Annotated in this window: 194 protein-coding genes, 6 tRNA genes, 1 other RNA gene and 1 pseudogene (2 of these 202 running past the window's edge); 124 read left to right on the top strand and 78 right to left on the bottom strand. The window is 55.1% G+C overall.

The annotated features are described in order from the left end of the window. Together JOE09_RS16100 and JOE09_RS16095 are read left to right on the top strand one after the other, a co-directional pair. Positions 1-56 carry the 3' portion of an ATP-dependent nuclease gene (locus JOE09_RS16100; RefSeq protein WP_205066471.1) on the top strand. The gene continues 2,017 nt to the left of window position 1, outside the view, so the window shows 56 of its 2,073 coding nt (coding positions 2,018-2,073); its start codon lies beyond the left edge, outside the window; it ends in the stop codon at positions 54-56. Next, positions 46-1,806 carry a UvrD-helicase domain-containing protein gene (locus tag JOE09_RS16095; protein ID WP_205066470.1) on the top strand — a complete coding sequence of 587 codons (1,761 nt, stop codon included), beginning with the start codon at positions 46-48 and terminating at the stop codon, positions 1,804-1,806. Before JOE09_RS16100 ends, JOE09_RS16095 begins: the two co-directional genes overlap by 11 nt. 173 nt (positions 1,807-1,979) lie before the next feature. On the opposite strand, the pseudogene JOE09_RS16090 reads toward JOE09_RS16095, so the two are convergent. From JOE09_RS16090 to smpB, 3 genes and pseudogenes are all read right to left on the bottom strand, one after another. Next, positions 1,980-2,669: pseudogene (locus JOE09_RS16090) on the bottom strand (integrase domain-containing protein); the annotation flags it as partial. Positions 2,670-2,871: 202 nt separating this feature from the next. Then, positions 2,872-3,236, bottom strand: a transfer-messenger RNA (tmRNA) gene (gene ssrA, locus JOE09_RS16085). Positions 3,237-3,283: 47 nt separating this feature from the next. Next, positions 3,284-3,766, bottom strand: coding sequence for an SsrA-binding protein SmpB (smpB, locus tag JOE09_RS16080; protein WP_105593172.1), 483 nt, complete (start codon positions 3,764-3,766; stop codon positions 3,284-3,286). A gap of 160 nt (positions 3,767-3,926) precedes the next feature. Here smpB and JOE09_RS16075 point away from each other — a divergent pair, with 160 nt between their 5' ends. Together JOE09_RS16075 and JOE09_RS16070 are read left to right on the top strand one after the other, a co-directional pair. Then, the gene (locus JOE09_RS16075; RefSeq protein ID WP_205066469.1) at positions 3,927-4,361 is read left to right on the top strand and encodes a type II toxin-antitoxin system RatA family toxin; all 435 of its coding nucleotides are present in this window, start codon (positions 3,927-3,929) and stop codon (positions 4,359-4,361) included. Beyond that, positions 4,354-4,641 (top strand): RnfH family protein, encoded by a 288-nt coding sequence (locus JOE09_RS16070; protein ID WP_205066468.1) that lies wholly within the window; start codon positions 4,354-4,356, stop codon positions 4,639-4,641. The genes JOE09_RS16075 and JOE09_RS16070 overlap by 8 nt, the downstream gene beginning before the upstream one ends. A 54-nt stretch (positions 4,642-4,695) precedes the next feature. Here the strand turns inward: JOE09_RS16070 and bamE are convergent, their stop codons facing one another. The 3 genes from bamE to nadK all read right to left on the bottom strand — a co-directional run bounded on the left by bamE (position 4,696) and on the right by nadK (position 7,856). After that, complete coding sequence (gene bamE / locus JOE09_RS16065; RefSeq protein ID WP_105593175.1) at positions 4,696-5,043, bottom strand: outer membrane protein assembly factor BamE; 348 nt, start codon at positions 5,041-5,043, stop codon at positions 4,696-4,698. A 186-nt stretch (positions 5,044-5,229) separates the two neighbouring features. Next, positions 5,230-6,891, bottom strand: a complete 1,662-nt coding sequence (gene recN, locus JOE09_RS16060; protein WP_205066467.1) for a DNA repair protein RecN — start codon at positions 6,889-6,891, stop codon at positions 5,230-5,232. Between the two features lie 86 nt (positions 6,892-6,977). Then, a complete protein-coding gene (gene nadK, locus JOE09_RS16055) occupies positions 6,978-7,856 on the bottom strand; it encodes an NAD(+) kinase (RefSeq protein ID WP_105593177.1) in 879 nt (292 codons plus the stop codon). Between the two features lie 122 nt (positions 7,857-7,978). On the opposite strand from nadK, the gene grpE reads away from it, so the two are divergent. Beyond that, on the top strand, positions 7,979-8,560 hold the full coding sequence (gene grpE / locus JOE09_RS16050; protein ID WP_200545632.1) for a nucleotide exchange factor GrpE: 582 nt from the start codon (positions 7,979-7,981) through the stop codon (positions 8,558-8,560). A 47-nt stretch (positions 8,561-8,607) separates the two neighbouring features. On the opposite strand, the gene ung is transcribed toward grpE, so the two are convergent. Beyond that, complete coding sequence (gene ung / locus JOE09_RS16045) at positions 8,608-9,288, bottom strand: uracil-DNA glycosylase (RefSeq protein ID WP_205066466.1); 681 nt, start codon at positions 9,286-9,288, stop codon at positions 8,608-8,610. Between the two features lie 276 nt (positions 9,289-9,564). Here ung and grcA point away from each other — a divergent pair, with 276 nt between their 5' ends. Then, positions 9,565-9,948 carry an autonomous glycyl radical cofactor GrcA gene (gene grcA / locus JOE09_RS16040; RefSeq protein WP_205066465.1) on the top strand — a complete coding sequence of 128 codons (384 nt, stop codon included), beginning with the start codon at positions 9,565-9,567 and terminating at the stop codon, positions 9,946-9,948. 228 nt (positions 9,949-10,176) lie between these two features. Here the strand turns inward: grcA and srmB are convergent, their stop codons facing one another. After that, entirely contained in the window at positions 10,177-11,505 is a 1,329-nt protein-coding gene (srmB, locus tag JOE09_RS16035) for an ATP-dependent RNA helicase SrmB (protein ID WP_200545629.1), read from the bottom strand. Positions 11,506-11,637: 132 nt separating this feature from the next. Between srmB and trmN the strand changes: the two genes are divergently transcribed. Then, positions 11,638-12,375 (top strand): tRNA(1)(Val) (adenine(37)-N(6))-methyltransferase TrmN, encoded by a 738-nt coding sequence (gene trmN / locus JOE09_RS16030; RefSeq protein WP_205066464.1) that lies wholly within the window; start codon positions 11,638-11,640, stop codon positions 12,373-12,375. On the opposite strand, the gene nadB is transcribed toward trmN, so the two are convergent. Continuing rightward, positions 12,364-13,977: an L-aspartate oxidase gene (gene nadB / locus JOE09_RS16025; protein ID WP_205066463.1), complete on the bottom strand. Its 1,614-nt coding sequence runs from the start codon at positions 13,975-13,977 to the stop codon at positions 12,364-12,366. The two genes, trmN and nadB, sit on opposite strands and share 12 nt — an antisense overlap. 473 nt (positions 13,978-14,450) lie before the next feature. Between nadB and rpoE the strand changes: the two genes are divergently transcribed. The 11 genes from rpoE to acpS all read left to right on the top strand — a co-directional run bounded on the left by rpoE (position 14,451) and on the right by acpS (position 23,793). Then, complete coding sequence (gene rpoE, locus JOE09_RS16020) at positions 14,451-15,026, top strand: RNA polymerase sigma factor RpoE (protein ID WP_105593184.1); 576 nt, start codon at positions 14,451-14,453, stop codon at positions 15,024-15,026. Between the two features lie 30 nt (positions 15,027-15,056). Beyond that, positions 15,057-15,707 (top strand): anti-sigma-E factor RseA, encoded by a 651-nt coding sequence (rseA, locus tag JOE09_RS16015; RefSeq protein ID WP_205066462.1) that lies wholly within the window; start codon positions 15,057-15,059, stop codon positions 15,705-15,707. Further along, positions 15,707-16,660, top strand: coding sequence for a sigma-E factor regulatory protein RseB (gene rseB / locus JOE09_RS16010; protein WP_200545625.1), 954 nt, complete (start codon positions 15,707-15,709; stop codon positions 16,658-16,660). Before rseA ends, rseB begins: the two co-directional genes overlap by 1 nt. After that, positions 16,657-17,121, top strand: a complete 465-nt coding sequence (gene rseC, locus JOE09_RS16005; protein ID WP_205066461.1) for a SoxR-reducing system protein RseC — start codon at positions 16,657-16,659, stop codon at positions 17,119-17,121. The genes rseB and rseC overlap by 4 nt, the downstream gene beginning before the upstream one ends. Before the next feature lie 238 nt (positions 17,122-17,359). Then, entirely contained in the window at positions 17,360-19,159 is a 1,800-nt protein-coding gene (gene lepA, locus JOE09_RS16000; RefSeq protein WP_205066460.1) for a translation elongation factor 4, read from the top strand. Positions 19,160-19,189: 30 nt separating this feature from the next. Next, on the top strand, positions 19,190-20,143 hold the full coding sequence (lepB, locus tag JOE09_RS15995; RefSeq protein ID WP_205066459.1) for a signal peptidase I: 954 nt from the start codon (positions 19,190-19,192) through the stop codon (positions 20,141-20,143). A 140-nt stretch (positions 20,144-20,283) separates the two neighbouring features. Beyond that, complete coding sequence (gene rnc, locus JOE09_RS15990; RefSeq protein WP_105593190.1) at positions 20,284-20,964, top strand: ribonuclease III; 681 nt, start codon at positions 20,284-20,286, stop codon at positions 20,962-20,964. Beyond that, positions 20,961-21,866, top strand: coding sequence for a GTPase Era (gene era, locus JOE09_RS15985; RefSeq protein WP_123336862.1), 906 nt, complete (start codon positions 20,961-20,963; stop codon positions 21,864-21,866). Before rnc ends, era begins: the two co-directional genes overlap by 4 nt. A 5-nt stretch (positions 21,867-21,871) precedes the next feature. Then, the gene (gene recO / locus JOE09_RS15980) at positions 21,872-22,609 is read left to right on the top strand and encodes a DNA repair protein RecO (RefSeq protein ID WP_105593192.1); all 738 of its coding nucleotides are present in this window, start codon (positions 21,872-21,874) and stop codon (positions 22,607-22,609) included. 72 nt (positions 22,610-22,681) lie between these two features. Beyond that, the gene (pdxJ, locus tag JOE09_RS15975) at positions 22,682-23,413 is read left to right on the top strand and encodes a pyridoxine 5'-phosphate synthase (RefSeq protein ID WP_205066458.1); all 732 of its coding nucleotides are present in this window, start codon (positions 22,682-22,684) and stop codon (positions 23,411-23,413) included. After that, complete coding sequence (gene acpS, locus JOE09_RS15970; RefSeq protein WP_105593194.1) at positions 23,413-23,793, top strand: holo-ACP synthase; 381 nt, start codon at positions 23,413-23,415, stop codon at positions 23,791-23,793. The genes pdxJ and acpS overlap by 1 nt, the downstream gene beginning before the upstream one ends. On the opposite strand, the gene JOE09_RS15965 is transcribed toward acpS, so the two are convergent. Further along, complete coding sequence (locus JOE09_RS15965) at positions 23,790-24,044, bottom strand: YfhL family 4Fe-4S dicluster ferredoxin (RefSeq protein ID WP_105593195.1); 255 nt, start codon at positions 24,042-24,044, stop codon at positions 23,790-23,792. The genes acpS and JOE09_RS15965 overlap by 4 nt on opposite strands. 187 nt (positions 24,045-24,231) lie before the next feature. After that, positions 24,232-25,071 (bottom strand): MurR/RpiR family transcriptional regulator, encoded by an 840-nt coding sequence (locus JOE09_RS15960; protein ID WP_105593196.1) that lies wholly within the window; start codon positions 25,069-25,071, stop codon positions 24,232-24,234. A gap of 276 nt (positions 25,072-25,347) precedes the next feature. On the opposite strand from JOE09_RS15960, the gene murQ reads away from it, so the two are divergent. The 3 genes from murQ (at position 25,348) to tadA (ending at position 27,622) form a co-directional block, all read left to right on the top strand. After that, entirely contained in the window at positions 25,348-26,244 is an 897-nt protein-coding gene (gene murQ / locus JOE09_RS15955) for an N-acetylmuramic acid 6-phosphate etherase (RefSeq protein WP_205066457.1), read from the top strand. A 183-nt stretch (positions 26,245-26,427) separates the two neighbouring features. Beyond that, entirely contained in the window at positions 26,428-27,066 is a 639-nt protein-coding gene (gene yfhb / locus JOE09_RS15950) for a phosphatidylglycerophosphatase C (RefSeq protein WP_205066456.1), read from the top strand. A gap of 61 nt (positions 27,067-27,127) precedes the next feature. Further along, positions 27,128-27,622: a tRNA adenosine(34) deaminase TadA gene (gene tadA / locus JOE09_RS15945; protein WP_200561591.1), complete on the top strand. Its 495-nt coding sequence runs from the start codon at positions 27,128-27,130 to the stop codon at positions 27,620-27,622. A 2-nt stretch (positions 27,623-27,624) separates the two neighbouring features. Here the strand turns inward: tadA and mltF are convergent, their stop codons facing one another. Continuing rightward, the gene (gene mltF / locus JOE09_RS15940; RefSeq protein ID WP_105593200.1) at positions 27,625-29,082 is read right to left on the bottom strand and encodes a membrane-bound lytic murein transglycosylase MltF; all 1,458 of its coding nucleotides are present in this window, start codon (positions 29,080-29,082) and stop codon (positions 27,625-27,627) included. Positions 29,083-29,351: 269 nt separating this feature from the next. Between mltF and purL the strand changes: the two genes are divergently transcribed. The 5 genes from purL to glnB all read left to right on the top strand — a co-directional run bounded on the left by purL (position 29,352) and on the right by glnB (position 37,913). Next, positions 29,352-33,236, top strand: coding sequence for a phosphoribosylformylglycinamidine synthase (gene purL / locus JOE09_RS15935; RefSeq protein ID WP_205066455.1), 3,885 nt, complete (start codon positions 29,352-29,354; stop codon positions 33,234-33,236). 699 nt (positions 33,237-33,935) lie between these two features. Then, entirely contained in the window at positions 33,936-35,363 is a 1,428-nt protein-coding gene (locus JOE09_RS15930; RefSeq protein ID WP_205066454.1) for an ATP-binding protein, read from the top strand. 2 nt (positions 35,364-35,365) lie between these two features. Further along, positions 35,366-36,106, top strand: coding sequence for a two-component system QseEF-associated lipoprotein QseG (qseG, locus tag JOE09_RS15925; protein ID WP_205066453.1), 741 nt, complete (start codon positions 35,366-35,368; stop codon positions 36,104-36,106). Beyond that, entirely contained in the window at positions 36,103-37,437 is a 1,335-nt protein-coding gene (glrR, locus tag JOE09_RS15920) for a two-component system response regulator GlrR (protein ID WP_205066452.1), read from the top strand. The genes qseG and glrR overlap by 4 nt, the downstream gene beginning before the upstream one ends. A 137-nt stretch (positions 37,438-37,574) precedes the next feature. Beyond that, positions 37,575-37,913 (top strand): nitrogen regulatory protein P-II, encoded by a 339-nt coding sequence (gene glnB, locus JOE09_RS15915; protein WP_056238873.1) that lies wholly within the window; start codon positions 37,575-37,577, stop codon positions 37,911-37,913. An 81-nt stretch (positions 37,914-37,994) separates the two neighbouring features. Here the strand turns inward: glnB and hmpA are convergent, their stop codons facing one another. Next, entirely contained in the window at positions 37,995-39,176 is a 1,182-nt protein-coding gene (gene hmpA / locus JOE09_RS15910) for an NO-inducible flavohemoprotein (RefSeq protein WP_205066451.1), read from the bottom strand. A 319-nt stretch (positions 39,177-39,495) separates the two neighbouring features. Between hmpA and glyA the strand changes: the two genes are divergently transcribed. Both glyA and JOE09_RS15900 read left to right on the top strand, forming a co-directional pair. Continuing rightward, on the top strand, positions 39,496-40,749 hold the full coding sequence (glyA, locus tag JOE09_RS15905) for a serine hydroxymethyltransferase (protein ID WP_105593206.1): 1,254 nt from the start codon (positions 39,496-39,498) through the stop codon (positions 40,747-40,749). A 122-nt stretch (positions 40,750-40,871) separates the two neighbouring features. Beyond that, positions 40,872-42,008, top strand: coding sequence for a 3-phenylpropionate MFS transporter (locus tag JOE09_RS15900; RefSeq protein WP_205066450.1), 1,137 nt, complete (start codon positions 40,872-40,874; stop codon positions 42,006-42,008). On the opposite strand, the gene csiE is transcribed toward JOE09_RS15900, so the two are convergent. Continuing rightward, positions 42,009-43,280 carry a stationary phase inducible protein CsiE gene (csiE, locus tag JOE09_RS15895; protein ID WP_205066449.1) on the bottom strand — a complete coding sequence of 424 codons (1,272 nt, stop codon included), beginning with the start codon at positions 43,278-43,280 and terminating at the stop codon, positions 42,009-42,011. 169 nt (positions 43,281-43,449) lie between these two features. On the opposite strand from csiE, the gene JOE09_RS15890 reads away from it, so the two are divergent. Together JOE09_RS15890 and JOE09_RS15885 are read left to right on the top strand one after the other, a co-directional pair. Next, positions 43,450-44,058 carry a DUF1007 family protein gene (locus JOE09_RS15890; RefSeq protein WP_239553137.1) on the top strand — a complete coding sequence of 203 codons (609 nt, stop codon included), beginning with the start codon at positions 43,450-43,452 and terminating at the stop codon, positions 44,056-44,058. Next, positions 44,049-45,059, top strand: a complete 1,011-nt coding sequence (locus tag JOE09_RS15885) for a nickel/cobalt transporter (protein ID WP_205066447.1) — start codon at positions 44,049-44,051, stop codon at positions 45,057-45,059. Before JOE09_RS15890 ends, JOE09_RS15885 begins: the two co-directional genes overlap by 10 nt. A 55-nt stretch (positions 45,060-45,114) precedes the next feature. On the opposite strand, the gene suhB is transcribed toward JOE09_RS15885, so the two are convergent. Then, positions 45,115-45,918: an inositol-1-monophosphatase gene (suhB, locus tag JOE09_RS15880; RefSeq protein WP_105593211.1), complete on the bottom strand. Its 804-nt coding sequence runs from the start codon at positions 45,916-45,918 to the stop codon at positions 45,115-45,117. Positions 45,919-46,093: 175 nt separating this feature from the next. On the opposite strand from suhB, the gene trmJ reads away from it, so the two are divergent. The 5 genes from trmJ to sseB all read left to right on the top strand — a co-directional run bounded on the left by trmJ (position 46,094) and on the right by sseB (position 51,162). Continuing rightward, positions 46,094-46,819 (top strand): tRNA (cytosine(32)/uridine(32)-2'-O)-methyltransferase TrmJ, encoded by a 726-nt coding sequence (trmJ, locus tag JOE09_RS15875; RefSeq protein WP_105593212.1) that lies wholly within the window; start codon positions 46,094-46,096, stop codon positions 46,817-46,819. Positions 46,820-46,983: 164 nt separating this feature from the next. Beyond that, positions 46,984-47,481 carry a Fe-S cluster assembly transcriptional regulator IscR gene (gene iscR, locus JOE09_RS15870; protein ID WP_205066446.1) on the top strand — a complete coding sequence of 166 codons (498 nt, stop codon included), beginning with the start codon at positions 46,984-46,986 and terminating at the stop codon, positions 47,479-47,481. Between the two features lie 118 nt (positions 47,482-47,599). Further along, on the top strand, positions 47,600-48,799 hold the full coding sequence (locus JOE09_RS15865; protein ID WP_205066445.1) for an IscS subfamily cysteine desulfurase: 1,200 nt from the start codon (positions 47,600-47,602) through the stop codon (positions 48,797-48,799). A gap of 223 nt (positions 48,800-49,022) precedes the next feature. Beyond that, positions 49,023-50,315, top strand: coding sequence for an aminopeptidase PepB (gene pepB / locus JOE09_RS15860; protein WP_205066444.1), 1,293 nt, complete (start codon positions 49,023-49,025; stop codon positions 50,313-50,315). Positions 50,316-50,385: 70 nt separating this feature from the next. Next, positions 50,386-51,162, top strand: coding sequence for an enhanced serine sensitivity protein SseB (gene sseB / locus JOE09_RS15855; protein ID WP_205066443.1), 777 nt, complete (start codon positions 50,386-50,388; stop codon positions 51,160-51,162). 59 nt (positions 51,163-51,221) lie between these two features. Here sseB and sseA read toward each other — a convergent pair whose 3' ends face one another. Then, positions 51,222-52,079 (bottom strand): 3-mercaptopyruvate sulfurtransferase, encoded by an 858-nt coding sequence (gene sseA, locus JOE09_RS15850; protein ID WP_205066442.1) that lies wholly within the window; start codon positions 52,077-52,079, stop codon positions 51,222-51,224. A 240-nt stretch (positions 52,080-52,319) separates the two neighbouring features. Here sseA and JOE09_RS15845 point away from each other — a divergent pair, with 240 nt between their 5' ends. From JOE09_RS15845 to JOE09_RS15790, 12 genes are all read left to right on the top strand, one after another. After that, the gene (locus JOE09_RS15845; protein ID WP_205066441.1) at positions 52,320-58,289 is read left to right on the top strand and encodes an alpha-2-macroglobulin family protein; all 5,970 of its coding nucleotides are present in this window, start codon (positions 52,320-52,322) and stop codon (positions 58,287-58,289) included. 8 nt (positions 58,290-58,297) lie between these two features. After that, positions 58,298-60,637: a penicillin-binding protein 1C gene (gene pbpC / locus JOE09_RS15840; protein ID WP_205066440.1), complete on the top strand. Its 2,340-nt coding sequence runs from the start codon at positions 58,298-58,300 to the stop codon at positions 60,635-60,637. A 216-nt stretch (positions 60,638-60,853) separates the two neighbouring features. Beyond that, a complete protein-coding gene (gene ndk / locus JOE09_RS15835) occupies positions 60,854-61,285 on the top strand; it encodes a nucleoside-diphosphate kinase (protein WP_062744669.1) in 432 nt (143 codons plus the stop codon). Positions 61,286-61,488: 203 nt separating this feature from the next. Further along, on the top strand, positions 61,489-62,658 hold the full coding sequence (gene rlmN, locus JOE09_RS15830; protein ID WP_105593219.1) for a dual-specificity RNA methyltransferase RlmN: 1,170 nt from the start codon (positions 61,489-61,491) through the stop codon (positions 62,656-62,658). Between the two features lie 110 nt (positions 62,659-62,768). Continuing rightward, positions 62,769-63,485 (top strand): type IV pilus biogenesis/stability protein PilW, encoded by a 717-nt coding sequence (pilW, locus tag JOE09_RS15825; protein ID WP_420830658.1) that lies wholly within the window; start codon positions 62,769-62,771, stop codon positions 63,483-63,485. Next, positions 63,475-64,476, top strand: coding sequence for a cytoskeleton protein RodZ (gene rodZ / locus JOE09_RS15820; RefSeq protein ID WP_205066438.1), 1,002 nt, complete (start codon positions 63,475-63,477; stop codon positions 64,474-64,476). Before pilW ends, rodZ begins: the two co-directional genes overlap by 11 nt. Before the next feature lie 39 nt (positions 64,477-64,515). Continuing rightward, a complete protein-coding gene (gene ispG, locus JOE09_RS15815) occupies positions 64,516-65,637 on the top strand; it encodes a flavodoxin-dependent (E)-4-hydroxy-3-methylbut-2-enyl-diphosphate synthase (protein ID WP_200561627.1) in 1,122 nt (373 codons plus the stop codon). Positions 65,638-65,719: 82 nt separating this feature from the next. Then, the gene (hisS, locus tag JOE09_RS15810; protein ID WP_205066437.1) at positions 65,720-66,997 is read left to right on the top strand and encodes a histidine--tRNA ligase; all 1,278 of its coding nucleotides are present in this window, start codon (positions 65,720-65,722) and stop codon (positions 66,995-66,997) included. Between the two features lie 36 nt (positions 66,998-67,033). After that, entirely contained in the window at positions 67,034-67,654 is a 621-nt protein-coding gene (locus JOE09_RS15805; RefSeq protein ID WP_205066436.1) for a tetratricopeptide repeat protein, read from the top strand. A 104-nt stretch (positions 67,655-67,758) separates the two neighbouring features. Beyond that, complete coding sequence (gene bamB, locus JOE09_RS15800) at positions 67,759-68,940, top strand: outer membrane protein assembly factor BamB (protein ID WP_123336797.1); 1,182 nt, start codon at positions 67,759-67,761, stop codon at positions 68,938-68,940. 172 nt (positions 68,941-69,112) lie between these two features. Beyond that, a complete protein-coding gene (der, locus tag JOE09_RS15795; protein ID WP_205066435.1) occupies positions 69,113-70,618 on the top strand; it encodes a ribosome biogenesis GTPase Der in 1,506 nt (501 codons plus the stop codon). 345 nt (positions 70,619-70,963) lie between these two features. After that, positions 70,964-73,396 carry a glucose/quinate/shikimate family membrane-bound PQQ-dependent dehydrogenase gene (locus JOE09_RS15790; protein WP_205066434.1) on the top strand — a complete coding sequence of 811 codons (2,433 nt, stop codon included), beginning with the start codon at positions 70,964-70,966 and terminating at the stop codon, positions 73,394-73,396. A gap of 881 nt (positions 73,397-74,277) precedes the next feature. Here the strand turns inward: JOE09_RS15790 and xseA are convergent. Further along, entirely contained in the window at positions 74,278-75,660 is a 1,383-nt protein-coding gene (xseA, locus tag JOE09_RS15785; protein ID WP_205066433.1) for an exodeoxyribonuclease VII large subunit, read from the bottom strand. A 170-nt stretch (positions 75,661-75,830) separates the two neighbouring features. On the opposite strand from xseA, the gene guaB reads away from it, so the two are divergent. After that, positions 75,831-77,297 (top strand): IMP dehydrogenase, encoded by a 1,467-nt coding sequence (gene guaB, locus JOE09_RS15780; protein ID WP_200563097.1) that lies wholly within the window; start codon positions 75,831-75,833, stop codon positions 77,295-77,297. An 80-nt stretch (positions 77,298-77,377) separates the two neighbouring features. Continuing rightward, on the top strand, positions 77,378-78,958 hold the full coding sequence (guaA, locus tag JOE09_RS15775) for a glutamine-hydrolyzing GMP synthase (protein WP_205066432.1): 1,581 nt from the start codon (positions 77,378-77,380) through the stop codon (positions 78,956-78,958). Between the two features lie 76 nt (positions 78,959-79,034). On the opposite strand, the gene JOE09_RS15770 is transcribed toward guaA, so the two are convergent. The 3 genes from JOE09_RS15770 to murP form a co-directional block, all read right to left on the bottom strand. Beyond that, entirely contained in the window at positions 79,035-79,391 is a 357-nt protein-coding gene (locus JOE09_RS15770) for a helix-turn-helix domain-containing transcriptional regulator (protein WP_205066512.1), read from the bottom strand. Continuing rightward, positions 79,375-79,719: a type II toxin-antitoxin system RelE/ParE family toxin gene (locus JOE09_RS15765; RefSeq protein WP_105593235.1), complete on the bottom strand. Its 345-nt coding sequence runs from the start codon at positions 79,717-79,719 to the stop codon at positions 79,375-79,377. The genes JOE09_RS15770 and JOE09_RS15765 overlap by 17 nt, the downstream gene beginning before the upstream one ends. A 191-nt stretch (positions 79,720-79,910) precedes the next feature. Continuing rightward, positions 79,911-81,353 carry a PTS N-acetylmuramic acid transporter subunit IIBC gene (murP, locus tag JOE09_RS15760; protein WP_205066431.1) on the bottom strand — a complete coding sequence of 481 codons (1,443 nt, stop codon included), beginning with the start codon at positions 81,351-81,353 and terminating at the stop codon, positions 79,911-79,913. Positions 81,354-82,684: 1,331 nt separating this feature from the next. Here murP and JOE09_RS15755 point away from each other — a divergent pair. Then, a complete protein-coding gene (locus JOE09_RS15755) occupies positions 82,685-84,100 on the top strand; it encodes an NAD(P)/FAD-dependent oxidoreductase (protein WP_205066430.1) in 1,416 nt (471 codons plus the stop codon). 197 nt (positions 84,101-84,297) lie between these two features. Here JOE09_RS15755 and JOE09_RS15750 read toward each other — a convergent pair whose 3' ends face one another. Further along, positions 84,298-84,705: a DUF2000 domain-containing protein gene (locus JOE09_RS15750; RefSeq protein ID WP_205066429.1), complete on the bottom strand. Its 408-nt coding sequence runs from the start codon at positions 84,703-84,705 to the stop codon at positions 84,298-84,300. 39 nt (positions 84,706-84,744) lie between these two features. Continuing rightward, positions 84,745-85,617, bottom strand: coding sequence for an AraC family transcriptional regulator (locus JOE09_RS15745; RefSeq protein WP_239553108.1), 873 nt, complete (start codon positions 85,615-85,617; stop codon positions 84,745-84,747). A gap of 332 nt (positions 85,618-85,949) precedes the next feature. Here JOE09_RS15745 and JOE09_RS15740 point away from each other — a divergent pair, with 332 nt between their 5' ends. Then, on the top strand, positions 85,950-86,726 hold the full coding sequence (locus JOE09_RS15740) for a DUF3750 domain-containing protein (RefSeq protein ID WP_205066428.1): 777 nt from the start codon (positions 85,950-85,952) through the stop codon (positions 86,724-86,726). A gap of 501 nt (positions 86,727-87,227) precedes the next feature. Further along, positions 87,228-87,722: a helix-turn-helix transcriptional regulator gene (locus tag JOE09_RS15735; RefSeq protein ID WP_205066427.1), complete on the top strand. Its 495-nt coding sequence runs from the start codon at positions 87,228-87,230 to the stop codon at positions 87,720-87,722. Between the two features lie 35 nt (positions 87,723-87,757). Here the strand turns inward: JOE09_RS15735 and denD are convergent, their stop codons facing one another. From denD to mgtE, 3 genes are all read right to left on the bottom strand, one after another. Next, positions 87,758-88,735: a D-erythronate dehydrogenase gene (gene denD, locus JOE09_RS15730; RefSeq protein WP_205066426.1), complete on the bottom strand. Its 978-nt coding sequence runs from the start codon at positions 88,733-88,735 to the stop codon at positions 87,758-87,760. 17 nt (positions 88,736-88,752) lie between these two features. Next, the gene (locus JOE09_RS15725; protein WP_200545586.1) at positions 88,753-90,072 is read right to left on the bottom strand and encodes an MFS transporter; all 1,320 of its coding nucleotides are present in this window, start codon (positions 90,070-90,072) and stop codon (positions 88,753-88,755) included. A gap of 259 nt (positions 90,073-90,331) precedes the next feature. Beyond that, on the bottom strand, positions 90,332-91,765 hold the full coding sequence (gene mgtE, locus JOE09_RS15720; protein ID WP_205066425.1) for a magnesium transporter: 1,434 nt from the start codon (positions 91,763-91,765) through the stop codon (positions 90,332-90,334). Positions 91,766-92,368: 603 nt separating this feature from the next. On the opposite strand from mgtE, the gene JOE09_RS15715 reads away from it, so the two are divergent. Beyond that, positions 92,369-94,600 (top strand): EAL domain-containing protein, encoded by a 2,232-nt coding sequence (locus JOE09_RS15715; RefSeq protein ID WP_205066424.1) that lies wholly within the window; start codon positions 92,369-92,371, stop codon positions 94,598-94,600. Here JOE09_RS15715 and tehB read toward each other — a convergent pair whose 3' ends face one another. The 3 genes from tehB to ppk1 form a co-directional block, all read right to left on the bottom strand. Then, positions 94,601-95,203, bottom strand: a complete 603-nt coding sequence (gene tehB, locus JOE09_RS15710) for a tellurite resistance methyltransferase TehB (RefSeq protein WP_205066423.1) — start codon at positions 95,201-95,203, stop codon at positions 94,601-94,603. A 72-nt stretch (positions 95,204-95,275) separates the two neighbouring features. Next, positions 95,276-96,802, bottom strand: coding sequence for an exopolyphosphatase (gene ppx / locus JOE09_RS15705; RefSeq protein ID WP_105593246.1), 1,527 nt, complete (start codon positions 96,800-96,802; stop codon positions 95,276-95,278). Positions 96,803-96,811: 9 nt separating this feature from the next. Continuing rightward, the gene (gene ppk1, locus JOE09_RS15700; protein ID WP_205066422.1) at positions 96,812-98,872 is read right to left on the bottom strand and encodes a polyphosphate kinase 1; all 2,061 of its coding nucleotides are present in this window, start codon (positions 98,870-98,872) and stop codon (positions 96,812-96,814) included. Positions 98,873-99,084: 212 nt separating this feature from the next. Here ppk1 and JOE09_RS15695 point away from each other — a divergent pair, with 212 nt between their 5' ends. The 3 genes from JOE09_RS15695 to pstB are packed head-to-tail and all read left to right on the top strand — an operon-like array spanning position 99,085 to position 103,736. Next, complete coding sequence (locus tag JOE09_RS15695; RefSeq protein ID WP_420830655.1) at positions 99,085-101,301, top strand: ABC transporter permease subunit; 2,217 nt, start codon at positions 99,085-99,087, stop codon at positions 101,299-101,301. Continuing rightward, positions 101,301-102,947 (top strand): phosphate ABC transporter permease PstA, encoded by a 1,647-nt coding sequence (gene pstA, locus JOE09_RS15690; protein WP_420830657.1) that lies wholly within the window; start codon positions 101,301-101,303, stop codon positions 102,945-102,947. Before JOE09_RS15695 ends, pstA begins: the two co-directional genes overlap by 1 nt. 12 nt (positions 102,948-102,959) lie before the next feature. Then, positions 102,960-103,736, top strand: a complete 777-nt coding sequence (pstB, locus tag JOE09_RS15685) for a phosphate ABC transporter ATP-binding protein PstB (RefSeq protein ID WP_205066419.1) — start codon at positions 102,960-102,962, stop codon at positions 103,734-103,736. Positions 103,737-103,770: 34 nt separating this feature from the next. Here the strand turns inward: pstB and purN are convergent, their stop codons facing one another. Together purN and purM are read right to left on the bottom strand one after the other, a co-directional pair. Continuing rightward, a complete protein-coding gene (gene purN / locus JOE09_RS15680; RefSeq protein WP_205066418.1) occupies positions 103,771-104,409 on the bottom strand; it encodes a phosphoribosylglycinamide formyltransferase in 639 nt (212 codons plus the stop codon). After that, on the bottom strand, positions 104,406-105,446 hold the full coding sequence (gene purM, locus JOE09_RS15675; protein ID WP_205066417.1) for a phosphoribosylformylglycinamidine cyclo-ligase: 1,041 nt from the start codon (positions 105,444-105,446) through the stop codon (positions 104,406-104,408). The genes purN and purM overlap by 4 nt, the downstream gene beginning before the upstream one ends. A 248-nt stretch (positions 105,447-105,694) precedes the next feature. Between purM and upp the strand changes: the two genes are divergently transcribed. From upp to hda, 3 genes are all read left to right on the top strand, one after another. Beyond that, positions 105,695-106,321 (top strand): uracil phosphoribosyltransferase, encoded by a 627-nt coding sequence (gene upp / locus JOE09_RS15670; protein WP_205066416.1) that lies wholly within the window; start codon positions 105,695-105,697, stop codon positions 106,319-106,321. A gap of 238 nt (positions 106,322-106,559) precedes the next feature. Then, positions 106,560-107,849 (top strand): uracil permease, encoded by a 1,290-nt coding sequence (gene uraA, locus JOE09_RS15665; RefSeq protein WP_205066415.1) that lies wholly within the window; start codon positions 106,560-106,562, stop codon positions 107,847-107,849. A gap of 296 nt (positions 107,850-108,145) precedes the next feature. Continuing rightward, positions 108,146-108,853 carry a DnaA inactivator Hda gene (gene hda, locus JOE09_RS15660; protein ID WP_123335939.1) on the top strand — a complete coding sequence of 236 codons (708 nt, stop codon included), beginning with the start codon at positions 108,146-108,148 and terminating at the stop codon, positions 108,851-108,853. Positions 108,854-108,956: 103 nt separating this feature from the next. Here hda and arsC read toward each other — a convergent pair whose 3' ends face one another. Together arsC and bepA are read right to left on the bottom strand one after the other, a co-directional pair. After that, positions 108,957-109,310 carry an arsenate reductase (glutaredoxin) gene (gene arsC, locus JOE09_RS15655; protein ID WP_200545577.1) on the bottom strand — a complete coding sequence of 118 codons (354 nt, stop codon included), beginning with the start codon at positions 109,308-109,310 and terminating at the stop codon, positions 108,957-108,959. A 38-nt stretch (positions 109,311-109,348) separates the two neighbouring features. After that, complete coding sequence (gene bepA, locus JOE09_RS15650; RefSeq protein ID WP_200563124.1) at positions 109,349-110,812, bottom strand: beta-barrel assembly-enhancing protease; 1,464 nt, start codon at positions 110,810-110,812, stop codon at positions 109,349-109,351. A 344-nt stretch (positions 110,813-111,156) separates the two neighbouring features. On the opposite strand from bepA, the gene JOE09_RS15645 reads away from it, so the two are divergent. Both JOE09_RS15645 and JOE09_RS15640 read left to right on the top strand, forming a co-directional pair. After that, complete coding sequence (locus JOE09_RS15645; protein ID WP_205066414.1) at positions 111,157-112,764, top strand: sensor domain-containing diguanylate cyclase; 1,608 nt, start codon at positions 111,157-111,159, stop codon at positions 112,762-112,764. Between the two features lie 82 nt (positions 112,765-112,846). Beyond that, the gene (locus JOE09_RS15640) at positions 112,847-113,905 is read left to right on the top strand and encodes an AI-2E family transporter (RefSeq protein WP_105593257.1); all 1,059 of its coding nucleotides are present in this window, start codon (positions 112,847-112,849) and stop codon (positions 113,903-113,905) included. A gap of 63 nt (positions 113,906-113,968) precedes the next feature. On the opposite strand, the gene bcp is transcribed toward JOE09_RS15640, so the two are convergent. Then, entirely contained in the window at positions 113,969-114,436 is a 468-nt protein-coding gene (gene bcp, locus JOE09_RS15635) for a thioredoxin-dependent thiol peroxidase (protein ID WP_105593258.1), read from the bottom strand. 76 nt (positions 114,437-114,512) lie between these two features. After that, entirely contained in the window at positions 114,513-115,070 is a 558-nt protein-coding gene (locus JOE09_RS15630; protein WP_370569431.1) for a glycine cleavage system transcriptional repressor, read from the bottom strand. A gap of 137 nt (positions 115,071-115,207) precedes the next feature. Between JOE09_RS15630 and dapA the strand changes: the two genes are divergently transcribed. The 6 genes from dapA (at position 115,208) to ypfH (ending at position 121,813) form a co-directional block, all read left to right on the top strand. Beyond that, a complete protein-coding gene (gene dapA / locus JOE09_RS15625) occupies positions 115,208-116,086 on the top strand; it encodes a 4-hydroxy-tetrahydrodipicolinate synthase (RefSeq protein WP_205066413.1) in 879 nt (292 codons plus the stop codon). 15 nt (positions 116,087-116,101) lie between these two features. Continuing rightward, a complete protein-coding gene (bamC, locus tag JOE09_RS15620; protein ID WP_205066412.1) occupies positions 116,102-117,130 on the top strand; it encodes an outer membrane protein assembly factor BamC in 1,029 nt (342 codons plus the stop codon). 189 nt (positions 117,131-117,319) lie between these two features. Next, on the top strand, positions 117,320-118,033 hold the full coding sequence (gene purC / locus JOE09_RS15615; RefSeq protein ID WP_105593261.1) for a phosphoribosylaminoimidazolesuccinocarboxamide synthase: 714 nt from the start codon (positions 117,320-117,322) through the stop codon (positions 118,031-118,033). A gap of 171 nt (positions 118,034-118,204) precedes the next feature. Then, positions 118,205-119,062 carry a KPN_02809 family neutral zinc metallopeptidase gene (gene ypfJ, locus JOE09_RS15610; RefSeq protein WP_105593262.1) on the top strand — a complete coding sequence of 286 codons (858 nt, stop codon included), beginning with the start codon at positions 118,205-118,207 and terminating at the stop codon, positions 119,060-119,062. A gap of 6 nt (positions 119,063-119,068) precedes the next feature. Then, positions 119,069-121,060: a tRNA(Met) cytidine acetyltransferase TmcA domain-containing protein gene (locus JOE09_RS15605; protein ID WP_205066411.1), complete on the top strand. Its 1,992-nt coding sequence runs from the start codon at positions 119,069-119,071 to the stop codon at positions 121,058-121,060. A gap of 81 nt (positions 121,061-121,141) precedes the next feature. Further along, entirely contained in the window at positions 121,142-121,813 is a 672-nt protein-coding gene (gene ypfH, locus JOE09_RS15600; RefSeq protein WP_205066410.1) for an esterase, read from the top strand. A 105-nt stretch (positions 121,814-121,918) separates the two neighbouring features. On the opposite strand, the gene JOE09_RS15595 is transcribed toward ypfH, so the two are convergent. The 5 genes from JOE09_RS15595 to JOE09_RS26310 all read right to left on the bottom strand — a co-directional run bounded on the left by JOE09_RS15595 (position 121,919) and on the right by JOE09_RS26310 (position 124,119). Next, entirely contained in the window at positions 121,919-122,107 is a 189-nt protein-coding gene (locus tag JOE09_RS15595; protein WP_105593265.1) for a YpfN family protein, read from the bottom strand. 18 nt (positions 122,108-122,125) lie between these two features. Continuing rightward, on the bottom strand, positions 122,126-123,253 hold the full coding sequence (gene dapE, locus JOE09_RS15590; RefSeq protein ID WP_205066409.1) for a succinyl-diaminopimelate desuccinylase: 1,128 nt from the start codon (positions 123,251-123,253) through the stop codon (positions 122,126-122,128). A gap of 2 nt (positions 123,254-123,255) precedes the next feature. Beyond that, complete coding sequence (locus JOE09_RS15585) at positions 123,256-123,630, bottom strand: ArsC family reductase (protein ID WP_205066408.1); 375 nt, start codon at positions 123,628-123,630, stop codon at positions 123,256-123,258. Positions 123,631-123,763: 133 nt separating this feature from the next. Next, the gene (locus JOE09_RS15580; protein WP_205066407.1) at positions 123,764-124,000 is read right to left on the bottom strand and encodes an AEC family transporter; all 237 of its coding nucleotides are present in this window, start codon (positions 123,998-124,000) and stop codon (positions 123,764-123,766) included. Further along, on the bottom strand, positions 123,997-124,119 hold the full coding sequence (locus JOE09_RS26310) for a hypothetical protein (RefSeq protein ID WP_275584429.1): 123 nt from the start codon (positions 124,117-124,119) through the stop codon (positions 123,997-123,999). Before JOE09_RS26310 ends, JOE09_RS15580 begins: the two co-directional genes overlap by 4 nt. Before the next feature lie 511 nt (positions 124,120-124,630). Between JOE09_RS26310 and JOE09_RS15575 the strand changes: the two genes are divergently transcribed. Both JOE09_RS15575 and ypfM read left to right on the top strand, forming a co-directional pair. Then, complete coding sequence (locus tag JOE09_RS15575; RefSeq protein WP_105593268.1) at positions 124,631-124,825, top strand: hypothetical protein; 195 nt, start codon at positions 124,631-124,633, stop codon at positions 124,823-124,825. Positions 124,826-125,002: 177 nt separating this feature from the next. Next, a complete protein-coding gene (ypfM, locus tag JOE09_RS15570; protein WP_101505280.1) occupies positions 125,003-125,062 on the top strand; it encodes a protein YpfM in 60 nt (19 codons plus the stop codon). A 93-nt stretch (positions 125,063-125,155) separates the two neighbouring features. Here the strand turns inward: ypfM and acrD are convergent, their stop codons facing one another. From acrD to narQ, 3 genes are all read right to left on the bottom strand, one after another. Next, positions 125,156-128,269, bottom strand: a complete 3,114-nt coding sequence (gene acrD, locus JOE09_RS15565; protein WP_205066406.1) for a multidrug efflux RND transporter permease AcrD — start codon at positions 128,267-128,269, stop codon at positions 125,156-125,158. 232 nt (positions 128,270-128,501) lie between these two features. Then, positions 128,502-129,131, bottom strand: coding sequence for a response regulator (locus JOE09_RS15560; protein ID WP_105593270.1), 630 nt, complete (start codon positions 129,129-129,131; stop codon positions 128,502-128,504). Further along, positions 129,128-130,879: a nitrate/nitrite two-component system sensor histidine kinase NarQ gene (narQ, locus tag JOE09_RS15555; protein WP_205066405.1), complete on the bottom strand. Its 1,752-nt coding sequence runs from the start codon at positions 130,877-130,879 to the stop codon at positions 129,128-129,130. Before narQ ends, JOE09_RS15560 begins: the two co-directional genes overlap by 4 nt. A gap of 248 nt (positions 130,880-131,127) precedes the next feature. On the opposite strand from narQ, the gene JOE09_RS15550 reads away from it, so the two are divergent. The 3 genes from JOE09_RS15550 (at position 131,128) to nudK (ending at position 133,905) form a co-directional block, all read left to right on the top strand. Continuing rightward, on the top strand, positions 131,128-131,403 hold the full coding sequence (locus tag JOE09_RS15550; protein WP_105593272.1) for a YdgH/BhsA/McbA family protein: 276 nt from the start codon (positions 131,128-131,130) through the stop codon (positions 131,401-131,403). A gap of 346 nt (positions 131,404-131,749) precedes the next feature. After that, positions 131,750-133,216, top strand: coding sequence for an L-asparagine permease (ansP, locus tag JOE09_RS15545; RefSeq protein WP_205066404.1), 1,467 nt, complete (start codon positions 131,750-131,752; stop codon positions 133,214-133,216). 110 nt (positions 133,217-133,326) lie between these two features. Then, positions 133,327-133,905, top strand: a complete 579-nt coding sequence (nudK, locus tag JOE09_RS15540; protein WP_205066403.1) for a GDP-mannose pyrophosphatase NudK — start codon at positions 133,327-133,329, stop codon at positions 133,903-133,905. 58 nt (positions 133,906-133,963) lie between these two features. Here nudK and JOE09_RS15535 read toward each other — a convergent pair whose 3' ends face one another. The 6 genes from JOE09_RS15535 to JOE09_RS15510 are packed head-to-tail and all read right to left on the bottom strand — an operon-like array spanning position 133,964 to position 139,749. After that, positions 133,964-134,914 carry a Csu type fimbrial protein gene (locus JOE09_RS15535; protein WP_239553106.1) on the bottom strand — a complete coding sequence of 317 codons (951 nt, stop codon included), beginning with the start codon at positions 134,912-134,914 and terminating at the stop codon, positions 133,964-133,966. Beyond that, the gene (locus tag JOE09_RS15530; protein WP_205066402.1) at positions 134,911-137,295 is read right to left on the bottom strand and encodes a fimbria/pilus outer membrane usher protein; all 2,385 of its coding nucleotides are present in this window, start codon (positions 137,293-137,295) and stop codon (positions 134,911-134,913) included. The genes JOE09_RS15535 and JOE09_RS15530 overlap by 4 nt, the downstream gene beginning before the upstream one ends. A gap of 2 nt (positions 137,296-137,297) precedes the next feature. After that, positions 137,298-138,083 carry a fimbrial biogenesis chaperone gene (locus JOE09_RS15525; RefSeq protein ID WP_205066401.1) on the bottom strand — a complete coding sequence of 262 codons (786 nt, stop codon included), beginning with the start codon at positions 138,081-138,083 and terminating at the stop codon, positions 137,298-137,300. 6 nt (positions 138,084-138,089) lie between these two features. Next, positions 138,090-138,605 carry a Csu type fimbrial protein gene (locus JOE09_RS15520; protein ID WP_425320523.1) on the bottom strand — a complete coding sequence of 172 codons (516 nt, stop codon included), beginning with the start codon at positions 138,603-138,605 and terminating at the stop codon, positions 138,090-138,092. Beyond that, positions 138,605-139,162 (bottom strand): Csu type fimbrial protein, encoded by a 558-nt coding sequence (locus JOE09_RS15515; protein WP_234480063.1) that lies wholly within the window; start codon positions 139,160-139,162, stop codon positions 138,605-138,607. Before JOE09_RS15515 ends, JOE09_RS15520 begins: the two co-directional genes overlap by 1 nt. Positions 139,163-139,212: 50 nt before the next feature. After that, positions 139,213-139,749, bottom strand: coding sequence for a LuxR C-terminal-related transcriptional regulator (locus JOE09_RS15510; RefSeq protein WP_205066400.1), 537 nt, complete (start codon positions 139,747-139,749; stop codon positions 139,213-139,215). 929 nt (positions 139,750-140,678) lie between these two features. Here JOE09_RS15510 and JOE09_RS15505 point away from each other — a divergent pair. Then, positions 140,679-141,767, top strand: a complete 1,089-nt coding sequence (locus JOE09_RS15505; protein WP_205066399.1) for a DUF1176 domain-containing protein — start codon at positions 140,679-140,681, stop codon at positions 141,765-141,767. 724 nt (positions 141,768-142,491) lie between these two features. Here the strand turns inward: JOE09_RS15505 and tkt are convergent. From tkt to rpiB, 3 genes are all read right to left on the bottom strand, one after another. Next, positions 142,492-144,492 carry a transketolase gene (gene tkt, locus JOE09_RS15500; protein WP_205066398.1) on the bottom strand — a complete coding sequence of 667 codons (2,001 nt, stop codon included), beginning with the start codon at positions 144,490-144,492 and terminating at the stop codon, positions 142,492-142,494. 68 nt (positions 144,493-144,560) lie between these two features. After that, positions 144,561-145,511, bottom strand: coding sequence for a transaldolase (tal, locus tag JOE09_RS15495; RefSeq protein WP_105593282.1), 951 nt, complete (start codon positions 145,509-145,511; stop codon positions 144,561-144,563). A 231-nt stretch (positions 145,512-145,742) separates the two neighbouring features. Beyond that, positions 145,743-146,201: a ribose 5-phosphate isomerase B gene (gene rpiB / locus JOE09_RS15490; protein WP_200545551.1), complete on the bottom strand. Its 459-nt coding sequence runs from the start codon at positions 146,199-146,201 to the stop codon at positions 145,743-145,745. Between the two features lie 314 nt (positions 146,202-146,515). Here rpiB and JOE09_RS15485 point away from each other — a divergent pair, with 314 nt between their 5' ends. From JOE09_RS15485 to maeB, 7 genes are all read left to right on the top strand, one after another. Next, on the top strand, positions 146,516-147,628 hold the full coding sequence (locus JOE09_RS15485) for an MDR/zinc-dependent alcohol dehydrogenase-like family protein (RefSeq protein ID WP_205066397.1): 1,113 nt from the start codon (positions 146,516-146,518) through the stop codon (positions 147,626-147,628). Between the two features lie 73 nt (positions 147,629-147,701). Continuing rightward, a complete protein-coding gene (locus JOE09_RS15480; RefSeq protein ID WP_205066396.1) occupies positions 147,702-148,973 on the top strand; it encodes an MFS transporter in 1,272 nt (423 codons plus the stop codon). Next, positions 148,973-149,716 carry an SDR family oxidoreductase gene (locus JOE09_RS15475; RefSeq protein WP_205066395.1) on the top strand — a complete coding sequence of 248 codons (744 nt, stop codon included), beginning with the start codon at positions 148,973-148,975 and terminating at the stop codon, positions 149,714-149,716. Before JOE09_RS15480 ends, JOE09_RS15475 begins: the two co-directional genes overlap by 1 nt. A 29-nt stretch (positions 149,717-149,745) precedes the next feature. Then, the gene (locus JOE09_RS15470) at positions 149,746-150,747 is read left to right on the top strand and encodes a dihydroxyacetone kinase subunit DhaK (protein WP_205066394.1); all 1,002 of its coding nucleotides are present in this window, start codon (positions 149,746-149,748) and stop codon (positions 150,745-150,747) included. Position 150,748: 1 nt separating this feature from the next. Further along, positions 150,749-151,396 (top strand): dihydroxyacetone kinase subunit DhaL, encoded by a 648-nt coding sequence (gene dhaL / locus JOE09_RS15465; RefSeq protein ID WP_205066393.1) that lies wholly within the window; start codon positions 150,749-150,751, stop codon positions 151,394-151,396. 174 nt (positions 151,397-151,570) lie between these two features. Beyond that, entirely contained in the window at positions 151,571-152,533 is a 963-nt protein-coding gene (locus JOE09_RS15460) for a sugar-binding transcriptional regulator (protein WP_105593289.1), read from the top strand. A gap of 174 nt (positions 152,534-152,707) precedes the next feature. Beyond that, on the top strand, positions 152,708-154,987 hold the full coding sequence (gene maeB, locus JOE09_RS15455; RefSeq protein ID WP_105593290.1) for an NADP-dependent oxaloacetate-decarboxylating malate dehydrogenase: 2,280 nt from the start codon (positions 152,708-152,710) through the stop codon (positions 154,985-154,987). A 112-nt stretch (positions 154,988-155,099) separates the two neighbouring features. Here maeB and JOE09_RS15450 read toward each other — a convergent pair whose 3' ends face one another. From JOE09_RS15450 to amiA, 4 genes are all read right to left on the bottom strand, one after another. Next, entirely contained in the window at positions 155,100-156,215 is a 1,116-nt protein-coding gene (locus tag JOE09_RS15450) for a DmpA family aminopeptidase (RefSeq protein ID WP_205066392.1), read from the bottom strand. A 2-nt stretch (positions 156,216-156,217) separates the two neighbouring features. Continuing rightward, the gene (locus tag JOE09_RS15445; protein ID WP_205066391.1) at positions 156,218-157,576 is read right to left on the bottom strand and encodes an APC family permease; all 1,359 of its coding nucleotides are present in this window, start codon (positions 157,574-157,576) and stop codon (positions 156,218-156,220) included. 237 nt (positions 157,577-157,813) lie between these two features. After that, positions 157,814-158,722, bottom strand: coding sequence for an oxygen-dependent coproporphyrinogen oxidase (gene hemF / locus JOE09_RS15440; RefSeq protein ID WP_205066390.1), 909 nt, complete (start codon positions 158,720-158,722; stop codon positions 157,814-157,816). A gap of 39 nt (positions 158,723-158,761) precedes the next feature. Further along, positions 158,762-159,643, bottom strand: a complete 882-nt coding sequence (gene amiA / locus JOE09_RS15435; protein ID WP_205066389.1) for an N-acetylmuramoyl-L-alanine amidase AmiA — start codon at positions 159,641-159,643, stop codon at positions 158,762-158,764. Positions 159,644-159,850: 207 nt separating this feature from the next. Here amiA and JOE09_RS15430 point away from each other — a divergent pair, with 207 nt between their 5' ends. The 12 genes from JOE09_RS15430 to JOE09_RS15375 all read left to right on the top strand — a co-directional run bounded on the left by JOE09_RS15430 (position 159,851) and on the right by JOE09_RS15375 (position 170,589). Then, positions 159,851-160,276, top strand: a complete 426-nt coding sequence (locus JOE09_RS15430; RefSeq protein WP_105593360.1) for a GNAT family acetyltransferase — start codon at positions 159,851-159,853, stop codon at positions 160,274-160,276. An 87-nt stretch (positions 160,277-160,363) separates the two neighbouring features. After that, the gene (locus JOE09_RS15425; protein ID WP_105593295.1) at positions 160,364-160,813 is read left to right on the top strand and encodes a DUF2919 domain-containing protein; all 450 of its coding nucleotides are present in this window, start codon (positions 160,364-160,366) and stop codon (positions 160,811-160,813) included. A gap of 85 nt (positions 160,814-160,898) precedes the next feature. Next, complete coding sequence (locus tag JOE09_RS15420) at positions 160,899-161,531, top strand: RpoE-regulated lipoprotein (RefSeq protein ID WP_205066388.1); 633 nt, start codon at positions 160,899-160,901, stop codon at positions 161,529-161,531. 104 nt (positions 161,532-161,635) lie between these two features. Then, positions 161,636-162,532 carry a Dyp-type peroxidase gene (locus tag JOE09_RS15415; RefSeq protein WP_205066387.1) on the top strand — a complete coding sequence of 299 codons (897 nt, stop codon included), beginning with the start codon at positions 161,636-161,638 and terminating at the stop codon, positions 162,530-162,532. A 348-nt stretch (positions 162,533-162,880) separates the two neighbouring features. Beyond that, positions 162,881-163,894: a sulfate ABC transporter substrate-binding protein gene (locus JOE09_RS15410; RefSeq protein ID WP_205066386.1), complete on the top strand. Its 1,014-nt coding sequence runs from the start codon at positions 162,881-162,883 to the stop codon at positions 163,892-163,894. Positions 163,895-163,898: 4 nt separating this feature from the next. Continuing rightward, positions 163,899-164,729, top strand: a complete 831-nt coding sequence (gene cysT, locus JOE09_RS15405) for a sulfate/thiosulfate ABC transporter permease CysT (RefSeq protein WP_205066385.1) — start codon at positions 163,899-163,901, stop codon at positions 164,727-164,729. Beyond that, positions 164,729-165,604, top strand: a complete 876-nt coding sequence (cysW, locus tag JOE09_RS15400; protein WP_105593300.1) for a sulfate/thiosulfate ABC transporter permease CysW — start codon at positions 164,729-164,731, stop codon at positions 165,602-165,604. The genes cysT and cysW overlap by 1 nt, the downstream gene beginning before the upstream one ends. After that, the gene (cysA, locus tag JOE09_RS15395; protein ID WP_123337669.1) at positions 165,594-166,682 is read left to right on the top strand and encodes a sulfate/thiosulfate ABC transporter ATP-binding protein CysA; all 1,089 of its coding nucleotides are present in this window, start codon (positions 165,594-165,596) and stop codon (positions 166,680-166,682) included. Before cysW ends, cysA begins: the two co-directional genes overlap by 11 nt. 79 nt (positions 166,683-166,761) lie before the next feature. After that, positions 166,762-167,640 (top strand): cysteine synthase CysM, encoded by an 879-nt coding sequence (gene cysM / locus JOE09_RS15390; protein WP_205066384.1) that lies wholly within the window; start codon positions 166,762-166,764, stop codon positions 167,638-167,640. A gap of 167 nt (positions 167,641-167,807) precedes the next feature. After that, on the top strand, positions 167,808-168,488 hold the full coding sequence (locus JOE09_RS15385; RefSeq protein ID WP_205066383.1) for a response regulator transcription factor: 681 nt from the start codon (positions 167,808-167,810) through the stop codon (positions 168,486-168,488). Further along, positions 168,485-169,834 carry an ATP-binding protein gene (locus tag JOE09_RS15380; RefSeq protein ID WP_205066382.1) on the top strand — a complete coding sequence of 450 codons (1,350 nt, stop codon included), beginning with the start codon at positions 168,485-168,487 and terminating at the stop codon, positions 169,832-169,834. The genes JOE09_RS15385 and JOE09_RS15380 overlap by 4 nt, the downstream gene beginning before the upstream one ends. Before the next feature lie 56 nt (positions 169,835-169,890). After that, positions 169,891-170,589, top strand: a complete 699-nt coding sequence (locus tag JOE09_RS15375; RefSeq protein WP_205066381.1) for a GntR family transcriptional regulator — start codon at positions 169,891-169,893, stop codon at positions 170,587-170,589. A gap of 45 nt (positions 170,590-170,634) precedes the next feature. On the opposite strand, the gene crr is transcribed toward JOE09_RS15375, so the two are convergent. From crr to cysZ, 5 genes are all read right to left on the bottom strand, one after another. Beyond that, complete coding sequence (gene crr / locus JOE09_RS15370; protein WP_105593306.1) at positions 170,635-171,138, bottom strand: PTS glucose transporter subunit IIA; 504 nt, start codon at positions 171,136-171,138, stop codon at positions 170,635-170,637. 44 nt (positions 171,139-171,182) lie between these two features. Then, entirely contained in the window at positions 171,183-172,910 is a 1,728-nt protein-coding gene (ptsI, locus tag JOE09_RS15365) for a phosphoenolpyruvate-protein phosphotransferase PtsI (protein WP_105593307.1), read from the bottom strand. A gap of 269 nt (positions 172,911-173,179) precedes the next feature. Further along, positions 173,180-173,437, bottom strand: coding sequence for a phosphocarrier protein Hpr (gene ptsH / locus JOE09_RS15360; RefSeq protein ID WP_048915267.1), 258 nt, complete (start codon positions 173,435-173,437; stop codon positions 173,180-173,182). Positions 173,438-173,830: 393 nt separating this feature from the next. After that, positions 173,831-174,802 (bottom strand): cysteine synthase A, encoded by a 972-nt coding sequence (cysK, locus tag JOE09_RS15355; protein ID WP_105593309.1) that lies wholly within the window; start codon positions 174,800-174,802, stop codon positions 173,831-173,833. A gap of 194 nt (positions 174,803-174,996) precedes the next feature. Next, positions 174,997-175,758 (bottom strand): sulfate transporter CysZ, encoded by a 762-nt coding sequence (gene cysZ, locus JOE09_RS15350; RefSeq protein ID WP_205066380.1) that lies wholly within the window; start codon positions 175,756-175,758, stop codon positions 174,997-174,999. Between the two features lie 221 nt (positions 175,759-175,979). On the opposite strand from cysZ, the gene zipA reads away from it, so the two are divergent. The 3 genes from zipA (at position 175,980) to JOE09_RS15335 (ending at position 179,248) form a co-directional block, all read left to right on the top strand. Further along, on the top strand, positions 175,980-176,951 hold the full coding sequence (gene zipA, locus JOE09_RS15345) for a cell division protein ZipA (RefSeq protein WP_205066379.1): 972 nt from the start codon (positions 175,980-175,982) through the stop codon (positions 176,949-176,951). 67 nt (positions 176,952-177,018) lie between these two features. Then, positions 177,019-179,031 (top strand): NAD-dependent DNA ligase LigA, encoded by a 2,013-nt coding sequence (gene ligA / locus JOE09_RS15340; protein WP_205066378.1) that lies wholly within the window; start codon positions 177,019-177,021, stop codon positions 179,029-179,031. A gap of 1 nt (position 179,032) precedes the next feature. After that, entirely contained in the window at positions 179,033-179,248 is a 216-nt protein-coding gene (locus JOE09_RS15335; RefSeq protein WP_105593313.1) for a DUF3820 family protein, read from the top strand. 165 nt (positions 179,249-179,413) lie between these two features. Here the strand turns inward: JOE09_RS15335 and JOE09_RS15330 are convergent, their stop codons facing one another. Then, positions 179,414-180,430, bottom strand: a complete 1,017-nt coding sequence (locus JOE09_RS15330; RefSeq protein WP_200548114.1) for a bile acid:sodium symporter family protein — start codon at positions 180,428-180,430, stop codon at positions 179,414-179,416. Between the two features lie 94 nt (positions 180,431-180,524). Between JOE09_RS15330 and JOE09_RS15325 the strand changes: the two genes are divergently transcribed. Further along, entirely contained in the window at positions 180,525-181,445 is a 921-nt protein-coding gene (locus tag JOE09_RS15325) for a LysR family transcriptional regulator (RefSeq protein ID WP_205066377.1), read from the top strand. Between the two features lie 190 nt (positions 181,446-181,635). Beyond that, positions 181,636-182,484 (top strand): EamA family transporter, encoded by an 849-nt coding sequence (locus JOE09_RS15320; RefSeq protein ID WP_105593316.1) that lies wholly within the window; start codon positions 181,636-181,638, stop codon positions 182,482-182,484. Between the two features lie 3 nt (positions 182,485-182,487). On the opposite strand, the gene JOE09_RS15315 is transcribed toward JOE09_RS15320, so the two are convergent. From JOE09_RS15315 to JOE09_RS15295, 5 genes are all read right to left on the bottom strand, one after another. After that, entirely contained in the window at positions 182,488-182,988 is a 501-nt protein-coding gene (locus tag JOE09_RS15315) for an Lrp/AsnC family transcriptional regulator (RefSeq protein WP_205066376.1), read from the bottom strand. A gap of 205 nt (positions 182,989-183,193) precedes the next feature. Further along, positions 183,194-183,269, bottom strand: a tRNA-Lys gene (locus tag JOE09_RS15310). 4 nt (positions 183,270-183,273) lie between these two features. Further along, positions 183,274-183,349, bottom strand: a tRNA-Val gene (locus tag JOE09_RS15305). Between the two features lie 29 nt (positions 183,350-183,378). Continuing rightward, positions 183,379-183,454: transfer RNA gene (locus JOE09_RS15300), tRNA-Val, on the bottom strand. Between the two features lie 41 nt (positions 183,455-183,495). Then, a tRNA-Val gene (locus JOE09_RS15295) sits at positions 183,496-183,571 on the bottom strand. Between the two features lie 271 nt (positions 183,572-183,842). On the opposite strand from JOE09_RS15295, the gene gltX reads away from it, so the two are divergent. Next, the gene (gene gltX, locus JOE09_RS15290) at positions 183,843-185,252 is read left to right on the top strand and encodes a glutamate--tRNA ligase (protein WP_205066375.1); all 1,410 of its coding nucleotides are present in this window, start codon (positions 183,843-183,845) and stop codon (positions 185,250-185,252) included. A gap of 391 nt (positions 185,253-185,643) precedes the next feature. Here gltX and JOE09_RS15285 read toward each other — a convergent pair whose 3' ends face one another. Together JOE09_RS15285 and JOE09_RS15280 are read right to left on the bottom strand one after the other, a co-directional pair. Beyond that, positions 185,644-185,997, bottom strand: a complete 354-nt coding sequence (locus JOE09_RS15285; RefSeq protein WP_105593320.1) for a YfeC-like transcriptional regulator — start codon at positions 185,995-185,997, stop codon at positions 185,644-185,646. Positions 185,998-186,154: 157 nt separating this feature from the next. Next, complete coding sequence (locus JOE09_RS15280) at positions 186,155-186,943, bottom strand: formate/nitrite transporter family protein (RefSeq protein WP_205066374.1); 789 nt, start codon at positions 186,941-186,943, stop codon at positions 186,155-186,157. Positions 186,944-187,352: 409 nt separating this feature from the next. On the opposite strand from JOE09_RS15280, the gene JOE09_RS15275 reads away from it, so the two are divergent. Together JOE09_RS15275 and JOE09_RS15270 are read left to right on the top strand one after the other, a co-directional pair. Further along, positions 187,353-187,428: transfer RNA gene (locus JOE09_RS15275), tRNA-Ala, on the top strand. 48 nt (positions 187,429-187,476) lie between these two features. After that, positions 187,477-187,552 (top strand) — tRNA-Ala (locus tag JOE09_RS15270). A gap of 251 nt (positions 187,553-187,803) precedes the next feature. Here JOE09_RS15270 and JOE09_RS15265 read toward each other — a convergent pair. Together JOE09_RS15265 and JOE09_RS15260 are read right to left on the bottom strand one after the other, a co-directional pair. Next, positions 187,804-189,399, bottom strand: coding sequence for a rhodanese-like domain-containing protein (locus JOE09_RS15265; RefSeq protein WP_205066373.1), 1,596 nt, complete (start codon positions 189,397-189,399; stop codon positions 187,804-187,806). A gap of 410 nt (positions 189,400-189,809) precedes the next feature. After that, the gene (locus JOE09_RS15260; RefSeq protein ID WP_205066372.1) at positions 189,810-190,994 is read right to left on the bottom strand and encodes a NupC/NupG family nucleoside CNT transporter; all 1,185 of its coding nucleotides are present in this window, start codon (positions 190,992-190,994) and stop codon (positions 189,810-189,812) included. A gap of 439 nt (positions 190,995-191,433) precedes the next feature. Between JOE09_RS15260 and JOE09_RS15255 the strand changes: the two genes are divergently transcribed. Further along, on the top strand, positions 191,434-192,672 hold the full coding sequence (locus JOE09_RS15255; RefSeq protein WP_205066371.1) for an Nramp family divalent metal transporter: 1,239 nt from the start codon (positions 191,434-191,436) through the stop codon (positions 192,670-192,672). Positions 192,673-192,740: 68 nt separating this feature from the next. On the opposite strand, the gene JOE09_RS15250 is transcribed toward JOE09_RS15255, so the two are convergent. After that, complete coding sequence (locus JOE09_RS15250; RefSeq protein ID WP_200563489.1) at positions 192,741-193,088, bottom strand: DUF2502 domain-containing protein; 348 nt, start codon at positions 193,086-193,088, stop codon at positions 192,741-192,743. A gap of 382 nt (positions 193,089-193,470) precedes the next feature. Beyond that, on the bottom strand, positions 193,471-194,460 hold the full coding sequence (mgrA, locus tag JOE09_RS15245; RefSeq protein ID WP_205066370.1) for an L-glyceraldehyde 3-phosphate reductase: 990 nt from the start codon (positions 194,458-194,460) through the stop codon (positions 193,471-193,473). A 205-nt stretch (positions 194,461-194,665) separates the two neighbouring features. Between mgrA and JOE09_RS15240 the strand changes: the two genes are divergently transcribed. Then, positions 194,666-196,318, top strand: coding sequence for an alpha-keto acid decarboxylase family protein (locus tag JOE09_RS15240; RefSeq protein ID WP_205066369.1), 1,653 nt, complete (start codon positions 194,666-194,668; stop codon positions 196,316-196,318). Between the two features lie 158 nt (positions 196,319-196,476). Then, entirely contained in the window at positions 196,477-197,442 is a 966-nt protein-coding gene (gene glk, locus JOE09_RS15235; RefSeq protein ID WP_205066368.1) for a glucokinase, read from the top strand. Between the two features lie 30 nt (positions 197,443-197,472). Here glk and JOE09_RS15230 read toward each other — a convergent pair whose 3' ends face one another. Both JOE09_RS15230 and JOE09_RS15225 read right to left on the bottom strand, forming a co-directional pair. Continuing rightward, the gene (locus JOE09_RS15230; RefSeq protein ID WP_105593329.1) at positions 197,473-198,201 is read right to left on the bottom strand and encodes a LytR/AlgR family response regulator transcription factor; all 729 of its coding nucleotides are present in this window, start codon (positions 198,199-198,201) and stop codon (positions 197,473-197,475) included. A gap of 23 nt (positions 198,202-198,224) precedes the next feature. Continuing rightward, entirely contained in the window at positions 198,225-199,910 is a 1,686-nt protein-coding gene (locus tag JOE09_RS15225) for a sensor histidine kinase (protein ID WP_105593362.1), read from the bottom strand. A gap of 570 nt (positions 199,911-200,480) precedes the next feature. Here JOE09_RS15225 and JOE09_RS15220 point away from each other — a divergent pair. After that, positions 200,481-201,008 carry a GNAT family N-acetyltransferase gene (locus JOE09_RS15220; RefSeq protein ID WP_205066367.1) on the top strand — a complete coding sequence of 176 codons (528 nt, stop codon included), beginning with the start codon at positions 200,481-200,483 and terminating at the stop codon, positions 201,006-201,008. Between the two features lie 120 nt (positions 201,009-201,128). Continuing rightward, positions 201,129-202,364, top strand: coding sequence for an alanine transaminase (gene alaC / locus JOE09_RS15215; protein ID WP_105593331.1), 1,236 nt, complete (start codon positions 201,129-201,131; stop codon positions 202,362-202,364). A gap of 54 nt (positions 202,365-202,418) precedes the next feature. Here the strand turns inward: alaC and ypdK are convergent, their stop codons facing one another. The 3 genes from ypdK to JOE09_RS15200 form a co-directional block, all read right to left on the bottom strand. Beyond that, entirely contained in the window at positions 202,419-202,490 is a 72-nt protein-coding gene (ypdK, locus tag JOE09_RS26440) for a membrane protein YpdK (protein WP_105593363.1), read from the bottom strand. A gap of 197 nt (positions 202,491-202,687) precedes the next feature. After that, the gene (locus JOE09_RS15205) at positions 202,688-203,716 is read right to left on the bottom strand and encodes an HlyD family secretion protein (protein WP_205066366.1); all 1,029 of its coding nucleotides are present in this window, start codon (positions 203,714-203,716) and stop codon (positions 202,688-202,690) included. Continuing rightward, the gene (locus JOE09_RS15200) at positions 203,713-205,323 is read right to left on the bottom strand and encodes an MFS transporter (protein ID WP_205066365.1); all 1,611 of its coding nucleotides are present in this window, start codon (positions 205,321-205,323) and stop codon (positions 203,713-203,715) included. Before JOE09_RS15200 ends, JOE09_RS15205 begins: the two co-directional genes overlap by 4 nt. 164 nt (positions 205,324-205,487) lie before the next feature. Between JOE09_RS15200 and JOE09_RS15195 the strand changes: the two genes are divergently transcribed. The 5 genes from JOE09_RS15195 (at position 205,488) to JOE09_RS15175 (ending at position 209,626) form a co-directional block, all read left to right on the top strand. Beyond that, positions 205,488-206,270, top strand: coding sequence for an IclR family transcriptional regulator (locus JOE09_RS15195; RefSeq protein WP_205066364.1), 783 nt, complete (start codon positions 205,488-205,490; stop codon positions 206,268-206,270). 12 nt (positions 206,271-206,282) lie between these two features. Then, the gene (locus JOE09_RS15190) at positions 206,283-206,732 is read left to right on the top strand and encodes a universal stress protein (RefSeq protein ID WP_105593335.1); all 450 of its coding nucleotides are present in this window, start codon (positions 206,283-206,285) and stop codon (positions 206,730-206,732) included. Between the two features lie 54 nt (positions 206,733-206,786). Then, the gene (locus tag JOE09_RS15185; protein ID WP_239553104.1) at positions 206,787-207,596 is read left to right on the top strand and encodes a hypothetical protein; all 810 of its coding nucleotides are present in this window, start codon (positions 206,787-206,789) and stop codon (positions 207,594-207,596) included. 298 nt (positions 207,597-207,894) lie between these two features. Beyond that, entirely contained in the window at positions 207,895-208,176 is a 282-nt protein-coding gene (locus JOE09_RS15180; protein ID WP_105593365.1) for a hypothetical protein, read from the top strand. Positions 208,177-208,744: 568 nt separating this feature from the next. Further along, a complete protein-coding gene (locus tag JOE09_RS15175; protein WP_205066363.1) occupies positions 208,745-209,626 on the top strand; it encodes an SMP-30/gluconolactonase/LRE family protein in 882 nt (293 codons plus the stop codon). 51 nt (positions 209,627-209,677) lie between these two features. Here JOE09_RS15175 and JOE09_RS15170 read toward each other — a convergent pair whose 3' ends face one another. Then, positions 209,678-210,907, bottom strand: a complete 1,230-nt coding sequence (locus JOE09_RS15170; RefSeq protein ID WP_205066362.1) for an L-lactate MFS transporter — start codon at positions 210,905-210,907, stop codon at positions 209,678-209,680. Positions 210,908-211,744: 837 nt separating this feature from the next. Between JOE09_RS15170 and tssB the strand changes: the two genes are divergently transcribed. The 14 genes from tssB to JOE09_RS15100 all read left to right on the top strand — a co-directional run. Further along, entirely contained in the window at positions 211,745-212,242 is a 498-nt protein-coding gene (gene tssB, locus JOE09_RS15165; RefSeq protein ID WP_105593338.1) for a type VI secretion system contractile sheath small subunit, read from the top strand. Between the two features lie 34 nt (positions 212,243-212,276). After that, positions 212,277-213,824 carry a type VI secretion system contractile sheath large subunit gene (tssC, locus tag JOE09_RS15160; protein WP_205066361.1) on the top strand — a complete coding sequence of 516 codons (1,548 nt, stop codon included), beginning with the start codon at positions 212,277-212,279 and terminating at the stop codon, positions 213,822-213,824. 9 nt (positions 213,825-213,833) lie between these two features. Beyond that, entirely contained in the window at positions 213,834-215,174 is a 1,341-nt protein-coding gene (tssK, locus tag JOE09_RS15155) for a type VI secretion system baseplate subunit TssK (RefSeq protein ID WP_205066360.1), read from the top strand. Next, entirely contained in the window at positions 215,171-215,857 is a 687-nt protein-coding gene (gene tssL, locus JOE09_RS15150) for a type VI secretion system protein TssL, short form (protein ID WP_205066359.1), read from the top strand. The genes tssK and tssL overlap by 4 nt, the downstream gene beginning before the upstream one ends. Further along, positions 215,854-217,578 (top strand): OmpA family protein, encoded by a 1,725-nt coding sequence (locus JOE09_RS15145; RefSeq protein ID WP_205066358.1) that lies wholly within the window; start codon positions 215,854-215,856, stop codon positions 217,576-217,578. Before tssL ends, JOE09_RS15145 begins: the two co-directional genes overlap by 4 nt. Positions 217,579-217,582: 4 nt before the next feature. Continuing rightward, positions 217,583-218,074: a type VI secretion system effector Hcp gene (hcp, locus tag JOE09_RS15140; protein ID WP_105593343.1), complete on the top strand. Its 492-nt coding sequence runs from the start codon at positions 217,583-217,585 to the stop codon at positions 218,072-218,074. Between the two features lie 178 nt (positions 218,075-218,252). Next, entirely contained in the window at positions 218,253-220,916 is a 2,664-nt protein-coding gene (tssH, locus tag JOE09_RS15135) for a type VI secretion system ATPase TssH (RefSeq protein WP_205066357.1), read from the top strand. After that, a complete protein-coding gene (locus JOE09_RS15130) occupies positions 220,913-223,267 on the top strand; it encodes a type VI secretion system Vgr family protein (RefSeq protein ID WP_205066356.1) in 2,355 nt (784 codons plus the stop codon). The genes tssH and JOE09_RS15130 overlap by 4 nt, the downstream gene beginning before the upstream one ends. 14 nt (positions 223,268-223,281) lie before the next feature. Next, a complete protein-coding gene (locus JOE09_RS15125) occupies positions 223,282-225,447 on the top strand; it encodes a hypothetical protein (RefSeq protein ID WP_205066355.1) in 2,166 nt (721 codons plus the stop codon). A 4-nt stretch (positions 225,448-225,451) separates the two neighbouring features. Continuing rightward, complete coding sequence (locus JOE09_RS15120) at positions 225,452-225,925, top strand: hypothetical protein (protein ID WP_205066354.1); 474 nt, start codon at positions 225,452-225,454, stop codon at positions 225,923-225,925. 331 nt (positions 225,926-226,256) lie between these two features. Next, complete coding sequence (locus JOE09_RS15115) at positions 226,257-226,724, top strand: hypothetical protein (RefSeq protein ID WP_205066353.1); 468 nt, start codon at positions 226,257-226,259, stop codon at positions 226,722-226,724. Positions 226,725-226,929: 205 nt separating this feature from the next. Beyond that, positions 226,930-227,250 carry a hypothetical protein gene (locus JOE09_RS15110; RefSeq protein WP_205066352.1) on the top strand — a complete coding sequence of 107 codons (321 nt, stop codon included), beginning with the start codon at positions 226,930-226,932 and terminating at the stop codon, positions 227,248-227,250. A 940-nt stretch (positions 227,251-228,190) separates the two neighbouring features. After that, entirely contained in the window at positions 228,191-228,931 is a 741-nt protein-coding gene (locus JOE09_RS15105) for a peptidoglycan recognition protein family protein (RefSeq protein WP_205066351.1), read from the top strand. Between the two features lie 343 nt (positions 228,932-229,274). Continuing rightward, positions 229,275-230,686: the 5' portion of a type VI secretion system Vgr family protein gene (locus tag JOE09_RS15100; protein ID WP_205066350.1), read on the top strand. It continues 1,318 nt past the right edge of the window; the window shows 1,412 of its 2,730 coding nt (coding positions 1-1,412); it begins with the start codon at positions 229,275-229,277; its stop codon lies off the right edge, out of view.

Raw genomic sequence — 230,686 nt, 5'->3', positions numbered from 1 at the left:
TTGCCGCTGCTGCAGCTGGGATTGAAATAAGTGGGGAGGGGCTCAATGACTACTGAAATTCATGAAAGCCCGGCAGATACTGCGGGACGGTTGGCATTAGAACGCATGTTTGATTGCCTTGAACAAGAGCGAAGTTTTCGTCTTGAGGCTGGTGCAGGTGCAGGCAAGACATTCTCTTTGGATAAAGCCCTCCGTTGGCTAATCGATAAACGCGGTAGCGAATTGATTCGTAAACGTCAACAAGTTGGTTGCATTACCTACACTAATGTTGCTAAAGACGAAATTATCTCGCGAATTAAATCGCATCCAGCAGTAAGCCCTGAGACCGTACATGGATTTTGCTGGTCAATCTTGAAAGATTTTCAGGCAATGTTGCGTGAGTTTGTTCCTCTTCTCCCTGGCTGGGCTGAGCGCCTTGAGCAAGTAAATGGCATCGGTGTTCGGCGAGTTCATTATGAATTGGGATATCCGAGTGTTGCTGACCATCAAGTCTCGATCCGCCATGAAGATGTGTTGGCTTTGATGATTAAAGCAATGGATTTACCAAAATTCCGTACTGTTCTTTGCGCTCGTTATCCAATTTTATTGATCGATGAATACCAAGATACTGATGCTGCGTTTATTACTGCGTTGAAAGATTGGTTTCTGGATCGCCGAGAAGGGCCTGTCATTGGTCTTTTTGGTGATCATTGGCAAAAAATCTATGGAGAAGGTTGTGGTTTAGTCGAACACGCTTCTCTTGTAATCATTGATAAAAATGCCAATTTTCGTTCGGTTGATCCCATTGTGCGTGTGCTGAATCGGATGCGTCCGGCTTTACCTCAGATGGTTAGCGATCCATATGCGCCTGGCGAGGCCCGTGTATTCCATACTAACCGGTGGGTAGGCCAGCGGCGTACTGGGAGAGGAGGTGGTCACTGGACAGGCGATACGACGCCTGAAGCAGCCAAAGCGTACTTTAACTACCTTAAATCTCATCTCATTTCTAATGGTTGGGACTTTTCGAACGACAATACTAAAATTCTCATGCTTAGCCACAGTGTGCTAGCCCGCGAACAAGGTTATGCCTCCATTCCAACTATTTACGGTCAATACAACGATCCATGGCTCAAGAAGGAAGATCCGCATATTAAGTTTTTGACCGATCAGCTCGAGCCTGCATGCTCGGCTTTTATTGAACGCCGCTATAGTGACATGTTTGAGTCTTTCGGGACCAGCATGCCTCATATTCGCAGGCATCAAGACAAGATTGCTTGGACTGAATCTATGAATTCTTTAATTGAGCTCAGGTTAAGAGGATCAATTGGTGAGGTTGTGGATTTTATCGGCGTACAGCCACACATGCGGCTACCTCGAGCAGTTGAGGAACGTGAGCTTAAGCTGGAGGAGATCGGTGCCGTACCGGTAGATGAAGAACCTCGCCGCGTAACGCAATTGCGCAAATTGCGGAATGTTCCCTATACCGAAATTATTGCGCTGGACTGCTTTATTGATGGCAACACACCATTCGCAACTAAGCATGGTGTTAAGGGCGCTGAGTTTGAAAATGTGCTCGTCATTGTTGGGCGTGGCTGGAATAAATACAATTTTGTACAAATGTTAGAATGGATTGATGCAGGGCCACCGGCGGATAAGACCGAGTTTTTTGAAAACAACCGTAATCTTTTTTATGTTGCTTGCTCGCGCCCTAAAAGACGTCTTGCGGTTCTGTTCACCCAAGAGTTAAGTGCCAACGCTACGGCTAAGCTGACAGAATGGTTTGGTAGAGAAAACATTGTGGAACTTCCTGCTAATCCAGAGTTGTAAGAGTTGCATTAGCTAGCCTTCTTTATGAGAGGACAATTATCGGCAACCCTGAGATGTTTTTTCATCACGATTTTTTTCGTGAAAGGTACGCACTGTGTTGGCTTATGGATTAAAACCTAGTTTTAAGTCATGATTTGAAACATCTTTGTAAGTTAAACTCAGGGGTAAATCGTGTTGGCCGTTCGCATCTTCTGCATTAACTCTAGCAGTTGACAGGGACGAATACTGGGCATGTTCTTTTTCTGAGGCTTCTCGAAGGCTTTACCGATATTAACGCTGGGAACAGCATCAATCAGCCCTGTGTTTTGGGCATAGATCATGACCTCATTAATGCGCTGGCACAGGCGACGAACAGTTTCCAGTGCTCCTCTGGCCTAGACTGGTTGCACGGCCTGAACCAGGTTATGAGCTTTAATATCTGTTACGCTGACGTCACCAATTGCAGGAAAGACATCTCTCTCAAGAGATCGCCAGATATCCTCTGCGTAGTCCTCGGTCACACTGGCTTTCTTCACATTCCACCAACGTTCAGCTACGAGCTGGAAAGTATTGATTTTAGCTTCAAGCGAACTACGAAGTTGTTCTTGCTGATGTTCCTGAGGGTCGATTTGTTTCGCCAGAAGAGAACGAGATTCTGCGCGATAGTTTCTGGCATCGGCAAGCGTAACTGACGGGTAGGGGCCTATGCTCTTCTTCGCACGTTTCTTGGTGACAGGGCGAATGTAGCGAAACTGCCAGATTTTACTCCCGCTGGATTTGATGAGTAGTTCAAGGCCATCGCCATCATAGAGAACGTAGTCCGCTTCCTTGGGTTTAGCAGATTCGATTTCTTTAACGGATAGAGGTTTGGTTTGTCTTGCCATTGCCGGGTTTCCATAGTTTTAGGCACCTCAAAAACAATAAAGCTTTATGAGGTGCCTAACAAGGTGCCTAAAAGGTTCGGATTTAATTAGTTGGCATCAGACTTCGCGGGACAAATTGCAGACACAAAAAAGCCCGCAAAGCTTTCACCTTGCGGGCTTTCAGGACTTCAGCGGACAATTCTGGTATCGCAGCTAAAGAATTTGGTGGAGCTGGCGGGAGTTGAACCCGCGTCCGAAATTACTACACCGTCGGCACTACATGCTTAGTCCAGTCTTTACATTCGCCGGTTAGCTGCGAACGGACACGCTACTAACAAACTAGCCTGATTAGTTTTAACGCTTCAACCCCAGGCAGGGCTTCCACGCGATCTCTTTTGGGTTTGACCTCTCTTTGATCCCCGTCTTAAGAGCGGAAGCTAGGGAGAGAGGGCTCTTAGCAGGTTATTAAGCTGCTAAAGCGTAGTTTTCGTCGTTTGCGACTATTTTTTTGCGGCTTTTTACGAGGCAAACCGCCCCTCGGCATGCTCCTAGGGCTTCGCAAATCCCGTCGAATCCAGAATCAGCCCCAAGTAGAAAAACAGTATAACAGAAAAACCTGTCGCTATGCCAGTGGCTTAGCGGTTCGCGTGCTTCATAATACGCGCTTTGTCTAATTTCCATTCGCGATCTTTGATGTCATCGCGCTTGTCGTGCTCTTTCTTACCTTTTGCCACGCCGATCTTCAGCTTGGCCCAGGCGTTTTTCCAGTACATCGACAGCGCTACGATGGTGTATCCGTCGCGGTTGGCTTTGCCAAAGATGGTGTCGAGTTCGCGCTGCTTCAGCAGCAGCTTGCGGCTGCGGGTTGGATCGCAAACCACGTGCGAAGAGGCGACGCTCAACGGCTGGAATGTTGAACCGAACAGAAAAGCTTCACCGTCGCGCAGCAGAATGTAGCTGTCGCTGATATTGGCCTTTCCGGCACGGAGAGATTTAACTTCCCATCCCTGTAGCGAAAGCCCAGCTTCGAACTCTTCTTCAATGAAGTATTCGTGGCGGGCACGCTTGTTCATGGCAATGGTAGCGGAACCGGGTTTATGTGCTTTTTTCTTTGTCATAGTGCCACTTAGTGTACATGAAGCCGTGATTTTTGGCATCCCCTGTAACGTGACCGAAAGGGGAAAGGGCTATTCTAGCAGATGCCAGCCAGGAGAGAATTTTTGTTTGAATCCCGGCAATGGTATTATTTAAAAGTTCTAAGATTAGACAGGAATTGTTATGTCCCAGATTAGTCGTTCGGCGCTGGTGCCGTACAGTGCTGAGCAAATGTACCGGTTAGTTAATGACGTCAACAGCTATCCGGAATTTCTGCCGGGTTGTACCGGCAGCCGTGTACTTGATGCCAGCAACGATCAGATGACCGCATCCGTAGATGTTTCAAAGGCGGGCATCAGTAAAACCTTTGTTACCCGCAATACCCTGACGGATAACCAGAGCATCCATATGCAGCTGGTTGATGGTCCGTTCCGCAAACTGAGCGGCGGCTGGCGGTTTACTCCGCTGAGCGAGGAAGCCTGCAAAGTTGAGCTGAACCTGGATTTCGAGTTCACCAATATGCTGGTAGAACTGGCATTTGGCCGCGTCTTTAAAGAGCTGGCCAGCAGCATGGTTCAGGCTTTCACCCAGCGTGCGAAAGAGGTTTACAGTGCCTGATATCGCGGTTGAAGTTGTCTATGCACTTCCGGAAAAACAATATCTTTACAGCGTCAAGGTTCCGGAAGGCAGTACGGTTGAAGATGCGATAAAGGCATCCGGCGTGCTCGACCTGCGAAGCGATATCGATCTGCAGGAAAACAAGGTCGGCATCTACAGCCGCCCGGTTAAGCTGCATGATGAAGTGCAGTGCGGCGATCGTATTGAAATCTACCGTCCGTTGATTGCCGACCCGAAAGAACTGCGCCGACAGCGCGCCGAGCGCGCGGCAAAAAAATAAGGCGCCGTTGCGCCTTATTTTATTTCCGTTCTACGCCGGTTACGGCGAAGCGGATTAACCCTCAGATTTTGTCAGAGCCGGTTTATTATCAATGTTGGTCAGCGTGCCGTTGCTGTCGAAGGTCAGCGTCAGGGTCTGCTGCTTGATCGGCTCATGGCCAGGCTGCTGGCGGAATACGTAGTACCAGACGTTGTTGCCGAACGGATCGTGCATCATCGGCGTACCCAGAGTGTAAGCAACCTGCTGTTGCGTCATACCGGTGTGGATCTTGGCAACATCGTTGGCAACCAGGTAGTTACCCTGGTTGATATCAGGCCGGTAAACCACTCGCTCCAGAGTGGAACATCCAGCGGTCATCATCAGAAGAACCACCGCAGCAGCAGTCAGCGTTTTACAGCGCATAAGTATGTTTATTCCTTTGTGGCTATTTATATCCCCACCCACCTGAAGCAGCCGCCCCGGCAATCTGGGTCTATCAGTGTACAACTACGATACCAGCGTAAGTTGCCGATGATAATAAACCTTTACGCAGTTTAAAACCTCTGCGAAGCAAGGATATGACCACAAACCGGAAAAAAAGTGCAATGCTCAGGCGGCTAAAAGTTCTTTTGCGTTCGCCAGCGTGTTGCGAGTGACCTCACTTCCGCCCAGTAAACGTGCCAGTTCCTGCAGGCGTGAGCGTTTGTCCAGGCACTGCATATGGGTTTCAGTCATTTCGCCATCGGTTTCTTTGCTGACGAAGAAGTGCTGATGGCCACAGCCTGCAACCTGCGGCAGGTGGGTTACGCACATCACCTGAGTTGATTCGCCCAGCTGGCGCAGCATCTTACCGACCACGGCTGCGGTTGGTCCGCTGATACCCACATCGACCTCATCGAAGATCAGGGCCGGTGTATCCATCTTACGGGCGGTAATCACCTGAATAGCCAGCGCGATGCGCGACAGCTCACCACCAGAGGCGACTTTCGCCAGCGGCTGTAGCGGCTGACCGGGGTTGGTACTGACGCGGAAATCAATGCGATCGCCGCCTTCCGCCGTCAGGTGCTCAGGGTTGAACTGTAGATCGATAGTGAAGCGGCCGTGCGGCATTGACAGCGCGTGCATACTTTCGGTGATTAAGCGCCCCAGCTCTTCGGCAAAGTGCGCGCGGCGTTCATGCAGCTGTTCAGCGCAGTGCAATGCGGCTGCGTGGTGTTCGGCTACCGCCTGCGCCAGTTCATCCTGATCGCTTTCCTGCTGGTCCAGCAGTTGCTGTTCTGCCAGCAGCTGCTGATGGAAAGAGGCCAGCTCCTCCGGCGCGATATGATGCTTGCGGGCAAGACTGATCTGCCGCGACAGGCGCTGTTCCAGCTCCTGAAGGCGATTAGGGTCCAGATCCAGCCGATCGCAGTAGTGGCGCAGCTCGTCGCTGGCTTCGCTAATCTGGATCGCGGCCTCTTCCAGCATGCCAAACACGCCGCTGAGTTTGTCATCCATCTCGGTAAGCTCGCCCATCAGTTGACGAACGGTATACAGCTGGCTTTGCAGATTATGATCTTCGCCATCCGCCAGCATCAGCAGCGCCTGCTGGCTGACGGAGAGCAGATGGCCGCTGTTGGCCTGGCGCTTATACTCTTCATCGATCTGCTCGTACTCGCCCTGTACCGGGGCGAATTCATTCAGCTCTTTCAACTGGTACTGCAGCAGTTCGCGGCGTGCTTCCCGCTCCTGTGCCTGCTGCTGATGGTGTGCGAGGTTGCGGCAGCTCTGGTGCCACTGGCGATAGCGCTGCGCCATGTTTTGCAGCAGCAGCGTTTCGCCCGCGTAGGCATCCAGCAGGGTTTTCTGATGTTCGGGTTTGAGCAGCAGCTGATGCGCGTGCTGGCCGTGGATCTGAATCAGTGCCTGGCCCAGTTCACGCAGCTGGGAGAGTGGCACCGAAGTGCCATTGATGAATCCGCGTGAACGGCCATCGCTGCTGATAACGCGGCGCAGCAGGCACTCGTTGCCGTCATCCAGCTGGTTATCACTCAGCCAGCGCTGGGCTGAAGGCGTATCCTTCAACGAGAAGCGGGCGCAGATATCCGCACGGGATGCGCCCTGGCGAACCATATCCGCTTCGGCACGACCACCCAGACAAAGCCCCAGCGCGTCAATAGCGATGGACTTACCCGCACCGGTTTCGCCGGTGATTGCCGTCATCCCGCGCTGAAAGTCGATTTCCAGTTCACGAACGATAGCAAAGTTACTGATGGTCAGTTGTGCCAGCATAGTTGCCTTCCTGTATGAAAACACATATATGGTTTTTCATACAGTATATACTGGTTTTATGACCAGTAAAGTAGCCAGGCACAGATTTAGAACAATTTTTTTGACCAGCCAAGTTTTGAACTTAGCGTATTGAAATAATTATAATTTTTAGGGTGAATAAGATTGAGGTGGTAATCACTACGGCGGATCAGCACATCTTCCCCTTCCTGGATCGGCAGGGCGATCTGGCTGTCGCAGCTGATTTCCAGATCGCTGCGCAGGGAGGAAAAGCGCAGGCGGATCGTGCTGCTGCTGTTAATCACCAGCGGCCGTGCTGACAGGGTGTGCGGGAACATTGGCACTATCGCAATCGCGTCCAGCGATGGAGTTAAGATCGGGCCACCCGCTGAGAGAGAATAGGCGGTGGAGCCCGTCGGCGTGGAGATGATCAGGCCATCGGAACGCTGCGAAAAGGCAAAACTCTCATCGATATAAACTTCAAACTCAATCATATGGGCGACTTTGCCCGGGTGCAGGACCACTTCATTGATGGCGGTGCCGATGCGCGGCGCGCCGGACTGGCGGCATACCTGTGCCTCCAGCAGAAAACGGCTTTCAACAAAGTATTCGCCTTCCAGCACGTCCGCCAGCTGCTGCTGGGCGTTGTCCGGGTCGAGATCGGTCAAAAATCCGAGATTACCGCGGTTGATGCCGATAACCTTAATATCATAACGCGCCAGCACGCGTGCGGCACCGAGCATATTGCCGTCACCGCCGACCACCACCGCAAGGTCCGCTTTCTGACCAATTTCGGCCAGCGTGCCGGTTTCCACCCCTTCCAGTTTCAACTCGCGGGCAATCTGGCGCTCAATAATCACCTGATAGCCGCGCGCAGTGAGCCAGCGGTACAGCATTTCATGGGTGGTGAGCGCGGTAGGATGCCGGGGATGACCGACGATCCCGATGCAGTTGAAGTGGCTGTTCATGATTCTGGCATTCCTTACGAGGTAAACTCCCCCGACAATGTGACTGGTTCCCTTGAAACCGCGATTCTGATCCCCATAATAAGCGAACCAGCGATGGAATATGCACAAACGCGGAGAAATTCATGAGTAGTAAAGAACAGAACACACCAAACGAGCAAGTCTCAGACGAAATTGAGATCGAGCAGGCGAAAAACCAGGCTACAGACGCAGCAGATGGGGTGGACCCGCGCGATGAACGTATTGCGCAGCTTGAAGCCCAGCTGGCTGAATCACTGGGCGGCGTGCGCGATGCGCAGCTGCGCGCTCAGGCCGAGATTGAAAATATTCGCCGTCGTGCGGAAATGGACGTTGAGAAGGCGCACAAGTTTGCGCTGGAAAAATTCGCCAACGAGCTGCTGCCGGTAATCGACAGCCTTGAGCGTGCACTGGAAGTGGCTGATAAGACCAACCCGGAACTGGCTTCGATGATCGAAGGTATCGATCTGACGATGAAATCGTTGTTGAACGCGGTGGGTAAATTCGGTGTAGAAGTGGTGGGCGATACCAACGTGCCATTCAACCCGGATGTGCATCAGGCAATGTCGATGATGGAATCCGAAGACGTTGCGCCAAACCACGTAATGATGGTGATGCAGCGTGGCTACACCCTGAACGGTCGCCTGTTACGCCCGGCGATGGTTGCAGTGGCGAAAGCGAAAGCCTGATAGTTAAATCATAAAAAAAGCACCGTCAGGTGCTTTTTTTATCGCTGTTATTCAGGAAGATGCGGCGTCCAGTCTATCGGCGCTTCATTCCGTTCACTCAGCCACTGATTGGTTTTAGAAAAATGCGCGGAACCGAAGAAACCACGATGGGCCGACAGCGGGGAAGGGTGCGGCGCCTGTAAAACGTGGTGGCGCTTTCGGTCGATAATGCTGCCTTTCTTCTGCGCATGGGAACCCCACAGCAGAAAAACCACGCCTTCGCGATGCTGATTGATCGCGGCAATCACGTTATCGGTAAAGGTTTCCCAGCCAAATTTAGCATGCGAATGCGCCTTGCCACCTTCAACGGTCAGAACGGAGTTGAGCAGCATCACCCCCTGATTCGCCCAGCTTTCCAGAAAGCCGTGATTAGGCCGCTGAAACCCGGGAATATCCGTCACCAGCTCTTTGTACATATTCACCAGCGAAGGCGGTACTGCCACGCCCGGCAGGACGGAAAAGGCCAGACCGTGTGCCTGATTCGGCCCGTGATAAGGGTCCTGGCCCAGAATGACCACTTTTACCTGCCCCAGCTCCGTCAGGCGAAAAGCGTTAAACACGTCTTTTTGTGGCGGATAAACCGTTTTGCCGGCCGCACGCTCAGCCGCAACGGCAGCCAGCGTTTCCCTGAAGTACGGTTTTTCTTTTTCCTCAGCCAGCACATCGTGCCAGGTCATGGTATTGACCATCGCCAACTCCTTTAAGTCTGTAGAGCGTGTAGCTTAGCGTGGTTTAGTAAGGGGTTAAACTTAAAAAATAATTGAATATTTACAAAAATATTAGAAATAAAAAACCGGTGAAAATTGATATAAAACAGAATGTTACTTTATTAACCGTTATTGGCGGTTTTCATCAATTGATTTGGGTCAAAGAGGAGAGCATTTCGGGCTGATATACAGAAGACTGGTTTATCCATTCATCCGTGCGCAGTTTCAATCTGCGCCCACTGCCTGGGAGGCAACATCATGATTACCGGAATCCAAATTACTCAAGCAAAAAATAGCGCACTGCTGAATTCATTCTGGCTGCTGGACAGCGAGAAAGCGGAAGCTCGCTGCGTGTGTGCGAAATCTGGTTACAGCGAAGATCAGGTTGTGCCGGTCAGCGATCTGGGGCAAATCGAATATCGCGAAATTCCGCTGGAAATGAAACCTGAGGTGCGCGTAGAAGGCGGTCAGCATCTGAATGTGAATGTATTGAGCCGAGAAACGCTGGAAGAAGCGGTTAAGCATCCGGAAAAATATCCGCAGCTGACTATTCGTGTATCGGGCTATGCCGTGCGTTTTAATTCTCTGACGCCGGAACAGCAGCGTGATGTGATTACCCGTACATTTACTGAGAGTTTGTAAGCGATAATCACCGTATTTTATTGGTGAGCTGTTGATAAACGCACCACGCCAGCATTCGGTTTAATTTACTGATTGCTGGCGTTTTTTTTCATTTTCAGCAAGAGCAAAGGTTAGTTGGAAAACGAACATTTGGAACAGAGATTAACTTTCGCACCAAAGGCCTGTTTTCATCGATTACCAACATTAAAAAACCGCCCCTCAGAGGCGGTTTTTTACCATGCAGTGCGATTATTCAGCACCGTCGGTTTTAGCAGCGCTTGGCTTGCGGCGTTTACCGACATTTTTGGCGTCGCGGTGGCGGACTTTAGCGCGCGGCTTCTCGTCTTCTTTCGCCTTATCTTTCTTCTCTTTGCGCTTCGCCAGCACCTTTTTCGATGGTTTGCCTTTCAGCTTCTCATTTGGTGGACGGGTAGTCGGGCGCAGTTCTTCGATGATGCGCGACTTCAGCGGTTCCTGGATATAGCGGCTGATTTTGCCCAGCAGCAGATGGTCGTGCGCTTCAACCAGAGAGATAGCGATGCCTTTCTTACCGGCACGGCCTGTACGGCCAATGCGGTGCAGGTAGGTATCCGCCGTCACCGGCATATCAAAGTTGAATACGTGGCTGACATCATCGATATCAATACCGCGCGCGGCGATATCAGTAGCGACCAGCACGTTAACGCGGCCTTCAACAACGCGTTTGATGGCCTCGTTACGCTTGGCCTGCACCAGTTCCCCTTCGAGGTAGCTGGTATTGATCCCGGCTTCACGCAGCCACGCGCAGACTTCATGAACGCGCTCACGCTTACGCACGAAGATCACTGCACGGGTCACTTCCGGCTGTTTAAGCAGGTGAATAAGCAGGGCGGTTTTATGCTGCGTATCATCCGCACGGTAATACCACTGCTGGATTTTTTTACGCTCGCGGCGTGCCGGATCGGCTTCAACTTCGACCGGCTCGTTCAGAATACGCTCGGCGAAGTCCTTAATGGCTTCCCCTTCCAGCGTGGCGGAGAACAGCAGCGTCTGCTTACGCCAGCGCGTTTCGGCGCTGATAGTCTCAATATCCTGCGCAAAGCCCATGTCCAGCATGCGGTCGGCTTCATCAAGGATCAGGGTTTCAACCGCACGGCAGTCAAAGTTCTCTTCTTTAATGTACTGCAGCAGACGGCCGGTGGTGGCTACCACCAGATCCTGGTTTTCGCTGAAGACTTCCGCGTGGTTCATAAATGCCACGCCGCCGGTAATGGTCGCGATGTCCAGGTGAGTATGTTTAGCCAGTTCGCGCGCCTGCTCGGCAACCTGCATGGCCAGTTCGCGCGTTGGCGTCAAAATCAGAACGCGCGGAGGGCCGGACTTCTTACGTGGGAAGTCGAGCAGATGCTGCAGGACGGGCAGCAGGTAGGCCGCAGTTTTGCCTGTACCGGTTGGTGCCGAACCCAGAACGTCGCGACCCTCCAGTGCTGGCGGGATCGCCGCGGCCTGAATGGCAGTGGGGCGCGTGAAGCCTTTTTCCTGCAGAGCTTCCAGCAGGCTTTCGTCTAGTTCGAGTTCGGAAAAAGTGGTTACAGTCATGGTCTACCTCAGTTTGGGGCGCTGATTATAGACAGATTGAACGCGATCTTCATCTGTTTGTATCGGGTTAATGACTTTTCCTTCGTCATGGTTTGCCCTATGCTAGCGCCGTTTCTCTTTCAGGTCAGTCAAATGTCGCAACAGAAAGCCATTCTCCGTGCCAACGGGTTTACCTTTAAACAATTTTTCGTCGCGCACGATCGCTGTGCCATGAAGGTGGGTACCGACGGCGTACTGCTTGGGGCCTGGGCTCCGGTTGCTAACGTCCGCCGCGTGCTGGATATCGGTACGGGCAGCGGTCTGATTGCACTGATGCTGGCCCAGCGTACCTCGGAATCCGTACAGGTCGACGCCGTCGAGCTTGATGCGGCGGCGGCAGAGCAGGCGCAGGAAAACGTTGCCGCGTCGCCGTGGCCGGACCGAATTCGGGTTCATCAGGCCGATATTCTTGAATGGACGACGGGTTGTGAACAGCGTTATTCGCTGATTGTCAGCAATCCGCCCTATTTTGCACCGGGTTCGGACTGTGCGACCCCGGAGCGCGCTTCCGCCCGTTATACCGGCGCGCTCACGCATGAAGCACTGCTGGGCTGCGCCGAGCAGCTCATCACGGAAGACGGATTTTTCTGCGTGATCCTGCCGGAATCTGCCGGGAGTGCGCTGGTTGAGATTGCCCTACAGCGCGGCTGGCATCTGCGGTTCCGCACCGATGTAGCAGATAACGATACCCGGCCACCGAACCGCGTCATGCTGGCGCTATCGCCACAGGCGGGTGAGCAGATGCTGGATCGTATGACGATTCGCGGGCCGGATCAGCACTACTCTGAGGCGCACTGTAGTCTGACCCGCGACTTCTATTTATTCCGCTAATCGGGGAGCCAGCACCGTCGGTCTGGCTTCGCCCAGCGCTTCAGGATAGTCGAGCGTATAGTGCAGGCCGCGGCTTTCTTTGCGGTCGAGGGCGCATCGCACCATCAGTTCGGCAACCTGTACCAGATTGCGCAGTTCCAGCAGGTTGTTAGAAATGCGGAAATTGGCGTAGTACTCGTCAATTTCCTGCTGCAGGGTGTTAATGCGCCGCAGCGCGCGTTCGAGGCGTTTAGTCGTGCGAACAATCCCCACGTAGTCCCACATAAATAGCCGCAGTTCATGCCAGTTATGCTGGATCACCACGCGCTCATCGGAATCGTCCACGCGGCTTTCATCCCATACCGGAAGCGCCGCCACTATTTCAACGTCAGCCAGGCGGCGATCGATATCTTCCGCCGCTGACCAGCCGTAAACAAGGCACTCAAGCAGAGAGTTTGAAGCCAGGCGATTTGCGCCGTGCAAGCCGGTATAGCTAACCTCGCCAATGGCGTACAGCCCGCTGAGATCGGTTTGTCCCTGCTGGTTCACCATCACGCCACCGCAGGTATAGTGCGCTGCCGGAACGATAGGGATCGGCTGGCTGGTGAGATCGAAACCCAGCGTCAGCAGCTTTTCGTAAATGGTAGGGAAATGCGCGCGGATAAAGTCCGGCGGCTGATGGCTGATGTCCAGATACATGCAGTCGGCGCCCAGTCGCTTCATTTCATGGTCAATTGCCCGGGCGACGATATCGCGCGGCGCCAGTTCGCCACGTGGATCGAAGTCCGGCATAAAACGAGAGCCATCAGGGCGCTTAAGCAGTGCGCCTTCACCACGCAGGGCTTCGGTCAGCAGGAAGTTGCGGGCATCGGGGTGAAACAGGCAGGTAGGGTGAAACTGGTTAAACTCAAGATTGGCCACCCGACAGCCGGCACGCCATGCCATTGCGATGCCATCACCGGAAGCGACATCCGGATTGGTGGTGTATTGATACACTTTCGCTGCACCGCCGGTTGCCAGCACCACCGCACGCGCGCGGCAGGATTCGACCTTTTCACGTTTGCGGTTCCAGATATAGGCTCCGACTACCCGGCGTTCACCCGGCAGTCCGACCTTGTCAGAGACGATCAGGTCTACGGCGTTGCTGCGTTCAATCAACGTAATGTTGGGGTGGCTAAGCGCCTGGCTCACCAGGGTCGTTTCAACGGCTTTGCCGGTGGCGTCGGCGCTGTGCAGGATGCGGCGGTGGCTATGGCCGCCTTCGCGAGTTAAGTGATAAGGCTGCTCGCTGTTTCCTGGGGTTTCTTTATCGAAAAGCACGCCGTTATCAATCAGCCACTGAACGCAATGGCGTGCGTTACTGGCGATAAACGAAACGGCATCACGCTCGCACAGGCCGCTGCCGGCGATGAGTGTATCCTCAATATGGGACTCAATGCTGTCAGTTTCATCAAACACCGCCGCGATGCCGCCCTGAGCATAAAAAGTAGAACCTTCGCTGACCGGGCCCTTGCTGAGCACGGTAACACGGTGTTTTGCCGCAAGGCGCAGCGCCAGAGAAAGGCCGGCTGCGCCGCTGCCAATAATCAAGACATCACAGCTGTAATCGGAAGAATGCGTCATGGTGTTTAATTTACTAAACAGGTTGTTTGCTGAGCATAGCATTCAAATTAATCAGGCAAAAAGGCTTTTTATCGACCAGTATGCAAAGTGTGAGCCTGAGAGAGAGATGTGGAAATTTGCCGCGCACAGTGGGCTTAACACGCAATCCAGGGTTATTAATAGTGTGAGCCGAAGCTTTTTGAAGCGATTAGAGGGTGAAAAACCTGGCCCCATGCGTTACTCTGCGGGCGTTATCAGGGTGATGAACCATGAGTTCAGGTTCCAAAGAAAGGCAGTGGCCCACAAATCGGCAAGAATGCATAAAAAAGCGAACTGATTTGTAAATATGTCCTGATGACCTCACAAAAATAATGGCGTAATGGAACTTCTCCAATGAAAACCACTCAAATCGCGTGCTTGCTCGAAAACAATATTGGGTTATCACTGGGAGTTTGGTTACGCGTGGAAACAGATTTGGGGAGATTTTACCTCGGATGAGCGAGCAGTTAACGGATCAGATTCTCGTTGAGCGCGTGCAGAAGGGCGATCAGAAGTCATTCAATTTACTGGTAGTGCGCTACCAGCATAAAGTGGCGAGTCTGGTTTCCCGCTATGTACCATCAGGAGATGTTCCTGACGTAGTGCAGGAATCATTTATTAAGGCCTATCGTGCGCTGGAATCGTTCCGGGGGGATAGTGCTTTCTATACCTGGCTCTACCGAATTGCCGTCAATACGGCTAAAAATTATCTGGTGGCTCAGGGGCGTCGTCCGCCGTCCAGCGATGTGGACGCTATCGACGCAGAAAACTTTGAAAGTGCGGGAGCGCTGAAAGAAATTTCGAACCCTGAGAACTTAATGTTGTCAGAAGAACTGAAACAGATAGTTTTTCGTACTATCGAAACGTTACCCGAAGACCTGCGCATGGCGATTACGCTGCGCGAGCTTGATGGCCTGAGCTATGAAGAGATAGCGGTTATCATGGATTGTCCGGTGGGTACGGTTCGGTCACGAATTTTTCGTGCACGAGAAGCTATTGATAATAAAATTCAACCGCTTATCCAACGTTAGCAATAGCGTACACAGGAAGGGTATTGAGGCATGCAGAAAGAACAACTTTCCGCTTTAATGGATGGTGAAGCACTGGATACCGAGCTGATGTCGGCTCTCAATTCCGATGCAGCACTACAGAAAAACTGGGAAAGCTATCATCTGATCCGCGATACGCTGCGTGGCGATGTCCCACAGCTGCTGGATTTTGATATCGCTGCCCGCGTGGCCGCGGCTATCGAAGATGAGCCAGCGAAAACTGTCACTCGATTGATCCCGGAAGCTCAGCCGAAACCCGAAGACGCTGAGAAAATGCCGTTCTGGGGCAAAGTGCGTCCCTGGGCTGCTCAGATTACTCAGGTTGGCCTGGCCGCCTGCGTTTCACTGGCGGTCATCGTCGGCGTTCAGCAGTACAACAAGCCCGTTGTAGGCCAGTCCTCCGATTCTCCGGCGTTTAATACGCTGCCGATGATGGGGCAGGCTTCGCAGGTTAGCCTTGGCGTGCCGTCTGAAAACGCGACCAACACCAGCAAAGTCAATCAGCAGGTGCAGGATCAGCGTCGTCGCGTGAATGCACTGCTGCAGGACTATGAGCTTCAGCGTCGTCTGCACGCGGAACAGCTGCAGTTCGATCAAAATCCTGACCAGCAGGCTGCTGCTCAGGTTCCCGGTAATCAGTCCTTAGGAATGCAACAGCAGTAATGAAGCAGCTTTGGTGTGCCGTCAGCCTTCTGGCTGGCAGCCTGATGTACTCCTCTGTCGCCCCGGCACAATCTCCGTCCGGGGCGCTGTTACAACAGATGGAGCAGGCAAGCCAGTCTCTCAGTTATGAACTCGCCTATATCAATGTCTCCAGACTGGGGATCGAATCCCTTCGCTATCGTCATGCGGTCATTGACAACAAAACTTACGCTCAGCTGCTGCAAATGGATGGGCCTCGTCGAGAGATCATTCAGCGTGGCAGTGAAATCAGCTATTTCGAACCGGGGCTTGAGCCTTTTACCATGGCTGGCGATCATATCGTTGATTCGTTGCCTGCGCTGGTTTATGCCGATTTTCAGCATCTTGCCAGCAACTATGACTTTGTACCCGTTGGCCGCACGCGTATTGCCGATCAGCTTTGTGAAGTGATTCGCATCGTCTCACGCGATGGTACCCGTTATGGCTACGTTGTCTGGCTGGACAGTGAAACTAAACTGCCGCTGCGTGTTGATTTGCTCGATCGCGATGGTGAGACGCTGGAGCAGTATCGCGTGATCAGCTTTGCTGTTGATCAGGGCGTCAGTAAGCTGATGCAGGGGCTGGAAACTGCGAACTTGCCGCCTTCGCTGTCGGTGCCTGCGGGTAACAAGGTGGCATTCAACTGGAAAGCTGGATGGCTACCGGCGGGAATGAAGGAAGTGGCGCAGAGCCGCCGTCAGATCCCATCGCTGAACCGCCCGGTTGAGTCGCGACTTTACTCTGATGGGCTGTTCAGCTTCTCGGTAAATATTACCCTCGCCGATAAAAACAGCACCTCTCAGCAATTGCGCACTGGGCGTCGTACGGTGCAAACTGAAGTACGTAATAATGCGGAAATTACCGTAGTGGGTGAATTGCCACCTGCTACTGCCAAACGCATTGCTGACAGCATTACTTTAGGTACGACACCATGATGAGAGAATGGGCTACGGTTGTCTCGTGGCAAAACGGCGTGGCTACGCTGCATTCGGAAATTAAAACCTCCTGCAGCAGCTGTTCCGCGCGTAAAGGCTGCGGCAGCCATATGCTGAACAAGCTTGGGCCAAAAAATGCCCATGTGATGAAAATTGCCAGCGCCGAGCCGTTGATTCCAGGCCAGCGTATTGAGTTGGGTATTGCTGAATCCAGCCTGCTGAGTTCGGCGCTGCTGGTTTATATGTCGCCGCTGGTCGGATTGTTTATTCTTGCCGGGCTGTTCCAGATGCTGTTCCACAGCGATTTGGCCGCTGCCTGCGGTGCGCTGCTGGGCGGTATTGGCGGCTTTATCATCGCCCGCGGTATTTCCAGCGTGCTGGGCCGTTCCGCATCGTACCAGCCGGTAATTCTCAGCGTGGCACTGCCGCCGGATGCACTGCACGTCACCACCGATGCCTGATCCTTATCGCTTCTGCCCCCGTCAGTACCTGGCGGGCAGAGTGATACCTCGCCTAATATTTGCGCAATTCTTTGTTTCCACGCCGTTGCTGGTACTATTGGCACCCCGCGATGATTCCACCCCTTTGATATGTAGTGTAGAATGCAGCCTTTCGGGCCTCTGTTCGCCTGTGATATCACGCTCTCCTGATTTTATATCGCGAGAGTTCCAGAATTTGTAAGGCAGAAAAACCTCAATAATGAAGCACATAAGAAACTTTTCGATCATCGCCCACATTGACCACGGCAAATCGACGCTCTCTGACCGTCTGATTCAGATTTGCGGTGGCCTGACCGAACGTGAAATGGCTGCACAGGTTCTGGATTCCATGGATTTAGAACGTGAGCGCGGCATTACCATTAAAGCGCAGAGCGTTACCCTCGATTATCATGCTCCTGATGGACAGACCTACCAGCTGAACTTCATCGATACCCCGGGACACGTTGACTTCTCTTACGAAGTTTCCCGTTCTCTGGCGGCGTGTGAAGGCGCACTGCTGGTGGTCGATGCCGGTCAGGGTGTTGAAGCCCAGACGCTGGCAAACTGCTATACCGCGATGGAAATGGATCTGGAAGTCGTGCCGGTTCTTAATAAGATCGACCTGCCTGCGGCCGATCCTGAGCGCGTTGCTCAGGAGATTGAAGATATCGTTGGCATCGACGCTACCGACGCTGTGCGCTGCTCGGCGAAAACTGGCGTTGGTGTGCCGGACGTACTGGAACGTCTGGTACGTGATATTCCACCGCCGGAAGGCGATCCGGAAGGCCCGCTGCAGGCGCTGATTATCGACTCCTGGTTTGATAACTATCTGGGCGTTGTGTCGCTGGTGCGTATCAAGAACGGCACCATGCGCAAGGGCGACAAGATCAAGGTAATGAGCACCGGCCAGGTTTACAACGCTGACCGTTTAGGGATTTTTACGCCAAAACGTGAAGATACCGATGTGCTGAACTGTGGCGAAGTAGGCTGGCTGGTCTGTGCGATCAAAGACATTCTCGGTGCGCCGGTGGGTGATACCCTGACGCTGGCACGCAACCCGGCGGATAAAGCGCTGCCTGGCTTCAAAAAAGTGAAGCCGCAGGTTTACGCCGGTCTGTTCCCGATCAGCTCCGACGACTATGAAGCCTTCCGCGACGCGCTGGGCAAGCTGAGCCTCAATGACGCTTCTCTGTTCTACGAACCGGAAAGCTCGACGGCACTGGGCTTTGGTTTCCGCTGCGGCTTCCTTGGCCTGCTGCACATGGAAATTATCCAGGAGCGCCTGGAGCGTGAATACGATCTCGAACTGATTACCACGGCACCGACCGTAGTGTATGAAGTGCAAACCACGGACAATGAGATCGTCTACGTTGACAGCCCGGGCAAACTGCCGCCGCTGAATAACATTGAAGAGCTGCGCGAGCCGATCGCGGAATGTCACATGCTGCTGCCGCAGGAGTATCTCGGAAACGTGATTACGCTGTGTATTGAAAAACGCGGCGTGCAGACCAACATGGTTTACCACGGTAACCAGGTTGCGCTGACCTATGAAATTCCGATGGCGGAAGTGGTGCTTGATTTCTTCGACCGCCTGAAGTCGACTTCACGTGGCTATGCGTCACTGGATTACAACTTCAAGCGTTTCCAGACTTCTGACATGGTACGCGTGGACGTGCTGATCAACGGCGAGCGTGTTGATGCGCTGGCGCTGATCACCCACCGTGATAACTCGCAGTATCGTGGCCGCGATCTGGTTGAGAAGATGAAAGATCTGATCCCTCGTCAGCAGTTTGACATTGCGATTCAGGCGGCGATTGGTACCCATATTATCGCCCGCTCAACCGTAAAACAGCTGCGTAAAAACGTTCTCGCCAAGTGTTATGGCGGCGACGTCAGCCGTAAGAAAAAGCTGCTGCAGAAACAGAAAGACGGTAAGAAGCGCATGAAGCAGGTGGGTAACGTTGAGCTGCCGCAGGAAGCGTTCCTTGCCATTCTCCACGTAGGTAAAGACAGTAAATAAGGCCCGGCTTCGGGCTTTGAGGGAACTGGAATGGCTAATATGTTCGCCCTGATTCTGGCGATAGCAACGCTGGTCACCGGGATTATCTGGTGTATCGACAAGTATAAATGGGCACCGGCCCGCCGGGCGAAGCGCGCAGCGGCAAAAGCCGAAGGTACGCCAGAAACCAAAGCGGATAAACAGCCGGGCTGGGTGGAAACTACAGCATCGGTGTTCCCGGTATTGTTGGTGGTTTTCGTGGTCCGTTCATTTATTTTTGAGCCGTTCCAGATCCCATCAGGATCGATGATGCCGACGCTGCTGATCGGGGATTTTATCCTCGTGGAAAAATATGCTTATGGCATCAAAGACCCGATCACCCAGACTACGCTGATCCCAACCGGGCATCCTAAGCGTGGTGACGTGGTGGTATTTAAATACCCGAAAGATCCAAGTCTGGACTATATTAAGCGTGCCATTGGCGTTCCCGGCGATCGGGTTACCTACGATCCGCTGAGTAAAACGGTATCAGTCACGCCTGGCTGCGGTGGTGGTCAGTGTGAAACCGCGCTACCGGTGACTTACTCCGACGTAGAGCCAAGCGACTTTATCCAGACCTTCAGCGGTTTTAACGGCAATGAAGCCGGCAATGGATTCTTCCAGGTGCCGCAGGGTGAATCCATGCCTGGTGGTCTGCGCCTGGCAACGCGTAATGAAACACTTGGCGACGTGACTCACCGGATTCTGCTGGTGACTCAGATGCCAAGCCAGGCTGCTTCTTACTATCAGCAGCCAGGACAGGAGCAGTCCACGTGGGTCGTGCCGCAGGGCATGTACTTTATGATGGGCGACAACCGAGATAACAGCGCCGACAGCCGCTACTGGGGCTTTGTCCCGGAACGCAATCTGGTGGGTAAAGCGACGGCTATCTGGATGAGCTTCGAAAAACAGGAAGGCGAATGGCCGACCGGCGTACGTCTGAGCCGGATTGGTGGCATTCACTAATACTCATCGTAGGATGAGTATATTTAACGGTTGGCTTCCCGCTTTGGGGAGCCACTGCACACGAAACAGATCGTGTTGGTGTTCAGGCTCAGCCCTGTTCCGTGTGCAGCATAATTGACGCATTCAGAAATTGGTAACGCATGAACCCCATCGTAATTAACAAGCTTCAACGCAAGTTGGGCTACACTTTTACTCATCAGGAATTGTTACAGCAGGCACTGACTCACCGTAGCGCCAGCAGCAAACATAACGAGCGACTGGAATTTCTGGGCGACTCTATTCTGAGCTATGTCATCGCCAATGCCCTTTATCATCGCTTCCCGCGCGTGGATGAAGGCGATATGAGCCGTATGCGAGCCACGCTGGTTCGCGGTAATACGCTGGCGGAAATGGCACGAGAGTTTGACCTCGGTGAATGCCTGCGCCTTGGGCCGGGCGAGCTGAAAAGCGGCGGGTACCGTCGTGAATCGATTCTGGCTGATACAGTCGAAGCGCTGATCGGAGGGGTATTCCTCGACAGCGATATCAGAACGGTTGAGCAGCTGATCCTCAGCTGGTACGCCAGCCGTCTTGAGCAGATCAGCCCGGGCGATAAACAAAAAGATCCGAAAACGCGCCTGCAGGAGTTTCTGCAGGGCCGCCATCTGCCGCTGCCATCCTATCTGGTGGTGCAGGTTCGTGGCGAAGCGCACGATCAGGAATTTACTATCCACTGCCAGGTGAGCGGCATGGCAGATCCGGTTGTGGGAACCGGTTCAAGCCGTCGCAAAGCTGAGCAGGCAGCGGCCGAACAGGCGCTGATTAAGCTGGGAATTGAATGAGCGAACAAACCACCCATTGCGGCTTTATTGCTATTGTAGGCCGTCCAAACGTCGGTAAATCGACCTTGCTGAACCAGCTCCTGGGGCAGAAGGTTTCCATTACCTCGCGTAAACCGCAAACCACCCGTCACCGTATTATGGGCATCCACACCGAAGGTGCCTATCAGGCGATTTACGTGGATACGCCTGGTCTGCATATGGAAGAAAAGCGGGCGATTAACCGCCTGATGAACCGTGCAGCCAGCAGTTCTATCGGCGACGTTGAGCTGGTAATTTTTGTCGTTGAGGGCACCAAATGGACCGCCGACGACGAAATGGTGCTGAACAAACTGAAAGACAACAAAGTACCGGTGCTGCTGGCGATCAACAAGGTCGACAACATCACCGATAAAAGCATTCTGCTGCCGCATCTGCAGTTCCTCAGCGAGCAGATGAACTTTATGGACGTGGTGCCGATCTCTGCTGAAAAAGGCAATAACGTTGATACGATTGCCAATATCGTGCACAAGCTGCTGCCGGAAGCGGAGCATCACTTCCCGGAAGAGTACGTGACCGATCGTTCCCAGCGCTTTATGGCTTCTGAAATCATCCGTGAAAAGCTGATGCGTTTCCTCGGAGCAGAACTGCCGTACTCGGTGACCGTTGAGATTGAGCAGTTCGTCTCTAACGCGCGTGGTGGCTATGATATCAATGGCCTGATCCTCGTTGAGCGTGAAGGGCAGAAGAAGATGGTTATCGGCAATAAAGGCGCCAAGATCAAAGTGATCGGTACGGAAGCGCGTAAAGATATGGAAGAGATGTTCGAGGCGAAGGTGCACCTTGAACTGTGGGTTAAAGTGAAGTCCGGCTGGGCGGATGATGAACGTGCCCTACGCAGCCTGGGCTATACTGACGACCTCTGATTTTGATGGAAGGCTGGCAACGCGCATTTGTTCTGCACGCACGCCCGTGGAGCGAAACCAGCCTGCTGCTCGATCTGTTTTCTGAACAGCACGGCAGGGTGCGGGTCATGGCGAAAGGTGCCCGCTCCAAACGTTCCAGCCTCAAGGGTGCACTGCAACCCTTCACGCCTCTGCTGGTACGCTGGGGAGGGCGCGGCGAGGTGAAAACACTGCGCGGGGCTGAACCCGTTTCGCTGGCGCTTCCGCTCAGCGGCACTACCCTCTACTGTGGCCTGTACGTCAACGAACTGCTCACCCGCGTGCTGGAGCACGAAACCGCCTTCAACGAACTCTTTTTTGACTACCTGCACTGCATCCAGGCGCTGGCTGCAACGTCCGGCTCACCCGAACCTGCGCTGCGCCGCTTTGAGCTGGCTATGCTGGGCCATCTCGGCTACGGCGTGGATTTCATGCACTGCGCCGGAAGCGGTGAAGAGGTTGCCGATGAGATGACCTACAGCTATCGGGAAGAGAAGGGCTTTATTGCCAGCCTGGTGGTCAACAACCGCAGCTTCACCGGTCGACAGCTGCGCGCGCTCTGGCAGCGAGAATTCCCCGATGCGGACACCCTGCGGGCAGCCAAGCGTTTTACCCGTATTGCACTCAAACCCTATCTCGGCGGTCGGCCGCTAAAAAGCACCGAGCTGTTTCGCCAGTTTCTGCCGAGAAAACGAGCGGACACTCCGCCTGCGGCAGACGAATAGCGACAGGTCATACCCCTGCGCCTGTCTAACGTTGTACACTCGATAAAACATTCGCGATTACCAGAGGACCCCATGGCTGAGTTACTGTTAGGCGTAAACATCGATCACGTTGCTACCGTACGCAACGCTCGCGGTACTAATTATCCCGACCCGGTTCAGGCGGCATTTGTCTCAGAGCAGGCGGGTGCTGACGGCATTACCGTCCATTTACGTGAAGACCGTCGCCACATCACCGATCGCGATGTGCGTATTCTGCGCCAGACTATTCAGACCCGCATGAATCTGGAAATGGCCGTTACCGATGAGATGGTCGATATCGCCTGCGAGATTGTGCCGCACTTTTGCTGCCTGGTCCCAGAAAAACGTGAAGAGGTGACTACCGAAGGCGGGCTGGATGTGGCCGGTCAGCTGGAAAAAGTGACGGCTGCGGTTAAGCGCCTGAACGACGCCGGCATCCTCGTTTCTCTGTTTATTGACGCCGATCGTGGGCAAATCGACGCCGCCGTGGCTTCCGGTGCCCCTTATATTGAAATCCATACCGGGGCTTACGCCGAAGCGGCAGAAGGCCCGGCGCGCGATGCGGAGCTGGCACGCATTGCCGAAGCGGCAACCTATGCTGCAGGTAAAGGACTGAAGGTCAATGCCGGTCACGGCCTGACCTATCACAACGTCCAGCCTATTGCCGTGCTGCCGGAGATGCACGAGTTGAACATCGGCCACGCGATCATCGGACGAGCGGTCTTCAGTGGCCTGGCGGATGCAGTCAAAGAGATGAAGCAGCTGATGCGGGAAGCGCGTCGCTAATGGCTATTCTTGGCCTGGGGACGGATATTGTGGAGATCGCCCGCATCGAAGGGGTGATCTCACGCTCGGGGGACCGGCTGGCGAAGCGGGTGCTCAGCCCCAATGAGTGGGCGCAGTACCAGGCGCATCAGCAGCCGGTGCGATTCCTGGCCAAGCGTTTCGCGGTGAAGGAGGCGGCGGCAAAAGCCTTCGGCACCGGCATTCGCGGCGGTCTGGCGTTTAATCAGTTTGAAGTGTACAACGACGAGTTAGGCAAGCCGGGTCTGAGATTCTTCCAGCACGCGCAGGAAGTGGCAAAGAAGCTGGGCGTGATGCACGTTCACGTTACCCTGGCAGATGAGCGCCACTATGCCTGTGCGACGGTAATTATTGAAAGCTAACCTGCAGGGTGCAGCACCACGAATTTATCCCACAGCTGGTCATTCGTCTCTACCCGCTGTGGGTCAACAATGATGGTGTTATCAATCGGGCAGACCTGCTGACAGGTGGGCGCATCGTAATGGCCTACACACTCTGTACAGCGATCGGTGTCGATCTCGTAATACTCCATGCCCATCGAAATCGCTTCGTTGGGGCATTCAGGTTCGCACATATCGCAGTTGATACAGCGTTTGGTGATCAGTAGAGCCATCGTGGATGCGGTGCCGTTAAATTAATTCAATCAGTAAGTTAACAAGTTGAAAAATCTGGATTCCATTAACTTACTGTTGCAGAGTCAATGCCGCGCACTGTATCACAATTGATGAATAGCCCCAATAACGACGCTGTTTTAACCGTATAAAAACACGTTTCGTTCGCGAACCTTCTGACGGCCATCATCAAGTCAACTTCTTAACCAGCGCCTCACTGTGCCGGATATGGCTGGTTGCACGTTCAGGATCGCGCTGGATCAGTGCCATAAACAGCAGATCGGTAAGTGCCAGCTGCGCCATAGTTGAAGATATCGCGGCACTGCGGGTGGTTTGCTCCTCTGCCACAGTATAGAGACAGTGCGACGCAGCCTGTTGCAGCGTATTCGGCGTAAAGCCAGTAAAAGCCAGCACCGTGGCGCCAATACGTTGTGCTTCCTGAGCCGCCAGGTTGATTTCCCGGCGCTCGCCGGTGTAGGAGATCGCCAGCAGCACATCGCCGGGGCTCATTGCCTGCACGCTGGCCAACAACGCATGCATATCCTGCTCTGCAACCGCGCTGATACCAATCTTCATCAGCTTCCACGAAAAATCTTTTGCCACTAAACCGGAAGCGCCAATACCCACCAGAACAATACGCTTCGCGTTTCGCAGCAGGCGCAGCGTCTCCAGCAGCATCTCTTCACTGTTGATATCCAGTGTGGCGCGGATGGCTGACATCTTTTCCGTAAACAGCTTCTCGCCCACGGTTTTAAGGGGGTCGTCGCTGAGAATCAGGTTATGCACGGTAATCGCGTCTTTGTCCGCCAGCGACTCACTGAGTGCCAGTTTCAGCGCAGGGAAGCCTTTGTAGCCCAGCTTTTGGGCAAACTTAACGACACTCGACTGGCTGACGCCGGATTCATCCGCCAGCTTTTGTGAACTCAGGTGACGCGCGCGGTCCGGCTGCGACAGCAGGTAGTCAGCCAGGCGGCGCTCATTGAGTGCCAGGCTGGGATACAGCTGACGAATACGCAGCAGTGAACTCATCTCTTTTCCTCTTGCCAATTCGAATTCATCACGTTGAATTGGCAGCAATGATAACAGGCATGACGCAAAGTCTAACCTACTGATTAGCAGTTTCCATGCTTTAGCGGGCCAAAATTCAGCGCGCTTCGGGCGAGCCGGTAAGCGTGCCGGATTTTTCTGCTTCTCGTCGTTCTACTAACGTTTACAATGATCTTAGTGTAAAAACGGTTTATTTTGAATAAAATATTCAACAAATGAAATATCTGTTCGAATTAAAAATTCAGTCAAGGGGAAAGAATGGATCTGGGTTCACTGGTGTCAGAAACCCGCAATGCGGACACTCTTGACCTCGACAGCCTGTCAACGCTGGAGATGGTCAGCAAGTTTAACCAGCAGGATGCCACCGTGGCTGCGGCGGTAAGCCTGACTCTGCCGCAGGTAGCAAAGGCCGTTGACGCCGCCGCCGCCGCACTGTCTGCCGGTGGTCGCATCATCTATATGGGAGCAGGTACAAGCGGCCGCCTTGGCGTGCTGGATGCATCCGAATGCCCGCCGACCTTTGGTGTATCACACGATCTGGTGATTGGTTTGATTGCTGGTGGGCCAGGTGCGATGTTTAAGGCCGTTGAGGGCGCTGAAGACGATGAACAACTGGGCGTCCGCGATTTGCAGGGGCTGGAGCTCAGCCCCAATGATATGGTGATCGGTCTGGCCGCTTCCGGCCGTACGCCTTACGTCATCGGTGCGCTACGCTATGCCCGCCAGCACGGATGTCGCACGGCAGCTATTTCCTGCAATCCCGGATCGCCAATTGCCTGCGAAGCCGAAATTGCTATTTCGCCAGTGGTAGGACCGGAAGCGCTAACCGGGTCAACCCGTCTGAAGTCCGGTACCGCACAAAAGCTGGTACTGAATATGATCTCCACCGGTGCGATGGTGAAAATCGGCAAGGTCTGGCAAAACCTGATGGTCGATATGAAAGCCACCAATATCAAACTGGTGGATCGCGCGCACCGAATGGTATGCGAAGCTACCGGTTGCACGCAGCAGCAGGCCGATGAGGCGTTGGGACAGGTCGACTATGAAGTTAAAACGGCCATTCTGATGATCCTGGCCGATCTGCCAGGCTCCGAGGCGCGCGAGCGGCTTGCCAGGCACGGTGGTTTTCTTCGCGCCGCGCTTAACGAGCGCTAAAAGCGAGTTCTTCACTCACTTCTGACTACACTTATTCTCTGTACGCTACGGGTGTAGCGTGCTTTGCTGTTGGTGAACGAAGCCAGACGGCGAAGAACGTGAGTAACGGGCCGATCGATGAGGCTGAGCAACAGCTTCCTCTTCACCCATTTTATAAGATTCATTGACTGCGAGGAGTAAGGTTTGACAACCAGTCAGGAACGACGCGTTATTTTTTTCGATCTCGACGGTACGCTGCACCAGCAGGATATGTTTGGTACCTATATGCGCTGGATGCTGCGTCGTCAGCCATTAAATCTGCTGCTGGTTTTACCGCTGCTGCCGGTGGTGGCTGCGGGCCTGTTACTTCGCGGTCGCGCTGCGCGCTGGCCAATGAGCCTGCTGCTGTGGTCCATTACCTTCGGGCACAGCGAGCAGCGCCTGCTACAGCGGGAAAATGAGTTCGCCCGCTGGTTTCGCCAGCGCGTGAAGGCTTTTCCGGTGGTACAGCAGCGCCTGACGGACTACCTCAATAGCGATGATGCCGACGTCTGGTTAATCACCGGTTCGCCGCAGCCGCTGGTGGAGCAGGTGTATTTCGATTCCGCGTTTCTGCCGAAGGTTAAACTGATCGCCAGCCAGATGTCCCGTGCCAGGGGCGGACGGGTGCTGGCGCTTCGCTGCCTGGGGCACGAGAAAGTCGCGCAGCTGGAGGAGCAGATCGGCACGCCGCTCCAGCTCTACAGTGGGTACAGTGACAGTAATCAGGACAACCCATTACTGTTCTTCTGTCAGCATCGTTTCCGCGTAACCCCCGTGGGAGAGCTGCAACAGCTGGAATAAGCGCGGTCTGTCGGGCGTAATCAGTGTATAATGTCGCGCTTTTTTTCCGCTGGAGACTCAGGTGAGCGACAATAATGATGAATACTGGATGCGCCACGCGCTGATGCTGGCCCGCCGTGCCTGGGACGAAGGCGAAGTTCCGGTAGGTGCGGTGCTGGTCCATGAAGGGCGGGCGATCGGCGAAGGCTGGAACAGGCCAATCGGTCATCACGATCCTACCGCGCATGCGGAAATCATGGCGCTGCGGCAGGGGGGTAAAGTCATTGAAAATTACCGGCTGCTTAACACTACGCTGTACGTAACGCTGGAGCCGTGCGTGATGTGCGCGGGGGCGATGGTTCACAGCCGCATCGGCAGACTGGTTTTTGGCGCACGTGATGGAAAAACCGGGGCAGCAGGCTCACTGCTTGATGTGCTGGGGCATCCCGGCATGAACCATCAGGTGCAAATAGAAGAAGGCATTCTTGCGACGGAGTGTGCGGCGATGCTGAGCGACTTTTTCCGCCATCGGCGCGCGGAGAAAAAAGCGCAGCGTCAGGCGGGGAAGGCGATTTAGCCTCAGTTCATCGCCAGCTGTGGCGGAACGGCAGGGTAGGCGTTACCCAACTCGGCCTCGGTTGCGGCCTTCTGCGCTAGCTTTCTTTCCTGATCTTCCAGGTATCCCACCAGGCTTATCTGATACTTACGAATATTCTCGACATACGCGTAGGCTTCGTGCCCGCGCGCATAGCCATAGGTGGTCTGGCTGTAGTAACGCTTCTGGCTTAACATCGGCAGACGCAGCTTTACATCTGCCCAGCTGTCAGGATTACCCTGCTGTTTTTCCGTCAGCTTGCGTGCATCCAGCATATGGGCGTAGCCCATATTGTAAGCGGCGAGGGCGAACCAGATGCGTTCATCATCCGGGATCCCCGCAGGCACTTTCTCCATCATCTTTACCAAATACTCGCTGCCGCCGCGCACGCTTTGCTCGGGATCGGTCCGGTCCGTCACGTTCAGGCTGTCTGCGGTGTTACGCGTTAACATCATCATCCCGCGCACGCCGGTTGGCGAGGTAGCCTGGGGATTCCAGTGTGATTCCTGGTAAGAGATTGCCGCCAGCAGTCGCCAGTCGATGCTCTGCGCATATTTTTCAAACAGCGGCTGGATCGCCGGTAGCGTGCCGTCAATGGCACGCAGGAATGTCCGGGTATCAACATAGTCAAAAGTACCGACGTGGCCGAGATACTTCTCATCCAGCCGCGCCATCGCACCTTCTTCACCCATCTCGTTGTAGAAGTCGAGCATCGCCGCATTCAGGCTGTCGTCCTGTTCCCGCTGGATATACCAGGTGACGGGCTCTTCATCGGTGATATCAAACGCCACCGCCAGCTGCGGATGGATACGCTGCATCAGGCCAATAGTGACCGAATCGCCCACCGTATAATCGATTTTGCCATCGGCAACCGCCTGCAGCAGCGTCTGCGGCGTTTGATCGGTGGAGATCGCCCAGTCGAGGTCCGGGTACTGATTTTCTTTCGAACCGCGCAGGGTGGAAAGATAGGCTGAGCCGGATGCGACGATCAGCCGTCCTTTCAGATCCCCGAGATTCTTCGGTCTGGCTGCGCCGATGCGGTACACCAGCTGCTGCGAAACGGAATAGTAGGTCGGACCGGCGCGAAAATGTGCCAGACGCTCATTGTTGTAAATTAAACCGGCCGCCAGCACATCAGCTTTGTCATCTTCCAGATCGTCAAACAGATCGCTCAGGTTCGGGCGCACGGTTACTTCCAGCTTCACGCCGAGATAATCGGCAAAGCGTTTTGCCAGCTCGTAGTCCATACCGGCCGGTGATTTATTGACGGTGTAATAAGTCAAAGGAGAATTTATCGTGCTCACACGTAAAACTCCTCGCGATTTTATCTGCGCGATGCGGTCAGTTGCACCGCCGTACCAGGGTATCGACGGCCACAGTGCAAGCGCGAGCAGCACCATAACCAGCCCGATGAGCAGGTAATTTAATTTTAGGCGTTTCAAATAGTTATCTCTCGGTAGCTCTCAGGTATCTGTCTTTTACGGCAGTATTTATTGGCTATAATTGCTCCTGAGCGTGGGGCATTTTGCTCAAGTCCGCGTGGCATCGCAACTTAAATCAACCTGAATCGTGTAATTTTCAGCCAATTCTGGATGTCGATTAATTCTGCGCAAACGGTTTCGTAACCGGTGGGGATTCTCTATAATAGCGCCCGTTTTCCCTGTTGCGCCCAATGAAGCGTCGCCCGGCGCTTCGAGACGAGAGATCTTTAATGATGGAAATTCTGCGTGGTTCGCCCGCCCTGTCGGCATTTCGTATTAACAAACTGCTGACCCGCTTTCAGGACGCTCACCTGCCGGTGAGTGATATTTACGCCGAGTACGTCCATTTCGCCGATGTCAGCGCGCCGCTTGATGCGGATGCGAAAGCGCGCCTGCAGCGCCTGCTGAAATACGGTCCTTCTCTCGCTGAGCATACCCCGGAAGGCCGCCTGCTGCTGGTGACCCCGCGTCCCGGCACGATCTCCCCGTGGTCATCCAAAGCGACCGATATTGCCCACAACTGCGACCTGCCGCAGGTTCTGCGCCTTGAGCGCGGCCTGGCCTTCTATATTCAGGCTCCACAGCTGACCGATGCACAGTGGGGGGCTTTGGCCGCTCTGCTGCACGATCGCATGATGGAAACCGTGTTTACGGATCTGAATCAGGCCGAGCAGCTGTTCGCACACCATCAGCCCGCGCCGGTACAGAGCGTGGACGTGCTGGGTGAAGGTCGTGATGCGCTGGTTCAGGCCAATATCAAGCTGGGCCTGGCACTGGCCGAGGATGAGATCGACTACCTGCTGGCCGCGTTTGAAAAACTGGGGCGCAACCCGAACGACATCGAGCTCTATATGTTTGCCCAGGCAAACTCCGAGCACTGCCGTCACAAAATTTTCAACGCCGACTGGGTGATTGACGGTGAGCAGCAGCCGAAGTCGCTGTTCAAGATGATCAAAAATACCTTCGAGAAGACCCCGGACCACGTGCTGTCTGCCTATAAAGACAATGCCGCGGTGATGGAAGGTTCTCAGGTCGGCCGTTTCTACGCTGACCGTCAGGGTGCCTATGACTTCCATCAGGAAGACACGCACATCCTGATGAAGGTAGAAACCCATAACCACCCGACGGCGATTTCTCCGTGGCCGGGTGCGGCGACCGGTTCCGGTGGCGAAATCCGTGATGAGGGCGCAACCGGGCGCGGCGCGAAGCCAAAAGCTGGCCTGGTCGGTTTCTCCGTTTCTAACCTGCGTATCCCGGGCTTTGAACAGCCGTGGGAAGAGGATTTCGGCAAGCCGGATCGTATCGTTACCGCGCTGGACATCATGACCGAAGGCCCTCTGGGCGGCGCGGCGTTTAACAACGAATTTGGTCGCCCGGCGCTGAACGGCTACTTCCGTACCTATGAAGAGCGCGTTAACAGCCACAACGGCGAAGAGCTGCGCGGCTACCACAAGCCGATCATGCTGGCCGGTGGTATTGGTAACATCCGTGCCGATCACGTGCAGAAAGGCGAAATCACCGTGGGTGCCAAGCTGATCGTACTGGGTGGCCCGGCGATGAATATCGGTCTGGGTGGCGGTGCTGCGTCATCTATGGCTTCCGGCCAGTCCGATGCCGACCTCGACTTCGCCTCTGTACAGCGCGACAACCCGGAAATGGAACGCCGCTGCCAGGAAGTGATCGACCGCTGCTGGCAGATGGGTGAAGCCAACCCGATTCTGTTTATCCACGACGTCGGCGCGGGCGGTCTGTCCAACGCCATGCCGGAACTGGTCAGCGACGGCGAGCGCGGTGGTCGTTTCAATCTGCGCGATATCCTCAATGACGAACCGGGCATGAGTCCGCTGGAAGTCTGGTGTAACGAATCGCAGGAGCGTTATGTTCTGGCGGTTGCACCTGAGAGCATCGAACTGTTTGACGAACTGTGCAAACGCGAACGCGCTCCGTATGCGGTGATCGGCGAAGCTACCGAAGAGATGCACCTGTCGCTGGCCGACAGCCATTTCGACAATACGCCAATCGATCTGCCGCTGGACGTGCTGCTGGGCAAAACGCCAAAAATGACCCGCGATGTTGCTACCCTGAAGGCGAAAGGTGACGCGCTGGTTCGCGACAACATTTCCATTGCCGATGCGGTCAACCGCGTCCTGCACCTGCCGACCGTTGCGGAGAAAACCTTCCTCGTGACCATCGGCGACCGTTCCGTTACCGGTATGGTGGCGCGCGATCAGATGGTGGGACCGTGGCAGATCCCGGTCGCTAACAGCGCGATCACCACCGCCAGCCTTGACAGTTACTACGGTGAAGCAATGGCGCTGGGCGAACGTGCGCCGGTTGCGCTGCTGGACTTCGCTGCTTCCGGTCGTCTGGCCGTGGGTGAAGCGCTGACCAACATCGCAGCGACCCAGATTGGTCCGCTGACGCGTATTAAACTTTCCGCTAACTGGATGGCCGCAGCCGGCCACCCGGGTGAAGATGCGGGCCTGTATGAAGCAGTCAAAGCCGTCGGTGAAGAGCTGTGCCCGGCGCTGGGTATCACTATCCCGGTAGGCAAAGACTCCATGTCGATGAAAACCCGCTGGCAGGAAGGTGCCGAGCAGCGCGAGATGACCTCTCCGCTGTCGCTGGTGATCACCGCCTTTGCCCGTGTGGAAGACGTGCGCAAAACCGCTACGCCACAGCTGCAAACCGTGGATAACCGCCTGCTGCTGATCGACCTTGGTCAGGGCGTTAACGCGCTGGGCGCAACGGCACTGTCTCAGGTTTATCGCCAGCTGGGTGACAAACCTGCCGACGTGCGCGATGCGAAACAGCTGGCCGGGTTCTGGAACGCGATTCAGACGCTGGTGGCCGATGACAAACTGCTGGCTTACCACGACCGTTCAGACGGCGGCCTGCTGGTAACGCTGGCAGAAATGGCCTTTACCGGTCACTGCGGCGTTGAGGCAGATATTGCCGCGCTGGGCAGCGATAGCCTGGCTGCGCTGTTTAACGAAGAGCTGGGTGCGGTCATTCAGGTTGCAGCCGCAGACTGCGCGGCGGTTGAGCAGGTGTTTGCTGCCAACGGACTGGGCGACTGCGTTCACGTGCTGGGCCGTGCGGTAGAGGGCGATCGCTTTGTGATCACCTCCGGTGATTCCGCTGTGTACAGCGAAAGCCGTACCACGCTGCGTACCTGGTGGGCTGAAACCACCTGGCAGATGCAGCGCCTGCGTGATAATCCGACCTGTGCCGATCAGGAACACGAAGCTAAGAAAGACAACAGCGATCCGGGCCTGAACGTCAAACTGACCTTCAAACCAGAAGAAGATATCGCTGCACCGTTTATTGCCACCGGCGCGCGTCCAAAGGTTGCCGTGCTGCGTGAGCAGGGCGTTAACTCCCACGTTGAGATGGCGGCTGCCTTCCACCGTGCCGGATTTGATGCGGTTGACGTGCATATGAGCGATCTGCTGGCGGGCCGTCGTGGTCTGAGCGACGTTCAGGCACTGGTTGCCTGCGGCGGCTTCTCCTACGGCGATGTGCTGGGCGCGGGTGAAGGCTGGGCGAAATCGATTCTGTTCAACAGCCGCGTGCGCGACGAGTTCGAAACCTTCTTCCATCGTCCGCAGACGCTGGCGCTGGGCGTGTGTAACGGCTGCCAGATGATGTCGAATCTGCGTGAGCTGATCCCGGGTAGCGAAGAGTGGCCGCGCTTTGTGCGCAACCAGTCCGAGCGTTTTGAAGCCCGCTTCAGCCTGGTCGAAGTGGCGTCCAGCCCGTCGCTGCTGCTGGATGGCATGGTCGGTTCCCGTATGCCGATTGCGGTTTCGCACGGTGAAGGCTTTGTGGAAGTGCGCAGCGATGCGCATCTGGCACAGCTTGAGCAGAAAGGTCTGGTGGCGCTGCGCTTTGTCGATAACTTCGGCAACGTGACCCAGCAGTACCCGGCTAACCCGAACGGTTCTCCAAACGGCATTACGGCGGTGACTAACGAAAGCGGTCGCGTAACAATTATGATGCCGCACCCGGAGCGCGTGTTCCGTACCGTCAGCAACTCCTGGCACCCGGCAGAGTGGGGCGAGGACAGCCCGTGGATGCGTATTTTCCGCAATGCGCGTAAGCAGCTGGGCTGATACCTGTGTGAGTAGCCTGCTGTAAATCAGCGGGTTAATGGCAGGTTTGAAAAAGCCACTGTCCTTTGGGATGGTGGCTTTTTTGTCATTCACGTTGCTGACGTTACGGTGAACGAGGGACAACCCGTCTACGCCAGCCCCGAAACCAGCGGCCCCAGCCCACTGTTGCATTTCCCCGACAATCGTCCCAAATCACTGTCTCCAAACGGCGACATTTAACTCATTGATTTAAATGGCACGATTCGCACATCGCTAAAAGTGTTACTTTTCAGCGACACTCAGCCAGACCGGCTGGTCAAAACGCTCGCGAATAAAAGAGAACGGCATCATAAAAAATCACCATTTTATAATAAGTTAAAACATAATTTGAAAAACTGGCACGATGATTGCTATAATCTATTCAGCGGCTCATTCACCTGGTTATGACAGCCCTGCGCAAGCGGTCAAGTGCCCATAACGCCCAGAATGACGCACAAAACGGAGCCTGTCGTCCACCCCACCGATAATCGTTCACTCTGTGACGTTATCAAACATCGGACGCAACGTTGAGTTAGGCTCCACCTATTCAGCCTCGCTGCTCACCTGCAGCGTCGCCCGATGGCCGGTTCAGTGAACCGGCCATTTTCATTTCGTCGCCTGACTTTCCTCACAGCCCACTCTCCGCTAGCATCACTGATAACCTGAACAAGAGATCTCTCCGTGAAGAAATGGCGTCTGTTTCCACGATCCCTGCGTCAGCTGGTGCTGATGGCGTTTTTACTGGTGTTATTACCGCTGCTGGTGCTGGCATGGCAGGCCTGGGAAAGCCTGTCGGCGCTGAGCGATCGCGCTGCGGATACTAACCGCACCACCCTGACCGATGTGCGGCGCAGTGAAGCGATGGCGCGCACCGCGCTGGAGCTGGAGCGCAGCTATCGTCAGTACTGTGTACTGGATAACCCGATGCTGCAAAAGCTCTATCAAACTCAGCACAGCCGCTATTCGCAAATGCTTGATGCCCACGCACCGGTGCTGCCGGACATCCGCACTTACCAGGCGCTGCGTCAAAGCCTGACTCAGCTGAGCCAGATAAAATGCGACAACAGCACGCCGGTAAAAGCCGCCGCCGATCAGCTGGAGGCGTTTTCTTCCGCCAACGCTGAACTGGTACAAACCACCCGCGAAGTGGTCTTCTCGCGCGGTCTACAGTTACAGCGTGAAATTGCCGATCGGGGTCAGTATTTTGGCTGGCAGGCGCTGACGCTGTTCCTGCTCAGTCTCGGGCTGGTGGTGTTGTTTACCCGCATGATTATCGGGCCGGTGAAAGCCGTCGAGCGGATGATTAATCGCCTGGGTGAAGGGCAGCAGCTGGAACAGAACCTGATGTTTAAAGGCCCGCGCGAAATTCGCTCTTTGGGGCAGCGCATATTGTGGTTGAGCGAGCGGCTGACCTGGCTTGAGTCCCAGCGGCATGAGTTTCTGCGCCATATCTCTCACGAGCTAAAAACGCCGCTGGCCAGCATGCGTGAAGGAACGGAACTGCTTGCCGATCAGATAGCGGGTCCCTTAACCGCTGACCAGAAAGAAGTCGTCAGCATTCTCAATGACAGCAGCCGTCGCCTGCAAACGCTGATTGAGCAGCTGCTGGACTACAACCGTAAGTTAGCCGATGGCCCGCTGCCGCTTGAGGATGTGCCGCTGGCGCCGCTGGTTGAAACGCTGGTTGCCAGCCACAACCTGACGGCTCGCGCTAAGATGATGCATACCGAAGTCGATCTTCAGCTCGCCAGCTGTCGTGCCGAGCCGACATTGTTACTGCGGGCGATCGATAATCTTTATTCCAATGCTGTACACTACGGCGCAGAATCAGGCCGTATCTGGGTCCGCAGCCGCCAGCAGGGAGGCCGGGCAATTATTGAAGTTGCCAACACCGGCACGCCTATCCCGACCGCAGAGCGGGCGATGATCTTTGAACCTTTCTTCCAGGGCAACATGCAGCGGAAGGGGGCCGTGAAAGGCAGCGGGCTGGGGCTGAGTATTGCAAAAGACTGCCTGCAGCGTTTACAGGGTGATTTACAGCTGGTTGACAGCAAGGAAGCGGATGTTTGCTTCCGTATCGAATTAAATACCACCGCCGGGAATAACTAGTCATGCGTTTTTCACCTTTATCTGCTCTGTTGTCTCTGGATCGAACCGGCAAACTCGCTGCGGTGTCACTGCTGATCCCACTGATATCTGGCTGTAGCCAGGCGCCGGAGAAGAACAGCAATCTGACGCATGATTCCTTCAGCGATTCTGAACGCCGCGTTGTGGATTTCCAGGCGGTCTCCTGCGGCCAGATCTGGGCCTTTAACACCGCGCAGGTGGTCAACAACCCGCTCTACTGGCTGCGAACGATGGACTGTGCCCTGCGCCTGTCGCCTGCCGAAGCTCGCGCCGAAGCGCGCCGCTGGCCGGCGGATAACTGGCAGAGCCGGTTTAAACAGGCCGTACTGCTCAGCAACGGTAACGTCACGCCCATGGAACGCCGCCAGTATTTGCAGCGGCTTGATGATTACAGCTACGACTACCCCACTGCCGTACGCCCGTTACTGACCCTGTGGCGGGAAGGGCAGGGATCGCTGCTGCAACTATCCGCAGAGCGCACGCGCTACGCGACGCTGCAACAGACCAGCGATGCGCAGCTTGATGCGCTGCGCCAGCAGGACATCGCGCTGAATCAGGAACTGGCGGTGACCCGACGCAAGCTGGATTCCCTGACCGACATCGAGCGCCAGCTTTCATCACGCCGCTCGCCTGATGCGACCGACAGCAGCCACGCGGCGGATAAATCCGCACCGGACGACGCAACATCGTCCGGCAATAAATCAGAGGATGATGCAACGCCATGATAAAAAAATCAGCCCGGCTGCTGCTGGTGGATGACGACCCCAGCCTGCTTAAACTCCTCGGTATGCGCCTCAGCAGTGAAGGTTTTGCCGTCACTACCGCCGAAAGTGGCCCGGAAGCGCTGCGGGTGCTGGACCGCGAAACTATCGATCTGGCGATTAGCGATCTGCGCATGGATGAAATGGACGGAATGGCGCTGTTTGCCGAAATCCAGAAACGTCATCCCGGCATGCCGGTTATCATTCTTACCGCTCACGGTTCTATCCCCGATGCCGTTGCCGCTACGCAACAGGGTGTGTTCAGCTTCCTGACCAAGCCGGTGGATCGCGATGCGCTATATAAAGCCATTGATGAGGCGCTGGCGCATCGGATGCCAACGACGGACGAGTCGTGGAGCGAAAATATTGTCACCCGCAGCCCGCTGATGCTGCGTCTGCTGGAGCAGGCGCGGATGGTGGCGCATTCCGACGTCAGCGTGCTGATTAACGGCCAGAGCGGAACCGGAAAAGAGATCCTGGCGCAGGCGATCCATGCGGCCAGCCCGCGTGCGGGCAAAGCGTTTATTGCGATTAACTGCGGTGCCTTGCCGGAGCAACTGCTGGAGTCCGAGCTGTTTGGCCATGCGAAAGGGGCTTTTACCGGGGCGGTGAGCAGCCGGGAAGGGCTGTTCCAGGCCGCGGAAGGGGGAACGCTGTTCCTCGATGAAATTGGCGATATGCCGCAGGCGCTGCAGGTCAAACTGCTGCGCGTGCTGCAGGAGCGCAAAGTGCGCCCGCTGGGCAGCAATCGCGATTTGGATATCGACGTACGTATTATCTCCGCCACCCATCGCGATCTGCCAAAAGCGATGGAGAAAAAAGAGTTTCGCGAAGATTTGTTCTATCGTTTAAACGTGGTCAATTTGAAAATCCCCGCACTGCATGAGCGAGCCGAGGATATTCCGCTGCTGGCCAATCATTTGCTGAAGCAGTCGGCCGCGCGGCACAAACCGTTTGTCCGCAGCTTCTCCAGCGACGCAATGCATCGCCTGATGGCCGCCAGCTGGCCGGGGAATGTGCGCCAGCTGGTGAATGTGATTGAACAGTGTGTGGCGCTGACCTCGGCACCGGTCATCGGCGACGCGCTGGTCGAGCAGGCGCTGGCCGGAGAAAATACCGCACTGCCCACATTTGCGGAGGCGCGTAATCAGTTCGAGCTTAACTACCTGCGCAAGCTGCTGCAGATGACCAAAGGAAATGTCACGAATGCCGCCCGAATGGCGGGGCGCAATCGCACCGAGTTTTATAAACTGTTGTCGCGACATGAACTGGACGCTGGCGATTTTAAAGAATAATTTTCAGTGCCGTTTTCACTATCAATTATGGTAGTTTAGCTGCCTGAAAAAAGAGACAGACCGCGCCGCGTGACCTGTCCGGTGAAGTTAATCGTTGATTACCCGTCCGTTACCGGAGGGAAAAATAAGGGTCTGCTATGAAAAAGATCGATGCAATTATTAAGCCGTTCAAACTGGATGACGTGCGCGAAGCGCTGGCGGAAGTCGGCATCACCGGTATGACGGTAACGGAAGTAAAAGGTTTTGGTCGTCAGAAAGGCCACACCGAGCTGTATCGCGGTGCTGAATATATGGTCGATTTTCTGCCAAAAGTGAAAATCGAAATCGTTGTGGCTGATGATATTGTCGATACCTGCGTCGATACTATTATGAACACGGCGCAAACCGGTAAAATCGGCGACGGTAAGATTTTTGTGTTTGATGTGGCGCGCGTTGTGCGTATCCGCACCGGTGAAGAAGACGAAGAAGCGATTTAATCGCTGTCGTTCACTTGCGTAACAGGGCCTGAATATTCAGGCCCTGCTCATTTCTGGCGACACGATCGGCAGAAGGGTTGGTTACAGCGCTTTGTGCGGGCCAAAAACTTCATAATGAATACGATCGTGCGAAAAGCCCAACTGTTGTAGCTGCTGCTCAACCGCTTCCATAAAGCCTACCGGCCCACATAAATAATATTGCATGGCCGGATCGCTGAGCATGGACTCCAGCGGTGACAGGTTGATAAGTCCGTGCGTGTTGAACTTCTCTTTATCCTGAGCTGTGGGATGACTGTACCAGATATGCTGCGTAAATCGCGGCAGGTGCGCTCCGGTTTCCGTGACCTCTTTCGCAAAGGCGTGCGTGCTGCCGTTATCGGCGGCGTGAAACCACTGCACCGTCGACGGATGTCGGCTCTCCGCCAGCTGATGCAGCATCGCCAGCATAGGCGTTAGCCCAACGCCTGCAGAAATCAGCGTAACCGGTGTTTCCGGCTTCACGTCGAGGAAGAAATCTCCGGCCGGAGGAGCAACGCGCAGATGCGTGCCCACTTTCTGCTGATGCAGCCAGCTGGACATCGTTCCGCCCTCTTCATGGCGTATGGCAAGGCGATAGTTTTTACCGTTGGGAGAGCGGGTAAGTGAATACTGACGAATTTCTTTGTTTTCAAATGAAGGATCGTCCACCCACAAGGCGAGATACTGCCCCGCGCGATAGCTCGCGACAGGCTGGCCGTCGGCCGGGGTCAGCACAAAACTTTTGATTACCGCGCTTTGTGGGGTGATTTCGCTGATGACGAATTCTCGCGTTCCCCTCCAGCCACCGGGTTTCTGCTCGGAAAGCTCATAAATCTGCTCTTCACGCTGCACGAAAATTCCGGCCAGCACGCCATAGGCTTTGCCCCAGGCCTCAAGAACCTCTTCACCCGGATGCAGCATTTCATCAATGCTGGCCAGCAAGTGCGTACCGACAATGTTGTACTGATCGGGCCGAATGGCAAAACTGGTATGCTTTTGGGCTATTTTTTCCACGGCGGGGCCAAGCGCCGCCAGATTATCGATATTGCTGGCATAGGCGCAGACGGCATTAAACAGCGCTTCCCGCTGGTGGCCGTTGCGCTGATTGCTCATATTAAAAATATCTTTCAGTTCGGGATTATGGCTGAACATACGATCGTAAAAGTGGGCCGTCAGGCTTGGTCCGAGTTCAAGAATGGCGGGAATGGTGGATTTGACGATGGCAATGGTTTGGCTATCTAGCATAGTGAACTCCCTGATCTTATAACGTGTATTTCAAATGCATTTAATTGCCGAGAGATTGCATTGTAAATACCCACTCAAGAATCAGGGTTGTTTATCCGTGCTGATGGCGTGGGTTTGATGAACAAGCTGCAAGTTGATAATGAGCAAAACTCCGTAACCAACTGCTTGCAAAAATGATATCTAAGCCTTGCTGGCTCTGAAGCCAATCGTTTGCGCAAAAAGGCGGTCATGGCGCTATTCAACGGCTGGGTAACAGTTTAAACTGTTGCCCAACACCCCGAAGTTCCTTATTAAAAGTCAGTTGAGTCAGGAGATGCAGATGTTAAAGCGTGATATGAACATTGCCGATTACGATGCCGATTTATGGCAGGCGATGGAGCAGGAGAAAGTGCGTCAGGAAGAGCACATCGAGCTGATTGCTTCAGAAAACTATACCAGCCCACGTGTAATGCAGGCTCAGGGGTCCCAGCTGACTAACAAATATGCCGAAGGGTATCCGGGTAAACGCTACTACGGTGGCTGTGAGTACGTGGATATCGTTGAGCAGCTGGCTATCGACCGTGCTAAAGCGCTGTTTGGTGCCGACTATGCCAACGTGCAGCCGCATTCCGGTTCACAGGCGAACTTCGCGGTTTACACCGCGCTGCTGCAGCCGGGCGATACCATTCTGGGTATGAACCTGGCACACGGTGGTCACCTGACCCACGGTTCCCCGGTTAACCTGTCCGGCAAACTGTATAAAGTCATTCCTTACGGTATCGATGAAACCGGCAAAATCGACTACAACGAGCTGGCCGAACTGGCTAAACAGCACCAGCCGAAAATGATCGTAGGCGGCTTCTCCGCATACTCTGGCGTGTGTGACTGGGCTAAAATGCGTGAAATCGCTGACAGCGTTGGCGCATACCTGTTCGTCGATATGGCCCACGTTGCTGGCCTGATCGCTGCTGACGTTTACCCTAACCCGGTTCCACACGCACACATCGTGACCTCGACTACCCATAAAACCCTTGCGGGTCCTCGTGGTGGTCTGATCCTGGCTCAGGGCGGTGACGAAGATCTGTATAAGAAACTGAACTCAGCGGTATTCCCTGGCGGCCAGGGCGGCCCTCTGATGCACGTTATCGCTGGTAAAGCGGTGGCGTTCAAAGAAGCGATGGAGCCAGAGTTCAAAACCTACCAGCAGCAGGTTGCTAAAAACGCACGAGCGATGGTTGAAGTGTTCCTGGAGCGTGGCTACAACGTAGTTTCCGGCGGCACCCATAACCACCTGTTCCTGCTGGACCTGGTTGACAAAAACCTGACCGGTAAAGAAGCCGACGCCGCTCTGGGCCGTGCTAACATCACCGTCAACAAAAACAGCGTGCCTAACGATCCGAAGAGCCCGTTCGTGACTTCCGGTATCCGCATCGGTTCTCCAGCTGTAACCCGTCGTGGTTTCAAAGAAGCTGAAGTGCGCGAGCTGGCTGGCTGGATCAGCGATATTCTTGACAATATCAATGACGAAGGCGTGAGCGAGCGCGTGAAGAAGCAGGTTCTGGATATCTGCGCCCGCTTCCCGGTATACGCATAATTCGCTAACAGCTCCTTTACTGCGAGCCGTTGCACAGATAACGGGGCACTTTGTGTCCCGTTATTTTTTTATCTGTCCGCACGGTGTAGAGTACCGCCGAAACTTACTCTGTCGGATGGAACATGACGATACGATCGACGTACTGGCTGGGGCTGGGCTACTTCACTTATTTCTTTGCCTACGGCATCTACCTGCCATTTTGGGGCGTCTGGCTTGAGGGCAGCGGCATGAAGCCTGAGCAGATCGGTCTGCTGCTTGGCTGCGGCATGATCGCTCGCTTTACCGGCAGCCTGTTGATTGCCTCCCGCGTCACCAATCCTTCCCAGCTGGTCAATGCGCTGCGCCTGCTGGCGCTGATTACCCTGCTGTTCGCCCTGGGATTCTGCTTCGGCTCGCAGTGGCTCTGGCTGCTTTTCGTGATGGTGGGCTTTAACCTTGTGTTCTCACCGCTGGTGCCGCTGAGCGATGCGCTGGCTGCCACCTGGCAGCGGCAAATCGCGCTGCCCTACGGACCGGTACGGCTGTGGGGATCGCTGGCGTTTGTTATCAGCTCGGCATTGACCGGTGTACTGGTCAATCAATTCTCTTACCAGGCGATTCTGATGCTGCTGTGTGCAGGCTGCGGCGCGATGCTGGCCGGGATGCTGCTGCGTCCGGCAGTGATGCCGCAGGGCACCTCGAAGCAGGGCAGCCACGCTGGCTGGCAGGTGTGGCTGCAGATGCTGCGAGAGAATGCCGTCTGGCGCTTTATGCTGTGCGTGACGCTGATGCAGGGAGCGCATGCGGCCTATTATGGCTTTAGCGCGATCTACTGGCAGCAGGCGGGCTATTCGGCCAGCGTCGTGGGTTATTTGTGGTCGCTGGGCGTCGTGGCTGAGATTGTCATTTTTGCCTCCAGCAACCGGCTGTTTCGCCGCTGGCGCGCCCGCGATCTGCTGCTGCTCTCCGGCATTGCGGCGATTGTTCGCTGGAGCCTGATGGCAGCCACCACCGATCTGGGCTGGCTGATTGTGGCGCAGATCCTTCACTGCGGCAGTTTCACCGTTTGTCATCTGGCGGCAATGCGCTTTATTGCTTCCCGTGAGGGATCGGAGGTTATTCGTTTGCAATCTCTTTACTCAGCGCTGGCGATGGGCGGCGGCATTGCGATTATGACCATGGTCTGCGGCGTGTTATTCCAGCATCTGCACGGCGGGGTCTTCTGGGTGATGGCGCTGCTGGTGGTGCCGGCTCTGTTCCTGCGGCCAACGATCCGTTAGTCAGGATTCCAGCAGCGCACGGATGCTGCGCTGCTGGTGCTCGCCCAGCGGCAGCTCTGCGTGGATCAGCGGCGGCGAGAACAGCGGCAGGGTGGTGACATAGGGAGTGATCACCAGAGAAATTCCCTTTGGTGCACTGTTACGCTGATAATCGTCAACCGTCAGGTATTTGATATTCAACGGCAGCAGCGTTAGCTCACGCAGCTGCTGCTCAACGCAGCGTTCGAGTTCCTGGTCATAACCGGTCAGCAGCAGGACCTGCTTTTCCTGCAGGGCGTTCTCCTGCATCAGCCAGGCACCAAAGATAATCGCCGTCAGCCCCAGCTCTTCTTCAGAAAATCGCAGCGAGAATTGTTGTTCGAACTCAACCAGGGCGGCACGGGTCGTTCGCAGCAGGCGCGGATACTGACGCGCCACGTCTTCCACCAGGCTGTGATCGATGCCAACAGTGAACCGTACACGCTCCAGCGCCTGCGCCAGATGGCTGAACAGCTGGGCACAGAGTTCATCATGGCAGCTGAACTGCATACCCGATAGCTGCTGAAAACGTAGAATAAGCTGTTGAATCGCCAGCAGTAGCCGGGTTTCATAGTCCCCAATCGGCTGGCTGATGCTGGGGATGTGCAGCTGGCTAAACAATAGCGCCAGCGGGATGGCATCATCCGCCGAGGTTTGCTGATAACCCTGCCGATGCCAGCAGCGAAGGATCTCCTGCGCCAGTACGTATTCCGTTTTGGCACTCAGCCAGCTTGTCTGTTCAGGGTTAAAGTCCACCAGGCAGTCATGGGCGAGGGAGTACTGCAGGTATATCTGCAAAAAGTGGCGGTCGCGCGCGTTGAAATCCCGCATAAGCTGCCGGGAACAGTGCTGGATCAGCGCCTGTAAATTATGCTCATCATACAGCGCCTTGCTGACCTTGTTACGCTGCAGGTGGTTTTTGATCCTCGGGGTGAAATAGTGGCAGACAAAATCAGGCGATAGCCGCAGTGCACGGCGTAAACCGTGCAGCAGACACAGGCGCTGATTTAGCTGTGCGCCGATCAGCCGTAGTGACCCCTGTTGATCCTGTTCGATAATCAGCTGGTGATAACGCTGGATCTCCAGCGTAACCTCCGCTATATCTTGCCGGGCTACCGCGTCTTCTACTCCGTTCAGCTGGCAGTAAATGTCCAGCGTAACGTCAGGTTCAGGAAGACAAAGCATTAAAATGAGGTGGCAGCGCCGTTGCTGACGGGAAAAAACAGAAGTTTCTGGTGAGTAATCACTCGTCATCTGCACTCCCGCTAAACGTATCTAGTGTTAATCCTAGCCTGACTCCCTGCGGCTGTGGAGAGTCTGTAGACGTTTATTCGGCGCTTTTAAAGACAGGTCACAAAAATAATCGGGAAATCCTGGAATGGGGTTGAATTTGTTACGTTATAACAGATACATTGTTGGGCTGATGCTGGTTGTGGGTTCCGTACCGGCGGCGTGGTCGCACCCGCACAGCTTTATTGATATGCAAACCACGCTGGTCCACCAGGGTGACACTATTACCGGGCTGAGAATGCGCTGGGTGATGGATGAAATTACCTCCGCTGACCTGCTTTACGATGCCGCCGACGCTAAACCCGGTTCGGTTATCTGGAAGAAACTGGCGGCGGAAGTGATGGCTAATGTGCTGGGCCAGCACTACTTCACCGAGTTCTGGCATCAGAAGCAGCCGGTGAAATTTGAAAATCTGCCGCCGGAGTATCATCTGTCGCGGCAGGGCCACCAGGCTGTACTGGAATTCGTGCTGCCGCTGGCGCATCCGCAGCCGCTGAAAGGTCAGCGCTTTGTCTTCTCCACTTTTGACCCAACCTACTTTGTTGATATGTATTACGACTCGGAAAAATCGTTGAAAATCCCTGATGAACTGGCGAAAGAGTGCCACTTTGAGCTGAAAACGCCAAAACCTGATGCTTCGATGCAGGCGTATGCGCTATCGCTGGATAAGGCGGATGCGCCAGCGGAAGAGATGGATTTGGGCCGCCAGTTTGCTCAAACGGTAACGCTGGTATGTCAGTAAATATCCTGTCTATGCAGGCACGCAGCTGGCGGCAGCTGTGGCCGCTGTATCTGCTGATAATTGTACTGTTGGCCTGTGCGCTGCTGGTGTGGCAGTTCTGGCCGCAGATCCTGTTACAAAGCGTGCTCTGGCAGAAAAATCTGCACCAGCAGATGACTGCGCTGCTGCAACAGGTTGCCAGCCATCCTCAAAAGGCGGGGCTGACGCTGATGGGTTTCAGCCTGCTGTATGGCGTTTTGCACGCGCTGGGCCCGGGGCATGGCAAAGTCGTGATCGCTACCTTCCTGGCCACGCATCCTACCCGGGTAAAAACCAGCCTGCAGCTGACGATGATGGCCGCGGTGGTGCAGGGCGGCGTGGCCATTGCGCTGGTCACGATAATGCTGGTGGTTCTGAAACTCTCTTCGCGGCAGCTGCATCTCAGCAGCTACTGGCTGGAAAAAAGCAGCTATCTGCTGGTGGCCGGTCTGGGAGTATGGCTGTGCTGGCGTGCGGCCAGGAAGCTGATGCGCACGCTGCGGACTTCGGGCAAGACTGGCGGCATGACTATTCATCGCATTGTGCCAGCCCATCACCAGCACAGCGAAAGCTGCGGCTGCGGGCATCAGCATGTACCGGACAGCGCTCAGCTTGCCGCCGCCGTGGGCTGGAAAACGAAAAGTCTGGTAGTGATGTCGATGGGGATGCGCCCGTGTTCCGGGGCGATCATGATGCTGCTGTTCTCGAAGGTGATCGGGGTATATGGCTGGGGCGTACTGTCGGCGATTGCGATGGCGCTGGGGACGGCGCTGACCGTTTCCGGCATGGCGCTGCTGGTACAAATTTCCCGAATTCTGGCGCTACGTCTGAGCCGGGATCGTCCTGCTGCGGGCTGGCAGAAGGTCGCGCTGAACTGCCTTGCGCTGAGCGGAGGGATACTGCTGCTGGCGGCGGGTATCGTACTGTGGCTGAGCGCGCAGCCGGATATTTCGGGGGGCATCCGCCCGCTGTTTACCCGTTAAGCGGCGGGTATAAAAAAGGCCGACGTCAGGTCGGCCTTCGTGAGACGGGTAAAAATTAACGCTTCAGCGCTTCGCTCAGCTCTTCACGGATGTTAGCCAGGATTGATTTCACCACGCGCGGGTTACCGGCAACGATGTTTCCTGAAAGCATGTAGCCATGCGCGCCAACAAAGTCGGTGACCAGACCACCGGCTTCACGAACCAGCAGTTCACCGGCGGCAAAATCCCACGGCTTCAGGCCGATTTCGAAATAACCGTCAACGCGGCCGGCGGCGGTGTAGGCCAGGTCCAGCGCAGCAGAACCGGTACGGCGGAAATCTGCACACTGGGTGAACAGTTTGCTGACGATGTTGATATAAGGAGTGGCGTGCTGCTTCAGCTTGAACGGGAAACCGGTCGCCAGGATGGTGCCATCCAGATCGCGAGCGGTGCTGCCGCGCAGGCGGTAGCCGTTAAGCTGTGCGCCCTGGCCGCGAACGGCGCTGAACAGTTCATTACGCATTGGGTCATAAACTACCGCGACTTCGGTGCGGCCTTTAATGCGCACGGCGATAGAAACAGAGAAGTGAGGCAGGCGTTTGATGAAGTTGGTGGTGCCATCCAGAGGGTCGATAATCCACTGTATATCCTGGTCTTCACCGGCTAACTCACCACTTTCTTCAGTAATAATGGTGTGTTTCGGGTAAGACTTGCGAATCACCTCGATAATCTGGCGTTCCGCTTCGCGGTCAACATTAGTCACGAAGTCGTTGCTGCCTTTCTGGCTGGCTTCGACTGCGTCCGGGGTTTCATAGTTCTTAGCAATTACGTTTCCGGCCTTGCGCGCAGCGCGCACGGCGATGTTGAGCATCGGATGCATGTAGTGTCGTCTCACTGGATGTTAAAGAACGGTATCTCTTACTACCGCCAGCCTGCCGGTTTATTGGCCGCCGCAGTAGTTGGATATAAAACGGCGCGTACTATAGCAGGGAGAACGGCAAATGTCCTGAAAATATGATAGCATCGTTAAATTATTCCTCACACCTGACACTCTCATGCTGCAAAATATCCGAATCGTACTGGTTGAAACGTCCCACACCGGCAATATGGGCTCCGTAGCCCGTGCCATGAAAACCATGGGTTTAACAAACCTTTATCTGGTCAATCCGCTGGTTAAGCCTGACTCGCAGGCCATCGCTCTGGCTGCCGGTGCCAGCGATGTGATTGGCAATGCCACCATCGTCGATACCTTTGATGAAGCGATTGCCGGCTGCAGTCTGGTTGTCGGCACCAGCGCGCGTTCCCGTTCGCTGCCCTGGCCGATGCTGGACCCGCGTGAATGTGGCCTGAAGAGTGTGGAAGAGGGGCAGCAAGCGCCGGTTGCACTGGTCTTTGGCCGTGAACGCGTAGGTCTGACCAATGAAGAGCTGCAAAAATGCCACTATCACGTGGCGATTGCCGCGAACCCGGAGTACAGCTCGCTAAATCTGGCGATGGCCGTTCAGGTGATTACCTATGAAGTGCGCATGGCCTGGCTACAATCGCAGGAAACCGAAGCCGCCGAAGTCACCGAATCACCTTATCCACTGGTGGACGATCTTGAGCGTTTTTACCAGCATATGGAGAAGATGATGGTAGCCAGCGGCTTCATTCGCGAGGCGACGCCAGGACAGGTTATGAGCAAAATGCGTCGTCTGTTTACCCGTGCCCGCCCGGAAAAAGATGAGCTAAACATCCTTCGTGGCATGCTTTCATCCCTTGAAAAAAAGCGGGAAAATTGATTGGTTTTCATTTAAATCAATAGCTTAATACTTGAGTAAAACACTTGGTTAAATAGTTGAGTGTTTTACTCGGTTAAATACTTGACCAAATTACTCAGGAATGGCAGACTTGCGTCCATATTTTGTTAACACCCATCCAGGGTTATAACCGAGGTCGTAAAGCCATGAGACTGACATCCAAAGGCCGTTATGCTGTTACCGCTATGCTTGATGTTGCACTGCACTCTCACGAAGGTCCTGTACCTTTAGCTGATATTTCAGAGCGTCAGGGCATCTCCCTTTCTTATCTTGAGCAGCTGTTCTCTCGTCTGCGCAAGCATGGTCTGGTTGCCAGCGTACGTGGTCCGGGTGGTGGTTATCTGCTGGGTAAAGGTTCTGATGCGATCGCGGTTGGCGCAGTGATTACTGCCGTTGACGAATCCGTTGACGCCACCAAATGCCAGGGCAAAGAAGGCTGCCAGGGCGGCGAACGTTGCCTGACCCACGTACTGTGGCGCGATCTGAGCGAGCGCATCAGCGACTTCCTGAACAACATTACGCTGGCCGAGCTGGTGAACAACCAGGAAATCCTGGAAGTTGCTGACCGCCAGAACAGTAACGAAATTCGTCGCATCCCGAACGGTCGTATGCACGAAACAATTAACGTTAATCTGCGCGCCTGATCCTCACTCAATCGCGTTTCCAGCGTCGTGCAGATTATGTATCCCTGAGCTTTCAGATTGTCGTCCGGTGACAGCGGGCTGAAAGCTCAGGGAAAACCTGTACGGAGCTTAACGCGCAATGAAATTACCGATTTACCTCGATTACTCCGCCACCACTCCGGCCGACCCCCGTGTTGCCGCGAAGATGATGCAGCACCTCACCCTTGATGGAACCTTCGGTAATCCGGCCTCCCGTTCCCATCGTTTTGGCTGGCAGTCTGAAGAAGCCGTAGACATCGCCCGTAACCAGGTTGCCGAACTCATCGGTGCCGATCCCCGTGAAATTGTGTTTACCTCCGGCGCAACCGAAGCCAATAACCTGGCGATTAAAGGTGCCGCTGAGGCGAATCAGGATAAAGGCCGTCATATTGTTACCTGTACCACGGAACATAAGGCCGTGCTGGATACCTGTGCACAGCTTGAGCGCGAAGGCTACAGCGTCACCTGGCTCAATCCGCAGGCTGACGGCGTTATCGATCTTGCTCAGCTTGAAGCCGCGCTGCGTGATGACACGGTACTGGTGTCAATCATGCACGTTAATAACGAAACCGGTGTGATTCAGGACGTTGCCGCCATCGGCGAACTGTGCCGCTCCCGTGGCATCCTTTTCCATGTTGACGCTACTCAAAGCGTGGGAAAATTGCCGATCGATCTCACTACGCTGAGCGTCGATTTAATGTCCGTATCCGGCCATAAGATTTACGGCCCAAAAGGCATTGGCGCGCTATATGTTCGCCGCAAGCCTAAGGTACGAATTGAGGCTCAAATTCACGGCGGTGGCCACGAACGCGGCATGCGTTCCGGTACGCTGCCGGTGCATCAGATTGTCGGCATGGGTGAAGCCTATCGTATTGCTAAGGAAGAGATGGCCGAAGAAATGGCGCGCCTGGCTTCACTGCGTGCACGTTTCTGGGCGGGTATCAGTGCGATTGAGCAGGTTCATCTCAACGGTTCGTTTGAGAACGGTGCGCAGAATATTCTCAACGTCAGCTTCGGTTACGTTGACGGCGAATCGCTCATTATGATGCTGAAGGATCTGGCCGTTTCATCCGGCTCTGCCTGCACCTCCGCCAGCCTTGAGCCTTCCTATGTGCTGCGTGCAATGGGCGTGAGCGACGATCTCGCCTACAATTCACTGCGTTTCTCGCTGGGCCGCTTCACCACCGTTGAAGAAATTGACTATGCGATTGCGCTGATCGTGAAGTCGATTGCGCGGATGCGTGAGGTTTCCCCACAGTGGGCGGCGTTTAAAGCGGCAGGCGTTGCTGCTGCCAGCTAGACGTTAGCTTACAGATTCGCGTTATGCCAACGGGCCGGATTAACTCTTCGGCCCGTTTCACATTCAGCATAAAAGCACGGCATGAGAGCATGCGGTGAAAACATCTTTCCCGCATTTCTGTTAGTCTGGTGCGTCGATTTTGAATAGCATCTGTCCTGCGGCAAATCGCAGAGGCCGGGGATCTCCGGTCCACGACGTGAAAAAAATGAAAAGGAGCCATGCGATGACCACCTCTGTTATGAACATTACCCTGTCAACGGCTGCGGCCGATCCGCGCTGGGGCGAAAAAGCGATCCTCACCAGCAACGACAGTGGAATGACGATCCATCTCACCGGCAAAGATGCACCGACCATCATCCAGCGCGCTGCGAGAAAAATTGGCGGGCAGGGGATACGTAATATCAGCCTGAGCGGCGACGGTTGGGATCTGGAAAACAGCTGGGCATTCTGGCAGGGCTATCGTGCACCAAAAGGGTCTCGTCAGGTTGAATGGGCGGCGCTGAATGACGCTGATGCCAAAGAACTGAACAGCCGCCTGAAGATCGTTGACTGGGTACGCGACACCATCAATATGCCGGCGGAAGAGCTGGGGCCAGAACAGCTGGCAACCCGCGCGGTGGATCTGCTGTGTGATGTTGCCTGCGACAGCGTCAACTACCGCATCACCAAAGGCGAAGATTTGCGCCTGCAAAATTATGCCGGTCTGCACACCGTCGGGCGCGGTTCTTCCCGCAGCCCGGTGCTGCTGACGCTGGATTTTAACCCGTCGGGTAAAGACGATGCACCGGTATTCGCCTGCCTGGTTGGTAAAGGTATTACTTTCGATACCGGTGGCTACAGCCTGAAGCAGAGCGGTTTTATGGACTCCATGAAATCGGACATGGGCGGCGCGGCCACCCTGACCGGCGCGCTGGCGCTGGCGATTACCCGTGGCCTGGATAAGCGCGTGAAGCTTATCCTCTGCTGCGCGGATAATATGGTCAGCGGCAATGCCTTCAAGCTTGGCGATATCATTCACTACCGCAACGGCAAAACCGTTGAGGTGATGAATACCGATGCTGAAGGCCGTCTGGTTCTGGCCGATGGTCTGATTGATGCCAGCGCGCTGAAGCCAAAACTGATCGTCGATGCTGCCACCCTGACCGGTGCGGCGAAAACCGCGCTGGGTAACGATTATCACGCGCTGTTCAGCTTTGACGATGCGCTGGCGCAGTCGCTGCTAAGCTGTGCTGAGAAAGAGAGCGAGCCGTTCTGGCGCCTGCCGCTGGCGGAATTCCACCGCAGCCATCTGCCGTCAAACTTTGCCGATCTCAACAACATCGCCAGCCCGGCACACTCTGCCGGTGCCAGCACCGCAGCCGCCTTCCTGTCACACTTTGTCAGCGAATATAAGACCGGCTGGCTGCACATTGACTGCTCTGCTACCTACCGTAAAGGTGCGGTGGATCAGTGGTCTGCGGGGGCAACCGGTCTGGGCGTGCGCACTGTCGCTAACCTGCTGCTCAGCCACGAATAATGGCGATCGGGCGATCTTCCTTTACGGATCGCCCGCTAAAACATAGCCCGTAAACGAAAAGAACCTGACGATGAACGAACTTAACCCGCGCCTTGAAGAGGTGCTGAAGCTGGCCGCCGGTGAACCGGCACACCGCCCCGAGTTTTTCTCCCTGCTGATGGATGCCAGCGTGGTAGTACCGGGCGAAATCGCCGAGGCCGGTTCTGCTATTGATGCCAGCACGCCGGTGGATTTGCAGCACTGGGAAAAAGACGACGGCACCAGCATTATCCCCTGCTTCACCTCGGTCAGCGCTCTGGAGCAGGCGGTCAGCAGCGAGCAGGCTTATCTGGTGATGCCAGTGCGTACGCTGTTTGAAATGACGCTCGGTGAAACGCTGTTCCTGAATCCAAAACTGCCGGAGGGGAAAGAGTTTTCGCCGCGTGAAATTGCCGATTTACTGGGCGATCACGGCAGCGCGCTCAGCCAGCAGACCGTGCTGGAAGGCGGGACACCATTACTGCTGTCGGAAATTGCCGAGCCGCCTGCGCAGATGATTGACTCGCTGACCCAGCTGTTTGCCAAATACAAATCGGTGCGCCGTGCCTATGTGGCCCACATTAAAGAGAGTGCCGACCAGCCAGCAAACCTGCTGATTGGTATCGAAGCCGACGGCGACATTGACGCGATCATTCAGGCGGCGGGAAGCGTGGCGACCGATACTATGCTGGAAGATGAGCCGATCGATATTTGCCATGTTGTGGAAGGCGATAAGGGCATCAGCCACTTCTTTATCGCCCATATCAAGCCTTTCTACGAACGCCGCTGGGGCAGCTTCCTGCGCGATTTCAAAGTGGTCAACATCTGAGTTCTTGCATGAAAAAGGCGGCCACTCGGGTCGCCTTTCTACTGAAGTACTAAAGGGGCTTACAGCGAATCGTTGACGATCGGTAGATCGTTGCGGCTGCCCCATTCTCCCCAGGAACCGTCATACAGCGTGACCTCTTTCGCTCCCAGACTGGTCAGCGCCAGAATCACTACCACCGCCGTCACACCGGAACCGCAGCTGGCGATAACCGGCTGGGCCAAATCGACACCCTGCCGATCGAAGATAGCGCGCAGTTCGGCGGCGGGTTTCAACTGGCCTTCGCTGACCAGGCTATTCCACGGCACGTTCAGACTGCCGGGAATACGGCCACGATGCAGACCCGGACGGGGTTCGTCAACTTCACCATGGAAGCGGTTTGCCGCGCGGGCATCAATAATCTGTGCACCGCCTTCATGACTGACCAGCAGCACATCGGTCACGCGTTTAACACGATCGCTGTCTGTGACTTTCGCGTCAAAATCACCTTCCGTCAGGCTGACTTCACCGCTTTCCAGCGGCAAGTTCGCTTTCTGCCAGCCAGCCAGCCCACCGGCCAGAATTGACACCTGCTCCGCGCCAAAATAGTTCAGCATCCACCAGGCGCGCGGTGCGGAAAACAGATTGCCTTCATCGTAAACCACCAGATGTTTATCTGCACTGACGCCCAGTTCGCGCATGGCAACGGCAAAAGCTTCAGCACGCGGCAGCATATGAGGCAGGGCGGTGCTGTGGTCGGAAAGCGCTTCGATATTAAAGAACGGTGCACCGGGGAGATGGGCAGCCAGGTATTCAGCGGTCACATCACGCGTTAATTCCTGGCCGGGCGGCAGCATGCGCGCATCCAGAACCTGAACATTTTCATCGGTAATATGCTCCGCCAGCCACTCGGCGGTCACAAACAGGGAACGGGTCGTCATAGCGTCCTCATCGTTGACAGTGTTTTGCTGAGTGTCAGCGATTTTACCCTCTACCACAAGGGTAAATCCCGGTACTGCGAGACAGCTGGCAAAATGCCTGCGTGGAGGAATAGAAATTGCACAGATTACCTATTACTATTTTAGAGAAATTGTAACACGGGTTGACGGTCATCCAGATGCAGCGGCCAGGCAAGGGGAACTGTCAGAATAAATGCATAATGGAATATAAGGTTGGTTCTGATGGATGTGCTCAGGCTGCTACTGCGTTTACCTTTTCTGCTGCTGAAGGGCCTTTGCTGGCTGATTTCTCGCCTGTTGTGGCTGCTGGGATGTATTCTTCGCCCGCTGCTTGGTGAGATTAACTGGCAGGCACCACGCTGGGCGGCGGCATTCGGCCGCGGTTTTAACCGTCTGGAGCAGGGCGTTATTCGCCATCCTAAAGTCATCAGCCTGATTCTTATCCTGCTGTTGGGCCTGGCGGCGGCGGGTTGGTATGGCTGGAACCTTTGGCAAAACCGCCCTAAGCCAATAGACGTTGCGCCGATTGCGGTACAGCAAACTCATGTCGAAGCCTCCAACCCGCAGGCGCTGGATTATCAGGCGGCAACCCTCCCTAAACAGCTTCTGACCCTCAGCTTTGATACTTCTGCCGCACCGATTGAACGCGTCGGCAAGTCGGTTGATAAAGGTATCAGTATTAAACCGGCGCTGGATGGCGAATGGAAATGGTCCGATGCGCAAACGCTTATTTTTACGCCGAAAGCCCCGCTGCCGCTGGGGGCCGGCTATCAGGTAGACCTCAATCCGAAGACGCTGCTTGCTCCACAGATCCAGCTGGAACAAACCCGCTATGACTTCAGCGTACCCGCTTTCGATTATCAGCCCGGTGAGGCCGAATATTACCAGGACCCGCAGAATCGCGGCCAGCACAGTGCCATTTTTAACCTGCGTTTTACCGCGCCAGCGGATGTCGCCAGCGTTGAAAAACAGCTTTCGTTGGGTGTATCAAGCGCGAAGGGACAGGCTGAAAAGCCGCTAAAATTCACCGTCAACTGGGATGATAAAAAACTTAACGCCTGGGTACGCTCCGAACCGCTGGTGGCGATGGATCATGGTGGTGTGGTGCATCTGAAAATCGGTGAACCGCTAAAATCGTCGTTGCCGGGAAACAGTATTGAGCGCAAAGGTGAAAGCTGGGTTAGCGTGCCAAACCTTTACAGCCTGAGCGTCAGCGATGTCAGCGCGCAGGTGGTTGATAAACCGGGCAGCCCGAGTGAAAGGGCGCTGATCGTCGGTTTCAGCGATGCAGTGGCGGATAATGAGGTTGGCAAAGCGGTCAAAGCCTGGCTACTGCCGCAGCACGATCCGCGCTCTGAGGAAAAAAATGCGGATCAAAGTGAGTTCACCGAATGGAATCTCGACAATATCGATCGGGCCGTTTTACAGAAATCACCGCAGCTGCCGTTAAGCCTCAATGATGCCGAAGAGGATTATCAGCCTCAGTTCAGCTTTAAATTTGATGCTCCGGCCCAGCGCTATCTGCTGGTGCAGGTTGATGCGCTGGTGACCTCCAGCGGCGGCTACAAAATGCCGCAAAAAGTCTGGCAGGTGGTGCAGGTGCCGGACTATCCGCAGATGCTGAGTTTTGCCGCCCAGGGCGCACTGCTGCCGGTAAACGGCGATAAGCATATTAGTGTGGCCGCGCGCAACGTCCCGGGGATGAGGCTGGATATCAAACGGGTGATCCCGAGTCAGCTGCAGCACATCGTCTCCTTTAAAAGCCGTGAATATGCCTCCGCTGATTTTAACCGGCTGAACGATGAGTATTTCACTGAACACTTCCGTTATCAGACCGCGATTGGCAATCAAAAGCCGGGGGAAGTCAGCTATCAGGGGATCGATCTTTCGCGCTACCTCTCTACCGACAGCGCGTCCCATCGCGGTGTGTTCCTGCTTTCCCTGTCGCCGTGGTCGCCAGAGCAAAAAGATGCGCAGCCGGGGGAAGATGAATATCAGGAAGGGGATGAAGAACAGCAGAGTATCGGCGACTCGCGTTTCGTGGTGGTGACCGATCTTGGAATCATTGCCAAGCGCGCGCAGGATAAATCCCGCGACCTGTTCGTTCAGTCCATCAGCAGCGGCCAGCCGGTAGCGGATGCCGTGGTGTCCGTGGTGGCAAAAAACGGAGAGAAGCTGCTGACCCGCAGGACGGGGGGCGATGGTCACGTCCGTTTCCCACCGCTGGAAGCCTATACTAACGAACGCCAGCCGGTGATGTTCCTGGTTGAAAAAGAGGGAGACGTGTCTTTCCTGCCCAGCGGGCGTGACAACGATCGCGGCCTCGACTTCTCGCGTTTTGATGTTTATGGCGAATCCACACCGGAAGACACGCGAACCCTCAGCAGCTACCTGTTCTCCGATCGCGGTGTTTATCGCCCCGGTGATACCTTTAATATCGGCCTGATTACCCGTGCTGCCGACTGGTCAGTGCCGCTCAACGGCATTCCGGTGCGGGCAGAAATTCACGATCCGCGCGACAAGCTGATGCGCACTGTACCGCTGACCCTCAACGCCAGCGGTTTTAACGAACTGAGCTTTACCACTGACGAAAATGCACCAACCGGCGAATGGATGATCTACCTCTATCTGCCCGGTAAGGATGATGATTCCACCCGTCTGCTGGGCAGTACGGCGGTGAATATCAAAGAGTTCGAGCCGGATCAGCTCAAGGTTAAGCTGTCGCTGACCCCGGACAGGCAGTCGGGCTGGGTCAAACCCGGCGAGCTGAAGGCCAGTATTGATGTGCAAAACCTGTTTGGCACTCCGGCACAGGGGCGACGCGTTGCCTCGAAGCTGACGCTGCGCCCGGTTTATCCGGCCTTCGATCGCTATCCCGACTATGCCTTCTATGAAGCCCGCCCGGCCGGTGAAGGATTTGAAACGGAGCTGCAGGACAGCACCACGGACGACAGCGGCGCGGCAAATATCGCGCTGGATCTCAGCGGCTGGGAAGATGCCACCTGGCAGCTGCAGCTGCTGTCGGAAGCCTTCGTTGCCGGTGGCGGGCGCTCTGTCGCTGCTACGGCACGCACGCTGGTTTCGCCGTGGGACTATCTGGTGGGCTTCAAGCCTGACGGCGATCTCAGCTTTATCCGTCTTGGCACACAGCGCAGTATAAATCTGCTGGCGATCGACCCGTCGCTTGAGCCCATAGCGCTTGGCGACCTGAAGCTGGAACTGCTGGAGCAAAAATATCTGTCGGTGCTGACGCGGCAGGAGTCCGGTGTATACAAATATCAGTCGAAGATGAAGGAAATCCCGGTCAGTGAGAACCGGTTTGAACTGGCGGCATCCGGTACGACCTTACCGCTGATGACCAACCAGCCGGGTGACTACGTGCTGGTGGTGAAAAACGCCAAAGGGGATGTGCTTAACCGTATCGCCTACAGCGTTACCGGCGACGCCAATATCAGCCGTTCGCTGGATCGTAACGCCGAGCTGAAGCTGAAGCTCGATCGTGCTGAATATCAGCCGGGCGATGAAATTGAAGTGGCCATCAATGCGCCTTACACCGGCAGCGGGCTGATCACCATTGAGCGTGAAAAGGTCTATAGCTGGCAGTGGTTCCATACCACCACCACCAGTTCCGTGCAGAAGATTCGCATTCCGGCCGGGCTGGAGGGCAATGCCTATATCAACGTACAGTTTGTGCGCGATATTAACTCCGACGAAATCTTTATGAGCCCGCTCAGCTACGGTGTGATGCCGTTTAAAATCAGCAACCAGGCGCGGAAAAATGCGCTGGCGCTGAGCGTGCCGGACGTGATCAAGCCGGGAGATAGCCTGCCTGTTACGGTCACAACCGACGGCCCGCAGCAGGTTGCGGTATTTGCGGTTGATGAAGGAATTCTGCAGGTGGCGCGCTATCGACTGACCGACCCGCTGGATTACTTCTTCCGCAAGCGCGAACTGAACGTGGAAAGTTCGCAGATCCTCGATCTGATCCTGCCGGAGTTCAGCAAGCTGATGTCGCTGACATCCGCACCGGGCGGTGACGGCGGTGAAAGCCTGGATCTGCACTTGAACCCGTTTAAACGCAAGCGTGATAAACCGGTGGCATTCTGGTCCGGCATTACCGAGGTGAACGGACAGGCGCAGTTTACCTGGCCGGTCCCGGACTACTTCAACGGCAAAATCCGCGTGATGGCGATTTCTGCCACCGCCGGAAAAATCGGTAAGGCACAGACCTCCACCACCGTGCGCGATGACTTTATCCTGACGCCGAACGTTCCGGCGATGGTGGCGCCGGGTGATGAGTTTGACGTCAGCGTCGGCGTCAGTAACAACCTTGAAGGACAGGGAAGTGAAGCGCTGCCCGTCAAGCTCAGCGTCACGCCACCGCCACAGCTGGAGGTGGTCGGTAGCGCTGAGCAGTCCCTGCCGCTGGCGGCGAAGCATGAAGGCGTGGTGACCTTCCGCCTGCGGGCGAAAGCTGCGCTCGGCGATGCTCCGCTGGTGTTCCGCGCCGGTTACGGCGATAAAACCAGTCAGCGAACCTTGAGTACCTCGGTGCGCCCGGCGATGCCGTATCGTACCCAATCGGTTATGGGGCGCATGAACGGCAGCCAGCAGCAGGTGGATAACCTGCGCCAGATGTTTGATGCCTATGCACAGCGGCAGGCGGCAGTGTCTTATTCACCACTGGTACTGACCAGCGGGCTGGCCCGTTATCTGGCGGATTATCCTTATTACTGTTCTGAACAGATCGTCAGCCAGTCCATCCCGCTGCTGTTGCAGAGTGAGCACCCGGAACTCCGTGGCAACCTGTCGAACGATAAAGTCCGGCAGCAGCTTAAAGGTATTCTCGACGTGTTGCGATCGCGGCAGAACGGCGATGGGGCTTTCGGGCTTTGGACAGCATCGCCGCAGGCCGATCCGTTCGTGACGCCGTACGTAGTGCAGTACCTGTTGGAGGCCAGAGCGGCGGGCTATCCGCTGCCTGCCGATATGCTGGATGAGGCCAACGTGGCGCTGCGGACCCTTGCCAGCAGTGGCTATGAGGATCTGTATCATCTGCGCCTGCGCGCCTGGGCGATTTACCTGCTGACGCGGCAGGGCGAAATCACCACGAACGCGCTCGCTTCGGTGCAGGAAACGCTGCAAAAGCGCTTCCCTGACGGCTGGAAAACCGACCTCGCTTCGCTGTACCTGGCTTCTTCGTGGAAACTGCTGAAAGCGGATGATGAAGCAGAGCGACTGTTGCAGCCCAGCTGGCAGGCGCTGAGCAAGGCTTATAACAAAAGCTGGTGGACGCAGAACTATTACGATCCGCTGGTGACGGACGCCACGCGGCTTTATCTGATCGTTCGTCACTTCCCGGAGAAAGTGGACGCCATCCCACCGCAGGTGCTGGAGAATATGGTGCAGGCGCTGCGTGAAGAACGCTACACCACCTTCTCGTCGGCGATGAGCATTCTGGCGCTGGAAAGCTATGCCGGGCAGGTGGCGCAGCATAATGATGTGCAGGGCCTGAAGATTAATCAGATCGGCGGTGACAATAAGGTTCCGCAGCTCATTTCTTCAATTAAAGGCCAGTTCAGCCAGGGTGAGTTCAGTTCTGCTGCGCGCTCGATTCAGTTCGGCAATCCGAACAGCGCACCGGCATGGTATGTGGTGACGCAGGCCGGATATGACCTTGCTGCGCCGCAGAAAGCGATCTCACGCGGGCTGGAAATTACCCGCGACTATACCGATGCGGCTGGAAAACCGATTGATAAAGTGACGCTGGGCCAGACCATCTCGGTTCATCTGAAGGTGCGGGCGAATTCCCAGCAGGCGCTGAGTAACCTTGCCGTTGTCGATCTGCTGCCAGGTGGGTTTGAAGTCGTACAGCAGACCCCGCCGCCGCCGGAAAACGCTGAGGAGGAGGGCGAGAGCGAAAGCAGTGGCGGATGGACCTCGCCGCTGGCGGCCGATGGCTCAACCTGGTCGGTGGACTACAGTGATATCCGCGAAGATCGGGTGATCGTTTATGGCAGCGCCACGCGTGAGGTACAGGAGTTTGTTTACCAGATTAAAGCCACCAATACAGGCAATTTCGTGATCCCGCCAGCCTACGGCGAGGCGATGTACGATCGCGATATTCAGGCGATGTCCGCCGCGCAGGGGAAAATTCAGGTGGTGGCGGCTGAGCCGTCAGCCGCACCGTAACGCGGCTGATGAAGTTAACAAATCGCGCTGGTTTAAAGCGGCTGTTGCAAAATGCTGCCGCAGTAGTGGTATTGCTGGCCCTGTTTCTGCTGGGCTGGCGGCTGTGGCCGCACCCGCCGCTTTCGCAGGGGTTACCGCTGTCGACGGCCTGGTACGATCGTCATGGTCAGCTGCTGCGTTTACAGCTCGCCACTGACGATCGCTACCGTCAGTGGACGCCGCTGGCGGAGATGTCGCCGCTGGCGATCGACGGTATTCTGTTGCATGAAGATCGCTGGTTTTACGCTAACCCCGGTTTTAATCCGGTCAGCCTGCTGCGTGGGTTCTGGCGCAGCTATATCTCCGGTGGCAGCAAGCAGGGGGGATCGACAATCACCATGCAGCTGGCGCGCATGAAGTGGCAGCTGAATACACGAACTCCCGGAGGAAAGCTGGTGCAGCTGCTGCGCGCCGTGCAGCTTGAGCTGAGCTACTCCAAGCACGATATTCTGGAAGCCTATCTGAATTACGCCCCTTACGGTCGTAATATTGAAAGTCTGGGTGCCGCCAGTCTGATCTACTTTAATAAACCACCCGCAAAGCTGACGCTGGCCGAGGCATTAACGCTGGCCGTGCTGCCGCAGTCGCCCAGCCTGCGCATCGACCCGCGCAGCGGCGAACTCAGCCCGGCGCTGATGCAGGCGCGTAATCGTCTGTTTGCCCGCTGGAAGCAACATTATCCGACCGATAACGGCCAGCAGGCGCTGTTTCGCCTGCCGATGACTCTGCGTCAGCCGCAGGCGCTGCCGTTTATTGCACCGCATTTTATTGAGCAGCTCCAGCCTGGAGAACGTGCGCTTCGGGTTGACACGACGCTGGATGCCACGCTGCAAACGCTGGTTGAGCGACAGGTTCGCGCCTATATCTTACGCAACCAGAATCGGGGAATTCATAACGCCGCGGTGATGCTGGTGGACAGCCGTGATATGGGCGTGCGGGCGATGATAGGTTCGGCGGATTATTTCAACCGGCAGATCCAGGGGCAGGTTAACGGCACGACGGCAAAACGTTCCCCTGGTTCCACGCTGAAACCATTTATTTACGCGCTGGGCATGGAGCAGGGCGTTCTGCATCCCATGACCGTGCTTAAAGATGTACCGTCTACGTTTGGCAGCTACGCACCGGAAAACTTTGACCGGCGTTTTCTGGGGCCGGTGACGGCAACCGATGCCCTGAACTTCAGCCGTAATATTCCTGCCGTGGCAATTGCGGCTCAGCTGCGTCAGCCGAGTTTCTATCAGTTTTTACGGCTGGCCGGTATCAGCAATATGGCGAGTGAAAAGCACTACGGACTGTCGCTGGTTTTGGGCGGCGGCGAGGTGACGGCTCAGGAGTTGGCAAGGCTGTATGCCATGCTGGCAAACCGCGGTGAACTGCGGCCGCTGAGGATGCGTGAAAGCGATCCGCTTGATGCCGGGGCCCGGTTATTGAGTGAAGAAGCCAGCTTTATGACTCTTGATATTCTGCGGCAGCATCGTCGCCCCGGCGATACGCTGGCCCAGCGGCCTTCATCGCTGCCGGTATACTGGAAAACCGGGACTTCCTGGGGATTTCGCGATGCCTGGAGCGTAGGGATTTTTGGGCCTTACGTGCTGGTTGTCTGGCAAGGTAATTTCTCCGGCCAGGGCAATAACGCCTTTATCGGCGCGGAGGCCGCCGCGCCGCTGTTCTTCAATATTATCGACAGCGTTGCTGCCAGCTATCCTCAGCTGCGGGAGCCCCGGCACCGCTTTCCCCCTCATCTCAAAAAAGTGGATATCTGCCTGCCCAGCGGAAACCTGCCGACTCAATGGTGCCAGCAACGCGGCAGCAGCTGGTTTATCCCGGGTAAATCCCCGATTACCGTCGATACCGTTTATCGTCCGCTGCGGATTGATAACCTGAGCGGTAAAGTGGCCTGCGCACCCTGGGATGAACACAGCAGCCACGTTGAGGTCTTCGAATTCTGGCCCTCCGACCTGGCAAACGTTTTTGCCAGCGCGGGTCTGCCAAAACGACCGCCGCCTGGCGGAGAATGTCAGCCGGAGTCGCAGAGCGGTTCAGCGCCGCGTATTACCTCGCCGCTAAAAAACACCACCTACACGCTCCGTCAGTCACAGCGCGGGCGCGAAAATATCAGTTACAGCGCAGTGACCGACGCCGACAGCCGCACGGTTTACTGGTTTGTCGATGATATCTACCTTGGCAGCAGCGCCAGCAAAACGCCGCTGGACTGGCAGCCAACACGCTCCGCCCGGTACAGAATTCGCGCGGTTGACGATCGCGGCCGTGCCGACAGTCGTACGGTGAGGGTAGAAATCATTAACTGATTTCATGCGGTTTTGCCGCCGTCGAGTGGTTAATCAGCCACGGGCTGGGTAAAATGGCGTCAGGTGGCGAAAAAAGCCGCGACGCCGATCGTGTTTTTCAACATTTTCTTGAAACTCCGATAGGCATTTCCGCTTATGCACCCTTATAATCTGCGGCCATTTTCCCGGCCGGGACACTTTTCACGGCTAAACTCGACGTATAAAACAGGGGTCAACATGACTATTGAGCGTACCTTTTCCATCGTAAAACCTAACGCTGTGGCAAAAAACGTAATCGGTGCCATCTTCAACCGTTTTGAAAGCGCTGGCTTCAAAATCGTTGGCAGCAAAATGCTGCATCTGAGCAAAGAACAGGCCGAAGGTTTCTATGCTGAGCACCAGGGTAAGCCGTTCTTTGATGGTCTGGTAGAGTTCATGACTTCTGGTCCGGTTGTTGTTTCCGTACTGGAAGGCGAAAACGCCGTTCAGCGTCACCGCGATCTGATGGGCGCAACCAACCCGGCTAACGCTCTGGCGGGTACACTGCGCGCTGACTACGCTGACAGCTTCACCGAGAACGCAACCCACGGTTCTGACTCCGCTGAATCAGCAGCACGTGAAATCGCCTACTTCTTCGGCGAAGGCGAAATCTGCCCACGCACCCGCTAATCAGCGGATGCCAGACCGGCGTCAGGTGTGGTGAATAACCCTGCGGTTTACAATTTATTTTTGTCAGCCGCTTTAACCTTACGTTAGTCGCGAGTACAATTATGCGCCCCGGTAGAGCTTGCTCTCCGGGGCGCTTCTTATTCTATTCACCTGAATTCACCAAAACAGCGCCATAACGTGTAATAACGAGGCCAGAGAACATTATGTCAGATACTATTGTGACGCCGTCGTCCGCATCGCCTGTAACCGTCCAGCCTAAAAAAGACAAAATTAACCTGCTTGATCTGAATCGCCAGCAAATGCGCGAATTTTTCGCCAGCCTGGGGGAAAAACCGTTTCGTGCCGATCAGGTCATGAAGTGGATTTACCACTACTGCTGCGATGATTTCGACGAAATGACCGATATCAACAAGGTCTTTCGTAACAAGCTGAAAGAGGTGGCTGAAATCCGCGCGCCTGAAGTGGCTGAAGAACAGCGCTCTGCGGATGGCACCATCAAGTGGGCCATCCAGGTAGGCGGCCAGCAGGTTGAAACCGTTTATATCCCTGAAAAAGATCGCGCCACGCTGTGTGTTTCCTCACAGGTTGGTTGCGCACTGGAATGTAAATTCTGCTCTACCGCGCAGCAGGGCTTTAACCGCAACCTGCGCGTCTCGGAAATTATTGGCCAGGTCTGGCGTGCCGCTAAAATCATTGGCGCCGCGAAAGTGACCGGTTCGCGTCCTATCACCAACGTGGTGATGATGGGGATGGGTGAACCGTTGCTGAACCTGACCAACGTAGTTCCGGCAATGGAAATCATGCTGGATGATTTTGGTTTTGGCCTGTCTAAACGCCGCGTGACGCTGTCAACGTCGGGCGTGGTTCCCGCGCTGGATAAACTGGGCGATATGATCGATGTGGCGCTGGCTATTTCGCTTCACGCACCGAATGACACAATTCGTGACGAAATTGTTCCGATCAATAAAAAGTACAATATTGAAACGTTTTTGGGTGCCGTCAGCCGCTATATCGGTAAGTCCAACGCTAACCAGGGGCGCGTGACCATTGAGTATGTGATGCTTGATCACATCAATGACAGTACCGACAACGCCCATGAGCTGGCCGCGCTGTTGAAAGATACGCCGTGTAAAATTAACCTGATCCCATGGAACCCGTTCCCGGGTGCGCCGTATGGCCGTAGTTCGAACAGCCGCATTGACCGCTTCTCTAAGGTGTTGATGGAATACGGCTTTACGACTATTGTCCGTAAGACGCGCGGTGATGATATCGATGCCGCCTGCGGTCAGCTGGCCGGTGATGTGATTGACCGAACCAAACGTACGCTGAAAAAGAAAATGGCCGGTGAAGCGATATCTGTGAAGGCGCTCTGAAACCCGGTCTTTTCCGATAAAGAAACGCTGCCGCTGGCTGTTTGCCCTGGGCTGATTGACGTACCCTGACGGTACATCACAGCCCAGGGAGAGGCGGAATGCGTATCAGGATGAGTATAGTGGCAGCGCTGCTGCTGGCAGGATGTCAGACGGCACAGCAAAATAAGGCGCTGGTTGAAACCCGGTTACAACTGGGACTGGCTTATCTGGCGCGCGGCGAGTTAGATGCCGCGCAAAGAAATCTGCAACGGGCGCTGGCGCTGGCTCCGAATGATTATCGTACTCAGCTGGCTGAAGCTCGCTATCAGCATCAGGCAGGCGATGATACGCTGGCCACGAAGTACTATCATCGCGCGCTGACGCTGGCACCGCAAAACGGCTATGTGCTTAATAATTACGGTGCGTTTCTTTGCAGATTAGGGCAGTATGATGCGGCACAACGGCATTTCATTCAGGCTGCTGAAGATTCAGCAAATGGGACTCGTGCCGACAGCGTTGAAAATTCAGGCTACTGTTATCTGAATGCCGGGCAACGAGAGAGAGCGCGTGATGCGCTGGCGGAAGCGGTAACAGCCGATCCCGCCAAGGGAATGCCCATGCTGGCAGAAGCCGAAAGGCGATTTGGAAAGGGGAAACGTGAGGATTCACGTGTCCTGTTAGAAATTTATCAACACAGCTTTCCTGTTTCAGCGGAAAGTTTGTGGCTAGAGATTCGCTTCGCCGTGCAGGAAGGCCGCACTGCTGATGTTAAACATTTTGGGGGCCAACTTGCGCGAATTTTTCCACAATCGATACAGTACCAGCACTTTCTAGCTAATGAATACTGAAGCCACTCAAGAAAAATCTAACGTAAATTCAACAGGCGAGCGCCTGCGTAGCGCCCGTGAAAAAATGGGACTGACTCAGCAGAACATTGCTGAGCGCCTCTGCCTGAAACTTTCCACCGTTCGCGACCTTGAAGAAGATAAGACGCCGGCTGATTTGGCATCGACCTTCTTACGCGGCTATATCCGTTCTTATGCCCGCCTCGTGCATATCCCGGAAGAGGACCTGCTGCCGATGATGGCAAAACAGGCCCCGATCCGGGCGGCGAAAGTTGAACCCATGCAGAGTTTTGCACTGGGTAAACGTCGCAAAAAACGGGACGGCTGGTTAATGATCTTCACCTGGCTGGTGGTGTTTGTGGTTGTCGGCCTGACCGGCGCCTGGTGGTGGCAGAATCATAAAGCCGCACAGGACGATCTGGTCACTTTGTCCGATCAGAACAGTTCCGTCACCGATGACAACAGCCAGTCGATTCAGCTGGAAGGCACCTCTCCGGACGCCTCAGCTCAGCCACAGTCCCCTGAAGAGGGGGCTTCGGCTCAGAGTACCCCCGTTGAACCGGTAGACAATAGCGGAACTGCGGCTGCCCCAGCTGCGACCGCCCCCGTTGCTTCTGCCCCTGCTGCCTCTGCTCAAACCAGTCAGAATCAGCCTGCCGTTGTTTCACCAAGCCAGGCTTCTGTTGATAACACCAGCGGAAGTCCGTTGCCAACCGGTAGCGCTGGCGTTAGCCAGCCAGCCGTTGACCCAAATGCACTGGTGATGAACTTCACCAAAGATTGCTGGCTGGAAGTGACCGATGCCGCAGGGAAAAAACTGTTCAGCGGGATTCAGCGCAGCGGTGGTAAACTTAGCCTTGCTGGTACCGCACCTTATCGCTTGAAAATTGGTGCGCCAGCCGCAGTACAGATCCAGTATCAGGGCAATCCTGTCGATCTGAGCCGTTTTATCCGTACTAACCAGGTTGCTCGTCTGACAGTAGGTGCGCCATAACGCATCTTCTCTGGGCGCGAGCGATTGTGGAGAAAGAATATGCATAATGAAGCACCCATTACCCGTCGCAAATCAAAGCGCATTTACGTCGGCAAGGTGCCCGTGGGCGACGGAGCACCTATCGCCGTCCAGTCTATGACCAATACCAAGACCACCGACGTTGCTGCGACAGTTGCTCAAATTAAAGCACTGGAGCGCGTCGGTGTTGATATCGTGCGTGTATCCGTACCTACGATGGATGCTGCCGAAGCGTTCCGCCTGATCAAACAGCAGGTGAACGTTCCTCTGGTCGCCGATATTCATTTTGACTACCGTATTGCTTTAAAGGTCGCTGAATATGGCGTGGACTGCCTGCGCATTAACCCGGGCAATATCGGTAACGAAGAGCGTATCCGCCAGGTCGTTGACTGCGCACGACACTACAACATTCCGATTCGTATCGGTGTGAACGGTGGATCGCTGGAAAAGGATCTGCAGGAAAAGTACGGCGAGCCAACGCCGCAGGCGCTGCTGGAATCGGCAATGCGTCACGTGGATCATCTCGATCGTCTTAACTTCGATCAGTTTAAAGTCAGCGTTAAAGCTTCAGACGTTTTCCTGGCCGTTGAATCTTATCGCCTGCTGGCTAAACAGATCGACCAGCCTCTGCACCTCGGCATTACCGAGGCGGGTGGCGCACGTGCCGGGGCGGTTAAGTCTGCCATCGGCCTCGGTTTACTTCTGTCTGAAGGCATTGGCGATACGCTGCGTATTTCGCTGGCGGCCGATCCGGTTGAAGAAGTTAAAGTCGGTTTCGATATTTTGAAATCCCTGCGCATTCGTTCACGCGGTATCAACTTTATCGCCTGCCCGACCTGTTCCCGTCAGGAGTTTGACGTGATCGGTACGGTGAATGCGCTGGAAGAGCGGCTGGAAGATATCATCACGCCGATGGATATCTCGATTATCGGCTGCGTGGTTAACGGCCCCGGTGAGGCAACGGTCTCCACCATGGGTGTGACCGGCGGCAATAAGAAAAGCGGCTTTTATGAAGACGGTGTTCGCCAGCGAGACCGTCTTGATAACAATAATATGATCGACCAGCTGGAAGCGCGTATCCGTGCCAAGGCGACAATCCTCGATGAATCACGTCGCATTGATGTTCATCAGGTCGAGAAATAAATTTATCGCGTCTGGCCGCGGCTGATATCGCGAATTGATTCGCGATTCGGCACGCTGCCAGACACAAAAAATGGAAAAAACAGTGGCGAAGAATATCCAGGCCATCCGTGGCATGAATGATTACCTGCCTGCCGATACCGTGGTGTGGCAGCGCATTGAACAGATTCTGAAGCAGGTGCTGGGCAGTTATGGCTTCAGCGAAATACGTCTGCCGATTGTAGAGCAAACCCCGTTATTCAAACGCGCTATTGGTGAAGTCACCGACGTGGTTGAAAAAGAGATGTATACCTTCGACGACCGCAACGGTGAAAGCCTGACCCTGCGTCCGGAAGGCACCGCAGGCTGCGTGCGTGCCGGTATCGAACACGGTTTGCTGTACAACCAGGAACAGCGTCTGTGGTACATCGGACCGATGTTTCGCTACGAGCGTCCTCAGAAGGGCCGCTATCGCCAGTTCCATCAGATTGGTGCCGAAGTCTTTGGCCTGCAGGGCCCGGATATTGATGCCGAGCTGATCCTGATGACCGCGCGCTGGTGGAAAGCGCTGGGCATTGCAGACCACGTTAAGCTGGAGCTGAACTCGATCGGCTCGCTGGAAGCGCGTGCTAACTACCGTGATGCCCTGGTGGCGTTCCTTGAGCAGCATGTTGATGTGCTTGATGAAGACTGCAAACGCCGTATGTACACTAACCCGCTGCGCGTGCTGGACAGTAAAAACCCGGACGTGCAGGCGCTGTTAAACGACGCGCCGACGCTGGGCGACTATCTGGACACCGATTCCCGCGAGCATTTCAGCGGCCTGTGTGCGCTGCTGGATGCTGCCGGTATCGCTTATACTGTCAACCAGCGTCTGGTGCGCGGTCTTGACTACTATAATCGTACCGTTTTCGAATGGGTGACCACCAGCCTGGGTTCTCAGGGTACAGTGTGTGCCGGTGGGCGCTATGATGGCCTGGTTGAGCAACTGGGTGGGCGTGCTACGCCAGCCGTTGGTTTTGCCATGGGAATGGAGCGCCTTGTTCTGCTGGTGCAGGCAGTTAATCCAGATTTTGAACCGACACGAATTGTTGATGTCTATGTTATCGCTTCGGGTCAGGGCGTGCAGTCAGCTGCGATGCTGCTGGCGGAACAGGTGCGAGATGCGCTGCCTGAGCTGAAGCTAATGACCAACTTTGGCGGCGGCAACTTTAAGAAGCAGCTTACCCGAGCCGACAAGTGGAAAGCCCGCGTTGCTCTGGTTCTCGGTGAAGATGAAGTCGCTAACGGTCAGGTAACGGTTAAAGATTTACGCAACGGCGAACAACAAACTCTGGCGCAGCGTGATGCTGCAACCCTGCTGGCTTCAATGCTACAGAACTGAGCCTGAGCAAAGCACGATTTAAAGGAGTAGGACTGCGTGGAAGTGTATAGCAACGAAAACGAACAGGTAGACGCGCTGAAGAATTTCTTTGCCCAGAACGGTAAAGCGCTGGTAGTTGGCGTGGTACTGGGCGTAGGTGCTCTGGTCGGCTGGCGTTACTGGAACAATCACCAGGATGGCGCATCGCGTGAAGTCTCTGCCGCCTATCAGCAGGTATCTTCTGCGCTGGACGCCAGCAAGCCCGCAACGCTTGAAGCGGCCGCGAAGTTTGCCAGCGACAACAACAATACCTACGGTGCTCTGGCCTCTCTCGATCTGGCAAAGCGTTATATCGATAACAATCAGCTGGATAAAGCAGCGACTCAGCTGCAGAGCGGCCTGCAGGATGCAAAAGACGCCAACCTTCAGGCTGTGTTGAATCTGCGCCTGGCGCGTATTCAGCTACAGCAGAAGCAGCCTGATGTGGCGTTGAAAACGCTGGAAAGCATCAAAGGTGAAGGCTGGACTGCCATTGTGGCGGATATCCGCGGCGAAGCGCTGTTAAGCAAAGGCGATACCCAGGGTGCACGCGAAGCGTGGAGCAAAGGTGTTGCTTCTGATGCGTCTTCGACGCTGAAAGAAATGCTGCAAATGAAAATGAATAATCTGCCGGGTTAATCACGTTTAGGACCACCGCTGGCGGCGTTTTGCGCGGCCGCGGATCGGGTTATAAGTGAATAAGGCTCCAATATTTGGCCTGAACAGGGCACAAGAGGGACTTCATGGAATTGCGTAAGATACTTCTGCCGGGACTGATTTCAGTCACTTTACTCAGCGGATGTTCATGGTTTAGCGGCGAAGAAGATGTGGTTAAAATGTCACCACTGCCGACCGTACAAAACCAGTTCACTCCAGAAAAAGTCTGGAGCACCTCGGTCGGTGATGGCGTGGGTGATTTTTACTCTAACCTGCACCCGGCCTGGGCTGACAGCACCGTTTATGCGGCCGATCGCCACGGTATTGTTAAAGCGCTGAACTCAGGTGATGGTAAAGAGCAGTGGAAAGTTGACCTGTCAGAGAAGACCGGTTTCTTCTCCAGCAACCTGCCTGCGCTGCTTTCCGGTGGTTTGACCGTTGATGGTGCCCACGTTTACGTTGGTAGCGAACGCGGCCAGGTCTACGCATTAAATACTAACGATGGCAGCGTTGCCTGGCAGACCAAAGCCGCCGGGGAAGTCTTATCCCGCCCGGTGATCAGTGACGGTCTGGTGCTGGTTCACACCAGCAACGGTATGCTGCAGGGGCTGGATCAGTCCAGCGGCGTGGTGAAGTGGTCAGTTAATCTCGACGTACCGGCTCTGAGCCTGCGCGGTGAGTCTGCGCCAGCTACCGCGTTTGGTGCTGCGATTGTGGGTGGTGATAACGGCCGCGTTAGCGCTGTTATCATGAACCAGGGCCAGATTATCTGGCAGCAGCGTATTTCACAGCCGAGCGGCGCGACCGAAATCGATCGCCTGTCCGATGTGGATACCACTCCGGTGATCGTTAACGGTGTGGTTTATGCTCTGGCCTACAACGGTAACCTGACCGCGCTGGATCTGCGCTCTGGTCAGATCCTGTGGAAACGCGAAATCGGCTCCGTTCACGACATGATCGTTGACGGTGGTCGTATTTACCTGGTGGATCAGGACGATCGCGTTATCGCACTGAGCACTGACGGCGGCGTATCTATCTGGCGTCAGAGCGATCTGTTGCACCGCAACCTGACCGCACCAGTTCTGTATAACGGATACCTGGTCGTGGGCGATAGCGAAGGTTACCTGCACTGGCTCAACACCGACGACGGTCGTTTTGTTGCCCAGCAGAAAGTGGACAGCTCCGGCTTCCAGACCGAACCGGTGGTTGCGAGCGATAAACTGCTGATTCAGACTAAAGATGGTGAGGTTTACGCGTTTACGCGCTAATTTCCCTCTGCTTTACGTTATATAGCGGCTCCTGATGATTCAGGGGCCGTTTCGTTTTTCTCCTGGCGTGTTATCCTTACGCCATTGTCCTGAGCCCTGCGGCGGAAAAATCTGTCTGACGCAGAGAATAGTATTCGCAGCCAGGCGTAATTTTCAGTTATGAGGCTTCAATATGGTACCTGTGGTCGCGCTGGTCGGGCGTCCCAATGTGGGAAAATCCACCCTTTTTAACCGTTTAACGCGCACGCGAGATGCGCTGGTGGCGGATTTCCCCGGACTTACCCGGGATCGCAAATATGGTCGTGCCGAAATCGAAGGCCGCGATTTTATTTGCATCGATACCGGTGGTATTGATGGTACCGAAGAGGGCGTGGAAACGCGTATGGCGGAACAGTCGCTGCTGGCGATTGAAGAAGCTGACGTTGTGCTGTTTATGGTTGATGCCCGTGCCGGGTTAATGCCTGCGGATACGGCTATTGCTAACCACCTGCGTTCGCGTGAAAAACCGACGTTCCTCGTCGCCAACAAAACCGATGGCCTGGATGCGGACGCCGCGGTACTGGACTTCTGGTCGCTGGGCCTGGGTGAAATTCATCCGATCGCGGCCTCGCACGGTCGTGGTGTGACCGGCCTGCTGGAGATGGTACTGCTGCCGTGGATGGATAAAGTCGATCCGCGCGAAGTTACCGAAGAAGAAGAGAATGCTGCCTACTGGGCAGAGCTGGAGCGCAAAGAAGCGAAAGCGCGCGGCGAAGTTATCGAAGACGAAAAAGAAGAGGAAGATGACTTTAACCCGCTGGATCTGCCGATCAAGCTGGCGATTGTTGGTCGTCCTAACGTCGGTAAGTCAACGCTGACTAACCGCATTCTCGGTGAAGAGCGCGTCGTGGTTTACGATATGCCGGGCACAACCCGCGACAGTATCTATATCCCGATGGAGCGTGATGGTCGTGATTACGTCCTGATCGATACCGCTGGCGTGCGCAAGCGCGGGAAAGTGACCGATACGGTCGAGAAGTTCTCGGTAATCAAGACCCTGCAGGCTATTGAAGATGCCAACGTGGTGATGTTGGTGATCGATGCCCACCTGGGGATCTCGGATCAGGATCTGTCACTGCTGGGCTTTATCCTCAACAGCGGACGTTCGCTGGTGATCGTGGTGAACAAGTGGGATGGGCTGAGCCAGGAAGTCCGTGACGAAGTGAAAGAGACGCTGGACTTCCGTCTGGGCTTTATCGATTTCGCTCGCGTGCACTTTATTTCTGCGCTGCACGGCAGCGGAGTAGGCAACCTGTTTGAATCAGTGACCGAAGCCTATGATTGCTCAACCCGTCGCGTAAACACCTCAATGCTGACGCGCATTATGAATATGGCCGCTGACGATCATCAGCCGCCGATGGTGCGCGGTCGTCGCGTTAAGCTGAAGTATGCCCACGCCGGTGGCTATAACCCACCTATCGTGGTCATTCACGGCAACCAGGTGAAAGATCTGCCTGACTCGTATAAGCGCTATCTGATGAACTACTTCCGTCGTTCACTGGAAGTGATGGGCACGCCAATCCGTATTCAGTTCAAAGAGGGTGAGAACCCGTTTGAAGGGAAACGTAACCTGCTGACGCCAAATCAGCTGCGCAAGCGTAAACGCCTGCTCAGCCATTTGAAGAAGAATAAGCGTTAATCTGTAAGGGAGCCTGATGGCTCCCTTTTTTTATGCCTGAATTTCACAAAATGTACCATATGGATAATTTTTTAGTTGGATGTTAACTTTTTGTTTATTACAGAATGAACCTGGTGGTACAATTTTGGCGTTAGTTGCGGGAGCTTATGTCCGTCAGGCCAGGTCTGACGGGTGTGTGAGCTTCAGCGTTTAACACCGGACGGGCTGGTCCCGCGTAATAATGTTAATAAAAATAAGACATCTATACTTATTGTAGCTCATCGTTATGAGCGGGATGGCAACCGCCGCACTCGGCGGTATCTGCCAGCAATAATGACGTCTTATTCTCTCCAGGAGTGTTTTTGTATGCCTCATACAGATGCCGGGTCATCAAAATGGCTGGGCTTGTGGTGTTTCCTGCTAGGGTTAATTCTGCTGGCAGCAGGCCTGTATTTTGTCATTGGTGGTGTAAAACTGATTTCACTCGGCGGTAGCTGGTACTTCGCGATTGCCGGTATTTTTACCGCCATTTCAGCGATTCAGTTCTTCCGTCGTAAATCATCCGCAGTGCTGATTTTTGCTCTGGTGTTTATTGGTACTGTAATCTGGGCCGTTCAGGATGCCGGTATTGATTTCTGGCCGCTGGTTTCCCGTGTGGTATTTTTCGCTGGCATGCTGCTGCTGGCGCTGATCACTTACCCGGCGTTACGCAAGCGTGAGGGCAAACCTTCAGCCGCTAAGCTTTCCTACGGTCTGAGCGCTGTGACCGTGGTTGGCCTGCTGGTTACCGCATTCGAAATGTTCCAGCCGCATCCTCCGGTTGCATCAAACGGTCAGGAACTGCCGCTGGTGCCGGTGGATAAATCAACCGAGCAGAAAAACTGGGATAACTACGGTAACACTGCCGGAGGAAGCCGCTTTGTGGCGCTGGACCAGATCACGCGTGATAACGTCAAAGATCTGAAACCTGTCTGGACCTTCCACACCGGTGATATTCCGGAAAGCCCAACCGGCAACGGTGCTGAAGATCAGCAAACTCCGCTGCAGGTAGGCGATCGTCTGTATCTCTGTACGCCGCATAACAATGTGATTGCCGTCGATGCGGATACCGGTAAAGAGATCTGGAAAACTGAAATCAACGCGCAGTCCCAGGTGTGGAACCGCTGCCGTGGTCTGGCTTACTTCGATGCCACTAAACCGCTGCAGCAGCCAAGCGTGCCGGATTCAACGCCGGTGACCGCGGTGGCTCTGGCTGCCGGTGATACCTGTCAGCGCCGTCTGCTGATGAACACCATCGACGCGCGCCTGGTGGCGATCAACGCCGACAATGGTGAAATGTGCCAGAACTTCGGCGATAAAGGTTTTGTTGACCTGAAAGCCGGTCTGGGTGATGCGGGCGATCCAAAATATCAGCTGACCTCAGCGCCAACCCTGGCGGGTACTACCGTCGTTGTGGGTGGACGCGTGGCTGATAACGTGCAGACCGATATGCCAGGCGGCGTACTGCGCGGCTTTGACGTGATCACCGGTGAAATGCGCTGGGCGTTTGACCCGGGCAATCCGGACCCAACGGCCAAGCTGGAACCGGGTAAAACCTTCGTTCGCAGTACGCCGAACTCCTGGGCTCCGATGTCCTACGACCCGGCGATGAACACCGTGTTCCTGCCAATGGGTAGCTCGTCCGTTGACCTGTGGGGTGCAAACCGTAACGCGCTGGACCATAAATATGGTGCCTCTATTCTGGCGCTGGATGCGACTACCGGTAAAGAAAAATGGGTGTATCAGACCGTTCATAACGATCTGTGGGACTTCGATATCCCAATGCAGCCAAGCCTGATCGACTTCCCACAGAAAGACGGCAGCAGCAAGCCAGCGGTGGTATTTGGTACCAAAGCAGGCCAGATCTTTGTGCTGGATCGCCTGACCGGACAACCGCTGACTGAAGTGAAAGAAGTGCCGGTTAAGCCTGGCAACATTCCAAACGAGCAGTACACGCCGACTCAGCCTAAGTCTGTTGGTATGCCGCAGATCGGTGCAGATACCATGACCGAGTCTGATATGTGGGGCGCTACGCCGTTCGATCAGCTGGCCTGCCGTATTGGCTTCAAATCTATGCGTTACGATGGTCTGTTTACCGTTCCGGGTACCGACCTGTCCCTCAGCTTCCCGGGTTCACTGGGCGGTATGAACTGGGGCAGTCTGTCGACCGATCCGAACAACCATTACATCTTCGCTAACGATATGCGTCTGGGCCTGTGGGTACAGATGATCCCGGCGAAAACCACCTCTGGTCCTGCCAGCAACGGTGGCGAAGCGGTGAATACCGGTATGGGCGCAGTTCCGCTGAAAGGCACCCCGTATGCGGTGAACAAAAACCGCTTTATGTCCCCGCTGGGCATTCCTTGCCAGAAGCCACCGTTCGGTACGCTGTCGGCTATCGACCTGAAAACGCAGAAGATTGTTTGGCAGGTGCCGGTTGGTACGGTGCAGGATACCGGTCCATTTGGTATCAAAATGAAAGCGCAGATGCCGGTGGGCATGCCAACGCTGGGCGGTACTCTGGCCACACAGGGCGGCCTGGTATTTATCGCCGGTACTCAGGACTACTACCTGCGTGCTTTCGATACCTCAACCGGTAAAGAAGTGTGGAAAGCCCGTCTGCCAGTTGGCAGCCAGGGTGGCCCAATGAGCTACAAGTCGCCGAAAACAGGTAAGCAGTACATCCTGATTTCTGCGGGCGGTGCGCGTCAGTCTCCGGATCGCGGTGACTACGTGATTGCCTACGCGCTGGATAAATAAGTCGAGCGACTTACTGGACTGAGCGTTCTGTAATGCAGTGCTCCCTTCTGTAACAGCGTCATGCTGGCCGGAAGGGGACTCTAAGAAACCGCCGTCTCTTTGAGATGGCGGTTTTTTTATGTATGGAATATCCGGTAGTAATCCTGCTCTGCGGTCGACATAGCGTAACAAGCTGAGAGCCGGTATATCGTGAGTAACACGTTGCTGTGAAACAACGGACTGGGATTCAGCCTCTGCTGCTGCTCCAGGACGGTCCTCGCGCCGCAATGCGGTGCCCTCGGTTACAGCTGCTGGCCTGTCGGACCGGCGGAGACGGTATATCCCTATACCGACCCCGCCTGATGCCAGCGTCCTGCTGGCATCTCCTGGCCATCAGCTTCCACCTCAGCGCTGCGGATGCCCTTACGCAGCATCAGAGGCTGCCTCCTCCAGACGATTTCATCGCTTTTCGTTTTTAGGTTTTCAGGCAACACGAAAGTCAGAGAGCAGGCTGACTGTGCCCACGAGAGGGCAATCCACAGCGCTGAGCGGAGAGAGGAAGCCAGGATTCGGCTGCATGGACGCGGCCGAAAGTCACAGCCGGGCAGGGACGCCCGTCTGTGGCGGTCCGGGAGGCTGACGAGCGAAGTGAAGGAACCGCAACGCGGCGCGAGGACCCGCCCGGCCGGGGGTACTGCCAGCCAGCGCAACCGTCCCAGGCTGTAAACATCGTAGCGTAAATGCGCGTCTGTGTTGGTCCGGGAGGCTGATAAACGGAGTGAGGGAACCGCGAAGCGGCGCGAGGACCGCCCGACCGGGGGCACTGCCAGCCAGCGCAACCGCTCCGGGCTGCAAGCGGCATGACTAAATCCAGCCATATCGTGCAAGCGATGCCTGACGGCTCAGGAAGCAGAACGCCTACGGGGTTTCTTAACCGGTGCTATCGGCGTAACCGCAGTCACTTCGCTCTCCACCCAACCATCATCCAGCCGCGTCTTCAACGTATCACCAGGATGCAGCTGCTGCGTTTTCTTCACCACCTGACCATCCGCCGCGGTGGTGACGCTAAATCCGCGTGCCAGCGTAGCCAGCGGGCTGACGCCCTCAAGCTGAGCGGCCAGATTGCTGAAGCGCTGCTTATTGCCGTTAAGCTGCTGCTGCATCGACTGCTGTAGGCGATACTGCCACTGCTGTAGCTGCTGCCGGAGACGCTCCACGCGCATCTCCGGGCGAATGGCACCCAGGCGCTGCTCCGCACGCTCCTGCTGGCGAACGGCCTGACGAACCTGCAGCTGCACGGCATCATCCAGACGGCGGCGTAGCTTAATCAGCGCAGTCTGCTGCCGCGCCAGCTGGAGCTGCGGATGCTGCTGCTGAAGGCGGTGATGCAGGCGGGTAAAGCTGCGCTGCTGCTGCGCGAGATAGTAATCCATTGCCATCTCCAGCCGCTGCTGCTGTGACTGAAGCTGGCGCATCAGCTCAATTTGATTACGGCTGACCAGTTCGGCAGCCGCTGACGGTGTTGGCGCGCGCAGGTCAGCGACAAAATCGGCGATGGTGACGTCGGTCTCATGGCCGACGGCGCTGACAATAGGAATACGGCTGGCAAAAATCGCCCGCGCCACGCGCTCGTCGTTAAAGCTCCACAGATCTTCCAGCGAACCGCCGCCGCGACCGACGATCAGCACATCACACTCGCCACGGGCATTCGCCAGCTCAATCGCACGAACAATACCGGCAGGCGCTTCCGCACCCTGAACCTGAGTCGGATAGATCACCACCGGTAGGGAGGGATCGCGGCGATGCAGCACGCGCAGCACGTCGTGCAGAGCGGCACCGCTGGCGGAGGTAATCACCCCAACCTGGCGGGCCGGATCGGGCAGCGGCTGCTTGTGAATCTGTTCGAACAGGCCTTCCGCCATCAGGCGCTGTTTAAGCTGCTCAAACTGCTGCTGCAACAGCCCGTCACCGGCAGGCATCATGCTCTCTGCAATCAGCTGATAGTCGCCGCGTGGCTCATACAGCGTGATGGTGGCGCGCACCAGCACCTGCTGACCATTCTGCGGCCGGAAATCAACGCGGCGGTTGCTGTTGCGGAACATCGCGCAGCGCACCTGGGCACCGTCGTCCTTCAGCGTGAAGTACCAGTGGCCGGAAGAGGGCTGGGAAAAATTGGAGATCTCAGCGCTCAGCCACACCTGGCCCATCTCCATCTCCAGCAGCTTACGCACTGTAGTATTGAGACGGCTGACGGTAAAAATATTAGCGGTTGGCGGTAGCGACATGTGATGAAGATCAAATTTTAAATCAGGAGGTTAATCAACCGATACTACATGGCTGAACGAAGGTTTCAAGAGTTTTTATTAAAAAGTACTGGAGGCAATCGATTACGGCCTGTATAATGCCGCGGCAATATTTTACAAGTTCTCATTCACCCTGAGGTTGAGATATTGCCATGCTAAGAATCGCTAAAGAAGCCCTGACATTCGACGACGTTCTGCTCGTTCCTGCTCACTCTACTGTATTACCGAACACTGCCGACCTCAGCACCCAGCTTACCAAAACTATTCGTTTGAATATTCCAATGCTGTCCGCTGCCATGGATACCGTGACCGAAGCCGGTCTGGCCATTGCACTGGCGCAGGAAGGTGGCCTGGGCTTTATCCACAAAAATATGTCCATTGAGCGCCAGGCGGATGAAGTTCGCAAGGTGAAAAAACACGAAAGCGGTGTAGTAACCGAACCGCAGACCGTGCTGCCAACTACCGCCCTGAGCGAAGTGAAAGCCCTGACCGAGCGCAACGGTTTTGCCGGCTACCCGGTTGTTAACGGCGAAAATGAACTGGTGGGTATCATCACCGGTCGTGACGTTCGTTTTGTCACCGATCTGACCCTGCCGGTTTCTGCTGTAATGACGCCGAAAGAGCGTCTGGTAACGGTGAAAGAGGGCGAAGCCCGCGACATCGTTCTGCAGAAAATGCACGAAAAACGCGTTGAGAAAGCGCTGGTCGTGGATGACAGCTTCCACCTGCTGGGCATGATCACCGTAAAAGACTTCCAGAAAGCAGAGCGTAAACCTAACGCCTGTAAAGACGAACACGGTCGCCTGCGTGTGGGTGCCGCCGTTGGTGCCGGTGCCGGTAACGAAGAGCGCGTTGATGCGCTGGTAGCGGCCGGTGTTGACGTGCTGCTGATTGACTCCTCACACGGCCACTCCGAAGGCGTTCTGCAGCGTATTCGCGACACCCGTGCTAAATACCCTGACCTGCAGATCGTTGGCGGCAACGTGGCGACCGGAGCCGGTGCGCTGGCGCTGGTTGAAGCGGGCGTGAGCGCGGTGAAAGTCGGTATCGGTCCTGGTTCTATCTGTACGACCCGTATCGTGACCGGCGTAGGTGTACCGCAGATCACTGCCGTATCCGACGCGGTCGCTGCGCTGGAAGGTACCGGTATTCCGGTTATCGCCGATGGCGGCATCCGCTTCTCTGGTGATATTGCGAAAGCTATCGCTGCCGGTGCCTCAGCGGTAATGGTGGGTTCCATGCTGGCGGGTACCGATGAAGCACCGGGCGAAATCGAACTTTACCAGGGCCGTTCATTCAAGTCCTATCGCGGTATGGGTTCCCTGGGCGCGATGTCCAAAGGATCTTCTGACCGTTACTTCCAGACCGACAACGCCGCTGACAAACTGGTGCCGGAAGGAATCGAAGGCCGCGTGGCCTACAAAGGTTTCCTGAAAGCGATTGTGCATCAGCAAATGGGCGGCCTGCGCTCCTGTATGGGCCTGACCGGCTGTGGTACTATCGACGACCTGCGTACCAAAGCGGAATTTGTTCGCATCAGCGGTGCCGGGATTCAGGAAAGCCACGTTCACGACGTGACCATTACCAAAGAGTCCCCGAACTACCGCATGGGTTCCTGATAAACCCTGTACTGTGCGCCCGGCTTAGCCGGGCGTTTTACTACTTCCCGTATTTGAATTACATCGCCCTGGAATAGCCAATGACGACGGAAAACATTCATAAACACCGCATTCTGATCCTCGATTTCGGTTCACAGTATACTCAGCTGGTTGCGCGCCGCGTGCGTGAGCTGGGCGTGTACTGCGAACTGTGGGCGTGGGACGTAACCGAAGAGCAGATCCGCGGTTTCAAACCGAGCGGCATCATCCTCTCCGGCGGTCCGGAAAGCACCACCGAACACGGCAGCCCGCGTGCGCCTGAGTACGTGTTTAACGCCGGTGTGCCGGTGCTGGGCGTATGCTACGGCATGCAGACCATGGCAATGCAGCTGGGCGGCGCGGTTGAAGGTTCTAACGAGCGTGAGTTTGGCTATGCGCAGGTAGAAGTGAAAACCCAGAGCGTGCTGACCCGCGATATCGAAGACGCCCTGAGCGCCGCCGGTAAGCCGCTGCTGGACGTCTGGATGAGCCACGGCGACAAAGTCACCGCGATCCCATCCGACTTCGTGACCGTTGCCAGCACCGATACCTGTCAGTTTGCCATTATGGCCAACGAAGAGAAGCGCTTCTACGGCGTACAGTTCCACCCGGAAGTGACCCATACCCGTCAGGGCCAGCGCCTGCTGGAGCGCTTCGTGCGCGACATCTGCGAGTGCGAAGCACTGTGGACCCCGGCGAAGATTATCGAAGATGCCGTTGAGCGCCTGCGCGAGCAGGTTGGCGAAGATAAAGTGATTCTGGGCCTGTCCGGTGGCGTTGACTCTTCCGTTACCGCGATGCTGCTGCACCGCGCCATCGGCGATCGCCTGACCTGCGTATTCGTGGATAACGGCCTGCTGCGCCTGAACGAAGCCCAGCAGGTGATGGAAATGTTCGGCGACCACTTTGGTCTGAACATCATCCACGTTGAAGGCGAAAAGCGCTTCCTGGATGCGCTGGCGGGTGAAAACGATCCGGAAGCTAAACGTAAAATCATCGGCCGCGTGTTTGTTGAAGTCTTCGACGAAGAAGCGCTGAAGCTGGAAGACGTGAAGTGGCTGGCACAGGGCACCATCTATCCGGACGTGATTGAGTCTGCGGCATCTGCCACCGGCAAAGCGCACGTCATCAAATCTCACCACAACGTGGGCGGCCTGCCGAAAGAGATGAAGATGGGCCTGGTTGAACCGCTGCGTGAGCTGTTCAAAGACGAAGTGCGTAAAATCGGCCTGGAGCTGGGCCTGCCGCACGCGATGCTGTTCCGTCATCCGTTCCCTGGTCCGGGTCTGGGTGTGCGCGTGCTGGGCGAAGTGAAGAAAGAGTACTGCGACCTGCTGCGCCGTGCGGATGCCATCTTCATTGAAGAACTGCACAAAGCCGACCTGTACAACAAAGTCAGCCAGGCGTTTACCGTCTTCCTGCCGGTTCGTTCCGTGGGCGTGATGGGCGATGGCCGTAAATACGACTGGGTTGTTTCCCTGCGTGCGGTAGAAACCATCGACTTTATGACTGCACACTGGGCGCACCTGCCGTATGACTTCCTCGGCCGCGTTTCCAACCGCATCATCAACGAAGTGAACGGCATCTCCCGCGTGGTTTACGATATCTCCGGTAAGCCACCGGCCACGATTGAGTGGGAATGATTTAACGCCAGTTCCTGGCTAATCACTTCTGTTTAATACCGCAAAAAGCCTCTGTTCTTACAGGGGCTTTTTCTTTTCAAGGGCGATTCGGTGTTAAGCGGATTCCCGCAGCACGGGTGATTTCCGTCAGCGTTTTGATAGTTGGATTACCTTCATTAGATAGAGCCCGGTAGATATTCTGGCGTGCAAGACCTGAACGTCGTGATATTTCGCCAACGCCTCCACGAGCTTCAACCACCCGGCGAAGCGCGGTAAGAAATGCAGATACGCCACCTTCCTCATAAATGTCTTCTAATGCGGTTTGTAGGTAAATTTCAGCATAAGAAGGATCGGCGCGAAGCTCCTCAATAAACAGAGCATCGCGGTCTACTGTGGGTGGGAAGTTCTGAGTATCCTGAGTTGATACTGCGTCTGCTTTAGTATTGGCTGTCATTTTTTGACCTCTTTTTATAGTCTTGCAGGTATCTAATTGCATGATCTAAATCCGTATCCTGAGATTTTTTAGTGCCACCTATAAGCAGTATGATGATTTTGTTCCCCTCAATCGAGTAATACACACGGTAGCCAGAACCGTAATTAATGCGCATTTCCCATACACCATCCCGCTCGAACTTATGATCGCCAAAGTTACCTGCTTCTGCACGATCGATACAGTTGTCGATTTTGGATACCGCACGAAGATCCTTTTTCTTGAGCTTTTCTCTCCAATCATTAAATGGTTGCTTTCCGTTTTCATCTTGATAGTACTTCGATTGATACATCTTTTCCCCTTCGTCCCTGAGTTTAATTGTAATTTATAAGTTACATACGTTCAACGTTCCTTCTATGACTTTGACTGGCAGGCCATTCCTGAACCGGTGGTGAAATGTTGAGGGTTCAATTTCGACGAAACAGAACGTTGGTAAGTACACGAATTTATGTACAGTCTCAAAGAAGACCCATAACCCAATCTTCAGCTCAAATCCACATCCTTCCAGCCAAAGCACCACGTGATGATAAAACCGCTCACGTAGGCGACAAGAAGCCCCGCCGCGTAAACCGCCATGCCGGTATAGATCCCCTCGTTAGAGGTCATCAGCGGTAGCGTCACCAGCCCGGACGGGCCGAACACGGTGTTCATGCCAATCGGTAGCCCAAGCCATGCCACCAGGCCGATAAAGAAGCCGCCGCAGGCACCGCCCAGGCAGGCGGTGACAAACGGTTTTACCCGAGGCAGCGTCACGGCATAAATCAGCGGTTCGCCTATGCCCAGCAGGCCGGGAATAATCGCGCCTTTCACCTGATTACGCGTGGCTGAGTGCCTGGCCGAACGGAAGTAAAGCGCCAGCGCGGCACCGACCTGTCCGCCCCCGGCCATCGCCAGTATCGGGAACAGGGAGTTAAAGCCCTGGGCATCCATCAGCGCAAAATAAACCGGGATAAAGCCCTGATGCACGCCGAAAACGACCGCAATCAGGAACAGTCCGGCAAGAACCGCGCAGCCAAACGGGTTGCCGTTCAGGTGCAGGAACAGCCAGGACATGCCTTTAAACAGTTCGCCGCCAATCGGCATGATTAAGGTAAAGGTGATTGCGCCGGTAATAACCAGCGTCAGCAGGGAGGTGAGGATCATGTCGAGATTGTCGGGGATAACGCGGCGGAGCTGCCGTTCGATCCACGCGCCGAGAATTGAGGCAATCAGCACGCCAATAATATTCCCTCGCGGATCGATGCTCATGCCAAAAAAGTTATCGATCCCGGAGAAGTAGCCCACCGTCGCATCGGGGTTGTAACCCAGCACGAACAGCGAGGCAATAATGGCGCCGTTAACACCGGTTCCGCCGAAGGCTTTCTGCGCGTTGTAGCCAATCAGTATCGGCAGGAAGGTAAACAGTCCCTTGCCGAAAATCTTCATGTAACCGACGATCTGCACCAGCGTCACATTCTTCTCAGCCGCATTTGCCAGCAGGCTTTGCTCGAGCAGCGTTGCAAAACCCAGCAGCATTCCGGCGGCAATAAAGCCGGGTATCAGCGGCGTAAAAATGGTGGCGAACTTCGCCAGGAACTGATGCACGGCGCTGGTTTGGCTGGCTTTAATCTTCTGCTTGTTATCGCGAGCCACTGCGTCAATAGCTGGGCCTTCAATATCAGCAACCGCGCCGCTGGCCAGCAGCATATTCATCATTTCAGCGGCGGTCTGCGCTTTACCCGCCCCGAGAACGATTTGCAGCTGATCTTCAGTATTAATCACGCCAAGAACACCCGGCAGCACTTTCAATTTGTCGCGATCGACAAGCTGGTCATTGCTTAACGTCAGGCGCAGTCGGGTCATGCAGTTTCCGCAGGCCACGACGTTGTTTTTACCACCGACCTGTTGCAGGATCTCAGCAATCAACCGTTCCGTAATCTTTGCCATAAATCGTTCTCCGTATTGACCTGCGCGATGCGTATGGGGCAGAGGTTCCAAAATGGGGAATTTCTCGTCTCACTTATACGCGGCCTGAGCCTCTCCCCGCTAAAAACCCAAAGATAGCGTTGCTTGAGTATTACAGTTTTCTGCCCACTCTTCTTGAGGTTCCCCTTTATCAGGCAGCGTACGCAGCGGATTTAATGGCAAAATGTGACCTTCAGCGTTGTAGCGCTGCGTTAGCAGTAGGCATACCGCAGAGAAAGGTAACGAATATGAAGAAAATCAGCATGTCTACGCGTATGCGGGTTAAAGCCGAAAATCTGATGTGTCAGGTGTGTTCGTGGCAGGATCTTGTATATATTCAGCGCCGTTGCGAAATTCAACGAAATAACTGATTTAACGATATAGTGAAGTTTACCCCTGAGATTAGGGTGGGGTTAGCAGGTTTTATTGCCCTTAAATAAATCTTTTTTTTCATCGCGCTGGTGATTAAATCATCAAAATACTCCGGCTAAAAAAGATGCGGTTATCTTATGTCGATAACCTTAGCTATATAATGTCTATAAAGTAACCCCGTAATGTCTGCGCCTAAACGGCAAGCATTAAGTGGGTGCTGGATTTTACAGCGTGTATGTTGTCTGCCACTGCTGATGATTGCTAAAAATGACATTTTAATATTCAGGGTTAATTCAATCTCTCGATTTTTTTGATTATTTTTTATTTTTTTTAAATGAATAATTAATCATTAAATTTACACTGATTTACGTTTATTTATGCACTTTTTATTCACAAAAGTGAATGGTTTTGGTCGTTTTACACGTTTTTCAGTGTGTTGGTGGTTATCATAACGTGCATAAAAGGGTGTTTTTATGTGTCAAGTTTGTTAATGTGCGCACCGATGGATGTTTTGTTACCCCCTGAGATGCCGTGCTGCAACATGCAACCGGACAAGAGATAATTAGGAATGCGCACTCACATACGCGATCCCGGAAATTAACGTTTCCGCTAAAGAGATTCTGTTAACGTTTTAGATGCCGTCCATGACGTGATATGGATAACGGCCAGATTCGTACGGCTGGAGGCTGACGGAAACTCAATTTTAATTATCCGTAAAGCTATTGGTGATTATATTAATAATCGTCAGGGATGCCTTTGCATTTTTTAGGGAACAGGAATCGCTGCCTGTTAATCAACATTAAAGCTTCACCAGATATCAATTCTTAAAATTAACACCGAATGTCGTGGGGATATCGCCTGCGTACTGTTCGCTACAGATGAATTTCTCGGGTAACGGCATCGGGAAAGCTGCTTACCTGTTATTAAAAGGAAAATCTAAAATGAATATCACAAGAAGAAAATTTTTGATTGGTGGTGCAGCCGTGGTTGCTGCCGGTGGTGCCGGGATATTGACTCCGATGCTAACTCGCGAAGGTCGCCTGATCCCGGGTAAACCGCGAGTTGGCTTTGTTAACGGTCTGAATGGGCCGTTGCCAAAGCAGTCCGATGTCGTCGTTGTGGGGGGCGGGATTCAGGGGATTATGACCGCAATCAACCTGGCTGAGCGCGGCCTGTCGGTTGTGGTTGTTGAAAAAGGGAATATTGCCGGTGAGCAGTCGAGCCGTTTTTATGGTCAGGTGATGACCTATAAAATGCCGGATGCCACTTTCATGCTGCACCATATGGCGAAGCAGCGCTGGCGCGAGATGAATGCCAAAGTGGGTGCCGATACCAGTTATCGCACGCAGGGCAGGGTTGAAGTTCCACTGGATGATGAAGATTTAGCACACGTCAGACAGTGGATTGATACCAAACATAAAGAAGTGGGTTCAGATATCCCATTCAAAACCCGAATCATTGAAGGTGATGAACTGAACCAGCGCTTAAAAGGTGCCACGTCCAGCTGGAAAATCGCTGGATTTGAAGAAGACTCAGGCAGTCTCGATCCGGAAATCGCCGCCTTCGTGATGGCTGAATACGCGATGAAGATCGGTGTAAAAATCTACACCAACTGTGCCGCCAGGGGTATTGAAACCCAGGCCGGTGCCATTTCCGATGTGGTGACTGAACAGGGTGCAATCAGAACGTCGCAGGTTGTGGTTGCCGGTGGGGCCTGGTCCCGACTGTTTATGCAGAATCTGAATGTCAATGTGCCAACGCTGCCAGCCTATCAGTCACAGCAGCTGATCAGTGCTGCGCCGGGTGCACCTGGCGGTAACGTTGCATTACCGGGGAATATTTACTTCCGTGAACAGGCCGACGGCAGCTATGCAACCTCGCCGCGTGTGATTGTTGCTCCTGTTGTGCAGGAATCCTTTATGTACGGCTACAAGTATCTGCCGCTGATGTCCCAGCCTGACTTCCCGGTGCATATTTCACTCAACGAGCAGCTAATCAATACCTTTATGCAGCCAAAACACTGGGCGCTGAACGAAGTGTCGCCGTTCGAGAAATATCGCGATATGACCGCGGCTCCGGACGTTCCTGAGCTGGAAAGTTCACTGGAGAAACTGAAAGCGGAGTTCCCGGCGTTTAAAGATTCAAAACTTGTCGATCGCTGGAGTGGCGCGATGTCGATTGCACCGGATGAGGACCCAATCATCTCCGTGGTGAAAGAGTACCCGGGTATGGTGATCAACACCGCGACCGGCTGGGGAATGACGGAAAGCCCGGTTTCAGCCGAGATAACCGCCGATCTGCTGCTTGGTAAGACGCCTGTGCTGAATCCTGAGCCATTCAGCCTCTATCGTTTCTAACGAGGCAACCGCGGATAAAACCGGACGCTTCGCCAGTAAGGCACCGTTGCACACTCTGATTGATCGGGCGTTGCGCCAGTCAGCCAGAGTGTGCAGGTTCTGTCTGAGAGGTGTCCGGGTTAAAATGCGCTGCTGCACCAGTAAAAATACTCCATAAATCAGTGCAATGTGGCGAAGGGGGGGACTGTTATCAATTTTTAATTGTGTAATCCCAGTCCTTTAATCACTTTATCCACGATCTTTTTCGGCCCACGTACACCCAGCCCGACCAGATTTAAATTGTCTGCGTCCTCAGCCATAAAGACATCGCGGTTCGCTTCATCGTGTCCGGTTGAAAACATCGCATGCACGTAGGGGATCAGCGTTAACTCGCGCTCCAGCCCTTTGCGATGTGCCGTCTGCAATCCATTGATATCCGCTGCAAAAATCAGCATAGGCTGGCCGGACATATTGCCGTACTGGCGACCTTTGGCATCAACGTAAGGCGCGCCCATAATTTCGGGGGCCGTGGCGGCAATCCCCGTCGCCAGGAATGCCACAACATTTAAACGCTGCCAGGTGGGCAAATCATCACGCACGATAAAGGCGATTTTTGTATCAAACATCGGTAGCCATTCTCCGGTCATCTGTATGAGATGACATCATCAGAGATGACGGGCCTGTCGATCTAGAACGTTTGTGCAATGGCGTTGGTAACCCGCCGGTGAAAGGCGATAAGCGCGCTGGAACCAGCGCCCCATATGGCTTTGGTCGGAAAAACCGACGTCTGAGGCAACCCGTGCGGGTTCAATGCCCTGTGCGAGCATTACCCGCGCGGTGCGCAGCCGAAGCCGGACCAGGTAAGCGTGTGGTGACTGGCCGAAGGCCTTCTTAAACTGACGGCTCAGGCGAAAGCGGTCAAGGCCAGCGTGCTGAGAAAGCTCATCCAGCCCGATATCCAGGTGCATACGGTCGTGCAGATAATCACGTAATTGATACATTTGCATCAAAGACTCATCAAGGCTGACGGCCGGCCTGTTGCCGATATGGCGGGAGAGCAGATACAGCAGGTGATCTAGCGTCTGATCGCGAGCCAGCCGACCTTCCTGATGATGAACGGCAAAAAATGCCTGCTGAATGGCTGTGATTAATTGTGAATCATCGGTCAGAGTATGGCGAAACGCGGCTTCAATCACCGAAACATCACCCAGCCCGCGACGCTGCATCATCTCTGTGACCCAGCTTTGCGGTAGGTAAAGCATCACGTAGGTAAAGCCGTCGACGTCCGGCGCGTGGCCGTCGTGAACGGCACCGGGCTCAATCAGGATCGCGCGGCCAGGCTGGCTGGTATGCAGGGTGCGATGGCAGTTAAACCGTTGAAGGCCCTGCATAGTTACTCCGACCAGCACTTCGTCATGATCGTGCGGATCGTAGGCGTGGCCACGAAAATGCGCGTTGATGCTCTCTATGCCGGTCTCATCATCACGACGGAAATTGACCCAGTCTCTGCTGCCACCCATATTGCCCGGCGTATTCATCAGGAATATCCTCGAACTATGCCCGCAGTATTCAATCAGAAAAGCGCGGATTATCCCTTATCGTGCCACCGAAAGGGGGAATCGTCCACCTACTGTCAAGCTATGTAATAAGCGTGGTCCTGCAATAGACGACCAGTGGCTTTTATGTCAATTTAGCGACAGATGCTGCAAATCTGTTCCGCATCAATCTGCAAACGTTCAGTACCACCTCCTGCTTATTTCCGATTCGACGCCAGGTGTTCGCACGTCTGAAAACAGGCCTGAATGGCAGGAGATGTGAAATTTTGTGCGCGGTATTCACCCTGAACTATGAACTGATAAAGGAGCTGGCCATGCTGCCATTGAAAGCGCTGAGCCTGATTATTCTCTGTATTATGCTGCTATCGCTGGGTATCAGCCTGGCACAGGCAACCCATCACGCGGAGTCAGCCGGTCAGGGCTGGTGGTCGGCCCGGCGTGATTCCTCAGGGATGGCACCCGATCCGGCCCGGTTAGCAAATCTGGCGATTGTGCAGGTGTATGTTGCACCCACCTATGGCTGGAAAGGCAAGGTGGCAGTGCATCCCTGGATTATTTTTAAGCGTGCGGGTGAAACTCATTTTAGCCGCTATGAAGTGATTGGCTGGGGCAACGGCGACAAGGTGCGGCTGAATGCTAACCCACCGGATGGATACTGGTATGGCGCGAAGCCACGTCTGCTGGTGGAGCATCGGGGATCTGCGGCAGAAGCGATGATCCCGAAAATTCAGGCGGCGATTGCTTCTTATCCGTGGCCGCAGACTTATCACGCCTGGCCCGGGCCTAACAGTAACACCTTCCTTGCTCATATCGGGCGGGAAGTGCCCGATTTACAGCTTGATATGCCGGCAAACGCAGTCGGAAAAGATTTTCGCTCCCTGCTTAACCCGATAGGGTTGCCGCCTTCCGGACGTGGGCTGCAGGTGTCTTTGCTTGGCCTTGCCGGCGTTACGCTGGGAGCCGAAGAGGGGATTGAAATCAATATTCTGGGACTGAATCTGGGACTGGAGTTTGCCCCGCTGCGCCCGCGTCTGCCTTTTATCGGTGGGATTGGTGGCGAGAATCTGCAAAGCGATCGTCTGCAAAACTAGCCGTTCTGTTCTCACCGTTAATCTCCCGTTTGCTGTGGCTGGTTACAATTTGCGAGCTGGCCCGCAACATCATTCTCATCAGTGTAAATTCACCGTTCTTTTTACGGCAACCCTCCAGCAGTTGCTTGTTCACACTGGTTCTTTCGATTCAGTCCTGGCAGAGTAGGGGAAAGAATAACCAGGTTGTCACTTGACAACCTTAATACCCGAATGCACTATGGAGGAACAGATGGATCGACATTGCCATGCCATAAAAGAAATTGAAGCCGTACTCCGGTATGCCGAAGAGCAGGGCTGGCGCGTGGTAAGCAAAGGCGGACATGCATGGGGAAAAATGTACTGTCCGTGGAACAGCGTTGCCTGTCGATGTGGGGAATTTTGCATTTCCTGCATATGGAGTACGCCGGGGAATGCCGTTAATCATGCCCGACAGCTCCGGCGAGTCGTTGAGCACTGCACATTTCGTCAGCAGTATGAGGCACAATCAGGAAGAGGAACGCCATGGAATACACATTTACATTGAAGTATCAGCTATCAGAGACAGTAAGCGACACGGATGAGCTGGTTGAAAAACTGGCACAGGCAGGCTGTGATGATGCGCTGATTGGGTTGGGGATACCGGGGCGTATTGCACTGGAATTTATCCGTGAGTCAGATTCTGCACAGCTGGCCATTTATAGCGCAATGCAGCAAATTTCTGCCGTGTTAGCCGATGCGGTGCTGTTTGAAGTCTCACCGGATTATGTCGGATTGACCGATGTGGCCGATCTTATCGGCGTCTCCCGGCAGAACATGCGCAAGCTGATGCTGGCACATCATCTGACTTTTCCCGCTCCGGTCCATGAAGGCTCAACGGCTTTCTGGCATCTTGCTGATGTGTTGTCTTGGCTGGAAGGGCGGGGAAGCTATCGTTTGCCTGCGGGAGTACAGGAAGCCGCTCTGGTGGCGTTAAGTATCAATTTGCTCAACCAGAAGCGGCGTTACCGGCAGGAGTAGGTCAGCAGAGCCGGTCAATACCGGCCCTGGTGACATCATGCAGTGGCTTCTTTCTCTGCAAGATATTCTCTGACCATTTCGTCAAATGAGGCATTGGCTTCAAAGCCGAGGCGGCGGGCGTAGTCAGCATGGAAATCGCCGGGCCAGGAGTTAACGATATTAATAATCGCCTGGTCTGGCTGATAGCTGATGCGGGCAACAACGTCATCACCGGCGATTTTGCGCAGTGACCCAATCATTGTTTCTACGGTTACCGACAGGCCGCACAGATTGATGACGCGCCCCTGATCCAGTTTCTCGCTATCAAGCTCATGGCCGCGGATGAGCGCTGCAACGGCTTTGTCTGGTGACATCAGCCACAGACGGGTATCGGTGCTGACCGGGCAGTTCGCCGCTTCGCCGTTCAGCGGCTCACGGATAATGCCGCTGGCAAAGCTGGATGCGGCTGCGTTCGGTTTACCGGGGCGGATGACGATAGTTGGCATACGCAGACTACGGCCATCCAGGAAGCCACGGCGGCTGTAGTCTGACAGCAGCAGGTCGTTCATTGCTTTCTGCGTGCCGTAGGAGCTTTGCGGCATCCACACCTGCTCATCCGGTACTTTATCCGGCAGGTTACCGCCAAATACCGCCACTGAGCTGGTGGTGACCAGGCGAATACGCTGCGGTAATGCGCGCAGGCGCTCCATGATCTGGCGTGCAGCGTCGACGTTGATTTTCATACCGAGGTCGAAGTCCTGTTCTGCCTGGCCGGAAACAATGGCTGCCAGATGGAACACGCTGTCGGTTTGCTCGTTAATCAAATTAGCCAGTTCAGCCGGGTTACTGATATCGCCGCAGACAACTTGCAGGCGCGGATCGTCAATACCTGCCAGCGGCGCGATATCGAAAGCGGTAATTTTTGTGATGTTCTGCATCTGGCCCTGGCGGTTAAGCAGTGAACCTTTAGCCAGCAGCGCTTTAACCAGTTTTTTTCCCAGGAATCCGGCGGCTCCGGTGATGACGATATTCATAGTTTGCCTCGTTAGAATTAGCGGTTAACAACACGGCCGGGGATCAGGAAGATCGCTGCAGCACCAACAAACAGCGTGCAGGAAATGATCAACATACCGGCCAGGGTCGAATGAGTCAGATCGCTCAGGAAGCCCATCAGGTAAGGGGCGACAAAACCTGCCAGGTTACCGAAGGAGTTAATCAGGGCGATACCTACGGCGGCCATGGTGCCGCCGAGGAAGGCAGTGGGCAGGCTCCAGAACAGCGGCAGCGTGCTTAACCCACCGGCCGCACCCAGAGTCAGGCCAAACATCGCAATCCACAGGTTGTCGGCATAGAGGGCTGAAATAACCATGCCGACACCGCTCATGATGGCAATGACGGCCAGGTGCCAACGGCGTTCACGGTGTTTATCTGCGCTGCGCGAGGCGACAATCATGGTGACAATGGCTGCGGCGTAGGGAATAGCCGTCAGCATGCCAACCGTGAAGACATCTTCAACCCCGGCGTTGCGAACCAGCGTTGGCAACCAGAAGCTGACGGTGTAGAAACCAGCGATCAGGCAGAAGTAGATCAGGGTCAGCAGCCACAATTTGCCGTTGCGCAGTACCGCGCCAAGGCTGGCCTGCTCATGTGGTGAATCCTCTACGGCATCCTCCTGTACGCGGGCATTCATGATTGCTTTCTCTTCGGCGCTGAGCCATTTGGCGTCGTTGATGCGATCGGGCAGCATTTTTAACACCAGCAGGCCCACCAGCAGCGATGGCGTCCCCTGCAGGATAAACAGCCACTTCCAGCCGGCAAGGCCATGCATATTATGGAAATGATCCATAATCCAGCCTGAGATCGGGCCACCCAGCAGACCAGAGAGTGGGACGGCAGCGGCGAACAGTGCAAACATCTTTCCGCGACGGTAGGACGGGAACCAGAATGAGAGATACAGGATCACCCCGGGATAGAAGCCTGATTCAGTCAGGCCAAGCATAAAGCGCACGGCATAAAACTGGAATGGCGTAGTGACCAGTGCGGTCAGCGGGGCAATAACCGCCCAGCATGCCAGTAGTGCAGCCAGCAAACGGCGTGCGCCAAAGCGCTGAAGAACAATATTGCTGGGTACCTGGAAAAAGAAGAAGCCGATAAAGAAGATACCTGCACCTAATCCATATACCGTTTCTGAAAATGCCAGATCGCTCGACATTTGCAGCTTGGCAATACCGACATTAATACGATCGAGATAGGCGAAGATGTAGCTGATCATCAGTATTGGGAGGATACGCCAAACCGCTCGCTTCCATGCATTTTCCTCCCGATCGCTGATATGGCTGCTGAGCGGCGGTGCCGATGTTTGCATATTCATAATTCATCCTTCGTGTAGGGAAGAGTCAGAGGAAAATCCGTTCTTCGGGTAGTGAAACGACGATCCTGCAACTCCGGTTCAGTATTCGTCCGGCGACTGGGAGCGTTAATAATGGTGAAGCTTTGTTATTTTTTGTTAGATTAGCGGTGAAGGAGAATTTGATCTGCGTGATAAGTCACATTACAGACCATTAATTATCATTTTATAACAGTTTTAAGATGAGAAACGGTGATTCCCCGGATGACATCCGGGGGAAGGCTTAGTGAAGAAGGAAGAGAGTGGCGAGTCCGAGGAAGATAAAGAAGCCGCCAGTATCGGTTAGTGCGGTAATCATGACGCTGGAACCCACGGCGGGGTCGCGTTTGAGTTTGGTCATCAGCAGCGGTATCAGTACGCCCATCAGCGCAGCGAGCAACAGGTTCAGCACCATCGCCAGCATCATCACGCCGCCCAGCGCAGCATTACCGTACATGGCCCAGGTTACGCCGCCCATAATTCCCCCCCAGAACACGCCGTTTATCAGCGCGACGCCGAGTTCACGTGCAATCAGGAAAGAGAAGTTACCCGGCTCAACCTGATGCAGAGCCAGAGCGCGAACAATCATGGTAATCGTCTGGTTGCCGGTGTTGCCGCCAATTCCGGCCACGATAGGCATCAGTGTTGCCAGCGCGACCAGTTGAGAGATGGTGTCCTCAAACAGGCCAATTACCCGCGAGGCGATAAATGCAGTACAGAGATTGATCGCCAGCCAGGTCCAGCGAGTGCGAACCGCTTTTCTGACCGGTGCAAAAACATCTTCATCCGGGTTCACGCCGCCCATTTTACGGATATTGCTGTCGTTCTCGTCATTGACCAGATCAATCACATCTTCAACGGTAACGCGGCCGATAAGTTTGCCTTTGGCATCAATAACGGCAGCGGAAATCAGGTCATAGCGTTCGAATGAGCCCGCCGCATCTTCGGCTTTATCGTCGATAAGAAAGGTAGTCGGACTGTCGTTCATCACCTGCAGGACTTTTTTATCCGGCGTATTCAGCAGAATTTCCGTCAGCGGCAGTTCGCCCTGCAGGGTGTTATTTTTGTCGGTAACAAAAATCTTATCGGTGCCTGCAGGAATAATTTTTCTGCGCCGCAAAAAGCGCTGTACGGTGGCAAGGGTGACATCGGAACGTACCGTCACCAGATTAAAGTCCATGATGCGGCCGACCCGGTCACGGTCAAAATGCATCACGTCCAGCACGCGGGAGCGCAGATTTGGCGCCAGCGAGGTCAGCAGGCGGCCGGTAATATCGCGTGAGAGATATCGTGCTAAATAAGCCTGCTCGTCGATATCAAGCGGCTCGATGGCGCGCAGCAGATCGCGGTCGCTCATCTCTTCAATCAAACTTTCCCAGACGCTTTCGGAAACTTCTACCAGCACCTGACCGCGACGGTCATTACCGATGAGGCTCCACAGCGCCAGACGTTCTTCTCCCGGCAGAGCTTCCAGCAGGTCGGCAATATCAGCGGCATGGAGCAGGGGGAGGGTTTGCTTGATTTCGTCAATCTGTTCGCGGTGGGCTTCGGCTTCGGCCGCTGACTCTTGCAGCGGGTGCCCCAACAGCGTATCAACCAGATCTTTATCGTTAAGCAGCAGGTTCAGAAGGCGGCCACGAATTTCAGCCAGTTGTTGAACATGAGAGAGGGCTGACATACTACGTCCTTTAATCTGGCGATGAACAGGCAATGTGAGGTTATAGCTTAGTCGATCAAAGCCACTGAAGAAGCGGCAGACGCAAACGACGGCCCGCTACGAATTCCGCCCGCATGCGCTAGTTATCTTTAACGGCGCTGACGGATGTGGCTGGAGCGGCTTTTTTTTGTTTATGATGTTCAATCGCACCGGGTACCACGTAAATCAGTCGGCCTAACAAAATGATAAAGCTGACGAACAGAATGATACGGGTTATGGTTCCGGTTTTTTGACGTTTTCGAAATGACATAGCGCTATTCACGCACTTTAATCCAGTAAGACCCTGACGGGCGATGATTAATTTAGACACAGCAGGGCTGTCAGGTCAATGGCTGCAGGCGCTGTGTTTCAATCAGTTGGCAAGATTTTTGTATATTGAAAAACGAGCTCAACGGTAGAATCAACTACGGTCGAGCGGAATTATAGTAAGATTGACAGTAATCAACCTGTGGTCATGTTTTCAACATATAATAGCATCAGGACATTATTACTTATTATCATCCTGTCTTATTGTTATCGAAACTTTTAAAACCTGCGCAGCACGTTAAAAAGCACATTACAAAAATGAAGAAATCCGTTTTTCTGAAAAAGTTTTCCGTCCGATTTTGGGGCCTGCCTTTGCTGTTGTCGCTGGTTACGCTGCCGCTGGCATCCGCACTTTCAGTGCGGCTTTGGCTGCCGGAAGGTTATGTTTATCTGATCTATCTTCCGCTGGCGTTGATGATTGCGCTACTGATGGTGTTTAACTGGGCTGCGCTGCCAGGCATCATGATTGCACTCTGCTGGCACTATTTTCATCGCTATACGCCCATTCAGGCGGTCACCATCATTTCAGTTTTTCTGATCACGCTGTCGATGTGCTGGGGAGGATACAGCCTGCAGTCGAATCGCCGCTGGCGGGCGGGTATCGGTGAGCTGCGTACCGTGGCCGTCAGGCTGTTCTGGCTGGCCTTTGCTATGCCAACGCTGTTTATCGTGCTGATGCAAATTGTGACGCCGATGAATATTCTGCCTCTGAGTAACTCGATTTTCTCCAGCGATCCGTTCTCGATACATACCCTGCTTAACTATCAGTCCGCCATGCTGGCCCTGCTGGCGACTGCGCAGCTGTTTTATTTTGCGCTGCGAATAGTCCGTAATCCGCGTTTCTTTTACACGCTGCGGCGGCGCTGCCGTAATCAGTTTGCGTCCGGCGTAACGTTCAGGGAGTGGATGCTGTGGCTGAGTCTGGTGCTGTTTCTGCTGCTGATGCTCACTCAGTTTCACACCACGCAGGAAAACCTGTTAACGACCGACTACGGTATTCCTCTGCTGCTGCCGTTGATGCTCTGGGCCGCGACGCGTTTTGGCTATCTGTTTACTTCGTTGAGCTGGGGCATTCTGCTTATCGTGCTCTATCAGCTGCGTGACCGCTACTTAAGCCCGACAACTGAGGGGTATCATCTGGCGGTTATATCGGCGAATCTGCTGGTTTTCACACTGACAATTTTGCTGATGTCCGCCATCAGTACCCGACAGCGCCGGCTGCTGGATAAAGCGCGGCGCATGGCGATAACCGATCCCGTTATCGGGCTGCCCAATGTGCGCGCGTTAAGCCAGGTATTGACCAGTAATACCGGGGCAGTGCTCTGTTTTCTGCGGATACCCGACCTTGACCGCCTGAGTCGCACCTATGGTTTACAGTTGCGTATTCAATATAAGCGCAGCCTCGCCGCGCATCTTAAACCCTGGCTGTTGCCATCGGAAAACGTCTATCAGCTTCCCGGATTTGACCTTGCGCTGCGCCTGGAGCATTCCGCTAATCTGGCGCGTATCGAAAGCCTGGAAGCGCGACTGAAAGATTATCATCTTAGCTGGGATGGTCTGCCGATCCATCCTGACGTAGGTATCAGCTACTGTAGCGTGATGCCGCCGGTGAACTACCTGTATGAGCTGCTCGGAGAAATGAGTGCAATGGCGGAGATTGCTTTGCACAGCGGCCATGCGGAAAACCTGCAGCAAAAGGATAAAGTACCGGTACAGCGCCAGCTGACGGAAAAGCTGGCGATGCTGCAGGATATTCAGCTGGCGATGCAGAACGGTGGCTTCTATCTGATGACGCAGAAGATCCACGGCATGCGCGGCGATGATTATCATGAAATCCTGCTGCGGATGGTGAATTCGCAAGGGGAACATATCAAACCCGCCCAGTTTATCCCGGTTGTGCAGGAGTTTGGCCTGACGTGGGAGGTCGATCAGCTGGTGTTGGATCAGGTGCTGGCATTTATCGATCGCCATCGTGAGCAGCTACCGGGGATTCGTTTTGCGGTGAACCTGTTTGCCGCAACGCTGTGTCGGCCTCAGCTGGCGGCAGAAATCGCGGCCCGCCTGAAGGCCAGCAATATTGAACCCTGGCAGCTGATCATTGAAGTCGCCGAGTCGCCGATGCTGAGTGATTACAGCTGGGGAAATCGTACGATCTCTCAACTCCGCCAGCTGGGATGTCGGGTGGCAATCGATGATTTTGGTACGGGCTATGCCAGCTACTCACGCCTGAAGCAGGTGCAGGTGGATATGCTGAAAATCGACGGCAGCTTTGTACGCAATATGCTGCAAAGCAGCCTGGATTATCAGATTATTGAGTCAATTTGTGTGGTAGCACGCCTGAAGCGTATGCAGATCGTCGCCGAATATGTTGAGACGCAAGAAGTCGCCATGGCGCTGCGCAAGCTGGGTGTGGATTATTTACAGGGGTTTGTTATCGGCATACCGGAGCCGCTGGCCAATCTGGTCGCGGCTCCTGAAGAAGTGCGGTAATCAGTCTTTTACGCTTGCTTTCTGCGCCAGGATGGTGGCAAAACGCAGCGAAATACGCTGACCGTTTTCGTCGGTTTTATGCAGCTGGCCCACGTTTTCGTTGTACTTGATGATGTGCCATTTACGGTAGTAATTGCTCAGTTCACCCGATTTAAAGGCGAACGGAAAACCGAGGGTGCAGGGATAATCAGGGGTATCCATAGCGGCGACGATCAGATTAAAGCCATCTCTGGCCGTGCTCGCCTGCATATCGGCAATCAGCTGCGGAATGGTTTCCGGCTGTAGAAACATCATCACCACCGTCGACAGTACCATGTCATAGGAACCGTTAAAGCGCAGGGCGTTGAGGTCGTGTTCAGCGGTGTGAATACCGGTCAGATTTTCCGCGGCAATAATCTCATTCAGCCGCGCCAGACTGGCGGGATTCTTATCCCACGCCGTGACGTCAAAGCCATGATTGTTCAGATAAAGGCTGTTGCGGCCGTTACCGCAGCCAACGTCCAGCGCGGTTCCGCCTGCAAGATAGGGCAGCGCGGCGACGATTTCTGAATGGGGGGCGGTGAGCTGGTACTTTTCCGTAAAGAAATTATCGGGTCTTATCATCTTATTGCTTCTTATATCCGTAAAAAAGGGTCCAGGCCAGCCTGAACCCCACATGAGCATTAACCAACTACGTTATTGCTCTTCCTGTATCGTCAGCTGCCAGCCGGTTACGTCGTTCCAGTAACTTTGCTCGCGCTCCAGATCCAGCTGAACCAGGTTGTTCTGGCTGAAATAATCGCGCGGGAACGTCAGCGTCCAGTGACCGTCATCGGTCTGCAATTGCAAGTCGCTCGGACGGGTGGTGGCCTGGCGCTGATTGTTCAGCAGCGTTCCCAGGCGCAGCAGGAATACCAGCGGCAGGAACTGCTTGCGTTTGAACAGCGTCAGTCGTGGCATTTCGTCCACTTTAACCGCTTTGCGGTGGAAGCGTACCAGCGTTGCCAGCAGCGATTGTTGATCCTGGTTAAACCCGGGCATATTGGTATTTTGCAATATGTACGCTGAATGTCGATGCATGCCGCTGTGGTTAATGGTCAGGCCCACTTCATGCAGCATCGCGGCCCACTTCAGCAGCGCGGCCAGCTGCGGATTTTCCAGCTTCGGATTCTGTTCGCGCCACTGCTCAAACAGCTGTTCCGTGGTTTCCAGCACCCGACGGGCCTGATCGCTGTCGATAGCATAGTGATTCGCCAGACTCTGCGCCGTGCGGCTGCGAATATCCTGATGGCGGAAGCGGCCTTCCATCTCATACAGCACGCCTTCACGTAGCGCGCCGTCGGAAAGACGCAGTTCACGGATCGCCAGCGCATCAAATACGCCGCAGAGGATCGCCAGGCCGGGAACAAAGACCCCTTTACGCTCCTCTGACAGCCCAGGCAGGCTCAGGGCATCGAAAGATTTGTGCTTGATGACCTCGTCATACAGCTTTTCCAGCCGCTCAGGGGTAATCAGCTTATCTTTTTCGCCCATTGCCACCAGCACTTCGCAGGCGGCTTTAATGGTACCGGATGCGCCCAGCGCATACTGCCAGCCCATCAGGCGATACTGCCAGGCCAGGGTTTCCAGCTTTTGTGCCGCCGCCAGCCGCGCGCGGCGGAAGGCTTCTTTGCTGATAGTGCCGCCGGGGAAATAGAGGTTGGCAAAGCTGACGCAGCCCATGCGGCGGCTCTCAACCAGTTTCGGCTCAAAGTCTTCGCCGATCACCATCTCGGTCGATCCACCGCCGATGTCGATGACCAGCTTGCGGCCTTTTTCCGGCTGGGTGTGCTCCACGCCCATAAAGATCAGGCGCGCTTCTTCATGGCCCGAAATCACTTCAATCGGGTAGGGGATCACTTCCGCAGCGCGCTGCAGGAAATCCTCGGCATTCACCGCCTGACGGAGAGTATGCGTTCCAACAATGGTTACGTTGCTTGGGCTGAACCCCTGCAAACGTTCTGCAAACAGCGCCAGGCAGCTCAGGCCGCGCTGGATTGCTTCTTCACTCAGTACATTATTACTGTCCAGGCCATCGGCCAAATGGACCCGCTGTTTCAGGCGACCCAGAACCTGCATGGCACCGTCCACTACGCGGGCAATCACCATGTGAAAACTGTTAGAACCGAGGTCGATAGCGGCAAGTTCCTGCGGTTTAGGCGTACTTTTATGGGATATTGGCATAGTTGTGTGTCAGTCAGGTTGCTCAAGAGATTTAATATAATCGTAAATAGCCAGCTGCGCGCGAACCTTGCGGCGGTTACCGCGTGGAACATAGCGATTGCTCAGTTCTTTATCGACATAACGGGCCTTCAACGTATCACTTAACAGAATGGCAATAATATCCAGCACACGCTGTTTCAGAATAGGATCAAGAATGGAGACGGCCACTTCAATACGGTAGTCAATATTTCGCGTCATCCAGTCAGCGGAGGAGAGGAAGACCTTTTTATCGCCGCCGTTATCAAAAATATAGACGCGATCGTGTTCCAGATAGCGGTCAACGATACTGATCACGCGAATATTTTCGCTGATACCTTCCAGATCGGGGATCAGGGAGCACATCCCGCGCACCAGCAGGTTCACCTTCACCCCAACGCTGGACGCCGTATACAGGCGATCGACCAGGCCTTTATCCACCAGGTTGTTAATCTTAAGGGTGATACCCGCCTGAATTCCGTTCTGCGCGTTGGCGATTTCCGCGTCAATCAGCTGATAGAGCATTTTGCGCGAGTTCTGCGGCGACACCATCAGATGTTCAAAACTGACCGGGCGATACGGGTTTTCAATAAAGTTAAAGACCCGGCGCACCTCATTGGTGATGCGTGCATCAGCGGTCAGCAACGAGTAGTCGGTATAAATACGGGCGGTTTTTTCGTTAAAGTTACCGGTGCCGATATGGGCGTAGCGAACGATTTCACCGTTTTCCCGGCGGGAAATCAGGAACAGCTTGGCGTGGATCTTCAGACCCGGCGCGGAGAAGATAACGTGTACGCCGGCTTCGGTCAGGCGCTTGGCCCAATGGATATTGGCCTCTTCATCGAAGCGGGCCTGCAATTCGACCACCACCGTGACTTTCTTACCGTTATAAGCCGCATGGATCATCGCATCCATAATGCGTGAGTGCTTGGCTACGCGGTAGATGTTGATCTTGATGGCTAGCACCGCTGGGTCAAACGAGGCCTGGCGTAGCAGCTCCAGCACGTGCTCAAAGGTGTGGTACGGATAGTAGAGCAGCACATCGCGGTTGCGGATGGCATCAAAGCCGTTACGGAAGCGGTCAAACCAGATATGGCGCAGCTGCGGCAGCGGTTTATTGACCAGGTTTGCTTTGCCGACGTTAGGGAAGCCGATAAAGTCCTTGAAGTTATGATAGCGGCCGCCGGGAACGATCGAATCATAGTTGGAGATGTTCAGCTTTTTACGCAGCAGTTCAACCATCGCATCGGGCATGTCGCGCTGGTAAACAAAGCGCACCGGTTCTGCGGTCAGGCGCTGCTTCAGGCTGGAAGACATCAGCTCCAGCAGGCTGGACTCCATCTCGTTGACCAGGTCATATTCCGCATCGCGGGTCATCTTCATCGAGTAAGCGTTCAGCGCATCGTAATCGAAGAAGCCACGGAAGATATCACCCAGGCAGTAGCGCAGGATGTTATCAAGCAGGATCATTGGCTTACGGCGGCGAGGCGTTTCCGGCGGCAGGTTAACGAAGCGCGGTACTTTATCGGACGGAATTTCCAGCAGCGCATAGCGGAACTCCTCGCCGCGAATGATTTCCACCGCCAGATAGGTGTAGTCATCCTTGAGGAATTCAATCAGGTCGGTATCTTCATTGATCAGGATCGGCGTAATGTGCTGGCGGAGATGGTGTTTGAAGTAGTGGCGCAGCCAGCTCTGCTGATTGGGGGAAAGCTGGCGTTCGTTAATCAGGAAGATCTGATTACGCGCCATCTCCAGCAGCAGGTCGTTGTAGAGACTATCGAATTCCTGGTCGGCCTTCAGAACGCGTGCCTGAATTTTTTTCAGCAAATGGCGTGGCGTGCTGGGAGACCCCTGTTCCTCACCGATTAGAATGCGACGTTTTAAATCGGCAAAGCGGACTTTATAGAATTCTTCCAGGTTATTGGAATAGATACCCAGAAAACGCATGCGCTCAATCAGCGGGTTAGTTTTATCAGCAGCTTCCTGTAGCACACGTTCATTAAAGGACAGCCAGCTTAATTCTTTTTCTATGTAAAGCTTTTCCTGACCCATTTTTACTCCGTTCGGCTGATTCAGGATGAAGATATCCATTGTTCTGCAACATTATGGCGAGAGTATGGCAACAATGTCCAACGGCAGATGTATGACATTTTTGTGACAGAGACGCAGGAAGCGCCCCCGCGTCGGTGGGCATATGTCATTGTATCGCACTGTGTAATTGTCTTATTAGCCGCATACGGGCAACATAGCGACTTTACCGCATAATGGAAACCAGACCAGGCATGATCGATAACCCGATTCCCGTACACGATAACGCCCGCAGCCGACGATTTGCCGATCGTCTGACCCGGCGCGTGGTGACCGCGTGCGGGGTGGCCATCCTGTTAGTGATGCTATTGCTGTTTTTCTGGCTTATTTGGGTGGTTATACCGTTATTTTCCGCGCCAGGCTTTCAGAATGCCGGTGAGATTAAACTGGATTCTCACAGTCAGTCGGTAGCGCTGGGGACGGATAAGGTTCAGCGCTGGGGCTGGCGTATTGATCAAGACGGTCGCGGCCAGTTTATTTCTCTGGAGGCGCAAAACGCGACGCTGCCGCAGCCAAAGTCGGATCAGCACCCTCAGCCACAGTCTGAGCCGACGCTGCAACTTCAGCCCCAGACGCTGCTGGCGGGGCCGGTTCGCGCCGCCTCCAGTGCGGATAACCTGACGACGCTGCTGCTGGATAACGGCGGTAATATGCTGCTTGTACGCCCCGACTTCAGCCTGCCGCAGAAACCACAGTGGACCTTCCCGCTGGGTGACATTCCTGTTGCCTCCGGTGATGCCGGGGCAGGGCAAATCAGCGTGGCCCAGAGTGCAGAGAATCGCTGGGTTGTTGCGCTGGCCGGGACCGATCGTATTACCCTGTGGCAACTCCAGCCGCAGCAGCCCGCACAAAACACAAATTTAACCGTCAGCAATGTGAATCAGCTGCTGCTCTCACCCGACGGTGGACTGCTGTTTACCCTTTCCGGCTCGCAGCTGCGCGTCTGGACGCTGGGTGAGGGGGCTCCCACGCTGCGTGATGCGGTGACGCTGCCGAGACCGGCAAAATCGCTGGCTTTGCTCAGCGGCGGGAGTTCTCTGCTGGTGGCGGACGATCGGGGGATTTCGCAGTGGTTTGACATCGCCAGTGCCGATGGTCCACACCTGCGGCAGATTCGTGACTTCGACGGTGCCCTCTGGCAGCCGCTGCTGTTCGGCGAAGCTCATCGACGTGTCTTTGCCACCCTCAGCCCCCAGGGTGAGCTGAAGCTGTACGCCAGTAAACAGCAGGGCGCTATCCTGACCCGGCAGCTGTCGGCAGGTATTCAGCGCGCGCAGTTTTCACCGGAAGGTGACGGACTGCTGGTGGAGCGAGAAGGCAACTGGCAGCACTATCGTATGCAGAACCCGTGGCCGGATATCAGCTGGCGCAACCTGTGGCAAAAGGTCTGGTATGAAAACTATCCTGAACCGGACTATGTCTGGCAGTCGACGTCGGCAAATGACTATTACCAGGGAAAATATAGCCTGGTGCCGATGGTGGTGGGAACGCTGAAAGCGGCGGCGCTGGCGATGTTGTTTGCCACCCCGCTGGCGCTGGCGGCGGCGATGTACACGGCGTGGTTTATGTCACCCCGGCTGCGTCGTTGGGTGAAGCCGGCAATCGAAATGATGGGGGCGCTGCCCAGCGTGGTGATTGGACTGATTGCCGGGCTGTGGCTGGCCCCGAGACTTGGCGACAAGCTTTCAGGAGTGATGCTGCTGCCGCTGATGCTGGCTGCTGTGCTGCTGCTGTGCAGCTGGGGGCGGCAGAAACTGCCGCCGCGCTGGCGCAGACGATGGCTGACCGAAGGGCGCGAGGTGGTGATTTTGCTGCCGCTGTTACTGCTGACCGGCCTTTTTTGCCTGTGGATTGTACCCATGGTGGAGCAGGCTATCTGGGGACAGGTGTGGGCCGAACGCCTCAGTTCGGGCTATCAGCAACGTAATCTGCTGGTGGCCGGAGTGGCGATGGGCTTTGCGCTGGTGCCGCTGATCTTTACGCTGGCGGAAGATGCAATCTTTAGCGTTCCTGCCTCGCAGGGCCAGGGATCGCTGGCGCTGGGCGCGACACAGTGGCAAACCCTGACCCGGGTGGTACTACCCGGGGCATCATCGGGTATTTTTGCCGCGCTGATGATCGGCTTTGGCCGGGCGCTGGGTGAAACGATGATTGTACTCATGGCTACCGGCAATACGCCGGTGACCGACGGCGGCCTGCTACAGGGGCTGCGATCGCTGGCGGCAAATGTGGCCGTTGAAATGCCCGAAGCGGCGGCGGGCAGTGCGCATTACCGGATACTGTTCCTTTCTGCGCTGGTGCTGCTGGTGTTTACGCTGGTCGTGAATACGATTGCAGAAATAGTCAGACAAAGGCTGCGGCAGCGTTACAGTCAGCAGGAGGTGCAGGGATGATGAACGCTGCACGCAATAACCATCGCTGGCGCTGGCTGACCGGCGGTGCCGTCGCCGTCAGCCTGCTGGTCTTTATGCTGCTGATAGCCCTGCTGGGCTGGCAGGGACTGCGCTATTTCTGGCCGCAGCCGGTGGAGCTGTTTACCGTCAATACGCCGTCAGGAGAGCAGCAGCTGCTGGGTGAAGTCGCCGGGCAGCAGCAGGTCTCGCGGCAGCAGCTTGAAGCCAGCGGCCAGCCGCTGCCACCGAATCTTCCGGAGAGTGTCACCCGCTATCTGATTAAAACCGGCAATCGCGACTTCGCCGCACCGGATTTCCGTACCGTTCTGTCAGCGGAGATCGTCAACCGTACCACTCCTGGCCCGGTAATTGTGTTACAGCGCCTCAGCGGCGGAAATGCCTACGGCTGGTTTGATGGGCTGCAGGAGGGTGGACAGACGCTGATGGCACGCGATCTCAACCAGACGCTGCAACAGCGCCTGGTTCAGGCTCGCCAGCATATTGCCGAAGCGGAAAAACTCCGTCGGGTATCGATGGCACGAGTGAATACCCAGCTGGAAGCGTTGGAAAAGCAGCGCAGTAAGCAGATCGCCCGCAGGAATTTTGATGCCCAGGCACAGTCGGTGTATGAGGCTGATCGAGCAGAGCTACAGCGGCAGTTTGCGCGCTTCGCATCGCGCCTTTCTGCCCTGCATGTTGAAAGTAACAACACGGTATTGCTGCTGCGCGATGCTGCCGGTGCTACCCAGCGTATTCCGCTGGGGCAGATTATTTCCGCCTGGCAGCCGAATACAATGAGTACCTGGCAGAAATGGCAGCACTTCGGCGATCAGCTCTGGCATTTTGTGAGCGACAGCAGCGGTGACGGGCAGCGAGACGGCGGGGTATTTCCGGCGATCTTTGGCACCATACTGATGGTGCTGCTGATGTCCGTAGTGGTCATGCCGCTGGGGGTGATCGCGGCAATCTGGCTGCATGAGTATGCCGGTCGCAATATGCTCACCCGCCTGGTACGTATCGCGGTGGTTAATCTGGCGGGCGTGCCGTCAATCGTTTACGGCGTGTTTGGTCTGGGCTTCTTTGTCTGGCTGATGGGGGGCAGCATCGATCGGTTATTCTTCGCCGGTACGCTGCCAAACCCGACCTTTGGTACGCCCGGACTGCTGTGGGCCTCACTGACTCTGGCACTGCTGACGCTGCCGGTGGTGATCGTCGCCACCGAGGAAGGGCTGTCGCGTATTCCGCCCGCGCTGCGGCAGGGGTCACTGGCGCTGGGGGCCACACAGGCCGAAACGCTGTGGCATGTCACGCTGCCGTTGGCGGTTCCGGCGATGCTGACCGGGCTGATCCTCGCCGTGGCGCGTGCCGCTGGCGAAACCGCGCCGTTAATGCTGGTCGGAGTGGTCAAAATGGTGCCTGAACTGCCGATTGATTCGCTGTTCCCCTATCTGCACCTTGACCGTAAGTTTATGCACCTTGGTTTTCAAATTTACGATCTGGCATTCCAGAGCCCCAACGCCGAGGCCGATCGCCCACTGGTGTTCGCCACGGCGCTGTTACTGGTATTGCTGATCCTGGGATTAAATCTGGTGGCGATGATCCTTCGCCATCGTCTGCGCGAGCGCTACCGTGCGCTGATGCACTAATACGGGATGGTTATGGCTGTCATATTTGAAGATGCGGAAACCGCGCTTGAGCTGGATAATCTGAGTTTGTGGTACGGGGCGAAACCGGCACTGAATAACATCAGTATGCGGATACCGAAAAATCGCATTACCGCGCTGATCGGTCCTTCAGGCTGCGGTAAATCGACCCTGCTGCGCTGCTTTAACCGCATGAACGATCTGATCGACAACTGCCGGGTGGAAGGTGATATTCGTCTGCATCAGCAGTCGATCCTCGGCCACGATCGCGATCTGTCACTGCTGCGCCGCCGTGTTGGGATGGTGTTCCAGCGCCCGAACCCTTTCCCCAAGACCATCTATGACAATGTGGTTTACGGCCTGCGCCTGCAGGGCATTCGCGATCGACGGGTGCTGGATGAAACGGTAGAGCGTGCGCTACGCGCTGCGGCGCTGTGGAGCGAGGTGAAGGATAATCTGTGGCAAAATGCGCTGACGCTTTCCAGCGGTCAGCAGCAGCGGCTGGTGATTGCCCGCGCGATTGCCATTGAACCGGAGATCCTGCTGCTGGATGAGCCAACGTCCGCGCTGGACCCGATTTCAACGCTGGTAATTGAAGAGCTGATGAGCACCCTGAAGCAGCACTTTACGCTGGTGCTGGTGACGCACAATATGCAGCAGGCCGCCCGCGTTTCTGACTATACCGCGTTTATGCATCAGGGGAGCGTAGTGGAATTTGGACTGACCGACGATCTGTTCACTGCGCCACGGCAGCGTAAGACCGAGGACTACATTACCGGTCGGTTTGGGTAAAAATAAGGGCGGAATATTTTCCGCCCTGTATCAATCATTCGAAAGCATGCCCTTCGGCAGGCAGCGGCTGGCCATCAAGCCAGGCGCGATCCTCGCGCATTGCCAGCCGGCCTTCAATGAACCAGCTAACCACCAGCGGATAAATCGCGTGTTCCTGATGCTGAACGCGCGCGGTCACATCCGCTTCGGTGTCTTCACTGAATACCGGAACCTTCGCCTGTAAAATCACCGGACCGCCGTCCAGCTCTTCCGTCACAAAATGCACAGAGGTGCCGTGCTCGTCATCGCCGTTCTCGATCGCCTGGCGGTGAGTGTGCAGCCCCGGGTATTTCGGCAGCAGGGAAGGGTGGATATTCAGCATGCGTCCGGCATAGCGCTGCACGAACGCCGGGCTGAGAATGCGCATATAGCCGGCCAGTACCACCAGGTCAGGGGCATAAGCATCGATTTCCAGCATCAGCTGGCGGTCGAACGCTTCGCGGTCAGCAAACTGTGAGGCGGCCAGCGCATGAGCAGGAACGCCCGCTTCACGCGCGCGCTCAAGGCCATAGGCATCGGCCTTGTTGCTGAATACGGCAGCCACGCTGCCGTTAATCCGCCCCTGCTGACAGGCGTCCAGAATTGCCTGTAAGTTGCTTCCATTCCCGGAAACCAGCACGACTATACGTTTCATGGATTGATGACCACACGCTCTTCAGAATCAGACGCTTTAATGGTACCAATTTTCCAGGCTTTTTCGCCCGCATCGTTCATCAGCTGAACGGCTTTATCCGCTTCCGCCGCGCTCAGTGCGATCACCATGCCCACGCCACAGTTAAAGGTGCGGTACATTTCATGACGGCTGACGTTACCGGCCTGCTGCATCCAGCCGAATACCGCTGGCCATTCCCAGCTTGACTCTTCCAGTACGGCCTGGGTGTTGTCCGGCAGAACGCGTGGGATATTTTCCCAGAAGCCGCCGCCGGTCAGGTGGGCAATAGCGTGCACGTCAACCTGTTCGATCAGGCTGAGGATATTTTTCACGTAGATGCGGGTTGGCGCCAGCAGGTGGTCGGAAAGGGATTTGCCTTCCAGCTGGGTGGTTTCCGGGTCGGTTTTGCTGACTTCCAGAATTTTACGCACCAGCGAGTAGCCGTTGGAGTGCGGGCCGCTGGAACCCAGCGCGATCAGCACGTCACCGTCGGTCACTTTGCTGCCGTCGATAATTTCGGATTTTTCGACCACGCCGACGCAGAAGCCTGCCACGTCGTAATCTTCACCGTGATACATACCTGGCATTTCAGCAGTTTCACCGCCGACCAGCGCACAGCCAGACTGTGAACAGCCTTCTGCGATGCCGGTGATCACGCTGGCTGCGGTATCCACATCCAGTTTACCGGTTGCGTAGTAGTCGAGGAAAAACAGCGGCTCTGCGCCCTGTACCACCAGATCGTTAACGCACATGGCGACCAGATCGATACCGATCGTATCGTGGCGCTTCAGGTCCATCGCCAGACGCAGCTTGGTGCCAACGCCGTCAGTGCCGGAAACCAGAACAGGTTCACGGTATTTTTGCGGCAGCGCACAAAGGGCACCGAAACCGCCCAGTCCACCCATCACTTCAGGGCGGCGGGTTTTTTTCACTACGCCTTTGATACGGTCGACTAAAGCATTACCAGCATCGATATCTACGCCGGCGTCTTTATAGCTGAGAGAGGTTTTGTCGGTCACTGCGAAATCCCCACGCGTTTGCGGTTGGTGGTGTGGTGGTAAAAATAAAGCGCCGTAATTCTACCAGTGCAGGCAAACGTTTGCGAGTGCCATCTTATCCCGCATTGCGGATAGCTGAATTTTAGCTATTCCTGACACTGATTGCCGGGATTAACTAAACTATTGCACTAAGTCATATGGCGCTGCCGATAAATGGCGCTATAATCTCGCGATTTTTTTTTGCCGCTTAACACTCCGGGAGTACAACAATGAAGATCGTGGAAGTCAAACACCCGCTGGTCAAACATAAACTGGGTCTGATGCGTGAGAACGACGTAAGCACCAAGCGTTTTCGTGAACTCGCGTCAGAAGTGGGAAGCCTGCTGACCTATGAAGCGACTGCCGATCTGGAAACCGAGACGGTGACCATCGAGGGCTGGAACGGCCCGGTGCAGATCGAACAGATCAAAGGTAAGAAGATTACCGTTGTGCCAATCCTGCGTGCCGGTCTGGGCATGATGGAAGGCGTACTGGAGCATGTACCCAGCGCGCGTATCAGTGTGGTCGGCGTGTATCGTGATGAAGAGACGCTGGAGCCGGTACCGTATTTCCAGAAGCTGGTTTCAAACATTGAAGAACGCATGGCGCTGGTCGTTGACCCGATGCTGGCTACCGGTGGCTCAATGATCGCCACTATCGATCTGCTGAAAAAAGCCGGCTGTAACAGCATTAAGGTGCTGGTTCTGGTTGCGGCACCGGAAGGCATCGCCGCGCTGGAGAAAGCGCACCCGGATGTTGAACTCTATACCGCATCGGTGGATCAGGGGCTGAACGACAAGGGGTATATCATCCCTGGCCTCGGCGACGCCGGCGATAAGATCTTCGGTACTAAGTAAAGTATGCTCCAGGCTATCTTACTTGCCATTTTGCACCCGGGCAGTGCTCATAATCCTCACGTACCTGGTGTACGCTCCGGTTATTGCGCGCAGGCCGTGTCCAAACTGCCTGCGACGATAACGCCTGGCCTGTCAGTCCCTTACGGTGGATGCAATTCTACTGTGAGATGATTTTTTTGTATCAAGCCGACCGCAGAGTCGGCTTTTTTATAGCAAACATATCAAGGGGTAGTGAAACATGACGCGTCGCGCAATAGGCGTACACGAGCGGCCACCGCTGCTGCAAACCATTCCACTCAGCTTCCAGCACCTGTTCGCGATGTTCGGTGCCACGGTGCTGGTGCCGATTCTGTTCCACATCAACCCGGCCACGGTGCTGTTGTTTAACGGAATCGGTACGCTGCTGTACCTGTTTATCTGTAAAGGCAAAATTCCGGCCTACCTCGGCTCAAGCTTTGCCTTTATCTCTCCGGTACTGCTGCTGCTGCCGCTGGGATATGAAGTGGCGCTGGGCGGCTTTATTATGTGCGGCGTGCTGTTCTGCCTGGTGGCGCTAATCGTCAAGAAAGCCGGTACCGGCTGGCTGGATGTGATGTTCCCGCCAGCGGCGATGGGCGCGATTGTGGCGGTTATCGGTCTGGAGCTGGCGGGCGTGGCGGCAAATATGGCCGGCCTGCTGCCTGCCGACGGCACCTCTCCCGACAGCAAAACCATCATTATTTCGATGGTGACGCTGGGCGTGACGGTGTTCGGCTCCGTGCTGTTCCGCGGTTTTTTGGCCATTATCCCGATTCTGGTCGGTGTGCTGGCGGGCTACGCGTTATCCTTCTTTATGGGTATCGTTGACTGGACGCCGGTCCGTGAAGCGCACTGGTTTGCGCTGCCAACCTTCTACACTCCGCGTTTCGAGTGGTACGCCATCTTCACCATCCTGCCAGCGGCGCTGGTGGTCATTGCCGAGCACGTCGGGCATCTGGTGGTCACGGCGAATATCGTAAAGAAAGACCTGCTGAAAGATCCTGGCCTGCATCGTTCGATGTTTGCTAACGGCATCTCGACCGTCTTCTCCGGCTTCTTCGGCTCAACGCCGAACACCACCTACGGTGAGAATATCGGCGTGATGGCCATCACCCGCGTCTACAGCACTTGGGTGATCGGCGGCGCGGCAATCCTGGCGATCCTGCTCTCCTGCGTGGGTAAACTGGCGGCGGCAATTCAGGCCGTGCCGGTGCCGGTGATGGGCGGCGTGTCACTGCTGCTGTACGGGGTGATCGGTGCATCAGGTATCCGTGTGCTGATTGAATCGAAAGTCGACTACAACAAAGCGCAGAACCTGATCCTGACTTCGGTGATTCTGATCATCGGCGTCAGCGGCGCAAAAGTGCACATCGGTGCCGCCGAGCTGAAAGGCATGGCGCTGGCGACTATCGTTGGCGTGGGCCTGAGCCTGATCTTCAAAGTCATCAGCCTGATGCGTAAAGAAGAAGAGATTATTGACGTGGCGGATGAGCGTTCCGACGTTAAGTAACGCTGCCGCACAGACTCCGCAGCCCCTTTAACGGATGCCAGCTATCCGCTGCCGTTAAAGGGGCGCTTTTCGTATGACAATTGACAGCCGTTCACTCTGCTCCACAACGATCCCGTTCATCCCGGCATTTGGCGTAACGCCAGCCGCTTTCCGATCGCTGATGCTATTTTTCAACCGTGCCTGAAGGTAGATGTCGGTTTTATTACTGCGGTTGATCCCATCAACGGCTTTACGTTTCATGATCGCGAAGGAGTTGTGTTAGACTTTTCGTGATTTCTGCATGCGTAAACCCTGAGGTGATTCTGAACACGCCGGCACAGCTTTCACTGCCACTTTATCTGCCCGATGACGAGACCTTTGCCAGCTTTTGGCCAGGTGAAAATCCGTCCCTGCTGGCCGCGCTGCAGAGTGCACTTCATCAGGAACACGGTAGTTACTTCTATTTCTGGTCACGCGAGGGGGGAGGGCGAAGCCACCTCCTGCATGCAGCCTGCGCCGAGCTTTCGGCGGCCGGAGAAGCCGTCGGTTACGTCCCGCTGGATAAACGCACCTGGTTTGTCCCTGAAGTCCTCGACGGGATGGAGCAGCTGGCGCTGATCTGCATCGATAATATCGAATGCATTGCCGGAGATGAGCCGTGGGAAATGGCGATTTTTGACCTCTATAACCGTATTCTTGAAACCGGTAAAACCCGTCTGCTGATTACCGGAGATCGTCCCCCTCGCCAGCTCAACCTCAAACTGCCCGATCTGGCGTCACGCCTTGACTGGGGGCAAATTTACAAGCTTCAGCCTTTGTCCGACGAAGATAAGCTCCAGGCGCTACAGCTGCGTGCGCGGCTGCGAGGATTTGAACTGCCGGAAGACGTTGGCCGCTTCCTGCTGAAGCGGCTGGATCGCGAGATGCGCACGCTGTTTCTGACCCTCGATCAGCTCGATCGCGCTTCGATCAGCGCGCAGCGCAAGCTGACCATTCCGTTTGTTAAAGAAGCGCTGGATCTCTGATTTTTTTTGGCTGAAGCCTGACTCGCCCGCCTCATTAATGCACGTTGTGAGGCGAGCGATTGAAGGGTCTCCAGTCCCTGAATGCACGTAATGGGGCTGGCGATTACAGAATCTCCAGCACCTGCTCAGGCGGCCTGCCAATCCGGGCCTTGCCGTTAGCTACTACGATCGGACGCTCAATCAGCTTCGGCTGAGCGATCATTGCGGCAATCAGCTGATCCTCACCTAGCGCCGGGTTATCCAGCCCTGCGGATTTATACTCATCTTCTTTATGGCGCATCAGCTGACGTGCGCTGCTAAAACCCAGCTGCTTAACCAGCGCTTTCAGCGTTGCCGCATCCGGCGGGGTGTCCAGGTAGCGGATCACCTGCGGCTGGATGCCCCGACCCTCTAACAGTGCCAGCGTTTCGCGGCTCTTGGAACAGCGCGGGTTATGGTAAATCTGTACATCACTCATCTCATTTCCTCCGGCCTCTTCATTTCGGGCCCGTTTTATTATCTCTTTTGATACTGGCGGAAGCGTTCCTGCAACTGTCTCAGCTGATCGATGCGTGCATCGTACCGCGCCTGCTTCAGGCTACCGAGTGGCACTTGAGAACTGGCGCTGCTCAGGCTGCGGATCGCCTGATCGAGCTGCCCGGCCAGCGCCAGACCTTCGGCCCGTGCGGCCTGTTCTTCATCCGACAGGCCCTGCGCTGCGGAAGCCTGGGCCAGCAAATCCCAACCGTTGGGGTCGTCCTTATTGGCCCAGGTATAGCGATACAGCACTTTGCTGGCGTTAGCGGGCTGTTTCGCTTCTACATAGGCATTCGCCAGGTTGAGCTGAAGTACCGGATTGCTGCTGCTGGCTTTAATTGCCACCAGACGATTAATGGCCTGCTGCGGCTGGTTCAGACCGATATCGATATCGGTAATAATATCCAGATACCAGACGTTATCCGGCTGTTTCGCCAGCAGCGGGGCAATGATGTTTTTCGCACCGGCATAGTTTTTGGCCTCCAGCATTTGTACCGCTTTACCGTACTGCGCGGCGGCCTGTTCGCGGCTGTTTCCCTTCGACAGAGAATCCAGCAAATCTTCGGTTAGCTGGTTCTGTCCGGTAGAAAACATCCCCAGCGCCCTGACTTTAGCCATATAGAAATCCTGAGACGACTGCACCACCACCGGTTTCATCTGATTAGCACGGTTGCGGGCATCGGACAGTCGGCTGTCGGGAAGGGGGTGAGTTAACAGGATTTCCGGCGGCTTGGAGGAAAAACGCGACTCGTCGGCCAGCTTTTGCAGAAATGCAGGCATTGCTTCCGGATCGAATCCCGCCCGCTGCAATACCTGAATACCAATACGGTCGGCTTCCTGCTCATTTTGCTGAGTAAAGCTGATAATCCCCTGCTGGGTGCCTGCAAGCGTTCCGCTCAGCGCCGCCATCCCCGCCTGCGGACTGGCCATGGCCAGCAGAATCGAACCCAGTGCGCCCACCCAGGTCAGCGGCGCGTTTTTCTGCTGTTCTTCCATCGCCCGGGCGAGGTGGCGCTGGGTAACGTGCGAGATTTCGTGCGCCATCACCGAAGCCAGCTGGCTTTCGTTATCGCTGTAGCGGAACAGGGCGGAATGCAGCACAACGTTGCCGCCAAAGAAGGCAAAGGCGTTAATTTCATCGTTGCGGATCAGGTAGAAATGGAACGGTGTTTTCACCGACCAGGCGTGGGCAACCAGCCGCTGTCCGAGCTGATTGATGTACTGATTCATTAGCGGGTCGTTGATGATTGGCGCGCTGGCACGCAGCTGGCGAACGTAAAAATCCCCCATCGCCAGTTCCTGATTGACCGACAGCGTACCACCCGCCGTCGTACCAATATCCGGGAGATTGTCAGACACATCGGCCTGGACTGGCGTAGCACCACCCGCCAACAGGGAGATAACCAGCGAAGTTAGCAGGCTTTTCTTCAATCGGTTGAACATAGGTAAACCCTAACAAGGACGTCCAATTTTTGACCGGCAGGATGCCGAAATGTTCTGCAAAGGGTGAAAACTCCGCACCCATCGACATCTTAACCAGTGGTTGGGGGGAATGAAATGGTAAAACCGAGTGAAGTAGGGGGCAAAGCTCGGAATGACTGGCGGGTCGGCATTTGAGAGGCGCCATCAATAATTAATTTGGACTGCGAACGTTAGAATATTCCCAAAACAGTTGGGAAGTGTACAATCGTAGAGTGCTTCACCAGGGCATATCTCGCACTTTTTAATAAACGCGCATAAAAACTACAAGGCGCTAAAAAAATGAAATTATTCACTAAGGTGAATCCATGTTAAGGCAATTACGCCCTAAGACGGATTTGCGCACGCTGATCACGCTGCTGGCCGTGGCAAGTATTGTCATCACGCTGGCGAATTCTCTGTACGCCAGCTGGCGCGTGCAGCGTGATGTGCTGATCGGGAATACGCTGGAGTCTAACCGGGTTTATGCCACCAAGCTGGCGGCAACCTCGGAGGTTTTCTTCCAGCTGGCCCAGTCGCAGCTTTCCTATAGCGCGAAAATGCTGGAAGGAGGGCTGGATAATGAAACGCTGCTGCAAAAAGAAGTCGATCGTCTGCGTGAACAAACCAGCAGCTTTAACTCGGTGGTGATTGTTGATGCCAACGGCTGGGTGAAAGCCATCTCACCGGAGTCGCTGATGTTAAAAGGCATGAAGCTGACCTCCTCCGCTGCCAAACAGGCGCTGACCCAGCGCAAGCCGATGATTAGCGATCCGACGATCTCTGCCGCCAATAACCTGCTGGTGTTTATCTCCTGGCCGGTGTGGTCGAAAACCGGCGGTTATCTTGGCTACGTCGGCGGATCGATTTATCTGAAAAAGAAAAGCATTCTTAATGCCCTGCTGGGGGAACAGTTCTACCGTGATGGCTCTTCGCTTTACGTGGTGGATGCCGGGAATCAGGTGCTCTATCACCAGGATCGTAATCTGATTGGTAAAACTATCCCGCCGATTATTGATGACGAGCAGCGGAAAAAAGAGAGCAATGGTTCGCTTCAACTGGAAGGTGATGGCGGGCAGTCGATGCTGGCGGGCTACGCGATGGTTCCGGCTTCGGGCTGGATGATTGTGGCGATGAAACCGAAAGAAGCGACGCTGGCACCGCTAAACAGTCTGCTGCTGCAGGTGCTGAAACACTCTGTGCCTTTTGCGCTGCTGACGCTGATTCTTGCTCTGGTACTCGCACAGCGTATTGCACTACCGCTCTGGCAGCTGGCGCGTAAAGCCAGCCAGATGGACACCTCTGAGGCCTCGCGTGAAATTAGCGGCATCCGCTCCTGGTACTATGAAGCTTCGCAGATCAAACGGGCGATGCTGGCCGGTATCGGGCTCATGCAGGATAAGATCGGGCGGCTGAAAAGTGAGGTACAAACCGATCCGCTGACCGGGCTGCTCAACCGGCGCGGTCTGAATGCCGTGCTGGAGTATTTCCTGGCTACCCAGCAGCCTTTTGCCGTGCTGGCGCTGGATATCGACTACTTTAAACGGGTGAACGATACGTTTGGCCACGATGTTGGCGACGATGTGATTGAAAACGTCGCGCGTCAGCTGGAATTCGGCGCGCGGCAGACCGATGTTATCTGTCGCAACGGCGGTGAAGAGTTTCTGATGATCCTGCCTGCGACCGACAGCGAAACGGCACTGGCTATTGCTGAACGCGTACGCCGGCGTATTGAAATTCAGGTACTGGACAGAGTTGGCAGTATTACTATTTCAATCGGCGTAGCTTTCTGGACGCCAGAGATGAAAACCATGGAACACACGTTTAAACAGGCCGATGAAGCGCTGTATCAGGCCAAAAACGCCGGTCGTAACCGGGTAATGACTCTGCAAAAAGCTGCCGTGCAGCCGGAAGCCGTTCATTCAGCTACATTCTGATCTTGACTCCCGCCCCGCTCCGCAGCGAGGGCGGTGAGTTTCAGTTACACTCACCTCATCTTTCCAAGGCAAGGACTCCTTCATGCTGGAACTTTTACTGCAGTGGTATCGCCGTCGTTTTACCGACCCGCAGGCCATTGCTCTGCTGGCGATCCTGCTGGCAACGTTCTGCATTCTGTTTTTCTTTAATGGCCTTCTGGCCCCGCTGCTGGTGGCAATTGTGCTGGCTTATTTACTGGAATGGCCAACGGTACGGCTTGAAAGGCTGGGCTGTTCCCGCAGCTGGGCGACCACCCTGGTGCTGATCGTCTTTGCCGCGCTGTTACTGATTTTACTGCTGGTGGTGGTGCCGGTCGCCTGGCAGCAGGGGATCAATTTGACCCACGAACTGCCCAGCATGCTGACCCGCCTCTACCAGTTTGCCACCCGTCTGCCGGAGCGATTTCCTACGCTGATGGATGTCGGCATCGTGGATATCGTCGTGGAAAACCTGCGTACCCGGCTGAGCGGTCTGGGCGATCAGGTAGTGAAATATTCGCTGGCCTCGCTGGTCGGGCTGATGACGCTGGCTATCTATCTGGTACTGGTGCCGCTGATGGTCTTCTTCCTGCTGAAGGATAAAGAGCAGTTGCTGAATGCGGTTCGCCGGGTGCTGCCGCGCAATCGCGGTCTGGCCGGGCAGGTATGGATTGAGATGAACCAGCAGGTTTCCAACTATATACGTGGAAAAGTGTTGGAAATGGTTGTTGTCGGCATTGCCAGCTGGATAGGATTTTTGGCGATCGGCATGAACTACGCGCTGCTGCTGGCGGTGCTGGTTGGCGTTTCTGTACTGATCCCGTATATCGGCGCCATGGTGGTGACTATCCCGGTCATTGGTGTCGGTCTGGGGCAGTGGGGGCTGACCGGTGATTTCTGGACTATGATGATTATCTATCTGATTATTCAGGGGCTTGACGGCAATATTCTGGTGCCGGTGCTGTTTTCGGAAGCGGTCAATCTTCATCCGCTGGTGATTATTTTGTCAGTGGTGATTTTCGGCGGGCTGTGGGGTTTTTGGGGCGTGTTCTTCGCCATTCCGCTGGCGACGCTGATCAAAGCGGTGGTCCATGCCTGGCCGGACGAACTGTATAAAGAGTAATGATAGAGCGGGCCGCGTTATGCTGGCCCGCCCGTTTAATCAGGTACAATCTGCCGCTGCGAATCAGGCCGCTTTCAGATAATCCATCACGATGTCGTGGTGATTGCTGGTTTTAAAGTCGTCAAACACCTTCTCAACCTTGCCGTCAACGCCAATCAGGAAGCTGATGCGATGAATGCCGTCATAGGTTTTACCCATAAAGGTTTTCTCGCCCCAGATACCAAACTGTTCGCAGACCGCGTGGTCTTCATCTGACAGCAGGGTGAAATTAAGCATCTCTTTTTCAACAAAGCGGGAGAGCTTCTCCGGTTTATCCGTGCTAATACCCAAAACTTCAACACCGGCTTTTTTCAGCTCATCCATGCTGTCACGCAGCCCGCACGCCTGTACGGTACAGCCCGGCGTCATCGCTTTCGGGTAGAAATAAACCAGAACGCGCTGCCCCTGGAAGTCGGCCAAATTTACTTGCTCGCCATCCTGATCGGGCAAGCTAAATTTCGGTGCAATATCACCGGCTTTCAGTGGATTCATCACTACACTCCGTTTTTTATCATTTATGCTGTGGGCTAATTAGAACAGTTTCTTTCCGCAGTGGTGGACGGACCATTCAGGAACCGTGGTGCGAAACCGCCTTAATAGTGCCCTGAGCATGAAGTTCTGTACATAGGCGGTTAAACGCCTGCTCGATATGTGACGCATCCTGGCTGGCAGGACTGTGTGCTGTCATTTGAATATAAAGCAAAGGCGGCTGATTATCCTGGGCCGGCTGGGTTCTTGAGGCCAGCTCCGCAATATTCATCTGATGCGAATCAAACAGGTCGGTAAAGCGCTCAATAATGTGCGGTGAATCGGCAACCTCTACCTGTACCCAGACTGTGGCCGGCATCGGCGGACGCGCGCTGGCGCCGGTGCGTTTCATCACAATCAACAGCTCCAACTCTGCGCCTTTCAGCGGCAGCGTGGATTCAATCAGCGTAATCGCATTCCAGCTACCGGAGAGCAGCATAATAAAGGTGAACTCTTCGCCGAGCATCGCCAGCCGACTGTCTTCTATGTTGCAACCGCAGCTGCTGACGTGGCGTGTAATGGTATTGACGATTCCGGGGCGGTCAACGCCAAGTGCGGTGATAACCAGGTGGTGCTCGGGTGACTGCGGCAAAATCATGCTTCCTGTCTAAATGCTAATAACCATAAGGTAAACATAAAAAAAACTGCTGACAAGGGCCTGAGCCGCCTTGTCCGCTTGCTTTTAATGCTCGGTCAAACGTACCATGAAGCACTTGTTTGTCGAGGGGATCGCCAATGTTTACGGGAAGTCTTGTAGCACTCGTTACGCCAATGGATGACAAAGGTAATGTCTGCCGTGCGAGTCTGAAAAAACTGATTGATTATCATGTTGCCAGCGGTACAGCGGCAATTGTTTCTGTAGGAACCACCGGTGAGTCCGCCACCCTGAGCCATGACGAGCATGGCGATGTGGTACTGATGACGCTGGAGCTGGCCGATGGCCGCATCCCAATCATCGCCGGAACCGGCGCAAACGCCACTTCGGAAGGCGTATCTCTGACTAAACGTTTTGAAAAATCCGGCGTTGTCGGCTGCCTGACCGTGACGCCGTATTACAATCGTCCAACGCAGGAAGGGCTGTATCAGCACTTCAAAACCATCGCGGAAAGCACCGATCTGCCGCAAATGCTGTACAACGTGCCGTCACGCACGGGGAGCGATCTGCTGCCGGAAACCGTTGGTCGCCTGGCGAAAATTAAAAATATTATCGGAATCAAAGAGGCTACCGGGAACTTATCACGGGTAAGTCAGATCCAAGAGCTGGTTGATGAAGATTTCGTGCTGGTTAGCGGCGATGACGCGACGGCACTGGACTTCATGCATCTGGGGGGACACGGGATTATTTCCGTAACGGCGAATATCGCCGCGCGCGAAATGGCAGAGCTTTGTGCACTGGCGCAGCAGGGTAACTTTGCTGAAGCGCGCCGCCTTAACCAGCGCCTGATGCAGCTGCATCAGAAGCTGTTTGTTGAACCCAATCCTATTCCGGTCAAATGGGCCGCGAAAAAGTTAGGATTAATAGCAACCGACACGCTGCGTCTGCCAATGACGCCGCTGACCGATGCCGGTCGTCCGGTTGTAGAGCAGGCTCTTAAAAACGCCGGCCTGCTGTAAATCTAGGGAGAATTGATGGCTTACTCAGTACAAAAGTCCACGGTAGCGAAAGTGGTGGGACTGTCGTTAGTGATGCTGCTGGCAGCATGTTCTAACGATCAGCGTTACAAGCGTCAGGTTAGCGGTGACGAATCCTACCTGCAGGCAGCCGATCTCAGCGATCTGCACGCTCCTGCTGGCATGATCCTGCCGCTGCAAAACGGTGAATTTGATATCCCGAACGTCAGCGATAAAGGGCAGGTGGGTAAGCAACTTGATATTCGTCCACCGGCGCAGACGCTGGCGCTGATGAACGGTACGCGCACTCAGTTTGCCGGTAATACCGGTACGCTGCTGGTGGATTCACGCACCGGTTCAATCTGGCCGCAGGTCGTCAGTGCCGTTCAGTCCTACAACTATCCGATTGTTGACCGTCAGGACGGCAATCAGACGTTGACCACCGACTGGGTACAGTGGAACCGTGCTGATGAAGACAATCAGTATCGTGGCCGTTACCAGCTGAGCGTGCAGCAGCAGGGCTATCAGCAGGTGCTGAACGTGAAGCTGTTGGAGCTTGAGCAGGAAGGCAAAAGCGTGACTGCGCCGATCCAGCTTCAGCGCTATACCGCGCAGATGCTGAACGACATCAGCACCAAACTGGATAAGATTGAAACCACCCGTGAAGATGCCGCGGCAAACCGCAGCGTGACGCAGATTGACGTGCAGAGCGGTGCCGATGATACCGGCCTGCCGAATCTGATCGTACGTGCACCGTTCAACGCCGTATGGCAGCGCCTGCCGGCAACGCTGAAGCGTGTGGGCATGGAAGTGACCGACAGCAACCGCTCGCAGGGTAGCCTGAACGTCACCTACAAAGCGCCGGGCAGCAGCACCTGGGATGCGCTGGGAGCGAAAGATCCTGAGCTGACCAACGGTAACTACAAACTCCAGATCGGCGATTTGGATAACCGTAGTAGCCTGCAGTTCCTCGATCCGAAAGGACATCCGCTAACGCAGTCGCAAAACGACGCGCTGGTCGCCGTTTTCCAGGCGGCATTTAAGTAAATCCGAAGGCCGGGAATCTCTCCCGGCCTTTTTATTTACCGCTGCGTAAACGATTGCTTCGGTTTTTTACGCGCAGAACATATAATTCGCCCGGCAGAAAATTTTTAGCGGGTCGCCGAAGGCGGCCCGGACAGTAACCGTTCTCTACCCCGTCGATTTTTCAGGGGATACACGTTGGAGTTAAACAAGATGCAAAAGAAAGCTGAGTTGTATCGCGGCAAAGCGAAAACCGTTTACAGCACCGAAAACCCGGATCTGTTGGTACTCGAATTCCGTAACGATACGTCAGCGCTGGACGGTGAGCGTATCGAACAGTTTGATCGTAAAGGAATGATTAACAACAAGTTCAATTATTTCATTATGACCAAGCTGCAGGAAGCCGGAATCCCAACCCAGATGGAAGCCCTGCTGTCGGATAACGAAGCGCTGGTGAAAAAGCTGGATATGGTGCCGGTTGAATGCGTGGTGCGTAACCGTGCTGCCGGTTCACTGGTGAAGCGTCTGGGCGTTGAAGAGGGTCTGATCCTCAATCCGCCATTGTTTGACCTGTTCCTGAAGAACGATGCCAAACACGATCCGATGATCAACGAATCTTACTGCGAAACCTTCGGCTGGGTCAGCAAAGAAAATCTGGCGACGATGCGCGATCTGACCTACAAAGCCAACGACGTGCTGAGCAAGCTGTTTGCCGACGCGGGCCTGATCCTCGTTGACTTCAAGCTGGAGTTCGGTCTGTTTAACGGTGAAGTGGTGCTGGGTGATGAGTTCTCCCCGGACGGCGCGCGCCTGTGGGATAAAGACACCCTCAACAAGATGGACAAAGACCGCTATCGTCAGAGCCTGGGTGGCCTGATCGAAGCGTATGAAGAAGTGGCGACTCGTCTGGGCGTGAAGCTCGACTGATCCTTGATGGGGGCGCTTCAGCCCCTGAAAAAGCACGCTTTCATTAAGGCCAGGTAATCCTGGCCTTTTGTATGATATCTGCCTGAAGTTCACTTTTCTGGTTTTCCGCCTGCCGCACGACTAAAATCGACATATTCAATGTGTTGACCCTTTACAGATAAGAGGCTGCCTATGCGCTGGCAGGGACGTCGCGAAAGCGACAATGTGGAAGATCGCCGTAACCAGTCGGGTTCGGCAGGCGGCGGGGGCATTCGGCTGCCGCGCGGCAAGGCGGGTATCATCCTGCTGGTAGTGGTTGTCGGAGCGGGCTTCTTTGGCTACGACCTGACCCCGCTGATAACCGGTGACGGCAGTTCATTAACGCAGTCATCCAGCCAGCAGCGAGTGGGCGCTAACGATGATGAAGCGGCAAAGTTCAGCCGCACGATTTTTGCGCTGACCGAAGATACCTGGCAGCAGCTGTTTAAGCAGATGGGTGAAACCTGGCGCCCGCCTACATTGGTGATGTATCGCGGACAGACATCGACCTCCTGCGGGCGCGGCCAGTCGGCGATGGGGCCGTTTTACTGCCCGGCCGACAGCAAAGTGTATATCGACCTCTCCTTCTACGACGAGATGAAAACCAAACTGCACGCCGGTGGTGAATTCGCTCAGGGCTATGTCATTGCTCATGAAGTGGGTCATCACGTGCAGCATTTACTCGGCATCGACAGCAAAGTGCGCCAGATGCAGCAGGGGGCCAGCCAGAAAACCGTCAATCAGCTTTCTGTGAAAATGGAACTGCAGGCGGACTGCTTTGCGGGCGTCTGGGGCCACTATATGCAGCAGCAAAATATACTGGAAGCCGGTGACCTCGAATCTGCCCTGAATGCTGCCGAAGCGATTGGCGACGATCGATTACAGCAGCAAAGCCAGGGTCGCGTAGTACCGGATAGCTTCACTCACGGGACTTCGAAGCAGCGCTACAGCTGGTTCAAAAAGGGCTTTGACAGTGGCGATCCCGGCCAGTGCAACACCTTTGCGGGCTGATCGCCGGTGACGGAAACGGAAGCTACCGCACAGCTGGAACGCCAGGGCTGGCGTCGCTTACTGGTCATTAGCGGTGAAGGGCAGTGGGCGGAACAGCAGGCGACTCGCTGGATAAATCAACTCCCCGGCGACTGGCTGTGGGTGGGTGAAACGCCGCGTAGTGAACTGAACTGCCTGCCGGGCGCGATGCGAACCCTGCTGGGGCGGGAATTTCAGCACGCGGTATTTGATGCTCGCTCAGGTTTTCATGCCGAAGCGCTGGCGGCGCTGGCCGGAACCCTGAAAGCGGGAAGCTGGCTGCTGCTGCTGGTTCCCGAGTGGCAGCGCTGGCCGCAGCAGGCGGATACTGACGCACAGCGCTGGAGTGAGAGTGATGCTCCCCTTGCCAGCACGCGCTTTGTACAGCGGCTACAGCAGCTCCTGCTGGCCGATGATCGCGTTGCCGTCTGGCGTCAGTATCAGCCACTGAATCTTCCGCCGCTGGTTAATACTCCCGCATGGCGCAGTGACAGCCAGCAACAGCAGCAGATCATCAGCGCCTTATTGCAAAGCGAACCGGGTATCTCGGTGCTGACGGCACCGCGCGGACGAGGCAAATCCGCGCTGGCGGGGATGCTGGCTGCCCGCTGGCCGGGGCGCTGCCTGGTCACCGCGCCTGCGAAGGTTTCGACGGCGGTGCTGGCCGATTTTGCCGGAGATGATTATGTCTTTATCGCCCCGGATCGCCTGCTGGCCGAGGCAGGGCTGCATCATGCCGACTGGTTGCTGATCGATGAAGCCGCTGCGATCCCCGCACCGCTGCTGCGGCAGTTGGTTTCGCTATACCCCCGCGTGCTGCTCACCACCACCGTTCAGGGTTACGAAGGAACCGGGCGCGGTTTCCTGCTGAAGTTCTGCGCTACGCTGCCGCAGGTGAAGCACTATCGGCTGGATGTGCCGCTGCGCTGGGCTGAAAACGACCCGCTGGAAGAACTGATAGCCGATGCGCTGCTGTTTGACGACGCTGAGTCACCGGTGAGGCACGGGGATACCGTTTATCAGGCGCTGGAGCAGGACGACTGGGCACGCCAGCCCGAGCGCATGGCCGCTGTCTATCAGCTGCTGACCAGCGCTCACTACCGTACCTCGCCACTGGATCTGCGCCGGATGATGGACGCGCCGGGCATGCATTTTACCGCCGCGCTTCAGGGCGAAACCGTGCAGGGTGCGCTGTGGGCCGTTGATGAAGGCGGATTGACTGCCGATCTGGCCTGGGCCGTGTGGGCGGGATACCGCCGCCCTCGTGGCAATCTGGTGGCGCAGTCGCTGGCGGCGCATGCCGGACTTCCCGAAGCGGCACAGTTGCGATCGCGGCGCATCAGCCGGATTGCGGTTAGCGCGCGGCGGCGCGGACAGGGCTGTGGCCAGCGGCTGATTGCGATCTGCCGTGAGCAAAGCGAGGGACTGGATTTCCTTTCGGTCAGCTTTGGTTTCACCACCGATCTGTGGCGATTCTGGCAGCGGTGCGGCTTCCAACTGGTGCGCTTTGGCACTCAGCGGGAAGCCAGCAGCGGCTGCTATGCGGCAATGGCGATCCTGCCGCTCAGCGATGCCGGCCGGGCGTTGTTGGCGCGTGCCGCACTCCGGCTTGAGCGCGAGGGTTACTGGTTAAGCCATCTGGTGGAAGATAACACGCTGCCGCTAAACCCGCAGCCGGGTGATGGTCAGCTGAATAAGGACGACTGGTGTGAGCTGGCGGGTTTCGCCTGGGCTCACCGGCCGTTTGAAGCCAGCCTTGCCGCGCTGGGGCGGCTGGCGCAGCTGATGCCGGAAAGTACGCCGCTGCTCTGTGCCGCGCTGCTACAGCGACAATCTGCGACGGAAATATGCCGCCAGTATCGTCTTGCAGGGCGTAAGGCGCTGCTACTGGCGTGGCGTTCTGAAGCTCAGCGGGCGCTGGCGATAATTGATGCTGAACGGGCGCTGAGCTGGCAGCAGCGGGTTATCTTGTTGCAATAAATCCAACATCTCTGTCAAAAATCTGCCGTTTTCTCCGTCGGTAAGAGGCGTATGATCGCTTTACCAAATAAGGAGAGCATCATGAAATATGACCACGTTGTAGTACATAGCCCGTCGCTTCCGGCCACTCAGCTGTTTTTACTGTTTCACGCAGCCGGGGATAAACCGGTGGCGATGGCACAGATCGGTACTGAGTTTGCCAAAGCCTTCCCGCGGGCGCAGGTGGTCAGTATTGGCGCGCCGGATAACCACTGGTATCCCGCGTCAGGCAGCGAAGATGAGCAGGCCCGCGTAGCCGCCGTGCTGCCCGGTTTTATCGACGCCGTGCGTCAACAGCAGCGGCAGAACGGCGTGCGTGCCGAGGCCACCGCGCTGATTGGTTTCGCCCAGGGCAGCACGATGATCCTTGAGGCCGTTGCTCAGCGCCCGGATCTGGCCGGTCGGGTTGTGGCCTTCAGCGGTCGCTATGCGGCTCTACCGCAGAAAGCGAGTACGCGGACCTCGATCCATCTGATCCACGGTGATAATGACGTGACCGTTCCGCTGACGCATGCGGTTGATGCGCAGGAGCGATTAACGGCAATTGGCGGTGACGTCACGCTGGATATCGTTGACGATTTGACCCACGCCGTAGACGACCGGGCAATGCAGATGGCGCTTGAGCGGCTGCAGTTTACCGTGCCGCGCCGCTACTTTGATGAAGCGCTTGGCGGCGGGCGGCCGGGTGATGATGATGTGATTGCGCTGATGTAATGCTATTCAGCAATACGGAGTCATGAGCATGTCAATAGCGGCTCTGGAAGCAATTCCAGAGCCGTTTCGTGAGTGATGCAGATAAATTAGTGAGTGAAAGGCAGGTTACTTCTTCTTCGGCCAGTCGTCTTCATCATCCCATTTGTGATTGAAGTCGCGATGCGGTGGCAGTTCTGGCTTATTTTCCAGGAACTTTTTATGGTCGATACGCTTCAAGTCCTTATAGACGTTCATCAGAATGCCAACCATTAGCAGGATCACCAGGATCCACCAGTACTCTTTAAAAAATTCCATATCCTCACCTCAGAACGCTTACGCGATCAGCTGTTCCATAATGCGCTGGTACATACGGCTCAACAGCTGGAGATCGGCGGCCTTCACGCACTCGTTGATTTTGTGAATGCTGGCGTTCACCGGTCCCAGCTCCACCACCTGAGCACCCATGCGGGCAATAAAGCGCCCGTCGGACGTACCGCCGGTTGTTTCAAGCTGTGGCCTGATTTCATTATAGTGCTCAACCGCGTTAACCACCGCATCAACCAGCTTGCCGCGTGAAGTGAGGAACGGCTGACCGGAAAGTTTCCACTCAACGCTGTAGCGCAGCTGGTGGCGATCGAGCAGTTCCTGTACTCGCTGTTTGATTAGCTCATCGGTCAGTTCGGTGCTGAAGCGGAAGTTGAACTGTACGAAAAAGTCACCTGGGATAACGTTGTTGCTGCCGGTTCCCGCCTGCACGTTGGCAATCTGCATACTGGTAGGGGGGAAGAACTCATTGCCGCGATCCCACTCAGTGGCGACCAGCTCGTTCAACGCAGGCATTGCACGGTGCACCGGGTTATCGGCGAGGTGCGGATAGGCAACGTGGCCCTGCACGCCGTGGATGGTCAGGTTAGCGGTAATCGAGCCGCGACGGCCGTTTTTCACCACGTCACCCACCACTTCAGTGCTGGAAGGTTCGCCGACCAGGCAGTAGTCCAGGCGTTCGTTGCGCGACATCAGCGCCTCAACCACCTTAACGGTGCCGTTGGCGGCGCTGGCTTCTTCATCGGAGGTGATCAGGAAGGCCAGGCGACCTTTATGTCGCGGATGTGCGGCAACAAATCGCTCGGCGGCAACAACCATCGCCGCCAGCGAACCTTTCATATCTGCGGCACCACGGCCAAACAGCATGCCGTCGCGAATAGTGGGTTCGAACGGAGGATTGATCCAGCGGTTGGCATCGCCGGTTGGGACCACATCGGTGTGTCCGGCAAAGGCCAGCGTTTCGCCCTGACCGCGCCACGCCCAGAAATTCAGGGTATCGCCAAAGTTCATTGGCTCAACGGTAAAGCCCAGCGCCTCAAGGCGAGCAATGAGAATAGCCTGACAACCGGCATCATCCGGGCTGAGGGAAGGGCGACGAATAAGCTGCTGCGTCAACTCAATGACCGGACAATACATAATTAACACTTCTCCTGAATAAACTGCTGATACGTGGCTTCACTGAAGCCCAGCAGCATAGAGCCGTCTGGGGCGCAGAGCAACGGGCGTTTAATGATTGCGGGCATTGCCAGCATCAGTTCCTGTGCGGCTGCTGCATTATTCACCGTTTCACGCGTGGCTTCATCCAGTTTGCGCCAGGTGGTACCGCGCGTGTTCAGCAACGGCTCCCAGCCGAGAACGGCAATAAACTGGCCCAGCAGCGCCGCGTCCAGCCCGTCGGCACGGTAATCATGGAACCGATAGTCGGTATTGTTGGCTTCCAGATATTTGCGCGCTTTTTTAATGGTGTCGCAGTTTTTAATGCCGTACATGGTCAGCGTATTTTCAGAGGTCATAAAACTCTACCTGTCATCGGTAAACGTTCAAAAAGGTATTATTCCACAGAATCACGCTGTTGGGATGGCGGAATCGCTATATGTATCAAGGATTGCCGTCCGAAAAATCCATCGGGCGGCCGTTGAAGCGCACTTACCCAATAAGATAAATACAGAGCGAAAGCGTAATCAGCGCGCAGGGCGTGGTTGCCGCACCCAGCATGGTCAGAAACTGCAATAAAGCGGCAGGAAGTTCAGCCCCGGAAACGCCCCAGCACGCCCTCAGAATAGGCGAGACCACCAGCGGGTTTTTACACAGTGAAATCAGCACTTTTCGCGCCGCCTGATGCCAGCTGCTTTCCGTTTGCAGCGCAACTTCAATGCAGATCACCGACAGGGAAAACGGTTAAGCTCGGAGGCCGCCGTGGCTCCCAGACGCAGGGTTTTACGGCAGACATAGCCAATCAGGATCAGGGCAAAAATAGGCAGCAGGACGTTGATGACAATCATTAACTCAGGTATCCCTGAAAAATCAAAATACTCAAATAAAAAACTGCACCTTACTCCGTCGGATAACCAACGTTTGGGATGCAGTCCATGTAGCGTGCTTTCCTAAGAATTAATTGCTCAGGTCGGAACCGTTAGAGGCAATGACCTTTTTATACCAGTAAAAGCTCTTCTTGCGCGAGCGCGCCAGCGATCCATTCCCCATATCGTCCTGATTAATCTGCTTTACCATCGGCGTTCAAACCGAGGTTGGCTGGTAACGATTAACAGAAGGGGCAACGAATGCTGAGCAAACCGCCGGTACGGTTATCGGTGGTTTTCTTCCTCTGTTAATCAATTCCTTATCGCAGATCGGGGGCACGCAGAACTTTTGGTGCCCAGAAGTCAAACTCAGACATTCGTACCCTTCTGTTTTTTGTGGGATTCATCTATATTCGGAAGAATGCAAAGCAGGATAATAGCTGCGAGCAAATCATCTTCAGGGTGAAGACCCATTTTCAGGAGGAGGGGAACTATGAACTATTTGAAAGAGTCCGCGGTACATGCGGTAGAAGAAACCCAGTCCACAATTATTCTCACGCGGAAGAAAAAGACCCGCTGTGAGGAGTTTGCGCACGTCGTTGAAGCGGTGATGCGGGACTATCCTGATGCCAAAACGCATATCGACAGCGAAAGCGGCGGTTACGATAAGATCATCATTCTGAAATAACCGGGCTCATGGCCCCAGAAGGGGCCAACGTTAGCCGTTGATCAATTTGTGCACTCCAACACAATTCCCGCAGAATTCTGCTATCAATGGTTTCCCCGATAGCTGTAAATGAGATCTCCGTCTATTCTTCTCGCCAGATTGCTTCTAAAATAGCCCCACAAAAAAAGAGAGGCTATGATGATCGACTTGGAATTAGGGAACTGGAAAGACTTTATCGAAGCAATGTTACGCAAGTAATTCGCTCTGTTAGAGAGAAGCATGGTGGCAAACCAATCCGCTTTATCTTCAGTAACCCATATTAAAAAAGGCAGCCATTCGGCTGCCTTTTGCTTATTTTAGCTTTTCTTTCAGCGGGAAGCGTCGCCGCACCAGCATGAAGAATAGCGGCACAAAGAAGATGGCCAGCACCGTGGCTGAAATCATTCCGCCCATCACCCCCGTCCCTACCGCGTGCTGGCTGCTGGAGCCCGCACCGCTGCTCGTCGCCATCGGCAGCACGCCGAAGATAAACGCCAGCGAGGTCATCAGGATCGGGCGCAGGCGCTGGCGGGAAGCCTCAAGCGTGGCTTCGATCAGATCGCTGCCGCGCGTGTTCAGCTCGTTGGCAAATTCAACAATCAGAATGGCGTTCTTCGCCGACAGCCCGATCACCGTTAGCAGCCCGACCTGGAAGTAAACGTCATTTTCCAGCCCGCGCAGCCAGGTCGCCACCAGCGCGCCAATCACTCCCAGCGGAACGACCAGCATGACCGAGAACGGGATAGACCAGCTTTCATACAGCGCGGCCAGGCAGAGGAACACCACCAGCAGCGAGAGAGCGTACAGTGCCGGTGCCTGTGCCCCGGTCATACGCTCCTGCAGCGAGGCACCCGTCCACTGAAGGCCGATACCGGTTGGCAGCTGACTGACCAGATTTTCCATGATATCCATCGCCGTACCGTTACTCACGCCTGCGGCGGATTCACCGACAATTTCGACCGCCGAGTAGCCGTTATAGCGTTCCAGACGCGGCGATCCGGTTTCCCAGCGCGAGCTGGCAAAGGCGCTGAACGGCACCATCTGCCCGCTGGTGTTTCTGACGTACCATTTATTAATGTCATCCGGCAGCATGCGGTACTTCGCTGCGGCCTGAACGTAAACCTTTTTCACCCTGCCGCGATCGAGGAAGTCGTTAACGTAGGTGGAGCCCCAGCCGGTTTGCAGCGTGCTGTTAATATCGTCGAGCGATACGCCCAGTGCCTGCGCCTTGCGCTGGTCGATATCAATGCGCAACTGCGGGCTGTCATCCAGTCCGTTGTGGCGCACGCGAGTCAGCGACGGGTTATTTTTCGCTTTCTCCAGCAGCGTGTCGCGGGCGCTCATCAGTGCCTGATGGCCGAGCCCGGCATGATCCTGCAGCTCCATATCGAAACCGGCCGAGTTGCCCAGCCCGGTAATCGCAGACGGGCTGCTGGCGATCACCCGTGCTTCGGTGATGTTTTCAAAGGCTTTGGTGGCGCGTTCAATGATCGCAAAAGAGGAGTTCTCACTGCCTGCACGCTCCTTCCAGTCCTTCAGGCGGACGAAAAGACGCGCGACGTTTTGCCCGTTGCCGCCGGGGCCGGCACCAACGGTGGCGAACACGGAAACCACGTTATTTTTCTCAGAGGTCAGATAGTAGTGTTCAACTTTCTGCACCACCTTCATGGTTTGCTGCAATGTGGAACCGGAAGGCAGCTGTACCTGGGTGGTGAAAATCCCGCGATCCTCCAGCGGCAGGAATGAGGTGGGCAGGCGCAGGAACAGGAACGCCATAATCGCCATCAGCGCCAGATACAGCACCAGCCAGCGTCCGCCTTTAGCCAGAATGCGGCCAACTCCGCGCTCGTAGCGTTCGGCGTTGCGGTTAAACATGCGGTTAAACCAGCCGAAGAAGCCACGACGGCCGTGATGATGCCCCTGCGCCAGCGGTTTAAGCAGTGTTGCGCACAGGGCAGGGGTGAGGATCATCGCCACCAGCACCGACAGCACCATCGCCGACACGATGGTGACCGAGAACTGGCGGTAGATCGCCCCGGTGGTGCCGCCAAAGAAAGCCATCGGAATAAACACCGCCGACAGCACCAGCGCAATGCCGACCAGCGCGCCCTGAATCTGCCCCATCGACTTACGCGTGGCTTCACGCGGCGACAGGCCTTCCTCACTCATTATTCGTTCAACGTTTTCCACCACCACAATCGCATCATCCACCAGCAGACCGATGGCCAGCACCATCGCGAACATAGTCAGGGTATTGATGCTGTAGCCGAAGGCGTAGAGCACGCCGAAGGTGCCGAATAGCACCACCGGCACGGCAATGGTCGGGATCAGCGTGGCGCGGAAATTCTGCAGGAACAGGTACATCACCAGGAATACCAGCAGCACCGCTTCAAACAGGGTTTTCACCACGTCTTCAATGGATGCTTTAACAAACGGCGTGGTTTCAAACGCGATTTTGGCTTCCAGTCCGTGCGGGAAGTAGTGCGACAGTTCGTCAAGGCGGGCGCGGACCAGGGTATCCGTTTGCAGTTCGTTAGCGCCGGAAGCCAGCTTCACGCCCAGCCCGGAAGCGGCCATGCCGTTATAGCGGCTGAGGTAGTCATACTTCTCAGCACCCAGCTCCACCTGGGCCACATCGCCCAGTGTCACCACCGAACCGTCAGTGTTAACGCGCAGGGTGATATCGCGGAACTGCTGCGGGGTTTGCAGCAGCGACTGGGAATTGACGGTGGCATTCAGCGCCTGCCGATCAACGGACGGCAGCCCACCGAGCTGACCCACGGCAACCTGGCTGTTTTGTGATTCAATTGCGCTGACCACATCGCCAGTGGTCAGCGAATAGTTAATCAGTTTATTGGGGTCCAGCCAGATGCGCATCGCGTACTGGGAACCGTAGGCATCCACCTGGCCAACGCCGTCAATACGGCTCAAAGGGTCCTGAATATTACTGGCCACGTAGTCAGAGATATCCTGCTTGTCCATGCTGCCGTCGGTGGAGACAAAGGCCACCATCAGAATATTGGTATCCCCGGTTTTATTCACCGTTACGCCCTGGGACTGCACGTCCTGAGGCAATTTTCGCAGCGCGGTTTGCAGCTGGTTTTGCACCTGCTGGCGCGCTTCATCAGGATTGGTGCCCGCTTCAAAGGTGAGGGTGATGGTGGCCTGGCCGGTATTGCTGCTCTGCGACGACATGTACATCAGGTTGTCGATGCCGGTCATATTCTGCTCAATGACCTGAGTCACGGTATTTTCCAGCGTTTCAGCAGAGGCACCGGGGTAGTTTGCGGTAATACGAACGTTAGGCGGGGCCAGGTCGGGGTACTGTTCTACCGGCAGCGACATAATCGCCAGGCCGCCGGTAAGGCAGAGAATAATCGCCAGCACCCAGGCAAAAATGGGGCGGTCGATAAAAAAGTTCGCCATTGCAAGCTCCGCAGCTGATTATCGGAATAGAAAGAAAAAGAATTCACCAGCCAGATCCGTTTGGCGCTGAAATGAGGCGTCCGGTGCGGAGCGGATTTATCAACCGATTCAACAGGCTCCATCGATTCACCACTTTACCTGCCTGGCCGATCTAAATCGTGGAGAAATTGAGGAGAAAGTGTAAATTAGCGTGGAAAATTACAGGGGATTATTTACTTCCTGACGCATTGTGTCACTGATGAGACTCCAGCCAGAGCACGGTGGCGGCAACCCGCGAGCGTACGTTAAGTTTACGCAGCACGCTGCGGATATGTACTTTGACCGTTTGCTCGGAAATCGACAGGTTCTCAGAGACTTCTTTATTCGACAGGCCGCGCGCCACCTCTTTCAGCACGTCCAGCTCACGAGCGGTGAGGATCGCGAAAGGATCGCCCTGCCAGGCACGGTTTTCCCGCCAAAGCTGCATGGTGTCGCTGAATGCCTGCCCGCCTTCGGCAACATTAATAATCTGCGCCAGCATCTGCTCGGGTTCACCATCTTTCAACAGGTAGCCGTCAACGCCCGCATCGAGCAGGGTAAAGAAGTCGCTGCGGCTGTCGGAAACGGTCAGGATCACCACCCGGCAGGGGATCGATTCACTCCGCAGTATCTGCAATGTCTCCAGACCGGAAAGCCCCTTCATATTGAGATCCAGCAGCACCAGATCCGGCTGTATCTGCCGCGCCAGCGTCAGCGCTTCCGTGCCGTTACTGGCTTCCGCAACCACCTGAAAACGGCTGTCCAGCTGCAAGAGCTGATGCAGACCGCGACGCATCAACGGATGATCGTCAACGATTAATACGCGAATAACAGTGTCGTTCATACTTCACTCCCTGAATGTGCGGATGAGGGTATCGGGCCTGCTGCGGCAGGTAATACACTCTCTGTGGCCGGCATAAATTGCAGTGCAACGCAGGTGCCACCGGTTTCGCCGCGCGTGATACTGAGCGTGCCGTTAAGCCTTGCTGCCCGCTCATGCATGATGGTCAGCCCGTAGTGGTCCGGAGGTTCCTGCTGGCTGGCAATACCAACACCATCGTCCACAACGGTAATGTTCAGCTCGCCCTGGTCATCACGACGGGTAACGACGGTTATATGTTGTGCATGAGCGTGACGAATGGCGTTCAGCAGCGCTTCGCGAACGATTTGCAGCACGTGGATCTGCTGCTGGGCCTGTAGCTGCCCGTCAATATCGCACTGTAATACAATCGGCGCGTCGCTTTGCGGGCGCAAAGGCAGAATCACCTGCTCAAGCGCCCGGGAAAGGCTGGCGGGTTCAATCGTCAGGCGGAAGGTGGTCAGCAACTCACGCAGCTGACGGTTGGCGGCTGTCAGCGCCTGTTCAAACTCGGCTACCACCGTTTGTGCCTGCGTGGCGTGCGGTTCAAGCGTTCGTTTCAGGCGCGCAATCTGAATACGTAAAAACGTCAGTGACTGGGCCAGTGAATCATGCAGTTCGCGAGCAATTGTCGCACGCTCCTCAAGCAGCAGCAGCGTTTGCACCTGCTGCTGCGCCTGCCAGAGTTCGAGTGCGTGAACCAGCAGAGAAGCGACCCCCTGCATCAGTCGCGGTTCGCTGCTGTGCGCCTGCCAGCGCAGCAGGCCACACGGCTGCGGCTGGTGGCTGAGGTAGAGAGGAATGGAATGCCACGGCAGTTGCGTATCGCTGTGCCCGGCGCTCAACACGCCAAAGTCAGGCACGGAAAACTCTATACAGTTAAGGCGCTCATGGCGCAGCACCAGCGCCAGCGTGAGTTGAAAAGCTTCGCGGCCTTCCACACTGCGGCTGAGCCGCTGCGAGCAGGCATACAGCAGAGTGAGGCGTCGATTGGCCTGAGTAAGGCTTACCGTTTTTGCCCGTACCGTTTCTGACATCGCCGTCCATGACTTTTCCAGTTCACCGGACATGCGCGTGAAGGCGCGCGCCAGTACGCCAAGCTCATTGTCGAGCTCGGTACTCAGTGGCGGCAGTGTAAAATGGGTCTGTTCAACGGCTTCGCTGGCGCTGAGTAGCTGCCTGAGCGGCCCGACGATTTTTAACCGAATATGGCGCAAGGTTACAATCACCAACAGAGCAATGGCGGTGAATCCCAGCAGGCAGGTCAACGCCACGATGCGCATTTTCAGCTCTGCCCAGTGCTGCAACGCCAGTACAAAATGGTCAATCTGCGCCACGGAATGAATAATCCGCGCAACATGTTCAGCGTTAACCTGCGGGAGGTTGGAATTCAACGATGGCTGTAGTTGCTGCCAGGAATAGAGCAGATCGTGGTAGCGCTGGCGGACGGCATCCGGCACATAAAACCGGTCAAGGGATTGTAATGCCGGGGCCAGCAGCGTTTGCTGATACTGATTGATATGTTCAGACTGCTGGGCGGAATAGGAGGTGATGTCCCACGCCAGCCGATAGCTTTGCATCCGCAGTGAACCGGCCAGATTAATGGCTTCCGCATCGCGCAGGCTGCCCGACAGCGTCAGCAGCGCCAGTCCACTGGAACAAATCGACAGCAATACAATAGCGAATAGCGTACGCGCGATGCTGTGGGTGACGGAGCGTTTGACTGATGGCATGCATTTATCCTTAATTTGCGTAGGGATATTGTAACCAAAGAACCGTTGTATCTGAAGCCACCCTGCAACATGATTCATTTTCTGTTACATCCGGCTTGTTCATGCACATTCCCTGACATTAGCTGGCGTAACGCTACGCTGTGCTGACAATGCTTTAAAGCTTTTACCCACGGCTCACTCTGCTTTTCATTGTATTGGTAATAATTAGCTCCGTAACTAACCCGTACCGTTTGAGGAGCACCAACAAAATGAACAAGACCATACCCGCACTAATCGCGGCGACCTTATTAGCTGCGACCTCTTTCTCTACGCTGGCTGCAACGCCGGTTGACGGTAGCCAGGCCATGAATATGCAAAGTATCGGTAGCGTCTCCGTTTCCGGTGTCCGAGGTTCGCTGGATGATGCAACCCATCAGCTGGCGAAAAAAGCGGAAGAGCAGGGCGCCAGCCACTATCGCATCGTTAGTGCTGACACCCCGGGCGACTCCAGCCTGTGGAGCGGTACCGCAGAGATTTATCGTTAACGTTTTACCCTTGAATACCCCTGTACCACCCCTGTCCCTGTGTAGTCCCTGTGTAGTCCTTAGTGCCATCACTAGCCGGTCGCAAATTGTGACCGGTTTTTTTATGCGCCACTCGACAAAAATTACAAAACCTCACGATTTCTCCCGCAGATTTTTTGCGTCGACCTGACAGAACGGTTAGGATGCCTCGCCGCAATTTCCCGCGTGTCTTTAAATATAACTACAGTGCATCGGGTAAGTACTCAAAGTTGCAGCAACCGACGCAATCGTTTGGTCGGGGCATAAAAATAACAGGATACCAGGACGGGTAACCGCATCACTTGTGGACAGGACAATAGGATAGAAAATGAAAGCTGATAAAGTATCTGGCGCAGAAAAACGCGCTGCCAAAAGACGTTGGTTAAATTCGCAGGATTCTGGCTATAACAAAGCGATGGACAATCGTCACGTGCAGATGATTGCTATCGGTGGCGCAATCGGTACGGGCCTGTTTCTCGGTGCCGGTGCGCGTTTACAGGTTGCCGGTCCGGCGCTGGCCATCGTCTATTTAGTCTGTGGTATCTTCTCCTTCTTCATTTTACGCGCCCTGGGTGAGCTGGTATTACACCGCCCGTCAAGCGGCAGCTTCGTTTCTTACTCTCGTGAATTCCTCGGCGAAAAAGCCTCTTACGTTGCCGGCTGGATGTACTTCGTCAACTGGGCGATGACCGGTATCGTCGATATCACCGCCGTTGCACTCTATATGCACTACTGGGGCGCATTCGGTGATGTACCGCAGTGGGTCTTTGCCCTCGGCGCGCTGGCTATCGTCGGCACCATGAACATGATCGGCGTACGCTGGTTCGCGGAGATGGAGTTCTGGTTCGCGCTGATTAAAGTGCTGGCGATCGCCATCTTCCTGGTGGTGGGCGTGGTGTTCCTCGGCAGCGGCAAGCCGCTGGACGGCAACGCGACCGGTTTCCACCTGATTACCGATAACGGCGGAATGTTCCCTAACGGCCTGATGCCGGCGCTGGTGCTGGTGCAGGGCGTGGTCTTCGCCTTCGCCTCTATCGAGCTGGTGGGTACCGCCGCCGGAGAGTGCAAAGATCCGAAAACCATGCTGCCGAAAGCGATCAACAGCGTGATCTGGCGTATCGGCCTGTTCTACGTCGGTTCCGTTGTACTGCTGGTACTGCTGCTGCCGTGGAATGCCTATCAGGCAGGCCAGAGCCCGTTCGTGACCTTCTTCAGCAAACTTGGCGTGCCTTACGTTGGCAGCATCATGAATATCGTGGTTCTGACCGCCGCGCTGTCGAGCCTGAACTCGGGCCTCTATGCAACCGGTCGTATTCTGCGCTCCATGTCGATGGGCGGTTCTGCACCGCAGTTCCTGTCTAAAATGAGCCGTTCGCAGGTGCCGTATGCCGGTATCCTGGTGACCGTCTGCGTTTATATCGTTGGCGTGTATCTGAACTACATCGTTCCTGCCAGCGTGTTTGAGATCGTTCTGAACGTAGCGGCACTGGGCATTATCTCTTCCTGGGCCTTTATCGTGGTGTGCCAGATGCGTCTGCGTAAAGCGATCAAAGAAGGGAAAGCGGATGACGTCAGCTTCAAGATGCCGTGGGCGCCGTTCACCTCCTGGCTGACGCTGCTGTTCCTGTTCAGCGTGCTGGTGCTGATGGCGTTTGACTACCCGAACGGTACCTACACCATCGCGTCGATTCCGCTGATCGCCGTCTGGCTGATTGTTGGCTGGTTCTTCGTGCGTAAGCGCGCGCAGTCGCTGTCGGAAGAGCAGCACGCCGCAGCGGAAAAACTGATGAAGTAACCCCGCTGTTTCCCGGTCGGCGCTGTTTTCAGCCCGGCCGGTGTTTCAGATAGTTTTCCCTCCCTACCCGTTCTATGATGACAGGCTCCTGATACCTTCACGGAGCCTGTATGTCCGCCAAGATCGACATCATTAAAAATAAAATCCTGTCAGAAAACTGGTTTGTCCTGCGCAACTTCACCTACGATTTGACCGCGAAAGACGGAGCGGTGATCCGCCACAAGCGCGAAGTTTACGATCGCGGCAACGGGGCGACGATCCTGCTCTACAATCGTGAGAAAAACAGCGTGGTGCTGACTCGCCAGTTTCGCATTGCCACCTGGGTGAACGGCAATCCCGATGGCATGCTGATCGAAACCTGCGCCGGACTGCTGGATAACGACTCCCCCGAGGACTGCATTCGCAAAGAAGCCATTGAAGAGACCGGCTACGCGATCGGCGAGGTCGAAAAGCTGTTCGAGCTGTTTATGTCGCCCGGTGGCGTCACGGAAGTTGTCCATTTCTTCGCGGCAGAATACAGCGAGTCCCAGCGCGACAACGCCGGTGGCGGCGTTGAGGATGAAGACATCGACGTGATGGAAATCCCTTTCCCCGATGCCTGGGCGATGATCAAAGATGGCCGCATCAAAGACGGCAAAACCGTCACGCTGCTCCAGCACGCGCTGATCGCAGGCTGGCTCCATCTTTAACGCTCACGCGCATCGCCTTTAACAGGCTGGCTCCACTTTTAACGAACTCGCATTGCCTTCAATAGGTCACCGTCACGGTGACCACATCGCTATAGGTTCCCGCCGGCGGGCTGGTCTGGGTCGGGTTAATCGTTGCCGTATAGTTAATGGTTTGCGAGGTGCCGCTGCCGGTCTGGCTAAGATTATTGGTGCTGGTCCAGGCCGCTCCCCCGGCTTGATAAAGCTGATACTGCAAATAGTTATTACCGGTGGTGCTGACCATCTGCCGCCAGTCGCCGCTGGTGGGAGTGGCGCTGGCCAGATTGACGCTGTAGCTGGCATTCAGCGTGCAGCGGACGCTCAGCGCGCTGTTAACGGTTTTGAACTCGGAGGGCAGGGCGGCGGAAGCAAATGCCACATCCGGCGCGCTGTCGATGTAGCAGTCATTGATTACCGTCACCGTCACGGTGATGGTTGAGGTGGCATCACCGGTGGTGTAGGCGCACAACCCCAGCACGCCAAGAAAACAGATGCTGTAATGCCAGTTAATCGTCAGCGTATCGGTATAGACGCCAGCAGGGATGTTGATCCCGGCGCTCGACCGCAGATACAGAGGCAGCGTGCTGTCCGGGGCATTAAACAACCCGAGCAGCCCCAGCAGCGAACGTTCGGTCCAGGTAATGGTGCTGCCGATGTTATAGGTGGTGCCGCAGGCCGCATCTTTACACAGCGAATAGGGGATCGCGGCACCGGTCGCGCTGTACAGCTGCGGCGACGTCCCGACGGGATGCTGCGAACTGCTGATGGTGGCGGTAACGGTGTTTTCTGCCAGCAGCGACACCAGGCTGCCGCTGGTACAGGCGAAACCGCTGCCGGTCGTAATAGTTTGCGCACTGCTGGCAAAGGTGAAGGCGCTGATGCCGCCAAAGGTCGAGGTACTCGATGAGGCGCTGCAGGCCGCATAGCTCAGGCCGCTGCTCAGCAACAGGAGGCTGGCTAACAGAAGTCGCAGGATCGGGTGCATTTTCATGGCTGTTTTTCCGCTGAAGAATTGTCCGGGCAGACAAAAGTGGCGAACAGGGGCGATGTTTTACCCGATGCATTTATCTTAAAGTCGTGACGGCAGCTCCCCTGCGGCAGCTTCACGACAATTTCATTGCTGGCTGCCAGTCCGCTAAGCCAGACTTTGCCGCCGTAGCCGACCAGGGTGGTTTGCCCGCTGTGGGTTTCGATCACCGGCGTCCCTACGGGCAGCGGCTGCTGCTGTGCATCGAGCAGCGTCAGGCTGGCTGAACGCACCGTGGTCACCGGGAATTTCACCAGCGTGCCGCTGCCTTCTCTCACCGCCACGCGGGATTCAATCTGCGGAAGCGAGGCATCCAGCGGCAGATCGAGCGGATCGATAGCCACTTTCGACGGATACCATGCACTGACCCAGGGGATAAGCAAGTGGCCGCGATCGTCGGTTTTTCCGGTCAGCTGATTTTCATAGGTGACCGGAACGTCGGGATAGCCGTCGGTACTGACCAGGATAAAAGCATCATTGACCTTGTTGGTAGCAAACAGCGCGTTATCCATCCAGATAAGGGAACCGCTAAGATCGGCCCACTGGCTGTTATTGTTTGATTCGCCGTAAACGCCGCCGCTTAACGTGGCCTGGCTGAACTTCCAGCTGGCGTCGGCCTGATAGTAGTCGCTGTTACCGTTGGCGTAGGCGAGGTTCCAGCCCAGTCCGCCGCTGACCGGCGCGCTGCGGTTAAAGTTAATGCGCTCGCTGTAGTCGCCGCTGGTGCTGCGCTGTACGCCGGTGCTCAGGCTGGCACCCGATTCCAGCGGTACGATCACCTGCACCTGCGCATTATAGCCCTGCTCGCCGAGGGTTTTGTTCAGCGCCAGGTAGAGGCTGCTGGAGCCCCACAGGCTGCGGCTCCATGAGAGGTTTGCCAGCCGGGTACGACTGTTGTCGCTGGCGCGAATATCGAAGTAGCCCAGGCCGACGGTGCCGCCGCCCGCGCCCAGCGGCGCGAAGCTCAGCGTGGCCTGATCCGCCTGGCGGCTGAGCTGGGTGGCGGTTTTCCATGTACTGATATCAGTGTAGTTTTCACTGCGCTGCAGGTGCTGCATCGCCAGACCGAAATAAGAAGTGTAATAGGAGTAGCCAACCACGTACTGGTTGCCGCTGTCATCCGCCCGGCTCTGGCTGACCGCGCTACTCAACGTACCCCAGCGGCCCACCGCTACATCGCCGCCGATACCGCCAAGCTGAAGCCCCGGGCGGCCTTCCGCGTGCAGAGACAGAGTAAAACTGTTATTCAGGCCATAGCGCCAGATGCCGCTGGCTGCCGCATCGCCGTAGTCTGCGCTGCGGATGCCGTAGTTTTGCCGCAGTGCGCCCGCGGTTAAATCGAAATCGCTCAGCCCTTCGCGCAGCAGCTGGTTGGAGACATAAAATGGCACGCTGGTGGAAACCTGGCGGCCCAGCGCATCGGTGGTCACCACCGTGGCTTCCCCGGCACCGTTGATATAGGGCACGTTGGTGAGGGTAAATGGCCCGGCGTTGATACTGCTGCTGCTGGCCTTGTAGCCGTTAATAAACAGATCGACGCTGCCGGGCAGGGCGGCGTTGCCCGACCAGTTGATCAGCGGGTAGGTCACCAGATCGGGGCGCACGCTGAAGTTACGCGCCACGCGCAGCCCGCCAAGCCGGGTTGAGTTGCTCCAGGTCAGCGAGTTGTTGATCACATCACCCGCCTGCCAGGCAATCATATTGGCTTCATCGTTGTACTTCCACAGCGTGTCGTAGCGCAGATAGCCATCGGCGGCATCGTCGCTTTTCCCCGACCACCAGCTGCGCCAGGTGCCGGTATTGGACAATGCACCTGCGGTGCCGAACAGGCGCTGTTCCAGCCAGGTTGCGGTGTAGCTCTGGCCATTTTCACTGTGCAGGCTGTAGCTGTCGTAGTTCAGCAACAGGCCGGTAGAGCTTTGCGCAGGGGTAAAGCCAAGCAGGCTATTACCCGATATTTTCTGCAGCGGCAGCCAGTCGTCCGGCACCGTCAGCACCAGCTGCTGTTGCGTACTGTTATAGCTGGTTTTCACCTCGGGCAGCTGAGTGACGTCAATCAGCCCGGTCTGGCCGCCAATGCGAACGTGGTTCCGCGTCAGCGCTCCTGCCTCAACCAGATAGTGTTCGCCGCGCGCCTGTACCGGGACGATCTGGTCGTCCGGCTGGCCGTTCACTACCAGCGTCAGATAGAGCGTATAGCTGTCGGTATTGCTCATCGCCCTGGGTGCGGCGGGGATGGCATCATATTCAGCGGCATACAGGCCGCGGGCATCCGGCATCAGGATGATTGCTATCGCCACCGTCAGCCGGGTCAATTTCAGGGCGGCAGGGGTGCGTTTTCTCATACTTAGTTCGCGGCCTGAATGGCCACCGGAGTCGTATTATCCGCCAGCTGAGCGTAGAGGGTTTGCCCACCGGAAGGCTGGCGCTTAGCAGGCAGCGGGAACGACATCTTTTGCCCCGGCAGCACATAACCCAGGAAGCCCTCGGACAGCCGCAGTGAGGCCTGCTCCGGTTTATTACTGCTGCCCCAGAATACGTTACTCAGTCGGGCATGAACCACGCCCTGATTACGCACGGTGAGCCAGGTTTTGCCCTCGCGTTGGCTCAATGTCCAGCTCAGCTGCGGGCGGGTGGCCGTGCTGGCATCGCGTTTGCGATCGGTGCGTTCCTGGGTCCACAAACCTTCACCGTCCAGGAACAGCGGCAGCAGATAGCGCATTTGCAGCTGAAGCCCGGCATGTTCCTGCATCTCTTTCGGCAGCGAGCCGGGCAGTTCATCAATCACGATACGGTAGGATTGTTCACGACCGGCCGGAACGGTCACGGTGCGCATCAGGCGAATAAGCTGGCGTTTTCCCGGCTCGACGGTAGCAAAAGGCGGACTGGCAATGACATCCTGCTGATCGGCGTAGCGATCGCGCTGATCCTGCTGCTGCCAGCCCAGTACACGAACCTGTAGGCTGACCGGATAGCTGCCGCGATTCTCCAGCCACAGCGCAGACCCCTGCTGATCGGCTTCAATTACCTGGTAAACCGGCCATACCAGAACCGAGCTGGCGGCCAGAGCAAATTGTGGACACAGCGCGGTCAGCCAGAGCGCGCAAAATAACAACCCTGTTTTGAGTTTCATGTTTTTTTACCACGTTAGAGTCACGGTAACTGTATCGTTATAGGTGCCGGCGGCCGGAACGGTGCCGGAAGTCAAAAGTCGCGCATAAACCGGAAAGGTCTGGGTTGTTGCCGGGAACGAGGCAATGCTGTAAGCCAGTGCCCCGGTTCCCCATACGGTGCTGCGGCTGGCATCCCGATAGAGCTGGTATGCCAGCTTGTTGCTGCTTGTGCTGTTACTCAGATAGCGAGCGCTACTGGTGCCGCCGTTCAGGCCGTAGTCGAGGGCAATCGACATGGCGGTGCCCGGTGTACAGGTCACCACCACCGAACCGGCCCCGCTGCTGCTCACCACATCCACGTTGCTGCTGAGGTCGCCCACGGTGCCAAAATCGATAGTTCCTAACTGAGTCGTGCTGGCCGTGGTACTCCCCAGAATGCAGCCGTTGGTAATGGTGGCTGAAACGGTGAAGGTATCGGTAACGGTGCTGGCAGTGCTACAGGTTGTCACCAGTAGCAGAACGCTACAGAGGCGCACGTTGATTACCAGGCCAGAGTGGCGATCACGGTATCAACATAGGTTCCGGCCGCCGGAGAAGTATTGCTACCCTGGTCGGAAGGCAGAATACGGCCGTAGATCGGGATGTTCTGCGCGGTGCCGGTAGCCGCAAGGCTAATCGTATCGCCAACATCAATTTCAGTCGTGCGCGCGCTGTCGGAGTAGAGACGATAAGGGATCTGCGCGGTGCCGGATGACACGCTGCGCACCGTACCGTCACCGTGGAGGCCGCCGTCCAGCGTCAGCGTTGGGCTTAAGCCCGTACTGCAGGTGACCGTGACGGCACCGCTGCCGTCAGCGCCGGTCACGCTGCCGTCAATGGTATATTTCAAATCGGCATAGGTACCGAAATCCAGCGTACCCCATTTATTGGTGCCGGTAGAACCATCACCATTACCGACGGTACACGCCGAACCGATAATAACCTGAACGCCGATTTCACCGGTTAATGAACCGGTGGCCGCTGCGGATACCGGTTGCATAGCCGCGCTGCTTAATAAAGCCGCAGTTAACGCTGATAATAACAGTTTGTTCTTTTTCATAACTATCCTCATTATCGTAGTGATGCCCATTGGCTTGCTGTGTATAACAATTAAAAGGAGTGATGCTGAACAGATAAATACTTCATCAGCTGCGGCATATCAGCGATGTTAAGCTTTTTCATTAAATTCGTTTTATGTGTATGAATCGTTTTATAACTGACGTTCATCTGCTTCGAGATAGTAATAACCGTATTATTTCGTGCCAGTAGCCAGGCGACATTCAATTCAGCCATAGTTAATGGCGTGCGATAAGCGTTCTCGCTATTAGTTTGCGTGTCCAGTCGCGGGCTGACCACGCTTTGAATACGGTCCTGTTGATTTAATCCCGATATAATGGCTGTTATATCATCTCTCTTCGAGAAATAGCACTGAGCGCCCATTCCCGTCAGATATTTAACTAAGCCCGGTTCTTCTACGCTGGTCAGAATAATAAGCTTCACTTTTCTCCAGTGATGGCGATTATTACGGATAAACTCTATTCCGGTAATAATATCCATGCCGCTGTCATAAAGCTCAGTGAAAACAATATCTACGTCACCTATCTCCAACAACAGTTGTAAAGCTGAAAATGATTTCAGATTTGCCAACAATAAATAGTTTGAAGACTGACTAACAATTTCACGTAACCCCGCGGTGACGAATGCGTCGGGGTCCAGTAATGCTACTTTTTTATCATCATACCGCCGACAACTGGTTAAGCACTGGCGTGCTGACTTTGCATTTATTTATAAGAACAATTTAGTTATAAAAATTTTTCTTTAACAGTCTTCATCAGTAAAAATTACAAAACGGATGTTTATGAAGGTTTGCTGGGTATTTTATGTGAGAAAATCCTGGGGAAAGATCATTGTGCGGATTAAAAAACCAGGTCGAGGCTTGTGAAGGGTTTGCTAGCAACATAGTTAACGTTAATTTAAAGAAAACTTTACATTTGAGAACATAGGAATGTTCCTAGATATAGCGTTGTCGGATTATCAAGAGCAAAAATACAGCGTAACACCGCCATCGATAGCGGTTGGCTGGTGGTAATTATTAAGCATATTCTGAATTAGATCCAGTTATTCATATAATCAACTAATTAATTTCAGTTACTAACTACTTTTATGGATTCCAATTATTGATGTATTGGTGAGTGATTCTTAAGGAAGATTGCATGATATCCAGCGCAGATGCCGTGCGGGTAGTATGAAAAATAGCCGAGTGAGGACGGCGGGAACGCGATCCCGCTCCAGATATTGGCGGATTTATATCGTTAGCAGGAAATAAGGGTGAGGCTGTTCACAAATTAATTCATTATTCAGCAACCCGGGTGGCGGTTTGCCATTTTTCTGCTCGCGCCTGCGTGATAGCGGAGTTATCTGGCATGGTTGCAGGGCGTTAACGGGTTAATCGCCACGCTGCTACAGTCCGATAAATCTGATTGAGGTACGAGTAAAGTCCTACCATCATATTCGTACACGCTGATTGTGCGAGGTTACGCGATCGTTGATATCCCACTCAGGCAGGGACTCCATCAATGTTTTACTGTATGAAGTGGTTGTCGCTGGCTCCTCTGTTGTTCACAAGCCTGTTGTACGCACAGCCTTTGCAAAAGACGTTCGATAGCTGGCAGATTACCTGCAACAACCTGAACAGCTGCGAAGCGCGCAGTCTGCCCGGTAATAACGGCCTGGCGATGACCATCGCGCGGCATGCCGGTCAGGGTGATAGCCCGTTGCTGAAAATTGATTACGGCAATCGCTACAGCGGTGAGCTTCCCGGTGGTGCACTGCAGGATAATCTGCTGCTGGACGGTCAGCGAATAAGGTTAGATCTCAAACACTGGCAGACTACTCCCCACCATCTCATCACCGATCACAGCATCTCAATTAATGAATTCATCGCCCAGGTTATGGATGCTGATTCAATCCAGCTGGTCTACCGCGCCGATGCGTCTATTCGTCTGAAGGGATTAAAAGCTGCGCTGCTGCTGATGGATGAGGTTCAGGGGCGGGTGAACAGCGACAGTGCCTGGATTCGGCGCGGCGATCGTCCAGCATGGGATGTACCCGCAGCCCCCGCAATACCGCAGGTTTATCAACCTGAACGCCCGCCGCAGCCGTTAACACCGGATGAAACCCGAGGGCTGATTGATTTTGGCAGCCTGCACATTAACAGCGATAGCTGTTCACTGGACGTGCAACGACGCGAAGTGTCTGTGTCCCCACTGACGGATGACAAGGCGCTTCTGCTGGTAGGCTGTGAGATGGGGGCTTATAACATTATCGATCTGGCTTTTGAGGTGACGCGCCAGCCTCCTTATATTCCACAACACATTGCGCTGACGCTGCCGTTTGTTCCTCCCGATACCAACGAGCGGCAGCTGGAGCCAATTAATGCGGAATATGATGCGGTAAGCGGTGAGCTGCTGACGTTCAGTAAAACGCGTGGCCTGGGGGACTGTGGCGTAGCTACGCGCTGGCAGTTTAACGGGCGGGAGTTCGTCCTTGCAGAGTATGCGCAGGAAAGTACCTGCGATGCCTGGAACAGCAGCGATCGCTGGCCGACGCTGTGGGTGAGTCGGGTGGAGAATCAGCCCAGCGGTAGCGTTGAGCTTGAGCCATAGGTTTTTCTGTGGACGATAGTGCCTCTGGTTCAGCTTCTGCGATTTAAGCTGTTGTTGCTGTTGTTGCTGTTGTTGCTGTTGTTGCTGTAGTTGCTGAACCCGTTCTAATATCGACGTTGCTTTTAATAGTTATCGTCCGGTAATTGAATTGACCGGTGCAACTACATCGCCAGGCGATCGCTACGTGGAAAGTAACCGATAAAAAATGTCTTACTGCCGCGATCGGGCAGACTATGCGGAAAAGGTGGAAAGCAAAGGGAGTGTGGCCGATGGTCCATCCGTAGCGAGTAAGCCAAGGTTGTCTTTTCATTCAGACAAAGCTGAAGCCAGAAAGCGGGCGGGTTGTGCTCCCGTTCGAGCAATCCACAGCGCTGAACGCAGGGAGGAAGCCAGGATTCGCTCACAGGGACGTGAGCGAAAGGCCCAGCCGCGCAGGACGCGCGTCTGGGCCGGTCCGATAAGGCTGACGATCGGAGTGAAGGTACCGCGCAAGCGGCGCGAGGACCCGCTCGAACGGGGGCACAACCGGCCTGCGCTAACCCCTGGCTTTGCAAACGACCAGGCATATATGCCACTCTGGGCCGGTCCGATAAGGCTGACGATCGGAGTGAGGGAACCGCGTAAGCGGCGCGAGGACCCGCTCGAACGGGGGCACAGCCCGTCTGCGCTAACCCCAGACTACGCAAACGACCAGGCACGCAATGCCACTCCTCGCAACCTCACATCAATGCGGTTTCAACAGCGCCTCAGCATGGCTGACAATATTTTCCACCGTGAAACCGAACTCGGCAAACAGCTTCTCAGCCGGGGCGGACTCGCCAAAACCGGTCATCCCGACAATCGCACCGTTCAGACCGACATATTTAAACCAGTAATCGGCAATCCCGGCTTCAACCGCCACGCGAGCGGTCACATTGGACGGCAGTACCGACTCGCGATAGGCGGCGTCCTGCGCATCGAACAAATCGGTGGAGGGCAGGGAAACGACCCGCACCTTATGCCCGCTGGCGGTCAGCTTATCAGCGGCGCCCAGCGTGATTTCCACCTCGGAACCGGTGGCAATTAGAATCACCTCCGGCGTACCGTCACTGTCTTTCAGAACGTAGCCGCCACGCGAAATATTCTCCAGCTGCGCCTTGCTGCGCGCAGGCTGGGCCAGATTCTGCCTGGAGAGGATCAGCGCGGTCGGGCCGTGATGGCGCTCAACGGCGTGCTTCCACGCCACGGCCGTCTCAACCTGATCGCAGGGACGCCAGACGCTCATATTCGGCGTAACCCGCAGGCTGGCCAGCTGTTCAACCGGCTGGTGGGTTGGGCCATCTTCACCCAGCCCGATGGAGTCGTGGGTATACACCAGAATCTGGCGCGCTTTCATCAATGCCGCCATGCGTACCGCATTACGGGCGTATTCAACAAACATCAGGAAGGTGGCGGTGTAGGGAATAAAACCACCGTGGTGAGCGATACCGTTGGCAATCGCCGTCATGCCGAATTCACGTACGCCGTAGTGAATATAGTTACCAGCGCTGTCATCTTTAATTGATTTCGAGCCAGACCAGATGGTCAGATTACTCGGTGCCAGATCGGCAGAACCACCTAAGAATTCCTTCAGCAGTGGGCCATAGGCTTCCAGCGCATTTTGTGAGGCCTTACGGCTGGCAATTTTCTGCGGATTATCCTGCAGCTGCTGAATATATTTCTGCGTTTCGGCTTCCCAGTTTTCCGGCATACCGCCGTTCATTCGGCGACTGTATTCCGCGGCCAGTTCCGGATACGCGGCTTTATAGGCATTGAACCGGGTATTCCAGGCTTTTTCACGCTCGGCACCGGCCTGTTTCGCATCCCACTGCGCATAAATATCTTTCGGGATCTCGAAAGGTGGATAATTCCAGCCCAGCTCTTTCCGCGTTAAAGCCACTTCTTCTTCACCCAGGGCTGCACCGTGGGATTCTTCTTTACCGGCTTTATTTGGCGAGCCGAAGCCGATAATCGTTTTACAGATAATCAGTGACGGTTTGTCAGTAACGCTTTGTGCTTCTTTAATCGCGGCGGAGATCGCTTCAGGATTATGTCCGTCAATGTCGTGGATCACGTGCCAGTGATAGGCTTCGAAGCGCTTCGCCGTATCATCGGTAAACCAGCCGTCCGTTTCACCATCAATGGAAATGCCGTTGTGGTCGTAAAAACCAATCAGCTTGCCCAGCCCCAGCGTACCGGCCAGGGAACTGACCTCATGGGAGATGCCTTCCATCAGGCAGCCATCGCCCATAAACACATAGGTAAAGTGGTCAACGATCTGATGATCCGGGCGGTTGAACTGTGCCGCCAGCGTGCGCTCGGCGATAGCCATCCCCACCGCGTTGGCCAGCCCCTGGCCCAGCGGCCCGGTGGTGGTTTCCACACCTGGTGTGTAGCCGATTTCCGGGTGCCCCGGTGTTTTTGAATGCAGCTGGCGGAAGTTTTTCAGCTCTTCCATCGGTAGGTCATAACCGGTGAGATGCAGCAGGCTGTATAGCAGCATGGAGGCGTGGCCGTTGGAGAGAATAAAACGGTCGCGATCCGCCCAGGCGGGATTGGTCGGATTATGATGCAGGAAATCGCGCCACAATACCTCGGCAATATCCGCCATGCCCATCGGTGCGCCGGGGTGGCCCGATTTTGCTTTTTGTACGGCGTCCATGCTCAGGGCACGGATGGCATTTGCCAGTTCTCTACGTGAAGACATATCTTCTCCCGAAGTGCAGAGGGCGGATTGGAAATCCGCCCTGATGATGGAAAGGATTGGCTGAGGAATTACAGTTTGGCGGCCAGCACGTCTTCCAGCTTTTGCTGGTCAACGGCGAACTGGCGGATACCTTCAGCCAGTTTCTCTACCGCCATGGGGTCCTGATTGTGCTGCCAGCGGAACTCCGCTTCGGAAAGCGGCGCAGGCTGGTGGAAGGCTTCGGTTGACGGCGTGAGCTTGCGTTCAACCGGCGCGGTGCTGGCCTGGAGTTCTTCCAGCAGATTAGGGGAAATGGTCAGGCGATCGCAGCCCGCCAGCGCCAGAATCTGCTCGGTCTTACGGAAGCTGGCTCCCATAATCACCGTGTGATAGCGGTGCTGCTTATAATATTCGTAGATGCTGCGAACGGATTTAACGCCCGGATCTTCATCAACCACATAGGGGTCAAGCGGCTTACGGCTGTTGTACCAGTCATAAATACGGCCCACGAACGGGGAGATCAGGAATACGCCGGCTTCGGCACAGGCACGCGCCTGGGCAAACGAAAACAGCAGTGTCAGGTTGCACTGAATGCCGTTTTTTTCCAGCTCTTCAGCCGCTTTAATCCCTTCCCAGGTAGAGGCCAGCTTGATCAGAATCCGCGAGCGGTCGATGCCGTGTTCCTCATACATTCTTACCAGCTTTTCCGCTTTGGTCACGCACATACCGCGATCGAAAGACAGCCTGGCATCAACCTCGGTAGAGACGCGGCCCGGCACGCTTTTCAAAATTTCCAGACCGAGATTCACGGCGACTTTATCGCTGGCGTTGATAATCTGGGTTTCTTTGCTGCCGCCCTGTTTTTTGGCGTAATCGATGGCGTCGGTGATCAGATGTTTGTAGGAATCCAGCCCGGCGGCTTTAAGAATAAGAGACGGATTGGTAGTCGCATCTTCCGGGTGATAGTTGCGGATCGATTCAATGTCGCCGCTGTCTGCCACTACCGTGGTGTACTGTTTCAGTGCGTCTAGCTGATTCATCTGTCTAAGCTCCTTGTAAGCAATCTTGTACCCGACAGCCGGTAACAGATGCGCCCAGTGCGTTTCTGAACCGCGGGGGTACTGCGGTTGTTGCGAAATAATCTCAGGCGGATCACAGTGCATCAGGCGGGATTGAACTGGAATGCGCTTTTTCTGATTGTTGCAATGGGCCTGCCCAATGGTTTACCGCAGGCCGCGTATACCGGGGCCTGCAGGCAATTCACCTGCCATCTACGAACTTTTGAGCTGTTCGTAATAGCCTATTTTTTCAACTTTTGGCGCTGAGCGTCCGCCTTCAAATTCCGCATTGAGCCATGCTGCAAGAATCGATTTTGCCAGTTCGGCCCCGATGACCCGGGCACCTAAGGTAATGATTTGCGCGTCGTTACTTTTACGAGCGCGTTCTGCGGAGTACGTATCGTGGCACTGCGCGGCACGAATGCCGGGTACTTTATTTGCTGTGATGCTCATCCCAATGCCTGTACCACAGACCAGAATGCCACGCTGGTGACGGCCATTTTTGATGGCTTGTGCCACCGTCCAGGCAATATCCGGATAGGCACATCCGCCTTCGTGCTGCGCATCAGCGCTGTAATCAGCGGTGGTAAAGCCGGACTGGTGAAGATAATCAATTAAGGCATTTTTCAACTCAATGGCGGCATCATCAGCGCCAATTGCAATAGAAAGCATAGCAGATCTCCAAAAGAAGGTGACGAAAGTGGCCGGCGATCCCGCGGATCGTGCCCACCGCTTTGCTTACCCTATGCGCAAAATTACAAATGTTCAATGAATGTTCATATGATTGATGTGTTTTAAGCGATATTAAAAATTAAAAGTGGGATTGATCACACTAATTTAGATTTGTGAGGGTGTTTAACGGCTAAAAACTCCGTTGCACGACGCTCGTCACAGTTTTCATCTTCGGTTGTTGGCTTCCTGGCACGCTATGCGTACTGTTCATTTAATCAATGCATGTTCAAATGATCAATAAGCGGAGACGGATTATGTGCCAGACATGTACAGAACAGAGCCGACGCGTCGCGGATATCCCGCAGCGAATGAAAGCGGTTGTAGCCTACGCACCGGGGGATTATCGGCTTGAGGAAGTGGATGTGCCCACCATCGGGCCGAAGGAAATCCTGGTAAAAGTTGAAGCCTGCGGTATCTGTGCAGGCGACGTTAAGGCCTATGAAGGTGCACCGAGCTTCTGGGGTGATGAAAAGCAGCCAGCCTATATCAAAGCGCCGATGATCCCGGGCCATGAGTTTATTGCTCACGTGGTGGCGCTGGGTGATGAAGTCACGGAATTTAAACTCGGCGATCGGGTGATCTCCGAGCAGATCGTACCGTGCTGGGAATGCCGTTTCTGCAATCGCGGCCAGTACTGGATGTGTGAAAAACACGATCTTTACGGCTTTCAGAACAACGTCAACGGCGGCATGGCGCAGTACATGAAGTTTACCAAAGAGGCCATTAACTACGCGGTGCCTGCGGATTTGCCGATTGAAAAAGCCATCCTGATCGAGCCATACGCCTGTTCACTTCATGCCGTGCAGCGCGCCAATATCAAGCTGGGTGATGTGGTGGTGCTGGCCGGAGCGGGCACGCTGGGGCTGGGGATGATCGGCGCGATTAAAAAATCCGGTGCGGAGAAACTGGTGGTGCTGGACCTCTCCGATCGTCGCCTTGAGCTGGCGAAAACCTTCGGTGCCGATCTGGTGATTAACCCCGCGCGGGAGGACGCGATAAAAATCGTCAAAGAGATGACCGAGGGCTACGGCTGCGATATTTACATCGAGGCAACCGGTGCCGCGAAGTCGGTAGAACAGGGGCTGACGATGATCCGCAAGCTCGGCACTTTCGTGGAGTTCTCGGTGTTTAAAGATCCGGTCAGCGTCGACTGGAGCATTATCAGCGACCGTAAAGAACTGGATCTCCTCGGTTCACACCTTGGACCTTACTGTTACCCGCTGGTCATTAACGGTATCGCAGACGGATCGCTGCCGACCGAAGGTGTGGTTACCCATACGCTGCCGCTGGAGCGTTTCGCTGAAGGATTCGACCTGATGAAGCGCGGCGTTGATTCAATCAAAGTGGTGCTCAATCCAAATCTCTGATCCAGGCCTGGCGGGTGCGGCAGTCCTGGTCCACGCCGGGCGCACCTCCTGTAGGCAACACCGGGAGGATACAATGTTACAACGAATGATTGCACGTACGGGGCTGTCGCCAAAGCTGATGCTGGGCTATGCGGGCGTACTGATTTTTATGATGGGCGAAGGGCTGGAACAGGGATGGCTTTCGCCTTACCTGATTGAAAAAGGGCTGAGCGTGCAGCAGTCTGCGCTGCTGTTCAGCGTTTACGGTTTTGCCGCCGCGATTGCCGCCTGGTTTTCCGGCGTGCTGGCTGAAATCTATACCGCAAAGCGTGTGATGCTGGTGGGGCTGGTGCTGTTTATGATCGGTTCGGTACTGTTTCTGACCATTGGTCTGCCGAGCAATCACCTGATGACCATGATCCCTACCTACGCGCTTCGCGGTCTGGGTTACCCCCTGTTTGCCTATGGCTTCCTGGTCTGGGTGGCCTACGAGGCTCCGCGCGAAAGACTGGGCTCAGCAGTAGGCATCTTCTGGTTCGTCTACAGCGGCGGGCTGAGCGTGCTCGGCGTGCTGTACTCCAGTATCGCGCTGCCGATTCTGGGTGAAATCCATACCCTGTGGAGTGCGCTGATCTTTGTGATGCTGGGCGCAACGATCGCACTGTTCCTCAATCGTGGGAAAGATGAGGCAGAAGCGCAGCGCGAGAAACCGACGCTGGCCTATGTGCTGAAGGGCATCACCATTGCCTTTGAAAATCCCAAAATCGGCCTTGGCGGCATTGTCCGCACCATTAATACCTCGGCGGCCTACGGCTTCGTGGTGTTTATGCCAACCTACATGATGGATTTCGGCTTTACCCGCACCGACTGGCTGCATATGTACGCCGCGCTGTGGGGCGTCAATATCATCTTCAACCTGCTGTTCGGCATCATCAGCGACGGCCTCGGCTGGCGTAACGTGGTGATGTGGTTCGGCTGCATCGGCTGCGCGGTGACCACCGTGCTGTTCTTCTATCTGCCGCAGTGGCTGGGAGCGAACTATCTGGCCACCATCGTCATCGCCGGACTGTTCGGGGCCTGCCTGGCTGCGTTCGTCCCTCTCTCCGCCCTGATGCCGTCGCTGGCGCCGGAAAATAAAGGTGCAGCGATGTCGATTCTTAATCTGGGTGCCGGGTTAAGCACCTTTGTTGGCCCGGCGGTCGTCGGCTTGTTTATCGGTCCGTTTGGTGCCGCCGGGGTGATCTGGATTTATACCGGCCTCTATCTGCTGGCGGCTGTGCTGATGAAATTTGTCACTCTGCCAGCGGGGGATGCGTCTGCGGACAGCGGCAACACCCGCTTAATCAAACAGAAAGGAGCACTCTGATGAGCACAGAACTGACGGGCAAAGTTGCCCTTATCACCGGCGGCGCAGCGGGAATCGGCCACGCTATCGCCGAGTGTTTTTTACAGCATGGTGCCCGCGTCGCACTTTTCGATCGCGATCCAACGGTCGCCGATGCGGCCAAAGCGCTGGCCCCACAGCGGGCAATCGGCCTGGCGGTTGATGTCACCAGCCGCACAGCGGTTTATCAGGCCGTTGAACGGACCGTGGCGCATTTTGGCCGGCTGGATATTGCGGTGAACTGTGCGGGCGTCGCACTGCTGGCCCCCGCTGAGACGTTGAGCGAAGAAGCATGGGACCGCACGCTGGATATTAATCTGAAGGGGACCTTCCTGGTTTCACAGGCGGCAGGCCAGCATTTCCTGCGGCAGAAAAGCGGCAACATTATCAATATGGCTTCGCAGGCCAGCGTGGTGGCGCTGCCCCAGCATCTGGCCTACTGCGCCAGTAAAGCGGCGGTGGTTGGGTTGACTCAGGTGCTGGCGCTCGAGTGGGGGCCGCACAACATTAACGTCAATGCTATTTCGCCAACGGTAGTGTTGACCGAGCTGGGGGCAAAGGCCTGGGCCGGTGAAGCCGGAGAAGCGCATAAAAAACAGATCCCGCTGCGTCGGTTTGCGGAGCCAGCGCACATTGCTGCTACGGCGCTGTTCCTTGCCAGCCCGGGGGCGGCAATGATGAACGGGGCCAACGTGGTGGTCGATGGCGGCTTTACCATTTGCTGAAGTCAGAATTTTGCTAACAGGAGTGACAGATGAATCGCATTATTAACGATCCTGATTATGTTGTAGAGGACGCTATCCAGGGATACCTGAAAGCCCATCCGGCCATTTATCAGGCCACCGACAATCCTCGGGTGCTTAAGCGCCCACAGGCTCCGATTGCGGGCAAAGTCGGCGTGGTGACCGGCGGCGGCTCCGGCCATGAGCCGGCATTCCTTGGCTACATGGGAAAAAACATGCTGGACGCGGTGGCGATTGGCGAGGTGTTTTCTTCACCGACGGCGGGCGCTTTCCTGGACGCGTTTAAAGCGGCGGACGGCGGCGCGGGCGTGGCCTGTCTGTACGGCAACTACGCGGGCGATAACATGAACGTTAAGATGGCGATTAAAAAAGCCACCGCCGCCGGTATTACTGTCAAAACCGTGGTGGCGAACGACGATGTGGCATCTGCCCCGGTTAGCGAAATCGAAAGGCGTCGCGGCGTGGCGGGCGAAATACTGATGTGGAAAGTGGGCGCGGCGGCGGCGGCGCAGGGATACGATCTGGACGGTGTGATTACCGTGGCGCAGAAGGCCATTGACCGCTGCCGCTCGATTGGCGCGGGCCTCAGCTCCTGCACGATCCCGGCAGTGGGTAAACCCAACTTCCATATCGAGCCCGGCACGATGGAGATCGGTATCGGCCACCACGGCGAGCCTGGCATTGAAGTGATCCCGACCCAGAGCGCGAAAGAGATGGCTGCCACCATGCTGAACTTCGTGCTTGCCGAGCAGGTTGCTTCACCGCCGCCGGAAGTGGTGGTACTGGTCTCTGGCCTGGGCGCAACCCCGGTGATGGAGCTGTATATCTACTATGCGGAAGTGGAAAAGTTGCTGACTGAAAAAGGCATTCGCGTTCATCGCGCGCTGGTCGGCAACTACTTTACCTCGCTGGAAATGATGGGCGTCACGCTAACGGTGATGACGCTTGATGATGAACTGAAAAAGCTGGTGGACCTGCCGACTCAGGCACCTGGCCTGATGCAGGGAGAATAAGATGATGACGCAACTTTCAACGCAGCACGGCAGCCTGCTGGTCAGCGAACTGGTCACGGTGATTAAAAGCAATCGTGACTATCTGAGCGAAATTGACGGTGCTATCGGCGATGGCGATCACGGCATCAATATGGCGAAAGGTTTTACCCTCTGTGGCGAAAAGCTGAATGAACGGCAGTCGCTGGCGGAGGCCTTTGATACGCTCTCCGACGCGTTGATGGAGGGGATTGGCGGATCGATGGGGCCGCTGTACGGCAGTTTCTTTATGGGGATGGCCGATAACATTCGCAGCAAATCCGCCCTGACGGCCAGCGATTTTGCCGCTATGCTGCGGGCGGGGCTGACCGAGCTGCAGGATATCAGCGAGGCGGGCGTAGGCGATAAGTGCCTGATGGACACGCTGATCCCGGCAGTTGAGATCGCCGAGCAGCGGGCGGATGAGGGCTATACTGTGATGCTGCAGGCGATTCGCAATGCTGCCCGTCAGGGCCGCGATTCGACTAAAGATCTGGTGGCGAAGATTGGCCGCGCCAGCCGTCTGGGTGAGCGTTCGCGCGGGGTGCTGGATGCCGGCGCGGTATCCTGCTGCCTGCTGCTGGAACAGATGGCGGCCAGCGCACAACAGCAGCTGTTGACGGAGACGGCCTGAGTGCTGCGGCAAGAAAAATCCGACCTGCTCGTGCGGTAAAATGGTATAAATTAGCAGCCCGTCAGGCGCATAAGGAGCGGCCGTATGCCGCTCCTTATGTGATAATTGACATCGATCGCGGCAGGAAGACTCCTGCCCAAACAGCACGACTCAGACAGAGAGACGACTGCCCGGATGGAAAAAAACACGCTATCTCAGGATACCGAACTGCTGACGGAAATTGCCGTCGCTTATTATCAGGACGAGATTACCCAGGAAGAGATTGCGCGAAAGTTTGGTATCTCCCGCATCAAGGTCGGGCGTCTGTTAAAGCGTGCAAAAGAAGAAGGCATTGTGGAGATCAACGTGCGCTACCATCCGGTATTCAGCACCCGGCTGGAGCAGCAGCTGCTGGAGCGTTTTTCGCTGCAGCGCGCGCTGATCGCACTCGATCATCACGATGACGAAGAGCAGCGGCGGCAGGTTGCCGCGCTGGTCGCCATGCACCTTTCGCAAACCTTAAAAGACAACGCGGTGGTGGCGGTAGGGCAGGGGCGCAACGTCGCCGCCGTTGCCGATCATCCCGGCAGCGTACCGACCCGCAACTGCCACTTCATCAGCGGTATTGGTGGGACCCATCGCCCCGGTGATGCGATAAACGCCGACCATATCAGCCGTCGTCTGGCGAAAAAATTCGGCGGCATTAGCGAAACGCTGTACGCCCCGGCCTATGTGGAAAACCGCGCGCTTAAAGACGCCTTTATGCAAAACGGCACCATCAAAGAGACGCTGGACCGCGCCCGCAAGGCGGATGTGGCGCTGGTGGGCATCGGCGATATGAACGAAAACAGCTATATGGTGAAGCTTGGCTGGTTTACGCCTCATGAGATTATCGACGCCAGCCTGAATCAGGGAGTGATCGGCGATGTGGCCGGGTACGACTTTTTCAACGCGCAGGGTCAGCATGTCGATACGGTGATGAACGATCGGGTGATTGGCCTGAGCATCGACGAGCTGCGCAAGATCCCCTGCGTGATTGCGATTGCCTCGGAAAATACCAAAGCCATGGCGATCCTCGGCGCGCTGCGAACCGGTGCCATCGATATTATCGCCACCACGGCGCAGAATATCCGTACCTTACTGAATATGACCAAATAACCTGCTGCCCCGGCGGACTGAACCAGACGGTCCGCTGTCATACCTCTCCTTTAACGCACGAACTGCCTGTTTTTCCGCTTGCTCCGTGTCAACGATGTGGGCTGCCTCAAGTTTTTCCCTGCATTGCCACTTCTATACTGGGACGTTTGTACCTACAGAAAAAGGAACGCGTTAATGGACGACCAGTTAAAACAGAGTGCGCTCGATTTTCATCAGTTCCCCGTTCCGGGCAAAATTCAGGTTTCCCCCACTAAACCGCTGGCAACGCAGCGCGACCTGGCTCTGGCCTATTCGCCCGGCGTGGCGGCTCCGTGCCTGGAAATCGCCGAGGACCCGCAGGCGGCGGATAAGTACACCGCCCGCGCGAACCTGGTCGCGGTCATTTCCAACGGTACAGCGGTGCTGGGGCTGGGCAATATTGGCGCGCTGGCCAGTAAGCCGGTGATGGAAGGGAAGGGCGTGTTGTTTAAAAAGTTCGCCGGTATTGATGTTTTTGATATCGAAGTCGATGAGCTGGACCCGGATAAACTCATTGACGTCGTCGCGGCGCTGGAGCCGACCTTTGGCGGGATCAATCTGGAAGATATTAAAGCGCCGGAGTGTTTCTACATCGAGCAGAAGCTGCGCGAGCGGATGAAAATTCCGGTGTTCCATGACGATCAGCACGGTACCGCTATTATCTGTACCGCTGCGGTGCTGAACGGCCTGCGGGTGGTGAAAAAGACCATTTCAGACGTGCGGCTGGTGGTTTCCGGCGCTGGCGCATCGGCAATCGCCTGTATGAATCTGCTGGTGGCGCTGGGTATGCAGAAACACAATATTGTGGTCTGCGACTCAAAAGGCGTGATCTACCAGGGCCGCGAGGCCAATATGGCCGAAACCAAAGCGGCCTATGCGGTGGTGGATAGCGGCAAGCGTACGCTGGACGACGTGATCGCCGATGCCGACATTTTCCTCGGCTGCTCCGGCCCGAAAGTGATGACGCCGGAAATGGTGAAAAAAATGGCGCGCGATCCGCTGATCCTCGCGCTGGCTAACCCGGAGCCGGAAATCCTGCCGCCGCTGGCGAAGGAAGTGCGCCCGGACGCGATTATCTGCACCGGCCGTTCGGATTATCCTAACCAGGTGAACAACGTTCTATGCTTCCCGTTTATCTTCCGAGGCGCGCTGGATGTCGGTGCCACGGCAATTAATGAAGAGATGAAGCTGGCGGCGGTTCACGCCATTGCCGATCTGGCGCTGGCGGAGCAAAGCGAAGTCGTGGCCTCGGCCTATGGCGATCAGGAACTGTCTTTTGGTCCTGAATATCTGATCCCGAAACCGTTCGATCCGCGGCTGATTGTACAGATCGCACCGGCGGTGGCTAAAGCGGCGATGGATTCCGGCGTGGCGCGCAGGCCGATCGCCGACTTCGACGCCTACCGCGAAAAACTCACCGAGTTTGTTTATAAAACCAATCTGTTTATGAAGCCGGTGTTCTCGCAGGCGCGGAAAGATCCGAAACGCGTGGTTCTGGCCGAAGGCGAAGAGGCGCGGGTACTGCACGCGACTCAAGAGCTGGTCACTCTGGGGCTGGCGAAACCGATTCTGATTGGTCGCCCGAGCGTGATTGAAATGCGTCTGCAAAAGCTGGGGCTGAAAATCGAGCTGGGTAAAGATTTCGAAGTGGTCAACAATGAGTCCGATCCCCGCTTTAAAGAATACTGGAACGAGTATTACCAGATTATGAAGCGCCGCGGCGTTTCTCCACAGCAGGCACAGCGTGCCGTTATCGGCAATCCGACGTTAATCGGTGCCATTATGGTACATCGTGGTGAAGCGGATGCGCTGATCTGCGGCACCATCGGCGACTATAAAGAGCACTATGCGGTGGTGGAAAAACTGTTTGGCTTCCGTGGAGACGTCAAGGTTGCCGGGGCGATGAACGCGCTGGAGCTGCCGAGCGGAAATACCTTTATTGCCGACACCTACGTCAATGAAGACCCGACGCCGGAGCAGCTTGCCGAGCTGACGCTGATGGCGGCTGAAACCGTGCGCCGCTTCGGGATTGAGCCGAAGGTGGCGCTGCTGTCCCACTCAAGCTTTGGCACCTCCAACGCGCCAGCGGCCTGCAAAATGCGTGAAACGCTTGAACTGGTGAAGGCGCGCGCGCCGGATCTGGAGATCGATGGTGAAATGCACGGCGATGCGGCGCTGGTGGAGAGTATCCGCCACGATCTGATGCCGGACAGCCCGCTGAAAGGCGCGGCAAACATCCTGATTATGCCTAACGTCGAAGCGGCGCGGATCAGCTACAACCTGCTGCGCGTTTCCTGTTCGGACGGCGTGACGGTGGGGCCGGTACTGATGGGCATCGCTAAACCGGTACACGTGCTGACGCCGATCTCTTCGGTGCGGCGCATTGTGAACATGGTGGCACTGGCGGTGGTGGAAGCCCAGACGGCACCGCTGTAAGTCCCTCTCAGGCTTCCGGATCTCGTTCCGGAAGCCCGTTTTAATACGACGAACCAGTTTGCTGACTCTGCCAGCCTCAGAAGTATGATTACCTTCTTTTCTCGCTGCCCGGTTATTGTGCTACCCAACCCAACTGGTGCAGCGCCTTCATCAGTCGTTCAGCGCTCAGCCCTTCAGCACGGTTCCCGCCGTTGCCGCTCATGGTTTTCGCCGCCAGTAGCGCATTGATAATCGACTCTTCAACCGCATCTGCCGCTGCCGCAAAAAGCGGAGAAATATGATCGTTGTTTACCATCGTTACCGGTGTAGTCAGTGCGCCTTTATGCTGATAATCCGCCATCGGTAGCCCGAGATTCCCGGTTGAAAATGCCAGGAAAATATCCCCGCTGGAGTCTTCAGTACCGCCACCGCAGCGCGCGATGCCTGTCCCGGCACGCGCAGCGAGCCGCGTACATTGGTGGGGGAGAAGTGGCGCATCGGTCGCCAGTACCACCACAATAGACCCCATGCCGGGGTACGCCAGTGGTGAATGAAACGGTGATGGAATATCAGCCAGCAGGCGGCCAACGGGATAACCTGCAATGCGTAATTCATCGCGACGGCCATGGTTTGCCTGCACCAGCGCGCCGACGGTCCAGCCGCCTTCGTCACTGCTCAATCGGCGTGAAGCGGTACCGATCCCACCTTTAAACTCGTGGCAGATCATGCCGCTGCCACCGCCTACGGAGCCTTCCTGTGGCCTGATACTGCTGGCGACACGCAGCGCCTGCGCAACGTGTTCGGCCTTGACATGCATGCCGTTGATATCATTGAGCAGGCCGTCGAAGGTTTCCATCACCACCGGCATGGTCCAGTATACCGAGTTGTCGCCCACTGCCAGTGACTCGCGCTCCAGCGAAATTAACGCGTCGCGTACGATCCCAACACTGTGGGTGTTAGTCAGCGCTATTGGCGTCGTCAGCAGGCCGGCTTCTCTAATCCACTCCAGCCCGTTGGCATCGCCGTTGCCGTTGAGCACGCTGATTCCGGCAAAACAGGGCTGATTTCTCGCCAGTCCGCCGCGTGGTTCAATCACTGTCACCCCGGTACGCACCCGGCGACTATCACTGAGATCCTGATGCAGGCTGCTGTGGCCGACCCGAACCCCGGCGACATCGGTAATTGCGTTGTGCGGACCTGGGGTTCCTGACCCAATACGAATCCCTAAATCCTGTGTACGTAATGACATGGTTACTCTCCCTGGATGGTTTCAGTGGTACAGGACTGGCGATGGCGTATCCACAACGCTACGCCAAGCGCAATAACGAAGAGAACAATCAGATAGTCTTTCAGGCTGGTGGCCAGCAGTAGTGTCCACAGTACCCACAGGCAGAACAGCAGTGCCAGAAGCGGCTGTAACGGCCAGAGTGGCATAAGGTAAGGATGCGGAAACTGACGGCGGCGACTGATCAGCGCTGCCGCTGCAATAGCGACATACACCAACAGCAGCAGAATAACGGTAAACGAGGTCAGCCCTTCAAGGTCAGAACTGAATGCCAACATGGCGGAAATCACTGTAAAAAGCAGCGTAGCAAACCACGGCGATCCGTTGCGTTTGCCGATCAGGCACAGTGCCTGGTTTAAGCGTGTAAACCAGAAGTTATCCCTGCCGCTGGAGAAAATGACCCGGCTGGACTGCATGGCAGTGGCGATAATGGCGTTAAAGACCGACAGGTAGATCGCAGCGCTGACAACGCGCGCCAATACCGGACCACCCAGTACGCGAAGAATGTAGCTCACCGGATCGGCTGAAGCCGCCATCTCCTTTAACGACGGAGCACCAATCAGCAGGGCAGAAAAGGGCACGATCTCCACGATCACCACCACTAATAGCGTCAGCATAATAGCTTTCGCCATCGGTTTGCCTTTCACCGGCATATCTTCAGCCATCGCAACGGCGGAACCATAGCCGTTGTAGGAAAACAGCGCGGTACCGGTCATGGCGATAATCGCCGCCAGCGGAACCGGGGACAACAGGCCCTGTCCGTTTAGCATTCTTGGCGCGGTGAAAATGGTGGCAGGCTGGTTGGGATGGGTCAGCCCCAGCCAGGCAATAATCAACAGGACGGCAATTTCCACCACCAGAAAAAAACCGGTTAACAACGCGCTTGAGCGGATGTTTAACAGCCCGCAGGCTCCGCCCACCAAAACAGTCAGCACTCCAGCCTCAGAGGGGGAGAAATGCGCGCCCAGTGCGGTGTTGAGATAGGGAATGGCCCCCACCGCCAGCACGGCGGGAATAAACAGCGTACCAACAGTAATAAACAAATACATTTGAATGGCGGAAAGGTTGCCGAACAGCCGTTTGATGATGATGTATTCCCCACCGGCGCTGGGGTGAGCAGCACCCAGTTCGGCATAACACAGCCCCAGACAGAGGGCGATACCGGCCGCGATGGCGAAAGAGATCAGGGCTCCGCTGCCTGCGCTGGTAATCGCCAGAGGCGCGATGACAAAAATGGAACTGGCGGGGGTTACGCTTGATGCGGTAATCATCACGACACCGGCAACGCTGAGGTTGCCGGTCAACTTTATTGGCTCTTCTTTCATTTTGCACTTCCTTGCTGACACGCCAATACGTTTACCGCGATTTATCCCGGGCCAGGATAATCAAACGTTATTTGTTGGTTAAATTTATGTTGTGTAATTAACCGACGTTCAGGCTATTGCAGAATGAAATCGCTATATTTGACGGGAAGTGCCAGATTTATGGTCAGAAGAAGATCGCGCCCGCAAAATTAAACTTCGTCATGGCGGACGCGATAGATACAGAGACTCACGCAGTGTTTAAAGCCAGTCTTTCACCGGCAGGAAGTCACGATACAGTGCGGCCTCCGGGCTGTCATCGGCGGGCTGATAGTCATATTCCCAGCGCACCAGCGGTGGCATCGACATCAGAATGGATTCCGTACGCCCGCCGGTTTGCAGGCCGAACAGCGTTCCGCGATCCCACACCAGATTAAATTCCACATAGCGGCCACGGCGATAAAGCTGGAACTGCCGTTCGCGCTCGCCCCACGGCAGCGCTTTACGGCGTGCAACAATCGGCAGGTAGGCGTCCAGGAAGCCATTGCCCACGGCCTGCATAAAGCGGAAGCCGAGGTCGAAGTCCGGTGTGTTCAGATCGTCAAAGAACAGACCGCCGATGCCGCGCTGCTCGTCGCGGTGCTTCAGATAGAAGTAATCGTCGCACCACTTCTTGTAGCGGGGATAGACGTCTTCACCGAACGGCTGGCACAAATCGAAGGCGATCTGATGCCAGTGCACTGCATCCTCTTCAAAGCCGTAGAACGGGGTCAGATCGAAGCCGCCGCCAAACCACCAGACCGGGTCCGCGCCCGGTTTTTCCGCAATAAAAAAGCGCACGTTGGCGTGGCTGGTTGGCACGTACGGATTTTCCGGGTGGATCACCAGCGATACGCCCAGCGCTTCGAAACTGCGCCCCGCCAGCTCAGGGCGATGGGCGGTAGCCGAAGCGGGCATCGCATCGCCGTGAACGTGTGAGAAGTTAACCCCGGCCTGCTCAAAAACGCTGCCGTTGCGCAGAACGCGACTGCGCCCGCCGCCGCCGCCGGGGCGATCCCAGCTGTCTTCGGTGAAGCTGGCGCTGCCGTCCGCCAGGGACAGCTGCTGGCAAATGTTATCCTGCAGTTCCAGCAGGAACCGTTTGACCACGGCGATATCAGGTACGTTCATGAGTTAACCTTCTTAACGAAAAGACCGACGGAGTATACCTCAGCCCATCCGTCTGCCCGCATCATACTCATTAAAAAAGCTGACAATTCCATCGGCGATCGCACCGGCTATCTTCTGACGGAACGCGGTGGTCCCCAGCAGCTTTTCCTCCTGCGGGTTGGTGATAAACGAGGTTTCAACCAGTACCGAAGGAATGGACGGCGATTTGAGTACTGCGAACGCGGCCTGCTCGGTGTGCTGGCTGTGCAGGTGGTGCATCGGACGGATCTGATTGAGCACGTGCTTGCCCAGCGTCAGGCTGTTTTTTATGGTATCGGTCTGCACCAGATCGAACAGCACCTGCTGCAAATAACGATCTTTCGCTGCCACCTCTACGCCGCCGACGTTATCTGCGGCGTTCTCTTTTTCCGACAGATATTTGGCCATGGTGCTGCTGGCACCGCGATTGGAGAGGGCAAACACCGAAGCGCCATTGGCGGCGGGACTGGTAAAACCGTCGGCGTGAACCGACATAAACAGATCCGCGCCGTGCTGGTGGGCAATCTCTACCCGTTCACCGAGGGGGATAAAGTGGTCGGTTTCACGCGTCAGGCGGACATCAATATGCGGATGCTCGCTGAGCAGATGACGGATATGGTTCGCGATCTCCAGAACGATATGTTTCTCTTCCGACCCTTCCTGCCCCACCGCGCCGGAATCGATGCCGCCGTGACCCGGATCGATCATCACGATTTTTTTGCCCGTCGCAGGACGCGGAGGATGAGACGAAACCGACGCCTGTTGCTGGCGAGAAGTCACCCTGAGAGTGACATCTTCCTCCTTAGCCAGTGCAGATTTGCGCGCCGTCAGCATCAGTGCCAGGCTGGAAAGAATAAACTGCCGACGCGAGCTGAGCGGCCGGAGCTGAAAAATCTTTTTCATAAGAAAACCCTGAAGCAAAAAGTGCTTATTGTTATATCGTAACAATGCCCGGGCGGCGAGAAAGGAGCTATTTCATCTTTTTACTTTTTATTTCAGCATGCTAATGACGTTTTTATTCTTTTTTTCTCCGTACGCAATCGTCAGGCTTGCACCAGCAGAAGAATGCGTGATAATCAGCAGATTATGCTTAACCTTAGGTCTATTCCCATGGAAATCCGCGTATTTCGGCAGGAAGATTTTGAAGAAGTGATTACCCTCTGGGAGCGTTGCGATTTGTTACGTCCCTGGAACGATCCCGAAATGGACATCGAACGTAAACAGAACCATGACCCGGATCTGTTCCTGGTGGCGGTGGTCGGCGGTGAAATCGTTGGCTCCATCATGGGTGGCTACGACGGTCATCGCGGTTCGGCGTACTATCTTGGCGTGCATCCTGACTATCAGGGCCGTGGCTTTGCCAACGCGCTGATTAACCGACTTGAGAAGAAGCTGATTGCGCGCGGCTGCCCGAAGATCCACGTAATGGTGCGGGAAGAGAATGACGCGGTGCAGGGCTTCTACGAAAAACTGGACTACGAAACTGTCGACAGCGTGCTGCTGGGGAAACGTCTTATTGAAGATCGCGAGTACTGATTTACCCCGTCTCACTGACGATGCTGGGTTCCGATCTCACCTCATTTTTCGCCGGGCACGTTGTGCCCGGCGGCTACCGTAAAGACTATGCTCAAATACACTCCCGATGACTACGATGCTCGCGGCCAGCTGCGCCTGCCGCTGAGCTTCTGGGCGATTCTATTATTACAGGCGCGCACATGGGTGCTGTTCGTGATGGCCGGAGCGTCGCGCCAGCAGGGAGCCGCGCTGCTGGAGCTGTTCTACCCTGATACCCACACCTTTTGGCTTGGCCTTGCGCTGGGTGGCCCGGCGGCGGTGGGCCTGCTGCTGACCGGCTACCGCCAGCGGCTGCCGCGCCTCTGGCAGGCATGGCGCTGGGTACTGATGGCGACGCTGGCAGTGATGCTTGTAATGCAGGGCGTGTCGCTGTGGCAGCAGGATGAGCAAACCTCGCCGCTGGTGCTGTTTGTCTCCCTGCTCGATCTGCTGGGCCTGCTTGCCCTGTGGCGCCAGCGTCGGCTGGCCGACTGTTTTGATCCAGAGCAAAATCAGTAGCGTCATCCGCCCTGCGGGTTAAACTTTTTGGCGATCCGCGACTCAAAGCAGTTCGGACGTTTTGCTACTGATACCAGGAGTTGTAATGAATAATTTTCGCCCGGCGCTACTGATCGCCACTGTGTTACTGGCTGGCTGTGCCGGCTCCGGCAGTCAAACGGGCAGCGCCAGCCAGTCCACCTGGTGGAACCCCGTTTCCTGGTCATGGTCAGGGCTGAATCCCGTGAACTGGTTTGGTTCCTCTCTTCAGATCGCCGAGCAGGGCGTGGGTGGTGTTAACGGCAGCACGCCGCTGCAGCAGAAAGCCATTGAAGACGGCCTGAAGGGGCAATATACGCTGAGAAACGGTATGCGCATGGTCGATGGCAGCGTGGTGTCTTTCTGGCAGGCGCTGGATGACAGCAAGCAGGTAGAGATGGAGCTGAGCGGCCGCACCACCGTTAATCGCGTTGAGGTCATGGATAAAGATGTGGCAACCGACAGCGGTGTGAAAATTGGCACCCGCTTCAGCGACCTGTACAGCAAAGCCTTTGAGTCCTGTAAAAAGGGCACCGGCGCGGACCGCGATGGCGTGGAATGCCGTGCGCCAAACAGCCAGCATATCAGCTATGTGTTCAGCGGCGACTGGCGCGGGCCGGAAGGTCTGATGCCGTCGGATGACACGCTGAAAAACTGGACGGTCAGCAAAATTATCTGGCACAGCCAGAACGCCGACTAAAACCACAATTATCTTGCGCTTAAGCAGGCTCCTGTCGCTGGCTTCAGGTATCATACTGGCGTAAAAACCGACCAGATATAACCTGAAAGCCAGGAGTTCACAGCATGTCAGATTTCCAGAGCGGGATTTTGTTAGAACACCGCCGTTTTGCTATCTATCTTGAAGCCATGTGCCAGGGCGATATTGCCGCGATCCGCAGCGGCAGCCATCTTTTCCTTCAGCAGCTGTCACTGCTGCAACAGCGTTACCCCGACGCCGGTCTTGGCGCGGTCATTGCCTTCGGCAGCGGCCTGTGGAACGACCTCAACCCGACCAACAGCACCGCTGAGCTGAAGGATTTTCAGCCGTTGGGTAAGGGCATTGCGCCCGCCACCCAGCGCGACATGCTGATTCATATCCAGTCGCTGCGCCACGATGTGAATTTCAGCCTGGCGCAGGCCGCGCTGGCCGCCTTTGGCGATGCGATCCGTATTGAAGAGGAAACTCACGGCTTCCGCTGGGTGGAAGAGCGGGACCTCAGCGGCTTCGTTGACGGCACGGAAAACCCGCAGGGCGAGCAGCGTGAAGCGGTGGCGATTATTGCCAGCGGCGAGAACGCAGGCGGCAGCTTCGTCCTCAGCCAGCGCTGGCAGCACAATCTGAAAATGTTTAACCGCCTGGCGGTGGAAAAACAGGAACAGATTATTGGCCGCACCAAAGAGAGTAATGAAGAGCTGGAGGGCGATGCCCGGCCTGCGACCTCACACGTGGCGCGCGTGGATCTGAAAGAAGAGGGCAAAGGGCTGAAAATTTTGCGCCAGAGCCTGCCTTACGGCACCGCCAGCGGCGTTCACGGCCTGTTCTTCCTGGCCTACTGCGCAACGCTGTATAACATTGAGCAGCAGCTGCTGAGCATGTTCGGCGAAGCGGACGGCAAGTATGATGCGATGCTGCGCTTCACTAAACCCTTGACCGGCAGCTACTTCTACGCGCCTTCACTGTCGCAGCTGGCCGCGCTGTAACTCGTATTGCCTCCGGCACCGTTGCTTTACGCCGCGCCGGATAAAGACGGTTGTCATGTTGTTTGCAGCCGCCGCGCAAGCATCGGCTACAGCGTTTTATCAGATGCCGGGGAGATTCCTGTCCCGGCGTTTTAGAGCAGGGGCTTATGCAACTCGCCGCAGTGCTCGCCAGTCTCATTTTTCAGCATAGTATTCCCACCCACCGCATAATCAATTCCACACCCTTATAGCGTTTTCTGCTTGCAAATCACCAAACGGTATATAAAACCGTTACAGCTTTTACCCGGGTTATAAATAAACTGAAGGCACTTCAGGCGTAAGCCTTTCCATCTCTCTTCAGGGTGCTACATGACGTTACCGACGGTGAAAAAATTAGTCAGCGCGACCGCTTTCTCGTTACTGCTTGCCGGTGCCGCACAGGCCACGGAGCTGTTAAACAGTTCTTATGATGTCTCTCGCGAGTTGTTTACCGCCCTGAATACACCGTTTGAAAAACAGTGGGATGAACAGCATCCGGGCGACAAGCTGACCATCAAGCAGTCCCATGCCGGTTCTTCCCGCCAGGCGCTGGCTATTCTGCAAGGCCTGAAAGCCGATGTGGTCACCTACAACCAGGTGACCGACGTGCAGGTGCTGCACGATAAAGGCAAGCTGATCCCGGCCGACTGGCAGCAGCGCCTGCCGAACAGCAGCTCACCGTTTTACTCCACCATGGCGTTCCTGGTGCGTAAGGGAAACCCTAAAAATATCCACGACTGGAACGATCTGGTCCGTGACGACGTTAAGCTGATTTTCCCTAACCCGAAAACCTCGGGCAATGCGCGCTACACCTATCTGGCGGCATGGGGTGCGGCTGACCGCGCCGATGGCAAAGATAAAGCCAAAACCGAAAAGTTTATGACGCAGTTCCTCAAAAACGTTGAGGTCTTTGATACCGGCGGCCGTGGCGCGACCACCAGCTTCGTCGATCGCGGTCTGGGCGACGTACTGATCAGCTTTGAATCAGAAGTGAATACCATCCGCAATCAGTACGAAAAAGACGGTTACGAAGTGATCGTGCCGAAGACCAATATTCTGGCTGAATTCCCGGTGGCGTGGATCGATAAAAATACCGAAAGCAACAAAACCACCGATGCGGCAAAAGCCTATCTGAACTACCTCTACACGCCAGCGGCGCAGCAGATCATTACCCAGTTCTACTACCGGGTGAATAATCCGCAGCTGATGGCCGAGCATAAAGACCGCTTCCCGCAGACCGATCTGTTCCGCGTGTCCGATGCGTTCGGCAGCTGGGAAGAGGTGATGAAAGTCCACTTTGCCAACGGCGGCGAACTGGACAAGCTGTTAGCGGCAGGACGGTAACCGGATGTTTGCAACCAGTAAGCGCGTGCTGCCCGGCTTTGGCATCAGCCTCGGCAGCAGCCTGTTTTTCACCTGTTTAATTCTGCTGTTGCCGATCAGCGCGCTGCTGATGCAGCTGTCGCAGATGACGCTGGCACAGTATTGGGAAGTGATCACCAACCCGCAGGTGGTGGCGGCTTATGAAGTAACGCTGCTTGCTGCCGGTGTGGCGTCGATTTTTAATGCCGTCTTCGGCATGCTGATGGCATGGATTCTGACGCGCTACCGTTTTCCGGGACGTGCCATTCTCGACGGTTTGATGGATTTACCGTTTGCGCTGCCGACGGCGGTAGCGGGCCTGACGCTGGCCGGTCTGTTCTCGGTGAACGGCTGGTATGGTGAGTGGCTCGGGCAGTTTGGTATTAAAGTCTCCTACACCTGGCTGGGCATCGCGGTGGCGATGGCCTTTACCAGCATCCCGTTTGTGGTGCGTACGGTGCAGCCGGTGCTGGAGGAGTTAGGCCCGGAATACGAGGAAGCGGCCGAAACGCTGGGCGCCACTCCGTGGCAGAGCTTCCGCCGCGTGGTGCTGCCGGAAGTCGCTCCGGCCCTGCTGGCAGGCACCGCGCTGTCGTTTACCCGCAGCCTCGGCGAGTTTGGCGCGGTGATTTTTATCGCCGGTAACATCGCGTGGAAAACCGAAGTCACCTCGCTGATGATTTTCGTGCGCCTACAGGAATTTGATTATCCGGCGGCCAGCGCCATTGCCTCGGTGATCCTTGCCGCGTCGCTGCTGCTGCTGTTTGCAATTAACACCTTACAAAGCCGCTTTGGCCGTCGTCTGGGAGGCCACTAATGGCGGATGTAAGCGAATTTAAAGGCGTGGGCCGCGCACGTTTTCAGTGGGGCAAGTGGATTCTGATTGGGCTGGGTATGCTGATCTCCCTGCTGCTGCTGGTGGTGCCGCTGATTGCCATCTTTACCGAAGCGCTGTCCAGCGGGCTGATGGCTACGTTCAGCAACCTGCAGGATGGCGACATGCTGCACTCAATCTGGCTGACGGTGCTGATTGCGCTGATCGTCGTGCCGGTGAACCTGGTGTTCGGTACGCTGCTGGCCTGGCTGGTCACGCGTTTTAACTTCCCCGGCCGCCAGCTGCTGCTGACGCTGTTTGATATTCCGTTTGCCGTTTCGCCGGTGGTTGCCGGTCTGATGTATCTGCTGTTCTGGGGCGTAAATGGCCCGGTAGGCGGCTGGCTGGATGCGCACAGCATTCAGCTGATGTTCTCCTGGCAGGGGATGGCGATGGTGACCATCTTTGTTACCTGTCCGTTCGTGGTTCGCGAGCTGGTGCCGGTGATGCTGAGCCAGGGCAGCCATGAAGATGAAGCAGCAGTGCTGCTGGGCGCGTCCGGCTGGAAAATGTTCTGGCGCGTGACGCTGCCAAATATCCGCTGGGCGCTGCTGTACGGCGTGGTGCTGACCAACGCCCGCGCGATCGGTGAATTTGGTGCCGTGTCGGTCGTCTCGGGCTCTGTGCGCGGCGAAACCTACACGCTGCCGCTACAAGTTGAATTACTGCATCAGGATTACAACACCGTGGGGGCGTTTACCGCCGCCGGATTGCTGACCCTGATGGCGATAGTCACACTGTTTCTGAAAGGTGCGCTGCAGTGGCGCTTAGAAAGCCAGCAGCACCGCCTGCAACAGGAGGGGAATAATGAGCATTGAAATTGGTAACATCAATAAATCCTTCGGTAAGACGAAAGTCCTGAACGATATTTCCCTGGATATCCCTTCCGGGCAGATGGTTGCGCTGTTAGGGCCTTCAGGCTCGGGAAAAACCACCCTGCTGCGTATTATCGCCGGGCTGGAGAATCAGAACAGCGGTCGCCTGAGCTTCCACGGTAAAGACGTCAGCCGCGTACACGCGCGCGATCGTCAGGTAGGCTTCGTGTTCCAGCACTATGCGCTGTTCCGCCATATGACGGTGTTCGACAACATCGCCTTCGGCCTGACCGTGCTGCCGCGCCGCGAACGTCCGTCAGCGGCAGAAATTAAGCAAAAAGTGACCCGCCTGCTGGAGATGGTGCAGCTTTCCCATCTGGCAGGACGTTTCCCGGCCCAGCTTTCCGGCGGTCAGAAACAGCGCGTGGCGCTGGCACGCGCGCTGGCGGTAGAGCCGCAAATTCTGCTGCTGGATGAGCCGTTCGGTGCGCTGGATGCCCAGGTGCGTAAAGAACTGCGCCGCTGGCTGCGTCAGCTGCATGAAGAGCTGAAGTTCACCAGCGTGTTTGTGACCCACGACCAGGAAGAGGCGATGGAAGTTGCCGATCGCGTGGTGGTGATGAGCCAGGGCAATATCGAACAGGTCGGCACCCCGGACGAAGTGTGGCGCGATCCGGCCACCCGCTTTGTGCTGGAATTCCTTGGTGAAGTGAATCGCTTTGACGGCGAAATCCACGGTTCGCAGTTCCACGTTGGCGCGCATCAGTGGCCGCTGGGCTATGCGTCGGCGCACCAGGGGAAAGTCGAACTGTTCCTGCGCCCGTGGGAAATCGACGTCAGCCGCCAGAGCAGCCTGCAAACCCCGCTGCCGGTGCAGATTCTGGAAGTCAGCCCGCGCGGCCACTACTGGCAGCTGGTGGTTCAGCCCGCCGGCTGGAGCAGCGAACCGGTCACCGTGGTGCTGGAAGGCGAGCAGTCAACGCCGATCCGTGGCGAGCGTCTGTTCGTCGGACTGCAGCAGGCGCGCCTGTATAATGGTGATACGCCGCTGCGACCCGTTGCCTTTGCGCAAAGCGCCTGATATTTTTCTAAGCTGACTCTTTTTAGCAACAGGGGCTGGATTTTTCCGGCCCCTGTCATTTCATGCCTGGAACCGGACTTTGACCACTCTCGAACATACCATTGGTAATACTCCGCTGATCAAACTTCAGCGCCTTGGCCCGGATAACGGCAGCGAAATCTGGCTGAAACTGGAAGGGAATAACCCCGCCGGATCGGTGAAGGATAGGGCAGCGCTGTCGATGATCCAGCAGGCCGAACTGCGCGGTGAAATCCAGCCCGGTGACGTATTGATCGAAGCGACCAGCGGCAATACCGGCATTGCGCTGGCGATGATTGCAGCGATGAAAGGTTACGTTCTCAAGCTGCTGATGCCCGATAACATGAGCATCGAGCGGCAGGCGGCGATGCGCGCCTATGGCGCAGAGCTGATTCTGGTCAGCCGCGAGCAGGGTATGGAAGGCGCACGCGATCTGGCCAGTGACATGGCGGCACGCGGCGAGGGCAAGGTGCTCGATCAGTTCAATAACGCCGATAACCCGCTGGGCCACTACCGCACCACCGGCCCGGAAATCTGGCAGCAGACCGCTGGCCGGGTCACGCATTTCGTCTCCAGCATGGGCACCACTGGGACCATTACCGGCGTCAGTCGTTTCCTGAAAGAGCAGAGCGAAACGGTGCAAATTATTGGCCTGCAGCCTTCCGAAGGCAGCAGTATTCCCGGTATCCGCCGCTGGCCGGAAGCCTATCTGCCCGGTATTTTCCGCCCGGAGCTGGTGGATGAAGTGATGGATATGTCGCAGCAGGAAGCGGAAGAAACCATGCGCCAGCTGGCGCAGCGTGAAGGCGTGTTCTGCGGCGTCAGTTCCGGCGGTGCGGTCGCCGGTGCGCTGCGTATTGCTCAGGCCAACCCCGGTAGCGTGGTGGTGGCAATCATCTGCGATCGCGGCGACCGTTATCTCTCCACCGGCGTGTACTGATCCCGCTGCGTTTTTTTGTCATCGCGTGGAATCTTTTGCCATCCTGGGGTTCAAAACCCGCCGTACGTTCGCTGCCGGATTTGCCATACTGTAAGGATTAGGTAAAACCGGCTGCGGATTATTTTCTGACAGGCGAAAATAGCGGCTGTATCACTAAGGGATCCCCAATGAAAATTTTACTCGTTGATGACGACCTTGAGCTGGGCACCATGCTCAGCCAGTATCTTATTGCCGAAGGTTTTGATGCCTCGCTGGTGCTGACCGGTAAAGCGGGCGTAACCGGCGCGCTGTCCGGCGAATACAGTGCGATGATCCTCGATATTATGCTGCCGGATATGAGCGGGATTGACGTGCTGCGCCAGGTGCGGCAGAACAGCCGCCTGCCGGTGATCATGCTGACGGCGAAAGGGGATAATATCGATCGCGTTATCGGCCTGGAAATGGGCGCCGATGACTATATGCCGAAACCCTGCTATCCGCGCGAGCTGGTGGCGCGCCTGCGTGCGGTGCTGCGCCGGGTCGAGGAGCAGCCTGCGGCCGTGGAAAACAAAGATGTGATTAGCTGGGGTGAGCTGACGCTGAACCCGGCAACGCGTATCAGCGAATGGCAGAGCAAACCGTTCGATCTCACCGCCTCTGAATTCAATCTGCTTGATTTGCTGCTGCGTGCGCCCGATCGCGTGGTGTCAAAAGATGAGCTGTCTGAGAAAGGTCTGGGCCGCCCGCGTGAAGCCTATGACCGCAGCGTGGACGTTCATATCAGCAACATTCGCCAGAAGCTGGCTGCACTGACTAACGATACGATTAATATCGAAACGGTTCGCAGCATCGGCTACCGCATCCGATGACCTCCCGGTTTCGCGGCTTCCTGTTCTGGAAGATCCTGCTGGGCTTCTGGCTGACCTACATTGCGATTACCCAGCTGATGTGGCTGGGCTTCAGCCTGTACGGCAATCACCGCGAGCCGCCGGAAAATCTGGCCGCCCGGCGCATCGTTAATCTGCAAATGACCTCGGCGGTATCGGTGCTGCAAAACGGCGGGCCGGAAGCGCTGCGGGATATGATGATCGACTGGCCCGATAGCGATCGGCGCTTTTTCTCGGTCCAGCAGGTTGATTCTCTGCCGCCGGGTGCGCCTGAGGATGAACTCAGCCGTGAAATGGCCTCCCGCGAGTTTCCGCAGCAGGTGGTGGAATGGGTGACCGGTGCTGACGGCAACTACTATCAGCTGCGCTACGACGTGGCCGGTCTGCGCCGTGACAGCCAGATGAACCGTCATCCGCGCAGCATTCTCAATATGCCCGAACCGCTGTTTATCGTCGGCTGCTTCTGCGGCCTGCTGTTCAGCCTGTTCCTGGCCTGGAATCTGACGCGCCCGATGCGGCAGCTGCGTGAAGGGTTCGCGAGGGTTTCGACCGGCGATTTGTCGGTGCGGCTGTTTCCTAAAATGCGCCGCCGTCATGATGAGCTGTCGGCGGTGGCCAGCGACTTTGATGCGATGGTTGAGCGCCTGTCGGTGCTGGTCAGCGCCCGTGAAGAGCTGCTGCATGATGTTTCCCACGAGCTGCGATCGCCGCTGGCGAGGCTACAGCTGGCGACCGGACTGGCGCGGCAGACTCCCGCCTCGGTTGAAAGCTCGCTGGACCGCATTGATGAAGAGGCCCGTCGGCTGGATAAAATGATCGGCGAGCTGCTGTCTCTCTCCCGCGCCGAGCAGCAAAAAATTCCCGATGAACAGTACTTTGACCTGCTCGGGCTGCTGGAAGCGGTGACCAACGATGCGCGTTATGAAGCGCAGGTCCCCGGCGTGGAAATCCTGCTTACTGCGGACTCGCAGCAGGATTACACGGTAAAAGGGGATGCGAACCTGATCCGCTCCGCCATTGAAAACGTGGTGCGCAATGCGTTGCGCTTCTCCACTCAGGGACAGCAGGTGACCATAACGCTGCGGCAGGAAGGAACCTGGCTGACGATTATCGTTCGCGATCAGGGACCAGGCGTTGAGGCCGATAAACTTTCCAGTATTTTCGATCCCTTCGTGCGCGTCAGTTCGCCGCTTTCCGGTAAGGGATATGGTCTTGGCCTGTCTATCGTCCGCAAGGTTGTGCTGGCTCATCAGGGCGAAGTGAAAGCGATTAACGCCCGAGAAGGTGGCCTGGAGCTGACGCTTCGCCTGCCGCACTGGGTGGTTTAGACCCAGCGCGTATTTTGCTACGGCAATGGATGATATTTCAGATTTGAGGTTATGGCATGAGCAGTTTGGCTAGCGGCAGGCAGCAGGAAGTTCAACGCATCGTTGACGCACTATCGATTGCTATAGCGCAGCACCGCCTCAGGCCCGGTACACGGTTGATTGAGGCCCAGATCGTCGAGGTGCTTTCTGCCAACCGTAACCACGTACAGGCAGCGTTACAGCGGCTGGCGCTGCAGCATATCGTCACTATCTCGCCGAATCGTGGTGCAAAGGTGTCACAGCCCTGCGCCAGAGAAGCGCGTGAAGTGTTTATTGCCCGGCGAGCGGTTGAGGATGCGGTGCTCGCTGGAATCAACGCGGAGAAGCTGGCGCGTTTCAGTGAGGAGATTGAGGCGCATCAGCAGGCGGAGCAGCAAGCGCTGGCCAGTGGCGACCGCCGCAATATCATTCGTGAACTGAGCGCTTTTCACCTGCTGCTGGCAAAAATCAGCGATAACCAGGTGCTGAGTGAAATACTGGCCAATCTGATGGTGCGCAGTTCACTGATCGTCGCGCTTTATCAGCGCAATGACACGCCGGCTTCTCAATGTGATGAACACTGCGCCGTGCTGGACGCGCTGAGGGTGGGGCAGAACGATGTTGCCCGTTCGATAATGCGCGACCATCTGCATCATCTGGAACAGCAGCTGGATTTAATGGATTCGCCTGCCGAGTCATTGACGCTGCGCGATGCGCTGACCGGCAGCCAGCCATAAAAAAAGCCCCCTGATTGCTCAGGGGGCTTTCTGGTTTATCTGCTCTTACTTCTTGATGCGGATAACCGGAGTCTCACCGACGGTCACGCTGCCGGTCAGTTTAGTCAGCTCTTTGATCTCATCCATGTTTGAGATGACCACAGGCGTCAGCGTTGATTTCGCTTTCTCTTCCAGTAAAGGCAGATCGAATTCGATGACTACGTCACCTTTCTTCACTTTCTGACCTTCTTCAGCGATGCGCTTAAAGCCTTCGCCTTTCAGTTCTACCGTATCAATACCAAAGTGAACAAACAGCTCAATACCGCTGTCGGACTCGATGGAAAACGCATGATTGGTTTCGAAAATTTTACCGATGGTGCCATCAACGGGAGCAACCATTTTATTGCCAGAAGGTTTGATAGCGATACCGTCGCCAACAATTTTCTCTGCAAACACTACGTCCGGTACGTCTTCGATATTGACGATTTCACCAGACAGGGGGGCTACGATTTCAATCGCACCAGATGCAGAATCTGACTTATCGCCAAAAAGTTTTGAAAACAAACCCATGTTCTTCTCCTAAGCAGTAATATTGGGCCAGCCGTCTCCGGGCCTTAGCAGAGTGTCTTTTCTTCAATGAACTTGTTGACCAGGTTCATCAACTCGTCCGCTGTTGGTTGTGCCAGAGCCTGCTCTGCTAGCGCCTTCGCGTCTTCAAAATTCGTATTACGAATAATTTTTTTGATGCGTGGAATAGAAATAGAGCTCATGCTGAATTCATCCAGCCCCATTCCCAATAGCAGTAGTGTAGCACGTTCATCGCCTGCCAGCTCACCGCACATACCGGTCCACTTGCCTTCTGCGTGAGAAGCATCAATAACCTGCTTGATCAGCGTCAGAACGGACGGAGACATCGGATTGTAGAGATGGGAGATCAGATCGTTACCACGATCAACAGCCAGAGTATACTGCGTCAGGTCGTTTGTCCCAATACTAAAGAAATCAACTTCTTTTGCCAGATGGTGCGCAATCACCGCCGACGCTGGCGTTTCCACCATGATACCCACTTCAATGCTTTCGTCGAAGGCTTTGCCTTCTTCACGCAGCTGGGCTTTCAGGGTTTCCAGTTCGGCCTTCAGGAAGCGCACTTCCTCAACGGAAATCACCATCGGGAACATGATGCGCAGTTTGCCAAATGCGGAAGCACGCAGGATGGCACGCAGCTGCGCATGCAGAATTTCGGTACGGTCCATGGCAATACGGATCGCGCGCCAGCCGAGGAACGGGTTGTCCTCTTTCGGCAGGTTCATATACGGCAGATCTTTGTCACCGCCGATATCCATAGTACGTACAATCACCGCCTGCGCGCCTACGGCTTCGGCTACGGCTTTGTACGCATGGAACTGCTCATCTTCAGACGGCAGCGACTCACGGTCCATAAACAGGAATTCGGTACGGTACAGGCCTACGCCTTCAGCACCGTTGCGCTCTGCACCGGCCACGTCACGCACGGTTCCGATGTTGGCGCAGACTTCAACCTGATGACCATCAAGGGTGATCGCCGGCAGGTCTTTCAGCTTAGCCAGTTCGTTCTTTTCAGAAGTGTACTGATGGGCAACCGCCTTCAGTTCATCGATCACGTCGGCCGTTGGATTAACGTAAACTTTGTTGTTTACGCCGTCCAGAATCACGTAGTCATCGTTTTGAATCTGGCTGGTCACATCACCGGTACCGACGATGGCAGGCAGTTCCAGAGAACGCGCCATGATAGAGGTGTGTGAGGTACGGCCACCGATGTCGGTAATAAAGCCCAGCACCTTGTTCAGGTTCAGCTGTGCCGTTTCAGACGGGGTCAGATCCTTGGCAATCAGCAGCACTTCTTCATTGATCGCGCTTAAATCGACAATATGCAGACCCAGGATATTCTGCAGCAGGCGTTTACCGATGTCGCGAACGTCAGCAGCACGTTCTTTCAGGTATTCATCGTCAAGCTCTTCCAGGGCTTTAGCCTGGCCTTCAATGACGGAAAAGGCAGCAGCATCCGCAGTTGCGTGCTCGTCTTTAATCAGGGCGATGATTTCCTGCTCAAGTTCTTCATCTTCCAGCAACATAATGTGGCCTTCGAAGATCGCTTCTTTCTCTTCACCGAAGGTTTCCCCGGCTTTGATTTTGATCGCTTCCAGCTGCACGGCAGCTTTTTTACGACCATCAAGAAAACGCTGAACTTCCTGATCGCACTGATCGGCAGAAATCTTTTTCCGGTTGATGACAATTTCATCTTCTTTCAACAGAAGAGCTTTGCCGAAAGCGATACCCGGTGATGCTAAAATGCCTGAAATCATAACCCTACCTTTCCTGTCTCTGATAATCATCGAAGGCGATGAACCGCTGATGACTGCATCGGTTAATTCACTCAGCGAGCCTGCCGTTTTCTGCGGCCTGTCTTGTCAGCTTTTGGATATTTTATGAAAGCAATAACGCGGACATGCTGTCCGCGATCAAGATACCTACAGTATATCCGTTTACTTTTATCCTGCCGCTGTGTGACAGGTAAGCGCTACGGTTACTTTCAGCCAAAGCTTTACGCTGGATGATGGAAAAACGACCGTGATTACTCGAGCTCGGCCATCAGTTTAACCAGATGCTCAACCGCTTTCTGCTCGTCTTCGCCTTCAGCAGACAGGGTAACAACGGTACCCTGAGTCAGGCCCAGAGTCTGCAGCTTGAACAGGCTCTTAGCGCTGGCTGATTTGCCGTTAGAGGTTACGGTGATTTCAGAAGAGAATGCTTTCGCTTCTTTAACGAACTGAGCAGCAGGGCGGGTGTGAAGGCCGTTTGGTGCAGTGATGGTAACTTCTTGCTGGAACATTATATTTCCCCAACTTAATTTGGTTTGGTGTTGTAGGCCTAAAGTTCAGGCGAAAGCCGGAACCTTAGCCGGTATGAGTCGCGCTGGCTTGGTACAAAGACTCGCCAAAAAATGCGCTGATAAGGTGGAAGCCAGACGGAGAGAAAATACGCGATTAAACTCTCGCTTTTCCACACTTCATTATGCCGCTATTTGCCGCAGTGCGCCAAACCAGTAAAACGATTCAGCACGATCCAGGTCACGCGGCGATTAATTTTACGGATCAAAATAATTGGCAGCTTAAATACCAGACACTGGAGGGTAAAAGCAATCTGCAGGATGGTAAAAGTTTGACGGACTCCACAAAAAAGCACCCAAATGGGTGCTTTTTTGAGCAAATCTGCGGATCGACGATTACTGCTGCAGCTCTTTTTCAGTGAACAGATCGGCGAACAGTGCGGTAGAGAGATAGCGCTCGCCGGAGGACGGCAGAATCACCACAATGTTCTTGTTGGCGAAGGCTTCATCTTCCTGCAATTTCAGCGCTGCGGCGACCGCTGCGCCGGAAGAGATACCGGCCAGAATGCCTTCGTCTTCCATCAGGCGACGGGCGGTAGAAATCGCTTCTTCATTGGAGATTGCGACAACGCGGTCAACCAGGTTCAGGTCAAGGTTGCCCGGAATAAAACCGGCACCGATACCCTGAATCTTGTGTGGGCCTGGCTTGATTTCGTCACCGGCCAGCGCCTGGGCGATAACCGGAGAGTCGGTTGGCTCAACCGCAACGGTAATCAGCTCTTTCTTGCCTTTGGTGTTTTTGATGTAGCGGCTGACGCCGGTCAGCGTACCGCCGGTGCCCACGCCTGCGATAAACACATCGACTTCACCATCGGTATCTTCCCAGATTTCCGGGCCGGTGGTTTTTTCGTGAATTTCCGGGTTGGCCGGGTTGCTGAACTGCTGGAGCAGCACGAACTTATCCGGGTTGCTGGCCACAATCTCTTCGGCTTTAGCAATCGCGCCTTTCATACCTTTGGCGCCTTCGGTCAGCACCAGGTTTGCACCCAGCGCTTTCAGCAGTTTGCGGCGTTCCACGCTCATGGTTTCCGGCATGGTCAGCGTCAGTTTGTAACCGCGAGCGGCGGCCACATAGGCCAGAGCAATACCGGTATTGCCGCTGGTTGGTTCAACCAGTTCAATGCCGGGTTTAAGAATTCCGCGTTTTTCTGCGTCCCAAATCATATTGGCACCGATACGGCATTTGACGCTGAAGCTTGGGTTGCGTGACTCAACTTTCGCCAGAATGCGTCCATTACCGATGCGGTTCAGTCGAACCAGCGGCGTATGACCGATTGTTAACGAGTTGTCTTCATAGATCTTACTCATAGCCTGTCCTTAACTGTATGAAATATTGGGAACGGTCTAGAGCATACCGTGTTCAATTTATCAAGGAAGTGAAGAAATCGTATATATATATGTTCTGTCGAAATAAGCCCTGTCGAAACGGCATATAGATAAATCTAAGGCTGCGCAGGGCGCATTGCTACCCTGTCGCAGCGAAAGATTCGGCCGGCTCTTGCTTAGCGGCTCAGCCCAAGCGTAGCGCGGTAGCGGTCTACCCACATGGCGGTGGCACCGCATACGGCCACCGGCATGATCGCCAGATTCAGGATGGGGATCAGGGTGAACAAACTGACCAGCGCGCCGAATTGTAAATTATCGGTCTTATTCTGACGCAGTGCTGCACGCATCTGAGTAAAACTGACTTTGTGGTTATCGAAAGGGTAGTCGCAGTACTGAATAGAGAGCATCCATGCGCTGAACAGGAACCACAGCACCGGGGCCACCGTCTGACCAAATCCGGGGATAAAGTAGAGCAACAGCAGTACGATGGCGCGCGGTAAATAGTAGGCCAGCTTCTGCCACTCGCGTTTCATGATGCGTGGAAAATCTTTCACCAGAGCTGCCCAGCCGCTATCGGGCAGCGGTTGACCGGTGAGCCTGGCTTCCAGCTGCTCGGCCAGCAGGCCACAAAACGGTGCCGCAATCCAGTTCGCGATAGTGGAGAAAAAATAGCTAAAGACTAGAATAATGGAGAGAACGACCAGCGGCCAGAGCAGGTAGCTAAGCCACTGTAGCCAGCCGGGTACCATGGCCATCAGTTCGGGTATCCACTGGCCAAGACGGCCAAACAGCCAGATAAAGGCGCCGCCCATCAGAAGGATATTGACCAGCAGCGGCAGGATGACGAAGCGGCGAATGCCGGGCAGGCGGATCAGCTGCCAGCCCTGGGCAAAATAATGGACCCCGTTATGACCATTGTTGGAATTATTTAGTACCATGTAATGCTTTATCTCCTATTCACATGCTGGTTTCGGCTATCATAACCCAGCTGTTTGCGCTTTCCAGGGCAAGATTGCGCGAAATTACAGCAAAAAAGCGTCCTCGACTCGGGATATTTGTCAGAAAATACTGCACAGACTTGCACTTGTGTACTTGGGCAAATACAGTTAGAGGATAAAGTTTGCCGCGGTGGCAAGGTATTGGAACAACAGAGAATACAATGATGCAGGATTTGCGTCTGATATTAATCGTTGTTGGCGCGGTCGCAATTATAGCGCTTTTACTGCACGGCCTGTGGACCAGCCGTAAAGAGCGTTCATCAGTTTTTCGCGACCGTCCGCACAAGCGTTTAAAGCAGGACAGAGAAGAAGCTTTCGAGGATGACGAAGAAGGTATGGATGACGTGCGTGCCACGCGCAGCCCTCCTGAACCGTCGGACCCTTCCCTGGGTGGATTCAATGCCGGGGATGAACCGCCGCGTCAGCCTAAACCTCGCCCGGAGCCGGTTAGTCACCAGCCCCCGGTTATTGAGGAACAGCCTGAACAGGACCCGTTGTTCGGCGGTAACGCACAGCCAGAGCCTTATCATGATGAGGTTCCGCCGCGCCGCGCCGAGCCCGTGCTGAACGCGGAACCCGTTGCCCGTGCTGAAGAGTCGGTGGTAAAACCGGTCTCTGCCCCTGTTGCCGAGCCGCAGCGGGTTGAACCCGCACAGCCAGCTGTACAGCAGGCACCTGCTCATACCGAGGCTCCGCGTGCATCAGCACCGAAGGAAACTGTTCTGGTCCTGCACGTTTCGGCTCACGCCGGTGGCAGTATCAGCGGTGAAGCGCTGCTGCAGGGTGTGCTTCAGGCTGGCTTCCAGTTTGGCGAAATGAATATTTTCCATCGTCACCTGAACCCGGCGGGCAGCGGCCCGGTGTTGTTCAGCCTGGCGAACATGGTGAAGCCGGGTTCATTTAATCCGGATAACATGTCGGACTTTTCCACCCCTGGCGTCTCTATCTTTATGATGGTGCCGTCCTACGGTGATGCGAATCAGAACTTCAAGCTGATGCTGCAATCCGCGCAGCGCATCGCTGATGATGTGGGTGGTGTGGTACTGGACGATGAACGTCGTATGATGACGCCGCAGAAGCTGGAATCGTACAAAGGGCGCATCCGCGAAGTCGTCGAAGCCAACAGTCACTAAACGTTTTTCTAATCCCGCTTAACTAACCCCCGACTTCGGGGGTTTTTTATCTCTGATGGTGCCGCATATGCAATCCGTACAAGACAAACTTACCCATCTGAAAGCTCTGCTTCACCACCATGAATACCAGTATCACGTGCTGGATGCGCCGGAAATTCCGGATGCGGAATACGATCGTCTGATGCGTGAATTGCGCGAGCTGGAAACGGCTCACCCGGAGCTGATTACTCCTGATTCGCCAACCCAACGTGTGGGGGCCGCTCCGCTGGCGGCGTTTGAGCAGGTCCGCCATGAAGTCCCGATGCTGTCCCTGGATAATGCCTTCGATGAAGAGAGCTATCTGGCCTTCAACAAGCGCGTGCAGGATCGCCTGAAAAGCAGCGATGACATCCTCTTTTGTTGCGAGCTGAAGCTGGACGGTCTGGCGGTCAGCCTGCTGTATGAAGACGGCCTGCTGGTTCGCGCGGCAACCCGAGGTGATGGCACCACCGGTGAGAACATCACCTCCAACGTGCGCACTATCCACGCCATTCCCCTGCGCCTGAAGGGCGACAATATTCCGGCCAGAGTAGAAGTGCGTGGTGAAGTCTTTATGCCGCAGGCCGGTTTTGAAAAAATGAACGACGAAGCGCGTCGTACCGGCGGCAAAGTGTTTGCCAACCCGCGAAATGCGGCGGCAGGATCGCTGCGCCAGCTGGACCCGCGCATCACCGCCAAACGCCCGCTGACCTTTTTCTGCTACGGCCTGGGGCTGCTGGAAGGCGGTGACATGCCGCGCAGCCACATTGAGCGCCTCAAACAGTTTAAAGCCTGGGGACTGCCGGTCAGCGATCGCGTCCGCCTGTGCCACAGCGCCGACGAGGTGCTGGCCTTTTATCGTCAGGTTGAGGCCGACCGCCCGCAGCTGGGTTTTGATATCGACGGCGTGGTGATCAAGGTCGATTCACTGGATCTGCAAGAGCAGCTCGGTTTTGTCGCCCGCGCCCCGCGCTGGGCGGTAGCGTTTAAGTTCCCCGCGCAGGAGCAGATTACCACCGTACGTGACGTTGAGTTCCAGGTAGGACGCACCGGTGCGATCACCCCGGTTGCACGTCTGGAACCGGTGCTGGTTGCCGGCGTGATGGTGAGTAATGCCACGCTGCACAACGCTGATGAAATCGATCGTCTGGGGTTAAAGATTGGCGATCGCGTGGTGATCCGCCGTGCCGGAGACGTTATCCCGCAGGTCGTTAGCGTGGTCGAATCCGCCGAAGACGCGCGAGAAATAATATTCCCGACCCACTGCCCGGTCTGCGGCTCGGACGTTGAGCGCGTAGAGGGCGAAGTGGTAGCCCGCTGTACCGGTGGCCTGATCTGCGGTGCACAGCGTAAAGGCGCGCTGAAGCATTTCGTTTCCCGCCGGGCGATGGACATCGACGGCATGGGCGAGAAGATTATCGATCAGCTGGTGGATAAAGAGTACGTACTCAATGCGGCCGATCTGTTCGATCTGACCGCCGGGAAACTGACCGGTCTGGATCGCATGGGGCCGAAATCGGCGCAGAACGTGGTCGATGCACTGGCGAAAGCGAAGCAAACCACCTTTGCCCGCTTCCTCTACTCGCTGGGGATCAGTGAAGTGGGAGAGGCGACCGCTGCTAACCTCGCCGCGCATTTCGGTACGCTGGAGGCGCTGATGGCGGCCGATATCGAGGCGCTGATTGCCGTACCGGACGTCGGTAAAGTGGTGGCCAGCCACGTGCGTAATTTTATGGATGAAGAAAGCAACCGCGAGGTTATCCGCCTGCTGGTTGAGAAAGCCGGCATTCACTGGCCGGAAGTGGTGGTGGTCAAGGCCGAAGAAATCGACAGTCCGTTTGCCGGTAAAACCGTGGTGCTGACCGGTTCATTAAGCGTGCTGTCGCGCGACGAGGCTAAAGATCGCTTAACGGCGCTGGGCGCGAAGGTGAGCGGCAGCGTGTCGAAGAAAACCGATCTGGTGATTGCCGGTGAGGCAGCAGGTTCCAAGTTGGCGAAGGCAACGGAGCTGGGCATTGCGGTGATCGATGAAGCGGAAATGATTCGTTTACTCGGTGAGTAATATGGAAAAGGAACAGCTGGTTGAGATTGCCAACATGGTGATGCCGTTTGGCAAGTACAAAGGGCGGGTGTTGATCGATCTGCCCGAGGAGTATTTGTTGTGGTTTGCCCGCAAGGATGAGTTTCCACAGGGCAAGCTCGGCGATCTGATGCAGATTACGCTGGCGATCAAGATTGAGGGGCTGGAAGGGCTGGTTAAGCCGCTGAAGCGAGGATAATGGTTGGTGGGGAATGCCCGTTGCCTGCGTGCCCGGAGAATGCGCTGGCTGGCTGTTCCCCAGTCCTCGATGCCCCGGCCATCAAGCAAAAAAATAGCCGCTCCAAAATGAAGCGGCTATTTCAGCATTCCGAACGGTCACAGGCTAAACGCCCATCCAACCAGATTACTTCTGTGACTCCACCAGCGGCTTACCCGCTGCTGCAGACTGCGCGGCCAGCTTCTCACCCGATTTTTTATAACGCTGGGCCAGCATCGAACACACCATCAACTGCACCTGATGGAAAATCATCAACGGCAGCACGATAATCCCCACCGCCGATGACGGGAACAGAATATTCGCCATCGGAACCCCGTTCGCCAGACTCTTCTTCGAACCGCAGAACAGAATGGTAATTTCATCCGCCCGGTTGAAGCCAAACAGACGCGCCGCAGCAAGGTTGATAGCCAGAATCAGGAACAGCAGAACCAGGCTGCCGACCACAATCCACAGCAGAGTACTGACGCCAACGCGCGTCCAGATACCGTTTACCACCGCTTCACTGAAGGCAGAGTAGACCACCAGCAGAATCGATGCCTGATCGGTCTGGCCGATAAGCTTACGGTTTCTTTCCACCCACTCACCAATCCAGCGGCGGGAAATATGCCCGACAACAAACGGCACCAGCAGCTGCAGCATAATCTTACCGATCTGCTCAAAATTACCGGTGGCCGCATCGCTATTCACATTCATCAGCAGGCCAACCAGCAGAGGTGAAACAAATACCCCCAGCAAACTTGATGCCGATGCGCTGCAAACCGCAGCCGCAACGTTACCGCCAGCCAGCGAGGTCAGGGCAATCGACGACTGTACGGTAGCAGGCAGAATGCACAGATACATAAAGCCGGTGTAGATCTCGGTACTGAGCGGCAGTGGATGCCACCAGACCAGCAGCATACCGAGCGCCGGGAAGATAACGAAGGTGCTGAACATCACCCACAGATGCAGCCGCCAGTGGCCGCCGCCGGCAATAATCTTCTCTTTCGAGAGTTTGGCACCGTGCATAAAGAACAGCAGGGCAATTGCGGCAGTGGTCAGCCATTCAAAAAAATCAACGAAGTGGCCGCGTGCAGGGAGGAAAGAAGCCAGCAAGACGGTGGCGATCAGTTTCAGCATCAGCGGATCGAGACGAAATTTACCCATTGTTAAAGCCTTGTTATACAAACATGCGGCTATTGTGCGACGGGTAGGTTTAGAAATAAAATTGATTTATTAAATGAATATATGAGAAGAATCGATGAATTACACGTTGCGTCAGCTTCGGGTGTTTGTGGCCGTTGCCGCACAGGGCAGCTTCAGCCAGGCAGGGCAGGCGATAGGCCTGAGTCAGTCAGCGGTCAGCCACAGTATTAAAGAGCTGGAAGGGGAGATGGGGATTCGTCTGCTTGACCGCACAACGCGTGAGGTCGTGCTGACGGAGGCCGGAGAGCAGCTCGCCAGCAGGCTGGAACATCTGCTGGAGGAGTTAAACAACACCCTGCTGGATGTACGCAGCTACGGCCAGCAGCGCAGCGGTACGGTGCGCGTTGCCGCCAGCCAGACCATTTCAGCACATCTGATGCCCCAGTGCCTTGCTGCCGGGCAGGTGAACTATCCCGAAATCCGGGTGATGCTGCGCGATCGTCCGCAGCAGTGGGTGCTGCAAAGCATTCGTAATGCCGAAGTCGACTTCGGCATCGTTATTGGCCCGCTGCATTCGGACGATCTGGAGTGTGAAGCTATTCTTGATGAACCCTTCCTGCTGCTGTGCCGGATGGACGATCCGCTGGCGCAGCAGCAAACCATTCACTGGCATATGCTCAACCAGCGCACGCTGGTACTACAGGATTACGCCTCCGGAAGCCGGGTACTGATTGATGAAGCGCTACGCCAGCAGCAGGTACAGGCCGATATCGCGCAGGAAATTGGTCATCCGGCCACGCTCTACCCAATGGTGGAGGCGGGGATTGGCATCAGCATTCTGCCTGCGCTGGCACTGCCGCTGCCGCAGGGAAGGCCGCTGATGGTCAGAAGGTTAGTACCGGAAATCAACCGCACTATTATGCTGGTGCGGCGTAAGAATCGTTCGCTGACTCCTGCCGCCGAGGCCATCTGGCAGGAGGTTCGTCAGCAGGCCGCGCTGTTGACGGAGCAGCGCAATTTGACGCCGCCGTACTAAGTGGGCAGGCGGCAATGTTGACGCTGGGATGGCCAAAGCCTGACGATAACGCCTCCGTTGGCACAGGTAAGTTTTTGCCTCACAGACGGTGGAAACTCGAAGATAAAAATCATTTAAACCTGATTTATGAGAAAACGACTCGCCGCTGCAGTTTACAATTCTCTATCCCTCTCTTTTATGAATAGATTCAATGCAGAGCAATCGTAATTTGCCTTTTGTTGCCGCCTTTGCCGGGATGATTTCCGTGCAGTCCGGGGCGGCCTTCGCCAAGACCCTTTTCCCCTTAGTGGGCAGCGACGGGGTGGCAGCATTGCGCCTGGGAATCTCAGCCATTGTCCTGCTGGCTGTCTTTCGCCCCTGGAACATCAAAAAAGGCGATATTTCATGGCCTTCAATGCTGCTCTATGGCGTGATTCTGGCGCTGATGAACCTGCTGATTTACCGCGCCTTTGCTTATATTCCAGTGAGTATTGCGATTTCTATTGAAGTGATGGGGCCGCTGCTGGCCGCGCTGCTCACTTCGCGGCAAAAGTCCGATCTGATCTGGATTGCACTCTCAGCCCTGGCGATGGTGCTGCTGGCCGCCGGGGATGTAAAAGGGGAAATCGATCTGCGTGGTGTCGGGTTCTCGCTGGCGGCAGCGATGTTTTGGGGGCTTTATGTGATTATCGGCCGGCGGGTTTCCGGCGGCGGCGGGCGTTCTGTAGCGATTGGCATGACGATTGCGGCGTGCATCGCGGTGCCGCCGGGAACCGTTCAGGCCGGGATGGCGCTGTTCTCGCCCGAAGTCCTGCTGGTGGGCTTTAGTGTGGCGGTGCTGTCGAGCATGTTGCCGTTCCTGCTGGATATGTACGCCATGCGCTGGCTGCCTTCACGGGTGTTTGGCGTGCTGCTGAGCGGCTCTCCGGCGGTCAGCGCTATTGCAGGGTGGCTGGTTCTGCACGAAACCCTGACCCTGATTCAGTGCCTTGGTATTGCCTGCGTGATGGCCGCCTGCGCCGGGTGCGCACTGTTTTCCCGGCAGAAAACGGCATCGTGACCGTTATGGCCTGTCGTCCAGATCGAATAATGGAATTTTCAGGCCGGTTTTCACCGGGTCGAGTACGATCAGCGTGCGGTAGGTCAGAATATCCATGTTATCGGCAAAATGTTGCCTGACCAGCTGTTCGAAGTGCTGTAAATCGCGGGAAATCATAATGATGATAAAGGAGACGCCGCCGTTAACGAAGTAGCATTGCTGGATCTCTTCCACGTTGCGAAAATAGCGTTTTGCCCGATCCATCACCAGGCTGCGATCTTCAACCAGCCGCGATTCAATCACCGCGGTGATCGGATTCCCCACCGTTGCCGGATCGATCACCGCAACATGACTTTTAATCACGCCTTTCTCTTCCAGTCGGCTGATGCGCCGTTGAATTGAGGGTGTGGAAAGCCCCACCTGTTCTGCTATGGCCGAATGCGGCAGTCGATTATTGTCTTGCAGAATGTCGAGGATCGCGAGGTCGAAGCGGTCCAGGTCGTTTTTGGTGATTTTTTTTCTCATTTTTAGAATGAATTCGGTGCTTTTGAGTTGGTGTGGCGAGTGAATTGATTATCAGGTCGGGAAACTTTACCACAGTGGGTGAGGGGAGGTATCTAAGCGGTGGTCGGCGAATTTATCTTTGTTGCTGTGAAGATTACGCAGGCTGGTTTTTCCCCGCCCGAATCGCAAATAGCAAAAAGGCGCCTTTAGGGCGCCTTCTTAACATTGGTGGGTCGTGCAGGATTCGAACCTGCGACCAATTGATTAAAAGTCAACTGCTCTACCAACTGAGCTAACGACCCGATATGGTGGGTGATGACGGGCTCGAACCGCCGACCCCCTCCGTGTAAAGGAGATGCTCTACCAACTGAGCTAATCACCCATATCGTTACTGCTTTGACAAGTTGAGATTGGTGGGCGATGACGGGCTCGAACCGCCGACCCCCTCCGTGTAAAGGAGATGCTCTACCAACTGAGCTAATCGCCCAATCTCACTACTTGTCTACACTGCGAGCCTACCGAAGTAGATGGTGGGTGATGACGGGCTCGAACCGCCGACCCCCTCCGTGTAAAGGAGATGCTCTACCAACTGAGCTAATCACCCCCGCTGTGTGGAGTCGCATTATAGGGATCCAATGAGATGAGTCAACGCTTTTTCTAATTAAAATGTGAGTTCGCCTTAAAAATAGTCAGGATGTTCTCATTTCAGGCAAAAACAGAGGCTTGCCGAAGAAAATCACCGTGATGACCGGGGCAGAAGTGGGGATTGGCGTTGAGGATTCGTCTGCGAGTGATAGAATATCTGCCACGAAAATCAGACTGGCATAATTTGCCCTGACTCTGGCCAAAGCATCCGCGTAATAAGGCATTCATTAATGAAAATCAAAACCCGCTTCGCTCCCAGCCCAACTGGCTATCTGCACGTTGGCGGCGCTCGTACTGCACTTTACTCCTGGCTGTTTGCCCGTAATCACGGCGGTGAGTTTGTGCTGCGCATCGAAGATACCGATCTGGAGCGGTCAACCCAGCAGGCGATCGATGCCATTATGGATGGCATGAACTGGCTGAATCTCGACTGGGATGAGGGCCCGTACTATCAGACCAAGCGTTTCGATCGCTATAACGATGTTATCGATCAAATGCTGGAAGCCGGCACCGCGTACAAATGTTACTGCTCTAAAGAGCGTCTGGAAGCGCTGCGTGAGCAGCAGATGGCGAACGGTGAGAAGCCGCGCTATGACGGCCGCTGCCGCGACAGCCATGAGAATCACGCTGACGATGAGCCTTGCGTAGTCCGCTTCCGCAACCCGCAGGAAGGTTCGGTTATTTTTGACGACCAGATCCGCGGCCCGATTGAGTTCAGCAATCAGGAACTGGACGATCTGATTATTCGCCGCACCGACGGTTCACCGACCTATAACTTCTGTGTTGTCATTGATGACTGGGATATGGGCATTACTCACGTGATTCGCGGTGAAGATCATATCAACAACACCCCGCGTCAGATCAACATTCTGAAAGCGATCGGTGCTCAGGTGCCTGTTTACGCCCACGTTTCGATGATCCTCGGCGACGATGGCAAAAAGCTGTCCAAACGTCACGGTGCGGTCGGCGTCATGCAGTATCGCGATGACGGCTACCTGCCGGAGGCGCTGCTGAACTATCTGGTACGTCTGGGCTGGTCCCATGGTGACCAGGAGATTTTCTCCGTCGATGAGATGAAAAAGCTGTTCGATCTGGATGCGGTCAGCAAATCTGCCAGCGCCTTCAACACCGAGAAGCTGCAGTGGCTGAACCATCACTACATCAACACTCTGGCACCGGAATATGTGGCGACTCACCTGCAGTGGCACATTGAGCAGGAAAACATTGATACCCGCACGGGGCCGCAGCTGTCTCAGCTGGTGACCCTGTTGGGTGAGCGTTGCAAGACGCTGAAGGAAATGGCGGCATCCTGCCGTTACTTCTACGAAGACTTTGATGATTTCGATGCCGATGCGGCGAAGAAACACCTGCGCCCGGTGGCGCGTCAGCCGCTGGAAGTGGTACGCGATAAGCTGGCAGCCGTTGCTGACTGGACGGCAGAAAACGTTCATCACGCCATTCAGGCGACCGCGGACGAGCTGGAAGTCGGTATGGGTAAAGTGGGTATGCCGCTGCGCGTTGCGGTAACCGGTGCCGGGCAGTCGCCGGGCCTGGACGTTACCGTGCAGGCTATCGGCAAATCACGCAGCATTGCGCGTATTGAGAAAGCGCTGGCGTTTATCGCCACCCGCGAAGGCTGATTTCAGCCTGTACCTGATTTTATCCAGATAACTTAGCTCTTCAAAAAATGCCGGCCACTCAGGTGGTCGGCATTTTTTACAGCTCCCGCAAAGCGTTGCTCAAAATCCTCAGCCCGCTGTTCCAGCATTACACTTCCCAGACGTTCAAACAGGAGCGCCTGAGCGGCATCAAACGCCTTACCAGGCGCCGCGTTAATTCTCTTCAAATCAGGTATTCGAGACCGATTCAGAGCCGTAGGTCGGTCGTACGGTGTTAATGGCATTTTTGTTCAGGAAAGCGCTGATCATTCCATTAAAAAGGGCTCATGAAAGTCATGAGCCCTTTAATTACTCCAGTTACTGCGTCAATTAACCTATATGAATATAGCGGTCTGGTCGCAGAATCTGTTGGTTAAACGTTACGAATTCCTAACCTTTGCAATATCCCCTGAATTCCTTCGCGCAGCAGTAATGCCGTCAACTTTTCCTGTTCATCGGTGCTCAGTTGTTGCAGCGATGAAACCAGTAAAGCAGAAAGAGAACTCTGGTTAACGCGATAATGCGCAGTGGGTTCAGTTGCGTGACGCGTTGATTTAAGGAATGATTTTACCTGTTCATCGATAAAAATCATCCTGGCTTTCCCACCCTGAACTCCGGGTTTTGGGGCGGTTGTCCAACCCTCTTTCTTAACCCATTTATTGATGGTTTGTCTGCTGAAACCTGTTTGCTGTGCCAGTTCTTCCGGCGTTAACCAATCCTTTTTCACTATCTATCCCTTTTAGCCGAACAAAGTAATTGAACATATTACAACAATTCATCACTTGAACAACTAATACAAATTACTAACCTTTAGTCAAATGAAAGGAAAAATACGTGGAACAATAGGAAATTTCCCCCGCAGCGGGCGCGCGGGGGAGGATAAATTAGCGAGAAACAGCCACTTCTTCGGTGCGAGGACGGTAGGCGATGTAATATGCCAGTCCTACAAACACCGCGCCACCAACGGTATTACCGAGGAATACGGCAACAAAGTTTGGCAGATATTCGGCCCAGCTCAGGTAACCGGCAAAAATTGCGGCAGGAACGATAAACATATTGGCTACGACGTGCTGGAAGCCGATGGCCACAAAGGCCATAACCGGAAACCACATGCCGAAGATTTTACCAACCACATCTTTACTGGCAAAAGCCAGCCAGGTTGCCAGGCAAACCAGCCAGTTGCAGCCAATACCTGAAATAAACGCGTGCATAAAGTCGGCATTAACCTTCGCGCTGGCAATCGCTACGGTCTTCTTCAGGTAATCACCTTCGGTCATGCCGATCATATGGCCAAACAGCCAGGCAATCGCCACGCTGCCGATAAAATTACCGATAGTGACCCAGAACCAGTTACGTAACAGGCTCAATGCGCTAATTTTGCGGGCAAACCAGGCAACAGGTAACAGCATCATGTTTCCGGTTAGCAGCTCACCGCCGGCCAGAATGGTCATAATAATGCCAACAGGGAAGACGGCAGCGCCAAGCAGCACCCCGAAGGAACCCCAGTCGGCAGGCAGCTGGTTAATGACGTGAATATAGAGCAGGAAGCCGAAGGCGATAAAGGCTCCAGCCAGGAAACCAAGAATCAACAATGAAGAGATAGGCGAACGGCTTTTAACCACGCCTGCCTGAACGGCAAGAGCAGCAATTTCTTTTGGTGTGTGCAAAGACATGGGGGCTCTGATTTATAGTGATAATAAACTGCCGGATTCCGTCGCGTGCTGAAACGCGCGCATCCAGCGCAGAGAAGGCCCGGCATCCAAATTCGGGCGCAAGTTTTGCACGCTCAGTTAACAAAAACAAGCAGCTTTACTTATAAAAATTACCAATAATTAACAGCGAAAGATAAGTGGCTGAACTAGGGGAAATCTTAGGGGTTTCCTGACGGAAGTCCGATCGTAGTGATAATAACCTGTCGTAATGAGTCCGGCGCAGTGAGGATGCTAAAACAGGAAATTAACGCTTTTATCATCGCTTTGGCGTCTTTTTCAGCGATCGATCTCAGATTGTTAATTTGCCGTTGACACCAACCGCGCTGTTTCATATTATCCCCGCCGTCAACACGACACGGTTTTTCGGACTGGGGGTATAGCTCAGCTGGGAGAGCGCTTGCATGGCATGCAAGAGGTCAGCGGTTCGATCCCGCTTATCTCCACCAAACCTTACCAGAAGGTTCAGGTGGCACCGAAAAACAGAGTTTAGTAGTGGGGGTATAGCTCAGCTGGGAGAGCGCTTGCATGGCATGCAAGAGGTCAGCGGTTCGATCCCGCTTATCTCCACCAAATTCTCAAACAGGTCGTTGTTAAAAAATAAATCTGCTTCGGCGGGTTTTTTTCGTTCATTTTTTACGACCACGCGGCTTTTCGCATAAAAAAGCGGGGTAACCCGTTTCAGGTCCCCGCTTAATCGCCCACTATTTTAGCGCTGTGGTGAGAAATACAATCGCTTCATTCCCCGACTAACCTGCGTTGCCCTATCCTTCAGCACAGCACAGCACAGCGAGCCTCAGTCAGCTCGCCTCTCCTAAAGAGCCTTATCTCAATACCTGAAAACCATGGGTACCATCACGATCCAGCTGCGCGATCAGCCCACGCTCCCATTCAAGATAGGCCTGTAAAGTAGCAGGGGAGATATCTTTGCCTTCATAAGGTCGCGGGTAGCGATCGACGCGCGGCAGCAGCAGCCGGGTTTCTCCGCTTTCCACCGGCAGACCGGCGGCTTTCCACGCGGTGTTCCCCCCCTTCAGCGCCAGAACCGGTTTGCCGGTCAGCTGTTCCAGCTTCGGAATCGAATAGCGCGCCAGCAGGCTGCTGCCGCAGGTCACAACATAGCGTGCTGAATCCGGCAGCACGGCGGCTCCTTCGGTGGTCAGTACCGAACGCTGGAGCCACGCTGCCCCTGGAATATGCGCATTGGCGTAGTTGGCGCTGGTGGTGAAATCCAGTACCTGAATATCGCCGCTGGCAAGCAGGGCCGACAGCTCTGCGGGTTCAATTTCCGGAAGGGCAGGCTGCGCTGGAACCCGTGGTGACCAGCCGCCGGTGGCGCTGAAGTCCGCTTTGCTCAAACCATCGAGCACAAACGTCTGCCAGCCCAGCTGTGCCAGCCAGGACGCGCTGATATTGGCTCGTACGCCATCGTTATCGATCAGAACAATCCATGCACCGCGAACGCTGGCGTAATGATCGGTTTCCTGAAGCAGCTGCCCGCCGGGAACGTGACGTGAATCGGGTAAATGACCCTGCTGATATTCCGCCTCATCGCGCACGTCAAACAGATAAAGCGTGTGCCGATCCTGCTGGCGCCAGACGTTCACATCGTCCAGCGTAGCGCGCTGGACCCCGGCTTTGTCTGCCAGGGTACGCGCGTGGCGTGCCGCATGCAGACGGGCCGTGTCACTGGCTTCGCCGTAACGATGCGTCTGATTCGCCTCCAGCTTCAGTCCTGCCTGCGTCCAGCTGAGGATGCCGTCACGCAGGGCGTAAACCGGGTTAGGCAGCCCGCTATCAATCAGCGACTGCGCACCAATAATGCTACGTGTGCGATCGGCGCTGATGACGACAATGGTGGTTTCCGGCGATGGAGCCAGATCCCGGCTACGCAGCACCAGTTCACCGCCGGGGACGCTAATGCTGCCGGGAATACTTTGCGTCTGATACTCGTCAAAACGTCGGGCATCCAGCAGCACCACGCTGCTACCTGCCCGCTGTAGGGCGTTGACCTCATCGGCTGACAGCGACGGGGTTTTAGCCCGTTTCTCAACCAGTTCGCCAAACGCTTTGCTGGGGACATTGACGTCGCTGAACAGCTCTCCGCCCGCTTCGGTCCAGCCGGACAGTCCTCCTGCCAGCAGCGCAACGTCAAGATAGCCAATCTCGCGCAGTCTGGCGGCAGCCTCCTGTGCCAGTCCTTCACCGTTATCGTAAACGGTCACCGGCGTGGTCAGGCGGGGAACGCGGTTCAGGATCTCCAGGTCCAGCTTGGAAAGGGAGATATTCACCGCAAACAGCGGATGTCCGCTGGCAAACTGGACTTCTTCCCGCACATCAACCAGCGCCACTTCCTGATGGTTTTGCAGAGCCAGGCGCAGTTGGTGGTAGTCGCGGGTTAACAGAGTATTTTCAGCCATAAGAGGGTTCCAGACAGTCAGTGAAAGAGGTCGCTACTGTCGGAAATGAACGCTCTGCCGTTGAACGACTGGCCTTCATCAACAACAATCCGCAGTAAACGTCGAAGGGTGGCAATTCAGAGGGCCACACTAAGCCGGATTAAAAGGCGAGTGAAATCAATAATTGTTCGTTGTTAACCAGCAAATCAGCAATGTTGTGGCGCAGCGCGTGGCGATCGGGGGCGCGAAATGTCATCCGGTCGGTTGAGATGATGTGATAACAGACGGCAAACGCCACAAGCGGATAGGGTCATGACGGGCGGCAGGGGAAAGCGGACAGGGTAAGGATGATGTGACGATGGAAAAGCAGTGACAGCTTCAGACGGCGGTTTAACCAAATGAAAATCGGGGCCATCAGGCCCCGATCCGTGTTACAGCACCAGTCCGGCGATAGAAGCCGACAGCACGCTGACCAGCGTTGAGCCGTACAGCAGCTTCAGGCCGAAGCGGGAGACGACGTTACCCTGTTCTTCATTCAGGCCTTTAATCGCACCGGCAACGATACCGATCGAAGAGAAGTTAGCGAAGGAGACCAGGAACACCGACAGGATACCTTCCGCGCGCGGTGACAGCTGGGAGGCAATCTTCTGCAGATCCATCATTGCAACAAACTCGTTAGACACCAGTTTAGTTGCCATGATGCTGCCAACCTGCAGCGCTTCACCGGCAGGAACGCCCATCACCCAGGCAAACGGGAAGAACACGTAGCCAAGAATACCCTGGAAGCTGATGCCGAAAATGGTATCAAACAGGGCATTAATACCGGAGATCAGCGCGATAAAACCAATCAGCATTGCGGCTACGATAACCGCAACTTTGAAACCGGCAAGAATGTATTCACCCAGCATTTCAAAGAAGCTCTGACCTTTGTGCGTATTATTCAGCTTCAGGTCTTCTTCGCTCTCAACGCGGTACGGGTTGATTAACGACAGTACAATAAAGGTACTGAACATATTCAGGATCAGCGCAGCAACAACGTATTTAGGCTGCAGCATGGTCATGTAGGCACCCACAATCGACATAGAAACGGTCGACATCGCGGTTGCTGACATGGTGTACATACGGCGTTCGGACATTTTTCCGAGAATATCTTTATAGGCGATAAAGTTTTCTGACTGTCCCAAAATCAGCGAACTTACCGCGTTAAAGGATTCCAGTTTGCCCATGCCGTTGATCTTCGACAGCACCGTACCGATGGCGCGGATGATGATTGGCAGGATGCGGAAATGCTGCAGAATACCGATCAGCGCAGAGATAAAGACGATTGGGCACAGAACGTTAAGCCAGAAGAAGGCCAGGCCTTTGTCGCTCATATTACCGAAGACAAAGTTGGTACCTTCCGCTGCGTATTTCAGCAGTTTTTCGAACAGATCCGAGAAGCCTTTAACGAAGCCAAGACCGACTTCAGAGTTCAGGAAGAACCAGGCCAGCAGAACTTCGATCACCAAAAGCTGGATAACGAAGCGGACGCGGATATTTTTTCGGTCGCGGCTGACCAGTAAGGCCAACAGCGCAACCACCGCCAGTGCCAGTGCAAAGTGCAGAATGCGGGACATGTTTGCTCCAATAATTTGAGGGCAGTTATATTTCGTTGCACATTCTATGTAATAAGGTTTGGAAAAACGAGACTTAATCCACAATATAACAATTAGCTATTACAGCTTTTTGCAGAAAAGCATGAGCCGTCACAGGTTTTTCTCTTCACTCGCCGAAATTTCCCCTGCCTGGATCGTTTACTTCATACTACTTAGCGTAATCGCGGTGAAAAGGCGATGAAAAAAACACCCTGTATCTGGTAAGTGAATTCCGAATGCCCTACAGTGAAAGAGGTTGCTCAAATTTTAGCTTTGACGTACTGTAACCCAAAGTATAGCCAGTGCTATATTTCATAGCGATGGCTATCACAGCGATAACTACAATCATTACAAACGCGTTTAATAATCATTATCATATACGGCAAAATAGCGTATCAGCCGCAGATCAGGGGTCACCACTATGCTGGAAAGTCGCACTGCGCAGCAGAGCGTCCGCAGTAACCGAAAAATTAAGTTTGCCTTGATGGGGCCTGCCTTCATCGCGGCGATCGGCTATATCGATCCCGGCAACTTCGCCACCAATATTCAGGCCGGTGCCTCCTACGGCTACAAATTGCTGTGGGTGGTGGTCTGGGCCAATATTATGGCGATGGTGATTCAGCTGATGTCGGCTAAGCTCGGCATCGCCACTGGCAAAAACCTGTGTGAGCATATTCGCGATCGCTTCCCCCGCCCGGTGGTCTGGTTCTACTGGGTGCAGGCAGAAATCATCGCCATGGCCACCGATCTTGCTGAGTTTATCGGTGCGGCGATCGGCTTTAAGCTGGTCTTTGGCGTCAGCCTGCTGCAGGGTGCCATGCTTACCGGGGTGGCCACCTTCCTGATTCTGATGCTGCAAAGCCGAGGCCAAAAGCCGCTTGAACTGGTGATTGGCGGCCTGCTGCTGTTTGTCGCCGCCGCCTACGTGATCGAGCTGTTTTTCTCCCAGCCGAAAGTGGTGGATTTATTGCAGGGTATGGCGGTGCCATCGCTGCCAACCGCTGACGCGGTGCTGCTTGCCGCCGGGGTGCTGGGCGCGACCATTATGCCGCACGTGATCTACCTTCACTCTTCGCTGACCCAAAAGAGTGATGGCGGCACGCGCAGCGAGCGCTACAGTTCCACCAAGCTGGATGTGGCCGTGGCGATGACCATCGCCGGGTTTGTTAACCTGGCGATGATGGCCACTGCCGCTGCCGCGTTTCACTTCAGCGGCCACAGCGGTATTGCCGATCTGGATGAGGCCTATCTCACCCTCGATCCTCTGCTGGGTAAAGCAGCGGCGGTGGTGTTTGGTCTGAGCCTGCTGGCCGCCGGTCTGTCATCAACGGTCGTCGGCACTATGGCCGGACAGGTGGTGATGCAGGGCTTTATCCACTTCCATATCCCGCTGCTGGTACGTCGCGTTATTACCATGGTGCCGTCATTTATCGTTATCATTGCGGGCTGGGACCCGACCCGTATTCTGGTGATGAGCCAGGTGGTGCTGAGCTTTGGTATTGCGCTGGCGCTGGTGCCGCTGCTGGCATTTACCGGCAACCGCGAACTGATGGGCGATATGGTGAACTCGCGTTTGATGCAGAATATTGGCCGGCTGATCGTGGTGATTGTGGTGGCGCTGAACGGCTATCTGCTGGTGTCGATGGCGACCGGCCTGTAATTTCTTTTCGATGTTAAAAAGGGCAATTCTTCGCGGATTGCCCTTTTTTTTATCTTCTTTTCAGGATATTAGTGGTGATGGCGGCGATCGCGATCGTGCTCCCGCCATTCGCGGCGGCGTTCATGTTCCCGCCAGCGTCGCTCTTTCTCCCACTGATGATGGCGGCGCATCTCTTCATGGCGTCGCCACTGCTCGTGTCGCCACCAGCGCCCTTCATCGTAGCGATAGTTATTGCGCCACCAGCGGTCATCACGCCAGCGCCCGCCGTCCCAGTAGCGGCCACGATCGTCACGGTCGCCCAAATGCAAGGTAATGCCCGGAGCCAGAGTAATTCTTGCGCTGTCTGCCTGTGCTGTGTGCAGAGCCAGCGGTGATAAACATGCCACTAAAGCGGCAATCAACAATAAGCGTTTCATATTATCTCCTTATCAGCGGCCCGACTTCTCCACCGTATCAGCAGAATAGGGGCGGGCTTAGTGCGTGACGACTGGCGGAGTCTGAAATGCGTTAAAAGATGCGGATTTGGGAATTATCTGGGGCAAGGGCAGAAAACCGAACGGTCACGTGTCTGCTCTACAGGCTTGATGGTGCAGAAAATGGCTGGTTGGAAGATGAATGAGTCAGCACAGTAAAATTGGCGACATGCCGTACTGTCTGAAAACCCGCGCTTCAGGCCGTGTTTTAACCTGAAGCGGCGGGAAGCTGGCGGCAGTTCCTGATCGTAACCTGAAACGATAATTTGCTGGCGGTCGCAGTGGGATAACTTAAATCTGCGCGGCCAGCCAGCCAGCCAGCTAATCAGCCAAGAATCGCATCGATCTGCGCCAGCTCTTCTGCGCTAAAACTGCGGTTATCCAGCATTCCCAGCGCATCATCAATCTGGCTGGTTTTACTGGCACCGATCAGCACCGAGGTCACGCGGTCGCCGCGCAGCACCCAGGCCAGCGCCATCTGTGACAGTTTCTGCCCGCGCTGCTGCGCCAGCGAATTCAGCCGGCGAACCTTCTCCATCTTCTCGGCTGTCAGCTGGTCTTCGCTCAGGAAGCGGCTGCCGCTGGCGGCACGTGAATCCTCAGGAATACCGTTCAGATAGCGATCGGTGAGCATGCCTCCGGCCAGCGGTGAGAAGGCAATGCTGCCAACGCCCTGCTCGGACAGCACGTCCAGCAGGCCCGCTTCCGGTGCGCGTTCGAACATGGAATATTTCGGTTGATGGATAAGGCAGGGGGTACCCAGATCTTTCAGTATGGCGATGGCTTCGGCCGCCAGTGCCGCCGGATAGTTAGACAGCCCGACGTACAGCGCTTTCCCCTGACGTACCAGATGGTCGAGGGCGGTCATCGTCTCTTCCAGCGGGGTTTCCGGGTCCGGGCGGTGGTGATAGAAGATATCGACGTATTCGAGATCCATACGCTTCAGGCTCTGGTCGAGGCTGGAAATCAGATACTTACGTGAACCCCAGTCGCCGTAGGGGCCGGGCCACATGGTATATCCAGCCTTACTGGAAATAATCAGCTCATCGCGCCACGGACGAAAATCTTCCCGCAGGATACGGCCAAAATGCTCTTCGGCCGATCCCGGCGGTGGGCCGTAGTTGTTGGCCAGGTCGAAATGGGTGATACCGTTATCAAAGGCGTGGCGCAGCAGGTCACGACTGACGTCAACCCGGGTACTGTCGCCAAAATTATGCCAAAGTCCCAGCGAAATCGCCGGAAGCTTCAGGCCGCTACGGCCGCAACGGTGGTAGGTCATATTTTGATAACGCTGTTCATCTGCCTGATAAAACATAAAAAAATCCCGTCAGTTAAGAAGAAATATGGCGACACAGCACATCAGTGTATACGGTTACACTCACAAAAATAGCGCCACGGATCGCAACTCAGGGAGAATTATTAGCGTAACGTTCTGTTGCCATTTCCCGCGCAGCCTTTCTGCTAACGAAGTGAAAATTATCGCTAATACTCAGCTTATGCCCCGCAGAGGAGTGTGAGCAATGAACAGTTATACCGTGGGTGATTATCTGCTGGAACGTTTGAATGAGACGGGCATTGACCATCTGTTTGGCGTGCCGGGCGACTACAATCTGCAATTTCTCGACAGCGTGATCGCCCATCCGCGACTGGCATGGGTTGGCTGCGCCAATGAGCTTAACGCCGCCTATGCGGCAGATGGCTATGCCCGCTGCCGGGGTGCCGCCGCGCTGCTGACCACCTTCGGTGTGGGTGAGCTTAGCGCTATTAACGGTGTGGCCGGCAGCTATGCGGAGTATCTGCCGGTGGTGCATATTGTCGGTGCGCCGTCGCAGACCTCGCAGCACAACGCTGAATTACTGCATCACACGCTGGGCGACGGCGATTTCCGGCATTTTTTGCGCATGCATCAGGAAATCTCGGTGGCCAGCAGCGTGCTGACCGCCGATAACGCCGCGGCGGAAATCGACCGGCTGCTGCGCTGCGCACTGACCGAGCATCGACCGGTGTACCTGCTGCTGGCCACCAACGTTGCTGCCAGCCCGATTTCACCGCCGTCATCGCCTTTAGATCTGCGCACCAGCCGTCACGAACGGCAGCTGGCGGCGTTTGCCGACGCGGCAGAACAGCTGCTGGCCAAAGCCCGCAGCGTGGCGATGCTGGTGGACTTCCTTGCCGATCGGACAGGGCAGCAGGAGAGGCTGGCAAGCTGGCTACGGGAGGTGCCGATGCCCTTTGCCACTCTGCTGATGGGCAAAAGCGTGGTGCCCGAAAGCCTGTATGGCTTTGCCGGAACCTATGCCGGCGCATCCAGTGCGCAGAGCACCCGCGAGGTGATTGAGCAGAGCGAGGTGATTATCACCATTGGCGTCAAATTTACCGATACCGTCACGGCCGGGTTTACCCAGCAGATTGACAGCGGTAAAACCATCGATGTCGGCTTGAACGAATGCCGGGTACGGGAGCACTGTTTCCACGATATACCGATGGCGGCAGCGCTGGAGGTGCTGCATCGGGTGGCAAGGCGGCACGGTAGCGGCTGGCGGCAACATATTGTCGCCCCTCCCGTGATGGAGGAAGATCGTTCGGTATCGCTAACCCAGGGCAGTTTCTGGCAGGCCATGCAGGCGTTCTTACGCCCCGGCGATATCGTTCTTGCCGATCAGGGGACCGCCGCGTTTGGCATTGCCGCGCTGCGGCTGCCGGAAAATACCCGCCTGATGGTGCAAACGCTGTGGGGATCGATTGGCTACACGCTGCCTGCCGCCTTTGGTGCCGCTACGGCAGAGCCTGGCCGCCGGGTGATCCTGATTATCGGCGACGGCTCCGCGCAGTTGACGGTGCAGGAGCTGGGCACCATGCTGCGCGATGGCCAGCATCCGATTATCTTTCTGCTTAATAATGATGGCTATACGGTGGAGCGGGCGATCCACGGTGCCGAACAGCGCTATAACGATATCGCCCGATGGAACTGGACGCATCTGACCGAGGCGCTGAGCCTGGACAACCCGGCGGAAAGCTGGCGGGTGACCCAGACGGTGCAGCTGGAAGACGTCATGCAGCTGGCTGCCGATAGTTCACGTTTATCGCTGGTGGAAGTGGTGCTGCCGCGAGCCGATATTCCGCCGCTGCTGGCGGCGGTTACCCGCTCCTTGCACGAGCGCAACAGCCGGTAACGGCGACGATTGCGGCCGTTCTACTCGGTAAATAAACTGAAATTTTCCGAAACGGCGGATTTTAGCCCGAAACGCTCACCTTTCTTCCCGGTGAGCGTTGTTGTTTTCGCAGTGGAAATTTATAGTGTGTCTACTTGATTAAGCGGAGCAAAACCATAATGACCCAGTATGCTTTGGTAGGTGATGTCGGCGGCACAAATGCGCGCCTGGCACTCTGTCATCTTGAAAGCGGTGCCATCTCACAGGCCAAAACGTTCTCCACCTCTGACTATGACAGTCTGGAAGCGGTAATCCGCACCTGGCGCGATGAACAGCAGCAGGAAATTCACGATGCCTGTATTGCTATCGCCTGCCCGATCACCGGTGACCGGGTTGAAATGACCAACCACGACTGGGCATTTTCCACCAGCGAGATGAAAGCCAGCCTCGGCCTGAAGCATCTGGAAATTATCAACGATTTTACCGCCGTGTCGATGGCGGTGCCGATGCTGCAGGAAGAGCATCTGCTGCAGTTCGGCGGCAAAGCGCCGGTGAAAGACAAACCGATTGCTATTTACGGTGCCGGAACCGGGCTGGGTGTTTCACACCTGGTACACGTGGACAAGCGCTGGATCAGCCTGCCGGGCGAAGGCGGCCACGTGGATTTCGCGGCCAATAGCGAAGAAGAAGATCAGATCCTTGAAGTGCTGCGTGCCGAACTGGGCCACGTTTCCGCCGAGCGTATTCTTTCCGGCGGCGGTCTGGTGAATCTTTATCGCGCCATTGTGAAGTCAGACGGCCGCGTGCCGGAAGCGCTGAAGCCGCGCGACGTCACCGAACGGGCACTGGCCGACAGCTGCACCGATTGCCGCCGCGCGTTGTCGATGTTCTGCGTGATTATGGGTCGCTTCGGCGGCAACCTGGCGCTGAACCTCGGGACCTTCGGCGGTGTGTTTATCGCCGGCGGTATCGTGCCGCGCTTCCTCGATTTCTTTAAGGCTTCCGGCTTCCGCGCCGCCTTTGAAGATAAAGGCCGCTTTAAAGATTACGTTAGTGATATTCCGGTGTATCTGATCACCCACGATCAGCCAGGCCTGCTGGGTGCCGGTGCGCATCTGCGTCAGACGCTGGGCCAGGTACTGTAATCCACGGCTTCCACGCTGGCTGATGCGTAACTACAGGCGCATCAGCTGGCGAAACTCCTTCACCTTGCTGCGGCTTACCGGCACCTGAAACTCCAGATCGCGCAGTTTCAGAATGTAGGTATTGTTGAACCAGGGTTCAATCTCGCGGATTTTGCTGAGGTTGACGCAGTACGAACGATGACAGCGGAAGAAGTACTCCTCCGGCAGGCGGCTGCAAAACTCCGTCATGTTCATCGACATCACATACTCTTCCCGCCGGGTATACACAAACGTCAGCTTCTCGTGCGCTTCGGCATAATAAATATCGTTGATATCGGTCACGATAATGCGCTCGTCTTTCACCAGGTTAATGCTGTGGGAAGCGGGGCGCGGAGTGGCGGTGTTTTGTACCGTGTCCTGACGAACGTGGTTTTCCAGCTTGCGCAGCAGGGTGATTATGCGCATCTCGTGGTACGGCTTAAGAATGTAGTCGAATGCTTCCAGTTCAAAAGCATCCACCGCGTGCTCTTTATAGGCGGTAATAAACACTATCAGCGGCTTATTGGCGAACTTACTGATGTTTTGCGCCAGCAGCATGCCGTCCAGCGAAGGAATATTGATATCCAGAAATATCACGTCCACCTGATGGCTTTGCAGATATTTCAGAACGTCCAGCCCGTCATCGAAGGTCGCTTCAATCACAATCTGGCTGTGCTGACGGATCAGCCAGCTCAGCTCCTGCTGGGCCAGAAATTCATCTTCAACAATAATCGCTTTCACAACGTTTTCCCGGTTTACAAAAATTATACCGACAGCGAAATACGCTCATTTTCCGGCAGGGAAGCCCCATTTTTACTGATATAGAAGGAAATCTCCGTGCCCGGATTCAGCCGGTGGATATGCAGCCCCTCACCATACAGCAGCCTGACCCGATGATGAACGTTCAGCAGGCCGATTTTATTGCCCGGCATCTCATTATTCTCCACCCGGGCAATAACCTCTTCGGCGATACCGTTGCCGGTATCACGCACCGCAATCCGCACGCGATCGCCGTGATCCTGGATACTCAGCGTCACCACGCCTTTGCCCCGGCAGGGATGAATACCGTGAACAATCGCATTCTCAATCAGCGGCTGGATTAACAGGCTGGGCAGCGAACAGCTGACATCTTCCTGAATATCGTAGATCACGGTTAGCTTATCGCCGAACCGTGCCTGCTCAATGGCGATGTAGTCCTTCACCTGATACAGCTCTTTCTTGATATCAATGATTTCATCATCGTTCAGTTCAAGGTTGTAGCGCAGATAGCGGGAGAGGTTGGTAATCAGCTGCCGCGCGGTGTCCGGATTGAGCCGGATAGAGGAAGAGATAGCATTCAGTGCGTTGAACAGGAAGTGGGGGTTAATCTTGCTTTGCAGCGCCCGCAGCTCGGCCTTATTGGCCATTTCCCGCAGCTGTTCGGCGCGCGACACTTCCAGCTGGGTGGAGATGATCTGCGACAGCCCGATAGCCATCTCCTTCAGGGAAGAGGTAATGCGGTGTGCATGGCAGTAGTAAATTTTCAGCGTGCCGGTGACTTCCCCTTTTTCCCACAGCGGGATGACAATCATCGAATGGATTTCCGGCGTGCGATGAGCTTCATCATTGTTCTTAATGATGATTTTTCCCTCGGAAATCGCCGCCGAGGTGGTCGGGCTGATGCCGTCATCGCCGTTGCGGTAGTTCTCTTCGCCAAAACCGACGTAGGCCATGATCTGATGCTTGTCGGTGATCGCCACGGCATCCGCTTTGATATCGCTGCGAATGATTTCACACACCTGGCGCAGGGAATGGCTGTTGATCTGACGGAACAACGGCAGGGTTTTATTGGCAATATCCAGCGCCAGCTTGGCCTGCCGCGCCGCGCTGGCTTCCTTCTCGCCCTCAACGCTCTGCACCAGCAGCACGATCAGGCCGATACTGCTGGCCCCGAGGATCATTGGGATGGCGATTTCAGCAACGATATCAATCCCTAATGACGTCGGGGAAGCCCACAGCACAATCAGCAGCATGGTCAGCGATTCGCAGAGCATGCCGCCAACGATCCCGGCGCTCCAGCGTTTCTCTTTCACCACTTTCAGGTTAATCCAGCCGGAGGCGATCCCGGCCACGATGCTGGTAATCAGGCAGGGGACCGAGGTCACGCCGTGAATATCGATCAGAAAACGGTGGACCCCGGCAATCACGCCGGTAGCAATGCCTACCCAGGGGCCAAACAGGATACCGCCGGACATAATGGCAATCGTGCGCACGTTAACCAGCGAACCTTCAACGTTAATGCCGGTCCAGGTACTGAACAGGGCAAACAGCGAGAAGATTGCCGTGACGGCGAACAGTTCCTGGCGCGAGTGCTCATCCTTTTGCAGCAGCTGGCGAAAATGGCGGGTGCGGGTCATAAAAAACAGACTGATAAGCATCAGCGCTGCGCGATCAAATACGGCGAGCAACATTTCAAACATAGAGTGCACGGGCGTCTCGGCTGACGGGGAGCAATGTCACTATGATAAGAAAAGGCGGGCGGATGCGCTACGGCTGTGGCAGGGTTCGGCGATATTGATGTGTTAATAGGGGAAATCTTGAGTAACAAAAAGAGGATGTTGATATTCTCGACGAATTTGGGCCGGATTGACGATTTTTCACCGTTAATTGAGGAAAGTCCGCAGTTTAAAAGGGGGTTATCGCCGGATTTCGTTCCGTATCGGCGGCAGGGAAGTAACGAATTCATTAATAGAGGAAAAACCGAGTACTAAAAAGAGGATGTTGATTTGCAGCTCTGCGATATTAAAAATGCGTAGAAAACCATTCTCTGCAACATCCTCTGGCAAAGCTTAGCGTAGTCTTTTTTCCGCGATAGGAATAACCCTGCTGACGATACTGAGATCCGCCAGTCAAATATAGATTTTGCGACGGTATCCTGTCGTTATCCGCACACTTTTTTGCTAACGTCACGTTATCAGTAAGTGAAAAGCGGCACTAAAAAAACAGCCGAAGAGTGGATTTTCCCTTTTTTTGAGATATCTATGCAACTGACCACCGAGCGACTCATTCTCACCCGGCTGCAGCCGGAAGACTGGCAGCTGTTTTTACAGGTGCACAGCGATGAAGCCAGCATGCGCTTTATCAGCGCCGTGCCGCAGCTGGCGGACATCCGTCAGCGCTTTCAGGACCGTCTGGCCCCCTGGCAGATCACCAGTTTCCATATGCTGTGCCTGGTGGTACGGCGCAAAGAGGATGGTGAAGCGGTGGGGCTGATCGGCACCAATGCAGAATGGGCACCGTACCGACAGGCGGAAGTCGGCTATTCGCTGCTCAGCAGCTATTTTGGCCTCGGCTATGGCAGTGAAGCGCTGGCCGCGCTAAGCGAGTATTTGTTCCGTGAATGCGAGTTCCACAAGCTGAAGGCGCAGGTGGTGGAGGGCAACTGGGCGTCACGCCGGGTGCTGGAAAAAAACGGCTTCGAGCTGGAGGGCACGCTGCGGGATAATTATCTGCTGCGTGGGCAGTGGGTGAATGACTGGCTGTTCGGGCGCGTAAATCCGCTGGAATAAAAAATTTTATCCGGCCTATCGACAGCCGTCGGAATATTACGCTATGTTCGTTGCACGGCCACCGCAGTGGCCGGCGTCGCTCGGACGGTCCGGGCGCTAACGTAAGCGAGCAAAAATACTATGGCTGATATCAGTTCAACCCGTCGTTTCTCCCGTATCGAACGCCTCCCACCCTACGTGTTCAACATCACTGCTGAACTGAAGATGGCCGCACGCCGTCGTGGTGAAGATATTATCGATTTCAGCATGGGCAACCCCGATGGCCCGACGCCGCCGCACATTGTGGAAAAACTCTGCACCGTTGCCCAGCGCGAAGACACCCACGGCTATTCCACCTCGCGCGGTATTCCCCGCCTGCGCCGGGCGATTTCCCGCTGGTATGCCGATCGCTACCAGGTGGAGATTGACCCGGAATCGGAAGCCATTGTCACCATCGGATCGAAAGAGGGTCTGGCGCACCTGATGCTGGCGACACTCGATCACGGCGACACCGTGCTGGTACCCAATCCCAGCTACCCGATCCATATTTACGGCGCGGTGATTGCCGGTGCGCAGGTGCGTTCCGTGCCGCTGGTGGCGGGCGTCGACTTCTTTAACGAACTCGAACGCGCCATTCGCGAAAGCTATCCCAAGCCGAAAATGATGATCCTCGGCTTCCCGTCCAACCCGACCGCGCAGTGCGTGGAGCTGGACTTCTTCGAGCGGGTCATCGCCCTGGCGAAGCAGTACAACGTGCTGGTGGTTCACGACCTGGCCTATGCCGATATCGTCTATGACGGCTGGAAAGCGCCGTCGATTATGGAAGTTCCGGGCGCGCGTGATGTGGCGGTCGAGTTCTTCACCCTGTCAAAAAGCTACAATATGGCCGGCTGGCGTATCGGTTTTATGGTGGGGAATAAAGATCTGGTTGCGGCGCTGGCGCGTATCAAAAGCTATCACGACTACGGCACCTTTACGCCGTTGCAGGTCGCAGCCATTGCCGCGCTGGAAGGCGATCAGCAGTGCGTACGCGATATTGCCGAGCAGTACAAGCGCCGCCGCGATGTGCTGGTGAAAGGGCTGCACGAAGCGGGGTGGATGGTCGACAACCCTAAAGCTTCAATGTACGTCTGGGCCAAAATTCCCGAGCAGTACGCTCATCTGGGATCGCTGGAATTCGCCAAGCTGCTGCTGCAGGAAGCTAAAGTCTGCGTTTCTCCGGGAATTGGTTTTGGTGACTACGGTGACACCCACGTACGCTTTGCGCTGATTGAGAACAGCGACCGCATTCGCCAGGCGGTAAGAGGGATTAAAACCATGTTCCGGGCAGATGGCATTTTGCCATCTGCCGCGAAAGGTAGCGCAGAAACGCTCTGACCGCGAGCGAGATCAATAAGGGTCAGGCATGCCTGACCCTCTTTTCGGGAAGCTCTACAGCATCAGATAAAAGGTGCCGACCCACAGTACCAGGATAAACGAAATTCCCATAAACGCGTATTTCACGAACAGCTCCTCTGCGCGGTTACGGCTATGGCGATCCCGGACCAGCGTAACGCGAACAGAATCAACCTCAGGCGGACTTATTAATGCCGGACGCGCTAAGGCAGGGTCGCCGTGGGGAGCCCACGGCAGGATCGATCGCTAATTTACCCGCATTGCCTGGCAAAATAAAGGCGATTATGCTGAGAACTTTCTCACATTTAGCGCATTTTTAATTCAGGAATCACCGACATTCCCACCCGCAGACGAGCCAGATCCGGCTGATCCCTCTCCAGAACGATTTTTACCGGCAGGCGCTGGACCACTTTGGTGTAGTTGCCGGTAGCATTATCCGCAGTGATGGCCGCAAACGTTGAGCCGGTTGCCGGAGCAATACTGTCAACGTGGCCACGCAGAGTGACGCCGGGCAGGGCGTCAACGGTTATACTGACCGGCTGTCCGCTGCTGACGTGCGCCAGCTGCGTTTCCAGGAAATTCGCCAGCACGTAGCTTTGCTGTAGCGGCACGACCGCCAGCAGCCGCGTACCGGCTGAAACCCACGCCCCTTCACGCAGTGCGCGCTGGCCTACCGTACCGGAAATGGGTGCGGTAATGCGGGTATAGGAAAGGTTCAGCTCGGCCTGATCGACGCTGGCTTTCGACGCGGCAATATCGGCTTCTGCCTGGCGCACGCTGGCCTGCAGCACCGGGACCTGCTTACGCGCGGCCAGCACCGCGGCCTGGCTCTGCTTCACCTGTGCGGCGGCGCTCAGCATGGTGGAGTTCGATTTCTGCTGCTCGTCTGCGGTGGCCGTGCCGCTTTTCAGCAGCTGACGGTAACGTTCTGCGTTTTGTCCTGCATAGTTCAGTGAGGCCTGGCTGGCGGTGACTGCGGCTTCATTCTGCGCAATCGTTGCCTGCTGCTGATCGAGCTGGGCCTGAACGCTGCTCAGCTTGGCTTCGCTAATCTGCAAATTCGCCTGGGCGGTTTCCAGCGCCACGCGATAATCGCGATCGTCAATTGTTGCCAGCAGGTCACCGGCCTTCACCTGCTGGTTATCCGTTACGCTAACCTGACTGATATAGCCGGAAATTTTTGGCGCCACCAACGTGTAGTCGGCGGTAACCACCGCGTCGTTGGTGCGATAGTCGTGGCTGCCGATTGCCGACCAGATAAAAAAGGCCATCCCCATTAGTGCCAGCAGTAATAGCGCCAGCAGTGAGGTACGTTTTGCAGGTGTGAAACTCATGATGTTGTTCTCGTTGTTGGCGAAGCAGAATTAATGAGAGTTTGTGGCGGCCAGACGCGTTTCGGCAGCCAGGCGGTCAGCAGGACCAGCAGCAGGGCAAAGCCGATAATCAACAGATAGGTATCGCTGATGCTGAGGATTGTCGCCTGATGTTTTACCAGCGTGCTGAAGTGGCTGAGATTTTCCGTCGAGCTGGCTGAACCATCAGGCAACAGCGGTTGGAGGCTGCTGGCCGCGTCGCTGCTGTTCGCCGTGATCAGCCAGGGGCGGTTACCCAGATTATCGACCAGCACGTGTGAGTGGAACTTCTCGCGATGGGTGAGAAAGTTCTCCACCAGGCTGCCGGCCGCGACGCTGGAAAAACCGCGTACGGTATTGAACATCGCTGAGGCGAACGGCCCTTCCGGCGGCATCACCACGCTGGTGGCACTCATCAGTACCGGCAGGATCAGCATCGGCTGACCGAAGGCCTGCAGTGCCTGGATGAGCCAGAAATTCTGCCGCGCCCACTCATCGGTCAGCTGAGTGCCCAGCAGGCAGGAGGCGATCATCAGCCCGGCACCGGCGGTTAACACCCAGCGGCAGTCCACCTGCCGCAGATTCAGTAGCGTAGCGACAAGCGGAGCAATGATCAGCTGCGGCAGACCGATAGTCAGCGCCAGCGGGGCAAACTGTGCGGTACGAAAGCCATCAATCTGCGCAAAATAGGCCGAAGGCAGCGCTGAGCCGGAAAGCGACACCATCAGTACCCCCGCCAGAACCAGCAGGCCGTGGGCGAGATTCTTACGCTGTAGCATCTGCAATTTGAACAGCGGCAGCGGGTGATACCACTCGTTAATAAAGAAGGTCACCAGCAGCGCGGCGGACGCCAGCAGCAGGCCGGCGATAAGCGGTGATTCAAACCACTCCAGCCGTTCCCCCTGGGTTAAGCCGAGGATCAGCAGTGCCATACCGCTACAGCCGGTCAGCATTCCAAAGGCATCGATCTGCCGCAAACGTTCCAGGCGCAGCGGGTCCTGCGGCAGTCCCCAACCGATCAGCAGGGCGGCAATCAGACAGGGTGGGATCACCTGCCAGAAAGCAAACTGCCAGCCAACCGAATCGGTCCAGAAGGCCGCGAGGGAGGCGGCCATATTCGGGCCGAATGTCGCGGTCATCGCATAGGCCGCCAGGCCATAAAGCTTGATGGTCGGCGGCAAAAAGCGCAGCGCCACGGTCATCAGCATCGGCGGCAGCGCGCCACCGAACAGGCCCTGAGTGACTCGAAGGGTGATAAACAGTGCGGGATCGGTCACTAGCGGCTGGATCACCGCCAGGCTGGCAAACCCTGTTGCCACCACCAGGGTAAAACGACGCAGGGAAAAGGTCACCGCCAGCCACGGGGCGATCATCATCGCGGCGACTTCAGCGGCCTGGTAGGCCGAGGTGATCCAGCTGCCGGTATCATAGTCGATACCGATCGCCGCACGGATATCCGCCAGCGCCAGATCGGTTACGCGATCGTTAAGGCCTGAACTGAGCGTGGCAATCAGCACCCCGATCAGCCCGAGAGCCAGGCGCAGGGTAAAAGGATGCGGCGGCGGCATCGCCACCGGCGGGCTGTTCATAGCAGGTGCTCCGGGAGGATTATTATTATCGATGCAGTGTATTGCATCGTGATACATTGACGCAGATATTACATCTTGATGCAGTGTATTGCAATGCGATGCAGTGTGCCGGACAGGGTAAAAAAGTGCTACAGTAAGCCCGACATCAAGGAAAGAGAATCGTTATGTCTGAACCCTCAATACCGCACGACGAAGAACGGACCGGTGGCATTCAGGTCATCACTCGGGCGGCAAAAATTCTGGATGCGCTTGGCGCAAAACCTAACGGTATGAGCCTCGGCGAAATTGCGCTGGCGGTGGATTTGCCGCGTTCAACCGTACAGCGCATTGTTGCCGCGCTGGACTCGGTCAAGCTGGTACGCAGTCACGGTGCCGGTGGGGTTCGTCTTGGCCCGGCGCTTCTGCGGCTGATCGCCAATGTGCATACCGACGTGGTGACGATTGCTCAGCCCTGGCTTCAGGCGCTGTGCCAGGCAACGGGCGAAACGGTGTCGCTGGGCAGAGCAAGCGGGCTGCAGCTGGCCATCGTGCATTATGTGGTGGCCGATCGCGAACTGCGGGTGGTGCCGCGCATTGGCATGAACCTGCCGCTCTACAGCACCTCCGGCGGCCGTGCACTGCTGGCGCTGGACAGCGATGAGGCTGCCCGCGAGCTGCTCGGCGAAGCCTACCAGGCTATCACCGATCTCACCGTGCGTGATTTCCCTGCGCTGCTGGCGCATTTAACGGAAATTCGCCATACCGGTCTGGCCTATGACCGTGGCGAAACGCTGGAAGGGGTGTCAACGATGGCGGTGGCTATCGATACTATTCTGGGGCGTTTTTCCATCAGTCTTCTGGTCCCCACTCCCCGTTTTGAAAAATTTGAAGATCATTACCGTCAGGAGATCCTGAAATGTAAGCTCGGGATGGTGGATGAAATTGGCAAAGTGGCATTGCGTGACTAACAGGAGAAAGCTATGAAAACGCTTTTGGTCGCCGTTGATAACTCTGGGATTGCTCGTAAGGTTGTGGCACTGGCCACGGAACAGGCGCTGGCGCTGCGGGCCGAGGTGGTGGTGTTGTGTTGTATCGACGTCAGCTATGCGTCATCCGGGCCGTTTGAGATTGAAGCCGGGGAAGATCCCGGTGATTTTGGCATGGCGCTGGACGAACAAAACACCGCTGAAGCGGTGGTACGGCGCGCACTGTCGGAACTGCAAAAGTCCGGCGTGACGGCGCGCGGACGGGTGATTGCCGGTGAATCGGCAGAAACCATCGTTGCCCAGGCTAATGCGCTGAACGCCGCGATGATTATTATGGGGCGGCGGCACCTTTCTTCATTTAACCGTCTGCTGAAAGGCTCGTGCAGCGCATCGGTGATAGAACGCGCCAGCTGTCCGGTTTTAGTCGACGTTCGGGCGGATTAAGCCCTTTTTATTTCAGGCTGGCATAACCGGCCTGACTGCATCAGGAAAACCGTTTTGATTTCTCAACCCGTATTGATTTCTTCAGCGATCGCGCTGGTCTGGCTGGTGGTGATTGCGCTACTGGTGAAGCGCGGCAGCCTGGGGAAAATTGCCGCTCTGCTGCTGCTGATCCTGCCCCTGGCGGCGGGAAACCTTTATTACTTCCGCTGGATGGCACCGCAGCAGGCAGAGACGGCCCGACTGGATGCCGCCCAGCTAAAACTGGCGACGCTGCCGGTTTGGCGTACCGTCAAAGTACAGCAGCCGGCCCTGTACAAACAGGCCAGCGATGAGCTGCTGAACGGTCTGCATAGCGGTTTGACTGAGCAACAGGCTTTTGACCGACTGCGCCCGCTGGCGGCAGACCTGCTCAACCAGCGAATTAACGCTGCCGCCGACGATGATCTTATCGGCTATATGAAAGTGTCGCTTGAAGAGATGAAGCAGCTGCGCCAGCAGAGTACCGATCGCTGCTTCCGCTTCCTGTTCCCGCAGGTCAGGGGAGGTGTGGACATTGCCGAGCTGCTGCCGCAGCCGCTGGTTGAAAGTGAAATGCAGGCGATGGACCGGCTGTTAGTTAACAGCCGAGATGGCGATCGCGCGGTGGACTTGCCGCGCGGCCGCAAGCAGCTTCAGTCGGTAGTCAGAACGCTGTACGGAAAGTGGGGCAGTGACTTACAAACCCTTAACACTCCGGCAGAACCGGGCGTGGATGAGAGCAAACTTTGCGATATGACCATCGACCTTTATCAATCTGTGCTGGCACTTGCGGATAAAGATTCAGCCAACGTGTTGCGTATAATTATTAGTGGAACAGGTAATTAACCCTGAAAAAAAGCCCGCTCGCCGCGGGCACAAGTCATTAAGTAAAGCAATGATATAACAATAAAAAACCTGGTGTGGTTCAGACATTTGCGTTGTCTGGATGCATAGTCGCACTGAACGGCTGATAACGCCAGGCGTCTCCCCGAATTGATTCAATCGGTAAAACATTGCATTTTTCTGCTCTGTACTTTGTGAGGTATGCAGGTGCACCGCTGAGTAAAAAAATGCAAATGCGCCGTAGTCTGATAGTCCCCGGAGGCGAGGTTGTTATCATGCTGCCCGGAGGAAAAGAGCAATGATGAAAACAAAAATAACCGCCTTATTGGCACTGCTGCTGCTGGCCGGATGTACGTCCAGCAAGCCTGGCGCATTTGAAAAAGTGGACGAAGACCCGGCGGTGAATACCGTACAGTATCGCTTTAACCCGACTAAAGTGGACAAGGTGGCGCTGGCTGAAGATATCGAGCGTTACTGCACCGAAAGGGGATTTGATAAAGTAGAAGCGCTGTCTCCGCAGGAGAGCCACGTACCGGGATTAATGAAAGCCTGGTATCAGTGTAATTACAGTATTAAGAGCTAAAAAAATGGGCGGATAACTATCCGCCCAAATTTTATCAACAATAACTACTCTTCTTTATTGTTATCTTGCCGTGCGCAGGCTTTGCCCGCCGTCGGTGAGAGATCTCACCGGATAAGTTTACCAGCCCCGATGCGGGCCGCCTCGATGGTAGCCGCCATGATAGCCACCACCTCCGTGATATCCGCCTCCTCCATGATGAGGTGGGGCAACGATACAGCCGCTCAGCATGATGATCAGTGCCATTACAGAGGTTGCTTTCATTATATTTTTCATCATTTCACTCCTGCCATTTCGATACGTACAAATTTAACAAGGCAAAGTGGAGGAATAATGCGGGCAGTGTAGAGTTATTTAATTAGATATTTCAAATAATTTCAGTGGTGAGATTTATAACCTGTCAATTTTATTCTTAAATAAGAATAGTATTAAATATATTCCAGTTTGATAAGAATCATCTTAAATCAGAGTTGGATCGGATTCATCTCCGTGAAGCCGCCAGATTTATTGTTGTGCTTCTGATACTGAAATAACGTAAATTCTATCCGTACATTCTCATCAAGGAGCGGTAATGAGCTATCAGGTAGAAAACGTACTGCGCGCGCAGACCGAGCTGGGCGAATGCCCGCTGTGGGACACGCAGCAGCAGGTGCTGTGGTTTGTCGATATTCTGGCTCCGGCGCTGCATCGTTTCGATCCGTCCAGCGGTGAGCATCAGGTTTGGCCGGTTGCGGAAGATATTGGCTGCATCGGCCTGCGCGAAGAAGGTGGGTTGATTGCCGCACTGCGCAGCGGGGTGTGTTTCCTTGATGAACAGGGGAGCATCGTCCGGCGTATCGCCGACAATCCCGGAGAAGCCGCGCGGAGCCGCTTTAACGATGGTCGCGTCGATCCCTTTGGCCGCTTCTGGTGCGGCAGCCTGTGGGAACCTCAGGATCGTAACGGCGGAAAGCTGTGCCGCGTAGACGAGAATCTGCGGCTGACGGTTCAGGCGGAGGACGTCAAAATTTCCAACGGGCTGGCATTTTCACCCGATCGCCGCTGGATGTATCACACCGATACGCCGAACGGCGTGATGTACCGCTATCCGCTCGATGCCGCAGGTGAGCCGGGGAAAAGGCAGGTGGTCAGGCACTTTATCCAGCAGCAGGGCGGTTTACCGGACGGTGCTGCGGTGGACAGCGAAGGTTTCTACTGGTCAGCGATGTTCGACGGCCAGCGGGTGATTCGCCTTGACCCAACCAGCGGTGACATTGTTGATGAGATCCCGCTGCCGGTGCGCTGGCCCACCATGGTGGCGTTTGGCGGCAGCGATTTGAAAACGCTGTATATCACCAGCTCGCGTGAAAACCGGACCGCAGAGGAACTGGCGCAGTATCCGCAGTCCGGCGATCTGTTTGCCGTGCGGGTCAACGTGGCCGGATTGCCCGAGCCGCGCTTCATCCATCAATAAAGAAAAACCGCCGTCGGTCAGGACGGCGGTTCAATATTATTAAGACAGCTATCAGGCGTGCTGCAGCTCTTTTCTCTGCTGCGCAGTGGCGTTTGGCATACGGATCACCGCCGACATCAGCAGTGAGACCACCAGCAGCGCCATAATCAGGCTGAAGGTCACCATAAAGCCACCGAACAGGGAGGCAATCAGCGAGCCAAGCACGCTACCGATACCGAAGCCGAGGTAAATCACGCCGTAGTTTTTGGTCAGGTTATTGAGGCCGAAGAAATCACTGACCAGCGATGGATAAACGGTAATGGTGCCACCGAAGCTGAAGGCTACGCAGGCGACGGCAATAAAGAAGGTGGTTTCATTCATGCTGCTGAACAGCAGGATGCCCATACCGCACAGGGAGACCACCTGCGCAAGGCTGATCACCCGGATACGCGCTACCTTATCAGACATAATGCCCAGCACCAGGCGACCGCTGAGGTTAGCGATAGCGATAATGGTGACTGCGCTGGCGGCGGTCTGCGCGCTGAGGTGAACCAGGCTCTCACCGATATCCTTCGCCACGCCAATCACATACAAACCGCTCATGCAGGCTGTCAGGAACATCAGCGCCAGCATCCAGTACTGCGGCATACGCATAGATTCTGCCAGCGTGAAATCGCGGGCTGGCTGAGCGCTGCTGCTACTGGCTGATGCTTTCTGCAGTGGTGCATCTTTCATCATCAGTGAACCCAGCACGATCATGCTCATCGCCAGTCCGCCCCAGATCATAAAGGTGGTTTCCAGGCTGTTCACGCTGAGCAGGTAGCTACAGATAAATTTAAAGCCCAGGCTACCCAGTCCGTAAGCACCTATAGAGCAGGCAGAAATCAGGCCTTTACGCTCCGGGAACCACTTCACGCAGTTAGACAGGGTAATCAGATAGCCCGCGCCATCCGCCAGGCCAACCAGCACGCCTGCGGTCAGGTACAGCATAAACAGGTTGTCAGCCTGCGAGGTCAGCATCAGACCCGCGGCCATCAGCAAACCGGCAGACAGCGTGACCTTACGCACGCCAAAACGTTCCTGTAGTTTCCCGGCAACGGAAGAAGCCAGGGCCAGGCCAAGACTCAGCAGACCAAAGGAGAATGCGACCTTACTGATCGGTGCATCCAGCTTGCTGGACAGCTGTCCGTTGAACAGGCTCCAGGTATAAACCGAACCGAGGGCAAATTGAGTAATAATGGTGCCAATCAGGGTTAGCCAGCGGGTGCGGTTAACGCTGCTGCTTAATTTTGGTGTGTTCATGAAATTCTCCCAATGGGAATGCTAAGAATCTTTAAATTGGGGAAATTTTAAGCCTGCCGGCGATATCGGCGGCGGAAAAAGGCATGAAGTGCCGCATTCAGGGAATGAAATGCACGGATAGCGACATGAATGGCATCGGGCAGCCGTTTTGATGGACTTGAAGTTAAGTGAATATATTGATTTAAATCAATTTTTTTAAAATTTAGCAGCCGGGTTGTGTGGTGTCAATGGGGCGACGGTGGTTGATAATAGTGGCTGAGAAGGCAGCGGTAATTCTTTTCCTGCTGCTCGTGCTGTTTGCCAGATGGAGGCGTAGCCTGACATTAAGTTCACCGGATTTACGGAGGGAGTCAAATACTCCTTTTGTGGTGTTATGTCGATATTTATTCATCTCTACTTTTAACATAGTAAAAAATCCAATATCGATGTTCGTTTGGTATTTTTCTTATTTTTGCGTGTTAGCTCAAGTAATGGTTAACATTCTCAGTATTGAAAAGTGTATTTAAATGAACCTATTCTAAGAAACCTCTTATTAATTTTGGTGTTTATGAAGTAATAATGATATTGGTCAATTCTTCGTTGTTTTAGTGTTTTATTTTGTAATGCCCGGTTAAAACTTGCGATGTTTCTTCATTTTGATGTTTACTGAATCGTGATTTGGTTTTTTTACGACTGTTTTTTCGTAAAAGCAGAAGGGTGTTTGTTTTTAATAATAAGAATTTTCTAATTTTTATGTTTATATTCGCGCGTTTGATTAATTAAGCCTGAATGCTCTATTATCGCCCGCAAAGAAATTAAGACTGCAATTCTTTACATGGCGATATCAAAGAGGGATTTATGAGCGACAGCTTCCAGAAGGAAATACCAAAAGCACGTATTAACCTGAAACTCGATCTTCATACCGGCGGGGCCAGTAAGAAAATGGAATTACCGCTGAAATTACTGGTTGCCGGTGATTTCAGTAACGGCCAGGAAACCGCACCGCTATCGGAACGCGGTAAAACAGACATTAATAAGAATAATTTCAACAGCGTGCTGGCGGAATATTCTCCGTCGGTGAATCTCACCGTTGAAAACACGCTGGCCGGAGACGGTAGCGAAGAAAATATTCATCTCACCTTCCGTAATATGAAGGATTTCACCCCTGAACAGGTGGCCCGTCAGATACCTCAGCTCAAGGCCATGCTGGCCATGCGCAACCTTCTCCGCGATCTGAAAGCCAATCTGCTGGATAACCAGAACTTCCGCAAAGAGCTGGAAAAAATCCTGCTTGACCCGGCACTGAGCAATGAACTGCGTAGCGAACTGTCCGCGATGGTGCCGGAGCAGGCATAAACGGTCGCAATGATTAACGGATTAACAAGAGAATATGCTGATGTCTGTACAAAATGAGAATGCCACTGCTGCGGAAAATGTCACCCTTGAACATCCGCAGGCGGGCGGCGTTTATGCTTCCCTGTTTGAAAAAATCAACCTCCATCCGGTTTCCTCTCTCAGCGCGTTGGATATCTGGCAGGATGCACAGGCGATGTCCGATGCAACCGCCGATGAGCGCCTGACCGCCGGCATGCAGGTCTTCCTGGAACGCCTGCGCCAGGCGGGGACTAAAGTCGAGAAGCTGGATAAAGCGCTGATTGACCACCATATTGCCGAGCTGGATTTCCAGATTGGCCGCCAGCTGGACGCGGTACTGCACCACCCGCAGTTCCAGGCCGTTGAGTCGCTGTGGCAGGGCGCTAAATCGCTGGTGGATAAAACCGACTTCCGCCAGAACGTCAGAATCGAGCTGCTGGATCTGTCGAAGGAGGATCTGCGCCAGGACTTTGAAGATGCGCCGGAAGTGATTCAGAGCGGTCTCTATCTGCAAACCTACGTGGCGGAATATGACACCCCGGGCGGCGAACCGATTGCCGCGCTGATTTCGGCCTGGGAGTTCGACGCTTCGGCGCAGGACGTGGCCCTGCTGCGCAATATCTCTAAAGTCTCCGCCGCCGCCCATATGCCGTTTATCGGCTCCGCCGGGCCGAAATTCTTCCTGAAGGAGTCGATGGAAGACGTGGCGGCCATCAAGGACATCGGCAACTACTTTGACCGCGCTGAATACATCAAGTGGAAATCCTTCCGCGACACCGATGACTCGCGCTATATCGGGCTGGTAATGCCGCGCGTGCTGGGCCGCCTGCCTTACGGACCGGACACCGTGCCGGTACGCAGCTTTAACTACGTGGAAGAGGTGAAAGGCCCGGATCACGATAAATACCTGTGGACCAACGCCTCGTTTGCCTTTGCGTCCAACATGGTGCGCAGCTTTATTGATAACGGCTGGTGCGTGCAGATCCGTGGCCCACAGGCCGGCGGCGCGGTGAAAGATTTGCCGATCCACCTGTACGACTTAGGGACAGGCAATCAGGTGAAAATTCCGTCTGAGGTGATGATCCCGGAGACCCGCGAATTTGAGTTCGCCAACCTCGGCTTTATTCCGCTGTCTTATTACAAGAACCGCGACTACGCCTGCTTCTTCTCGGCCAACTCCACCCAGAAACCGGCGCTGTACGATACCGCTGACGCCACCGCCAACAGCCGGATCAACGCCCGCCTGCCGTATATCTTCCTGCTGTCGCGCATCGCTCACTATCTGAAGCTGATCCAGCGCGAGAACATCGGTACGACTAAGGATCGTCGCCTGCTGGAGCTGGAACTGAACACCTGGATACGAGGCCTTGTCACCGAAATGACCGATCCTGGCGACGAGCTGCAGGCTTCCCACCCGCTGCGTGACGGCAAAGTGGTGGTCGAGGATATCGAAGATAACCCGGGCTTCTTCCGCGTGAAGCTGTATGCGGTGCCGCACTTCCAGGTGGAAGGGATGGACATCAATCTGTCGCTGGTCTCGCAGATGCCGAAAGCGAAAGCATAAGGGCGCTGAATGAGAACGGAACAACCGTTATGGGGCCGGGGCATTATGCTCTCGCCCCAGCATTTTCAACAGCAGGCTGCTCATGCGGCCTGGTCTGCGGAATTTATTGCACGTCTCGGGTTGTGCCAGCCGTGGGGCGTGATCGAAGCCTCTTTCGAAGATGATGCGCTGAAACTGGGCCGCCTGCAGGCCCGTCGCCTGTGCATTCGTTTCCAGGATGGAACACTAATTGACACCAGCAATGCCGATGCGCTTCCCCCGGTGCTGCCGCTGGAAGGAGAACAGGGTGAAACGGTCGTGCTGCTGGCACTGCCGCTGCTGCGAGCGAACGGCGGTAACTGCCTGAAACCCGAAGAAGCTGCCGAACGTCCGGTGCGTTATCGCCAGCGCTGGCGCGATATTCGCAATCAGTTTGGCGATGACGATCGCCAGATTGCGGTGATGCAGCATGAGCTTTGTCTGCGTTTTGCCCATCAAAACAACAGCGACTACCTCACCTGCCCCGTTGCGCGTCTGCATCTGGACTCGCAGGGGCTGTGGTCGCTGGATGACAGCTTTCTGCCGCCGATGCTTACCCTGCAAAGCAGCGGCTGGCTGATGCAGCAGCTTGATCAGCTCATGGTCCAGTTGCGTGCCCGCTTAACAAGGCTGATGGCGATGCGCCGGGAAAGTAACGCACGCATGGCGGATTTCGCCGTCGCTGATGTGTCGCTCTTCTGGTTGCTCAATGCGCTAAACGGCGCTGAGCCGGTACTGGCGCAGTTTCTGCAGTATCCACAGAGTGCCCCGGAACGTTTGTATCCTGAACTGGCCCGGCTGGCCGGCAGCCTGCTGACCTTTTCGCTGGAGCATCAGAGCGGTGCGATCCCGCCTTGGCAGCACGAACGGTTGAACGATGTATTTCCGCCGCTGTTTGCGCTGCTTAATGAGCTGCTGGAAGCCAGCCTGCCATCGCGCGTAGTGGCGATTGAGCTTAACCACGATAAGCGCATGCGTCAGTGGCTGGCGCGTCTGCAGGACCCTCGCCTGCGCGACGGGGCGGATTACTACCTTTCCGTTCGCTCCTCCCAACCTGTTGCACAGCTGCTGGAGCAATTCCCGCGCCAGTGCAAGGTCGGCAGTCCGGATTATGTCACCAGTCTGGTCAACGCATCCCGCCAGGGGATACCTCTCAAGCCGCTCAGCCATGTTCCTGCCGCCATCCCACTTCGGCTGGAGAACCAGTATTTCTCGCTGGATCTCACCCACCCGGCAGCGCGGGAAATGCTGGAAAGCGGCAACTGTATGTTCTACACGCCGGGCACGCTGGGCGAGCCTGAACTTGAACTTTACGCGGTACTAAGAACATGAGTGAGAGTAAAGGCAGAGCGGCCTCATCCGTCGATATTGATGCGCTGTTTCAGGATACCTGGTTACAGGTTATCAGCCTGCGCCACGGTCCACTGTTTCAGGAGGGAGAAGGCTACCTTCTCTGGCAGCGCTGCGTAGCGGAAATAGAACGTGTACAGCAGTCGCTTAACGACGGAGGGGTGGATGAAGCCGGCCGCCAGCATATTCTTACCGCACACTGCGCCCTGCTGGATGAGGCGGTGAAAAGCCGTGGCGTGCAGGATGACGCCTGCATGCAGTGGTATGACATCCCGCTACAGGGGCATTTTCTTGGCACGATTGAGGCGGGGGACACGTTGTGTGACCGCATGCGCGCCGTGCTGCGTGAAACGCAACCCGATGCTGCCGTGTTGACCTGTTTTCACCGGGTCATGCTGTTGGGATTTATCGGTAGCTATCATTCGCTGAACGATCCTCAGCGTGAGCAGCTGGTCAAGATGCTGAACGATCGGGTTCCACCGTTTACTCCGCAGGATCAACCGGTGCTGGCGAATGCTTATGCGGCGAGCCGTATCGGCCCATGGTTTACATCCTGGCCGCTGCGTATTGGCGTGAGCGTCGCGATCCTTATCACGCTCTGGTGGGGGTTGGACCGATCCCTGGACAGGATGCTGGCGACCCTGCTGCCGGGAGTGATTCCATGACCTCTACGCAGCGCAGCGTGCTGGCGATATGGGGAGCACTGCTGAGCGCCGTTGTATGCCTGGGTTTTTTGCCGCTCCCACTGCGCGCAGCAACAGGGATAACGCTGATTTGCATTGGCGCGATCGCAGTCGTCTGGTTTCTGATGGCCCGTGGCAGGGGACATAAGGCGGCGATTCGCTTCGACAATTTGCCGGAAGCCAGCTGGCGGCAGCCGGTGGTGCTGGTGTGTGGTGATATTTCGCAGGTGTGGCCGCAGGAGTCTCCGGTACTGGTGCTGTCGCAGGGCTGCTGGATCAACGTCGCGAATCACCAGGACATGGAACAGGTTGCCCGCCATCTGCTGTGGCTGCGCCCCGACTGGGGGCGCCAGCTGTCGCTGATGGTGAACATCTGTCCGCAGCAGCAAACGGATACGGAAACGCTGACCGGCCGTTTACTGACCCTGCGCTGGCAGTTAAGCCAGCTGCGCCGCGAGACCGGCTGTGCGATCCCGCTGCTGCTTCATGCTCAGCTGGGTTGCAGCATGATGCACGAAAATCTGTGGCAGACCGCGATTGCAGATCAAGCTATCCAGGTCTGGCGTGAAGGAGCGCCCCCGTTGTCGGTAGCAATCTGGAGCGCCAGCGAGGGGGCCCAGGCTGTGCAGTCGCAGGTGATCATCGGCAGCCTGTCCGCATGGTTTAGCCAGCATGTAGTCGCAGTATTTACTGATGAAAATCCGGATATCCCTGCTGTGCTGCCTGCGGCGATCGTTTGGGGGGCTGGCCCTGCGCTTGCCGGTGCCTTACCGGAGTCTGCCTGGCTCAACTGGCTGCGTAAGCACAGTGCGATGCAGCATGTTGCTGGCTGGTCTCCTGTGCCAGACAACGCGGCCACGCCCCCGGTTCTGCCTGATTTTATCCTGCCCCTTTTACCCCGGGGGGCGGGATTGACACCCCGCCAGCGCCTGTGCCGCGCCGGACTGACGGCCTTTACCTTTGCGGCGATTGTGGCGCTGTGCAGCAGCGGCTGGAACAACCGCCAGCTGCTGCAGCGGATGAATTTCGATATCCAGCATTTCTATCGCATCGCCAGCGGCGACCACATTCGTAAAGCTGAGGCCCTGAAGATCCTGCAGCAGGATGCTGCGCAGCTGGATGGCTGGGCCCGCAACGGAGAGCCGATGTCTCTGGGGCTCGGATTATATCGGGGTGAAAGCCTGCGTCTGCCGATTCTGACGGCGATTCGCTCCTATACACCGCCATCTCTACCGCAGACGCAGAAAACGCTGCCGAAGGTCCAACCGGAAGCCGCGCCGCAAATTATTCGCCTCGACAGTATGTCGCTGTTCGATTCCGGCAAGGCAGAGCTGAAGGCGGGATCGACGAAAATGCTGGTTAATTCCCTCGTGGGAATTAAGGCGAAGCCAGGCTGGCTGATCGTGGTCAGTGGACACACTGATAACACCGGTAATTCCGGGCTTAATCAGGCGCTGTCGCTGAAGCGTGCGGAGGCGGTTCGCAACTGGATACGCGATACCGGCGACGTGCCGGAAAGCTGTTTTGCAGTACAGGGCTATGGCCAAAACCGCCCGATTGCAACCAATGACACGATGGAAGGGCGGGCGCTCAACCGCCGTGTCGAAATCAGTCTGGTACCGCAGGCCGATGCCTGTCAGATACCGGACAAAACCCCAGCGTCATCTCAGGATGATGACGTATCACAACACAATGGAGAGTAATTCCATGGCAATTCCTGTTTACCTTTGGCTAAAAGACGACGGCGGCGCGGACATCAAAGGGTCCGTTGACGTACAGGATCGAGAAGGCAGCATTGAGATCGTGGCCCAGGAACACAACCTGTACATCCCGACCGATAACAACACCGGTAAGCTGACCGGTACTCGCATCCATACCCCGTTCCTGTTCACCAAGGAAATCGATGCCTCCAGTCCGTACCTGTATAAGGCCGTCACCACCGGACAGACACTGAAATCTGCGGAGTTCCGCTGGTATCGCATCAACGATGCAGGCCAGGAAGTGGAGTATTTCAATACCAAACTGGAAAACGTCAAGCTGGTGAAAGTGAATCCGAAGATGCATGACATCAAGGACCCCGCCTACGAGAAGCACAACCATCTCGAACATATCGAGCTGCGTTACGAAAAAATCACCTGGACCTACAAAGACGGCAACATCATTCATTCCGATTCCTGGAATGAACGCGCCACGGCGTAAGTCTCCGGCGGGCAGATTTCCTGTCCGCCTTTTTTGTTTTTGCCGAACGCCTGTGGTTACGGGCGTTCAGCAAAAATAACCCTATGGAAATTCGACCTGATGCGCTTTGAGTTCTTTGCATAAAGAAAAGCGATGGGCGGTAGCGTGCCTCAAGGTCCCTGACAGCGAGTTAACTAACATGGAAAACCCCGCAATTCTCCTGCGTCGTCTCAACCCTTACTGTGCCCGCGCGATGGAAGGTGCAGCGTCATTGTGCCAGACCCGCGCTCACGCAGAAATTTTGCCGGAACACTGGCTGCTGAAGTTGTTGGAGCAGGGGGAGGGCGATCTGACGGTGCTGGCGCGCCGCTATGAGTGGGATATGGACGGGATGTGGCAGTCGCTGCTGGACTGGCTGGATAGCCTGCCGCGTTCGGTGCGCGGACGCCCGCAGCTGTCAGAGAATCTCCAGTCGCTGATGCAGCAAGCCTGGCTGCTGGCGTCGCTGGCGGGGGAAGAAAGTATTCGCAGCATTCATCTGCTGATGGTGCTGATCGACAAACCGAAAACGGTGCGCTGCGACGGGCTTTGGCCGCTGCTGACCCTGGGTCAAATACAGCTGGAACGCCTGCGCCCTCTGCTGGACAGGCAGTCGGAAGAGCGCCCGGAAGTCCAGCAGGAAGCGGAGCTGGCACGAATCCCGGCAACGGAAGAAACGATCGCCACTGCGGCTGACGGCGCGGTGAACCATGAGAACGCGTTGTCTCCCGCACTGCAGAATGCGCTGGATAAATTCACCCTCGATGTGACCGCAAAAGCGCGGGAGGGAAAAATCGACCCGGTATTTGGCCGTGATACTGAAATCCGCCAGATGGTGGATATCCTTTCCCGCCGCCGTAAAAACAATCCGATTCTGGTGGGCGAGCCGGGCGTAGGTAAAACGGCACTGGTGGAGGGACTGGCGCTGCGGATTGCTGAAGGTAACGTACCGGAGAGCCTGAAGCCGGTCAGCCTGCGTACGCTCGATCTTGGACTGTTACAGGCCGGTGCGGGGGTAAAAGGTGAATTTGAGCAGCGGCTGAAAAACGTCATTACTGCGGTACAGCAATCACTCGCGCCGGTACTGCTGTTTATTGATGAAGCACACACGATAATCGGTGCCGGTAACCAGGCGGGCGGCGCGGACGCGGCTAACCTGCTGAAACCGGCGCTGGCGCGCGGCGAATTGCGCACCATCGCTGCAACTACGTGGAGCGAATACAAACAGTATTTTGAACGCGATGCGGCCCTGGAGCGTCGCTTCCAGCGGGTTTTAGTGGACGAGCCGGATGATGAGACCGCCTGCCTGATGCTTCGCGGTCTGAAATCCCGCTACGCGGAGCATCACGGAGTTTATATCACCGACGATGCGGTACGCGCGGCCGTCACGCTTTCCCGCCGTTACCTTACCGGGCGACAGCTGCCGGATAAAGCGGTGGATCTGCTGGATACCGCGGCCGCCCGCGTACGGATGAGCCTGGATACGCTGCCTGAAGCGATTGTGCATCTGCAAGCGCAGATAAATGCGCTGGAGCTGGAGGAACAGGCGTTGAGCGAAGATATTGCCGCTGGCAGCCCCCCGAAAAGCGAACGGTTGCACGACATTGCCCATCAGCGTGAGCGGCTCAGCGCAACCCTGCAACATTCGCAGGCGCGACTGGCGGATGAAAAAAGCCTGGTGCAGCAGCTGATTGCGCATCGTCAGCAGGCCGGTTCGACGGATGCAGCAGGCTTACGGCAGCAGCTGGCTAGCCTGCAACAGAACGAGGCCCTGATTCAGCTGGATGTGGATAGCCGTACGGTAGCAGGCGTAATCGCTGACTGGACCGGCGTGCCGCTCTCTTCTCTGATGAAGGATGAACAGACAGAACTGCTTAATCTGGAAGCGGAGATGGCGCGACGCGTAATAGGCCAGGATGCGGCACTGAATGCGATTGCCCAACGACTGCGTGCGGCCAAAACCGGATTGACCCCGGAAAATGGCCCGCAGGGGGTATTTCTGCTGGTGGGCCCGAGCGGCGTGGGCAAAACCGAGACCGCGCTGGTACTGGCCGATGTGCTCTACGGCGGTGAGAAGTCGCTGATTACCATCAACCTTTCCGAATATCAGGAACCGCATACCGTTTCGCAGTTAAAAGGCTCACCGCCGGGGTACGTCGGTTACGGACAGGGGGGCATTCTGACCGAAGCGGTGCGTAAACGCCCCTATAGCATTGTGCTGCTGGATGAGGTTGAAAAAGCTCATCGCGACGTGATGAACCTGTTCTATCAGGTGTTCGACCGTGGATTTATGCGCGATGGCGAAGGGCGTGAAATCGACTTCCGCAATACGGTGATCCTGATGACTTCTAATCTGGGTAGTGATGTGCTGATGCAACTGTTGCAGGAACAGCCGGAAGCCACAGAAAGCGATTTGCATCAGCTGCTGCGCCCGGTGCTGCGCGACCACTTCCAGCCCGCGCTACTGGCACGCTTCCAGACGGTAATTTACCGATCGCTGGCACAGGAACCGATGCGTGCCATCGTCCGGATTAAGCTCGAACAGGTTAGCAAGCGCTTGCATCGGCACTATGGGCTGAAAACACACATTGCCGACAGCCTTTACAACGCACTGACCGCCGCCTGCCTGCTGCCGGACACCGGGGCACGCAATGTGGACAGCCTGTTAAACCAGCAGATCCTGCCAGTGCTGAGCAAGCAACTACTGGTGCATATGGCGGCGAAGCAGAAGCCACAAACGCTGACGCTCGGTTGGGATGAGGACGACGGGATCGTGATGGAGTTTGATGGCGAAACGGCAGAAGCACAAGGAGAACAGCCATGAGTGCAGCACCGCTTAGCGTGGCATTCAGCCACAGCCACCACCTGCTGGCGGTACGCGGCTGTGATGCGGATCTGGACGTGCTGGTCTTTGAAGGCCGCGAGGCGCTAAGCCAGCCGTTCAGTTACCGCATTGAGTTCACCAGCAGCCAGCATGCCATCAGCAGGGAAAACATGCTGCTTAAACCGGCGTCACTGACGCTGCAGGCCCCGGTGGATCAGGGCCGGGGGATTAAAATCCAGCAGCCGGTGCGGGTGATCCAGGGTGTGGTGACAGGGTTTGACCGCCTCAGCACCTCAAAAGACGAGACGCGCTATGCCCTGACGCTTCAGCCCCGGCTGGCGCTGCTGGACCGCTCGCACCAGAACGCCATTTATCAGGACATGTCGGTGCCGCAAATCGTGGAGAAAATCCTGCGTGAGCGCCACGACATGCGCGGTCAGGATTTCCTGTTCTCGCTGGTGCAGGACTATCCGCGCCGCGAACAGGTGATGCAGTACGGCGAAGACGACCTGCACTTTATCCGCCGTCTGCTGGGGGAAGTGGGTATCTGGTTCCGCTTCACCACCGACACGCGGCTGAACATTGACGTGGTGGAGTTTTACGACAGCCGGCAGGGCTGTGAGCCGGGCCTGACCCTGCCCTCGGTCCCGCCGTCGGGCCAGCATTCCGTGGGCGTGGACTCGGTGTGGAACATGGAAAGCCATCACCGGGTGGTGCAGAAGCAGGTCAGCACCCGGGATTACAACTATCGCCGGGCCACGGAAGACATGAACACGCAGGTGGATGCCACGCGCGGCGACTCCACCACGTACGGCGATGCGTATCATTATGCCGACAACTACCTGACGCCGGGCAGTGCATACGACCGCAACCCGGCCCCGGAGTCCGGCGCATTTTATGCCCGCATCCGCCATGAACGCTACCTGAACGGGCAGACGCAGACCCGCGCCACCAGCAGCAGCCCGACGCTCTGTCCGGGGCAGGTGCTGAAGGTGACCGGGGGTTATGAAGTGGCGGCGGTGTTTGCTGACGGCGTGGTTATCACGGCGATAAACAGCCACGCGCGCCGTGACGCCGACTTTACCGTGCATGTTGACGGCATCCCGGACGGCACCGACTTCAGCTTTCGCCCGGCACCCGGCTCCCGTCCGGTGATGGCCGGTACGCTGCCGGCCCGGGTGACCAGCACCACGCCGAACGACACCTACGGTCATATTGATAAAGACGGCCGCTACCGGGTGAACATGCTGTTTGACCGCGACGGCTGGGAAAGCGGGTTCGAAAGCCTGTGGGTACGCCAGTCGCGGCCGTACGCGGGGGATACGTACGGCCTGCACCTGCCGCTGCTGGCGGGGACGGAAGTGGCGATAGGCTTTGAGGACGGCAACCCGGACCGGCCGTACATTGCCGGGGTGCTGCACGATTCTGCGCACGGCGACCACGTCACCATCCGTAACTACAGACGTAACGTGCTGCGCACGCCGTCAAACAACAAAATCCGGCTGGATGATAACCGCGGGCAGGAACATATCAAGGTCTCGACGGAGTACGGCGGCAAAAGCCAGCTGAACCTGGGCCACCTGGTGGACAGCGAGCGGCAGAAGCGGGGCGAAGGTTTTGAGCTGCGGACGGACAGCTGGGGTGCGATACGGGCGCAGAAGGGGATATTTATCTCGGCGGACGGCCAGGCGAAGGCGCAGGGCGAGGTGCTGGAGATGGGGGCGGCGGTCAGCAATCTGGCTGAGGCCCGTGAGCAGATGACGGCCATTTCAGAGGATGCTCAGACGGCGAAGGCAAATCCGGCGGACCTTCAGGCACAGATTAAGCTGCTGGAACAACAGCTTACGGATCTCAGGAAATCGGTGCTGCTGATGAGTGCACCGGACGGGATTGCGCTGACCAGCGGACAGCACCTGCAGGTATCGGCAGGCCAGAACCTGATTGCCACGGCCGGAAAGAATGCGGATATCAGCGTGGTGAAAAATCTGTTTATCGGGGTCGGTCATGCCCTCAGCGTGTTTGTTCGTAAGCTGGGTATCAGACTTATTGCGAACCAGGGGCCGGTAAAAATACAGGCGCAGAACGACCTGATGGCGCTGATCGCCCGCGGCGAACTCAGCGTCACCAGCACCGAAGATGAAATCCATATTACTGCGAAGAAAAAAGTGACGATAAACGGTGGCGGAAGTTATATCACCCTTGATGTGAATGGTATTGAATCGGCCACTCAGGGGGAGTACCGGACCAGGGCCGGGCATTACGGGCGAAAAGCTAAGGCCAGTGAGCCAAAAGACTTCCCGAATGTGGCACCTGAAACCACAGAATCTTCCAGTAAATTCAGCTTTTCCTGACAGGGAGTCACAAGATGATTATCAGTCCTCCGTTTCTGAGAGATATAGATGCCACTCAGTCTGACGCAGACTGGATTGAAGCGATGATGCCAGTCAACTCTCGCCGGGGATACCCTCTCAATGCATCAGAGTCCTGGCACGGGGGTATCCATATATCACATACGGATGCAGGTACAACGCCGGAGAAAGTGAGGGCAATCGCTGACGGGACCGTGGTGTCGTTCCGCAAGCCCTCCCCGCCAGAGAAAAGAGACCAGTTCCCACTGAAGTATGCTCCCGTCAGGGGGACGGATGATGGCTATGTTTTACTGAAGCATGAGACGGAAATTGGTTCCGGCGAGGACGGTAAGGTCGTTTTTTACTCCCTGTATATGCATCTGAAGTTTCTGGAGTCCGGGATAAAAGCTGACGCCAGAATTTACCGGAAAGACCCGCTGGGCTCTTCCGGAATGTGTGACGGGCGGAATGAATTTCACTTCCAGGTTTTCTGCGATGATGACAACATCCGTAAGCTGACGGGACGAAAAACACAGGAACTGGATATCTCGACAGATGGCCGCACCGATGCGGTTTACGGTGATATCCATTTTTACCTGCCGGCAGGAACAACGTTTTACGACAAAGCACCCGCGAACAACAGTACTTCCACAACGGGTATGTCTGAACGCCATACCAGTCATGTGCCTCTGTATGTCAGTATGACTCTGGCACAGGGCAGTTGTACGATGGTGACCCGGCAAAAGAATACGCAGACTGACGGGAAATATGACCTGCTGGGCGAGCCGCTGGTTAACGCCGATGGTGAAGATTACGAATATAATCTTTATAAAACCGCGATGCGGAATTATAAGGAGAGCCCCAGCGCCGGGTTTGAGTTGCTTCGTTTTGGGCGGGTTATCAATACGGAAAATGAAACGCTGGTGCCGGTAGACGCGCCATTATGGATGACGGTCAGTTATCCGGGTGGAGCCGGAGTGGTCAATCTTGCCGCTCCCGGTATTAAAAAGTTCAGCGATGCAGACTTTCCCCACTGGACGGGATGGCGGCTTGTCGATGATGACAGCGATACTCATAGCCAGTGCAACTCGGCGATTATAAGGAAGTTACAGGAAGCGGGCAGTTACGAGGCTCAAAGCAACAGGCTTATCTGCTGTTTACCATTCGAGTGGGAAAAAAGCACCATAGATGCCAGGTATAAATGGCTGATGACCGGTCTGCCCTGGGAGCAGTGTACGCCGGAAAATACGGCTACGTGGAAGATGCCAGGCACGCAGGGATCTAAGGATCGGGTCCTGATGAGTGAAGAGGATTATGGCAGGTTCAGACAGCATGCTGAGGCGCTGTGTTTTGATTCAGGGGCTCTTGGTAGCGGAAGATTGTGGCATTTTGACCCATCTGCATTTATTTCTGCATTCAGAAAGTGTAATTGGTACTCAAAAGAAGAATTGGCACAAATCTACCCAGACAAGCTTTATCCGACTAAATCACTTGAAAAAATCGGTACAACGCCGGATGAAGTTAGAGAAAAATACAGAGTAATTATAAATCATTGTCTTGAAAAGTACTCTGTTGTCACCGCGACAAGAAAAGCTCATTTCTTTGGGCAAGGTGCCATTGAATCGGGAATGCTTTCGTTAATGATTGAGGGTTCTGCAAGCTTTGCGAAAAATCCTTTGCACGCTAGTTTTGCATCTGAGGAGAATGGATACTATAACCCTGCACCAGGCGGATATCTTGATTATTTAAATGGTCGTTTAGGTAATATAGAGTTAGGGGATGGTCCCAAATTTAGAGGGCGAGGAATGAAGCAGCTTACCGGTCGGGAGAATTATAGTAAATATTGGGGGTATAGAGGATGGTTAGATCTGCAGAAATACCCCATGAGCTACAAAGGTTTTATACATCAGTGGTGGAGCCCAGTAAATTTAGCCAAAGCGCCTACGATTGCCGAACCGCAACTTCTATCTACAGTCCCGTATAACTGCATCGATGCAGGATGTTGGTATTGGATTGCAGGCTCTCGCTCGGCAGGGTTTAGGCCAATAAATGCAAAAGTAAAAGAAATCGATATATCCTTTGAGCATTCACGATTTATTACTCATGCCATCAATGGCGGGTATGCTGCTGATGAATTGCGCTGGAAACAAACTACTCGAATTGCAAAAATTTTGATGGATTAATTATATGAAAATGATTATTGCAATAACTCCGCTATTTTTATTATCTATTCAGGTAAGTGCACTTGATGTTGAATTAAAAGGGAGTGATACAGTTGCTATTAAGTCTGGTGCCACTCTAAAAAAAATAAAATTAGATACTGTAATCAACGGTTATAACGTCAAATGCGATGGTTCTAAAATTATTATATGGGGTAAGCCAAAGAAGCTAAATGAAGATAGTCCTCAGGATACTAATATTATCTTGTTGGACATGGTGCATAACTATAAAAAATATGAGCAAGGCCTTAGCGAAGGAATCTTTGAGGTTGATTATCTTAAAAAAGGTGATTATGCCTACGTTGGCAGCAATCAAGGAGCCTTCATTAATCTATTCAATGGGCACCTGAAAGAGGCTACCTCTGAATTTGATCCCTCAGATGAAAACAACTTCGAATCCTGTAAAAAAAATGAATCCTGGGTGTTTAAAAGGTACCCATAATTTATTTTTCGGTGATTTTTCCACACAGTAGTGGTATACAATGTGTTAAATATGGTTGCTACAGATAGTATTCTCGCTCAATGAATGTGCCAATAGCATTTCTATTGATTTCGAGTACCCGAGAGTCTTCGTGTGCGATCGTTTCAGCTTGTTGCAGAAGTTCCTGTGTTTTTTATTAGCACCTCAGCTCTCCTGTGGGCTGTGTATTTTGGCCTCGTATATGTATATGATCTTTACAGGACAGTAAGGCAAATAGCTTTGATGCTCGATTTTTTATTGTCTGCAGATGGACAGGCCGGATGTTTATAAGCAAACTGCAAATGAACTCTAGTTGTACGGGAAAACCAAAATAGGCATTCTGAATATTTCGCCTGGGGATGGATGTAGTCACCCGAAAGGAGCATTCTATGATGATTACGGCAGAGAAACAGTATCAGGTTTGGATTGGATTACATTAGCTAGTTTGAGGGATTCTGAAAATTCAATTATGAGTTACGATGAAGTGGATGATCAGGTCTCTGGTATAACAATGTGGGGGAAGTTGACTGAATGGTTCGATAAGGCCGGATATGAGAAAGTATTCGATAACATTAGCCTTTCACATGCTAATGAGACAGATATAATAAGGCTTAATTCTTTTGCTAAACAAGGGTACAGAGTTGTAACCTTCATATCTGCTGAGATATTAAAAGGATGGGCAATGGTGACTCATCGTCAAAGAACCACTGGATCGTTTGGGATGAGCCTGTCTGTAAGGTTGATGGCGGAAGTATTACTTCTAAAGATAGTGATGAATTAATTGAAATAATGCTTCTCTCTTGGTGGAGAGTTTATTGTAAAATAAAATAAAATAAAATAAAATAAAATAAAATAAAATAAAATAAAAAAGCAGTCTTAACTACTTTTCCCAACATGTTTTTGGAGGGTTGGTTTTTAAATTAGTAAAATAAGCATGAAAAAATTCATTGTGCTCATCATTTTTTGTTTTAGATTATGAAAGTTCTATGCCGAAATTTTATCCTTCAGGAAGTGAACTTCCTGAAGGATATGTTGGGAAGAACTATTCGTCTGAAATTGAAATAACTAATACTATTTTATTTAAGGACAATATCGGAGTGACTATATCACCTCCGGGAGTTGGTTTAAAACGGATGCCGAAAGTGAATGCTTTGAAAGTTGGGGGAAGAGGAAGGGAAGAAGAAGATTATCACCATATAATAATTATGGGTAGGCCTAAGTTAAAGGTGGATATATTAATTCATATTAATGGGTGTTCTATGGGGGCGACAACACCAGGAGGTGAAATAGATAAAAACATAAAATAAAAATAAATTAAAAAGAGTTTATTGTTTTTTTTAGTGTGAGATTTTGCGGAAATAATATTTTTTTTGGAGCTGGACTTTCAAACCATTGAACTAAATGAAATATTTTATCTGCATTATGATTTTTATTGTACCTGGTTGCTCTGTGCTCACTCAGTAATCCTATCTGAAAAATAATATTAAAGATGCAACAATTAATCACAAATGCCAAGATGCCATTGAAATAAAAGATGTGGCTATTGATGAACTCAGCATTTCGGTAAGTATAATCCCGAACAAATCAGGGCTGGTATGGATTCAGGAGAAATAAAAAATAGTTTTTTGTGGAGAGGGTGGAGTAAAAAAAGATTACCACCGCCTCATCATAGTTGGGGGACCGAAAAAGTCAGGTTATTATCGCGTAACTGTTTCTTGGGTTACGCTTGGTACAATGTATTCCGGTAAAGACTTTTATAAGTAATATACGATAAAGATCAAGCAGTAACTTACTTAATGCATACCTGTTTTTCTAGAGCATAATTTCTCTGCCGATGTGAAATGTGAAGGAATACAATGAGCACTAATCCTACGATAGAATTCATTTAATTTTATTTCACCAAAGAAAGAGATTTTCTTGGATGATGAGGTTATGTCAGGTGATGATGATTTAAAGAGTAATGATTTTAATTCAGAATTTACAGTGTTATCGGCGCAGAAATTAGATAAAAAATTATGAAATTATTCCTCTTCAGTTAAATAATAGAGCCGCAGTGCGGAAAGCGATAATATCAGGAGTGAGAAAGAATGGATATGTATTCAAAACTCGCTCGGACTGGAAGGCCAGTGATAGCCAGAAAGTATCCCATGACTGAAATTATACTAAAGTCGCCATTCATAATGCTGGAAATAGTTATTCATGTTCAGATTAGAATGATGATAAAATAAGAAAATTGAAGAAGAGCATATGAATAACTTTAACCAGTTTGGTTATCATTATGCTGTTGGATGCGATGGTGAAATTTTTGAAGGGCAGGATATAAGAAATAAAGGTGCTCACATAAGTTTTGGCAACACATCTATTATAGGAATTGTATTAATGTCTGACTTAGATGAACAATGGTGGGATCTTGATGATGTGGTAACTCCTTTGCAAGAAAAGGCAGTAAAAGAAATCATATCTACGTTGCTTAACTATTTTAATATTACGGAACTTGGTGGGCACAAGGAACATCAGGTTTTTTACCGTAATCCAAAAAAGCCTAACGAAGTAATCGAAAGATCCTGCCCTGGTAATTTAGGTATGGAGTTTGTTGGGAGGTTGAGAAAAGAATTTAATCTGGGTCTGGGTAAACCAACTAAATATAAAAAAACTAGGGGGGATATGGGTAATGCTAACAGGTTAAATTATTGTTGGGTCGCTTTCATAATGGCATTAATATTGTCCATTGCATGGTTTTTTGTTGGTGTTGAGCAGGTATCTGGTGAATTCAAGGAAGATACAGAATATGTCTTTTTTATTAAAAAGCATATGAGTGAAAAAATTTTTTTCGTTGATCCAACAAATTGCAATGCAGGTTGTGATACACCATTACTTAGTAATTTAAATGAAGAAAAAATCAAGCAATTCTCAGATTATTGTTTTTATAGATATGATTTATCTTCTGAAGAGAATTGTTATAATATGTTGTATAGAAGTAATGACTGAATTAGCATAGGAATAAACTGAGAAAGATACATTATTTATACAGTGGGTTGATTTATTTTTAGTTAGGCTAAAAAATAGGGCTTTAATAACCATGGCTTGACTGTAAGTGGTTTGATATTATTTATTTTAAGTGGATGAGTGTAATGAATATTTATGGCTTGATGAAGTGCGTAACTATTGTTTCATATTATCAGTAGATATGAAAGATTGGGCGTGAATTAACAATCTATTTTGGCAAGGACTTTCATAAGGAATATGCGATAAAAATTAAGAAATAATTAACTTAATTAATTCATGCCTGTTTTTCTAGAGCATAATTTCTCTGCCTATGTGAAGGAATACAATGAGCACTAATCCTACGATAAAATTCAGCCACAGCCACAGCCACAGCCACAGCCACAGCCACAGCCACCACCTGCTGGCGGTACGCGGCTGTGATGCGGATCTGGACGTGCTTGCCTTTGAAGGCAGAGAAGCCCTGAGCCAGCCTTTCAGCTACCGCATTGAGTTCACCAGCAGCCAGCATGCCATCAGCAGGGAAAGCATGCTGCTGAAACCGGCGTCTCTGACGCTGCAGGCCCCGGTGGATCAGGGCCGGGGAATTAAAATCCAGCAGCCGGTGCGGGTGATCCAGGGTGTGGTGACGGGGTTTGACCGCCTCAGCACCTCAAAAGACGAGACGCGCTATGCCCTGACGCTGCAGCCCCGGCTGGCGCTGCTGGACCGCTCGCACCAGAACGCCATTTATCAGGACATGTCGGTGCCGCAAATCGTGGAGAAAATCCTGCGCGAGCGCCACGATATGCGCGGTCAGGATTTCCTGTTCTCGCTGGTGCAGGACTATCCGCGCCGCGAGCAGGTGATGCAGTACGGCGAAGACGACCTGCACTTTATCCGCCGTCTGCTGGGGGAAGTGGGTATCTGGTTCCGCTTCACCACCGACACGCGGCTGAACATTGACGTGGTGGAGTTTTACGACAGCCGGCAGGGCTGTGAGCCGGGCCTGACCCTGCCCTCGGTCCCGCCGTCGGGCCAGCATTCCGTGGGCGTGGACTCGGTGTGGAATATGGAAAGCCATCACCGGGTGGTGCAGAAGCAGGTCAGCACCCGGGATTACAACTACCGCCGGGCCGCCGAAGACATGAACACGCAGGTGGATGTCACGCGCGGCGACCCGACCACCTGGGGTGATGCCTACCATTATGCCGACAACTACCTGACGCCGGGCAGTGCGCACGACCGCAACCCGGCCCCGGAGTCCGGCGCATTTTATGCCCGCATCCGCCATGAACGCTACCTGAACGGGCAGACGCAGACCCGTGCCACCAGCAGCAGCCCGACGCTCTGTCCGGGGCAGGTGCTGAAGGTGACCGGGGGTTATGAGGTGGCGGCGGTGTTTGCTGACGGCGTGGTTATTACAGCGATAAACAGCCACGCGCGCCGTGACGCCGACTTTACCGTGCATGTTGACGGTATCCCGGACGGCACCGACTTCAGCTTCCGCCCGCCACCCGGCACCCGTCCGGTGATGGCCGGTACGTTGCCGGCCCGGGTGACCAGCACCACGCCGAACGATACCTACGGCCATATTGATAAAGACGGCCGTTACCGGGTGAACATGCTGTTTGACCGCGACGGCTGGGAAAGCGGGTTCGAAAGCCTGTGGGTACGCCAGTCGCGGCCGTACGCGGGGGATACGTACGGCCTGCACCTGCCGCTGCTGGCGGGGACGGAAGTGGCGATAGGCTTTGAGGA

It is taken from the genome of Pantoea coffeiphila, assembly GCF_016909495.1.
GTDB classification, from domain to species: Bacteria; Pseudomonadota; Gammaproteobacteria; order Enterobacterales; family Enterobacteriaceae; genus Erwinia; species Erwinia coffeiphila.
The sequence above is the reverse complement of the archived record's forward strand: the minus strand, read 5'-3'. Positions and strand labels throughout refer to the sequence as shown.

Excerpts from the sequence above, each read along its gene's own strand:
- amiA (WP_205066389.1), bottom strand. The coding sequence starts at position 159,643 with ATGAAAAAGATTTTTCAGCTCCGGCCGCTCAGCTCGCGTCGGCAGTTT.
- JOE09_RS15200 (WP_205066365.1), bottom strand. The coding sequence starts at position 205,323 with ATGAACAGCCCGCCGGTGGCGATGCCGCCGCCGCATCCTTTTACCCTG.
- ndk (WP_062744669.1), top strand. The coding sequence starts at position 60,854 with ATGACTATTGAGCGTACCTTTTCCATCGTAAAACCTAACGCTGTGGCA.
- gltX (WP_205066375.1), top strand. The coding sequence starts at position 183,843 with ATGAAAATCAAAACCCGCTTCGCTCCCAGCCCAACTGGCTATCTGCAC.
- JOE09_RS15380 (WP_205066382.1), top strand. The coding sequence starts at position 168,485 with ATGACCTCCCGGTTTCGCGGCTTCCTGTTCTGGAAGATCCTGCTGGGC.
- der (WP_205066435.1), top strand. The coding sequence starts at position 69,113 with ATGGTACCTGTGGTCGCGCTGGTCGGGCGTCCCAATGTGGGAAAATCC.
- bamE (WP_105593175.1), bottom strand. The coding sequence starts at position 5,043 with ATGCGCTGTAAAACGCTGACTGCTGCTGCGGTGGTTCTTCTGATGATG.
- JOE09_RS15195 (WP_205066364.1), top strand. The coding sequence starts at position 205,488 with ATGTCTGAACCCTCAATACCGCACGACGAAGAACGGACCGGTGGCATT.
- JOE09_RS15865 (WP_205066445.1), top strand. The coding sequence starts at position 47,600 with ATGAAATTACCGATTTACCTCGATTACTCCGCCACCACTCCGGCCGAC.
- srmB (WP_200545629.1), bottom strand. The coding sequence starts at position 11,505 with ATGACTGTAACCACTTTTTCCGAACTCGAACTAGACGAAAGCCTGCTG.
- JOE09_RS15260 (WP_205066372.1), bottom strand. The coding sequence starts at position 190,994 with ATGTCCCGCATTCTGCACTTTGCACTGGCACTGGCGGTGGTTGCGCTG.
- ypfH (WP_205066410.1), top strand. The coding sequence starts at position 121,142 with ATGAAATATGACCACGTTGTAGTACATAGCCCGTCGCTTCCGGCCACT.
- dapE (WP_205066409.1), bottom strand. The coding sequence starts at position 123,253 with ATGTATTGTCCGGTCATTGAGTTGACGCAGCAGCTTATTCGTCGCCCT.
- csiE (WP_205066449.1), bottom strand. The coding sequence starts at position 43,280 with ATGACGAGTGATTACTCACCAGAAACTTCTGTTTTTTCCCGTCAGCAA.
- upp (WP_205066416.1), top strand. The coding sequence starts at position 105,695 with ATGAAGATCGTGGAAGTCAAACACCCGCTGGTCAAACATAAACTGGGT.
- JOE09_RS15885 (WP_205066447.1), top strand. The coding sequence starts at position 44,049 with ATGTCAGTAAATATCCTGTCTATGCAGGCACGCAGCTGGCGGCAGCTG.
- purN (WP_205066418.1), bottom strand. The coding sequence starts at position 104,409 with ATGAAACGTATAGTCGTGCTGGTTTCCGGGAATGGAAGCAACTTACAG.
- JOE09_RS15715 (WP_205066424.1), top strand. The coding sequence starts at position 92,369 with ATGAAGAAATCCGTTTTTCTGAAAAAGTTTTCCGTCCGATTTTGGGGC.
- pstA (WP_420830657.1), top strand. The coding sequence starts at position 101,301 with ATGAACGCTGCACGCAATAACCATCGCTGGCGCTGGCTGACCGGCGGT.
- dhaL (WP_205066393.1), top strand. The coding sequence starts at position 150,749 with ATGATGACGCAACTTTCAACGCAGCACGGCAGCCTGCTGGTCAGCGAA.
- pepB (WP_205066444.1), top strand. The coding sequence starts at position 49,023 with ATGACCACCTCTGTTATGAACATTACCCTGTCAACGGCTGCGGCCGAT.
- JOE09_RS15255 (WP_205066371.1), top strand. The coding sequence starts at position 191,434 with ATGCTGGAAAGTCGCACTGCGCAGCAGAGCGTCCGCAGTAACCGAAAA.
- JOE09_RS15265 (WP_205066373.1), bottom strand. The coding sequence starts at position 189,399 with ATGGCTGAAAATACTCTGTTAACCCGCGACTACCACCAACTGCGCCTG.
- maeB (WP_105593290.1), top strand. The coding sequence starts at position 152,708 with ATGGACGACCAGTTAAAACAGAGTGCGCTCGATTTTCATCAGTTCCCC.
- JOE09_RS15900 (WP_205066450.1), top strand. The coding sequence starts at position 40,872 with ATGACGATACGATCGACGTACTGGCTGGGGCTGGGCTACTTCACTTAT.
- purL (WP_205066455.1), top strand. The coding sequence starts at position 29,352 with ATGATGGAAATTCTGCGTGGTTCGCCCGCCCTGTCGGCATTTCGTATT.
- tssB (WP_105593338.1), top strand. The coding sequence starts at position 211,745 with ATGAGCGACAGCTTCCAGAAGGAAATACCAAAAGCACGTATTAACCTG.
- JOE09_RS15220 (WP_205066367.1), top strand. The coding sequence starts at position 200,481 with ATGCAACTGACCACCGAGCGACTCATTCTCACCCGGCTGCAGCCGGAA.
- era (WP_123336862.1), top strand. The coding sequence starts at position 20,961 with ATGAGCGAACAAACCACCCATTGCGGCTTTATTGCTATTGTAGGCCGT.
- guaA (WP_205066432.1), top strand. The coding sequence starts at position 77,378 with ATGACGACGGAAAACATTCATAAACACCGCATTCTGATCCTCGATTTC.
- hemF (WP_205066390.1), bottom strand. The coding sequence starts at position 158,722 with ATGAACGTACCTGATATCGCCGTGGTCAAACGGTTCCTGCTGGAACTG.
- tssH (WP_205066357.1), top strand. The coding sequence starts at position 218,253 with ATGGAAAACCCCGCAATTCTCCTGCGTCGTCTCAACCCTTACTGTGCC.
- JOE09_RS15420 (WP_205066388.1), top strand. The coding sequence starts at position 160,899 with ATGAATAATTTTCGCCCGGCGCTACTGATCGCCACTGTGTTACTGGCT.
- arsC (WP_200545577.1), bottom strand. The coding sequence starts at position 109,310 with ATGAGTGATGTACAGATTTACCATAACCCGCGCTGTTCCAAGAGCCGC.
- JOE09_RS15515 (WP_234480063.1), bottom strand. The coding sequence starts at position 139,162 with ATGAAAAAGAACAAACTGTTATTATCAGCGTTAACTGCGGCTTTATTA.
- glk (WP_205066368.1), top strand. The coding sequence starts at position 196,477 with ATGACCCAGTATGCTTTGGTAGGTGATGTCGGCGGCACAAATGCGCGC.
- rseC (WP_205066461.1), top strand. The coding sequence starts at position 16,657 with ATGATGAGAGAATGGGCTACGGTTGTCTCGTGGCAAAACGGCGTGGCT.
- rlmN (WP_105593219.1), top strand. The coding sequence starts at position 61,489 with ATGTCAGATACTATTGTGACGCCGTCGTCCGCATCGCCTGTAACCGTC.
- sseA (WP_205066442.1), bottom strand. The coding sequence starts at position 52,079 with ATGACGACCCGTTCCCTGTTTGTGACCGCCGAGTGGCTGGCGGAGCAT.
- sseB (WP_205066443.1), top strand. The coding sequence starts at position 50,386 with ATGAACGAACTTAACCCGCGCCTTGAAGAGGTGCTGAAGCTGGCCGCC.
- JOE09_RS15325 (WP_205066377.1), top strand. The coding sequence starts at position 180,525 with ATGAATTACACGTTGCGTCAGCTTCGGGTGTTTGTGGCCGTTGCCGCA.
- zipA (WP_205066379.1), top strand. The coding sequence starts at position 175,980 with ATGATGCAGGATTTGCGTCTGATATTAATCGTTGTTGGCGCGGTCGCA.
- JOE09_RS15410 (WP_205066386.1), top strand. The coding sequence starts at position 162,881 with ATGACGTTACCGACGGTGAAAAAATTAGTCAGCGCGACCGCTTTCTCG.
- JOE09_RS15205 (WP_205066366.1), bottom strand. The coding sequence starts at position 203,716 with ATGAGTTTCACACCTGCAAAACGTACCTCACTGCTGGCGCTATTACTG.
- cysT (WP_205066385.1), top strand. The coding sequence starts at position 163,899 with ATGTTTGCAACCAGTAAGCGCGTGCTGCCCGGCTTTGGCATCAGCCTC.
- JOE09_RS15575 (WP_105593268.1), top strand. The coding sequence starts at position 124,631 with ATGAACTATTTGAAAGAGTCCGCGGTACATGCGGTAGAAGAAACCCAG.
- crr (WP_105593306.1), bottom strand. The coding sequence starts at position 171,138 with ATGGGTTTGTTTTCAAAACTTTTTGGCGATAAGTCAGATTCTGCATCT.
- tssC (WP_205066361.1), top strand. The coding sequence starts at position 212,277 with ATGCTGATGTCTGTACAAAATGAGAATGCCACTGCTGCGGAAAATGTC.
- JOE09_RS15450 (WP_205066392.1), bottom strand. The coding sequence starts at position 156,215 with ATGTCATTACGTACACAGGATTTAGGGATTCGTATTGGGTCAGGAACC.
- bamC (WP_205066412.1), top strand. The coding sequence starts at position 116,102 with ATGGCTTACTCAGTACAAAAGTCCACGGTAGCGAAAGTGGTGGGACTG.
- murP (WP_205066431.1), bottom strand. The coding sequence starts at position 81,353 with ATGGCAAAGATTACGGAACGGTTGATTGCTGAGATCCTGCAACAGGTC.
- tehB (WP_205066423.1), bottom strand. The coding sequence starts at position 95,203 with ATGATAAGACCCGATAATTTCTTTACGGAAAAGTACCAGCTCACCGCC.
- rpiB (WP_200545551.1), bottom strand. The coding sequence starts at position 146,201 with ATGCTTTCTATTGCAATTGGCGCTGATGATGCCGCCATTGAGTTGAAA.
- recO (WP_105593192.1), top strand. The coding sequence starts at position 21,872 with ATGGAAGGCTGGCAACGCGCATTTGTTCTGCACGCACGCCCGTGGAGC.
- bepA (WP_200563124.1), bottom strand. The coding sequence starts at position 110,812 with ATGTTCAACCGATTGAAGAAAAGCCTGCTAACTTCGCTGGTTATCTCC.
- rseA (WP_205066462.1), top strand. The coding sequence starts at position 15,057 with ATGCAGAAAGAACAACTTTCCGCTTTAATGGATGGTGAAGCACTGGAT.
- JOE09_RS15890 (WP_239553137.1), top strand. The coding sequence starts at position 43,450 with ATGCTGGTTGTGGGTTCCGTACCGGCGGCGTGGTCGCACCCGCACAGC.
- JOE09_RS15725 (WP_200545586.1), bottom strand. The coding sequence starts at position 90,072 with ATGAATATGCAAACATCGGCACCGCCGCTCAGCAGCCATATCAGCGAT.
- mgrA (WP_205066370.1), bottom strand. The coding sequence starts at position 194,460 with ATGTTTTATCAGGCAGATGAACAGCGTTATCAAAATATGACCTACCAC.
- JOE09_RS15735 (WP_205066427.1), top strand. The coding sequence starts at position 87,228 with ATGGAATACACATTTACATTGAAGTATCAGCTATCAGAGACAGTAAGC.
- JOE09_RS15225 (WP_105593362.1), bottom strand. The coding sequence starts at position 199,910 with ATGTTGCTCGCCGTATTTGATCGCGCAGCGCTGATGCTTATCAGTCTG.
- ppk1 (WP_205066422.1), bottom strand. The coding sequence starts at position 98,872 with ATGGGTCAGGAAAAGCTTTACATAGAAAAAGAATTAAGCTGGCTGTCC.
- grpE (WP_200545632.1), top strand. The coding sequence starts at position 7,979 with ATGAGTAGTAAAGAACAGAACACACCAAACGAGCAAGTCTCAGACGAA.
- hmpA (WP_205066451.1), bottom strand. The coding sequence starts at position 39,176 with ATGCTAGATAGCCAAACCATTGCCATCGTCAAATCCACCATTCCCGCC.
- recN (WP_205066467.1), bottom strand. The coding sequence starts at position 6,891 with ATGCTGGCACAACTGACCATCAGTAACTTTGCTATCGTTCGTGAACTG.
- JOE09_RS15755 (WP_205066430.1), top strand. The coding sequence starts at position 82,685 with ATGAATATCACAAGAAGAAAATTTTTGATTGGTGGTGCAGCCGTGGTT.
- JOE09_RS15745 (WP_239553108.1), bottom strand. The coding sequence starts at position 85,617 with ATGAATACGCCGGGCAATATGGGTGGCAGCAGAGACTGGGTCAATTTC.
- JOE09_RS15445 (WP_205066391.1), bottom strand. The coding sequence starts at position 157,576 with ATGAAAGAAGAGCCAATAAAGTTGACCGGCAACCTCAGCGTTGCCGGT.
- denD (WP_205066426.1), bottom strand. The coding sequence starts at position 88,735 with ATGAATATCGTCATCACCGGAGCCGCCGGATTCCTGGGAAAAAAACTG.
- iscR (WP_205066446.1), top strand. The coding sequence starts at position 46,984 with ATGAGACTGACATCCAAAGGCCGTTATGCTGTTACCGCTATGCTTGAT.
- suhB (WP_105593211.1), bottom strand. The coding sequence starts at position 45,918 with ATGCATCCGATGCTCAACATCGCCGTGCGCGCTGCGCGCAAGGCCGGA.
- JOE09_RS15250 (WP_200563489.1), bottom strand. The coding sequence starts at position 193,088 with ATGAAACGCTTATTGTTGATTGCCGCTTTAGTGGCATGTTTATCACCG.
- JOE09_RS15480 (WP_205066396.1), top strand. The coding sequence starts at position 147,702 with ATGTTACAACGAATGATTGCACGTACGGGGCTGTCGCCAAAGCTGATG.
- JOE09_RS15320 (WP_105593316.1), top strand. The coding sequence starts at position 181,636 with ATGCAGAGCAATCGTAATTTGCCTTTTGTTGCCGCCTTTGCCGGGATG.
- rseB (WP_200545625.1), top strand. The coding sequence starts at position 15,707 with ATGAAGCAGCTTTGGTGTGCCGTCAGCCTTCTGGCTGGCAGCCTGATG.
- xseA (WP_205066433.1), bottom strand. The coding sequence starts at position 75,660 with ATGTCGCTACCGCCAACCGCTAATATTTTTACCGTCAGCCGTCTCAAT.
- mgtE (WP_205066425.1), bottom strand. The coding sequence starts at position 91,765 with ATGTCAGCCCTCTCTCATGTTCAACAACTGGCTGAAATTCGTGGCCGC.
- JOE09_RS15695 (WP_420830655.1), top strand. The coding sequence starts at position 99,085 with ATGGAAACCAGACCAGGCATGATCGATAACCCGATTCCCGTACACGAT.
- glrR (WP_205066452.1), top strand. The coding sequence starts at position 36,103 with ATGATAAAAAAATCAGCCCGGCTGCTGCTGGTGGATGACGACCCCAGC.
- JOE09_RS15430 (WP_105593360.1), top strand. The coding sequence starts at position 159,851 with ATGGAAATCCGCGTATTTCGGCAGGAAGATTTTGAAGAAGTGATTACC.
- ptsI (WP_105593307.1), bottom strand. The coding sequence starts at position 172,910 with ATGATTTCAGGCATTTTAGCATCACCGGGTATCGCTTTCGGCAAAGCT.
- tkt (WP_205066398.1), bottom strand. The coding sequence starts at position 144,492 with ATGTCTTCACGTAGAGAACTGGCAAATGCCATCCGTGCCCTGAGCATG.
- murQ (WP_205066457.1), top strand. The coding sequence starts at position 25,348 with ATGGATCTGGGTTCACTGGTGTCAGAAACCCGCAATGCGGACACTCTT.
- JOE09_RS16095 (WP_205066470.1), top strand. The coding sequence starts at position 46 with ATGACTACTGAAATTCATGAAAGCCCGGCAGATACTGCGGGACGGTTG.
- JOE09_RS15740 (WP_205066428.1), top strand. The coding sequence starts at position 85,950 with ATGCTGCCATTGAAAGCGCTGAGCCTGATTATTCTCTGTATTATGCTG.
- nadB (WP_205066463.1), bottom strand. The coding sequence starts at position 13,977 with ATGACGCATTCTTCCGATTACAGCTGTGATGTCTTGATTATTGGCAGC.
- JOE09_RS15240 (WP_205066369.1), top strand. The coding sequence starts at position 194,666 with ATGAACAGTTATACCGTGGGTGATTATCTGCTGGAACGTTTGAATGAG.
- JOE09_RS15750 (WP_205066429.1), bottom strand. The coding sequence starts at position 84,705 with ATGTTTGATACAAAAATCGCCTTTATCGTGCGTGATGATTTGCCCACC.
- lepA (WP_205066460.1), top strand. The coding sequence starts at position 17,360 with ATGAAGCACATAAGAAACTTTTCGATCATCGCCCACATTGACCACGGC.
- JOE09_RS15595 (WP_105593265.1), bottom strand. The coding sequence starts at position 122,107 with ATGGAATTTTTTAAAGAGTACTGGTGGATCCTGGTGATCCTGCTAATG.
- alaC (WP_105593331.1), top strand. The coding sequence starts at position 201,129 with ATGGCTGATATCAGTTCAACCCGTCGTTTCTCCCGTATCGAACGCCTC.
- JOE09_RS15630 (WP_370569431.1), bottom strand. The coding sequence starts at position 115,070 with ATGATTTTGCCGCAGTCACCCGAGCACCACCTGGTTATCACCGCACTT.
- JOE09_RS15175 (WP_205066363.1), top strand. The coding sequence starts at position 208,745 with ATGAGCTATCAGGTAGAAAACGTACTGCGCGCGCAGACCGAGCTGGGC.
- ung (WP_205066466.1), bottom strand. The coding sequence starts at position 9,288 with ATGGTCAATACCATGACCTGGCACGATGTGCTGGCTGAGGAAAAAGAA.
- pdxJ (WP_205066458.1), top strand. The coding sequence starts at position 22,682 with ATGGCTGAGTTACTGTTAGGCGTAAACATCGATCACGTTGCTACCGTA.
- JOE09_RS15965 (WP_105593195.1), bottom strand. The coding sequence starts at position 24,044 with ATGGCTCTACTGATCACCAAACGCTGTATCAACTGCGATATGTGCGAA.
- cysZ (WP_205066380.1), bottom strand. The coding sequence starts at position 175,758 with ATGGTACTAAATAATTCCAACAATGGTCATAACGGGGTCCATTATTTT.
- rnc (WP_105593190.1), top strand. The coding sequence starts at position 20,284 with ATGAACCCCATCGTAATTAACAAGCTTCAACGCAAGTTGGGCTACACT.
- narQ (WP_205066405.1), bottom strand. The coding sequence starts at position 130,879 with ATGCCATCAGTCAAACGCTCCGTCACCCACAGCATCGCGCGTACGCTA.
- bamB (WP_123336797.1), top strand. The coding sequence starts at position 67,759 with ATGGAATTGCGTAAGATACTTCTGCCGGGACTGATTTCAGTCACTTTA.
- guaB (WP_200563097.1), top strand. The coding sequence starts at position 75,831 with ATGCTAAGAATCGCTAAAGAAGCCCTGACATTCGACGACGTTCTGCTC.
- JOE09_RS15475 (WP_205066395.1), top strand. The coding sequence starts at position 148,973 with ATGAGCACAGAACTGACGGGCAAAGTTGCCCTTATCACCGGCGGCGCA.
- JOE09_RS15415 (WP_205066387.1), top strand. The coding sequence starts at position 161,636 with ATGTCAGATTTCCAGAGCGGGATTTTGTTAGAACACCGCCGTTTTGCT.
- cysW (WP_105593300.1), top strand. The coding sequence starts at position 164,729 with ATGGCGGATGTAAGCGAATTTAAAGGCGTGGGCCGCGCACGTTTTCAG.
- JOE09_RS15770 (WP_205066512.1), bottom strand. The coding sequence starts at position 79,391 with ATGACAGCCAATACTAAAGCAGACGCAGTATCAACTCAGGATACTCAG.
- JOE09_RS15170 (WP_205066362.1), bottom strand. The coding sequence starts at position 210,907 with ATGAACACACCAAAATTAAGCAGCAGCGTTAACCGCACCCGCTGGCTA.
- JOE09_RS15110 (WP_205066352.1), top strand. The coding sequence starts at position 226,930 with ATGCCGAAATTTTATCCTTCAGGAAGTGAACTTCCTGAAGGATATGTT.
- ansP (WP_205066404.1), top strand. The coding sequence starts at position 131,750 with ATGAAAGCTGATAAAGTATCTGGCGCAGAAAAACGCGCTGCCAAAAGA.
- pstB (WP_205066419.1), top strand. The coding sequence starts at position 102,960 with ATGGCTGTCATATTTGAAGATGCGGAAACCGCGCTTGAGCTGGATAAT.
- JOE09_RS15790 (WP_205066434.1), top strand. The coding sequence starts at position 70,964 with ATGCCTCATACAGATGCCGGGTCATCAAAATGGCTGGGCTTGTGGTGT.
- acpS (WP_105593194.1), top strand. The coding sequence starts at position 23,413 with ATGGCTATTCTTGGCCTGGGGACGGATATTGTGGAGATCGCCCGCATC.
- JOE09_RS26310 (WP_275584429.1), bottom strand. The coding sequence starts at position 124,119 with ATGATTGTCATCAACGTCCTGCTGCCTATTTTTGCCCTGATCCTGATT.
- JOE09_RS15845 (WP_205066441.1), top strand. The coding sequence starts at position 52,320 with ATGGATGTGCTCAGGCTGCTACTGCGTTTACCTTTTCTGCTGCTGAAG.
- JOE09_RS15105 (WP_205066351.1), top strand. The coding sequence starts at position 228,191 with ATGAATAACTTTAACCAGTTTGGTTATCATTATGCTGTTGGATGCGAT.
- JOE09_RS15125 (WP_205066355.1), top strand. The coding sequence starts at position 223,282 with ATGATTATCAGTCCTCCGTTTCTGAGAGATATAGATGCCACTCAGTCT.
- JOE09_RS15335 (WP_105593313.1), top strand. The coding sequence starts at position 179,033 with ATGGAAAAGGAACAGCTGGTTGAGATTGCCAACATGGTGATGCCGTTT.
- cysA (WP_123337669.1), top strand. The coding sequence starts at position 165,594 with ATGAGCATTGAAATTGGTAACATCAATAAATCCTTCGGTAAGACGAAA.
- ptsH (WP_048915267.1), bottom strand. The coding sequence starts at position 173,437 with ATGTTCCAGCAAGAAGTTACCATCACTGCACCAAACGGCCTTCACACC.
- JOE09_RS15470 (WP_205066394.1), top strand. The coding sequence starts at position 149,746 with ATGAATCGCATTATTAACGATCCTGATTATGTTGTAGAGGACGCTATC.
- JOE09_RS15525 (WP_205066401.1), bottom strand. The coding sequence starts at position 138,083 with ATGAAACTCAAAACAGGGTTGTTATTTTGCGCGCTCTGGCTGACCGCG.
- JOE09_RS15425 (WP_105593295.1), top strand. The coding sequence starts at position 160,364 with ATGCTCAAATACACTCCCGATGACTACGATGCTCGCGGCCAGCTGCGC.
- JOE09_RS15460 (WP_105593289.1), top strand. The coding sequence starts at position 151,571 with ATGGAAAAAAACACGCTATCTCAGGATACCGAACTGCTGACGGAAATT.
- JOE09_RS15130 (WP_205066356.1), top strand. The coding sequence starts at position 220,913 with ATGAGTGCAGCACCGCTTAGCGTGGCATTCAGCCACAGCCACCACCTG.
- grcA (WP_205066465.1), top strand. The coding sequence starts at position 9,565 with ATGATTACCGGAATCCAAATTACTCAAGCAAAAAATAGCGCACTGCTG.
- purC (WP_105593261.1), top strand. The coding sequence starts at position 117,320 with ATGCAAAAGAAAGCTGAGTTGTATCGCGGCAAAGCGAAAACCGTTTAC.
- pilW (WP_420830658.1), top strand. The coding sequence starts at position 62,769 with ATGAGTATAGTGGCAGCGCTGCTGCTGGCAGGATGTCAGACGGCACAG.
- rodZ (WP_205066438.1), top strand. The coding sequence starts at position 63,475 with ATGAATACTGAAGCCACTCAAGAAAAATCTAACGTAAATTCAACAGGC.
- qseG (WP_205066453.1), top strand. The coding sequence starts at position 35,366 with ATGCGTTTTTCACCTTTATCTGCTCTGTTGTCTCTGGATCGAACCGGC.
- glyA (WP_105593206.1), top strand. The coding sequence starts at position 39,496 with ATGTTAAAGCGTGATATGAACATTGCCGATTACGATGCCGATTTATGG.
- JOE09_RS15190 (WP_105593335.1), top strand. The coding sequence starts at position 206,283 with ATGAAAACGCTTTTGGTCGCCGTTGATAACTCTGGGATTGCTCGTAAG.
- hcp (WP_105593343.1), top strand. The coding sequence starts at position 217,583 with ATGGCAATTCCTGTTTACCTTTGGCTAAAAGACGACGGCGGCGCGGAC.
- lepB (WP_205066459.1), top strand. The coding sequence starts at position 19,190 with ATGGCTAATATGTTCGCCCTGATTCTGGCGATAGCAACGCTGGTCACC.
- ligA (WP_205066378.1), top strand. The coding sequence starts at position 177,019 with ATGCAATCCGTACAAGACAAACTTACCCATCTGAAAGCTCTGCTTCAC.
- cysK (WP_105593309.1), bottom strand. The coding sequence starts at position 174,802 with ATGAGTAAGATCTATGAAGACAACTCGTTAACAATCGGTCATACGCCG.
- dapA (WP_205066413.1), top strand. The coding sequence starts at position 115,208 with ATGTTTACGGGAAGTCTTGTAGCACTCGTTACGCCAATGGATGACAAA.
- JOE09_RS15485 (WP_205066397.1), top strand. The coding sequence starts at position 146,516 with ATGTGCCAGACATGTACAGAACAGAGCCGACGCGTCGCGGATATCCCG.
- rpoE (WP_105593184.1), top strand. The coding sequence starts at position 14,451 with ATGAGCGAGCAGTTAACGGATCAGATTCTCGTTGAGCGCGTGCAGAAG.
- trmN (WP_205066464.1), top strand. The coding sequence starts at position 11,638 with ATGTCGCAACAGAAAGCCATTCTCCGTGCCAACGGGTTTACCTTTAAA.
- JOE09_RS15960 (WP_105593196.1), bottom strand. The coding sequence starts at position 25,071 with ATGAGTTCACTGCTGCGTATTCGTCAGCTGTATCCCAGCCTGGCACTC.
- JOE09_RS15385 (WP_205066383.1), top strand. The coding sequence starts at position 167,808 with ATGAAAATTTTACTCGTTGATGACGACCTTGAGCTGGGCACCATGCTC.
- smpB (WP_105593172.1), bottom strand. The coding sequence starts at position 3,766 with ATGACAAAGAAAAAAGCACATAAACCCGGTTCCGCTACCATTGCCATG.
- ypfJ (WP_105593262.1), top strand. The coding sequence starts at position 118,205 with ATGCGCTGGCAGGGACGTCGCGAAAGCGACAATGTGGAAGATCGCCGT.
- JOE09_RS15120 (WP_205066354.1), top strand. The coding sequence starts at position 225,452 with ATGAAAATGATTATTGCAATAACTCCGCTATTTTTATTATCTATTCAG.
- tssL (WP_205066359.1), top strand. The coding sequence starts at position 215,171 with ATGAGTGAGAGTAAAGGCAGAGCGGCCTCATCCGTCGATATTGATGCG.
- JOE09_RS15765 (WP_105593235.1), bottom strand. The coding sequence starts at position 79,719 with ATGTATCAATCGAAGTACTATCAAGATGAAAACGGAAAGCAACCATTT.
- tal (WP_105593282.1), bottom strand. The coding sequence starts at position 145,511 with ATGAATCAGCTAGACGCACTGAAACAGTACACCACGGTAGTGGCAGAC.
- JOE09_RS15640 (WP_105593257.1), top strand. The coding sequence starts at position 112,847 with ATGCTGGAACTTTTACTGCAGTGGTATCGCCGTCGTTTTACCGACCCG.
- tssK (WP_205066360.1), top strand. The coding sequence starts at position 213,834 with ATGAGAACGGAACAACCGTTATGGGGCCGGGGCATTATGCTCTCGCCC.
- JOE09_RS15645 (WP_205066414.1), top strand. The coding sequence starts at position 111,157 with ATGTTAAGGCAATTACGCCCTAAGACGGATTTGCGCACGCTGATCACG.
- nadK (WP_105593177.1), bottom strand. The coding sequence starts at position 7,856 with ATGAACAGCCACTTCAACTGCATCGGGATCGTCGGTCATCCCCGGCAT.
- ispG (WP_200561627.1), top strand. The coding sequence starts at position 64,516 with ATGCATAATGAAGCACCCATTACCCGTCGCAAATCAAAGCGCATTTAC.
- JOE09_RS15180 (WP_105593365.1), top strand. The coding sequence starts at position 207,895 with ATGAAAACAAAAATAACCGCCTTATTGGCACTGCTGCTGCTGGCCGGA.
- JOE09_RS15145 (WP_205066358.1), top strand. The coding sequence starts at position 215,854 with ATGACCTCTACGCAGCGCAGCGTGCTGGCGATATGGGGAGCACTGCTG.
- ppx (WP_105593246.1), bottom strand. The coding sequence starts at position 96,802 with ATGCCAATATCCCATAAAAGTACGCCTAAACCGCAGGAACTTGCCGCT.
- JOE09_RS15330 (WP_200548114.1), bottom strand. The coding sequence starts at position 180,430 with ATGGGTAAATTTCGTCTCGATCCGCTGATGCTGAAACTGATCGCCACC.
- JOE09_RS15585 (WP_205066408.1), bottom strand. The coding sequence starts at position 123,630 with ATGACCTCTGAAAATACGCTGACCATGTACGGCATTAAAAACTGCGAC.
- bcp (WP_105593258.1), bottom strand. The coding sequence starts at position 114,436 with ATGAATCCACTGAAAGCCGGTGATATTGCACCGAAATTTAGCTTGCCC.
- acrD (WP_205066406.1), bottom strand. The coding sequence starts at position 128,269 with ATGGCGAACTTTTTTATCGACCGCCCCATTTTTGCCTGGGTGCTGGCG.
- JOE09_RS15535 (WP_239553106.1), bottom strand. The coding sequence starts at position 134,914 with ATGAAAATGCACCCGATCCTGCGACTTCTGTTAGCCAGCCTCCTGTTG.
- JOE09_RS15375 (WP_205066381.1), top strand. The coding sequence starts at position 169,891 with ATGAGCAGTTTGGCTAGCGGCAGGCAGCAGGAAGTTCAACGCATCGTT.
- JOE09_RS16075 (WP_205066469.1), top strand. The coding sequence starts at position 3,927 with ATGTCCCAGATTAGTCGTTCGGCGCTGGTGCCGTACAGTGCTGAGCAA.
- pbpC (WP_205066440.1), top strand. The coding sequence starts at position 58,298 with ATGAAGTTAACAAATCGCGCTGGTTTAAAGCGGCTGTTGCAAAATGCT.
- glnB (WP_056238873.1), top strand. The coding sequence starts at position 37,575 with ATGAAAAAGATCGATGCAATTATTAAGCCGTTCAAACTGGATGACGTG.
- JOE09_RS15550 (WP_105593272.1), top strand. The coding sequence starts at position 131,128 with ATGAACAAGACCATACCCGCACTAATCGCGGCGACCTTATTAGCTGCG.
- trmJ (WP_105593212.1), top strand. The coding sequence starts at position 46,094 with ATGCTGCAAAATATCCGAATCGTACTGGTTGAAACGTCCCACACCGGC.
- JOE09_RS15530 (WP_205066402.1), bottom strand. The coding sequence starts at position 137,295 with ATGAGAAAACGCACCCCTGCCGCCCTGAAATTGACCCGGCTGACGGTG.
- nudK (WP_205066403.1), top strand. The coding sequence starts at position 133,327 with ATGTCCGCCAAGATCGACATCATTAAAAATAAAATCCTGTCAGAAAAC.
- JOE09_RS15280 (WP_205066374.1), bottom strand. The coding sequence starts at position 186,943 with ATGTCTTTGCACACACCAAAAGAAATTGCTGCTCTTGCCGTTCAGGCA.
- JOE09_RS15505 (WP_205066399.1), top strand. The coding sequence starts at position 140,679 with ATGTTTTACTGTATGAAGTGGTTGTCGCTGGCTCCTCTGTTGTTCACA.
- JOE09_RS15315 (WP_205066376.1), bottom strand. The coding sequence starts at position 182,988 with ATGAGAAAAAAAATCACCAAAAACGACCTGGACCGCTTCGACCTCGCG.
- uraA (WP_205066415.1), top strand. The coding sequence starts at position 106,560 with ATGACGCGTCGCGCAATAGGCGTACACGAGCGGCCACCGCTGCTGCAA.
- JOE09_RS15560 (WP_105593270.1), bottom strand. The coding sequence starts at position 129,131 with ATGAACGACACTGTTATTCGCGTATTAATCGTTGACGATCATCCGTTG.